The 193,010-nt window shown below is 52.9% G+C and carries 170 protein-coding genes, 1 tRNA gene, 1 other RNA gene and 2 pseudogenes; 107 read left to right on the forward strand and 67 right to left on the reverse strand.

Annotation, left to right across the window (positions count from 1 at the left end; genetic code table 11):
* Positions 1-1,198: transposase (locus ACFSSA_RS14465; protein WP_386821294.1), on the forward strand; the 1,198-nt coding region annotated here is incomplete at its 5' end.
* Positions 1,199-1,233: 35 nt separating this feature from the next.
* Here the strand turns inward: ACFSSA_RS14465 and ACFSSA_RS14470 are convergent.
* The gene (locus tag ACFSSA_RS14470) at positions 1,234-1,455 is read right to left on the reverse strand and encodes a hypothetical protein (RefSeq protein ID WP_386821295.1); all 222 of its coding nucleotides are present in this window, start codon (positions 1,453-1,455) and stop codon (positions 1,234-1,236) included.
* A 46-nt stretch (positions 1,456-1,501) separates the two neighbouring features.
* On the reverse strand, positions 1,502-2,287 hold the full coding sequence (trpC, locus tag ACFSSA_RS14475; protein WP_386821296.1) for an indole-3-glycerol phosphate synthase TrpC: 786 nt from the start codon (positions 2,285-2,287) through the stop codon (positions 1,502-1,504).
* 144 nt (positions 2,288-2,431) lie between these two features.
* Between trpC and ACFSSA_RS14480 the strand changes: the two genes are divergently transcribed.
* The 7 genes from ACFSSA_RS14480 to ACFSSA_RS14510 all read left to right on the forward strand — a co-directional run bounded on the left by ACFSSA_RS14480 (position 2,432) and on the right by ACFSSA_RS14510 (position 7,527).
* Positions 2,432-2,506 (forward strand) — tRNA-Gly (locus ACFSSA_RS14480).
* A 97-nt stretch (positions 2,507-2,603) separates the two neighbouring features.
* Positions 2,604-3,470: a 50S ribosomal protein L11 methyltransferase gene (locus ACFSSA_RS14485; protein ID WP_386821297.1), complete on the forward strand. Its 867-nt coding sequence runs from the start codon at positions 2,604-2,606 to the stop codon at positions 3,468-3,470.
* 95 nt (positions 3,471-3,565) lie between these two features.
* Positions 3,566-4,099, forward strand: a complete 534-nt coding sequence (locus ACFSSA_RS14490) for a hypothetical protein (RefSeq protein WP_386821298.1) — start codon at positions 3,566-3,568, stop codon at positions 4,097-4,099.
* Between the two features lie 14 nt (positions 4,100-4,113).
* Entirely contained in the window at positions 4,114-5,376 is a 1,263-nt protein-coding gene (locus ACFSSA_RS14495) for a hypothetical protein (protein WP_386821299.1), read from the forward strand.
* Between the two features lie 76 nt (positions 5,377-5,452).
* On the forward strand, positions 5,453-5,872 hold the full coding sequence (locus tag ACFSSA_RS14500) for a secondary thiamine-phosphate synthase enzyme YjbQ (protein WP_386821300.1): 420 nt from the start codon (positions 5,453-5,455) through the stop codon (positions 5,870-5,872).
* Positions 5,873-5,929: 57 nt separating this feature from the next.
* Complete coding sequence (gene nadC / locus ACFSSA_RS14505) at positions 5,930-6,772, forward strand: carboxylating nicotinate-nucleotide diphosphorylase (protein WP_386821301.1); 843 nt, start codon at positions 5,930-5,932, stop codon at positions 6,770-6,772.
* Positions 6,769-7,527 (forward strand): biotin--[acetyl-CoA-carboxylase] ligase, encoded by a 759-nt coding sequence (locus tag ACFSSA_RS14510; RefSeq protein ID WP_386821302.1) that lies wholly within the window; start codon positions 6,769-6,771, stop codon positions 7,525-7,527. Before nadC ends, ACFSSA_RS14510 begins: the two co-directional genes overlap by 4 nt.
* A 36-nt stretch (positions 7,528-7,563) precedes the next feature.
* Here ACFSSA_RS14510 and ACFSSA_RS14515 read toward each other — a convergent pair whose 3' ends face one another.
* The 3 genes and pseudogenes from ACFSSA_RS14515 to ACFSSA_RS14525 form a co-directional block, all read right to left on the reverse strand.
* Positions 7,564-8,418: a DUF817 domain-containing protein gene (locus ACFSSA_RS14515; RefSeq protein ID WP_386821303.1), complete on the reverse strand. Its 855-nt coding sequence runs from the start codon at positions 8,416-8,418 to the stop codon at positions 7,564-7,566.
* Between the two features lie 68 nt (positions 8,419-8,486).
* A complete protein-coding gene (locus ACFSSA_RS14520; protein ID WP_386821304.1) occupies positions 8,487-9,767 on the reverse strand; it encodes an argininosuccinate synthase in 1,281 nt (426 codons plus the stop codon).
* 221 nt (positions 9,768-9,988) lie between these two features.
* Positions 9,989-10,123, reverse strand: a pseudogene (locus ACFSSA_RS14525) (DNA-binding protein); the annotation flags it as partial.
* Positions 10,124-10,288: 165 nt separating this feature from the next.
* Between ACFSSA_RS14525 and recO the strand changes: the two are divergent.
* Both recO and ACFSSA_RS14535 read left to right on the forward strand, forming a co-directional pair.
* The gene (recO, locus tag ACFSSA_RS14530) at positions 10,289-10,825 is read left to right on the forward strand and encodes a DNA repair protein RecO (RefSeq protein ID WP_386821305.1); all 537 of its coding nucleotides are present in this window, start codon (positions 10,289-10,291) and stop codon (positions 10,823-10,825) included.
* 64 nt (positions 10,826-10,889) lie between these two features.
* Entirely contained in the window at positions 10,890-11,798 is a 909-nt protein-coding gene (locus tag ACFSSA_RS14535; protein WP_386821307.1) for a tetratricopeptide repeat protein, read from the forward strand.
* A 94-nt stretch (positions 11,799-11,892) separates the two neighbouring features.
* Here ACFSSA_RS14535 and ACFSSA_RS14540 read toward each other — a convergent pair whose 3' ends face one another.
* Positions 11,893-13,548, reverse strand: a complete 1,656-nt coding sequence (locus tag ACFSSA_RS14540) for a tetratricopeptide repeat protein (protein WP_386821308.1) — start codon at positions 13,546-13,548, stop codon at positions 11,893-11,895.
* A 40-nt stretch (positions 13,549-13,588) separates the two neighbouring features.
* Here ACFSSA_RS14540 and proC point away from each other — a divergent pair, with 40 nt between their 5' ends.
* From proC to ACFSSA_RS14565, 5 genes are all read left to right on the forward strand, one after another.
* On the forward strand, positions 13,589-14,434 hold the full coding sequence (proC, locus tag ACFSSA_RS14545; RefSeq protein WP_386821310.1) for a pyrroline-5-carboxylate reductase: 846 nt from the start codon (positions 13,589-13,591) through the stop codon (positions 14,432-14,434).
* 96 nt (positions 14,435-14,530) lie between these two features.
* Positions 14,531-15,466: an outer membrane protein assembly factor BamD gene (locus ACFSSA_RS14550; RefSeq protein ID WP_386821311.1), complete on the forward strand. Its 936-nt coding sequence runs from the start codon at positions 14,531-14,533 to the stop codon at positions 15,464-15,466.
* Between the two features lie 24 nt (positions 15,467-15,490).
* Positions 15,491-15,997: an LPS assembly lipoprotein LptE gene (gene lptE, locus ACFSSA_RS14555; RefSeq protein WP_386821312.1), complete on the forward strand. Its 507-nt coding sequence runs from the start codon at positions 15,491-15,493 to the stop codon at positions 15,995-15,997.
* 74 nt (positions 15,998-16,071) lie between these two features.
* A complete protein-coding gene (locus ACFSSA_RS14560; RefSeq protein WP_386821313.1) occupies positions 16,072-17,577 on the forward strand; it encodes a hypothetical protein in 1,506 nt (501 codons plus the stop codon).
* A 297-nt stretch (positions 17,578-17,874) separates the two neighbouring features.
* Entirely contained in the window at positions 17,875-18,690 is an 816-nt protein-coding gene (locus ACFSSA_RS14565; protein ID WP_386821314.1) for a hypothetical protein, read from the forward strand.
* Positions 18,691-18,706: 16 nt separating this feature from the next.
* Here the strand turns inward: ACFSSA_RS14565 and aroE are convergent, their stop codons facing one another.
* Together aroE and ACFSSA_RS14575 are read right to left on the reverse strand one after the other, a co-directional pair.
* Positions 18,707-19,600, reverse strand: a complete 894-nt coding sequence (aroE, locus tag ACFSSA_RS14570) for a shikimate dehydrogenase (RefSeq protein ID WP_386821315.1) — start codon at positions 19,598-19,600, stop codon at positions 18,707-18,709.
* 1 nt (position 19,601) lies between these two features.
* Complete coding sequence (locus ACFSSA_RS14575) at positions 19,602-20,315, reverse strand: type I 3-dehydroquinate dehydratase (RefSeq protein ID WP_386821316.1); 714 nt, start codon at positions 20,313-20,315, stop codon at positions 19,602-19,604.
* A gap of 156 nt (positions 20,316-20,471) precedes the next feature.
* Here ACFSSA_RS14575 and ACFSSA_RS14580 point away from each other — a divergent pair, with 156 nt between their 5' ends.
* The 6 genes from ACFSSA_RS14580 (at position 20,472) to ACFSSA_RS14605 (ending at position 28,531) form a co-directional block, all read left to right on the forward strand.
* Positions 20,472-21,098, forward strand: a complete 627-nt coding sequence (locus ACFSSA_RS14580; protein ID WP_386821317.1) for an Amuc_1102 family pilus-like protein — start codon at positions 20,472-20,474, stop codon at positions 21,096-21,098.
* A 69-nt stretch (positions 21,099-21,167) separates the two neighbouring features.
* Complete coding sequence (gene mul2B, locus ACFSSA_RS14585; protein ID WP_386821318.1) at positions 21,168-23,021, forward strand: Amuc_1101 family PilM-like pilus complex protein; 1,854 nt, start codon at positions 21,168-21,170, stop codon at positions 23,019-23,021.
* A gap of 34 nt (positions 23,022-23,055) precedes the next feature.
* Complete coding sequence (locus tag ACFSSA_RS14590) at positions 23,056-24,033, forward strand: Amuc_1100 family pilus-like protein (RefSeq protein WP_386821319.1); 978 nt, start codon at positions 23,056-23,058, stop codon at positions 24,031-24,033.
* 18 nt (positions 24,034-24,051) lie between these two features.
* Positions 24,052-25,107 (forward strand): Amuc_1099 family pilus-like system protein, encoded by a 1,056-nt coding sequence (locus ACFSSA_RS14595; protein WP_386821320.1) that lies wholly within the window; start codon positions 24,052-24,054, stop codon positions 25,105-25,107.
* 92 nt (positions 25,108-25,199) lie between these two features.
* Positions 25,200-27,806, forward strand: a complete 2,607-nt coding sequence (locus ACFSSA_RS14600; RefSeq protein WP_386821321.1) for an Amuc_1098 family type IV pilus outer membrane protein — start codon at positions 25,200-25,202, stop codon at positions 27,804-27,806.
* Between the two features lie 263 nt (positions 27,807-28,069).
* Positions 28,070-28,531, forward strand: coding sequence for an RNA recognition motif domain-containing protein (locus ACFSSA_RS14605; RefSeq protein WP_386821323.1), 462 nt, complete (start codon positions 28,070-28,072; stop codon positions 28,529-28,531).
* Between the two features lie 78 nt (positions 28,532-28,609).
* On the opposite strand, the gene alr is transcribed toward ACFSSA_RS14605, so the two are convergent.
* A complete protein-coding gene (gene alr, locus ACFSSA_RS14610) occupies positions 28,610-29,707 on the reverse strand; it encodes an alanine racemase (protein WP_386821324.1) in 1,098 nt (365 codons plus the stop codon).
* 118 nt (positions 29,708-29,825) lie between these two features.
* On the opposite strand from alr, the gene ACFSSA_RS14615 reads away from it, so the two are divergent.
* From ACFSSA_RS14615 to ACFSSA_RS14630, 4 genes are all read left to right on the forward strand, one after another.
* Positions 29,826-32,906, forward strand: a complete 3,081-nt coding sequence (locus tag ACFSSA_RS14615) for a S41 family peptidase (protein ID WP_386821326.1) — start codon at positions 29,826-29,828, stop codon at positions 32,904-32,906.
* A 113-nt stretch (positions 32,907-33,019) separates the two neighbouring features.
* The gene (locus ACFSSA_RS14620) at positions 33,020-33,925 is read left to right on the forward strand and encodes a YitT family protein (RefSeq protein ID WP_386821327.1); all 906 of its coding nucleotides are present in this window, start codon (positions 33,020-33,022) and stop codon (positions 33,923-33,925) included.
* A gap of 93 nt (positions 33,926-34,018) precedes the next feature.
* A complete protein-coding gene (clpB, locus tag ACFSSA_RS14625; RefSeq protein WP_386821328.1) occupies positions 34,019-36,592 on the forward strand; it encodes an ATP-dependent chaperone ClpB in 2,574 nt (857 codons plus the stop codon).
* Between the two features lie 190 nt (positions 36,593-36,782).
* Complete coding sequence (locus tag ACFSSA_RS14630) at positions 36,783-38,561, forward strand: sulfatase-like hydrolase/transferase (RefSeq protein ID WP_386821329.1); 1,779 nt, start codon at positions 36,783-36,785, stop codon at positions 38,559-38,561.
* Positions 38,562-38,606: 45 nt separating this feature from the next.
* On the opposite strand, the gene ACFSSA_RS14635 is transcribed toward ACFSSA_RS14630, so the two are convergent.
* Both ACFSSA_RS14635 and pgsA read right to left on the reverse strand, forming a co-directional pair.
* Positions 38,607-39,011, reverse strand: a complete 405-nt coding sequence (locus tag ACFSSA_RS14635) for a peptide chain release factor family protein (protein WP_386821330.1) — start codon at positions 39,009-39,011, stop codon at positions 38,607-38,609.
* Between the two features lie 37 nt (positions 39,012-39,048).
* Positions 39,049-39,642 (reverse strand): CDP-diacylglycerol--glycerol-3-phosphate 3-phosphatidyltransferase, encoded by a 594-nt coding sequence (pgsA, locus tag ACFSSA_RS14640; RefSeq protein WP_386821331.1) that lies wholly within the window; start codon positions 39,640-39,642, stop codon positions 39,049-39,051.
* Between the two features lie 100 nt (positions 39,643-39,742).
* Here pgsA and gnd point away from each other — a divergent pair, with 100 nt between their 5' ends.
* Positions 39,743-41,161, forward strand: coding sequence for a decarboxylating NADP(+)-dependent phosphogluconate dehydrogenase (gnd, locus tag ACFSSA_RS14645; protein ID WP_386821332.1), 1,419 nt, complete (start codon positions 39,743-39,745; stop codon positions 41,159-41,161).
* Positions 41,162-41,317: 156 nt separating this feature from the next.
* On the opposite strand, the gene ACFSSA_RS14650 is transcribed toward gnd, so the two are convergent.
* Positions 41,318-42,166, reverse strand: coding sequence for an alpha/beta hydrolase (locus ACFSSA_RS14650; RefSeq protein WP_386821334.1), 849 nt, complete (start codon positions 42,164-42,166; stop codon positions 41,318-41,320).
* A gap of 72 nt (positions 42,167-42,238) precedes the next feature.
* Here ACFSSA_RS14650 and ACFSSA_RS14655 point away from each other — a divergent pair, with 72 nt between their 5' ends.
* Positions 42,239-43,117, forward strand: coding sequence for a hypothetical protein (locus ACFSSA_RS14655; RefSeq protein WP_386821335.1), 879 nt, complete (start codon positions 42,239-42,241; stop codon positions 43,115-43,117).
* 99 nt (positions 43,118-43,216) lie between these two features.
* On the opposite strand, the gene ACFSSA_RS14660 is transcribed toward ACFSSA_RS14655, so the two are convergent.
* Both ACFSSA_RS14660 and ACFSSA_RS14665 read right to left on the reverse strand, forming a co-directional pair.
* Positions 43,217-43,981 carry a PEP-CTERM sorting domain-containing protein gene (locus tag ACFSSA_RS14660; RefSeq protein ID WP_386821336.1) on the reverse strand — a complete coding sequence of 255 codons (765 nt, stop codon included), beginning with the start codon at positions 43,979-43,981 and terminating at the stop codon, positions 43,217-43,219.
* A gap of 216 nt (positions 43,982-44,197) precedes the next feature.
* The gene (locus tag ACFSSA_RS14665) at positions 44,198-45,598 is read right to left on the reverse strand and encodes a DEAD/DEAH box helicase (protein ID WP_386821337.1); all 1,401 of its coding nucleotides are present in this window, start codon (positions 45,596-45,598) and stop codon (positions 44,198-44,200) included.
* A gap of 261 nt (positions 45,599-45,859) precedes the next feature.
* Here ACFSSA_RS14665 and ACFSSA_RS14670 point away from each other — a divergent pair, with 261 nt between their 5' ends.
* On the forward strand, positions 45,860-46,792 hold the full coding sequence (locus ACFSSA_RS14670) for a hypothetical protein (RefSeq protein WP_386821338.1): 933 nt from the start codon (positions 45,860-45,862) through the stop codon (positions 46,790-46,792).
* Between the two features lie 72 nt (positions 46,793-46,864).
* On the opposite strand, the gene gpmI is transcribed toward ACFSSA_RS14670, so the two are convergent.
* Both gpmI and ACFSSA_RS14680 read right to left on the reverse strand, forming a co-directional pair.
* A complete protein-coding gene (gene gpmI, locus ACFSSA_RS14675) occupies positions 46,865-48,400 on the reverse strand; it encodes a 2,3-bisphosphoglycerate-independent phosphoglycerate mutase (protein WP_386821339.1) in 1,536 nt (511 codons plus the stop codon).
* A gap of 75 nt (positions 48,401-48,475) precedes the next feature.
* Positions 48,476-48,925, reverse strand: coding sequence for a deoxycytidylate deaminase (locus ACFSSA_RS14680; protein WP_386821340.1), 450 nt, complete (start codon positions 48,923-48,925; stop codon positions 48,476-48,478).
* Positions 48,926-49,046: 121 nt separating this feature from the next.
* On the opposite strand from ACFSSA_RS14680, the gene rarD reads away from it, so the two are divergent.
* From rarD to ACFSSA_RS14710, 6 genes are all read left to right on the forward strand, one after another.
* Positions 49,047-49,907, forward strand: coding sequence for an EamA family transporter RarD (rarD, locus tag ACFSSA_RS14685; protein ID WP_386821342.1), 861 nt, complete (start codon positions 49,047-49,049; stop codon positions 49,905-49,907).
* A 24-nt stretch (positions 49,908-49,931) separates the two neighbouring features.
* Positions 49,932-50,636, forward strand: a complete 705-nt coding sequence (locus ACFSSA_RS14690) for a zinc ribbon domain-containing protein (protein WP_386821344.1) — start codon at positions 49,932-49,934, stop codon at positions 50,634-50,636.
* The gene (locus ACFSSA_RS14695) at positions 50,633-51,580 is read left to right on the forward strand and encodes a phytoene/squalene synthase family protein (protein WP_386821345.1); all 948 of its coding nucleotides are present in this window, start codon (positions 50,633-50,635) and stop codon (positions 51,578-51,580) included. Before ACFSSA_RS14690 ends, ACFSSA_RS14695 begins: the two co-directional genes overlap by 4 nt.
* Positions 51,581-51,624: 44 nt before the next feature.
* Positions 51,625-52,635 carry a sugar phosphate isomerase/epimerase family protein gene (locus tag ACFSSA_RS14700; RefSeq protein ID WP_386821346.1) on the forward strand — a complete coding sequence of 337 codons (1,011 nt, stop codon included), beginning with the start codon at positions 51,625-51,627 and terminating at the stop codon, positions 52,633-52,635.
* A 27-nt stretch (positions 52,636-52,662) separates the two neighbouring features.
* Positions 52,663-53,814 carry a Gfo/Idh/MocA family protein gene (locus tag ACFSSA_RS14705; protein ID WP_386821348.1) on the forward strand — a complete coding sequence of 384 codons (1,152 nt, stop codon included), beginning with the start codon at positions 52,663-52,665 and terminating at the stop codon, positions 53,812-53,814.
* A 125-nt stretch (positions 53,815-53,939) separates the two neighbouring features.
* Entirely contained in the window at positions 53,940-54,548 is a 609-nt protein-coding gene (locus ACFSSA_RS14710) for a hypothetical protein (protein ID WP_386821349.1), read from the forward strand.
* A 24-nt stretch (positions 54,549-54,572) separates the two neighbouring features.
* On the opposite strand, the gene ACFSSA_RS14715 is transcribed toward ACFSSA_RS14710, so the two are convergent.
* Positions 54,573-55,838, reverse strand: a complete 1,266-nt coding sequence (locus ACFSSA_RS14715; RefSeq protein WP_386821350.1) for a valine--pyruvate transaminase — start codon at positions 55,836-55,838, stop codon at positions 54,573-54,575.
* Between the two features lie 121 nt (positions 55,839-55,959).
* Between ACFSSA_RS14715 and ACFSSA_RS14720 the strand changes: the two genes are divergently transcribed.
* Entirely contained in the window at positions 55,960-57,117 is a 1,158-nt protein-coding gene (locus tag ACFSSA_RS14720; RefSeq protein ID WP_386821351.1) for a MalY/PatB family protein, read from the forward strand.
* Positions 57,118-57,137: 20 nt separating this feature from the next.
* On the opposite strand, the gene fmt is transcribed toward ACFSSA_RS14720, so the two are convergent.
* Complete coding sequence (gene fmt, locus ACFSSA_RS14725; protein WP_386821353.1) at positions 57,138-58,043, reverse strand: methionyl-tRNA formyltransferase; 906 nt, start codon at positions 58,041-58,043, stop codon at positions 57,138-57,140.
* Positions 58,044-58,191: 148 nt separating this feature from the next.
* Here fmt and ACFSSA_RS14730 point away from each other — a divergent pair, with 148 nt between their 5' ends.
* Positions 58,192-59,991, forward strand: a complete 1,800-nt coding sequence (locus ACFSSA_RS14730; protein WP_386821354.1) for an FAD/NAD(P)-binding protein — start codon at positions 58,192-58,194, stop codon at positions 59,989-59,991.
* A 292-nt stretch (positions 59,992-60,283) separates the two neighbouring features.
* Here ACFSSA_RS14730 and ACFSSA_RS14735 read toward each other — a convergent pair whose 3' ends face one another.
* Positions 60,284-61,477, reverse strand: a complete 1,194-nt coding sequence (locus ACFSSA_RS14735; RefSeq protein WP_386821356.1) for a glycerate kinase — start codon at positions 61,475-61,477, stop codon at positions 60,284-60,286.
* Positions 61,478-61,584: 107 nt separating this feature from the next.
* Here ACFSSA_RS14735 and ACFSSA_RS14740 point away from each other — a divergent pair, with 107 nt between their 5' ends.
* From ACFSSA_RS14740 to ACFSSA_RS14755, 4 genes are all read left to right on the forward strand, one after another.
* On the forward strand, positions 61,585-62,199 hold the full coding sequence (locus ACFSSA_RS14740; RefSeq protein ID WP_386821357.1) for a 50S ribosomal protein L25: 615 nt from the start codon (positions 61,585-61,587) through the stop codon (positions 62,197-62,199).
* 113 nt (positions 62,200-62,312) lie between these two features.
* Positions 62,313-62,930: an aminoacyl-tRNA hydrolase gene (gene pth, locus ACFSSA_RS14745; protein ID WP_386821358.1), complete on the forward strand. Its 618-nt coding sequence runs from the start codon at positions 62,313-62,315 to the stop codon at positions 62,928-62,930.
* On the forward strand, positions 62,914-63,201 hold the full coding sequence (locus tag ACFSSA_RS14750) for a 30S ribosomal protein S6 (protein WP_386821359.1): 288 nt from the start codon (positions 62,914-62,916) through the stop codon (positions 63,199-63,201). Before pth ends, ACFSSA_RS14750 begins: the two co-directional genes overlap by 17 nt.
* Positions 63,202-63,268: 67 nt before the next feature.
* Positions 63,269-63,745 carry a single-stranded DNA-binding protein gene (locus tag ACFSSA_RS14755; protein ID WP_386821361.1) on the forward strand — a complete coding sequence of 159 codons (477 nt, stop codon included), beginning with the start codon at positions 63,269-63,271 and terminating at the stop codon, positions 63,743-63,745.
* Positions 63,746-63,824: 79 nt separating this feature from the next.
* On the opposite strand, the gene ACFSSA_RS14760 is transcribed toward ACFSSA_RS14755, so the two are convergent.
* The 5 genes from ACFSSA_RS14760 to ACFSSA_RS14780 all read right to left on the reverse strand — a co-directional run bounded on the left by ACFSSA_RS14760 (position 63,825) and on the right by ACFSSA_RS14780 (position 68,905).
* Positions 63,825-64,757 (reverse strand): aspartate carbamoyltransferase catalytic subunit, encoded by a 933-nt coding sequence (locus ACFSSA_RS14760; protein ID WP_386821362.1) that lies wholly within the window; start codon positions 64,755-64,757, stop codon positions 63,825-63,827.
* Positions 64,747-65,595 (reverse strand): hypothetical protein, encoded by an 849-nt coding sequence (locus ACFSSA_RS14765; RefSeq protein ID WP_386821363.1) that lies wholly within the window; start codon positions 65,593-65,595, stop codon positions 64,747-64,749. Before ACFSSA_RS14765 ends, ACFSSA_RS14760 begins: the two co-directional genes overlap by 11 nt.
* On the reverse strand, positions 65,592-67,394 hold the full coding sequence (gene purD / locus ACFSSA_RS14770) for a phosphoribosylamine--glycine ligase (protein ID WP_386821364.1): 1,803 nt from the start codon (positions 67,392-67,394) through the stop codon (positions 65,592-65,594). Before purD ends, ACFSSA_RS14765 begins: the two co-directional genes overlap by 4 nt.
* A gap of 142 nt (positions 67,395-67,536) precedes the next feature.
* Positions 67,537-67,902, reverse strand: coding sequence for a hypothetical protein (locus ACFSSA_RS14775; RefSeq protein WP_386821366.1), 366 nt, complete (start codon positions 67,900-67,902; stop codon positions 67,537-67,539).
* Between the two features lie 112 nt (positions 67,903-68,014).
* Positions 68,015-68,905 (reverse strand): phosphodiester glycosidase family protein, encoded by an 891-nt coding sequence (locus ACFSSA_RS14780; protein ID WP_386821367.1) that lies wholly within the window; start codon positions 68,903-68,905, stop codon positions 68,015-68,017.
* 110 nt (positions 68,906-69,015) lie between these two features.
* Here ACFSSA_RS14780 and ACFSSA_RS14785 point away from each other — a divergent pair, with 110 nt between their 5' ends.
* The 11 genes from ACFSSA_RS14785 (at position 69,016) to ACFSSA_RS14835 (ending at position 77,474) form a co-directional block, all read left to right on the forward strand.
* Positions 69,016-69,624 carry an LON peptidase substrate-binding domain-containing protein gene (locus tag ACFSSA_RS14785; RefSeq protein ID WP_386821369.1) on the forward strand — a complete coding sequence of 203 codons (609 nt, stop codon included), beginning with the start codon at positions 69,016-69,018 and terminating at the stop codon, positions 69,622-69,624.
* Between the two features lie 67 nt (positions 69,625-69,691).
* Positions 69,692-70,414 carry a MotA/TolQ/ExbB proton channel family protein gene (locus ACFSSA_RS14790; RefSeq protein WP_386821371.1) on the forward strand — a complete coding sequence of 241 codons (723 nt, stop codon included), beginning with the start codon at positions 69,692-69,694 and terminating at the stop codon, positions 70,412-70,414.
* On the forward strand, positions 70,411-70,866 hold the full coding sequence (locus ACFSSA_RS14795) for a hypothetical protein (RefSeq protein WP_386821372.1): 456 nt from the start codon (positions 70,411-70,413) through the stop codon (positions 70,864-70,866). Before ACFSSA_RS14790 ends, ACFSSA_RS14795 begins: the two co-directional genes overlap by 4 nt.
* On the forward strand, positions 70,863-71,630 hold the full coding sequence (locus ACFSSA_RS14800) for a hypothetical protein (RefSeq protein ID WP_386821374.1): 768 nt from the start codon (positions 70,863-70,865) through the stop codon (positions 71,628-71,630). The genes ACFSSA_RS14795 and ACFSSA_RS14800 overlap by 4 nt, the downstream gene beginning before the upstream one ends.
* Positions 71,611-71,850, forward strand: a complete 240-nt coding sequence (locus ACFSSA_RS14805) for a hypothetical protein (RefSeq protein WP_386821375.1) — start codon at positions 71,611-71,613, stop codon at positions 71,848-71,850. Before ACFSSA_RS14800 ends, ACFSSA_RS14805 begins: the two co-directional genes overlap by 20 nt.
* Positions 71,851-72,050: 200 nt before the next feature.
* Positions 72,051-72,860: a hypothetical protein gene (locus ACFSSA_RS14810; RefSeq protein ID WP_386821377.1), complete on the forward strand. Its 810-nt coding sequence runs from the start codon at positions 72,051-72,053 to the stop codon at positions 72,858-72,860.
* Positions 72,861-72,893: 33 nt separating this feature from the next.
* Positions 72,894-73,604, forward strand: a complete 711-nt coding sequence (locus tag ACFSSA_RS14815) for a response regulator transcription factor (protein WP_386821378.1) — start codon at positions 72,894-72,896, stop codon at positions 73,602-73,604.
* Positions 73,601-74,815 carry a sensor histidine kinase gene (locus ACFSSA_RS14820; RefSeq protein WP_386821380.1) on the forward strand — a complete coding sequence of 405 codons (1,215 nt, stop codon included), beginning with the start codon at positions 73,601-73,603 and terminating at the stop codon, positions 74,813-74,815. Before ACFSSA_RS14815 ends, ACFSSA_RS14820 begins: the two co-directional genes overlap by 4 nt.
* 9 nt (positions 74,816-74,824) lie before the next feature.
* On the forward strand, positions 74,825-75,433 hold the full coding sequence (nadD, locus tag ACFSSA_RS14825; protein WP_386821382.1) for a nicotinate (nicotinamide) nucleotide adenylyltransferase: 609 nt from the start codon (positions 74,825-74,827) through the stop codon (positions 75,431-75,433).
* 96 nt (positions 75,434-75,529) lie between these two features.
* Positions 75,530-76,927: an NADH-quinone oxidoreductase subunit NuoF gene (gene nuoF / locus ACFSSA_RS14830; RefSeq protein WP_386821383.1), complete on the forward strand. Its 1,398-nt coding sequence runs from the start codon at positions 75,530-75,532 to the stop codon at positions 76,925-76,927.
* Positions 76,928-76,997: 70 nt separating this feature from the next.
* Positions 76,998-77,474 carry a vgr related protein gene (locus ACFSSA_RS14835; protein ID WP_386821384.1) on the forward strand — a complete coding sequence of 159 codons (477 nt, stop codon included), beginning with the start codon at positions 76,998-77,000 and terminating at the stop codon, positions 77,472-77,474.
* 25 nt (positions 77,475-77,499) lie between these two features.
* On the opposite strand, the gene ACFSSA_RS14840 is transcribed toward ACFSSA_RS14835, so the two are convergent.
* The 7 genes from ACFSSA_RS14840 to ACFSSA_RS14870 form a co-directional block, all read right to left on the reverse strand.
* Positions 77,500-77,637: a hypothetical protein gene (locus ACFSSA_RS14840; protein ID WP_386821386.1), complete on the reverse strand. Its 138-nt coding sequence runs from the start codon at positions 77,635-77,637 to the stop codon at positions 77,500-77,502.
* Between the two features lie 6 nt (positions 77,638-77,643).
* Positions 77,644-78,144 (reverse strand): DUF6515 family protein, encoded by a 501-nt coding sequence (locus tag ACFSSA_RS14845; RefSeq protein ID WP_386821387.1) that lies wholly within the window; start codon positions 78,142-78,144, stop codon positions 77,644-77,646.
* A gap of 180 nt (positions 78,145-78,324) precedes the next feature.
* Positions 78,325-79,947 (reverse strand): CTP synthase, encoded by a 1,623-nt coding sequence (locus tag ACFSSA_RS14850; RefSeq protein WP_386821388.1) that lies wholly within the window; start codon positions 79,945-79,947, stop codon positions 78,325-78,327.
* Between the two features lie 21 nt (positions 79,948-79,968).
* Complete coding sequence (kdsB, locus tag ACFSSA_RS14855; protein ID WP_386821390.1) at positions 79,969-80,736, reverse strand: 3-deoxy-manno-octulosonate cytidylyltransferase; 768 nt, start codon at positions 80,734-80,736, stop codon at positions 79,969-79,971.
* Positions 80,737-80,920: 184 nt separating this feature from the next.
* Positions 80,921-82,453, reverse strand: coding sequence for a sulfatase family protein (locus ACFSSA_RS14860; RefSeq protein WP_386821391.1), 1,533 nt, complete (start codon positions 82,451-82,453; stop codon positions 80,921-80,923).
* 145 nt (positions 82,454-82,598) lie between these two features.
* Positions 82,599-83,672, reverse strand: a complete 1,074-nt coding sequence (locus ACFSSA_RS14865; RefSeq protein ID WP_386821393.1) for a 6-phosphofructokinase — start codon at positions 83,670-83,672, stop codon at positions 82,599-82,601.
* A gap of 54 nt (positions 83,673-83,726) precedes the next feature.
* Entirely contained in the window at positions 83,727-84,653 is a 927-nt protein-coding gene (locus ACFSSA_RS14870; protein WP_386821394.1) for a D-alanyl-D-alanine carboxypeptidase family protein, read from the reverse strand.
* A 99-nt stretch (positions 84,654-84,752) separates the two neighbouring features.
* On the opposite strand from ACFSSA_RS14870, the gene ACFSSA_RS14875 reads away from it, so the two are divergent.
* From ACFSSA_RS14875 to hrpA, 5 genes are all read left to right on the forward strand, one after another.
* Complete coding sequence (locus ACFSSA_RS14875) at positions 84,753-85,259, forward strand: DUF456 domain-containing protein (RefSeq protein ID WP_386821395.1); 507 nt, start codon at positions 84,753-84,755, stop codon at positions 85,257-85,259.
* Between the two features lie 100 nt (positions 85,260-85,359).
* Positions 85,360-85,760, forward strand: an RNA gene (rnpB, locus tag ACFSSA_RS14880) — RNase P RNA component class A.
* Between the two features lie 92 nt (positions 85,761-85,852).
* Positions 85,853-86,332 carry a Crp/Fnr family transcriptional regulator gene (locus ACFSSA_RS14885; RefSeq protein ID WP_386821397.1) on the forward strand — a complete coding sequence of 160 codons (480 nt, stop codon included), beginning with the start codon at positions 85,853-85,855 and terminating at the stop codon, positions 86,330-86,332.
* A 24-nt stretch (positions 86,333-86,356) separates the two neighbouring features.
* Positions 86,357-86,773 carry a DUF3307 domain-containing protein gene (locus ACFSSA_RS14890; RefSeq protein WP_386821398.1) on the forward strand — a complete coding sequence of 139 codons (417 nt, stop codon included), beginning with the start codon at positions 86,357-86,359 and terminating at the stop codon, positions 86,771-86,773.
* A 105-nt stretch (positions 86,774-86,878) separates the two neighbouring features.
* Positions 86,879-90,595 (forward strand): ATP-dependent RNA helicase HrpA, encoded by a 3,717-nt coding sequence (hrpA, locus tag ACFSSA_RS14895; RefSeq protein ID WP_386821400.1) that lies wholly within the window; start codon positions 86,879-86,881, stop codon positions 90,593-90,595.
* A gap of 21 nt (positions 90,596-90,616) precedes the next feature.
* Here hrpA and ACFSSA_RS14900 read toward each other — a convergent pair whose 3' ends face one another.
* Entirely contained in the window at positions 90,617-91,462 is an 846-nt protein-coding gene (locus ACFSSA_RS14900) for a DUF1853 family protein (protein WP_386821402.1), read from the reverse strand.
* Between the two features lie 288 nt (positions 91,463-91,750).
* Between ACFSSA_RS14900 and ACFSSA_RS14905 the strand changes: the two genes are divergently transcribed.
* From ACFSSA_RS14905 to ACFSSA_RS14940, 8 genes and pseudogenes are all read left to right on the forward strand, one after another.
* Positions 91,751-93,607: a type I restriction-modification system subunit M gene (locus tag ACFSSA_RS14905; RefSeq protein WP_386821403.1), complete on the forward strand. Its 1,857-nt coding sequence runs from the start codon at positions 91,751-91,753 to the stop codon at positions 93,605-93,607.
* A complete protein-coding gene (locus ACFSSA_RS14910; protein ID WP_386821405.1) occupies positions 93,604-94,860 on the forward strand; it encodes a restriction endonuclease subunit S in 1,257 nt (418 codons plus the stop codon). The genes ACFSSA_RS14905 and ACFSSA_RS14910 overlap by 4 nt, the downstream gene beginning before the upstream one ends.
* Positions 94,861-94,863: 3 nt before the next feature.
* Positions 94,864-96,024 (forward strand): DUF4268 domain-containing protein, encoded by a 1,161-nt coding sequence (locus ACFSSA_RS14915; RefSeq protein ID WP_386821407.1) that lies wholly within the window; start codon positions 94,864-94,866, stop codon positions 96,022-96,024.
* A 97-nt stretch (positions 96,025-96,121) separates the two neighbouring features.
* Positions 96,122-97,255, forward strand: coding sequence for a hypothetical protein (locus ACFSSA_RS14920; protein WP_386821409.1), 1,134 nt, complete (start codon positions 96,122-96,124; stop codon positions 97,253-97,255).
* Positions 97,252-98,079: a hypothetical protein gene (locus ACFSSA_RS14925; protein ID WP_386821411.1), complete on the forward strand. Its 828-nt coding sequence runs from the start codon at positions 97,252-97,254 to the stop codon at positions 98,077-98,079. The genes ACFSSA_RS14920 and ACFSSA_RS14925 overlap by 4 nt, the downstream gene beginning before the upstream one ends.
* A 7-nt stretch (positions 98,080-98,086) precedes the next feature.
* Positions 98,087-101,701 carry an HsdR family type I site-specific deoxyribonuclease gene (locus ACFSSA_RS14930; RefSeq protein WP_386821413.1) on the forward strand — a complete coding sequence of 1,205 codons (3,615 nt, stop codon included), beginning with the start codon at positions 98,087-98,089 and terminating at the stop codon, positions 101,699-101,701.
* Positions 101,702-102,052: pseudogene (locus tag ACFSSA_RS14935) on the forward strand (DEAD/DEAH box helicase family protein); the annotation flags it as partial.
* Positions 102,053-102,072: 20 nt separating this feature from the next.
* Positions 102,073-102,375, forward strand: coding sequence for a type I restriction-modification enzyme R subunit C-terminal domain-containing protein (locus ACFSSA_RS14940; RefSeq protein WP_386821415.1), 303 nt, complete (start codon positions 102,073-102,075; stop codon positions 102,373-102,375).
* A gap of 186 nt (positions 102,376-102,561) precedes the next feature.
* Here the strand turns inward: ACFSSA_RS14940 and ACFSSA_RS14945 are convergent, their stop codons facing one another.
* Genes ACFSSA_RS14945 through ACFSSA_RS14955 form a run of 3 tightly spaced genes read right to left on the reverse strand, consistent with a single transcriptional unit; the run spans position 102,562 to position 105,894 of the window.
* Positions 102,562-103,446 carry a transglutaminase family protein gene (locus ACFSSA_RS14945; protein ID WP_386821416.1) on the reverse strand — a complete coding sequence of 295 codons (885 nt, stop codon included), beginning with the start codon at positions 103,444-103,446 and terminating at the stop codon, positions 102,562-102,564.
* Complete coding sequence (locus ACFSSA_RS14950) at positions 103,443-104,486, reverse strand: alpha-E domain-containing protein (RefSeq protein WP_386821418.1); 1,044 nt, start codon at positions 104,484-104,486, stop codon at positions 103,443-103,445. The genes ACFSSA_RS14945 and ACFSSA_RS14950 overlap by 4 nt, the downstream gene beginning before the upstream one ends.
* A gap of 16 nt (positions 104,487-104,502) precedes the next feature.
* On the reverse strand, positions 104,503-105,894 hold the full coding sequence (locus ACFSSA_RS14955) for a circularly permuted type 2 ATP-grasp protein (RefSeq protein ID WP_386821420.1): 1,392 nt from the start codon (positions 105,892-105,894) through the stop codon (positions 104,503-104,505).
* Positions 105,895-106,303: 409 nt separating this feature from the next.
* Between ACFSSA_RS14955 and ACFSSA_RS14960 the strand changes: the two genes are divergently transcribed.
* Positions 106,304-106,591 carry a hypothetical protein gene (locus tag ACFSSA_RS14960; RefSeq protein ID WP_386821421.1) on the forward strand — a complete coding sequence of 96 codons (288 nt, stop codon included), beginning with the start codon at positions 106,304-106,306 and terminating at the stop codon, positions 106,589-106,591.
* A 145-nt stretch (positions 106,592-106,736) separates the two neighbouring features.
* On the opposite strand, the gene ACFSSA_RS14965 is transcribed toward ACFSSA_RS14960, so the two are convergent.
* The 8 genes from ACFSSA_RS14965 to ACFSSA_RS15000 all read right to left on the reverse strand — a co-directional run bounded on the left by ACFSSA_RS14965 (position 106,737) and on the right by ACFSSA_RS15000 (position 120,589).
* The gene (locus ACFSSA_RS14965; protein WP_386821422.1) at positions 106,737-107,453 is read right to left on the reverse strand and encodes a PepSY domain-containing protein; all 717 of its coding nucleotides are present in this window, start codon (positions 107,451-107,453) and stop codon (positions 106,737-106,739) included.
* Positions 107,454-107,619: 166 nt separating this feature from the next.
* Positions 107,620-109,680, reverse strand: coding sequence for a TonB-dependent receptor family protein (locus ACFSSA_RS14970; protein ID WP_386821424.1), 2,061 nt, complete (start codon positions 109,678-109,680; stop codon positions 107,620-107,622).
* Positions 109,681-109,911: 231 nt separating this feature from the next.
* The gene (locus tag ACFSSA_RS14975; protein WP_386821426.1) at positions 109,912-110,223 is read right to left on the reverse strand and encodes a hypothetical protein; all 312 of its coding nucleotides are present in this window, start codon (positions 110,221-110,223) and stop codon (positions 109,912-109,914) included.
* A 203-nt stretch (positions 110,224-110,426) separates the two neighbouring features.
* Positions 110,427-110,933 carry a peptide-methionine (R)-S-oxide reductase MsrB gene (msrB, locus tag ACFSSA_RS14980; protein WP_386821428.1) on the reverse strand — a complete coding sequence of 169 codons (507 nt, stop codon included), beginning with the start codon at positions 110,931-110,933 and terminating at the stop codon, positions 110,427-110,429.
* A 111-nt stretch (positions 110,934-111,044) separates the two neighbouring features.
* Positions 111,045-111,863: a diaminopimelate epimerase gene (dapF, locus tag ACFSSA_RS14985; RefSeq protein ID WP_386821430.1), complete on the reverse strand. Its 819-nt coding sequence runs from the start codon at positions 111,861-111,863 to the stop codon at positions 111,045-111,047.
* An 85-nt stretch (positions 111,864-111,948) separates the two neighbouring features.
* Positions 111,949-117,615 (reverse strand): WD40 repeat domain-containing protein, encoded by a 5,667-nt coding sequence (locus ACFSSA_RS14990; protein ID WP_386821432.1) that lies wholly within the window; start codon positions 117,613-117,615, stop codon positions 111,949-111,951.
* A 212-nt stretch (positions 117,616-117,827) separates the two neighbouring features.
* On the reverse strand, positions 117,828-118,616 hold the full coding sequence (gene trpA / locus ACFSSA_RS14995; protein WP_386821434.1) for a tryptophan synthase subunit alpha: 789 nt from the start codon (positions 118,614-118,616) through the stop codon (positions 117,828-117,830).
* A 77-nt stretch (positions 118,617-118,693) separates the two neighbouring features.
* Complete coding sequence (locus ACFSSA_RS15000) at positions 118,694-120,589, reverse strand: glycoside hydrolase family 15 protein (protein WP_386821436.1); 1,896 nt, start codon at positions 120,587-120,589, stop codon at positions 118,694-118,696.
* A gap of 112 nt (positions 120,590-120,701) precedes the next feature.
* On the opposite strand from ACFSSA_RS15000, the gene nagZ reads away from it, so the two are divergent.
* A complete protein-coding gene (nagZ, locus tag ACFSSA_RS15005; RefSeq protein ID WP_386821438.1) occupies positions 120,702-121,772 on the forward strand; it encodes a beta-N-acetylhexosaminidase in 1,071 nt (356 codons plus the stop codon).
* Positions 121,773-121,792: 20 nt separating this feature from the next.
* Here the strand turns inward: nagZ and dtd are convergent, their stop codons facing one another.
* Positions 121,793-122,245, reverse strand: a complete 453-nt coding sequence (gene dtd / locus ACFSSA_RS15010) for a D-aminoacyl-tRNA deacylase (protein WP_386821440.1) — start codon at positions 122,243-122,245, stop codon at positions 121,793-121,795.
* Between the two features lie 104 nt (positions 122,246-122,349).
* Here dtd and dnaB point away from each other — a divergent pair, with 104 nt between their 5' ends.
* The 21 genes from dnaB to ACFSSA_RS15115 all read left to right on the forward strand — a co-directional run bounded on the left by dnaB (position 122,350) and on the right by ACFSSA_RS15115 (position 143,898).
* Positions 122,350-123,798: a replicative DNA helicase gene (dnaB, locus tag ACFSSA_RS15015; RefSeq protein WP_386821442.1), complete on the forward strand. Its 1,449-nt coding sequence runs from the start codon at positions 122,350-122,352 to the stop codon at positions 123,796-123,798.
* A gap of 137 nt (positions 123,799-123,935) precedes the next feature.
* Positions 123,936-124,634 (forward strand): cytochrome c3 family protein, encoded by a 699-nt coding sequence (locus ACFSSA_RS15020; protein ID WP_386821443.1) that lies wholly within the window; start codon positions 123,936-123,938, stop codon positions 124,632-124,634.
* 60 nt (positions 124,635-124,694) lie between these two features.
* The gene (locus ACFSSA_RS15025) at positions 124,695-128,033 is read left to right on the forward strand and encodes a TAT-variant-translocated molybdopterin oxidoreductase (protein ID WP_386821445.1); all 3,339 of its coding nucleotides are present in this window, start codon (positions 124,695-124,697) and stop codon (positions 128,031-128,033) included.
* Between the two features lie 35 nt (positions 128,034-128,068).
* On the forward strand, positions 128,069-129,547 hold the full coding sequence (gene nrfD / locus ACFSSA_RS15030) for an NrfD/PsrC family molybdoenzyme membrane anchor subunit (protein ID WP_386821446.1): 1,479 nt from the start codon (positions 128,069-128,071) through the stop codon (positions 129,545-129,547).
* A gap of 33 nt (positions 129,548-129,580) precedes the next feature.
* A complete protein-coding gene (locus ACFSSA_RS15035; protein ID WP_386821448.1) occupies positions 129,581-130,138 on the forward strand; it encodes a DUF3341 domain-containing protein in 558 nt (185 codons plus the stop codon).
* A 33-nt stretch (positions 130,139-130,171) separates the two neighbouring features.
* Positions 130,172-130,822, forward strand: a complete 651-nt coding sequence (locus tag ACFSSA_RS15040) for a c-type cytochrome (RefSeq protein WP_386821449.1) — start codon at positions 130,172-130,174, stop codon at positions 130,820-130,822.
* A 9-nt stretch (positions 130,823-130,831) separates the two neighbouring features.
* On the forward strand, positions 130,832-132,142 hold the full coding sequence (locus ACFSSA_RS15045) for a hypothetical protein (RefSeq protein ID WP_386821450.1): 1,311 nt from the start codon (positions 130,832-130,834) through the stop codon (positions 132,140-132,142).
* Between the two features lie 24 nt (positions 132,143-132,166).
* Positions 132,167-132,940: a c-type cytochrome gene (locus ACFSSA_RS15050; protein ID WP_386821451.1), complete on the forward strand. Its 774-nt coding sequence runs from the start codon at positions 132,167-132,169 to the stop codon at positions 132,938-132,940.
* Positions 132,941-132,973: 33 nt separating this feature from the next.
* Positions 132,974-134,467 (forward strand): cbb3-type cytochrome c oxidase subunit I, encoded by a 1,494-nt coding sequence (locus tag ACFSSA_RS15055; RefSeq protein ID WP_386821452.1) that lies wholly within the window; start codon positions 132,974-132,976, stop codon positions 134,465-134,467.
* 26 nt (positions 134,468-134,493) lie between these two features.
* Positions 134,494-135,264, forward strand: a complete 771-nt coding sequence (locus ACFSSA_RS15060; protein WP_386821453.1) for a cbb3-type cytochrome c oxidase subunit II — start codon at positions 134,494-134,496, stop codon at positions 135,262-135,264.
* Positions 135,265-135,309: 45 nt separating this feature from the next.
* Positions 135,310-136,083, forward strand: coding sequence for a c-type cytochrome (locus ACFSSA_RS15065; protein WP_386821454.1), 774 nt, complete (start codon positions 135,310-135,312; stop codon positions 136,081-136,083).
* A gap of 76 nt (positions 136,084-136,159) precedes the next feature.
* Positions 136,160-138,076 carry a cytochrome c oxidase subunit I gene (locus tag ACFSSA_RS15070; RefSeq protein WP_386821455.1) on the forward strand — a complete coding sequence of 639 codons (1,917 nt, stop codon included), beginning with the start codon at positions 136,160-136,162 and terminating at the stop codon, positions 138,074-138,076.
* 78 nt (positions 138,077-138,154) lie between these two features.
* Entirely contained in the window at positions 138,155-139,768 is a 1,614-nt protein-coding gene (locus tag ACFSSA_RS15075; protein WP_386821456.1) for a cytochrome c oxidase subunit 3, read from the forward strand.
* 42 nt (positions 139,769-139,810) lie between these two features.
* The gene (locus ACFSSA_RS15080) at positions 139,811-140,158 is read left to right on the forward strand and encodes a cytochrome C oxidase subunit IV family protein (RefSeq protein WP_386821457.1); all 348 of its coding nucleotides are present in this window, start codon (positions 139,811-139,813) and stop codon (positions 140,156-140,158) included.
* A gap of 14 nt (positions 140,159-140,172) precedes the next feature.
* Positions 140,173-140,373, forward strand: coding sequence for a hypothetical protein (locus tag ACFSSA_RS15085; protein WP_386821458.1), 201 nt, complete (start codon positions 140,173-140,175; stop codon positions 140,371-140,373).
* Positions 140,374-140,375: 2 nt separating this feature from the next.
* Positions 140,376-140,585, forward strand: a complete 210-nt coding sequence (locus ACFSSA_RS15090; protein WP_386821459.1) for a hypothetical protein — start codon at positions 140,376-140,378, stop codon at positions 140,583-140,585.
* 50 nt (positions 140,586-140,635) lie between these two features.
* Positions 140,636-141,430: a cytochrome c oxidase subunit II gene (locus ACFSSA_RS15095; protein WP_386821460.1), complete on the forward strand. Its 795-nt coding sequence runs from the start codon at positions 140,636-140,638 to the stop codon at positions 141,428-141,430.
* Between the two features lie 179 nt (positions 141,431-141,609).
* Positions 141,610-142,185 carry a sterol desaturase family protein gene (locus ACFSSA_RS15100; RefSeq protein ID WP_386821461.1) on the forward strand — a complete coding sequence of 192 codons (576 nt, stop codon included), beginning with the start codon at positions 141,610-141,612 and terminating at the stop codon, positions 142,183-142,185.
* A 63-nt stretch (positions 142,186-142,248) separates the two neighbouring features.
* Positions 142,249-143,271, forward strand: a complete 1,023-nt coding sequence (locus ACFSSA_RS15105; protein ID WP_386821462.1) for a 2-hydroxyacid dehydrogenase — start codon at positions 142,249-142,251, stop codon at positions 143,269-143,271.
* A gap of 8 nt (positions 143,272-143,279) precedes the next feature.
* Complete coding sequence (locus tag ACFSSA_RS15110) at positions 143,280-143,510, forward strand: MoaD/ThiS family protein (RefSeq protein ID WP_386821463.1); 231 nt, start codon at positions 143,280-143,282, stop codon at positions 143,508-143,510.
* 16 nt (positions 143,511-143,526) lie between these two features.
* On the forward strand, positions 143,527-143,898 hold the full coding sequence (locus tag ACFSSA_RS15115; protein ID WP_386821464.1) for a molybdenum cofactor biosynthesis protein MoaE: 372 nt from the start codon (positions 143,527-143,529) through the stop codon (positions 143,896-143,898).
* Between the two features lie 10 nt (positions 143,899-143,908).
* On the opposite strand, the gene ACFSSA_RS15120 is transcribed toward ACFSSA_RS15115, so the two are convergent.
* The 4 genes from ACFSSA_RS15120 to ACFSSA_RS15135 all read right to left on the reverse strand — a co-directional run bounded on the left by ACFSSA_RS15120 (position 143,909) and on the right by ACFSSA_RS15135 (position 147,387).
* Positions 143,909-144,700 carry a TerC family protein gene (locus ACFSSA_RS15120; protein WP_386821465.1) on the reverse strand — a complete coding sequence of 264 codons (792 nt, stop codon included), beginning with the start codon at positions 144,698-144,700 and terminating at the stop codon, positions 143,909-143,911.
* A 29-nt stretch (positions 144,701-144,729) separates the two neighbouring features.
* Positions 144,730-145,767, reverse strand: coding sequence for a UDP-3-O-(3-hydroxymyristoyl)glucosamine N-acyltransferase (lpxD, locus tag ACFSSA_RS15125; protein ID WP_386821466.1), 1,038 nt, complete (start codon positions 145,765-145,767; stop codon positions 144,730-144,732).
* A 17-nt stretch (positions 145,768-145,784) separates the two neighbouring features.
* Entirely contained in the window at positions 145,785-146,483 is a 699-nt protein-coding gene (locus ACFSSA_RS15130; protein WP_386821467.1) for an OmpH/Skp family outer membrane protein, read from the reverse strand.
* Between the two features lie 85 nt (positions 146,484-146,568).
* Positions 146,569-147,387: a hypothetical protein gene (locus ACFSSA_RS15135; protein WP_386821468.1), complete on the reverse strand. Its 819-nt coding sequence runs from the start codon at positions 147,385-147,387 to the stop codon at positions 146,569-146,571.
* Positions 147,388-147,489: 102 nt separating this feature from the next.
* Here ACFSSA_RS15135 and ACFSSA_RS15140 point away from each other — a divergent pair, with 102 nt between their 5' ends.
* The 7 genes from ACFSSA_RS15140 (at position 147,490) to ACFSSA_RS15170 (ending at position 152,460) form a co-directional block, all read left to right on the forward strand.
* A complete protein-coding gene (locus ACFSSA_RS15140; protein WP_386821469.1) occupies positions 147,490-147,819 on the forward strand; it encodes a hypothetical protein in 330 nt (109 codons plus the stop codon).
* A gap of 22 nt (positions 147,820-147,841) precedes the next feature.
* Positions 147,842-148,810 carry a hypothetical protein gene (locus ACFSSA_RS15145; protein ID WP_386821470.1) on the forward strand — a complete coding sequence of 323 codons (969 nt, stop codon included), beginning with the start codon at positions 147,842-147,844 and terminating at the stop codon, positions 148,808-148,810.
* Positions 148,811-148,820: 10 nt separating this feature from the next.
* The gene (locus ACFSSA_RS15150) at positions 148,821-149,945 is read left to right on the forward strand and encodes an AMP-binding protein (RefSeq protein ID WP_386821471.1); all 1,125 of its coding nucleotides are present in this window, start codon (positions 148,821-148,823) and stop codon (positions 149,943-149,945) included.
* Positions 149,946-150,010: 65 nt separating this feature from the next.
* The gene (locus tag ACFSSA_RS15155) at positions 150,011-150,865 is read left to right on the forward strand and encodes a CPBP family intramembrane glutamic endopeptidase (protein ID WP_386821472.1); all 855 of its coding nucleotides are present in this window, start codon (positions 150,011-150,013) and stop codon (positions 150,863-150,865) included.
* Positions 150,862-151,746, forward strand: a complete 885-nt coding sequence (locus tag ACFSSA_RS15160) for a thiamine-phosphate kinase (RefSeq protein WP_386821473.1) — start codon at positions 150,862-150,864, stop codon at positions 151,744-151,746. The genes ACFSSA_RS15155 and ACFSSA_RS15160 overlap by 4 nt, the downstream gene beginning before the upstream one ends.
* Positions 151,747-151,916: 170 nt before the next feature.
* Positions 151,917-152,222, forward strand: coding sequence for a hypothetical protein (locus tag ACFSSA_RS15165; protein ID WP_386821474.1), 306 nt, complete (start codon positions 151,917-151,919; stop codon positions 152,220-152,222).
* Positions 152,206-152,460 carry a Txe/YoeB family addiction module toxin gene (locus ACFSSA_RS15170; protein WP_386821475.1) on the forward strand — a complete coding sequence of 85 codons (255 nt, stop codon included), beginning with the start codon at positions 152,206-152,208 and terminating at the stop codon, positions 152,458-152,460. The genes ACFSSA_RS15165 and ACFSSA_RS15170 overlap by 17 nt, the downstream gene beginning before the upstream one ends.
* On the opposite strand, the gene ACFSSA_RS15175 is transcribed toward ACFSSA_RS15170, so the two are convergent.
* The 13 genes from ACFSSA_RS15175 to rsmD form a co-directional block, all read right to left on the reverse strand.
* A complete protein-coding gene (locus ACFSSA_RS15175) occupies positions 152,457-153,431 on the reverse strand; it encodes an ABC transporter ATP-binding protein (protein WP_386821476.1) in 975 nt (324 codons plus the stop codon). The two genes, ACFSSA_RS15170 and ACFSSA_RS15175, sit on opposite strands and share 4 nt — an antisense overlap.
* 55 nt (positions 153,432-153,486) lie before the next feature.
* Complete coding sequence (locus ACFSSA_RS15180; RefSeq protein ID WP_386821477.1) at positions 153,487-153,999, reverse strand: gluconokinase; 513 nt, start codon at positions 153,997-153,999, stop codon at positions 153,487-153,489.
* Positions 154,000-154,019: 20 nt separating this feature from the next.
* The gene (locus tag ACFSSA_RS15185; protein WP_386821478.1) at positions 154,020-154,565 is read right to left on the reverse strand and encodes a peptidylprolyl isomerase; all 546 of its coding nucleotides are present in this window, start codon (positions 154,563-154,565) and stop codon (positions 154,020-154,022) included.
* Between the two features lie 40 nt (positions 154,566-154,605).
* Positions 154,606-155,766, reverse strand: coding sequence for a metabolite traffic protein EboE (eboE, locus tag ACFSSA_RS15190; RefSeq protein ID WP_386821479.1), 1,161 nt, complete (start codon positions 155,764-155,766; stop codon positions 154,606-154,608).
* A gap of 25 nt (positions 155,767-155,791) precedes the next feature.
* Positions 155,792-157,201 carry an Asp-tRNA(Asn)/Glu-tRNA(Gln) amidotransferase subunit GatA gene (gene gatA / locus ACFSSA_RS15195; protein ID WP_386821480.1) on the reverse strand — a complete coding sequence of 470 codons (1,410 nt, stop codon included), beginning with the start codon at positions 157,199-157,201 and terminating at the stop codon, positions 155,792-155,794.
* A 37-nt stretch (positions 157,202-157,238) separates the two neighbouring features.
* A complete protein-coding gene (gene gatC / locus ACFSSA_RS15200; protein ID WP_386821481.1) occupies positions 157,239-157,529 on the reverse strand; it encodes an Asp-tRNA(Asn)/Glu-tRNA(Gln) amidotransferase subunit GatC in 291 nt (96 codons plus the stop codon).
* Positions 157,530-157,828: 299 nt separating this feature from the next.
* On the reverse strand, positions 157,829-158,185 hold the full coding sequence (locus ACFSSA_RS15205) for a DUF2237 family protein (protein ID WP_386821482.1): 357 nt from the start codon (positions 158,183-158,185) through the stop codon (positions 157,829-157,831).
* A gap of 88 nt (positions 158,186-158,273) precedes the next feature.
* Complete coding sequence (locus tag ACFSSA_RS15210) at positions 158,274-159,869, reverse strand: esterase/lipase family protein (protein WP_386821483.1); 1,596 nt, start codon at positions 159,867-159,869, stop codon at positions 158,274-158,276.
* A 54-nt stretch (positions 159,870-159,923) separates the two neighbouring features.
* On the reverse strand, positions 159,924-160,442 hold the full coding sequence (locus tag ACFSSA_RS15215) for a hypothetical protein (protein ID WP_386821484.1): 519 nt from the start codon (positions 160,440-160,442) through the stop codon (positions 159,924-159,926).
* A 156-nt stretch (positions 160,443-160,598) separates the two neighbouring features.
* Positions 160,599-161,906, reverse strand: a complete 1,308-nt coding sequence (locus ACFSSA_RS15220; RefSeq protein WP_386821485.1) for a bifunctional UDP-3-O-[3-hydroxymyristoyl] N-acetylglucosamine deacetylase/3-hydroxyacyl-ACP dehydratase — start codon at positions 161,904-161,906, stop codon at positions 160,599-160,601.
* Positions 161,907-162,001: 95 nt separating this feature from the next.
* Positions 162,002-164,074, reverse strand: coding sequence for a hypothetical protein (locus tag ACFSSA_RS15225; protein ID WP_386821486.1), 2,073 nt, complete (start codon positions 164,072-164,074; stop codon positions 162,002-162,004).
* 52 nt (positions 164,075-164,126) lie between these two features.
* Positions 164,127-165,419, reverse strand: a complete 1,293-nt coding sequence (locus ACFSSA_RS15230; protein WP_386821487.1) for a 3-deoxy-D-manno-octulosonic acid transferase — start codon at positions 165,417-165,419, stop codon at positions 164,127-164,129.
* A complete protein-coding gene (gene rsmD, locus ACFSSA_RS15235) occupies positions 165,416-165,970 on the reverse strand; it encodes a 16S rRNA (guanine(966)-N(2))-methyltransferase RsmD (protein WP_386821488.1) in 555 nt (184 codons plus the stop codon). The genes ACFSSA_RS15230 and rsmD overlap by 4 nt, the downstream gene beginning before the upstream one ends.
* 180 nt (positions 165,971-166,150) lie before the next feature.
* On the opposite strand from rsmD, the gene ACFSSA_RS15240 reads away from it, so the two are divergent.
* From ACFSSA_RS15240 to ptsP, 4 genes are all read left to right on the forward strand, one after another.
* Complete coding sequence (locus tag ACFSSA_RS15240; RefSeq protein ID WP_386821489.1) at positions 166,151-166,558, forward strand: BUD32 family EKC/KEOPS complex subunit; 408 nt, start codon at positions 166,151-166,153, stop codon at positions 166,556-166,558.
* Positions 166,559-166,561: 3 nt separating this feature from the next.
* Positions 166,562-167,371 carry a PP2C family protein-serine/threonine phosphatase gene (locus tag ACFSSA_RS15245; protein WP_386821490.1) on the forward strand — a complete coding sequence of 270 codons (810 nt, stop codon included), beginning with the start codon at positions 166,562-166,564 and terminating at the stop codon, positions 167,369-167,371.
* Between the two features lie 189 nt (positions 167,372-167,560).
* Complete coding sequence (locus tag ACFSSA_RS15250) at positions 167,561-168,577, forward strand: glutamine synthetase beta-grasp domain-containing protein (protein WP_386821491.1); 1,017 nt, start codon at positions 167,561-167,563, stop codon at positions 168,575-168,577.
* 156 nt (positions 168,578-168,733) lie between these two features.
* The gene (gene ptsP / locus ACFSSA_RS15255; RefSeq protein WP_386821492.1) at positions 168,734-170,500 is read left to right on the forward strand and encodes a phosphoenolpyruvate--protein phosphotransferase; all 1,767 of its coding nucleotides are present in this window, start codon (positions 168,734-168,736) and stop codon (positions 170,498-170,500) included.
* Positions 170,501-170,506: 6 nt separating this feature from the next.
* On the opposite strand, the gene rpoN is transcribed toward ptsP, so the two are convergent.
* The 3 genes from rpoN to rho all read right to left on the reverse strand — a co-directional run bounded on the left by rpoN (position 170,507) and on the right by rho (position 177,401).
* Complete coding sequence (gene rpoN, locus ACFSSA_RS15260; RefSeq protein ID WP_386821493.1) at positions 170,507-171,907, reverse strand: RNA polymerase factor sigma-54; 1,401 nt, start codon at positions 171,905-171,907, stop codon at positions 170,507-170,509.
* 149 nt (positions 171,908-172,056) lie between these two features.
* On the reverse strand, positions 172,057-175,770 hold the full coding sequence (locus ACFSSA_RS15265; protein WP_386821494.1) for a phosphoribosylformylglycinamidine synthase: 3,714 nt from the start codon (positions 175,768-175,770) through the stop codon (positions 172,057-172,059).
* A gap of 101 nt (positions 175,771-175,871) precedes the next feature.
* Positions 175,872-177,401: a transcription termination factor Rho gene (rho, locus tag ACFSSA_RS15270; protein WP_386821495.1), complete on the reverse strand. Its 1,530-nt coding sequence runs from the start codon at positions 177,399-177,401 to the stop codon at positions 175,872-175,874.
* A 52-nt stretch (positions 177,402-177,453) separates the two neighbouring features.
* On the opposite strand from rho, the gene ACFSSA_RS15275 reads away from it, so the two are divergent.
* From ACFSSA_RS15275 to ACFSSA_RS15285, 3 genes are all read left to right on the forward strand, one after another.
* A complete protein-coding gene (locus ACFSSA_RS15275; RefSeq protein ID WP_386821496.1) occupies positions 177,454-177,795 on the forward strand; it encodes a hypothetical protein in 342 nt (113 codons plus the stop codon).
* A gap of 227 nt (positions 177,796-178,022) precedes the next feature.
* Complete coding sequence (locus ACFSSA_RS15280) at positions 178,023-178,190, forward strand: hypothetical protein (protein ID WP_386821497.1); 168 nt, start codon at positions 178,023-178,025, stop codon at positions 178,188-178,190.
* Positions 178,191-178,223: 33 nt separating this feature from the next.
* Positions 178,224-179,171 carry an endonuclease/exonuclease/phosphatase family protein gene (locus tag ACFSSA_RS15285; RefSeq protein ID WP_386821498.1) on the forward strand — a complete coding sequence of 316 codons (948 nt, stop codon included), beginning with the start codon at positions 178,224-178,226 and terminating at the stop codon, positions 179,169-179,171.
* On the opposite strand, the gene ACFSSA_RS15290 is transcribed toward ACFSSA_RS15285, so the two are convergent.
* Entirely contained in the window at positions 179,155-181,344 is a 2,190-nt protein-coding gene (locus tag ACFSSA_RS15290) for a hypothetical protein (RefSeq protein ID WP_386821499.1), read from the reverse strand. The genes ACFSSA_RS15285 and ACFSSA_RS15290 overlap by 17 nt on opposite strands.
* Positions 181,345-181,411: 67 nt before the next feature.
* On the reverse strand, positions 181,412-183,889 hold the full coding sequence (locus tag ACFSSA_RS15295) for a U32 family peptidase (RefSeq protein ID WP_386821500.1): 2,478 nt from the start codon (positions 183,887-183,889) through the stop codon (positions 181,412-181,414).
* A gap of 151 nt (positions 183,890-184,040) precedes the next feature.
* Here ACFSSA_RS15295 and ACFSSA_RS15300 point away from each other — a divergent pair, with 151 nt between their 5' ends.
* The 5 genes from ACFSSA_RS15300 to ACFSSA_RS15320 are packed head-to-tail and all read left to right on the forward strand — an operon-like array spanning position 184,041 to position 191,228.
* Complete coding sequence (locus ACFSSA_RS15300) at positions 184,041-185,549, forward strand: DUF1800 domain-containing protein (protein WP_386821501.1); 1,509 nt, start codon at positions 184,041-184,043, stop codon at positions 185,547-185,549.
* A 38-nt stretch (positions 185,550-185,587) separates the two neighbouring features.
* Positions 185,588-186,892, forward strand: a complete 1,305-nt coding sequence (locus tag ACFSSA_RS15305) for a DUF1501 domain-containing protein (RefSeq protein ID WP_386821502.1) — start codon at positions 185,588-185,590, stop codon at positions 186,890-186,892.
* 15 nt (positions 186,893-186,907) lie between these two features.
* On the forward strand, positions 186,908-188,026 hold the full coding sequence (locus ACFSSA_RS15310) for an ABC transporter ATP-binding protein (protein ID WP_386821503.1): 1,119 nt from the start codon (positions 186,908-186,910) through the stop codon (positions 188,024-188,026).
* 23 nt (positions 188,027-188,049) lie between these two features.
* Positions 188,050-189,522, forward strand: coding sequence for an ABC transporter substrate-binding protein (locus ACFSSA_RS15315; protein WP_386821504.1), 1,473 nt, complete (start codon positions 188,050-188,052; stop codon positions 189,520-189,522).
* Positions 189,519-191,228, forward strand: coding sequence for an ABC transporter permease (locus ACFSSA_RS15320; protein WP_386821505.1), 1,710 nt, complete (start codon positions 189,519-189,521; stop codon positions 191,226-191,228). Before ACFSSA_RS15315 ends, ACFSSA_RS15320 begins: the two co-directional genes overlap by 4 nt.
* 158 nt (positions 191,229-191,386) lie before the next feature.
* On the opposite strand, the gene metF is transcribed toward ACFSSA_RS15320, so the two are convergent.
* Positions 191,387-192,283, reverse strand: coding sequence for a methylenetetrahydrofolate reductase [NAD(P)H] (metF, locus tag ACFSSA_RS15325; protein ID WP_386821506.1), 897 nt, complete (start codon positions 192,281-192,283; stop codon positions 191,387-191,389).
* A gap of 123 nt (positions 192,284-192,406) precedes the next feature.
* On the opposite strand from metF, the gene ACFSSA_RS15330 reads away from it, so the two are divergent.
* A complete protein-coding gene (locus ACFSSA_RS15330) occupies positions 192,407-192,967 on the forward strand; it encodes an EF-hand domain-containing protein (RefSeq protein WP_386821507.1) in 561 nt (186 codons plus the stop codon).
* Positions 192,968-193,010: the final 43 nt, after the last annotated feature.

Consider the following 193,010-nt stretch of genomic DNA (forward strand, 5'->3'; position numbering starts at 1 on the left):
TTTCTTCGAGAATCTCCCCAGCGAACGCGCCATCGCCAGCCGCTGTGAGGACTCGCTCTCGTTGCGTTGCTTTCTGGGTTACGGAATCCACGAAGCCACCCCGAATCATTCCAGCCTCAGTGTCATCCGCGGACGTCTCGGCCCGGAGATCTATCAGGCAGCTTTCGAGCTCGTCCTCAGCGGCCTGCGCGAACGGGGCCTGCTCAAGGGCCGCAACCTCGGCATCGACTCCAGCGTCATCGAAGCCAACGCCTCGCTGCGCGAACTCGTCCATCGCAACACCGAGGAACAGTATTGGGAATACGTGAAGCGTCTTGCCGCCCAGGCCGGCATCGATCCCGACGACACCAGGGCCGTGCGCCGATTCGACAAGAAGCGCGAGGGCCGCAAGACCAGCAACCAAGAGTGGGTCAACCCCCACGACCCCGACGCCAGGATCGGCATGACCAAGCACGGAGCCTGCGACATGATCTACAAGCCCGAACATGTCACCGATCTTGATACGGGGGCCATCGTAGCAGCCGAGACCCGGCTCGGCGATCAGGGCGACACCGAGGAGCTCGCGCAACGGATGATGGCCGTCGGCGAAGTCCTCGCGCGGGTCTGCGACGACCCGGAACAAACCAAGGTTCTCACCAGCCTGACCGCCGACGAAGGGTATTTCTCCGTCGAACAGGTCTGCGGCCTGCAGAACGAGCGCGTGCGCGTGATCATCGGCGACCCCCACGAATCCAAACGGCGGCGCGACAAGCAGAGCGGCATCGTGCGTCAGGTGCTCTCCAAAGCGAGGCGTGCAGTGAGGAGCGAGAGCGGCAAAGCGCTGCTGAGAAAACGCGGCGAGCACATCGAGCGAAGCTTCTGTCACGTGCTCGACCATGGCAAACACCGCCGCGCGACCTTGCGAGGCAGAGTGAACCTGAGCAAACGCCAGCTCGCCGCCGCGCTCACGCACAACCTGTCCCTGATGATGCGACATCTCACCGGATACGGCACCGTCAAGCAGTGGCTGGCAGGCAACAGAACCCCGGGCCGGGGTTTGTCTGACCTACTCAGGACGCTTCTGTCGACCCTGAGGAGTGTCTGGGAAAGATTATCAGAGCGTCTCGTCGAATTTCTGAGCGATGACGACCCGAAAAGCTGCCGGAACGAGGTTTTTATCCCGCCATCTCCGAATTGCCGTTCTTCAACAGGCTGCTAGGCCTTCAGGCGGAAGTAGGAGTCTTTTGTGGCAGATCAGCTCGTCGCTGATTTGCCACTCGTGGGATCATTTTCGTTTTTCTCTGAGTCCTCGGGTTTCGAGTTGGTGAGCTCTGTATCCGGGATATGCGCATCTTCTTCATTGGCTCTGAGATGGGATTTGTCTTTCGAGTCTTCCTCACCGCGTTTAATGTCCTTTTCGGTCAGATGATTTTCCGAATGGTTCCCTGATGACTTGCTGGATGTATTTTCAGACATGGATCAAGCTAACTCCTTGTAGGTAAATTGCAAAAAACGGATACGACTAAATTGTCAGAGTCATAAACTCCTCAATTGCCAGGGAGGGATTCTCCGCACGCATTAATGTTTCCCCGATAAGCAATGCGTTCGCGCCGGCTTTGAGAGCACGGAGAGCGTCTTCGTGGGTTTTGATACCGCTTTCTGATACAAGTAAGACTTCATCGGGGACTTCTTCGGCCAAGCGTTCGGTGGTCGCCATGTCGACCTCGAAGGTTTTGAGGTTACGGTTGTTCACGCCGATCAAATCCGCGCCGAGATCCAAGGCTCTCTCCATCTCGGGAAGATCGTGAACTTCCACAAGCACATCGAGTTGGAAGGATTTGGCCTCGTCATAAAGACGACGCAGCAATTCATCGTCCAGAGCCGCTACGATCAGAAGAATGGCATCAGCGCCCGCAATGACAGCTTCGTGGATTTGTGTTTCATGGATGGTGAAGTCCTTGCGTAGCAGGGGAATCGTGGAAAACTCCGAGATTTTACTCAGATAACCCAGCGAGCCTTGGAAGTATTGCTCATCGGTGAGGATGGATAGGCATGATGCGCCACCGTCCATGTATCTCCCTGCCTGGCGGATGGGATCGAAGTCCGGATCGATCAAACCGACGGAGGGTGAAGCTTTTTTCACCTCGGCGATGAGGCCCAGATTCGCAGGACCACGATCCAACGCGGCGCGGAAGCCGCGGAAATCGTTCCGTTGCAAAGCGGCTGCTCTCAGGTGACCCGCGCGTGGCAGGAGGGCTTCAACTTCTAGATGTTTAGTAGCGATGATTTGGGAAAGTTTGTCGGACATAATTCAGCTGGATATAGGTAGAATCAGGGACGGAAAAGGTGGAGGAAAATTTTTCGCATTTTTTAGCAGATTTATCTTGAAGAAAATCGGCCGATGGGTAACAAATCCGCACGCGCAACACGAAAGCCGAAAGGTAAGCGTAACGCGGGCGTAGCTCAGTGGTAGAGCGCCACCTTGCCAAGGTGGATGTCGTGAGTTCGAATCTCATCGCCCGCTCCATTTTATTTCCAGGCCACCACAAATGCGGTGGCTTTTTTCATTTCTACGAGGTGATTTTATTTGCCTGAATGCTAATGATTTGTCGATATTCCGGCAAATGTATTTGTGGTCAAAACTTTCAGGAGCCCAGTGGATCGACGCGTGGGAAGAGCGCTTTGCGGGGAATCCGAATTTCGTCGTGGAATATATAAAGGGAGGAAAATCCGTCCGGGTGCAGGTTTACTGCGATTCTGAGGCGGAGGGAGAGGAAATTGTGAAGCAGTTCGGCGGGTCAGTGCGTAAGGTGAAGGATGCGGATTGGAAGAAAACACCCGAGCCACCACGTCCTTTGAAAGTCCGGGATGTTTTCCTCGTCACTTCTGAGACGGGTGAAAAGGAGCTTGTTGCACTTCAGAAGGAGTTTCCAAAGCGGGAGCTGATTGTGATTCCCCCCGAGATGGCATTCGGCACGGGCGATCACGCGACAACGTCGACATGTATGCGTTTTCTTGTGGATATCTCGCGGGAGCGGAAGGGTGAAAAATGGTCGGTTGCAGATCTTGGCACAGGCACTGGGTTGCTTGCCATTGGAGCCAGTAAGCTGGGTGCCAGTGAAGTTTGGGGATGTGATTTCGATCCATTTGCTGTCGGAGTGGCGAAGCGAAACACCGAGCGCAATAAAACTCCCGAAGTGGTGATGGAAGAACAGGACGTTCTAAAATGGAAACCTCGTAAAAGTGGTTACGACGTAGTTCTCGCGAACCTGTTCTCTACGGTTTTGATAGAAGCGTGGCCTGTTATTGCAAAATCTCTGGGTAAAGGCGGTGATCTTGTTGTTTCAGGTATTCTCGCTAGCCAGGCATGGGATGTATTTGAAGCGGCTGCCAAGGAGGGGCTAGGTTTCTCGAAGGTTATTAAGAAAGGAAAGTGGGTTACTGCCAGGGGAGGATGGTTTGAGGATCTTGCGGCGAAGGATAAAGTCTAGCATTGCATCCGGACGATCTGTTTCGATGGGATAACAGAAATTGAAGTGGGGAATAGCGGCTTGCACTCCTGTCGGGAATCGGCATGTTTCTTGGAATGAAGTTTCTCCGTATTCTGGCAATATCCATACTCTGCGTCCTCGGAGCAAAGGCCGATGATGCGGGTTTTGACGCGGTTGACGGCCCCAACGTGCGTGTGATGCGGCATGACGATGGCTCCCGCACCGTCTTCACCCGTAGTCCGGATAACCGCACGCTCACGAAGAAAACATTTACGGCCAATGGTGCCATGTATCTTGTGACCATCTACCGCATGGATGCTCACGGAAATCCCACGGGGTGTAAGATTTACGACGGGCAGAAGAATGAGATGTTCAAAACCAGTTATGGCTATCGCAAGTCCGATGGGCAGTTGGTGGAAGAGCGTATGTTCGACTCCCGCGTGAAAAGGATCGATCCGAATACGGGTAAGGAAATGCCGGTGCGCCGTTTCATCTATACTTATGATGCTCTCGGAAACCGCAGTGCGCCGATTGCGATTACACTGATCCCGGGAAAAACCGCGGAAGAAGTTTATGGAGGACCAACGGCGCTGGATGTTGATCCGTTCTCCGGCTCCCAGGGACGATAGTTTTTTCTCCGAAGATGATCTCTGGAACGCAGTTATTGCCACTTCTCATCGGAGCGGCCATCGGAGTGGGTGGCTGGATGTTTGGGCAAAGGCAGGGTGGCTCTGTAGATGCCTCGGTGATCCAAGGAATCGAGAACCAGTTGAGAATTGCCCAGGAGGAGATCGAGATACTTACCGACGAGAACGAGTCCTTGCGCTCACTCGCACAGGGAGGCGGGGAAGTCGCCGTGCCTGCGGAAATGATCGCTCAGGTGGAGAAAGACTACGGACTACACTTCATTTCAAATCCGGTGGTGCATAGGATAGCCACGGAGGAGCTGGGTTACCGGGTGGAGGCCGCGCTGGAGAGCCGGTTGGGACCACAAGGGATGGATGATAGGCAAGAGGCTTATCGACGCATCGGCTGGCTGCGCGCGGAGGACAATCTGCTCAATCAACTCGCTGCCGTGCGCTCGGTTGGGGCTGTTGGGTGGTTTGACGAGCAAACCGGAGAAGCCTGGGTGACAGATAAATTCGACCTGAAAAATATTCCCGACCAGGCGGCAATGCTGCGTCTACTGGTAAGGGTTTTGCTGAATCAGCATTTTCCACCTGCTCCGTCCTATCCCGGAGATGACGCGGCGCGTGCCCGGGAAGCTTTGCACGCTGGTGCTGCTTCCGGTGCAGAAACGCGTTTTTATGCGGCGAGTGCCCGGGGAATCGGCTTTGTGCCCATGAATGATGCTGGCGCGGCTTCCCGCCTGTTGCTGGCGCTGCCCGATTTTATCCAGGGACTTACGATGTTTCCCGTGGTGGAAGGAAAAGGCCTGGCAGATACTCTGTTTGTGAAAGGAATCGGGGAATTTTCCGAAGGAATGCGCAATGCCCCAGCGAATACCTTCGGGATCGTTCTTCCCGGAGAAGATCCCCGGGGAGGCAAAATCGACTTCCCGGAATTTCCCGATGAAATTTATCTCCAGGAAAGCGCCGGCTATCTTGGTTTGCGGCTATGGCTTTCCGAAATGGGCGATGTGGGTGTGGCGGAAGAGGTCGCACGCGGGTGGATGCGGGATGGCTATACGCTTTTTGCCGATGGAGATATGTCTTCGGGGCTGCTCTGGGACGTCGAATTCGAGAGTAAGGAAATCGCGGATATGTTCGAAACGGCAGCGAAAGAGCGGGTATCCGCGATGGAGCAGATCGATGGATCACGCTTTTTTTCGGTCCTGAGAACCAGCGGGAACCGGGTGCGATTTCTGAACTTGGCTGAGGCTGAAACTCTCGAGGCCTTCAGATAAATTAAGTAATGTTTTCGTCTCTCATAATGGAAAATCCAAACTTTTCCGGGAAGGGAACTTGGTATTGGTTGGGGTCATGAAAGTTTTTACCGATCAAATGACTTTGCAGACGCGGGGCAAGGGGACTTATGAAATCACCGACGAGGTATCTGCGATAGTCCGCGCCTCCGGGATAGAGAACGGTCAGGTTACCGTCTTCGTGAGGCATACCAGCGCCAGTTTGATATTGATGGAGAATGCCGATCCCTCCGCGCGAAGAGATCTTGAGCGGTGGTTCGATCGATTGGTGCGGGAGGATGATGCGGATTTTATCCACACGCATGAAGGTCCTGACGATATGCCAAGTCATATCCGGATGGTTTTGACACGTTCCAGTGAAGTAATACCAATTCATCAGGGGCGGATGGTTCTGGGGACCTGGCAGGGAATATTTCTTTTTGAGCACCGGCGGGATCCTCATTCGCGGAAAATTGCGCTGACCGTATTGGGAGAATAATGACGGCGGGTGAAATCTTAACTTTTAACTTTCTGAAATAAGGAATACCCAAAGAATATGTCGCAGGAATTGATTATGATGGCTTTGGAGGAGGATATTGGTGAGGGCGATGTGACTTCCCAATATTTCGTCCCGGAGAACAAGACCGCCATAGCATTTGTGACGGTGCGGGAAGAAGGAGTCGTTTCCGGCGTGAAGCTTGCAAAAGCGGTCTTTCTCGAGGTGGATCCGAATCTGGAAGTGCAGATTTTAGTAGAGGACGGGAGTAAAGTCGGTCCCGGAGCGATGCTGATCCGGGTAGAAGGAAAAGCCCGCTCGATACTTACGGCGGAAAGGACGGCTCTCAATTTCCTGCAGCGACTTTCCGGCGTGGCTACGATGACGGCCCGCTATGTGAATCTGGTCAGGCACACGCGTGCGCGGATCCTCGATACGCGGAAAACCACGCCGGGCTACCGGGCTCTGGAAAAGCAAGCCGTGCTGGATGGCGGAGGGACAAACCACCGGATGGGACTCTACGACCGGGCGATGGTGAAGGACAATCACCTGGCAGCCGAAGGAGGTATCGAAGCCGTTCAAAAGGCCATTCAACAGGTAAAGGCCGATAAACCACATGTCGAAGTGGAGCTGGAAGCGGATCGCTTGGAGCAGGTCCGCGCCTTCGTGGAACTCGAAGGAGTGGATTACATCCTACTCGATAACATGAGCTTGGAAGAACTGAAGGAGGCGGTGGAAATACGCGGTGACAAGCACCGGGTGCGCCTCGAAGCGAGCGGTGGGGTAAATCTGAGCACGGTCGTCGAAATCGCGGAGACCGGTGTGGATTTCATCTCAGTGGGTGCCTTGACGCATTCGTCGCCAAGTCTCGATATCGGGTTGGACTTCGTAGGTGGAAAATGAGTGATTTTGATGAAATTGCGATATTGCTGCCGGATCCCTATAGGATCCTGTGGCGGGAGAAAGTCACTTCCACCAATGACGAAATCCGTATCCTGGCGGGACAGGGCATGTCGGAAGGGCTGGTTTTAATTGGTGAGGAACAAACTGCGGGACGGGGAAGGAGAGGGGCTGCCTGGTTTTCTCCGAAGGGCGAGAATCTTGCTTTTTCCGTGCTCTTGCGACCACGTGCTCCAAAGCATCTTTGGTCACGCTTTTCTCTCGCGACAGGTTTGGCAGTGGCAGAAGGCTTGGAAAGGTTTTTACCGATGGCCGCAATCAAATGGCCGAATGATGTCCTGATTGATGACCGGAAAATTGCGGGGATTCTTGTGGAGGCAGGTGCAGATTTCGTGATTATCGGGATCGGGATCAATGTGAATCCGGAAAAGTTCCCCGATGAATTGCTGGCCACCTCGCTGAAAAAGGAGTGCGACCGGGAAATTTCACGGGCCGAGGTTTTACTGGAAGTGTTAAAACGACTGGCGAAATACAGCGGCCGTATTGAATCTGATTTCGAAGAATTGCTAGATGGTGTGAGGCAGCGGTGTGCACTCACAGGGAAGCAGGTGAAGTTTCTCCAAGGGGGTAATCACCGCAGTGGCCGGGTAAAAGGGATTGGCAGTAGTGGCGAACTACTCGTGGAGCTTAACGGATCGATTGAGGGAATTATCCAAGCTGATGAAGTGCGGGTCTGTTCTGCTGATCCAGTGCTTTGATTCCCGATCAGGTCTCTTCCGGAGAGGTGCTGCTGTCTATATAGCTTTCCCTGGAATGATCTTTTCCGGCCCGTTCACCCCCAGCTTTGCTTCCAGTTGGCGCAGAGCATAGATAAGCACAAACGAGAGCTGCATGAGTAAATACCATGCGGAAAGTTTCGAAAAATGAACCGGTTTCCAGCCAGACTTCTGATCGGGATAGGTCCACGCACGGGCGATGGTTCCGAGGTTTTCCGCGATGAAAATCGTCAGGGATACGAGGAGGAAGCCGATCAATAGTGGCATTTTCAATGTCCTGTTCTTCGGCTTGAAGTGAATACGGGTTTTCCAGAATGCCACGGCGCCTGTTGCGATCAATATCCAGCGAATATCCGGGAAATAATGGTGAGTAAAGAAATTCAGATATGCCAGAACGGAGATCGCTCCGGCCAGCCATAGAGGCGGAAATTCTGTGAAATGAAAGTGGAATCCCCGCCACGCACGGGCCATGTAACTACCAACGGCGGAATACATGAAACCTGCAAAGAGCGGCACATTGTAGATCCGTAGGAAAGAGTTCTCCGGGTAAGCCCAGGATCCGATCTCCTCGGAGGTTTTGAACAATTCCATCGCTGTAGCCATCAAATGGAACAGAAAAATCACGCAGATTTCCCTCCAGGATTCCAGTTTGAGAACAAGCATCAGGACCTGGATTGCCACAGCGTAAAATACCAGGGCATCGTAACGGGCCAGAGGAATATCGGGATACCAGACCCTGGTGATTAGGATGCCGATGAGTAGCAGTGCCCCGAAGATGCACGCCCAAGCTTGTTTCAGCCCGAACCATATAAACTCATATAGGGCCGGACAGATGCGCCCAAGAGGAAGCAGAGCTCTTTCGATGAGGTTCATTCGGCGGATTATAAATAGAAAAGGCCATCACCGCGGGATGCGGCGATGGCCTGGCTTTCGATGGGAAATTACTTCTGGTTGGCGACTGCTTTGAGACGCAGAGCGTTTAGTGCGATAAAGCCTGTGGCATCGTCTTGATTATAGGCTTCTTCCTGGCCGCCTTCCATCGTGGCGACAGCTTCGGAATACATGCTGTGCGGGCTGCGACGGCCTGCCTGCATAACATTACCTTTGTAGAGTTTGAGCCGAACCTCACCTGAAACGGTTTTCTGTGTCTCGGTTACAAGAGCCTGGATCGCCTCGCGCTCCGGGGCGAACCAGAAGCCGTTGTAAACGAGCTGGGCGTATTTCGGAATAAGAGAGTCCCGGATGTGCATCGCTTCGCGGTCGACAACGAGCGTCTCAAGATCGCGGTGGGCAGCGAGGAGAATTGTGCCGCCCGGGGTCTCGTAGATGCCACGGGATTTCATGCCGACGAAACGGTTCTCCACAATATCTACCCGCCCGATTCCGTTGCGGCCACCGAGGAGGTTGAGCACACGCATGACGCCATAGGCACTGAGTAATGTGTAGCCGTCCTGCTGGCTGGTGGCTTTCACATCCCCAACCTCTTCAAGGACTGCATCCAGATTTTCATGACGAAGTCCGATGGCATTGCCCTTTTCGAAAAGAATTTCCACATATTCAGCTTTGTCCAGAGCATCTTCCGGGGAAACGGAGAGGACATACATATCGGTGTCCTCCGGGGTAGTCGCATCATACCACGGGTCTTCCATAGCTCCTGCTTCGAAGGAGATGTGAAGAAGGTTGCGATCCATGGAGTAAGGCTTTTTCATGGAGGCCTTGATCGGAATATTGTGTTCCTCCGCGTAGGCGATCATCTCCGCGCGACCGGGAAATTGCTTGCGGAATTCCGCATCACGCCATGGGGCAATGCATTTGACCTGAGGTGCAAGTGCCGCCGCAGATAGCTCGAAGCGGACCTGGTCATTGCCCTTGCCGGTAGCGCCGTGAGCGATCGCGTCAGCGCCCTCTTTGATCGCGATGTCGATCATATCCTTTGTGATGCAAGGACGGGCAATGGAGGTGCCAAGCAGATAACGGCCTTCGTAGATCGCTCCGGCCTGGATCATTGGAAAAATGTAGTTCTGGGCAAAATCTTCCTTGAGATCCCCGATGTAGCACTTGGAAGCACCTGTGGAGAGGGCTTTGGCTTCGAGCCCGTCAAGCTCATCACCTTGGCCGACATCCGCACAGTATGCGATGATCTCCGCGTTGTATTTTTCTTTGAGCCAGAGGAGGAGGACGGAGGTGTCTAGACCTCCGGAGTATGCGACTACGATTTTCATATAATTAACAGGATTGGGAAGATGCGTGGAAAAGCCTGAATGATTGTGGATCTGGCTTCACCGTTCGAGCGGGAGGTTGGGTAAAGCGGTAAAAGCTGAAAAGCTGAAAAACCGAAAAGAGGAAAGTTTCTGCAAAGAAAAAGCCGGCCCCCATCAAAGGGAGTCCGGCTTTTCCGTGAAATAATGAGTTTCTTACGGCTTCAGCTCTCGCTGGATTCGTCAGTTTCAGTTTTCTTAGCTGCTTTCTTAGCTGCCTTTTTGGCGGGAGCTTTTTTCGCGGCTTTTTTGATTGGAGCTTTCTTTACCTCTTCATCGTCGGAAGAATCTTTTGCTGCTACTTTTTTGAGAGTTGCCTTTGGAAGGATTCCGCCAAGTTTGGCTTGTTCCTTTTTGCGCTTGAGATAATCCGCACGACGACGGCGTTTGATGATTTTGTTTGATTGCTGGCCCATGGTTGCTGGACATTGGCTAAGGCAGCGAAAGCAGGGTATCAAGCCGAAACTTTAATTCATTCATTCAAGGTGATTTCCACAGAAGCTATATTGATACGAACAACGCGCCTGACGGACACCAGTTTGATCGTGCACTGGTATAGTGAGGACGAAGGTTTGGTGAAAACTGTGGCCAAGGGAGCGCTTCGCCCGAAGAGTCCTTTTGCCGGGAAACTGGATCTGTTTTTTTCCGGAGAAATAGCGATCGTGCCAGCGCGCAGGGGAGAACTGCACAGCCTGCGGGAGGTCTCGATTTCAAATTGGCGGCAGGGGCTGAGGCGACAATATTTGACAACCCTGATGGCTGGATATTTCTGCCAGTTGCTCGAAGCGGCAGTGGAACCGATGCATGGAGATCCGGGACTGTTTGATCTGCTGAGACGTGGTCTGGATTTTCTGGATCATTCCGAGCCGACTCCAAAGGCGCTTTTCCACTTCGAAAAAGAATTGGCAAAATTGTTAGGAGTGCTTGCCGGAAAGGGGTTGGCGGAGGTCTCCTTGAGAGAGCATTTAGGAGTCCTGCCGTATAGCCGGAAGCAGTTGCTCGATAGGTTGTCGGGGATTTGAAGGTTTGATCTGGTCAAATCGAAATTTTAGCGTTTAAGCTCCGTCCCCCCCTAAAAAAAATAGAATGGAAACACCTACAGTGAATTTTATCCAGGCCATGCGTGAGCAAATTGAGAAAATGCTTGATGAGGGCAACCTCGCTGAGGCTCTGAAAACCGCGAATGAGGCCGTGGACAAATGCCGGAAATCCCTAACAGTCGGAGAAGAGGCTGATGAGTCCTTGGCCGCCGCATTGGAACTGCGTAGCAGTGTTTATTTAGCCCAGCAAAATTACAACGAGGTCATTTCAGACGCGAACAAGGCCATTGAAAACCTTCGCGAACGGCCGGAAAAATTCAGTGATTTGGGACGGCTGTATGCATTGATCGGGGCGGCCTATGATGCCCAGGGACGCACCGAGAGAGTAATCGATGCCTGGAAAAAAGCTGTGACTTACTTTGAGAAGTGTGAACCGCCGCTCCTTCTTGATGTTGCCACGATGACGAACAATCTTGGCTTTATTGCAAAAGCGGGTGGCGATCTGGATTCCGCCGAGGATTTTTTCCTGCGGGCCCTGAAAATTCTCCACTCGGAAGTAGGTGAGAAGCATGCGCAAACCGCTTCAGTATCCAACAATCTAGGGGCCGTGTACTTGGCAGCCGGGTATCTCGATCAAGCGCGTGAAATGCACATGATGGCATTGGAAACCCGCCGTAGTATCTTCGGAGAAAGCCATCCAGATACCGCACAATCGCACAACAATCTGGCACTTGCCTATCTGAAGACGGGGGATCGCAGTTGGGCTCGGAAACACTTTGAGAAAGCGCTCGAGGGCTTTGAATCCCTGGGGATCGAATATTCCTCGGATCTGGAGGCGGTCGCCTCGAATTACTGTGATTTCCTCATCGAGGAAGGCGAGGGGATTCTATCCGGAATCATTGCACACCGTGTGAAAGAACTTTTGTCCGCCGAGCAGCCGGTGGGAGCCTCCTGAAGGTCGCGTTCTGAAGAAATGAAAAAGCCGGGCACCAATTGGTGTTCCGGCTTTTTTTACGGGTGGAAAACTCAGGTTTCAGAATGCTTGGGAATCATTCCGCGGAATCTCCGGTCTTGATCTTGGAGCGGGCGCTTTCGAGCCTCTGTAATGTCTCATGATCATTGGGGAATTTCATAAGGGCTTCGGTGTATGCCTCAATAGCCTCGGCGGGTTGATTGCGAGCAATATAGTAGTCTCCCAAACGGGTAACCATGGGGGTAAGCAGAGGAGGAGGGCTCAGCATGGTGGCAGGTCGCTGGCGGTCAGTCGCAGCGCGGAACCAATTGAATGCGGAGCCGTGACCGGCAGGGGGGCCGGCAAGAGCTAGCCTGCCGCGTAATTCGGCCGCGAGAACCTCAAGAGCCCGGAAGGAACGTAACCATTCGGAACGCTCTCCTATGGCGGCGGCAATATTCTGTTTTTTTGCCATTGCCTGGCCGTGGTAGCTGACAGCCCCGATGGTATCTCCGGCTTTTTCCAACTCTCCCGCGTCAAGCAGGCGTTGCGCTTCAAGCGATATGCGAAGACCATCCACCCACCAGTAGGATAGAGATTTCTCACGGAACGGAGCACCTTCCTCTGGCGTCGGAAGAGATGCCAGAGCCTTTGCCGAATCCCCTTCGCGGCTGCGGCGTAGTAGCACCCGAGCGGGTAATGTTTTCGCATCCCATAATAGCTGCCGGGTTCCGAATGCGAACGGGCGCTCGGGATCCACCGTGGTATTGGCGATTTTTTCCGCAGAGGCGAGTGCATTGTCGAAGTCACCCTTGGATGCCAGGGCAACGACGCGGTAGCATTCGGAGCGCACCCATTCGCCACAATCCGCGGGAGCGACTTTATTTTCTTTCATCCAGATGGAATACAGTGTGGCGGATCTTGCAAAGGCCGAGGCAGCTTTGGAGTGCTCTCCACAGCGCCACTCGTAATGGCCCAGAAGGTGAAAATACGGGGCGTAGTCCGGAACCATCTGGCATAGATTGCGAGCCATTTCCAGCGAGGGCTGTAGGTCGGGCGACTCGGCGCGGATGAGCAATAATGCATAAAGTGGAAGGGCTGCATTCGGATCGCGTTCGATGAGCTTGAGCAGCCGTTGCTCGGATTTTTCTTGGTCCGGGGTGATTTCTCCCAATTCGTCATATCCGCCACGGCCAAACAACGCGGCGAAAATTTCCGACTGGAGTTCTCCGGGGAATTTTTCCGCGACACGCTTGAACGCAGTGGCGGCTCCTTTGGGGCCCTCTTCGATATACTTGATCAGACTGTATGCGAATCCCCGTTCAAGTTCGGTTCCTTCGCCGGCGCTCACAAGCTCCAGCATTCTTTCGGTTGTAGCCAAGCGATTGGCATCGGTCTCCGGAGAAGGGGCAAGCATCGTCATAATCATCCCCCAGTGAGCCATCAGGCAATGTGGATCCGCTTTCATGGCGATCGCGAAATGGCGGCTTGCCTCGAATTCCCATCCGCCATGTAGATGATTAAGCCCTTGTAGTGTGTGGATTTGAGCCTCTTCGTTGGCAGCGCTGACTGCTGTCACCAAGCCTTTGTGGAAAGGGAATACGGAAGGCGGTCCGAGCTTGCTGACTGCATCTGGAATACATTTTTCCAAGGTTGGCATTTCGCCGATAATGGCCTGCTCGTCAGTATCTACTTGAGCCTGCGAGTTCATTATTCCTGCCATCAGCAAGAAACAGGTGAGAAAGTATTTCATGTGCGAAAGATGGTGCAGTGATTTGAAATTCCCAAGGAAAATGACGCTCGCAACGAGAGAGATTTCGTATAAGCCTTCCGCCATGAAAATCGGAATTATCGGATGTGGGAAAATGGCGACGGCACTGATCAAGGGTGTGATCGAAGCCGGTGTAGTCGGAGCCGGAGATGTGATGGGAATTTCCCGCACCGAAGCTTCCAGAGAGCGCTTTGCAAAGGCCACAGGTGCAGGAATTACTGCCAATCTGGAAGAGCTGGTAAGCCATTCTGACGTCCTGCTGCTCGGCACCAAACCACAGGATGTTTATAAAACCCTCTCGGATTGCCGATTTGATGGAAAGGGGGACAAACTGCTGATCTCGGTGGCAGCGGGTGTCACGCTGGAAAACCTCGAAAAACACACGCCTGCCGAAGTCCGCGTCGTCCGCACGATGCCTAATACACCCTCGCTTATCGGCAAAGGTGCGACGGGTTATTGCCTCGGGGAGCGTTGTGTCCCGGAGGATGAGAAGGTGGTTAGTGCGTTGCTGGATGCTGTGGGACTCTCATCCAGAGTGCCTGAGAAACTTATGAATGCGGTGGTCGGGGTGTCCGGCAGCGGCCCCGCCTACATCTACATGATCATAGAAGCCATGGCCGATGGGGGAGTGCTTTGTGGCCTGCCGCGGGAGGATGCGCTGAAACTTGCGGCACAGACGGTGAGCGGCGCGGCGGAGATGGTGCTGCAGACCGGTCAACACCCGGCTGTATTGAAGGACATGGTTACCTCGCCCGGTGGCACTACCATCACAGCTTTGGCCGTTTTAGAGGAAAAAAATGTGCGGTCCGCATTTATTAAAGCGGTGGGCGCGGCCTGTGATAAGGCGACAGAGCTTGGAAAGAACTGAAGCTGGAGTGAGCTTTTTCATTCCCGGTCCGGTGTGACTTCATCTTCCTTGTAATTTCAGCTTTCCCGCCGCGCCAAAGTTCTTATGGTCGAGGCCATGAAGAAGTGTTTTCCATTGGTTGTCGCAATTGCCGCAGGAGCAGGAATGATGGTTTCCTGCAGCAATAATGACGATGTCATGATGCTGGCGGGCAATACCCAGGCTGCGTCCAGTGAAGGCGAGGCCCTCTATCAGAAGGCCAAAGCCGCAGACGATGCGGGGAAAACCACCAAGGCAATCAAGCAATACGAAAATGTTGCCGATAAATATCCCTTCGCACCCTCTTCAGCGCAGGCACGTTTCCGCCAGGCGGAGCTTTTGGAACAGAGAGGTGAAGTTCAAAAATCATTCGATGCCTATCAGAAGTTTCTCACCCGCTATCAGGGCAGTGGCCTTTATTCCACCGCGCTCGAGCGACAGGCAAAAATGGCGCAAGGCGCTGCGGACGGCGAAGTGAAATCCAGCTTCCTCGGACTTCGTTCCAAGCTTTCCACGGACAAGGTGGTGGAGATGCTCTCGAAGGTGCGTGACAATGCGCCGCGCTCGGCGACTTCGGCAAAAGCCCAGTTCACCATCGGCGAGCTTTACCAGGGAAAGAAAAAAGCCAAAGAGGCGATCGAAGCATATCGCAAGCTCGTGAGGGATCAGCCGGAAAGCAGCTATGCTCCTGAAGCACTTTTCCGGGTGGGTGTGGTGCTCATGGAGGAAGCGGATCGAGGCAACCGCAATCAGGCCACTCTCGATCTCGCGGGTGAGGCATTTCAAGATTATCTCCTACAATATCCGGGGCACTCCAAGAATGCGGAGGCACGTCGGCTTTCCAAGAACCTAAATAGCCGCGAGCTGCAACGCTCCGTGGAAATTGCCGAATACTACGATAAGGCCGGACAATACGAGTCCGCGAAAATTTACTATCGCGAGGTGCTCAGGAAAGCTGGATCCGGCGCCGCCTATGACAAGGCGAAAGCCCGGTTGAAAGAGCTCGGCGAGTAACGATTACGGCTTTCTCCTTTTTCTATGAAAACACTTCTTCTCTTATTGCTCGGCCTTATTTCATGCTCGTGTGGCGGGTATCATCTTGGAGGGGCGAAGCCTCCTTCTCTGGCCGCAGTGAAGACCATATCGGTGCCGATGTTCAAAAACGGCACCTTGCATCCCCGTGCTGAATCACTGGCGACCTCTGCGGTAACGGATGCAATTGTCCAGGACGGCACCTACCGGATTGCTGCAGGCAGCAATGCTGACGCAGTTCTGGAGGGAAAAATATCCACTATCGAATACTCGACCCTGAGGAGCTCCCGCTTGGACTCGCTCCTTGCGGAAGAGCTGACCAACCGCGTGTCCATCGACTGGGTGTTGCGTGATGCGAAAGATCCCACGAAGATTCTCGGCAGTGGATCGAACCAAGGGTTCAGCTCATTTTTTGTAGATTCGAACCTTCAGACAGCCAGACAAAATGCCCTTCCAGACGCATTTGAACGCGCTGCCCAAAGTCTGGTTTCCAAGTTGTCATCTGGTTATTAGCGTGCAACTTGTGCCGTTGAATGCGAGATGCCGGAAGATCGGTCCGGTATGAGATTCAATGTGAAATCACCAGTATGAAACCCGAACACGAAGACCCCAATAATCATGCCCCGGAAGTTCTTCCGGATGATGGATGGGATGATGAAGATCCTCCCGAAGAGCAGATCCCTCTTAAGCAGGATTTTGTAGTGCCTCCCAAGAGAGAAGAGAGGGTTCAGGGTAATCTGGGCTTCAAAGGCCGCCATGTAACCCGTTATGAGCCCAAGTCCCAATCGGATTTGGATGCGCCATCCGATGGACCGGGCGAGTCGGGTCCCTCGAAAAAAGAAGCCTCCGGGGGAAGAGTCCCGGGAAAAAAGAAATCTGAGCACCAGGGTAAATCTCTATCTGGCTCGTCAAATCTACCGCCGGTTAAACCTACTCCTATAAAAGGAAGGTCGAAAAAATCTCCGGTCCGGTCGCTTGAAGTAATCCCTAATCCCGAAGAGGAGGCCGCCAACGAAACAATAGAGAAAGTGACCCTGCCTGTATCTTCGGGTAGTTCCGTGAAACATCGGGTTCATGAGATCAGCCGGGTGGATCCCACGCCAGCTAATCTCAAATCCGTCCCTCAGATCCCGGAAAAGGTCACACCGTCCCAAGTGGAGGAGGCAAAGCAGGAAGCAGTTGGCCGGCAACGCAGACAATTTGTGGCGGGAGAACGTGGAGACTGGGGCGAGCAGCAAGGCGGACGTTCCGCCGGCTGGATGATTTACACGGGAATCGGCGTGATATCCTTGATTGTACTTTCGGTCATATTAAGCCAGAAATTCGGCAAGACGGAGGTGCGGGAGTCTGACAAATCCTTATATAGCCAGCTGGAGATCGCGGATGAAATCCCGGAAGCTGCAATGGGAACTGAGATGGAAGATTCCAAACAGATCGAGCTTCTTAATATTAGTCAGAAAAACGGGCAGGAACTATATGCCAGATATGCCAAAGCAGAGTCGGTTGCCGATTTCGCCGATTTCATGTTCGATAGGACGCATGTGGAACCTATTGCGAAAGCTGCATGGAGCCCCGTCGAAACCCGGTCTGACTGGAAGGTGGACGATTCCGCACGATGGTTTGTTGCCGATGAAGATGGGAACCACTACGCCATGATGAGCGGGAGAAATGATGATTTCTCCGAGTTTACCGCGTTTTTCCAAATAGAAGGTGGCGAGCTGAAACTGGACTGGAAAGCAACAGCGGCTTACAGCTCGGCGAGCTATGAAGATCTAAAAGAAGGAAAGGGCGACCCCGGAGAGATACGGGGATATCTTTCAAAAGCGGACTTTTTCACATTCGCCCTGCCAGAGGAGAAGTTTCACTCCTTCCGGCTGATGTCACCTAATCGGTTACATACCGTTTGGATCTATTCGGAAATCGATTCAGAGCTGGACCAGAAATTGGTGAAAATGTTCGGCATTAGCCCTATTACAGGGCAAGCGCAGAACGAAGTTCAGCTTACACTGTCCCTTGAGCGTGGCCCTGCTGAAAGCTTGCCTGGGCAGTGGATGATAAAAGACTTAACAGGGCTATCCTGGATGGATAGATAACTGTGAATGACTCATGATAATGAATGTGCGTGGCATTACTGTGCGCACTGCGGCTCTCTGTTCAAATCGGATTCCGGTTTCGATAAAAACAGGGTCTGCGATTCTTGCGGGAAGAAACCTGCCAAGCGGCCATCTTCCTCAGACGGGATATCCCCATCAACTTCCAGGCCGAAGCCCAGCGAGTTCTCCCTCAAGCCCGAATTGGTTCAGAGCGATGGGCGGAAATCGGTCAGAAAAAGACATCAAAAGAACATTCTTCTCAGAGTGGTTCTGGTTTGGACATGTCTATTACTCCTCGTGGCTGGTCTGATCTATAATTTCAAGAATCAGGATCAGCCGAGCGTGGATGGAGCACACGCCCGGACGATGGCCGAGGGAACTTTAGCTGATGAAAGAATCAGCCTACTCAATGAGGCGCTACCTCAATGTAGCAAAATGCTGGAAGGTTTTTTTACCGCCGGAGCCCCGGAATCCCGGAATCAATTCGTTTACCAGCCGATCGAGAATGCGGCAGCGATGGCCAGGTTTTACGCGCTCAACCCTTTTCCGAAAGTCAATCTTGGAAAACTCCGCAGGCAGAATCAGGAAATGATTCATGTGAATGGTGAGTGGATGGTCCTTACCCGCTGGAATGAAGACACTCCGGACGGTCAGACATTCGACGCCATTTTTAGAAAAGAAGGGGAAGACTGGAGGCTGGATTGGCGACATCTCAGCCATTACAGCGACTTTCCCTGGGTGCTGTTTTTAGCCGGTGAGGGACCCGATGTCGCAGAATTTCGGTTGCTTGCGAGGAAACGTTTGTCGCAGGACCCCCAAAATACGAACACCGGCAAGTTTTTCATCACCTTGGCGGCACCCGAGTTCGGGTATCCGATGAAGGTGATCTCCGAGTCTTCGGAATTTGTTTTGAAGCAAAATAATCCGGACGGCGAATTGCTCTCAACCGCCTTCGACAGCAATTTGCAAAGTAGGAAAATTTTGGGCAGCTCCGTGGATACTCTACAAGCGGAAGGCTGGTTGACTGTCCGGGTGAAAGTCAGGCGGGATACCGGCAGCGGGATCAAGAGTTTTCACTTGGAGAAACTATTCGCATGTGATTGGCTCAATTGAAATCCGGCAACACGGCTTATTTGCCCGTTTGCATCGCCTGACGCATATAAGAAAGCGGATCGGTTGCCGGGAACCAATGCTGGAAAGCAATCGCTCCTTGATGAATCAATAAGCTCAATCCGTTGTCCGTCCTACATCCGGCTCTTTTTGCTGAAGCCAGGAAAGGCGTTTCGGCAGGTTTGTAAATCGTATCATACGCACAATGGTCTGCTCGCATATAGCTTCCCGGAATCACTTCAGCATCATCGGGTTTGAGACCTAATGATGTAGTCTGGATCAATAGCCGGGCTGCGTGGCAGTGAGCTTCCAGAGAGGGGTCCTGGAAGGTCAGTGCGTGGAAGCGAGTCTCTGGAGAGAGCAATTCCAGCCGTGCGACCAGTTTATGGATTTTGTCGAGGCTCCGGTTGACCAGGGTAAGCTCGGCGGGTTTCTGCAACGCGCATTGGCTTGCAATCGCCTGGCCGGCCCCTCCGCCGGCACCAAGCACCAGGCAATGGATGTCACCAAGGTGCAAATCGAAAGCCTCCTTTATTGCCTGCATGAAGCCGGGACCGTCGGTATTGTGGCCGATGATTTTTTGATTATCAAAAACCACCGTGTTCACCGCTCCAAGAATCTCCGCTTGAGCAGAGACTTCGGAACATGCTGCCATCGCCTCGAACTTATGCGGAACAGTCACGTTGCACCCGATAAAATTCAGTTCCTGCATCAACGAAAATGCCTTCTGAAGCTCGCCGGGTTCGACTTCGAGCCGCACATACCGCGCGTTGATCCCGAAGGCGTCCAATGCCGGCTGATGTAGCTGGGGAGAGGCCGAATGGGAAACCGGGTAACCGAGGACTGCAAGCCTCGCGGGCTTCGGATCGCGACGGGTCTGTGCGATAGATTCGAGTGTGTATACTGGCAGCATATCAGTGGAAGGGATGAAGGGAATGGATGCAGTCGCGGAGCTGTTTGGCAGACCACTGGCCGGGAGCGGTTTCTGTTTTACCCACATATCCATAATTCAAGACACTTCCGGCCTGGGCGCAAAGCAAGCGCGACACGGGTGCCAACACGCCCATTCCCATGGTGGCCACCGGAATGGAATGCTCGCTGATTTGAAAATGGGCCAACGCTGTCAGATCATCCATGGTCCGGAGTTTTGCCGCGCACTTGAAAGCGGCCGCACCGGCTTCTCTGGCGATTTCCGCATGGGTTTCCAGCTTTTGACGTGATGGTAGCTGGTCGAAATCATGGTAAGAGGCGATCCATGGCACCCCGGCCGCGTTGGCAGCTGATATAACAGATGTCATACTGGACGCGTTCTTGGCTTCAATGTCGATCAGTGCCGCGTCGGCAATGGCTGCTTTCAGCATTTCCGCTCTCTCCCCGGTGTTGAAATCGAACGGAGAACCTTCGGAATGGCAGCGGGCGGTGAAAAGAAGTGGGAAAGGATGTAAATGCTTCCAAAGGTTGGAGCCCTTGGCTTCGAATTCGGGAAAAATCAAATCAAGACGAATTTCTGCAATATCACATTGCTGGCGTAGTGAATCCGGGGTCTCAGAGGCAATTGTTTGGCTATCTCCAAAGCTCCCGGCTACTAGGGATATAGGATTTTTGAAACTGAAAGACTGCGCTGGCATGCGTCTAGTGATGTGCTTGGCAGAGAGGTTCGTCAATGGCTAGGAGTGTGGTGAATGCGATTCTATCGGTTTACCTCAGAAAAATTTACTTCTTTCATCCTTTTATCTGGTCAACCCGACGTTTGATTACCTAGTTTTCAGTGAAACCCCAACTGTATGCGAAATATCCGACTTTCTTTCCTGTCCACCATCACTTGTGCCGCCTTTGGCCTTCTTCTGACCTCAGTTGCAAATGCTCAGGCATTCAAAGTAGAAGCGTCGAAACCAGCTTTCGATGATCTTCCTTCACCCGAGTTCAGCGGGGGTAAGCAGAAATCCTTCAAGCCGAAAGATTGGCTTGAGATCGAGGCTTCATTCACTGTCCAAATGTCCCCGGAGCCACCCTCCAAAACCGCCGAGCGGATTCTGGTTAAATGGTATATCGCCGTGCAGCATCCGGACAAGAAGGGCTCGTATCTTCTTCTTACCAAGGACATCACGCACGTGAACGTCCCATTGAACCAGGAAATCTTCTCATCCGTTTACCTCTCGCCGGCATCGATCTCGCGACTTACAGGAAGCGATCGTGGTGGAAAGGGAGCAGTCGAACTGGTCGGCTACGAAGTCCTCGTGAATGGTGAAAAGGTCGCTCAAGAGACCAATAAGAATAAAGTAGGTTGGTGGAACGCTGCCTCAGATAAAATCTCTCGTAGTGACTCGGTGCCTCTTTTGAATAAAGCGGAAACTCCCTTCTCCAATATGTGGTGGGACCGTTATGCGGAAATCCTGATCGAGAACCGCTAATCAGTGTTTTACTGAGTTCATCACCAAAATTTATTATCTTTACCAGATCCACTGTCCATTTTCCATACCATGGCTGATTCCCAGACTACCGTCGCCCTTAACATAGGTTCCCAACGCATTGGTTTGGCTGTTTTCGAAACTTCGAAGAACGGCAAATTGATCCTAAAAGGCTATGAATCCGAATCAATCAATGCCGATCCCGCGTTCGAAGCATCCCGTGATGCCCAGGTGCGAGTCGCTGTTGATGACCTCGTCAAAAAACTCAAAGTCTCCAAATCCAAAGTCCGCTATGCGATCTCTGGCCAGACTGTTTTCACTCGTTTTGTAAAACTACCTCCACTGCAGGACGATAACATCGAGCAGTTGGTGACCTTTGAGGCTCAACAACATGTTCCATTTCCCATCAACGAAGTAGTTTGGGATTATGAGCTCATTGAGGGCGAAGGGGAAAAGGAAGTCGTCATCGTTGCTATTAAGGCCGATGCTTTGGATGAAATTAACAAAAGCGTTAATGATTCAAGTCTTGCTACTGCAGAGGTGGATGTCGCTCCGATGGCACTCTACAATGCTTTCCGCGCTACCTACGGTGCTCCCGAAGAGTCGACACTGATCATTGATGTCGGCGCAAAAACAAGCAACCTCCTATATGTCGAAGGAAATCGTTTCTTCACCCGGAGTATCGCGATCGGTGGAGCATCGGTGACCGCGGCCATTGCCAAGGAATACAATATTTCCTTTGCTGATGCAGAACATCAAAAGGTCACGAATGGCTTGGTCGCTCTAGGTGGCGGACATACTGAGAATCTTGATGAGTCTGTTGCTGCACTTGCAATGGTCATTCGCAATGCTCTCACCAGACTCCCTTCTGAAATTGCTAGGACGACGAACTATTACCGTAGTCAACACGGAGGAAGCGCTCCGCGGAAAGTTCTCCTTGCCGGTGGCGGCGCGAATCTTCCTTACACTCTGGAGTTCTTCACGGAGAAACTCAACTTGCCGGTAGAGTTTTTCAATCCGTTAGGACAAGTCACCATCGGGAAAAACGTCGATACAGAGTTGTTGCAGCGGGAAGCTCATACCATGGGCGAGTTGATCGGCCTGGGACTGCGTGGTAGCGGTAAATCTACGATCAATATCGATCTGGTTCCGGAAGCCGTTGAGGTGAGCCGTGCGGCTGATCGCAGAAAGCCGTTTCTTATCGGTGCAGCGGTCTTGCTCGTGTCCGGGTTTGCCGCATGGGCGGCGTTTCAAAATGTCGCGGCTTCCAAGGCTGAAGATAGAAGACGCACCATGGCCGAGACCGAGGAATCCCTTGCTCCATTTGAAACCGAGATTCGGGGTCTTCTAAAGAAGGAGGAGGCTCTCAATAACGTCGCCAACAGCTACACCAATATCGAAGCTGATCATGCCTATTGGTTTAATCTACTTAGCGAGTTACGGGGAGCGTTTGCCAGCGATTCTGTGTGGATCACCAATATGGAACCCGTTTACAGCTACGAAACGTTTAGTGGAAAATCTCCCAAAACGGTGGTTAAACCCGTTGTAAATGCGGACTTTGCCAGCGAACAAGCTGGCAATAAAGGTTCCATTGCCCAACCGGCAAAGGTCGAAAATAATCAGGGCGGAGGCCGTAGGAATAACAGAAACCAGCCGCAAGCTGCGCCCGTTGGTTCCGCAACAGCAATCCTCGTTAAGGGATTCTGGAGAGAGAACGCTCAAAGTCAGGGAGTTGTATCCAATCTTTTAAAGAAACTCCGCGGAAACAGCGAGGTGTTCAATTTCCAAACCAAAGACGACAAAGGAAAGGAAGTCACATTGAGTGACGAACAGCTTTTGAAGATCAGCTCGGTGGGGCAGGACGGTGATCTTGGATTCCCGTTCGAGCTTATCCTTCCACTAGCAAGGCCGGTATCCGTCAAATAATTAACCCATCTATCTAGCTTTACATACCCAAATTATGAATTGGATAAAAAATAACCCTTTTGTTGCCATTTTGTCAGGGATTACCTTAGTCCTGTGCGCCATGCTCCTTTTCGTAGCTTCCAGGGGAGCTGCAAAATACGAGGCTGCTCAAGAAGGATTTGAGGAGGCCTATCAGAATGTCTCAAAATCGGAGAGTATTCCCCTTTACCCGAAGGCAGAGAACCGGGATGCGAAGCGGAAGGCCCTCGAAGACCATCGCGTCGCTATCGAAGGCTTGAGCAAATTGTTCGATAAATTCCGCCCCGAAAAGATCGAAAATATCTCAACGCAGGACTTCACCGTAAGATTGAAAGAGGCCAATACGGAAGTCTCCCAGGCTTTCGAAGATGCGGGTTGTGAACTTCCCGATGGTTTTTTCCTCGGTTTTGAAAGCTACCGCGATCAACTTGCGAAATCAGATGCCACTGGCGTTCTGAACTACCAGTTGGAAGGCGTGAAACATGCGTTGCTTGATCTCGCCGCTGCACGTCCCAGCCAGCTGATCAAGGTCTATCGCGAAGCGATTCCCGAAGAAAACGGAGGGCAGCCACAGATTGGGCCAAATGACGTGACCCGTAACTTTGGCTTTGAATTCTCGTTCAAGGGCTCTGAAGCTGCGGCACGCAAGTTCATCAGTTCTCTCGGTGATACAGATCCATACTACTACATCGTCCGGAGTCTTAAGATCGTGAACGAAAATGACGCTCCGCCACGTGTCTCTGATGCGAAGTTTGAAACCGCCAAAACAGCCGAAACACCGGAATCCAATGTGGATGACACATTCGGCGGTTTCGTTGTTCCCGGTTCTGAAGAGCCAGTTGAGGAAACACCCGCTGCAGCTCCGGAGCCAGCGGCTCCCGCTGCTGATTCCTCCCGCATTCTAGCTCAAGTTCTCGGTGGTGAAGAAGTGATCGTATTTGTTCGCTTTGACCTTACCATGTTTCTCCCATCCAAGGAGCTCCCGAAACCTTGATACAAACCCAAATTTAATATGTCCTGGATTTCTGAAAATTACGAAAAAGCCACTATTGGCGCGGCTGCTGTAGTCGCACTAGGTTTGGCATTTACTGGCTGGCAAAAACTTAATTCTGTCGAAGAGAACTTTAGTTCCGAAGCCAAAGGTGTAGGTGCCAATAACCCTGCGGTTGCAAATGCGGATCGTGTCTCGGTGGCCGAAGCTTCATTTAAACTCAATAGAGAATGGATCAAAGGTGAAGACGAGGGAAGACCCGTCGATCTCTTCACAGGTGTGCCGTTGTTTGTGAATAAAAACGATCTGAGTAACCCTGTCGATTTACCGGAGAGTGGGGATGTTCACGCGCCGATCCCTAACCAATGGTGGATTGATAATCGTATTGACCCGGGCTTTGGCGATTCGCCGCAGCGCGATGCCGACGAGGATGGATTTTCCAACTTGGAAGAATTTACAGCTAAAACCGATCCGAATGATAAAAGGAGTTATCCAAACCTGGTTTCCAAGTTGAAGTATTCCAGTGATAAAGCTGTGCAATGGGTTTTGAGACCCGGTTTCGAGGCTGATGGTGGAAGTTTCACCTTTGAATATAGTGATACAGCCGGAAATGCGAACAAGACGGGTGCCGCAAATCCTATTGCTCCCGGTCAATTGTTCTTCCTTGAGGAGCCTTTGAAGAACCGTTTTAAATTGATTGGTTCTGAGAAGCGGAAAGTGATGAATGAGAAAATCCAGGTCGAAGTGGATGTCACATTTGTCAAAATCGAGGATCAAAGACCCAATAAAAAAGGTATGACCTACGAAATACCTTCTCAGTTCCGCAAGCAGGAAGCCCGCAATTATTCCCACTATGATAGAACGGCTGTGCTCAGGCTCAATGCACTGGGTCAGGAAGGCCAGGATATAGAGGTCGAGGAGTATACGGAGTTCGCTCTTCCTCCAGGATCGCCGAATAAGCAGTATAAGCTTACCGAGGTTACAGAAGATCAAATTACGGTCGAATTTAAAGCTGAAGACGGCAAAACACAGACTTATAAGATCGGCAAAGGTGCCACAGGTCCTGAAACACCCTGAAAGTAGAAAAATAGTTAATGTTTCGAAAAAAGCTCTTTCCAAAACCCATTAAAATCTCCAAAACCTCACCGTTCCTTATGCAAAAAACGCCAATGTATAGCTCAAGTCGCACTGCCGTCGCGTTGATGGCCGTCGCTGCCACCATGCCATTTACGATCTCATCCGCTCAAGCAGGTGAGGGGTATTCCGGCATGAGCGGCCTCGCCCAACGTGAAATTATCCGCCGCCAAGAGGCTGTTGCCGAAGCCGATCGCCTCTTTCTCGAGGGTCGTGAAGCCTACGCCAAAGCGGATTATCAACAATCAGTTGATAAATATCGTCAGGCACTGAGCACACTCCCGGAAGCTCCGACCCTTTCCGATCGCCGGCAAAGTTACACGGAGCATCTCGGCGATGCCAGCGTTGCTCTTGCTCAACAGTTTCGCAAGGTAGGTAAATACGATGAAGCGCGGCAGCTGCTTGATGGCGTTCTCGCACCGGATGTCGATCCCGAGAATATTGCCGCGAAAACGGAACTCGGCTACCTCGATGATCCGATCCGCACGAACCCTGCGCTCACCTACGAACACACCAAGAATGTTGATGAAGTTCGCCGCGGAATTTACATGGCCCAAGGTAACTTCGATCTGGGTAAATATGACGCAGCCAAGAAAGATTACGAAAACGTGCTTCGCATCGATCCTTACAATACCGCGGCTCGTCGTGGTATGGAAAAAATCGCTGCCGCCAAGAGTGATTATTATCGTGCGGCTTATGATCAAACACGTGCTGAGCTCCTCATGCAGGTCGATCAAGCATGGGAGCTCTCGGTTCCTGCCGAACTGCCTAACTTCGGTCCTGGCACCAATAACGACAACCAACCCTCAGACGGTGTCGCTTATATTACGGAGAAACTTCGCCGTATCGTAATCCCTCGCATTGACTTCGAAGATACCACGGTTGAAGAGGCAATTGATTTCCTCCGCCTTCGTGCGGCAGAGCTTGATACTCTCGAGCTGGATCCTGCTAAAAAAGGCGTGAACTTCGTGATCCGCCGTCCTCGCAACAATGCGGTCGGTGGAGGAGATTCCGGCCTTGATGCTGCCACTGGTGATGCTCCGCTGCTTGGTGGGGGAGATCCTGGTGCATTGCGCATCAACGAGCTTCGGCTTCGTAACGTGCCCCTCGCTGTCGCACTCAAATACATCGGCGATGCGACCAAGCTCCGTTACAAAGTTGATGACTTTGCCGTTACGCTCGTTCCTCAGACTGAAACAGGTGAAGATCTCTTCACCCGCACTTTCCGCGTCCCACCAGACTTTGCAAGTATGCTGAACTCCGGCGGCAACGCTGGCGGTGGTGGTGGCGATGTTGATCCATTTGCTGATGCTGGCGGTGGAACCGGTGGTAGTCTTCAGGCACGCCCACCAATTATTGAACTCCTCAAACAATCCGGTATCGATTTTGCCGACGGCAGCTCTGCGACATTGGGTGCTGGTGGAAGTCTTCTCGTTACAAACACACCTTCCGAACTCGACAAGGTTGAACAGTTGGTCGATGCCTTCGCAAACCAACAACCCAAACAGGTCAAGATCACGACCAAGTTCGTTGAAATTTCCCAAGAGAACAATGACGAGCTCGGATTTGACTGGATCGTCACTCCGTTCGGTCTTTCTGCAAACAGTGTGTTTGGTAGTGGCGGAACCGTAGGAAATGGTGGCGCCCGGACCGGTGCCGATTTTGTCAGCCCAATTAATGGAACTTCGATTCCAGGTATTCCTGCAGGAACCGACCAAGTCAGTAACATCGTTACGAGCGGTCTCCGCAGTGGTGACCAAGCGATCAACCGGAACAATATCGATGCCATCCTGAATAACCCGAGCCGCACTGCGCAGACTGCCAATGTTGCTCCTGGTATTCTCGGTCTAACAGGTCTTTTCTCTGATGGACAGGTGCAGGTGATCATGCGCGGTCTTGCCCAGAAAAAGGGCACGGACCTGATGACAGCTCCTTCCGTTACCGCTCGTTCGGGACAGAAGGCAACGATTGAGGTGATTCGCGAATTTATCTACCCAACCGAATACGAGCCCCCTGAACTTCCAAACAGTGTTGGAACAAGCAGCGGTAATGGACTCCTTGGCGGAACAACTGGTAGCTCCAGTGGTAGTTTCCCTGTGACTCCGGCAACGCCGACTGCTTTCGAAACAAAGAATACAGGTGTTACCCTCGAGATTGAACCAACCATCGGTGAAAACGATTTCGTAATCGATCTCCGTTTCCTCCCGGAAATTGTGGAATTTGAAGGATTCATCAACTATGGTAGTCCGATTCTTTCGCCTTCGACTGACTTGTTCGGAAATGCTGTCAATGCGGTGATCACCGAAAACCGCATCGAGATGCCCGTTTTCTCGAAACGTAGCGTAAGCACCTCGCTCACTATCTATGATGGCTACACAGTGGCTGTTGGTGGTCTGATGCGTGAAGATGTGCAAAACGTAGAGGACAAGGTGCCTATTCTTGGTGATATTCCTGTCATCGGGCGTCTTTTCCAGACCAAAGGAGAAAACCGTATTAAGAGCAATCTGATCATCTTTGTTACCGCTCAGATTATCGATGCGACAGGTCGTCCACTGCGTGGCGCTGACGCTGCAGGTTCTGTGCCTGTCTCTACTGGAGATCTCGGTGAAGGCGTTCTCCCTCCGCTGGATCTTCCTGAGTAAGATTTGGATACGAAGCGTTTTTGAGAAGGGTGGGAGATTTTCTCCCACTCTTTTTTTTTGGAGGCATACGATGCGATTAGTTTCTAAAAATTCATTTTTTTATGGCTTTTTTGCTGAAAATGAAATCTTGCCAAAATCTTATATATCGAATAATTGGATTCTGTTGTTACGGCATTCATGCGTGGCAACGCGCTTCGTCCGGTCCCTTACGCCATGGTCTCGGGAAGTGTTGATTGTAATGGCGTGATTTAAAGAATACTAAAATGGACATTTATGTGGGCAACCTGCCCTACACCGCTACCGAAGAGGAAGTTACAGACCTTTTCGCCCCATACAGCCCTGTTGAACGGGTTAAAATCATTACCGATCGTGAAACAGGCCGCTCAAAAGGCTTCGCATTTGTGACCCTCGGTGATCAAAGCCAATTGAATGCTTCGATTGAAGCTCTGGATGGGCAGGATTTTCAAGGACGTGCGTTACGCGTGAATGCGTCCGAGCCAAAAGAGCCTCGTTCCGGTGGATTCCGTGGTAATGGCGGTGGCGGTAACAGTGGCGGCGGCTACGGCGGAGATCGTCGTGGCGGTGGCGGTGGCGGTTACGGCGGCGAGCGTCGTGGCGGTGGCGGTTACGGCGGAGATCGTCGTGGCGGTGGCGGTTATGGCGGAGATCGTCGTGGCGGTGGCGGCTATAAAGGTGGCCGTAACAATAACGACGATTGGGGTTAATTTCCTGCTAGCTTGATCAATTTCAAAACATCCATCTTCTTACGAGGGTGGATGTTTTTTTTATAATCTTCCGGAAATTCATGGGAGGTAGATTCGTTCTACCCGTGGGGTGATCCCTGTGAAAACCTCCCATACGATCGTTCCCGCGTGTTCCGCCACTTCCATTGCAGGAATATTTGTCCCGAAAAGTTCAACTTCTGCGCCTGATCGGATGGAACTGTCGTCTGGAAGTGCAACCATTAGTTGATCCATAGTCACTCTTCCTAAGATAGGGTAACGTTTTCCATCGATAAAAACCTCGGCTCCTTTTCCCGAAACCTGTCGAGGATATCCATCTCCATAACCAATACCAACGGTTGCGACTTTCATCGGTCTTGGGGTGATGTAACTACGACCATAGGAGATGCTATGACCCTTTGGAACGGTTTTCACCATGGTAACCCGGGACTTCAGGGACATCACTGTTTTAAGCTTCTGTTGAAACGAAGTAATAGGCGAAACGCCATAGAGCATTAGCCCGGGCCTTGCTAGGTTGCAACCTGCGTTAGGGTAGGCGAGTATCCCTGCGCTATTGGAAAGATGGCGCCAGCTGAATTGTTTCTCGCCTCCTAGGTCATCGATCACCTGTCGAAAGCTCGCAATCTGACAATTTGTGAAGTCCTCGTCTTCATCAGATGAGGAAAAATGGGATGCGATACCCTCAATATTCAAATGTCGCATAGCGCGTAATTCTGCGATCTGTTCCACGATTCGGGAGGGCAGAAAACCTCCGCGCCCCATTCCTGTGTCGATGGCGAGATGGACATTGAGAACTTTCCCGTATTTGGCTGCGATACCGTTGAAGGCATCGGCTTCGGAAATCGTTGAAATACATGGTGTGATATTTCTAGCCACAATTTCTTCCCGCTCTTCGTCCCAGGTGGCTCCGAGAAGATAGATCGGTGTTTTCACTCCTGCATCGCGGATTCTCCGGGCCTCGCCGATATTGGCTACTCCCAGGAAATCGATGCCGGTTTGCTCGAGGAACTTTGAAATACGCTCGAGTCCGTGACCGTAAGCACCCGCTTTTACTACGGCCATGATTCCGCAACCGGAGGAGGTGCGGGCAGTTTCAAGATTTTTTCCAAGATTATTGAGATTGATTTCCACCCAAGCTCGGGGAGGAGAAATAGGCATATCTTTAGTGCTCACTTGCGAAAGGCTAGATGAGAGTGGCTGCTCTGCAAGCGTGTCATTTTGAAATTGTGATGAAGTTACCGCTTGCTGTAGATCAGCACGGAAGCTTGTTTGGGACATGCGTAATTTGCTGGCTGCTTTTTTACTGGGTTTGACGTCGGTCCTACATTCAGCAGAAACACCAATTTCCGGATTAGCCTGGCCATCGCTCTCTCCGGACGGGGAAACTCTTGTATTCGAGTGGCTCAATGATCTTTGGCTGGCTCCCAGCAACGGCGGAGAGGCGGTCAGAATACTGAAGCACCCATCGCGGGAAGCTTACCCGAGGTTCACACCGGACGGCAAAAGACTGGTGTTCTCATCCGAGCGTAGCGGATCTGCCCAGGTGTATTCGATAAAGATCGATGGGAGCGATTTACAGCAGCATAGCTATCATACCGAGGGGAATGTATTGGAAGATATTTCGCCTGATGGGTCTGAAGCAATTGTTCGTGGGATACGGCAGAATTCCGGATATAAGCCTACAAGATTACTCCGGGTGGATCTGACAAAAGAAAGTAGAGAAACTCTTCTTTTCGATGCAACAGCGCATTCTGTTTCAATCTCGCCGGATGGGAATCGCTACCTTTTCTGCCAGGGAGGGGAGCAATTATACCGAAAAGGTTATCACGGATCCAGAGCTGCGTGTGTCCATCTATTTGATTCAGAAGCCAACTCATTTACCAAAGTGATTGGCGGGGAATGGGAGACCCGCTCCCCATTGTGGCAGAGAAATGGAAACGGCTTTTACTATGTTTCCAACCGATCTGGCGTGTTCAATGTCTACGAGCATAAGTTTGAGTCTGCCAAAGATGCGCAGCTCACCTTTTTCGAGAAAAGCGGCGTGATTCTCCCCACTCTTTCTGCAAATGGGAAAGTGATGCTCTTTAGAGCTGGCCAGGAAGTTTACCGGCTCAAGTTAGAGGGCGGGAGGAATGAGCCGGACCTTCTCCATTTTTATACAAATGAATCCGTTCCGGCCCGCTCATCCCGAAAGGAAAGAGTGACCGGAACCTCCGGGGTGAGTTTTAGCAAGCGTGCGGACCGAATCGTATTTTCTGCCGCCGGTGATCTGTGGACGCTTGAAGGCGGAGCGGAAACCCCGATTCAACTAACCCAAAGCGATGCTCTTGATGAACGGGAGCCGGTATTGGGCCTTAAAGAGGAGTTTCTCTATTTTTTACGGGACAATGGTCTTGAGATGGAAATATGCAGAGCGGAATGGGACGATGGAAAAATCGGCCCGGCTGAGATTTTTTGGAAAAGCCTTTCCTCGATGAAATCGTTGAGATTGAGCCCGGACGGAAGTCGGTTGTCTTGGCTGGAAAGCACAGGAAATCTCGTCACAATGCCGACAGTTGGGGGAGAAGCAATCATTGTTCATAAGGGATGGGATATGCCGACCTATGATTGGTCTCCGGATGGGAGATGGCTTGCTGTTGCTGCAAAAGATGTGAATTCGAATAGAGACATTTTTCTCGTCTCCGCCGATGGCTCAATTGATTCTTACAATCTGACTCGCCACCCTGCCTTTGAGGGCTCTCCGAAGTGGTCACCGGATGGAAAATGGATCTCTTTTACCGCACGGCGGGGTCCCGATGAACTTTCACGGCTATGGGTTGCCGAGGTGGCTGCGCATCTCAGTGGTGGTGCCAGCGAACTCGATTTTGATGCTATTTCAGAAAGTATCCGCCCGGTTCCGACCGATATTAGTGAGCCAACGCGCTCAAACTGGGCCCCGGATTCGAAGGCTATACTCTTTCAAAGCCGCGATAAGGATGACGAGACCATCTACGCTATCGGACCGGAAGACGGAAAGGTTACCACGTATGCGAGCTTTCGGGGAATTCCCCATCATGCCAGAATCGATGGAGCTTCACTGTGGAGAATCGACCGCATACCGGCGGTGTTTCATGACGGTGAGCTGACGAAGTATCCGTTTTCGTTTTCCGTCACCCAGAACCGTAGCGCCCGTCTGCGTTTGGGCTTCAGAAAAATTTGGCGGACTCTTGCAGAGCGTTTCTATGATGAAACAATGAACCAGACGGATTGGGAATCCGTATTGGGTAACTACGAGGATGCAGCTGCGGAAGCACGCGATTCCCGTCAATTCGATCGAGTGGTAGCACAGCTACTGGGCGAACTGAACGCCTCACATCTCACTTTCAATACAAATCCATGGGGGGTCAAGGTTCTCTCGGACAAATTGAAGAATCCGACGGCCTTTCCGGGGATGAGCTTCACGAACAAAAAGGAGGGTCCTCTTACGATCGAAAAGGTCTTGGGAGGGTCACCCGTCGCGAAATTGCCGGATCCTCCACAACCGGGCGATGTGGTCTTGAGAATCGGTGGGAAATCCGTGGATGCTGGCAGTCCTTTGCATACCTTTTTCAACGGAGCCAAGGGACGTTCAATCCCGGTGACGATCCGAGCAATGGATGGCGAAGTAAGGACTTTCGAACTGATGCCTATTTCCTATGAGACGGCTCGTTTTCTTGACCGGGAGGAGAAAGTGGCGGCCGCAAAAAAGGCGGCCCGAAGGGGCGACTATCGCATCGCATATCTGCCTTTCCGGAAGATGAAAACGGATGATCTTCGTGAGCTTTCCACTTTGGTTTACCGGGCGTCCATCCAGGCTGAGGGTTTGGTCTTGGATCTGAGGGATAACGCAGGCGGAAGGGTGGCCGATGAGCTGCTGGCGCTGTTTTGCCAACCGGAACACACATTTACCATCCCGCGCGGTGGGCCGAGAGGTTATCCTACCGATCGGCGGGTGAGCCCGGCTTGGAATGGACCGATGGTGGTTCTTTGCAATGAGAACACTTTTTCAAATGCTGAAATATTCTGCCATGCCTTCAAACAACTGGGCCGGGGGAAACTCATCGGCAGGCCCACAAATGGGGGAGTGATTTCTGCCGTAAGCATCACGATCCCTGAGATGGGAAAACTACAGATCCCGTTCCGCGGTTGGTTTCATTCGCAGACCGGCAGGGATCTGGAGCTGAATGGGGCTGTCCCGGATATCGAGGTGGATTTCCCCCCCGGGGCGCAACAATCAGGGACAGACCCGCAGCTACAGGCAGCTTTGGAAAGCCTTACAGAGACCCTCCGCGAGTTGCCACCGATCGTGTCACCTGTTTTTAAGAATGATCCGAGATAAGGAGTGAAAAATCGGCACATATTCAGCTTTCTGTTGCAGGCAATAGGCAGCTGAAATAGTCTGGGGCACATGTGCCGACGGGGAAGCAAGCAACCAAGAATAGAATGATATTTGTGAAGATAAAAGAGTGGCTGTCAATGCGCCATCCCGTGCTGGAATGCTTGGTCACCTGTTTGGCGGGACTGCTATATGCAATTGCTCTTAAGTATTTCGTTTTCCCTTCAAAAGTGATTTTGACGGGATTCGAAGGGCTGGCTGCCGCGACGGCATATTATTTCGAAAATAGCTCCTTGTTCCTGTTGCTCTACGGGATTTCTCAGACGTTCCTGATCATTTTCGCCTTTGTAAAGATCAGCTGCGTCTTCGCACTCCGCACCTTGTTGACCGTTGGCACCGTGATGCTCGGTCTTGCACTTCTTCCGAATATGGAATTCGCAAGCCCAGAGTCCAGCAACGAGCGTATTATTTTAGTTTTGTTCGGCGGAATTCTGGCTGGCTTGGCGAAGGCGCTTTCACTGCGCATGCGGGGATCCACGGGGGATGAGGATATCCTCGGGGCATACTTTGCGATGCGTTATTTGAAACCAGTCGGGACGATCGCCATCCTGGCGGCAGGGGTTTCCACCTGTTACGGTCTTCTTTTGGACTATATCAAGACTGGGCAGATTGAGCTGATGGTTAATACTTTGATGTATACCAGTATTTATATATTTACCTCTGCAGAGACGTTGAACAACTTCTTCCGCAAATTCAAGCTGGTGCTCCTCACCGCCTTTGACAAGGAACCGAAGCGCCTCGGGAATGCCATTACTGCTGCGGCACCTCATCGGACATACACATTGCAGCAAGCGAAAGGGGGATTCAGCGCTGATACGTTCAACCTCGTTCGCACGGTCATCACCCATGAGGAACTCCCGGAAGTCCTGGACAATATCCAAAAGGAATGCCCGGACGCTTTTTGGTTTCATCATGATATCGAGGGGATTTCCAAGAAATATTACATCAAACCCATTGGTTGAAAATTCAGCGTATTTTGCGCGTTGAATCGCAGAAAGTGCGTTGCCCGCAATGGAATGCGGGGTATATACTAGTGTTATAATTCAATTACGATTATGGCATTAGACAAATTGACTCAAAAACTTCAGGAGGCTCTTCAGTCTGCGCAAGGAATTGCCTCGAAATCCTCTCATCCAGAGCTAAAAAGCGCACATGTGCTGCTGGCACTTTTGCAACAGGAAGGTGGAATTGCGGTGCCAATTTTACAAAAGGCCGGAATCGATACCTCGATGCTCAAGGCTGCTGTTGCCGCTGCGCTTTCTAGGGAAGTGAGTGTGCAGGGTGCCTCGACGCAACCGCAGATCAGTGCGGGACTTCGAGCTACGCTGGATGAAGCTGACAAAATCCGCGAGAAGATGTCGGATGATTTCTTATCAGTTGAACATTTTTTATTAGGCTCTTTGAAAGGGGACTCTCCCGCAGGAAAGTTGCTGAGAGATGCAGGGCTGGATGAGAAGAAAGCCGAAACTGCGGTGAAAGAAATCCGCGGATCACAGAAGGTTACCGACGCGGATCCCGAGGGAAAATACCAGACCTTGGAGAAATACGGAACCGATCTAACCGCACGGGCGAGAGCTGGCAAAATCGATCCGGTGATAGGCCGCGACCATGAGATCCGGCGCGTGCTCCAGGTTCTTTCCCGCCGGACGAAAAACAATCCGGTGCTTATCGGCGAACCGGGTGTAGGTAAAACAGCCATTGTCGAAGGCCTCGCCCGGAGGATCGTTTCCGGGGATGTCCCAGACTCCATGAAAGACAAACGCGTAGTGACAATGGATCTGGGCGGGATGCTGGCAGGAGCTAAATTTCGCGGTGAATTTGAGGAGCGCCTGAAAGCTTTCCTGAAGGAAGTCACCGAGGCGGAAGGAAAGATTATTCTATTTATCGATGAGCTCCATACCATCGTAGGTGCCGGTGCCAGCGAGGGAGCGGTAGATGCGTCTAATTTACTCAAGCCACAGTTGGCTCGTGGCGAGCTGCATACGATAGGAGCCACCACACTCGACGAATACCGGAAATATATTGAGAAGGACGCCGCACTGGAGCGTAGATTCCAACCTGTTTCCGTAGGAGAGCCATCCGTGGAGGATACGGTGGCGATTTTGAGGGGACTGAAGGAAAGATATGAAGTCCATCACGGTGTCCGAATCCAGGATGGGGCGATTGTTGCCGCAGCCGTCCTATCAGATAGGTATATTTCCGACCGCTTCTTGCCGGACAAGGCGGTGGACCTAATAGATGAAGCTTCCTCCCGGTTGAAAATCGAACTCGATTCCATGCCGACCGAGATCGACGTGCTGGAGCGCCAGATCATGCAGCTGGAGATGGAGAAGAAGGCGCTGGAAAAGGAAACGGACAAGGCTTCCGCAGCCCGCCTGGAGAAAGTAAAAGAGGAGCAGGCGAATCTAAGGGAAGAATCTTCCGGAAAAATGGCTCAATGGAGAAATGAAAAAGCCATTATCGATCAAGTTCAACGGGCGCAGGAAAAAATCGATGCATTGAAGACCGAAGTTGAGAAAGCACAAAGAATCGGCGATCTGACACGCGCATCCCAGATAACCTACGGCGACCTGCCAGGCGCTCAAAGGGAACTGGAAGAAGCGCAGGAAGGCTTGGCGAATCTCCAGAAGAATGGTGCGATGCTTAAAGAGGAGGTGACGGAGGAAGATATCGCACGCGTGGTTTCCTCCTGGACTGGGATACCGGTGAACCGTCTACAGGAAGGAGAGAAGCAGAAACTCGTATCGATGGAGACACGCCTTGGGGATCGGGTAGTCGGTCAGAAAAAGGCTATCAAAGCGGTTGCAAACGCAGTGCGCAGAGCACGTGCGGGTCTGCAGGACGAAAACCGACCGATCGGTTCGTTTCTTTTTCTCGGCCCCACCGGTGTCGGCAAAACCGAGCTTTCAAAAGCTCTTGCGGAATTTTTATTCGATGATGAAGGCGCAATGGTGCGCATCGATATGTCTGAATATATGGAGAAGCACAGCGTTTCCCGCCTGATCGGGGCTCCTCCGGGGTATGTCGGATATGATGAGGGTGGCCAGCTCTCGGAACATGTGCGCCGCAAACCTTACTCTGTGGTTTTGTTTGATGAGATCGAGAAAGCGCATCCGGATGTTTTCAACGTGTTGCTCCAGGTCCTGGATGACGGTCGTATCACCGACGGACAGGGAAGAACCGTGGATTTCAGAAATACCGTGCTGATTATGACATCAAACATCGGTTCCCAACATATCTTGGGCGAAGAAAACGCCGAGCAACGGGAAGCGGCTGTGATGGAAGCGCTGCGCGGGCATTTCAGACCGGAATTTATCAACCGGATCGATGAAATCGTAATTTTCGACAGGCTGGACCGGGACGATCTGACGACTATAGTCGACCTTCAGCTTGATAGGGTGCGCAAACGTCTTGCCAAGCAAGGGCTCGGTCTTTCGCTGTCGGAAGAGGCGAAGGAATTTGTCGGAAACCAAGGTTACGACCCTGTCTATGGAGCACGTCCCCTGAAGCGTGCGATTCAACATCTGATTCTGGATCCTTTAAGCCTGGAAGTCCTGGAAGGAAAGTTTGTCGATGGCGATGTGATTCATGTCAAACAGGAGGGCGGGGCTCTGGTTTTCGAGAAATAAGGGCCTTTAGCCAGTCCAGACAGAACTAGACATGGACCATGATGGCCCGGATCGCGGAGGCTTCGTGACTACCGGGCAATTAACCTCGCCAATCGCCCCTTGTGCGAATTGTTGACAAATTTAGCGGAAAAGCCGGTTTTGGCGTAAAATTTATCGTTTTGTATGAGTATGCTACAAAACCATATCCTTTATGAAACCAAGCTTAATTCTTTTCCTGTTATCACTACCCGTGCTGGCTTCAGCCGAAAAGCCAAACGTCCTGTGGATTATTACCGATGACCAGCGGTTGGATTCCATCAATGCCTTCAACCGTATAACGATCGAAAATGAAGACAGTCCCTTGGGAAAGGTGGCTTCTCCGCAGGTTGATCGCCTGGCGGCCATGGGCACAACGTTTGTAAACAGCTTCAATCAGAATCCGGTCTGCGCACCCTCGCGGACCGCCATGCATACCGGCCGTTATTCCCATTCTTCAGGCGTCTACGGCTTCGATTATTATAGCGGAGCTGGGAAGGCACACTGGAGGCCAATGGTGCCGGAAGTGATGAAAGAGGCTGGCTACCGCACGGTCTCCGTAGGAAAGGGTGGCATCCGATATATTGCGGATCCAAAGAAAAAGGTGGTAGGAGCACCATACGAAGTGGATCTCGGGTATCTGAATGAATTCGCTGACGCCGGGAGATTTGACTGGGTGAAATCAATGGAGTGGAAGACCAAGATTGTGACAGATCGTTTCCGCTTTCCTGATGGCTCGGAGCTTACCTGGAGTTCTGACCCGGTTGCCCAACCTGATGACAGGGAAGAACTTACCAAGCGTTTGGATATCCTTCGGGAATACCCGCCCGGGAAAACCCATGATCAAGCGATCAACGCGGTGGATAGTATCATCGGCGGTATTAATCCCCAGCCACCGAACATGACCCGGGAGGCGAATTATGTGAAGGAGCTCATCAGTTATCTGAATTCGGATGAGAAAACATATACCACATTGAAGGGCAAAAAGGTTCCAACTATTGGCAAATCACCGGTTTTTGCACACATCGGTTTCGATTTTCCCCATACTCCGGTCTTGCCGCCTGCAGAATTCCGTGAGCGTTTTCGAAATCTCAAATACAAGGTGCCGGAGTTCACGGAGCAGGAAATGGCGAGCTTCACCCCGCAGCTCAGGAAACTTTACGCGGGAATCGGAAGCAACCATTTCCCGGACGAGCACAAGCAACAGATGATTGCCGATTACTATGCGCTTTGTGCCTATGGGGACTCATTGGTAGGCCAAGCGGCGGATGCATTTATCGAGTATTCTGAAAAAAACCAGCAACCATGGCTTATTTTATATGTTTGCGGGGATCACGGCTGGAAGCTCAACGAGCATGGTATGATCGCAAAATCGAGCCCATATGACATCGATTTGCACAATCCGATCATCGTTGTTTCATCCGATAAGAAGAAATTTCCGGCTGGCAGGGTCGTGAAGGATTTCACCTGTTTTGTGGATATGGCGCCGACATTCTTTGCCGCCGCTGGCTACGATTTATCCGATAGCAGATTTGATTATCTCGATGGTAAGGATCTAGGGCAGGTCAGCGAAGGCAAGATCCCGGCAAGGGACTATATTATATCCGAGCCGACGCCATTGGTTGTGATCCGGACAAAAGACTACAAACTGGCGTTGAAGATTCGGGGGGGCAAAAATATTGGCTCGATGCTGAAAGCGGATCTGGAAGATCTGGAACCGATTTTCTTCGATCTGCGGAATGATCCCGAGGAATTATACAATCTGGCTTCAGATGTCTATTATCGCCCGGTCATTGATGCCATGAGAACAAAGTTGCAAAACATCGTTCTGGGCGACGGCCGGGTGGAGTGCAAGTGGACCCGAGAAGGCGGGGAACCTGTTTTTGTAAGCAATTTCGCGCCGGGAGCGGATGACGGTAAGCTGGAATTACCAAAACTACCGGCGAAGCCATGATTCCTCTCGCGTAGCTTTCCCCGTCTTTTGGGGAGGAAGCTGGGTTTACTCGGATGGCGGGCGGCGGAGTTCTTTCTTTTTGGAAAGAGCCCGCTTGTCGGCGACAGATCTTTGCTTGGAGCGGCGGGATCTTCGACGCTTTTGACGGCGCATTCTCTCGATCGCTTGATTTTTCGCCGTTGCTTTGCCGTTGAGGATCGCGTCCATCTGGTCACACAGTTCCCGGCGTGCGAGAAACCGATTCATCTCGCGGGAGCGCTCTATCTGGCATTTGATGGCAATCCCGCTGGGTTCGTGTTTGAGAAACACGCAGTTGGAGGTTTTATTGATTTTTTGCCCGCCGGATCCGGAGCCTCTGACAAATTTTTCCGTCAGATCCTCCTGCCTGATCCCGAGCTTTTCCATACGTAGCTCCAGTGCCAAAAATTTGTCTGGAGATGGGAAACTCATCGAATTTTGAGAGAATTGGGGAGGGCTGGAGATACGATTAATGGCCCTTCAGCAAATATCGGGAGGACCAGACATAGTTCCAACCGGAAATTACGGTAAGCGCCACCGCTAGAAAAAGAGTGATGGGTAGTAGCCAGGCACCATCGCCCCATGGCTTGGTGAGTGTGTGGAAAATGGCAAGACCGGAAGGAATTTTTTCCATCGTCTCCAGCGTCAACCAGATAAGACCGGAAATAAGATAGGTGAGCTGGAAGGTGGTTTTCCATTTCCCGAGATTGTCAGCAGCTAGCACCTGGCCGGCCTCAACTGCAATCTGCCGGAGCCCCGTCACGAGAAACTCGCGGCTGATGATCAAAGCGGTAATCCATACGGGACATAGACCTTTGGAGGTGAAGAAAACGAACGCAGAACAAACGAGAATCTTGTCCGCCAGGGGATCGAGCAGCTTGCCGAGGGGTGTAACAAGATTCATTTTCCTGGCTAGCCAACCGTCGAGAAAGTCACTGGCTGCCGCGATGATAAACAAGCAAAGCGCTGTGAAATGCCCCCATGTGCTTTCCCAAGCAACAAAGATGACAAAGCCCGCGGTAAGAAAAAGACGAGAGAGGGTGATCGCATTTGGTAGGTTCACGCTGGGAATGTGAGAAATTGATGGAGAAAAGGCAACAAGGGGTTGCACTCAATCTCAGTCTCTCCTAAATCGGTGCCACCTAAATTTACGGGTAATTACTATGAGCAACAGTGACTTTGGACTAATTGGACTGGCCGTTATGGGCCAAAACCTTGTTTTGAACGTAGAATCAAGAGGCTTTCAGGTTTCTGTCTACAACCGCACAACGAGCGCGATGGAAGAATTCATCGCTAAGCACCCGGACAAAAAACTTGTCGGTGAAGCAACTTTGGAAGGTTTCGTCCAGTCGCTGGCATCTCCGCGTAAAATCATGATCATGGTAAAAGCCGGTGGTCCTGTCGATGCGGTGATCGAGTCGCTCATTCCACTGCTTGATAAAGGCGATATCATCATCGATGGCGGCAACTCTCTCTACACTGATACCGAACGCCGTGACAAATGGCTTGGCGATCTCGGCTTCCGTTTCATCGGCGCCGGTGTATCCGGTGGAGAAGAAGGGGCGCGTAAAGGCCCGTCCATTATGCCCGGAGGCCCCACCTCCACTTGGGATGTCATGAAACCAATTTTTGAGAGTATTTCCGCCAAAGTCGACGGTGAACCATGTGTGACCCATATCGGCACAGGTGGTGCAGGTCACTATGTGAAAATGATCCACAACGGTATCGAATATGGCGATATGCAGCTCATTTGTGAGGCATATAGCATTTTCAAAAAAGCTGGCTTCACTCCGGCGGAGCTTGCAAAGGTCTTCACCGACTGGAACAACGGCGATCTGGAGAGTTATCTCATCCAGATCACTGCTAAAATCTTCGAGCAAAACGATCCCGAGACGGGGGCTGCTCTAGTAGACAAGATCCTTGATACAGCCGGTCAGAAGGGCACAGGCCGCTGGACCCTCATCAATGCGGTGGAAAACGCGATCGTCATCTCTACCATCAACGCTGCTGTCGAGGCGCGTATCCTTTCCTCCATGAAGGAAAAACGTGTGGCAGCCAGCGAGTTTCTCAAAGGTCCGGACGTAGAGATCTCTCTGGAGAAAGCCGAGCTTGTCAAAAAGGTTCACGACGCCCTTTTCGCATCGAAAATCATTTCCTATGCACAGGGCCTGGATCTCATCGCCACCATGGGCGAGGAGAAAAACTGGGGTCTTGATCTTGGCAAGATCGCTGCGATCTGGCGCGGTGGCTGCATTATCCGTGCCCGCTTCCTCAACGATATCACGGATGCATACCGCAAGGATCCGAAGCTCAGCAACCTTATGCTGGCTCCGTTCTTTACCAACCTGCTCAACGAATTCCAACAAAACTGGCGTGAAGTGGTCTCGATCGCATCGCTCGCTGGCATCCCTGTGCCAGCATTCAGCGCATCGCTCGGGTATTATGATAGCTACCGTAGCGCAGTGCTGCCAGCTAACCTACTCCAGGCCCAGCGGGACTTCTTCGGTGCCCACACCTACGAGCGCACGGATAAGCCACGTGGAGAATTTTTCCACACAGATTGGCCGGAAGTCATCGGATAAGCTCAAAGCCTGTTACTCAAAAAAAAGCAGTCGGGAGAAATCTCGGCTGTTTTTTTTTATTTTGTGGTTTGTTGGAAGCTTATGTTTTCCCTCCCATGACAATCCGAGGAGGAAGCAAGCTTGGGATACTATCGCAAGATCAGCGAAGGATGGCAGCTAGTATTCTTCAGCCCGGGCCGGTAAAACACCTCGTTCTGTGAGGAAATGATCTGCCGTATTGATCGCCATCTCGAAATTCGAATGGCTGACATTGAAGTTGAAAAAGCTGTGTTCAGCTCCGATAAAATCGGCGATTTTGCACGAGTTTCTACGCCATCTCATGCGTCGGCTGAAACTTGCGATCTCATCAAAAGGGGTGACGCGATCAGATTTCCCGTGGATAAACAGCATCGGTGGCAATTTACTGCGGAGTAGACAGTTGGGACTGTGTTGTTTTGCGGATTTTTTGTCTGGGAAGCGCTCGGATAACTGTCCTTTGACTGTCGTGTTCACCAGCGCGCTGAAAAGCACCAAGGCCTTTGGGCGGAAAGGGACGGCCGCAGAGTCTTTTTCTTTACGCATGACGAGCAACAGAGCCAGGTAAGCCCCCCCGGCCGCTCCGGAGAAAACGACGTTTTCGATATCGATACCTAGTGTCTGGGCGTTCTCGCTGATCCACGCGATCGCCGCCTGCGAGTCCTCAATGGCCTCCAGAGGCCCGGTCTTATGTTTTGAGCCAACCCGATATTCGAACGTGATGGAGACCGCTCCGCGGCTGGCGAAATGATGGCAGTGCGGGACAAATTGGGTAACCATGGCCGCATCCCAGAACCCGCCGTGAAAGAAGACAACGGCAGGTCGATTGGTCTCCCCGGAATTTGCGGGAAAAAATACGTGTGCTAGTAAATCAATGCCATCTTGGCTTTTATACACGTAGCTGGAGGCGGATTTCAGAAGCTCCTTGTCACGGGATTCACCGATCGGGGCAACTTTTTGCAGGATATGGCTCATAATGAAAAAGCGCATCTACCGGGCAATTGTAAATGTGCTTGGATTTGTTTGTTGTGATTTGGGGGCACTTGTCCAATCGTTTCGGTCATGAAAACGTTTATTTTGGCATTTACCCTGATTTTGGCCGCTATCTGCAATGCCCAGGATGCTCTCCGGCCTGCGCTGGAGAAAACCTATACGCTTTGGCGCAATGCCCTGATCCAGAAAGACGCCCGTGTCTGGCAGATGGTGACCGCGGAACACAGGCAGGGAGAGGTAAGAAACCGTATCGTGTCTGAAAAATTGCCGTTTCCGGCGGCGGTTTTCGACCTTCCGGCGCCGCCTCCCAGCCTGAACGGTCTGAAATTTCTAGAGGCGAAGCAAAATGGGAGGACGGCCAAATCCGCCTATTTTGGTAAAGTGGACTTTGGTGTGGGTGGCGAACCTACCGACAACCTACTGGTCCTATCATTTGTGCAAGGGACAAGGGGGTGGCAATATAACAAGGCGGATTTCGTCAACCTAACCGCATTGCCCGAGGTTCGGAAAGAATTGGCGGCGGGTGATCTGGGTTATTTGGAAGGAGTTCCTGAAGCACAGCCATCGGGAGTGGTGCCACCGGCTCCGATTGCCGCGAATCCTGCGACAACGATCGCCAAGGTCTATGTTTTCTGCCCTGGACGAGAAGTGCAAGTGCAGGTCAATAAGATTAGCCGTCATCGTTTTGCCAATGCAAAGGATGCGGATATTGTGATCGGCGGAGCACGAAACGGTCAGAATGAGGTTCAATATGCGATCAAAAAACTCGAAGGAGGGACGGGAAAAGAGGCGTTGACCATCCGTGTCTATTTGATGTCGGAAGTGGCGGGTGTAAAACCGATAAAAGCTTTTGAGTATCAGATTCTGGAGAATGAGCCGTTCAAGCCATTTGGAACGGGTAATTTCGTGCTGGATCAAGCGACGATCTCCAAACTTTCCGGAAAATGAGCAAACGCACGCTCTTTTCTGTCCGTCTTCCAGCCTAAAAAGCTCCTGCCTTTATTGGCAGGAGCTTTACTGAAAACAAATCGGCTAGAGGCTGGGAAACTAGCGGCGACGGCGGATAAGTAGACCGCACATACTAAGACCGGCCAATATGGAAGTGCTGGGTTCGGGAACTACGTCGATGGTTGCCTGAGCATACCAGCGAGTGGTGTTCTTGTTAACCTGCGTCAGATCTTCAACATAGTTATCGGCCTGATCGTCCGCGTCCTGGGCAAGATTGACATATGCAAACGAAACGGTGTCTCCGACATTCAGGGTGACGTTTTCCAGAGTCGTTCTTCCATTTCCGCCAATAATTGAGCTGAGAATGTTTCCGTTGTGTAAAATAACGTGATCCCCATTGGTGGAATTCCCACCACTTCCTTCGGTATCAATAGTGGCAATCCCGGCTTCGCCAGCCTGGACGGTATAGGTAAGGATGGTGTAATGGCTTATTCCATCCGTAGACAAAAATGAATTTGTGCCACCATACACGTTTCCAGCACCATTTGTACTCGTATTAACGCTGACAGTCTGTTCGGAGCTATAGGTGACGGCTGCGTTTGCGACCGTGGAAGCAACTTTAAAGCCTGTATTGCCACTATTTGGAATTGGTTCCCAAGTGCCTCCCACGAGACTTTGGTTCGTCGGGTTCCAGCTGAAAGTCCAACCGGCAGGAAACTGAGAGGGGTTTGGATTACCTGCACCATTGCCTCCGGCATCCACCCATGCTCCGACATCCGCATCAAGATCAGCTATGATTGCCGCATGGGTCGGCAACGAAAGCGCCGTCACCGCGAATAGAGTGGAATGTAATATTTTTAGCATAATTATTTGGATTTTAGTTGGCGGAAATATGAAATATTCCCGAATTCTCCGAGGATACCTTTTTGGGTCAAAATCGACAAGGGACTTCCCTGAATTGTCAACAACCTACGCATCCTCAGTTTTTGCAATGATCCACCAAAACACCTAAATACAAAAAGGCCGGCGACCCGAAGATTGCCGACCTAAAAAATGGAACCATCCGAGATGGCAGGGAGACTAGACGGAATAACGGGAACCGCCCGAGCTTTGGCGAGCAGGGCGTCTGCTTCCACCTGAGCGGGGGCCGACGTTGTTACCGCCACTTCTGCGGGCACCACTATTACCGCCACCCGAATTGTTTTTGGCACTGTTCGGGGATTGCCCTGCGCGGTTTCCTCCGCGTCCGCCACCGCCGCCCTGGCGTCCGCCACCCCCTTGTTTAACCTTGGGCGGTTTGAAGCCGGAACGGTGTTTTTCCACCAAGGCGTCGCTGTGCCATTCATGGGTCGTATCCCGTGGAATCGTGTCCTTGATCAGTCTTTCGATTTCGCGGAGAAATTCGATTTCGTCTTCGGCACACATGGAGATTGCAAGACCTTCGGCACCAGCACGTCCGGTGCGGCCGATCCGGTGCACATAGGCTTCCGGTTCGTTCGGGAGGTCATAATTTACCACTAGGCCGACATCCTTTACGTCGACACCACGTGCGGCTACGTCTGTGGCGACCAGCACCGGAATGATGCCTTGCTTGAATTTTTCCAGAGCTTTCTCGCGTTGAGCCTGGGATTTATTGCCGTGGATAGCTTCCGCGGTATAGCCCGCTGCGGTGAGAGCTTTCGCAAGTTTATTGGAGCCGTGTTTGGTGCGGCTGAAGACGATGGAGAGCCTCGCGGAATCCGCTTGGCTTTGTTTTTCCAGCAAGGTCTGCAAGAGATACATTTTATTGCCGCGGTCTACGAAGCAAAGCTTCTGTTTTATGCGCTCCGCCGTGGTTACCTCCGGGGTGATGGTAACCCGCGCCGGGTTTTTCAAAATACCTTCCGCAAGCGAAACGATGTTTGGCGCTAGAGTGGCGGAGAAAAACAGAGATTGTCTCTTCTTCGGAAGAAGCGCGACGATGCGTTTCACATCCCGTAAAAAGCCCATGTCCAGCATGCGGTCGACCTCGTCCAGGACGAAGAACTCCACCCCGGAAAGATTGACGTGGCCTTGGTCGATCAAATCGAGCAACCGCCCCGGAGTGGCAACGAGGACATCGACGCCGGAACGCATGGCGGAAATTTGCGGGCGCTGGCCCACACCTCCGTAAATCATGGTCTGGCGGAAGCGGACTTTCTGTCCGTAGGTGGCAAAGCTTTTCGCGACTTGTCCCGCAAGCTCACGGGTGGGTGTCAGAACAAGGCAGCGGCACTGCTTGTTAACGGTGTTCTGCTGGTCGTTATTAATTGCGTTGAGAATGGGAACAGCAAAAGACGCCGTTTTTCCCGTGCCTGTCTGGGCGCATCCCAATAGATCGCGGCCTTCCAGGAGTAGCGGTATCGCTTGGGCCTGAACTGGCGAAGGAGTGGAGTATTCAAGTTCTTTGAGAACTTCTTTCAAGGGCGCGGCAAGAGCCATCGCTTCAAATGTAGCGGTCATATCTTAGTAAAATGCCTGCCTCAACCGTTGATCGGTGGCGGGCGGTGTCGATGAGTGCAGGGTGAACCTCTTACAATCTCTCATCGATGAAGACCGGAAAAAGTGCGATCGCGTGAATTGCGATCCAGGACGGGAAATTTTTCCGTCCAGCGGTTCCATAACCTTTATTCGACGATTGGCAATATTTTTCTCACTTGTGGAATCTTATGGAAAAATGATTGTTAATTCCCATCCGTTGCCATCGTATACCACATAAATATCATGAAAAAACTCCCATTATTGCTTGCTGCCGTAGGGCTCTGCCATCCACTTGCCCATGCCCGGATCTGGACATCGAACGACGGTCGCCATCTTGAGGCCGACTATGTCTCCAGCAGCGAGGATGACGTTAAGGTAAAACGGAAGACGGATGGTAGGGTGCTGACGCTGCCTCTTTCTTCGCTCACGGCCGCGGACCGTCTCTATGTCGAAGGTCAGGCGGAGGAAAACGCGCAGAATGCCACCGACAAGGGTGAGGTGGAGCTGCCGAAGGACGTGGCCGAATTGGTGGCGGAAAAGGGTAAGCTTATCTTCGATGATAATTTCAATCGGGAGGATAAAGGTGAGAAGGACGATCTCGGCGAGGATTGGTCTACCAGCAGTGAGTCGCGGGCGCAGGGAGATAAGCAGAATGATCTGGTTGACGGGACATTGGTCATGACCATTTCGCCTCTGGCTGATCATTCGATTTCCACCCGCCACGATTTCGAAGAATCGTTCAAGAATCTGGTGTTATCCCTGAGATTCATGTTGCCGGAGGACGGTTCTTTGAAGCTGGCGTATAATGATAAAAATCACAAGGAAGTCCATGCGGGGCATATCAACGGAATCACGATCCGGACAAACAGCATTCACTTGGACGACGAGCGGACAGGTCGTTTCAACCTGAAGTATGCGGATGACAAAAGCTCGCCTGAGGCAAAAGCCGCTATGGCCGCTTCTTCCAAGACTTTCCCTCTCAACCTCAAGAACGACCGCTGGTATGAGATCGTGACCTGGCACAACGACGAGACGCTCACCGTTTATATCGATGGGAAAGAAGTCGCATCTTTCAGTTCTCCCGGTTTTGGACATGAAACAAAGCAGAACTTCGCCTTCGCAGTGCCCAAGATTGCGGTCGTGGATGATCTGAAGATGTGGGAGATCAAAGAATAGCATTCGGCCCGGACATCCAAAAAAAAGCCCCGGATATTCATTTCGGAGTTTTTTTAAGGAATATTCGGAAGCTCAGCTGAGCAAAGATTTGCCAGTCATTTCAGCAGGTTGATCGAGACGGAGCATCTCCAGAAGAGTCGGGGCGACATCGGCCAGGATGCCGTCATGCATTTTCTTCGTGGAGGCATCGTCCGCCACATAAATGATTTCCACGAGGTTCGTCGTGTGGGCTGTGTTCGGCGAGCCATCCTCGTTACACATAAACTCACAGTTTCCGTGATCCGCGGTGATAAGGAGCTTTCCACCGAGGCGCAGTGTTTGCTCGACGATCGCTTTGACCGATGCATCGATCGTTTCACATGCCTTCTTCGCTGCCTCGACGACTCCGGTGTGCCCGACCATGTCCGGATTGGCGAAATTGAGGATGACCAGATCGAAGTCTTTCAAGTTTTCCACAACGGTCTGGGTGACTTCCTCAGCCGACATTTGTGGTTTGAAATCGTAGGTCGGGACATCTTTTGGGGAAGGAATGATGAAACGTTTTTCCCCGGGGTTTTCCTGTTCCACCCCACCGTTGAAGAAATAGGTGACGTGGGGATATTTCTCTGTTTCTGCGATTCTCATCTGCTTCATTCCGGCTGCGGCAACTGTCTCACCCAGTGTCATTTTGAGCGATTGTGGGGTGAAAATCGCATCGCACGGATACTTTTCGTCATAGACAGTGAGAGTCACATAATGGACATCGGGCACTTGGCCGCGATCGAATCCATCGAAGTCCTTCATCAAAAAGGCCTCTGACAATTCGCGGGCGCGGTCTGCGCGGAAATTGAAGAAAAGGACGGCATCGCCATCGCGGACACGTTGTGTCTCAGCCTCGGTAAAGACCATGGCCGGCATAAACTCGTCGGTCTTGGATTGGGATTCGTAGATTTCGGCCACAGCTTCCGAGGCGAGGATGTCCTTCTTCGCACCGATGCCGTGGACGATCGCGTCCCAGGCAAGTTTCACGCGATCCCAGCGTTTATCGCGGTCCATCGCGAAGTAACGGCCAACGACTGTCGCGATGCGGGCTCCGACCGGTGCGGTGGCATCCTCGACCTGGGACAAGTAGGCGGCACCACCGGTTGGCGAAGTATCGCGGCCATCGGTGATGGCATGGATCATGATATCTTTCACTCCTGCCGCGCTGGCGAGCTTGGTGATGGCAATGAGCTGATCCTGGTGGGAGTGCACTCCGCCGTCCGAAACGAGGCCCACGAGATGGAGCCTGCCGGATTTTGCTTTTTCCAATGCCTTCTGGAAATTGGCATTATCGGAGATTGTTCCCTCTGCAATAGCTTTGTTGATACGGGTGAAATCCTGATAAACGATACGCCCCGCACCAAGATTGAGATGGCCGACCTCTGAGTTCCCCATCTGACCTTCGGGCAAGCCGACATCCATGCCGGATGCGCTGAGGAAGCTGTGAGGATATTGGGAGAGCGTTTCGTCGGTGAAAGGGGTATTGGCGAGAAGAACGGCGTTACCGTCTTTCTCGGCGGTTGCTTTGCCGCCTGGATTGGTTCCCCAACCATCGCGGATGATGAGCACTACTGGTTTCTTAGGCATGGAACTGGCTGTAATGGTAAAAGCGTTTATGGTCAATCGTGATTGAGGGGCGGGAAAGCCAAGGATGGCCGGCTTTTACTCCTCCGGGATAAGGTAATCGGACATTGGGAAATCCGTTACTTGCTGAAGCGTCACGCCATACAGTGCTGCGATTTCCGGAGCATCGGAGGCATGGTAAATCTCTTGATAATAGATTTCCTTGATCCCGTAGGCGCAGAGTGTCTGCATACAGGCGGTGCAGGGCATCGTCGTTGTAGCAATGAGTTTTGCATCTCCACGGCGGAAAAGTGAGCAGAGATTGATTTCCGCGTGCAGCATGAATTTTTGCCGCCCCTCGCGATCCTTCCAGAAATCCGGTGAGGGATCGAAGCCCGGTGCCAGGCCATTGTAGGCTGTCGCGATCACACGATTATCATGATCCAAGGCGGCTGCACCGACTTTCCGGTAGGGATCTTCCGAGCGGAGGCTGGCGACGTGGGCCAGGGCCATGGCGTATTGGGGAATGCTGAGACGGGGCTGGGACACGGTGGTAGCTTTGATTTACAGGACGGAAACATCAAGAATAAGACTCTCTCTGCTCCAATCTCCAGTTGCAAGCGGAGCGGCTTGGGAATAGTTCAGTGCCGTGACGGGAAATAACAGGGGATTGATCTCAGCGCTGCTCTGCTTCGGCCTGTGGGGCGTGTTGCCGATTTATTGGAAGCATCTCGATTTCATAAGCCCGCCTAGTCTCGTTGCCCAGCGGACGATTTGGACCTGTCTGGCGATGTGGCCGTTGTTGTGGTGGCGTGGTATCGGCGTGAAAGGGGATCTACGCACGATCTCATGGCATTTTCTCTCCGGCCTGCTCATTGGTGGAAACTGGCTTCTCTATGTATGGGCGGTGGTGAGTGAGCAAATGATCGAGGGGGCGCTGGGTTACTATATCAATCCGTTCTTCAATATGTTGTTCGGTCTGATCTGGTTTGGAGAAAGACAAAACCGGCTTCAGATGATTGCCATTGCGGTCGCTTTCTGTGGGGTGCTGATGCAGATCCCCGGGGTGGGACATTTTCCGTGGCTTGCGCTCTCAATTGCGCTGACGTTCTCTCTCTACGGCGTGGTAAGAAAACGATCTCCGCTGGGAGCTATCGATGGCCTGACCGTGGAGACGAGCGCTTTGGTTCCAATTGCGGTGGGGTGGTTGATTTACCAGAATTCCAATATTCCGGAGGCCTTTGGCGGGAGTTGGGAAAATGCCCTGTGGCTCGCTGGCACCGGAGTAATCACGGCGTTTCCACTATTGTTCTTCGGTTATGCCAGCCGCACGATCCGGCTGAGCACGCTCGGAATGCTCCAATTCATCGGTCCGACCATTCAGTTTCTTATCGGTTGGAAAATGTATGGCGAGCCGATGTCCACACCCAGGTTATTATCTTTCGGGCTGATCTGGCTGGCAATCGGGCTCTACGCATATAATGCCATTTCGCGCAGGCAAAATGAGCGTCAACCGATGCTTGCGGAGTAGGCTCCCGGCGGATAATCCTTCGGCATGTTGGAAGAGATCCGTGGATTATTGATTTTACAGGACAGAGACAGGCGTTTGCTGGGTTACCAGAAGGAACTGGCGAAGCTTCCACAGGATGAGGCTCGCGCAAAAGCCAGGCTAGCAGGGGATACCGCGAACTTGAAAAAGGCTCACGATGAGCTGAAAGCGGCAGAGCTTAAGGTCAAGAAGATCGAGATGGATGTGCAAACCCGGCGCACCACCATCCAGCGCCTCCGCACCCAACAATTCGAGACGAAAAAGAACGACGAATACAATGCCCTCGGCCACGAAATCACCCGCTACGAAAAGGAAGTGGATACTTTCGAAACTCTCGAGCTGGAAGCAATGGAGGAAGTCGATATTTTCCGCAAAAAACATGCGGATGCCGAGGGGGAACTGGCGAAAACCCAGAAGATCGTTGATGAGGATCTTGCTCTGATCAAACAACGCAAGGCGAAGACCGAGGAACTCGTCTCCGAGGTGCAGGCGGAGCGCGACAAACTTGTTCTGGATGTCTCCGATGACTATCTGCCGATTTATAACAAACTCATGAAATCCAAGGATGGCATGGCAATTGCGACGTTGAGAAACGGGCAATGCACAGGCTGTCACGTCAAGGTCATCGCTTCTACCGTTATCGCTGTGCAAAGCGAAAAAGAAGTCACCCAATGCGAGAATTGCGGGCGTATTCTTTCGGTGGACGAATGATGAATGCCTCGCTGGAAACGGATATTCTAAAAGGAGTCTCCCGTTCTTTTTATCTTAGTTTGAGATTTTTGCCGGTCCCGATGCGTCGCCCGGCAGTCATCGCATATTTGCTCGCACGGACAACGGATACCATCGCTGATTCCGCCTCCGTCCCCCATACGGAGCGGATGGAGCGGCTGACTGTTATTCTTGAAGATCTGCGTCACGGAAGAACGGATGCGGAGATACCGGCAGGACTGATCTCATCCACACCACTCATCAGGGAACGGCAGCTTTTGGAAAGCTATTCCCGCCTGATGGAAGCTCTTGTGTCCTTGAGTATTGCGGAAATCGGTTTGATCCATGAAGTATTGAAAATCATTGTCAGCGGACAGATTCTGGATCTTGAGCGATTTGGCACCAGGACAGGGGAAGAGATCAGAACATTGGCCAATCCACAGCGGCTGGAAGATTACACATGGAGAGTCGCCGGATCTGTGGGCGAGTTCTGGACAAAGCTTGGCTACCTCACGCTACGGGAGAAATTTTCCAGGGAGGATCCGGCAATCCTGCTGACGCATGCCGCTAAGTATGGGCAAGGGCTGCAGCTTGTAAATATTCTCCGTGACCTGCCCGAGGATCTTGCCCAGGGGCGGTGCTATCTGCCGGTGAAAAATCCGAAGGATGAGCAGGAACTAATGGAAAGCTTTTCAGCCTGGAGACAGCAGGCAAATGTTTGGGTGAAACATGGCAGGCAATATTCGGCGGCACTCGGAACGGCACGTCTGAAAATCTCCAGTGCATTGCCGGCGATGATCGCCATGGAAACGCTGGAGCAAATCGAAGGAGCATCATTTTCACAACTCAGTGAGCGCATAAAAATCCCCCGAAAGCGTGTTTACAGGTTGATTTGGCAGGCTTGGCTGGAAAGTCTGAAAGCATCCGGCGGATCCTACGTATCATAGCGGGATCCGGAGTTGAAAATTTTCATAAAAAATCCACGGAATTCATGAACGACTTAAAATTACACAATGCCATGTGGCCAGGCTTGGTCGGTAAGGAAGAAGGCACCGATCACCCACCGATTTCTCTCGATCGCATGCTGGAGCTCACCGCTGCGGCAAATGTCAACGGCCGTAAATATGATGGTGTGGACTACTTTCTCTTCCATCCACACACGGATCCCGACGCATCGGAATCCGATTTACGGAAAATCGCCGACAAGATCGCGGCAAGTGATCTCAAGGTCGGCACCTTGGTCGCACCGGTATGGCCCGGAACAGTCGGCGGTTGTTCCTTCGGTGGTAGCGAGGACAGGAAAAAATTTCTTCTGGCTGTGGAAAAGGCCTGCCGCATTGCAAAGATTTTCAACGAGCACGGAGTCCGGGAATACGGTAATATCCGTATTGATACAGCGGGTAGCGTTTCCGAGTGGTCGGAAGATCCAGCGGGAAACACGAGGAAGATTGCCGAGACCTTCCAGGAAGCCGGAAAAATAGCTGCGGACAGCGGCGAGCGCCTCGCGGCGGAAGGTGAGATCTGCTGGGGGGGGATGCATTCATGGAAGGTCATGCTGCAGACTCTCGAAGCCGTGGGAATGCCTGAAACGGTAGGTTTCCAGGCTGATCTAGCCCACACATATCTCTATCTCATGGGGCATAATGCTCCTGAGGCAGCCCTGCTGAAGAAAGGCTATACCGGAGAAGAATTCTGGGCAGCCTACACGATCATGACTGATGCGTTGAGACCGTGGACCATTGATTTCCATGTCGCCCAAAACGACGGGACCGTTCACGGAACAGGCTCGCACGATAAGACCGGCCGCCATTGTCCGGCGGACGATCCAAACGGTCTCCTCGATATCGCGAAGTGTTCGAGCTATTGGCTGAAGGACTACCAGAAACGTGGTATAAAACACATCTGCTGGGACGGCTGCATGTTCCCGAATGATGTCCTGGAAGACGCCCACACGTGGAACGCTATTCTGAAATCCATGATTTCCGTCCAGGAGGCGATCTAATTTTCAAAACCTTCAAATCCATCCAATATGTCAAAAAAAGAAATACGCATCGGCCTCATCGGCTACGGCTTTATGGGCCGGACACACTCGAACGCTTACTCCCAGATCAGCCATTTCTTCGATACCCGGCACGTTCCTGTCCGGCAGGCGGTCTGCGGTCGCGATGAGGAAAAGGTGAAAGCTTTCGCTGAAAAGTGGGGCTATGCATCTTATGAAACGGATTGGCGTGAGCTTGTGAAGCGTGAGGACATCGATGCCATTGATATCTGCACACCAAACAATTCCCATGCGGAGATCGCTCTCGAGTGCATCAAGCACGGCAAGATGATCCTTTGTGAAAAGCCGCTGGCCTTGAATGGAGAGCAAGGTGAAAAAATGGTGGAGGCGGTGGAAAAATCCGGATTGCCAAACCTTGTCTGGTATAATTACCGCTTCCTGCCTGCCGTTACGCACGCAAAGAATATTGTTCACTCCGGCGAGCTTGGACGCATTTTCCACTACCGAGCGAATTTCCTCCAGGACTGGACCATTTCCGAGGATCTACCGCAGGGTGGAGCCGCCTTATGGCGTCTTGATGCTGCATCAGCGGGCTCCGGTGTTACCGGGGATTTGCTTGCCCACTGCATTGATACTGCAAGGTGGATCAATGGAAATATCGTTTCGGTATCCGCGATGACTGAGACATTCATCAAGGAACGTCTCCACCAGGAAACAGGCGAGAAGCATCCGGTTACCATTGATGATGCATGTGCCTTCCTTGCGCGGTTTGAAAACGGCTCCTTGGCGATTTTCGAGTCCACCCGTTATGCACGTGGCCATAAATCTCTCTACACGTTTGAGATCAATGGTGAGAAGAAGTCACTTGCGTGGGATCTTCACGATCTGAACCGCCTCGAATACTTTGATCATGGAGTTCCCGGTGACCGCCGCGGCTGGAGCAGCATTCATTGCTCTGATGGAGATCATCCCTATGCGGGCAATTGGTGGGTGCCGGGTCTATGCCTGGGCTACGAGCATTCCTTCACCCATGCTCTGGTCGAGTTTTGCAAATCGCTGGATGATCCAAGCGCGGAAAAGCAGTATCCGGATTTCCGCAATGCGCTGGGCACGCAATATGTCTGTGATGCCGTTCTGGAATCCGCCCGCACGGGTCAGTGGGTTGATGTCAAGATAGCCTGAGAAAAAGTTACTTTCTGTGTATAGAAAGCCTTCGCGGATTCTTATCTGCGGAGGCTTTTGCGCGATCCGGCGGAAGGTTTTTTCAGTGCCTTGCCAATTGTGTGGGAACGCGGATAGTATCCGGTATGGATAACATCTCCCCGGAAAGCACAGCATCAGCTATCGCTGAGCCTCGGCGTAAGATTTCCTGCCTCCTGGTGGCTGGTCTCGCTTTGATTCTCATCGTGGTTCTTGGTGTGGCCACATGGTTTTGGTTCAATCGTCCGATCAAGCCGGTAGAGCTGACCCAGCAGGAGACAGAGGTCCTTCAGGATAAAATTGAGACCATTGAAGAACTCACTTACGAGGAAGGTAGTAAGGAAATTGTTCTCAGCGAGCGCGAGTTGAACGGTCTCATCAACCAGAACACCAATCTCGGGGAAAAGCTGAAACTCACTCTGGCGAACGATGAGATCCATGCCCGGATAGAGACAGATCTCGACGAGGATTTACCCGTTGTCGGTGGCAAAAAGCTCAAAGCCAGAGCAAAATTTACGGTTGATAGCATTGACGGGAAACCTTCTCTGGTTTTGGACGATTTCACTGTCTGGGGTGCATCGCTGCCAAATGATTGGCTGGGAGGCATGAAGGGGAAGGATCTTCTTGGAGAAATCTTTGGCAATGGCGCCGGGATTGGCGGAATTGAAGAATTGCGCATCGAGCGAGGCCAACTGGTCATCAAGCTTGCGGAATAGGAATATGGCCTCCATGGCTGGAACTCAGCGCAGGGTGGCGATTACTTCTTCGGCGATGATTTGAAGTCCGTCACGCACGATCCTCTCGTCCATTGCGAAGGATACACGAATGCACTCGTGCCGGTGCTGCCAGTTTTCTTCATCACAGCCAAAGAAGAAATGATGCCCGGGGATAACCAGGACCTCTCTTGCTTTCAGGCGTTTATAGAGCTCATTGGAGGTGATACTGAGGCCCGGAAACCATAGCCAGAGAAAAAGCGCACCTTCGCTCAGATGCATCCGCCATGGAAAATTTTCCTGGAAAATATCGCGCGCCGCCTGCTGGGCGATTTTGGATTTATTCTCATAATAAGGGCGTATGACGTTTTGGCTGAGAGATAATATTTCGCCATTTTCGATGATCGGGAGCACTACCTGTGGCCCCGTATTGGGGTTCGAGAGGCCGATGATAGCCGTCATTGACGAAACCGCTCTAATGATCTCCGGGGAGCCGATGACAATCCCGGTCCGCGTCCCCGGAAGTCCCAGTTTAGATAGACTGAGCGTGAGGATAATATGCTCGTCCCAGATGGGTTTTACATCAGTGAAAATAATGCCGGGAAAGGGTGCGCCGTAGGCGTTGTCGATGATCAAAGGGATCTTGTTTTCCTCTGCCAGATCGGAAAGACGTTTGATTTCGTCATCCGTAAGAACATTGCCGGTCGGGTTGGTGGGGCGCGAAACACAGATTGCGGCAATGTCGTCGCCCAGCTTCATACGGTCGAAATCGATGTGATACTTGAATTGATGCTGCCCGATTTCTTCGATTTCAGGTTTCAGGGCATGGAACATTTCCGGATCCAGTCCCTGCGCCGCGTAGCCGATGTATTCCGGAACCAGCGGGAACAGAATTTTCTTCTTCTGCCCATCTGGCATGGTTCCCGCCAACAGGTTGAACAAATAGAAAAACGCAGTCTGTCCGCCACTGGTCAGGGCAATGTTTTCTTCGCCAAGATTCCAGCCAAACGAGTCTTTCAACAGATTTGTAATTGCTGAAATGAAGCGCGGATTACCTTGCGGAGGATCATAGATACTTAGGAGGCGTGTGGAATCCACGCTGTTGCACGAAATTTCAGCGAGGCGGTTTCTCCATATTTCATTGATCTCCGTGATCTGTGCTGGCTGTCCGCCGCCGAGCATTTTCAGGTCTGGTCCACCATTGGCTAATGCCTGGCCCAGATCGTCCATCAATTCGCCGATTCCGCTGCCGCCAGCAAGTGCTTGGCCGATGTTTGAGAAATGATAAGTCATAGGATTCTGCCGCTAGCTTCGGGTATTTTTTGCGGAAAGCCAATAAGGCAGCGCCATCAGGTGCTTTTTATTCCGCTTGGCGGTTGCAATACAGGGCTGTGGGGGGCATTTTCCGGGCGAGATGAGTTTTGATTTCGATACGGTAGTGGCACGGCGCGGGACAGGTTGCATCAAGTATGATCGTAAGCCGAATCTGGATCCTTTCTGGGTCGCGGATATGGATTTTGTTTCAGATCCTGCGATTCTAAGCGCGTTGCACGAGCGGGTGGATCATGGAATCTTCGGCTATCCGCAGGCACATGTCGGCTTGGTCGATGCGATCCGCGGATATCTCAAGACCCGGCGCGGTGTGGAGCTGAAAGAAGAGCATCTGATCCATCTCGGAGGGTTGGTTCCGGCGCTTTCACTTGCTGCGAGAGCATTCTGTGGCGATGGGGGGGAGCTGATGACCTGCACGCCGGTTTATCCGCCGTTTTTAGGTGTTCATCATGATGCCGATGCAAAATTGCTCACCGTCGATCACATCTTCAAAAACGATCGCTGGGAGTTCGATTGGGAGGAGATGAAAAAGGCGGTTTCTCCCAATACAAAGCTATTTCTTCTCTGCAATCCGCAAAATTCGCTGGGTCGCGCTTTTTCCGCGGAGGAGGTCACCAAACTCGCCGGGTTCTGCGAAAAACACGATCTGGTATTGGTTTCCGATGAGATCCATTGCGACTTGGTTTTCGATGAGGAGACGACTCCGCACTTTTCTGCCGCACAGCTACCGGAGGCATTGGCAAAGCGTTCGATCACGTTGCTTTCTCCAAGTAAAACCTGGAATATCGCGGGACTTGGCTATGCCTTCGCCCTCATTCCCGACGATTCGATACGGCGTAGATTTAATGCGGCACGGGGTCACACGTTGGCGGAGATCAACGCCCTCTCTTATTATGCCGCAGAGGCAGCTTACAAGGAGGGTGAGCCATGGAGACAGGAGCTGGTTGCATACCTCAAGACGAACCGTGATGAGTTGGTAAGATTCATCAATGACGAGTGCGAGGGTCTCAAAATCCACGCTCCGGAGGCAACCTATCTCGCATGGATCGATGCCCGTGGATTGGGCGTGGAGAATCCCGCGAACTTCTTCGAACAGGAAGCAGGGCTGTTTTTGTCCGACGGAGCATTTTTTGGCTGGCCGGGCTATGTCCGTTTCAATTTCGCCTGCCCTAGATCACGGATGTTGGAAGGGCTGGAGAAAATGAAAACTGCGATCGAAAACCTGCGGACAGGTGCTTGATCTGGGGATCGGCTGGCGAATTACAAACTGTTTGAGAAAGCGGCAGCAGACATCTGTTTGCCGCCTTCCGGCTGGACCTGGGTGAGGTATAGCGATTTATCTCCGCATCCGAGCAGCAGCTGACCCTCCACAACCTTTAGTTCGCCGGCGGGCAGAGCTTGATCGACTACAGAGGTCGGCGGAAAAATTTTCAAACGCTTGGTTTTTCCTTTGATATCGACTTCCGTGAATGTCCCCGGCCATGGATGATATGCACGGATCCGGCGTTGGAGCTTCTCAGCGGAAGCTAGTAGATCAAGGCGGCCATCCTCGCGTAAAAGCTTCGGGGAATAGGTGACCTCTTCCGGATTCTGGGGGGTCCCCGCATCGGGGTTTTCCATAAGAGTTTTCAGAGCTTCGTCCAGAGCGTCCGGACCAATTTCAGCGAGACGATCGTGAAGCTCTCCTGCAGTTTCGTCCGGGCCGATCGGAATGCGTTTTACGGCCACGATGTTGCCCGCATCCAGTTCCCGGATCACATGCATGATTGTGATCCCTGTCTCGGTATCACCATTGTCGATGGCGGATTGAATGCAGGAAGCTCCGCGGTATTTGGGCAAAATGGATGCATGTAGATTGATCATCGCTTTCGTTGAGGCATTGCGGACGGCCTTCCCAAGGATTTGGCCGTAAGCCATGACAATGGAAAAATCAGGCGCGAGTTTGGTCAGCTTTTCTCTGATTTCTTTGATCTTTTCCGGCTGCCAGACCGGTATTCCGTGTCGAAGAGCGATGTTTTTGATCTCCGGAGGAACGGTTTTACTTTGACTGCGACCAACCGGCTTATCGGGCTGCGTGATGAGAAGGCACGGCTTGGGCCCGTTCTCGATAAGATGGCAGAAGGTCGGGATGGCGATGTCTCCGGTGGCAATAAAAGCTACTTTCATGTGAAAAGCCGCATTGAAACCCTTACTGTCCGGAACGCCAAGAAAGATAACTGTCTGAGCGACAGGTAAGGCCAAAAGAGAAAAAACCGGAAGTTTTCGATCTGTCGGTTGACGGGCATGCGAAGCTGCACGATTCGTTGTTTCAACTATGAAAAAACTCGGGCGGCTAGGCGTGATCGGCAGTGGACCTTCAACGGTTTATGTTTTAAAGCATCTGATAGATTCCGTCGATATTCTAGGAGGGGGGCTGGAGTCTCTGACAATCTATGAACGCGATGAGTTGATGGGATACGGGATGCCCTTCAATCCGCAAACAACGGATCGGTATAATCTTTCGAATATTGCCTCGGAAGAGATTCCGGAGCTGCCTGAAAGTCTGTTTGAGTGGCTTTCCGGCCAAGATGCCGAGCTATTGGAAGGCTGGGGGATCCGGCAGGCAGAACTGACTGCTTCCGAAGTCTATCCGCGGTTGGCGCTCGGCGGGTATTTCCATGAGCAATACAGGAAACTCGTCTCTGCTTTTTCCGAAGCAGGGATTCAGGTCACTGAGAGGCCGTGCTGCGAGGTTTCCGATATCAAAGATTTTCCGGATGAGGGTAGGGTCAGGGTTTTCACCGAAAATGGAGAGGACGATTATGATACATTGATCGTTGCCACAGGACATTCATGGGGCAATGAGGACCGAACGGATGAGGGCTACTATGCCTCTCCGTGGCCGATTTTCAAAATTCTTCCGGGCGAAGGCAGCTATTACAATTTCACTGTCGGGATGCTCGGAGCGTCTCTGAGCGCGTTTGATGTCGTCTCCTCATTGGCACACCGGCATGGAGAATTTTTGCCCGATGGAGATGGCTTCAGATATCAACTTCACGAGGGTGCCGAGGGATTCCGCCTCGCCATGCACAGTTCGGAAGGATGGTTGCCGCACCTGCAGTGGGACCAAGTGGAACCTATGCGGGAAATTTACAGGCATACGACACGTGAGCAGCTTTTCGGGCTTTTGAATGAGAAAGGATTTCTACGGTTGGAAACCTATTTCAACCAAGTCTGTAGGCCCGCGCTGATCAAGGCCTTTGCATTGGACGGCATGGGCCGAATGGTGGATTTGCTGAACCGCGAAGACTTTGATTTCGATGATTTTGTTGAAGAGATGTCCGTTCGCCACGATTATGTGGATTCCTTCGAGGGAATGCGGAAAGAAATGGCCGAGGCCAAAGACTCTGTGGAGAATCATCGGCCGATCCACTGGAAAGAGGTTTTGGATGATCTGATGTATTGTCTCAATTATCACGCGGAGATTCTACCGGCGGGGGATCATCTCTTTTTGAGAAAGACAGTAATGCCTTTCCTCATGAATGTGATAGCAGCGATGCCATTGCAGTCGGGACAAATTCTTCTGGCTCTGAATGATGCGGGGATTCTGGACTTGGTCGAGGGAAGGGTGACGGTAGACAAAAAGGCATCATCCGGGGCGGGTTGCACGATGGTCAAAGTCGAAAACGGGAACAAAACCTCCGAGATAGCTTACCGCATGTATGTCGATTGCAGCGGCCAGAAACCCATGGAGCTTCACGATTATCCGTTTCTTGGTTTGGCTCAGGCAGGGACTGTCCGTTCAGCCCGTGCGCCATTTTTAAGTGCAGAAAGAGCAGCCAGGAGCCATCAATCAAATCCCGATCTCATCTTTTATGAGAAAGGTATACCTTATTTGAAAACTGGAGGAATAGATATCGATTCGGCATACCGTGTGGTGGGTGCCGATGGCTGTGCGAACCCGAGGATCTACGATATATCCTTTCCCCATACTTCCGGTGTGAGACCGTATTCCTATGGGCTCCAGGCTTGCAGCGCGACAGCCGGCATTCTGGTGGAAGCGTGGGCGAAGGATGGAGGAGACACTGGCGAAGGCGAGTTGAAGCAAGTGTCCAAGCTATACGGAAAAATCTAACACCACCTGGATCGTGGGTTTTCCCGCTTGATACAAGAGCGTCGCCATAGATAGTTTGGTTTTCCTAATGTTCAGTCCTTATAATATACTCGCTGGCCTGATTTTTGGGACCATAGGTTTGGGGTCATGGCGATATGGGAAAGCCCTCGAACGTTGGAAGCCCATGGTCATCGGGGTGGCCCTGATGGTATATCCCTATTTTATCTACAATTCATGGCTGCTTTGGTCAGTGGGAATTATTCTTTTGATCGTGCTTTGGTTTCACCACGATCGCTGATCTCGTTCCCATTCTCTATCGGATCGATTGAAGGATGTGAGCCAGGCGGTTCGCTGCTTTTTCCAATAATTCAGGCGCGTCCGCCATTGCTTTTTCGAGACTCATCGGAGAATTCATGATTGAGCAAATACCGTCGAAATGCTCCTGGAGAAGCTCGTCATCCTCTATTTTTCCTGCCAGTGCATACACAGGAATATCATGCTTTCGGGCGAGTTTTGAAACTCTATGGGGTGTTTTTCCCTCGAGGGTCTGCGAGTCAAGGGAACCTTCCGCGGTAATGACCAGATCCGCCTTTGAAATCCGGCCTTCCGCGTCGAGTGCTGCTGCAATGGAATCAAAGCCGCTTTCCAGTTCCGCCCCACAAAATGTCATCAACCCGAAGCCCAACCCTCCTGCGGCTCCGGCTCCGGGAACCTCCGAGTAAACATTTCCCAGATGAGTTCTAACAAGATCGACAATTCTGGAAAGCCCTAGCTCGGCGGTTTTAAGTTCGCCGGGAAGCAAGCCTTTCTGCGGGCCATAAACGTTGGTAGCTCCTCGCTTGCCAAGCAAAGGATTTGCCACATCGCAGGCCACGACAATTTCCGGAAGAGTCATCATCGCAGATGCATCGATGGAAGCCATAGCATCGATATTTGCGGGGATGGGTTCGACTTCCTCGCCCGCTGAGTTGAGAAACCGGCAACCGAGTGCCGCTGCCAGCCCGATGCCGGCATCATTGGTCGCACTACCACCGAGGCCTACGATGATTCGATTGGCTCCGGAAAGCACAGCTTCACGGATAAGCTGACCCACACCATAGGTGGATGCCGTGGCGGGAAAGCGCTCACTTGCAGATAAGCGCCAGAGGCCATTCGCCTGGGAAGATTCAATGATTGCTTGAGAGGGGAGACCGGCGCTTTCTTCGATAAACAGCCAGGCAGCCTCCACCTCCCGGCCCCTTGCGTCCCTGACTACGGAACGCATCGTTTTTCCAGGAACTGCCTGATGGAACGCTTCCAGGATCCCTTCTCCACCATCGGCGAGCGGAAGCAAATCATAGGTGGCGTCCCGGAAGACTTTGCTGAAGCCGTATTTGATGGATTCGGCTGCCCGGATGGCTGTGAGAGAACCTTTGAACTTATCTGGAGCAATAACGATGTGCACGGATGCTTTTGTTGCGGAAACGGGGTAAAAGGTCGAGAAAAGGCAACCTTTTGTTTGAAACAACGAACAAATTTTTGACAAGCGGACAATTGCTGTTTAAAGAACGCGCCCCGCATGAGGAAATTGCTTCCTGCGGAAACAACGATTCATCTACAAACAAATCTTTCGACATGGCCAAGAAGACAACACTTAAAGCGGCACTCCGCCTCCGCAGCGGTTCTGGAAAACTCAAGCAAATGCGCCGTGAAGGCTGGCTTCCAGCCGTGGTTTACGGTCGTGGCGTCGAAAACGCCAATCTCAAGATCGATGCAAAGACATTCTCCGAGGTCCTTGCACACAGTTCTTCGGACAGCATTCTTATCAATCTGGACGTGGAGGGCGAAGGTGTTCGTTCCGTTTTCCTCAAAACCATCCAGCACGATTCCCTTTCCGGCGCCGCTCTTCACGTGGATTTTCTCGCTGTGGATGACAAGACTGAGATCACTGCAAACATTCCGCTTCACCTCGTGGGTGAGTCCAAAGGTGTGAAAGCCGGCGGTATCCTTGAGCAATCTTCCCACACGATCGAGATCACCTGCCTTCCTAAGGATCTTCCGGATTTCCTTGAGAAGGATATCAGCAACCTCGACAATGGAGATTCCCTTCACATCGGGGATCTGGCTTTCCCTGAAGGCGTGAAGCCTACCCACGAAGGCGATGTGGTTGTCGCACACATCGGCAAACCTGCTGCTTTGGTCTCCGAAGAAGCTTCCGACGCTCCGGAAGCTGCTGCAGTTCCTGCCTAATTTCCGGCATCGCGCCAAAAGATTATAAATTCTCAGAAAAACGTCCGGGGTATCTTACTTCGGACGTTTTTTATTTGAAGAACCGCGCGGCTAGAGAACTAATTGCCACAAATATGAGTATCTCGATGGTTATCGGCCTGGGAAATCCAGGCAGGCAATATGAAGCAACCCGTCATAATGTTGGCTTTATGCTTTTGGATCGTCTTGCAGCGCAGGATGGAGCCGTGTTCAAGTCAGAGCCAAAATGGCAGGCACATATCGCAAAGCTCGGCGACGGGTTGATTCTGGTGAAACCCCAGACGTTTATGAATTTGAGCGGTAGGTCGGTGCGTCAGATACTAACATTTTATAAGTGGCAGCCCGATAGGATACTCGTTGCGTATGATGACGTCTCATTGCCTCTTGGACATCTAAGATTCCGCGAAAAAGGCTCCGCTGGCGGGCATAACGGAATCAAATCCATTATCGAGCATTTGGGCGGGGATGGATTTGCCAGATTGAAAATGGGAATCGGTGCCGCACGCAGTGGAGAGATGACAGGTCACGTGTTGGGAAAATTCTCCTCTGATGAGCACGAAGACTTAGAAAACATGCTTGCCACTGCGCAAGAAGCCGTTCAGGTTTCGCGCTCCCAAGGTATTGCCTTGGCCTCGAACCGTTTTAATACACCACGGATTAAAATACCGCGTAACCAACCAACAAAGAATAACGAAGATGAGCCGCAAATATGAAGGTCTGATTGTCCTGACAACCAAGAACCAAGAAGGCAGCATGGATGACTTGGTCTCCGCTGTTGCAAAAGACATGGAGTCCTCAGGAGCAAAAGTTGAAAACATCAACAACATGGGCCGCCGTGAATTCGCAAACACACCGCGCAAGATCACTGGTGCCCATTACGTGACCTACACAATTTCTGGCGAACCTGATTGCATTTCCAAAATTCAGGAGAAACTTGCCCTTAACGAATCTGTTTATCTGAATCAGTTCAATCGCGTTGCCTGATTCGGCGAGTCGCATTGAAAAGATCAGCAGCTTTATATCCACTACCTAACTTTCTATATTTCCCATTATGGCTAATTTAAACAAAGTAATGCTGCTCGGAAACCTCACCCGCGATCCGGAATTGAGACACACCCCGAAGGGCTCGGCCGTTGCCGATCTTGGAGTGGCAGTGAATCGTAAAATTCAGGATGGAAATGGTGGATGGAAGGACGAGACGACGTTTGTCGATGTTACCGTTTGGGGAAGTAGTGCGGAAAACGCACAGAAGTATCTTACCAAGGGCCGGGGAGTCTTCATCGAAGGGCGGCTCCAGATGGATACCTGGGATGACAAAGCCACAGGCCAAAAGCGTAGTAAGCTGAAGGTTGTGGCAGATAATCTCCAGTTTCTACCCGATGGAAGAGGTGGAAATGGCGGCGGGAGTGGCTCACGCCAGGCTTCCAACGACTACAATAACGGATCTGATTCACATAGCGGTGGCCGTCAAGGTGGCTCCGCTGCCCCGATCGATGATTATCAGGAGGATGACGATATCCCGTTTTGATTTCTTGAAGGATCTATTTTCCAAAAAGGCGGTCAATTTGGCCGCCTTTTTTTGTTCCGGGATTAGATAGCGGAATATGTCACATATGGGATTCGTTGGAATTCGGTTTCAGATAGTAGAGCACGGCCATCCGAGCGGCGATGCCGTTCTCAACCTGATCATTGATGAGCGAACGTTCGTAGTCCATTACTGCATCGCAGAGCTCGACACCACGGTTCACAGGGCCCGGGTGCATGAGATAGAGACCGCGTTTACGGATGTCTTCCAAGCGAGCATCGGTGATGCCATAAAGACGGTGATATTCCCGGAGTGAAGGGAAAAAGGGTGCATCTTGTCGCTCCATTTGAACGCGGAGCAAATACACGATATCGGGCGACCATTTCATGGCGTCTTCATAGCTGGTAAAACGCCGGATTCCTTCCGGCCCGTTTCTGGGATTAAGTGATCCGGGACCGAGAAAGGCAACGTTGACCCCAAGTTTTTTGAGGATACATGAAGTCGACCGCGCAACGCGGGAATGAAGGATATCACCGATGATGAGGACTTTCTTGCCTGCTGGATCAGAAAATTTCTCCTTGATGGTAAATGCATCCAGCAAGGCTTGTGTCGGATGGGCATGGGCGCCATCGCCGGCATTGATCACAGATGCATTGGTTTGCGCCGCGATCGCTGCCGGAAGCCCGGAGCGGGAGTGGCGGACAATGATATAGTCCGTGCGCATCGCTTGAAGGGTCTCCACCGTTTCCCGGACGGATTCTCCCTTGGTCACAGAGGAATGGCGGACATCGAAATTCGTAACATCCGCGGAGAGACGCTTTGCCGCGACTTCGAAGGATGAGTGGGTGCGGGTGGATGGCTCATAAAAAAGCGTCAGCACAGACTTTCCCTTTAACGCTGGCACTTTCTTTACCGAGCGGGTGAATAGTTCCTTGAACGGGATTGCCTGATCAAGGAGGAGATCGATTTCCTCTCTCTTTAGCGATGAGATATCCAGAAGATCTTTACGGGCCATAATTGAAGAGTGGGGCGTAGTGAAGACCCCCGAAGACGAGGGTCATGATGATGATGATTGCCAGAAAAGCCGCATGGTGGCGGGAACGTTTCTTTTTTATGAAAATGTAACCCGCCAGCGTGATGGATAGCACGATGAGAGCCAGAGGAGTGATAGGATGGGCTGTCCTGGAAGCAGCGGCGGCAGCTCCGATTGCGACTCCGTAGGAGACACTTAAAAGCAAAGGATGGGCGGTGATGCTGCGCAGATGCATGGCCGGGTCCTGAGCGTTTGCAGATAGGTGGCCCAAAGCCTCCCTACGGCGAATTTCCTCAATATCCCTTTGCGCATGACGTTGTGCCGGGAGGGCGGTCTTCTGTGTTACCGCCGGTGCAGGAGCAAGTGGTAACTCGTTCTTACGCAATGAATGAATCGGTTGAGACTCGATTTTAGCGACTGGAGTAGGTGAATCGGAGGGTAAATCGAGATGGACGATTTCTTCCTCCCCAAGAGGCAAGTCCACGACTTCAACGGGGGATTGGTCGGGATGGGCCGGATCCAGGATCGGCAATGGCTGATCGGCCAACTGCGCTTCCGGTGGTGCGGTGAGAAGGAGATCCGATTTACTATCGGATTTGCCGTTGTCCGAGCTTGGTGCTGTGCGGTTTTCGGGGGCGGGAGTCTGCTTATTCGCCTTCTTCGGCGGTGGGGTGGGGAGCTCCGGTGTCGCCGGTGAAGGCGGCGAAATTGGAAGAGAACGCTGCCCTGGAGAACCAAGCGGCGGAATGGAATCTGGTATACCCAGACCCTCTCGCAGTGCGACGATTTCCGCAGGGCTTTTTTTCTTCTTCGGAATCATGGTTTCTGCGGTGTGACGACCCGGACGAGATCCTCACCATCGGTTCCTTCCAGAGACACGTGCACATGGTCGTGACGGTTGGTTTCTAGGTCGATTCCGGTATAGGTCGCGTGGATGGGTAATTCCCGGTGCCCCCGATCGATGAGGACTGCCAGCTCGACTTTTGCCGGGCGGCCATAATCGGAAAGTGCATCCAGAGCTGCACGGATGGTGCGTCCGGTGAAAAGCACATCGTCTACCAGAATGATATGGGCGCCATCAATGGGGAACGGAATATCACTTTCCTGAAGTTTGGGATTTTCACGGAGGTGTTCAAAATCATCGCGATAAAGTGAGATATCCAGAACCCCGAAATTGAGGTCACGATCATCCGCGGAAAGCCGGGTAAGCAAACGCTCCGCGACTTCATCACCGCGCGACCGTATCCCGATGAGCGCGATCGCGGACTCCGGGTTCGCTTTGCGGATTGATTCAGCAAGAGTTTCGATACCATTGGCGATATCGTCGGGGGTCAGGGTCAAACGAATGTTTTCAGCCGCGTGGGATTTTGCATCGGGAAAGTTTAGGATACCGATGTCCGTGCGGCGTTGAAGACCGGGGAAGGAGATTTGATCGGCCGCCGCATGAGCCGCATTGACTGCGGACATCCGGTCCGGTCCCTGGGCGACGCAGGCCAGAACCCGGCCGCCATTGGTTTGCCATTCTTCGCCACTCCGTTTTGTGCCGGAATGAAAGACCTGTTGCCCGGTGTTTTCCAGCCCACTGATTACATCACCCGAGCGAGAGCTTTCCGGATAGCCATGGGATGCCAGAATCACACAGACCGACCATTGGTCTGAAAAGGAAATGAGCTGTTTGTCGAGTTTGCCTTTGGCGCCGTTGAGGCAGAACGAAGCGAGGTCTCCACTGAGCAGAGGCATCACCGCCTGGCATTCCGGATCGCCGAAGCGGCAATTGTATTCGATGACTTTCGGGCCATCGGGAGTTAGCATGAGCCCGAAGTAGAGGAAACCACGGTATGGAAGTTTCTCCGATTGCAGCGCCGCGACAGTAGGTGCGACAATGGATTCATCGATGATTTCCAGAAGTTCCTGGGAAATGAGTTTGCGGGACGCAACCGCACCCATTCCACCCGTATTCGGGCCAAGATCATCGTTTTCCAAACGTTTGTAGTCACGGGCAGGAGTCAGAATGAGATACTGGTCATCGACAATGGCAGCGAAGATGGAGACTTCCGGGCCGACGAGGCATTCCTCAACCAACAATCGACCGGGACCGAAGCGCTTCTGGGTGAAAACCTCATCGAGGAACTCGAGAGCACTTTTTTCGTCCGGACAGACGGCCACACCTTTTCCTGCAGCAAGCCCGTCAAATTTTAGAACCGTCGGGTATTTGCCGTCGATTGCCGCAACTGAGGATTCAAGGGAGTCGCAGGCGGAGGCGGATGCGGTCGGAATATTGTTCCGGAGAAGGAAATCTTTGGCGAACTCTTTGCTTGCCTCCAGTTGCGCGGATTCCTTCGGCGGTCCCCAGCAAGGAATGCCATTTTTTTCACACAGGTTGGCCAGGCCGTCTCCGGTGACCAGGTAGGATTCTTCTCCCGCCACGCAGAGATCGATTGAGTGCTCGGTCATCCATGAAATCAAGGAGGGCAGATCCGTGGCCGTGGTTGGCCGGGCGATTTCAAAAATGGCATCGCTACCGGGAAAGGAAAAGAGCTCGGGCTTTTGCGGAGAGAGTGAGAGGGTCTGGATGAGTGCGTGCTCGCGGCCGCCTTTTCCTACAACAAGTATTTTCATCTCCGGATGTTTTGCGAGAAATGGAAGTGAACCGCAAGGATGAAGCGTTGCCAAAAAAAAGATGCTCCAAAGACGGGACGGTTACTCACAAAAAAACCATCCAATAGGATGGTTTTAGAGATGATCAGATTCGCCGCCCGACCTAGAGTGGCTTCGGAGGCAGCAGTGAACCATCCATGTCGCCTTCAGTGATCTCCGGAAGCGTTGGCTCTTCAAAGTTGCCGGGGATGAATGACCAGAAGGAACGTTTGCGTTTTTGCTCGAAGGCAAGGGCACGCTCCTTCCCCAAAGGCATGTCCTGGAGGTCCTCTTCGCGCACTTCCACGACATTCACTTTGTTTGGACGAAGGTCTGCCAAAGAGAATTCTTTTACGCTTTTTCCGGCGTTGGACGCAGTTTCCTGGACGCTTTTGGTCGCATTCGCTGCTGTGGATTTAACGGTGTCCAGAGCTCCGCACGAGCCAAGCAGAATAGGCAACAGGACTCCGGGAATAAAATATTTTAGCATAGCTGGCTGATTTTTTTGCGTTAAACGGGTGCAAGGGGACTACACGCAGTCTCTACCATTGATCGAATCGTGTCCAGTCGCTGTTTTTGTGACATAATCGTCACTTTCCGGATCAGCGGCTTACCAGAATGAAAAAATTTCGCACCGGCCGATTGAGCAATCCGCGGCGTGTGAGCGGGCCGCCGGAGATGGAGGAGGAAATGTAAAGATCGGTCGAACGGCCGCCGTCCAAATTCAATGCCTGGCGGACGTTCCATGGGGCGGGAGAGCCAGAACCGAGGGCGCTGCCGAGCGCTGCCAAGCTGCAGGAGGATGTCCGGCCTATCCACCAGCGTGTCCCGCCATCGCTAAGTAGAATCGATCTAACCGCGCTTTTTTCCGGATCAAGTCCGCCGATGGTTTTCCCGTTCTCGACAAGCAAAGGTCCGGCTTGCAAAAGCTCCTTGGAACTTTCCACGGCCGAGCGGGAGCTTCGCCTCGAAATAGAGGCCGCACCCGCACTTGAGATCCGGTAGATTCCGCTTCCCAATGATGATGCGGAATTCCACCCACCGGATATCTTTCCCTCGGAAATTACCAAGCCCAAAGGAGCACCCTCCGGGGTGAAGAAACCGGCATTGATCGCAAGAAGGGCGTTTGTCGCGTGTGCCACACTGGCGGAATCCGCGAAACGGGAACCGGGACCATTGGCTTGATCAATGACTTTGAGGAGATGTGTGCGCGAATCGTAGGAGACGCCTTCAAATTGAATCCCGGCTATGGTCTTTCTCGAGATGTTCGGCTTATCGGCAGGGCGGGAGAGCTCGCCATCGGGGACGGCGGAAGGGGAAACGGTTGCCGGAGAAGATGATGCCGCCGGTGATGTCGGGTTCCCGGGGTGTGGATATCGTTGATCCGGGACCGGAGAATTGGAATTTGATCGAATCAGTGGCTCGGCAGGTTGGCACGAAATGACTGCCAAAGAGATCAGGGAAAGGATCGGTTTTTCAAAAACGCCAAACATGCCGTGATCTAATCCGATCAAGGAACGACCCGCAAGAAGGGAGATTTTTTTGAAACTCCTTGTGGGTTGCGAGTCCATTTTGCTGGTGTAATGATCAGGGAATGACGGGTTTGAGTTTGCCGAGAAAGTGCGGGGTGATGTTGTTGCCGGATTGCACGTTGTTTCCGCATGGTGGGTTGCCGCTGTATGTTTTTGAAGAGCGGTATCGCAGGATGTTGGAAAAGGCGCTGGAAGGGGAATGTGTCTTTGCCATCGCACGAATCAAAGAGCATGGGAATGGCGGGGAAGATGAGATTTCCCACATCGGCACGGCCGGATTGGTGAGGGCTTCCCGTCAGCGGGCGGATGGCACTTCCGAGCTACTGTTGCATGGGGTGATCCGGGTGAAATTCCTGGAATGGCTGGATGAAGAAGATTATCCGTGTGCGCTGATCGAACCTTTGCCGTGCGAACCACTTGACGAGAAACAGGGCGCGGCCGCGATGAAAACTCTTCGCGGAGCCGTGGAAGACGGACTGGCGAATCTGCCTACCGATGTGCAGGCCGGTGTTCTGACATTGCTTGACCAAGCAGATGAGCCCGGGCTGATGTCCGATCTGGTGGCTCAGCAGTTTGTCCACGATGTGGATCTGCGGCAGAAACTTCTGGAAACCAGTTCCGTAGGAGACCGTGTGGCGATGCTTTGCGGATTTTTTGAAAAGATTCGCAGCTCGGATTGAAATAAGATCCATCGTAGTCTTTTCTGGATTGCTAGCGGGCGGATGCGGTGGCTAGGTTCGGTGCAGAATGATATTGGGTTTGTGGGAGGCATCTGGACTGATTGAGAAAGGCGGACCGCTTGTATGGGCGCTTCTGGCGCTGGGCTTTTTCGGGACGGTATGCATTGTGGAAAGGTTTTTCTTTTTTCACAGAGCGAGGATTAATGTCAGTTCTCTTCTGGTGGGCCTTGGCCTGCATGTGAAAAGACGGGCTTTTGCCGAAGCTCTCCATGAGGCGGCGAGAGCCCCGGGTCCCGTGGGCAGGGTGGCGCACGCCGCGCTTTTACGCTATTATCTGGAGCGCCGGGATCTGGTTGATGTGGTGCGGGAGGCAGGCCAGATGGAGGTGCCGAAGATCGAAAAGAATATCCGTGGGATCCTGGCGGTAGCACTAATGGCTCCCTTGATCGGGATGTTGGGGACCATGTTGGGGATGATTGACGCCTTTCAACGGGTAAATGAACAGGGCGGACTTACCGGGCCGGGCGAGCTTTCCGCTGGCGTCCTCACAGCGCTGATCACCTCGGTGGTGGGGCTGACGGTTGCCGTGCCGATGTATATTTTCTACCTCTATTTCGTAGGCCGTTCAAAACGCCTGGTCAGTCGGATCGAGCGGGCTGGAATCGAGATTGTCCACATGATCGCGGATGCCCGGGAGGAAGAGGAATATGCGCCATTCCGGGGCGAGGTCCATTTCGGCAAGAAGCAGGCGAAATCCGGCAATAAGGAGCGGATTCCCGAGGAAAAATGAAGCTGGAAACCACATTGAACGAAAGGCCGGGCTTTCTGCACGCGCTGCCCCTTTTTGATCTGTTCATGCTGGTCACTTTGTTGCTTTTTATCGGGCCGATGTTCTTGAGCCAAAGCGGCGTCAGCGTTGAAGTGCCTAGCTCGCAATTCCAGATGCAGAGATACCGGGAGTCCATTGTTGTCACCCTTGGTCCCGGAGAAGTGGAGCCAAGCCTGCACGTGGGACGACAGGCGGTGAGTCTCAGAGAACTCCAGGAAAAACTTGATGCGCTGAAGACCGATGAAGTCATGTCCCGGGCCATTGTCCTGCTGAAAACCGATATCGGCACTACCGTCGGGATGGAACGGAAAGTGAGTGAAATCATTCTGAAATCCGGATTCAGATTAGCGCTCGTGGGACGCTCCGAGATTCCCACTGAGCTCCAGGATCCAGCAATATCTCCGGCGGAATGATCAAGGACGATTTGATTTTCGAATGGCGACATTCGGATAGCCATTTGGGCCGTAAATTGTTGGCGCTCGCGCTGGTCGCTGCCGTTTTCAGTATATTGGTGGGGACTATAAATGTGAAGCTGCCGCCGGTGGGTAGTGAGTCTTTGAAAACAGCATCCGTTATGCGTTTCACCGATGATGCACTTGGCCGGGCATGGCGCTTGAAAGCAGAAGAGGAGGGACCTTTTCCCGGACGATTGGATTTCAATAGTGCTGCCAGCCTCGCGGAGTGGGAAAGGGCACTGCGTCCTGCGGGGGACTCGCATTGGCTGGACTATGAAATCGAAACCGTGCCGCTGCCGAAGAATACGGAAATCGAGAATCACCGGCTCGCGGAAAAAGGTGTCCAGGTTTTTCCGAAGCGGCAGCGCAAACTCGAGGCGGCAGCCGAGCGCGTTCATGAACATCTCCGTATGCCGGTATTGATTCCCTTCAGCCAAGAGGCACTGAAATGGATGCCGGATGAATTGCCGGAATTCGCCCCGCCTCTGGAGGAAGGAGCTGTTCCGGCTTCGTGGAGATTCACGCTCTCGCTCCGCGCGAATGGGACGGTTGATCAGTGTTTTTCCCTGCTGGGTGGCAATGAACCGGGCGTTCAGGAGATGATCGACTGGCTAAAAAGCTTACATTTCAAAAGGACCGCCGGGAAGGCGGACGGGGAGCGCTGGCTCGGCCTCAGGGTGGAATTTATCAACAAGGAGAATCATGGATCTGACGCTGAATGAACTGGTAATGAGCATCGTTCTCGGCAGCCTATTGATTGTCTCGGTTTTATCGGTCGGTTCGCGCCTGCTACACTCTCGCTCGGAAGTGAAACTTGCCAGGATGCGGACAACCTGCCGCCTCTGCGGACATGTGTTTCTCAATGACTCTTCGGGGAATCTCATCCATTGTCCTTCCTGCGATGCGCTCAACCGCAAGCAACGCAATGGGAAGTTGGGTTGATGCGGGAGAAAGCCGTGCTAACTGCAGTTAGTTAAAAAAATGCGGCTTATCTGAAAATATTTCGTGCCGATACTCGATCTCGGTGGTTAATCTCAGCCAAACCCATGCAAGCAACCTTTCTTCCACCATATCATTCAGTTCTCTGTGCCCCAATAACTGCAAACCGTGAGCTTGCAGCCTGTCTAATCGCAAACGTCCCGATGATTGATCTCCTATCCGCAGAGCTCACGAGAGCGGGATTCCAAATCGTGGAAAATGCCGAGGCCGGACCACGGACACTGCGAATCCCGATCGATACATGGATTGAGCTTGGAGCATTGCTCATGCTCGGCAGAAACGAGAAATCCGCCCGTCTATGTGATTCCGATGGAGTTGTGCTCGCCTGGAAAGGCGAAGAGAGCCCCGGGGATTGCGAAGAAGAAATCCGGACGGAAGCGGGCTGTTTCCCAATCGTGTATCCGTGGGATCTGCTACGCATGAACGAGGAGGTCGTTGCACTGATGGATGAAAGCTCGATTGTGGGAGAAGTCAGCCCGCTGGCGACCATTTCCGGCTCGGTGCGGTTGGGACAGGGATCTCGTATTCTCCCAGGCTCGGTCGTGGAAGGTCCTGTCGTTATCGGCCCGAATACCCAGATTGGGCCGAATGCGCTCATTCGTGGTGCGACGAGTATCGGAGCCAATTGCTACATCGGCCACGGGGCGGAGGTGAAAAACTCGATCATCTACCCGAATACCTATATTTCACGTCACTGTTACATCGGGGATTCTATAATCGGCTCCCACGTGACCCTGGGCTCCGGCACGCGCACCGAGAATCATCGCCATGACGGCAGAAACCATGTTTCCATGGTCCGTGGAAATGAGGTGAACACAGAGCGGACAAAGGTCGGAACCTTCATCGGCGATGGTGTCCGCACCGGGGTGAATACTTCCATTGAAGCTGCGGTGAAGATTGGTGTCGGGCGTATGACCAAGCCAGGGGCGGTCATCGACAAAGATCTAATGTGACCAAACTGTCACAATCCATCCATTCCCGATCTCATGAGCCAAGAGCTACACCATGCAGCGATGCAAAGAGTTTTGATTGTTGAGGATGAGGTGGATATCGCGGATCTGATCATGTTTAACCTACAGCGGGCAGGTTACGAAGTGCTCAAGGCGCATGACGGCATCGCAGGGACGGAAATAGCGATCCGCGAGCGCCCGGATCTGATGGTGCTCGATCTGATGCTACCGGGCCGTGATGGCTACTCGGTATTCCGTGAAGTCCGCAGGGATGCACGGACCGCGCATATTCCGGTAATTATGCTCACTGCCAGAGCGCAGACAGAAGATCGCATACAAGGTCTCGAGGCTGGTGCTGATGATTACCTTACCAAACCGTTCAGCCCCAAGGAATTGGTTCTCAGGGTGAACGCTATTCTGAAGCGTGCAGACGCACCTCCCGGTGCGGTGGAATACGAGTTTGGTCCATTTCGCTTCGATAAGAATTCAGTGAAGTTCTATCTTGAGAACGAGCCTCTCGATCTCACTTCCACCGAGTTTAAACTCCTCCTCTTCCTTTGTGAGCGATCGGGAAAACCTCAGGATCGCAATGATCTCCACCGCACGGTTTGGGGTTATAGTGACGAGGTGCATAGCCGCACGCTTGATACGCATATGAAACGCCTTCGGCAGAAGCTTGGCGCACACGGCGCCATCATTGAGACAGTCAGGGGCGTGGGCTATCAGGTGGCCAGTCTGGTTTCATGATGAGTCCGTTAACTATTTTTCTGATCGCCGCTGTTCTCGGAGTCCTATTGATCCAGATCTACAGGCTGAAGCGATCCCGTAAAGAATACGAATCCCAGGTGAAAGCCTGGAAACTACGCTTAGAACTTGATCTCAAACAAGCCAGAGACGAACGCAACCGCCTACTTGATGCACTCGGGGACGCATTTCTCATCGTGGATGGGGATGCAAACATCCGCTTTGCAAATGCGGCGGCGCAAAACCTTTTCCGCGGCCGGGTTCTCACTGGCAGACCTGTATCGGAAGCATTTCTCGATCCGCGTCTTGCCGATGCCCTTATCCAGTGTCTGGAAACAGGAGAGCCAGTGCAATCGCGCGTGGTTCTTCCCCAACAGACTTCTCCTCTCGGTGATTTGGAAACCCGTGGCACAAATGCATGGATTATTGATGCGGCGCAGCTGTCCGATACTCCCAATGGCAACCCGAACACCCGCGTTGTGATCAGAGACGTCACATCCGAGTATCAGCTCGATCAGATTCGCAAAGATTTTGTGGCAAACGCTTCCCACGAGCTGCGCACACCTTTGGCCATCATCAATGGATATCTGGAAAATCTACTCGATGACGGGATGATCGATGAGCCGGAAATGGCTCGCCGTTTCCTTTCGGTCATGAAAAAACATACGGAGAGGATTTCACGGATCGTCGAAGATATGTTGGTAATTTCCCGGCTGGAATCCGGTGAAGCCTCGGCCATCAAAATTGAGCCATTCAAGCTCCGATCATGTATCAAAGATGTGCTGGAGCGTTTGGAATCTGTGATTCAGAACCAAAAAGCATCGGTTAGCGTCCTCCTCAATGATGATGCAATCACTCTTTACGGCGATCGATTCTATTGGACACAGGTTTTGTTCAATCTTGTTGAAAATGCGTTGAAACAAAATCCTTACAAGGATCTGAAAATTGAGATCGGCTCCGAGGAAACCGGGAGCTGCTTCCGGATTTGGGTCAGCGACAATGGGGTGGGCATTCCTAGCGCGGATCTGCCGCATATTTTCCGTAGATTCTATCGCGTGGAAAAACATCATTCCCAGATGGAAATCAAGGGCACTGGCCTGGGGCTTTCCATCGTGAAGCGCGCGATCGAGGCTCATGAGGGGACAATCACCGTGACGTCCACTCCAGGGCGTGAAACGAAATTTTTAATGACCATTCCAAAAAACCAAGCCTAGGCTGGCGACATGGACAACGTCTGTTACGCAGCCCGTTTCGGGCAATATGAACGGCGCAAAATTGGTGTCTTCGGAGGTTCGTTCGATCCGGTGCACGAGGGTCACATCCATCTGGCTACCCTCGCAAAGGAGGCTGTGGAACTGGACGAGGTTTGGTTTCTACCGTGTGGCGTCTCCCCGCATAAGATGGAAACTCCACCCAGTGATGGAGCCCTGCGGGCGCATTGGCTGCGCATTGCGATTGCGGGGCTGCCTTGGGCAAAGGTAAGCGATATCGAGTTAACCGCTGAAGGCCCATCCTATTCATATCTTACGCTCCGGAGGCTTTCAGAAAAATATCCGGCCAACGACTGGTATTGGATTATGGGCGGGGACCAATGGACAGCCCTGCCAAGGTGGAAAAACTCCGAAACGATCGCAAAATTAGCAAGTTTCATCGTCCTGGCACGGGACGGCGTTGCGATCGATCCCCGGCCCGGATACCGGTTGCATACTGTGACAGGGGAGCATCCCGCCTCCGCCACAGCCATCCGCGCGGCATTGGCTGCCGGTGAGAAAGATATTCCTTACCTCGACAAAGATGTCGCCAGTGCAATCCGGTCAAAAACTTCCTACTGATGTAGACTGGGATTGCCCCTTGTGAAAAAATTCACAAAGATAGAAAATCCGATTGGCCATCGCCTTTGATTTCTCCATATTCCCCGCGTCGCACACATGATCTCCTATACCAAACAACCTCACGAGCGCGAATACCGGCTCATTTTCAAGAATATCGACCGTGAAGGTTGGGACCCTTCCATCGACACCTACATGTCCGATGGTGGCTATGATGATCTCAAAAAAGCCTTCACAATGGCTCCGAAGGACATCACGGAAGAAGTCAAGAAATCCGGTCTGCGGGGCCGTGGTGGCGCTGGTTTCCCGACTGGGATGAAGTGGACGTTCATCCCGCCGAACAATACAAAGCCGATCTACCTGATCTGCAATGGAGACGAGTCCGAGCCGGGCACCTTCAAGGACCGGTATATCGTCCACCAGGATCCCCACCAGCTGATCGAGGGGATGATCATTTCCTGTTTTGCCGTTGGTGCGCATACAGCATATATCTATCTCCGCGAGGAGTTTCCACAGGCTGCATTGATTGTGGAAAACGCGATCGAAGAGGCCCGTGCCAAAGGCTTCATCGGTAAAAATATTTTTGGTTCCGGGTTCGACCTAGAAATTTTCGTCCATCGCGGTGCCGGTGCCTACATCTGCGGTGAGGAAACCGGCCTGATCGAATCGTTGGAAGGAAAGCGGCCCTATCCACGCATCAAGCCTCCATACTTTCCAGCGGCACTCGGGCTCTATATGTGTCCGACGATCGTGAACAATGTCGAGTCACTCTGTCATGTAAAACACATCGTCCGCATGGGTGGCGATGAGTATGCGAAGCTTGGCGTGGCACGCAATACCGGAACCCGTATTCTCTGTGTATCCGGAGATGTAAAGAAACCCGGCTACTTCGAGGTTGAAGTGGGCAAGGTCACAATGCGGGAACTGCTATATGATATGTGTGGAGGTCCGAAGGACGGGCGCGAAATCAAGGCTGTGATCCCGGGAGGCTCCTCATCCAAAATTCTCAAGGCAAATGAGGTCTTCAAACTTCGCAACCCGGATGGCTCTGAACGGGAATTGAATTTCTGGGATATTCCGATGGACTTTGATTCTCTTGCCGCCTGCGGCTCAATGGCGGGTTCCGGCGGTGTGATTGTCCTTGATGATACCCGGAAAATGTCCTGGGTGTTGAACAATCTGAATGCCTTCTATGCCCATGAATCATGTGGCCAATGCACTCCTTGTCGGGAGGGTTCCACGTGGATGCGGAAGATTTCCGATCGCTTGGTGGCAGGTAAAGCCACCCCTGAGGATATCGAGACGCTTGAGAGTGTTGCCTATCAAATCGACGGCCGCACGATTTGTGCTTTCGGAGAAGCTTCTTCATGGCCGGTGGAAGCTATTATCGCAAAGTTTCGGGACGAATTGCTTGCTGATACCCACGAGAATATCCCCACGGCAATCACTAATCCGGAAGCTGCCGAGCAACAGAAGTTCCTATTGGCCCACAAATAATAGTAGCGTAAAAGCTCATCACTTCCCCGGACTGGCATTGAATACTCTGTTTGTCCGGGTTTTTTGTGCTATGAAACATTGGAAATCGCGCCCGCTAACAGCCGGAGAAATTCACATAGGGCAGGAAATCTTTTCCGATAAAATTGATTGGCGGCAAATTCGCATCCTGCGTGAAAAAGCGGTGTTTTTTCAATCTCCTGAGGTGACCATGGCTCCAGATGGCAATATTTGGTTCCATCCCGAAGGACGTCTGGCGAGAAGCGAAGATATTGATGACTTTTCGAAGTCCAACCTACGGATCCGTGCCCACCTAATTCATGAACTGACCCATGTCTACCAGTTTCAACACGGCATTAACTTGGTTCTGGAAAAAGTTCTGTTGTTTTTCAAACACGGGCCGCTGGGAGGATACAATTATACCCGGACGGCAGATGAGAAATTCTCCAGCTACAACATCGAACAACAGGCCTGTATATTGGCCGATCACTATACCTTTTGTGAGGAGAACGGCCTATCAATGGAAATCGAGATGTCTTTGGGCGAGTAAGACATCTCGATTTCGGTTTGAAAAGTTAGATGATCCCGAAAAGCAGCAAACCTATCGGAATGACGAAGCCCATCGATAAGCTCAGTCCAAGTGGAACGAAGCCCCAGTGGCGTTTGTCTCCGCAGCTTTCAGCCAGGTTGTAGAAGAGTGTTGGGAGTTGCATGAGATTTTAGAACGGACGGTTGACTGAGATATAACCATTGCCCTCGCGGCGGTAATATTGATCGTTGTGATGGTAATACTGTGTTCCACCATGATTGGTTACCCGGTAGCCGTTGGGCAGGGTGGTGATCACCCGAGTGCCGGTTCGATGGTCTCGATCTCTGTGATCGTCTCTGCGGTCGTAGCGCCTGTCGTCCCTGCGATCGTCGTGTCGATCCCGGTTCCGGTAATTCCGGTAGTCATCATAGTAACGGCTTCGGCTCGGGGCATCGACAACAACGTAGCCTCCGGATTGCGGGCGGTAATAGTGACCGTTGTGGTAGTAATAAGTGCGACCCGAAACAATTTCCGTGCGGTATCCGTGGGGCAGCGAGTTGATCCGATGCCCATTGGTATAGGTGACATGGCTGCTACCATAAGTATCATAAGGGGCGACACAGGAGCTGAGAGTAAGACCTGCGATCAGGCCGCCGGCAAGGAGTAGGGAGGAGTAAGTTTTTTTCATCATGGTTTCAAGTTCTCCCGTTTCATTCGCAGTCCTTTTGCCAATCCAGTATTTTTCCGGAAATCCTTTATTCCATAAGCATTGAACGGGTTCCCATAGACCTACTTTTTAAGAAAAAAACAAAAAAACGCACGGCGAACCGTGCGTTTTGTAGACTGAAATCGTATGCTGCATTTCAGAGCATTAGCATTCGTTGGCTTCCGCTCTCTGCCGGGCGGCTGCCACAAATCCGGAAAACAATGGATGCGGATGATTTGGCTTTGAGAGAAACTCCGGATGGAATTGGGCACCAACGTAAAATGGGTGTTCAGGAAGTTCCACGATCTCCACAAGTCCCTCACTTGCCGAAACCGAGGAAATGACGAGCCCGCCTTCCTGGAGCCTGTCCTGATAGTCGGAATTCACCTCATATCTGTGACGATGCCGCTCGTTGATACGATCCACGTTTCCATAGAGGTCGGCAGCTCTTGTGCCGGCAAATAGAATGGACTCGGAGGATCCCAGACGCATGGTCGCGCCAAGATCCTGGACGCCTTTCTGCTCTTCCTGCAGACAGATCACAGGATGCTCGCACTCTTTGTCAAACTCGGTGGAATTTGCTCCTTCAAGCCCGCATTTATTCCGCGCGTATTCAATGGTAGCGATCTGCATGCCGAGACAGATTCCGAAATACGGGATATTGTTTTCGCGTGCGTATTGTGCAGCGAGAATTTTGCCTTCCACGCCGCGGTCACCGAATCCGCCTGGAACCAGAATCCCATCGACATCTCCAATGACGGCTTTCGCTCCATGGTCTTCGATCGCTTCCGCTTCAACGCGGACGATTTGAACTTTGGTATCGTGGTGGGCTCCCGCATGAATCAGTGACTCATAAATCGACTTATAGGCATCCTGGAGCTCGATGTATTTTCCAGCTACCGCGATGGTAACCTTGTGTCTGGGATGGATCACGCGTTGGACGAAATATTCCCATTCTTCCAAGTCCGGAGAAGGGGTGTGGCCGAGACCAATCTTATCAACCACCAGACGATCGATCTTATCGCGCCGTAGATCCAGCGGGCATTCATAGATGGTATGCGCAACATCCCGGAAAGCGACCACGTTCTTCTTCTCCACGTTGCAGAACATCGCGATTTTCCGCCGGTTATCCTCATCGAGATCCGTTTCCGTGCGGCAGATAACGATGTCTGGCTGGATTCCAAGTTCACGCAGTTTTGCCACGGATTGTTGGGTTGGCTTGGTTTTTGCCTCGCCTGCGGCTTTGATGTAAGGAAGGAGTGTGACATGGATGAAGCAGACATTTTCCTTGCCGACTTCCAGGGCGAACTGACGCAGCGCCTCGATGAAAAGCAACCCTTCCATATCGCCCACGGTTCCACCGATCTCGGTGATGAGGACATCCACTTGAGGATTGTCTTTGGTCACCTTGTGCATGCGCTCCTTGATCTCGTCTGTCACGTGGGGGATAAACTGCACGGTTTTCCCGAGATATTCTCCCCGCCGCTCTTTTTTGATCACCGCATCAAAGACCTGACCCGAAGTCAGGTTGTTCATCTGGGATAACACGCCGGATGTGAAGCGCTCGTAGTGGCCTAAGTCGAGATCGGTTTCCGCGCCATCGTCCAGGACGTATACCTCACCGTGCTGGTAAGGCGACATCGTTCCCGGATCGACATTGAGATACGGATCGAATTTCTGCATCAGAGTCTTGAGACCGCGTGCCTCAAGAAGTGTTCCGATTGAAGCGGCGGCGAGCCCTTTTCCCAATGAGGAAACAACGCCGCCCGTGACGAAAATGTATTTCATAGTAGCGATAATTTTTAACGATTAAACTTGGTTGGAAGATGACGAAAGAATGCGCTCGATCTCCCGGGCCTGTTCCGGGGTATCGACACCGGGGGAGGTGTCCTCCGTGTGGAGCACCCGGATACTGGCTCCGTTTTCCAGGGCTCTGAGCTGCTCAAGAGATTCGGCTTTTTCCAATGGGGATGGCTCCCAGGTAACGAAAGTCTCCAGAAAATCCCTGCGATATCCGTAAATCCCCTTGTGGCGGAGGACCGGAAGCCCTTCTACGGGATTTCTGAAAAATGGAAGCGGAGAACGGGAGAAATATAGGGCGTGTCCGTTTTTTTTGAGGACGACCTTTACCACATTTGGATCAGCTACGGCTGTGTCACCGGGATCCAGCGGATTTGCAGCGGTGACCATGTGCAGCGAGGGGTCATCCAGAAGTGCCCGGGCCAGCTCATTGATAAGTGTGGGATCAATCAACGGCTCATCACCCTGGATATTGAGAATATGGGTGGCGTGGGGCAGATGTTTTGCCGCTTCCGCTAGGCGGTCGGTGCCCGTCGGGTGCTCAGGAGAGGTCATCACAGCCTTTCCACCAAATGCTTCCACAGCGTGGAAAATACGCTCGTCATCTGTGGCGACAACCACCTCCGAAAGCATATCAGCCGATAGGCAGCGCTCCCAAACATGTTGTATCAGAGGTTTCCCGGCGATCAAATGAAGCGGCTTTCCCGGAAACCTTGTAGAGCCCCAACGAGCTGGAAGGATGCCGATAATATGATCTGAAGAAACTGTTTTGGACACGCAATGGAATAGGTTGCGCGAACCTATGGGAGCGCGAGGGGTGACGGCAAGGAAACTCTAAATTTAAATCAGAATCCTGGTTGAGGCATGGATTTCCTCTGAAAATACACCAATTTTCCGTCTACAAAAAAAGGAGCGCTTTGCATAAAACGCTCCTTTGAAGTGATGTGGAATGCCCGGTCTTTTATGGACGGGTGCGCTCCGCCGCTAGAATTTCGTCGAGCTTGCTGACCAGCTCCTTGAGCTTCGCCGGATTCTCCTCGCTCAGATCGTTCTCTTCTGCCGGATCTTCCGAGAGCTTGTAGATGGTATGAACCTTATCAAGACCCGGAGCAGGCCGGTCGTGTTTCAGCTCGCTTGTCGGCTCTTTATGGAAAGAGCGCACAAGTTTCCAATCGCCGGAACGCAGGCCGAATTCGCCCTTGAGTCCTTTATTGCCGTTTTCCTGTTGGAGAAGATGTTCGCGGCCTTGTGCATTCTCTTCGCCTAGCAGCGCAGGAAGAACATTGAAGCTATCGCGGCACTGATCATCCGGGATTGATGAACCCGTCATTGCTGCGAAGGATGCTGCGAAATCGATCGTGCAAACGATATTCTCTGAAGTGCCAGCCGGGATTTTTCCCTTCCAGCGTGTGATAAACGGTGTGCGTGTCCCGCCTTCGAATACGGTGTATTTGCCCCCGGTGAATGGGCCCGCAGGATGATGGTCTCCTAGCTGCGAGATGGCACCGTCCGCATATCCGTCATCCAGGACCGGTCCGTTGTCCGAGCAGAAAACCACAAGGGTGTTCTCATCGAGATCGAGCCTTTCCAAAGTTTTCATCAGCTCTCCCACACACCAGTCGAGCTGGAGAATGGAATCCCCGCGGAAGCCCAGGCCACTTTTTCCGTGAAACCTTTCGTGGGGCATCCGGGGCACATGGACATCGTGCGAGGCGAAGAAGAGGAAGAAGGGTTTGTCCTTGTTTTCCTCGATGAAGAGATTGGAGCGCTCGATCCACTTGTCCGCGAGATCCTCGTCGCGGAAGCGGGCCGCGTTTCCTCCGGAGTAGAATCCAATGCGCGAAATCCCGTTATGGATGGTGTTGTTGTGACCGTGGGTCCAATCCATCTTCAGCTCGGAACGGTTGTCGATCCCGTTCGGATCATTTGGTGAAAGCGGTTTGTTGGAAACATAGAGCGGATCGGCAGGGTCAAGATTCGGGATTCTGTGATCCTCCACGTAGACCTGCGGGACACGGTCGTTTGTGGTGGGAAGAAGGAAGCAATGATCGAAACCAATTTCCAGCGGGCCCGGCTTGAGGTCTCCGTTCCAGTCCGGCTTTTCGTCACCGAGTCCCAGGTGCCACTTGCCAATAACGGCGGTCTTGTAACCGGCATCCTGCATCAGCGAGGGGAGCGTTGTCGTCCCGGGGCGGATGATGGCCGGGCCATTCGGGGGAGCGATACCCGTTCCCGGCGTGCGGAAGGCGTAAGTCCCTGTAAGCATCGAATAGCGTGTCGGCGTGCATGTGGAGGCAGAGCAATAACCACTGGTAAAGCGCTGTCCTTCGGAGGCTAGTTTATCAATGTTCGGAGTTTTTATGGCCGTGGCGCCATAGCAGGAGACATCGCCGTAGCCGAGATCGTCCGCCATGATAACGATGATATTAGGTTTCTCCACCGCTTGGCTGACGGCAGTTGTGAGAAGGAAAAGTGTCGATAACAGGGGTTTCATGAATTTTTAGGATAGGGAGGTAGATTTTTTTAGGAAATTATAAAGAGGGAAAATCCCCGGACGTTGGGTGAGGGGAATTTACGCGGGCGGCTGCGCGGATATTTCACCGCGGTTTTGAATTACAAAGTGCGAAAATTCCGCGGAATCAGTCTCCCAGGCAAATCCCGACCGCCTTTGCCGCTTGGACCACCTCGCCGTCCGGCTCGACAAGACGCAGCTTGTTGACAGCTTCTTCGATAGGCACGGAGTCAACATGGTAAGCCTCGTAGGAGACCATGCGCCCGAAAGATCCTTCCTCGGCGAGTTTCACAGCCATCACACCGAAGCGCATGCCTAGAATGCGGTCGAACGAGGTTGGTGCTCCGCCACGTTGGAGGTGGCCGAGGGTTGTGGAGCGGGTTTCCTTGCCCGTCAGCGCCTGGAGTTTTGAAGCGACTTGTTCGCCGATGCCACCGAGGCGGATCTCCCCACTGCAATTCGAATCCAGAGCCACTTGCTCGCCATCCGGCATGTGTGCACCCTCGGCGACGACCACCAGGGTCGAGTGGTGGCCCTGTGCGTCCCGTTGTTTGATGAACGCCGCTACCTTTTCCAAGGTGAAAGGGATTTCAGGAAGCAGGATCACATTCGCCCCGCCCGCCATTCCTCCCCATAGTGCGATCCACCCCGCATGGCGTCCCATAACTTCCAGAACCATCACGCGTTTGTGGGATTCGGCAGTGGTATTGAGTCTATCAAGGCCGTCCACCACAGTCGTGACAGCACTGTCGAAGCCGAAGGTCATTGCCGTGGCTGACAAATCGTTATCAATGGTTTTCGGCACTCCGATGATTGGCCAGCCGGCTTTGAAAAGCTGCAGTCCGGTGGTAAGCGAGCCATCTCCGCCCACGATGACCAGTGCGCTGATCTCCATCTGGTCAATGGTGCGTTTCGCTTTATCCACGATTTCCCTGGGGACTTCCGCCACATCTCCGGCACCAATTTTTGCCGCGAAATGGCCTTTGTTCGTGCTTCCGAGGATCGTTCCCCCAAGCTTGAGAATCCCGATGGTATCCTCTGGTTTCAAGACCCGGAAGTCACCCGGAGGCAACAATCCTTCGAAACCGTCTTTGAACCCGATGACCTCCCAGCCAAGTTGATGTGCCGCTCCGACCACCCCGTGGATGACCGCGTTTAGGCCGGGGCAATCCCCGCCGCTGTTGAGTATTCCGATTCGCATGCTAATAGAGTGTTTGGTTAGGATAGGTGGATGAACCGGTGGCCCGGCTTCGGTTTATTTCACGGGAGGAATGGTGAGAATCTCACGCTTCGGGTCTTTTACCGGAGCACCGGCCGCTAGCCAGGAATCGTAGAATGCCCAGCCGGAACGAAGGTATCTGCGGGAGTTTCCGTATCGGTCCGGACTATTGAGGACGACGACGATGAGGCGTCTGGGAGTGACTCCCTTGGAGCCGTCCGGTTTGGTGCGCACCACCGGATCCCGGTCCATACAGATGGCCAGGCATGCACCCGCCGCATTGGTGGTGCCGGTCTTGACACCGAGTATGCCTTCTTCTCCGATCATTTCGTTGGAGTTTTTCAATGTGTAGCTGCGTCCGCTGACATTGATCTGGCGGCTTTCCTGCCTGACGATGAAATTGATCGCATTCCGGCGCATTGCCTGGATGGCGAAGCGTGCCATATCCGCAGCGGTGGAGTAGCCCGGTTTCGGGCCGTTTTCGAGCCCGTGAACGTTCACGAAAAGTGTGTTCTTCGCATAAATGGCTTTCGAGAGCTTATTCATCTCTGCGACGAACGCCATTACCGGATCCCCGCCGCGGCCGCGGACAGAAAGGATATGGGTGCCGACGTGGTGGGCGATCGTCAGCGCCGCGACATTGTCGGAGCTAAGCATGGCCGCATAAAGCGCGTCTCGGATGGTCATGGTATCGCCCGGTCTCAGGCCTACGGAACTCGCACCCAGCTGTGCGGCAATCGCAGGCACCTGGACCATCTGCTTTGAAATATCGGTATTCGTGGCTGTCGCCCAATCCACTGCAACGATTGCCGTGGCCATCTTTGTGAGAGAGGCCACCGGGCGTTTCGTGCTTGCTCCGGAAGCGGAGAGAACTTTTCCGGAATAAGCCTCCACGACCATGTGGGTTTCCTGGGCAAAAAGACCGGTCGCCATGGCCAGAAAAAGAACAATGAACTTACGCATGCACGAGAGACTAGAAAGGGTGGCGGGGTATTCAAGTATTCATCATGAGAAGCGGCGTTTTTCGGTTTGATGTTTCATGTGACGGGCTAGATTGCCGCTATGATGGATTTTATTCAGGACAGCGGGATATGGATTGTTACAGGATCCCTGCTGCTGCTTGGTCTTGTTGGATGTGTGTTGCCGATACTTCCGGGTCACCTGATAATCCTCGCAGGAGCCATCGGCTACCGCCTGATGGCGGGCGCGGAAGCTGGAATTCTATGGTGGGGATGGGCGATCCTTATCGGCCTGATGGCTGTCTCCCAGATTTTTGAAATCATGAGCGGGTCGCTAGGCTCGAAATGGTTTGGAGGGACCAAGTGGGGTGCCATCGGGGCGCTGATCGGCAGCATCGTCGGATTGTTTTTCATGCCATTCGGCCTTTTGATCGGCCCGCTGGTCGGTGCGTTTGGTTTCGAAATGGCCTTTGCAAAGCAGAAAAGCCGTCCGGCGGTGGTTTCCGGGGTGGGAAGTGTGGTAGGCACTTTAGCGGGTATGGGATTCAAAATCGCCGTGGGCGTTCTGATGATCGCCTGGTTCTTTATCGATGTCTTCCTGATCGGGTAGTTAGTCGGCAATTGCCGGTTCTGTCGGGAAAACACCGGAAATCCGCAGCCAAGGGCGGTTTTGTCTTCCTGCCATGCGGATTTTACGATCTTACTGCTGTGCCGTCTCCCGGGCGGTCGCAACAAGGGCCTCACGGCCACTTGTTGAGGAAAGTCCGGACACCAAAGGGCAACCTGCCTTGTGAAAGCAAGGAACGGGGATCGCAAGGTCTCCGGATGGATAGTGCAGCAGAAAAAATACCGCCGATGGCTCGCGAGAGCACAGGTAAGGTTGAAATGGTGGGGTAAGAGCCCACCGCGCCGAGGGTAACCGGAGCGGCATTGAAAACCCCAGGTGGTGCAAGACATAACAGGGAAAGGGCTGCCCGTCCGTTCATTCCCGGGTATTAGTCGCACTCCGCGCGAGCGGAGCGCCCGGCGCAAGCCGGGTTGAGAGAAATGACCGTCCAGCTCCGGGTAATTCCGGGGTGGACAGAATCCGGCTTACAGGGAGGCGGCACTCCTTTTTTCCAGAAAATACGGAATCAACGGAAGCCACATTTTTAAAGGTTTTTTGGCTTTTCCTCGGTGGATGGATTGTTCAGTTTTTAGGTTATGACTGATAAATTCAAGCGGCCTGAATTGCCCAATGTAGGTATCGTTGCGGAAATGGAGGATGCCGATCGTGCCCTGCTCGGGAATTACGGTGAGTTTCTTCCCGCCCAGCCGGGTCAGATCATCATAGAGGCAGGCGAAGAGCAGGAATACCTCTACTTCGTTATCTCCGGATTGCTGCATGTCACGATCCTTGTCGATGGCCGGAACAAGCTTGTATCCCGGGTGGAATCGGGGGAAACCCTTGGCGAAGTCAATGTGTTTGATCCCGGGAAAGCCAGCGCGACAGTCACCGCCCAGGAGTTTACCCAGATCTGGAAGGCAAACCGCGAGGATATCGATCAGTTCGTGAAAGCATATCCGGAGGCCGGTGCAAGCCTTCTCACCGGGATCGTGAGTGTGATGTGCCGTCGCATCCGGAATATGAACGAGAAGCTTGCGGATAGCGAAAGCATGGAAATCCTCGGTAAATTCTGGTAAACCGCAGAGACAAACGATTTTTAGATGTTATCGGATTTTGCAGCGCAGCTGGTCTCACGCGGAGGCTTTGAGGGAGGTTTCCTTCTCACTTTGGCAATGATCATGGGCCACGCGCTCGGTGACTATCCATTGCAGGGCGATTTTCTCGCGATCGGGAAAAACCGCCACCTGGATGTCACAAAACTCTTCGGCGGGGAAGGGGGACCCAAGGGTTTCTGGATCCACGCTCTTACCGCCCATTCGCTTGTCCAGGCCGGGATTGTATGGCTGATTACCGGCTCGGCGACCTTGGCGGTGGTGGAGTTGGTGATCCATTGGATCATCGATTTCGTCCGATGTGAAAAATGGATCAGTTTCAATGTGGACCAAGGGCTTCACATTGCTTGCAAGGCGATTTACGCCGTCATTCTGATAAATGCCATTCACCTGCCGCTGGGCTGATTCCCGGCCCTGTCGCCTATTTTTCGCGCACTTCGTGGGCATGGTGACAGATATTTGCCCTTGTAGGCTTGCGCGTTTCCTCCGGAGACGGGAAGAATCCCGCAGATGAGTTTTTCGGGGAATTGGAATTATCCGGCGGAGCTGCCGGTCGTGGAGCGCCGCGAGGAAATCGTGAACGCGATCCGCGATAATCAGGTAGTGGTTGTCGTCAGTGATACTGGTTCCGGAAAAACCACCCAGCTTCCTAAAATGGTGGATGAAGCGCTCGGGCTCGATGCGGCCGCCAATAAAACCGCTTCGAAAAAATGCAAGCTCATCGGCTGCACCCAGCCGCGCCGTATCGCCGCCGTGAGTGTGGCGAAGCGTGTCGCCGAGGAGTTGAAAACGGAGCTGGGCGATTACGTGGGGTATCAAGTCCGCTTCGACGATCGCACCAGCCGTGAGACACGCATCAAGTTTATGACGGATGGGATTCTGCTTGCGGAAACCCAGGGAGACCGGGGCCTGGGGCGCTATTCCGCATTGATCCTGGATGAGGCTCATGAGCGCTCGCTGAATATCGATTTCCTGCTCGGCTACCTCAAGCGTCTGCTGGAAAAGCGAAAGGATCTCAAGCTGATCATTTCCTCGGCAACCCTGGATGCGGGAAGTTTCGCGACATTTTTCAGCGGCGAAAATCCCGATGGCTCACCAGCCTCGCAGGTTCCGGTGATCGAGGCTCCCGGGCGGATGTTTCCGGTGACGGAGCTCTTCCTGCCAGGCAAGGATGATGAGGAAATGGCTTCCCACATCGCCCGTGGCGTGGATCAGCTCTCGGAGATCGATCCCCTAGGTGACGTGCTCGTCTTCCTTCCAGGGGAACGTGAAATCCGCGAGGCAGCCGATATGCTGGAGGGCAGGAATTATCGGAATACGGAGGTCCTGCCGCTCTTCGCAAGGCTCGGAATGGGCGATCAGCAGCGCGTTTTCCAGCCCGGGAAAAAACGGCGCCTGGTTCTTGCAACCAATGTCGCGGAGACCTCGCTGACGATTCCGAGGATCGCCTGCGTGGTCGATACCGGAGTGGCACGGGTCAGCCGCTGGAGCCCCGGACGCGGCGTGCAGAGATTGCAGGTGGAGCCCGTCAGTCAAGCCAGCGCGCGCCAGCGGAAAGGCCGTTGCGGCCGTGTCCGGGAGGGCATTTGCCTGCGTCTTTACGAGGAGGAGGATCTACTGGATAGACCGGAATTCACCGAGCCGGAGATCCGCCGCAGCTCTCTTGCGGGCGTGATTCTGCGCATGAAGGCTCTGGGGCTTCCCGAAATTTCCGAGTTTCCTTTTCTCGATCCGCCAAATCCCAAAGCTGTCGCCGAAGGCTACAGGACGCTGCGTGAAGTCGGCGCACTGGATAAGGAGAAAAATCTTACGGAAATCGGCCAGGAGCTCGGGCGCCTGCCGGTCGATCCACGGATGGGCCGCATGTTGATCGAGGCGGATTACGAGAAATGCCTTCAGGAAGTGCTGATCATCGTCGCCGGTCTGGAAACGAGTGATCCACGTGAGCGCCCTGCGGAGAAAAAGCGTGAGGCGGATGCCGCGCACGCGAAGTGGCAGGATCCTGAAAGCGATTTCATTGCCATGCTGAATCTCTGGAAAGACGTTGCGGAATTCTATGACGGCAGGCGGTGGCGCTGGAACCAGCTGAGAAAATTCTGCGGGAAAAATTTCCTCAATGCGAAACGGGTGACGGAGTGGGGAAATGTTATCGAAGAGCTTGGCGACCTCCTGGGCAGCAGATTCAAGCTAACGGCCTTTGCGAAAAACGAGAGCTTTGACTACGCGGCCATTCATCGCTCGCTGCTTGCGGGAGCACCGCGCCAGTTCGGGCTTTGGGATAAGGAAAACAAAGCCTATCGCAGCGCTGCGGGTGGCTTTTTTGCCGTTTTTCCAGGCTCGGGGCTTTTCGGGCAGAAGAAGCGCGCCGAATGGGTGATGGGGCTGGAGCTGGTTGAGACCTCCCGTCTATGGGCGCGGCGGGCTGCCGTGATCGAGCCCGGATGGCTGGAAGTTGTGGCTCCGCATCTCTGTCGCTGCCGGTATGGCGAGGCGCATTGGGACGAAAAACAAGGTGCGGTCTATGGCAAGGAAACCGTCGTTTGTGGTGGCTTGCACATCGTCGAGGGGCGGCGCGTGCATTATGGCAGGGTCGATAAAAAGGCGGCCAATGAGGTCTTTCTCCGCGAGGGGCTACTCGCCAACGGGCTGCGCAGAAAGCCGAAGTTTCTGGAGCACATGGAGGCACTCCGCGAGGAAATCACAGGGCTGGAAGACAAACTCCGCCGCCCGGGAATGCTGTGGAGTGATGATGCGGTGGTGCGCTTTTTCAGCCAGCGGATCCCGGTGGAGATCTCCACTGCCGCGGGCTTTCTCAAATGGCTAAAAAACCACGAGGAAACGCTCTTCATGGGTATGGCGGATGTCGTCTGGGAGGATCTGCACAATTTGGAGTTTTTCCCGGATGTATTGCATCACGCGGGAGAGGATTACACGGTCTACTACCACTGTGCGCCCGGAGAGCGAGACGATGGTGTGACGCTCGGCGTGCATGTCGACCAGCTACCGGGCATGCCGGAATGGCTGCCGGGCTGGGGAGTGGATGGGAACCTCGAGGAGCGTGTGGAGCTATTGGTCCGCGCTCTGCCAAAGGATTATCGCCGCCTCTGCCAGCCGATCGGTGAGCTGGCCCGCAGCTTTGCGGATCTGTGGATGGGCGCGCCCAAGGAGCAAGCCCTGGAGCCCACACTCGCCGCGCACATCAGGGAGCGGAATGGCGCGGTGATCCCTCTCGGCGAGTTCAATCACGAGCGTCTCCCGGAGGAACTGATCACGAAAATCTGGGTCTGCGATGATGAAGGTGCGGAGCTTGCGATGGGCACGGATGTCGCGGAGCTGAAGCTGCAGCTTGCCGATAGGATGCGGGCCCGCTTCGAGGCCGCGGCCACGGCCGATGTGGAGCGGCGCGGGATGAGCTCCTGGGACGGTGAGGCTCTGCCGGAGGAAGTGATGACCGCCGGTGGCCCGGCCTTCCCGGCTTTGGTCGATGAAGGTGGCACGGTAGGGGTGCGGGCTTTCACGGACTATCATGAAGCTAAGGAATCCCACCGCCAGGGCGGTGCCAGATTATTATGTATTGCTGCTCAGCGGGAGGTGGAATATTTAAATAAAAAGTTTCCCTTGGGACTCTTGGCGAAGGTGGAAATGGGACGCCTCGGTGTTGGCGGGACTTCTCTGGAAGATCTCATCCTATTGGCTGCCGAGGGTGTCGCGGGAGGCGACTTTCCACGTAGCCCGGCGGAGTTTCAAAAACTCAATGAGAAGGTGAAGGGAAAGTGGTATGAAGCCGCCACGAAGATCGGCAACGCGCTGGACGAAATCGTGGAGGAAGCCCGCGAAATCCGCGGGTGGATCGATGCGAATATCAAGGACAGAAACTTCGGGGAAATCGCACAGGATCTCGATGAGCAGCTCAGCTGGCTGCTGCGCGGCCGCTTCGCATGGCGGGCTGGCTACGGCCATTTCCTGGATTACCCTCGGCGCTTCCGTGCCATCCGCTCCCGCTTGAAGCGGCTCAACTCGCTGCCATTGGTGAAGGATCTGGAAAAGATGGATCAGTTACGCGTTCACTGGGTCGGCTGGTATGATCGCTGGCAGGGGAATCCGGACGATGCCGCACTCTGGGAACCTGGCTGGCTGCTGGAGGAATGGCGCGTGAGCCTCTTCGCGCCAGATGTGGAAGTGAAGGCGAAAGTCTCCGAGAAACGCATCGAAAAAGCTCTCGGCTAAGCCCACGTTGGCTGCGCTGTATTACCCACGCCCCCCAACTTCCGGATAACCCTCTGGAGCGATAAAATACGGCATCTCACCCTTGTTCACGCGCAGCATCACGCAACGCTCGAGAGCTGCCCGCCGGTCCCACCTTTCCAGTGGAATGCCTGCCAAAAGCTTTCCGGGCACCGGCCAGAGCTGCTTTGGGATCACCTCGAAAAGCGTCCCCTCCGGGAAAAAATCCCTGCACTCATTGTATCTCAGCCACAGCCCGCGCCTTGCCCGGGGATGAATGAAATCCGGTTCCGCGCGCTGCTTTGCATGCACGTGATCGAACAAGCATCCGTAAACCAGCTGCCGGGTGGCAATCGGCTCTTCCCGATAAATCTCCGGCAAAAGCTCCCGATATTTTCCTGCCAGGATCAACTGATGTGTGCGCATCCGTTCCAGTTTTTTATAGTAATTGTCACGGGCATCCGGCCCCGGTAACTCGATGCCATCCACCGTTTCCACCGCCAGATAAAACTTGATCGCCAGTTCCAGATGCACCAGCGCACCGCCATCCCGCGACTGTGGGCCTCGTAGCAGAAAATCCATCTCTCCCAGCGTCGCGCCAGCCGTCCTGCGGATCTGCAGGCTCCGCTCCAGGAGCTCATATGCGGGACATACCGTAATCATCTCTGCCAGTGCATCCTCATACAGATGTCCCAGCTTCTGCTGCAAGTTCAGCTCCGGAACTTCCTCCGGGAACACAAAATCCCCATACGGAAACATCCCCGCCTCCGGCAAATCTCCGATCAACAACGGCCCCTCCACCAAACTCCGGAACAACGCATTCGAGATGATTTTTGAGGAAACGGGCATTTGTTCCACTTCTGGCCTCATAAATTCCCACCGTGCTGTAAAAAAGACCTGACAACAACGTATTTTCTTTGTTCCAGATCCGCGATACTCCCGATTTGCAGGAGAAGAACGATGTTATGGGGTGTTACAAAGCAAAGATTGATATAAAAGAATCGTTCCAGGCTGGTATCTGAGATAGGCGTTGCAATCGAGGAAAGTTGCAGTTGGTTCATAATCAGAAAGTTTGGTGGTTTATATCAATAATAGGTTTGATAATGTGCGTTTTCGGCTTTTCCCGGGTAAACTTCCAGTTAATCTCCAGCCCAACACATGCATTGGACAGAACCCGCCACCGCCGACGACTCCCACGCCGCCCTTGAGAAGAAACTCTGGGATGCCGCGAACATGCTCTGGGCAGGGGCGGATCTGAAACCTTCCGAATACTCGCCCACCGTGCTCGGGCTCATCTTCCTGCGCTATGCGGATGTGCGATTTGCTGATGTTGAAAAGGAGCTGGGTAGGGATGGCTCGCCGAGCCGTCCGTCTTCCCGCCGCAAGATCAGCGCCACCGATTACCATGCCGCCGGGGTCATCTACCTGCCGGAAAACGCCCGCTTCGCGGATCTCCTGAGCCTGCCGGAGGGAGCGAACACCGGCCAAGCCATCAATGACGCCATGCGCGCCATCGAGAAGGAGAACCCGGATCTGGCCGATGTGCTGCCCAAGACCTACCACATCCTCGACAGCCTCACGCTCGCGGAGCTGCTGAAAGTCATGGCCTCCGTCCCCATGGACAAGGGCGGGGATACCTTCGGCCTCATCTACGAATACTTCCTCGGGAAATTTGCCATGACGGAGGGGCAGAAGGGCGGGGAGTTCTACACGCCCACCTCCATCGTCAAGCTCATCGTCGAGATCCTGGAACCTTACCACGGGCGCATCCTCGATCCCGCCTGCGGCTCCGGCGGCATGTTCATTCAGTCCGCTCGATTCGTAGAAGCTCATCGAGCGAACAGAACCCTCACCCCCGGCCCCTCTCCCAGAGATAGAGGGGAGAAATATACGGGTGATCCTACGACTGAGATTTCCGTCCACGGCCAGGACCAATGGGCGTGGGGCGCCCATTTGAGACGTGCGCAGCGCGCCCGCAGGGTGAGGCAGCGGCGGAAGCTGCCGAATCAACGGGTCACGGATACCTCGCGGCTCGCGCGGCTGAACCTCGCCGTCCACGGGCTGAACGGGGACATCAAGCAGGGGAATACCTACTACGAGGATCTCCAGGACTCCGTCGGTCGCTTCGATTTCGTCATGGCGAACCCACCGTTCAATGTCAGCAAGATCGATAAGGAAAGGCTCTCCGGCGATCCGCGCTACCCCTTCGGCATCCCGCGCACGGACAATGGGAACTACCTCTGGATCCAGCACTTCCACTCCGCGCTGAACCGCACCGGGCGCGCCGGATTCGTCATGGCAAACTCCGCCGCAGATGCCCGCGCCTCCGAACAGGAGATACGGGAAAAGATCATCCGCGCCGGGGATGTGGATGTCATGGTCGCCATCGGGCCGAACTTCTTCTTCACGGTAACGCTGCCGTGCACGCTGTGGTTTTTTGACAAGGGCAAGGCAGCGTTACCGCCCTCACCCCCAGCCCCTCTCCCAGGGGGCGAGGGGAGTAAGAAAAAGTCCAAAAGTTTCTCTCCCTCTGAGAGAGGCGGCGGTGAGGGTTTGGCGGAATACGACTACAAAAATCACGTCGGTGCCCGCTACCGCGACACGGTCCTCTTCATCGACGCGCGGCACATCTACCGCCAACTGGACCGCGCCCACCGGGATTTCACGCCCGCCCAGCTCGAGTTCCTCGCGAACCTCGTCCGCTACTATCGCGGCGAGGATCTGGAGTTCGCCCACGGCTCCGGCGAGAAATGGGAGGAAGTCTTCGGTGATGCAGCTGGCTACACCGATGTTCCGGGGCTGTGCAAAGCGGCGACCCTCGCCGAAATCGAAGCCCAGGGATGGTCGCTCAATCCCGGCCGCTACGTCGGCGTCGCCAAGGGCGGGGATCTCAGCGACGAGGATTTCAAGGAACAGCTCGAAGCGCTCAACGAAGAGCTTGAAGTCCTGAATGCCGAGGCGCGGGAGCTTGAGGAGAGGATTGCGGAAAACGTCATGGAAATTTTGGAAGCATGAGAACCGAACTGCAAAGCGTGAAGGTATCGGATCTTCAGGCCGAAAAACGCTGGGCTCTCAACGGTGGGCCATTCGGATCAAAATTGAGCTCGAAGCACTACGCCGATCATGGAGTTCCAGTAATTCGTGGCAAAAATTTGTCAGGACCAACGAAATTTTCGTTCGAAGAGTTTGTCTATGTTACGGAGAAAAAAGCAGACGAACTCCGAGCAAACAATGCGCACCCAGGAGATCTCGTCTTCACTCAACGTGGCACGCTCGGACAAGTAGGGCTGATTCCTGCTGATTCTCCAATCAAACGTTTCGTTATCTCACAGAGTCAGATGAAGCTTACGGTAGACGAGTCCAAAGCTGACCCTTTGTTTCTCTACTACTACTTCACATCCGAGGAGACAGTGCAGGATATGCACAATATGGCTTTCTCTTCGGGAGTGCCACATATCAATCTTGGTCTTCTTCGCGATTACAAAGTCAACCTTCCCGATCTCCCCACCCAACGCAAGATCGCGGGCATCCTCTCGGCCTACGACGACCTGATGGAGAACAACCTGCGCCGCATCAAGATCCTGGAGCAGATGGCGCAATCCCTCTACCGCGAGTGGTTCGTCCACTTCCGCTTCCCCGGCCACGAATCCGTAAAGTTCAAAGACTCCGAACTCGGCCGGATTCCGGAAGGGTGGGTATGGAGAAAAGTAGGCAATGCATTCGAGATTCAAGGTGGGGGTACGCCATCTACAACCAACGAAGAATACTGGGTAGATGGCGATATCCAGTGGTATTCCCCGCGCGATCTTACGGCGGAAGGCACTATGTTTATCGAGAAATCTGCTGCTCGTATAAATGAGCTGGGGCTTAGAAAAAGTGCGGCTAAAATGTTTCCCGCTTATTCGGTGATGCTGACCAGTCGTGCGACGATCGGTGCCATTGCCATCAATACGGTTCCATCATGCACTAATCAGGGTTTCATTACGTGCCTGCCGAATTCTGAGGTTCCGATTTATTTTCTTTATCAATGGCTCAAGGCGAATGTTGAGACCTTCATTCTTCATGCCTCCGGAGCCACTTTCAAAGAAATCAGCAGAGGCGTTTTCAAGGGACTTGATTTTCTCCAACCACAAGCAGAACTGGTGCAGCGTTACCAACAGGTGGTTTCACCAATCGCTGACCAGCTTCTCAATCTCCAACGCCGCAACCAAACCCTCCGCCGCACCCGCGACCTGCTCCTTCCCAAGCTCCTTTCACCTTCCAACTAGCCCATGTATCAGATCGACAAGACGAGCAATTCCATCACCGCGCTTTCCGCGAAAGGCTTTGGTGCGTTGGGATTCAGCGAGCGGGCGCACTTGCAGGAGTGGATCGCGAAGTGCCCGGAATGCCTCGGCGAGGAGTTGCTGATCATCGCCAAGGAGTTTGATGGCTTTGATGAGACGAAGGAGCGGCTGGATCTGCTGGCGCTGGACAAGCAGGGCGGGCTGGTGCTCATCGAGAACAAGCTGGACGACTCCGGACGGAATGTTGTCTGGCAATCGCTCAAATACGCGTCCTACTGCTCCTCGCTCTCGAAATCCCAGATCGTGGAGATCTACCAGAATTTTCTGCTGAAGAATGGCGGCGGGGATGCACGGGAGAAGATCGGGGAGTTCCTGGACAAGGAAGAAGATTTCGAGAGCCTGATCCTGAATCCCGGCATACACCAGCGGGTGATCATGGTGGCGGCGAACTTCCGCAAAGAGGTGACCTCCACCGTGCTTTGGCTGCTGCAGCACGGGATCCGCCTCCAGTGCATCCGCGCGACCGCATTCGACAACGGCGGCCAGATTTTCCTGAACATGGAGCAGATCATCCCGACCCCGGAGGCGGAGGACTTCATGATCGGCGTGGCGGAGAAGGTGAAGGAAGAGCAGAGCACCGTACAGTCGCAGGTTCATCGGCAATCCCGTAGGCTGGACTTCTGGGCGGATACCTTGGCGGCATTCGAGAAGAGAGGGGTTTCGGTGTTCCGCAATGTGAACCCTGGCAAGGATAGCTTCCTCAATACCTCATCAGGATACAGGGACGTGCGCTATACGCTGATCTTCGGGGTAAAGGAGGTGCGCGTGGAGCTGAATATCGTGCGCGAAAACCAAGCGGAGAACAAGGCGATCTACGACCAGTTGTCCAGGCACAAGGATGAGATCGAAGCCGTCTTCGGCGGGAAGTTCGACTGGAAGCGGCTGAATGACATCAAGGCGAGCCGCATCAGTTACGCGAAGGGATTCGATGGCAGGGACAAAGAGAACTGGCCGGAGATGATCGCCTGGCTGGCGGAGCATATCCAGAAGCTCGAAAAGGCGTTTTCCCCGTGGGTTCCCAAGATGGCGGGGTGGGTGAGGGATGCGGAGACCAATAGTGGTGGGGAGTTTCAGCAGGACACGTAATTTCACAATTTAGGCTAGTTTCACCAATTGGTGAAATCGGTGTTTTTAGTGAAAAAGGATCTTGCTGGGTAGGGATGGCTTGGGTAGTATCCGGCGTATGGTGAGATCACTGCCAAACCCTTCGGCGCTTCGGAAAGAGGTGCTGGAAACGATGCAGAGAACCCTTGGAAGGGCGGGTGAGGTCTTGCCGCACCAATGGGTTGGTCGGGAAAGCGGGCAGCCATCTGATCCAAATTACCATTTGGGCTTCAATTTGCGTGTGGAGAAGGGATCTCCGGCGGCTCGGGGTAAGGTGTGGCAAATACGTGCGATCATCAAATCTGCGGTTTATCCACATGAGGCGCGGCAGGCGATCTGGAGCCTGAGACGGAATCCGGCGCAGGATGAAAACGGAGTCCCGATCTATCCGTTGCTGGTTGCCCCCCATATTTCCGAATCGGTGGCAAGGATCTGCGAGGAGAATGAAGTCGGTTGGCTGGATCTGGCGGGAAATTGCAATCTGGAGTTCGGCGGGCTGTGGTTTCATGTGGAGAAGGAGGCGCGGGTATATCAGGAGGCGAGGGTTCTGAAATCGATCTTCACGCCCAAAGCTTCGCGGCTACTGAGGGTGTTGCTTAAAGGGCCGCTGCGTCCGTGGAAGGTGGAGCAGTTGGCGGAGATCGCAGGAGTGAGCCTGGGGCTGGTGAGCAAGGTTCGGAAGGTTTTGCTGGATCAGGAGCTAGCGCAGGACGGGCCGGAGGGGATACGGATCACGGAAGCGGGGAAGCTCCTCACGGATTGGCTGCGGAAGGATGATTTTTCCAAACGGACTTCGGTGCGGGAGTATTCCACGCTGGTATCGGGGGAGGAGCTTGCGGATCGGCTGATCCGATATGGTGCGGCCCATTCGGAAGAGCCGCTTTTCACCCTGAATTATGCGGCGTGGCTGCGTGCTCCCCACAATGTGCCGACGGTTGTTTCCGCCTACGTGAAGCGCTTTCCCGATGATGATGAGATCGGATACGAGCTGAAAGCCCGCCCGGTGCAACGCGGTGCCGGCAATCTGCGGCTGCTGGTGCATGAGGATCACCATGCCCTGACCATCGACAGCCAGCGCGTGAAAGAGGGGCGGCGGGCGGTGCTTGTCTCGGACGTGCAGCTTTATCTGGATCTGCATCAGGCGGAGCCAAACGGAGCCGAGCAGGCGGAAGTCTTGCGGAAGCTGGATGATTTTTCAGGAGGGTGGACATGAGCGAGGCACCGGAGAATCTGGATGAATATTCTGCTGAGGGATTGCTCTCGGCAGAGGCCGCGCTGGTGAAAGCATGGGCTGCCCTGGAGAATTTCCATCAGGATCTGGTGGTGGTGGGAGGGTTGGCGATCCACTGTCATACGAGAAACAAGCTCCACCCGCGCTATCGGGCGACATCCACGCTGGACGTGGACTTCGGGATCACACTCGCGGCAGATGCCGGGATGGCGGCTCCGGCTGGGTTCGCTTTGTCCATGGCGGGCTTTGTGGAGAACGAGGAGGGGCGCATCTACCAAGAGACGGAGCATGGGAAGCTGTTCGTGGATTTCCTTACCGAGCATCCGCCCCATCGATCCGGCAGTCGGAATGTGAGTGACTTGAAGACCTCGGTATGTCCCGGGATAGGGCGGGCACTCTTGAATCCGATCGTGCGCGATATCACGGGTAATGATCAGTTCGGTGAGCAGCGGACGTTTCCGATCCGATTCTGTAATTACGGGCCATTGATCGTGCTGAAGCTGAATGCTTTTGCGAACAGGACTTCGGCAAAGAAGGCGAAGGATGCCTATGATATTCTTTCCTTGGTGCATTCGTGCGAAGAGGGGCCGGAGGTGGCGGTCGCATCCTTTGGGGAAGAGAAACGGGCAGGGAACGCGGGTGTTGAATCTGCGATCCGGGCACTCGAAGAGGATTTCACGAATACGGAATCGAAAGGGCCGGTATTGGCACAGGGCTTTTATTTTGGAAGTCTTGCGAGCAAGAAGGAGGGCGCTCGTCTGCGTGAGGACTGTGTGACGATTGCCAGAGCACTCCTGGATTCATAATACATATATGGCCTACACCGAAGATCACCTAGTCGAGCAGCCTGCGATCCAGCTCATGCAGCATGAGCTGGGGTGGGATGTGATGAATTGTTTCGGTGAGTGGCAAGGTGGGGTGAGTGACCTTGGGCGGGAGGGGAAGCGGGAGGTGGTTCTGACGGGACGGCTGAGGGCGGCGCTTCTTTCGCTGAATCCGGATCTGCCGGAGGAGGCGATCGATGGGGCGGTGGAGGAGTTTTCGCGGGACAGGACGGCGCTGAGCCTGGTGGAGGCGAACCGGGAGATAGCCAGCCTGCTGAAAGGCGGGGTGACGGTGAAATTCCCCGACAGGGAGAACGGGGGGCAGCGGGTGGAGGTGGTGGCGGTGATCGATTGGGAGGTGGCGGAGAACAATGATTTCCTGCTGGCCTCGCAGTTCTGGGTGGCGGGGGCGCTGTATCTGAAACGGCCGGATCTGATCGGTTTCGTGAACGGGCTGCCGCTGGTGCTGATGGAGCTCAAGGCTCCGGGCGAGAATGTGCGGCAGGGTTACGACAAGAATATCGCAGACTACAAGGGGACGATCCCGCAGCTTTTCCACTACAATGGATTGATCATCGTATCCAACGGGGTGCAAAGCAAGATCGGCAGCCTGACGGCGAAGTGGGAGCACTACGGGGATTGGAAAAAGGCAGTGAGCGAGGAGGAGGCACCGGATATTTCCCTGAACACCCTGCTGCGCGGGACTTGTGACAAGGGGCGCTTGCTGGATCTGGTGGAGAACTTCACTAGGTTCGTGGACAGCAAAGGCAGCACGGGGAAGGTGGTCGCGCGCAATCACCAGTTTCATGGGGTGAATCGGGCGGTGGAGGCATTGCTGCGCACCCTCACCCCGGCCCTCTCCCAGGGGGAGAGGGAGGAAGATTCGCGGTTGTCTTTATCCCAGGTGGGGAGGGAGGAAGAGCGGGTGCATTATCGGGGTGGGTTTGAGGTTGCGGGGATGGTGGCGCGAGCACGTGAGTTGCGGGAGAGGCAGACTCCGGCGGAGGAGTTGTTATGGGAAATTTTGAGGGATCGACGGTGTGGTGGTGCGAAGTTTCGGCGTCAGCATCAATTCGGGGATTACATCTGTGATTTCTACTGCCACGAGGCGGGGCTTGTCGTGGAATGTGATGGTGAGGTTCACCAGTCCGATGAAGCAAAGGCACACGACAAGAAGCGGGATGCCTATCTGCGCTCCCAAAAGCTGAAAGTTCTGCGTTTCAAGAACTCTTCCGTTCTCCATAAGACCGAAGAGGTGCTGACCGAGATTTTAAAAGATCTCCCCTCTACCTCTGGGAGAGGGGCTGGGGGTGAGGGTTCGATTTCGAAGAATCGAATAGGGGTGTTCTGGCACACGCAGGGATCGGGGAAGAGTTACTCCATGGTGTTCTTCGCGGAGAAGGTGTTCCGCAAGATCAAGGGGAACTGGACCTTCGTGGTGATCACGGACAGGATGGAGCTGGATCGGCAGATCTCCGATACGTTTGCGAACTGCGGGGCGGCGAACGGCAAGAACTCGAAGGCGACGAGCGCGAGCCATCTGCGGGAGCTGCTGACGGCGGATCACCGGTATGTGTTCACGCTGATCCACAAGTTCCGCACGGAGCCGGGGACGCTGCATCCGGTGCTCTCGGAGCGGGACGACATCATCGTGCTGACGGATGAGGCGCACCGCAGCCAATACGACACGCTGGCGATGAACATGCGCACGGCGCTGCCGAATGCGAAGTTCGTGGCATTCACGGGAACCCCGCTCATCGCCGGGGAGGAGAGGACGCGGGAGGTCTTCGGCGAATACGTGAGCGTCTATGATTTCAAGCAGTCCGTGGAGGACGGGGCGACGGTGCCGCTCTTCTACGAGAACCGGACGAAGGAGCTGGAGATCACGAATCCGGAGCTGAACGAGGAGATCTACCAGACCATCGAGGACGCGGGGCTGGACGAAGACCAGGAGGAGAAGCTCAAGAAGGTGCTGGGACAGAAATACCATCTCATCACCCGCGACGACAGGCTGGACGAGGTGGTGAAAGACATCGTGCACCATTTCCTGAACCGTGGCTACCAGGGCAAGGCGATGGTGGTGTCCATCGACAAGCTGACGACCCTGCGCATGTATGAAAAGGTCAACGCGGAGTGGAACGCGGAGAAGGCACGGGTGAGCGAACGGTTGGCGAAGGTGAGCCCTCTGATGCCGGAATACGCGGAGCTGAACGCGCGGCTCAAGAATCTGGTGGAGACGGATATGGCGGTGGTCGTCTCACCGGGGCAGAACGAGATCACGGAGATGGCGGCGAAGGGATTCGATATCCTGCCGCACCGGGAGCGGATGGTGAAAGAGGATCTGGAGGAGAAGTTCAAGAATCCGGAGGACAGGTTCCGCCTGGTCTTCGTCTGCGCGATGTGGCTCACGGGCTTCGATGCGCCGAGCTGCTCGACCCTCTATCTCGACAAGCCGATGCGCGGCCACACGCTGATGCAAACCATCGCCCGCGCGAACCGCGTCTATGGCGACAAGGTGAACGGCCTGATCGTGGACTACGCGAATGTTTTCCAGGAACTGGAGAAGGCGCTGGCGATCTACGGAGCGGGCGGCAGCGGCGGGGAGCTGCCGGTGAAGGACAAGACAGAGCTGGTGGAGGCGCTCAAAATCGCGCTGGAGCAGGTGACGGAGTATTGCCGGAAACAGAATGTGGATCTGGCGGCGATTCCAAGCGCGACGGACAAGCTTTTCATCCCGGCGGTAAACCAACTGATACGCACCGACGAGGTGAGGGATGAGTTCCTGGCGCACTCGAACGATGTGGCGAGGCTCTACAAAGCGGTGATGCCGGATCCGGTGATTCCGAAGCTGGCACCGAAGGCGCAACTGATCGCGGAGCTTGCGAAGACGATACGTGCACAGAAAGATCCAGTGAACATCACGGAGGTGATGGAAAAGATCTCGGGTTTGCTGGACGGGGCTATCGTGACGACGGCGAAGGAAGAGCCGGGCGCGCCTGCGAAGACAATCGACCTGAGTAAGATCGATTTCGCAGCGCTGGCGAGGAAGTTCGAGAAGAGCAAGACGAAGAACATCGAGGCGCAGCAACTGAGGGCGCTGATCGAGCGGAAGCTGGACAACCTGATCCGCCTGAATGCGAGCCGTTACGATTTCCTCGATCGTTTCCAGAAGATGATCGAAGAGATGAACTCCGGAGCGCGGAGCATAGCGTGGTTCTTCGAGCAACTAACGGAATTTACAAAAGATCTGAGCGAGGAGGAGCAGAGGCACCTGCGTGAGAACGTCAGCGAGGAAGAGCTGGCGGTGTTCGATATCCTCACGAGGCCTGGGCCGGATCTTTCGCCGCAGGAGATTGAGTCGATCAAGAAGGTGTGCCGGGATCTGCTGGCGAAGCTGAAGACTGAGAAGCTGGTGCTGGAATGGCGGACGAAACGCACGACCCGCGCGGCGGTGCGGGTGGAGATTGAGAAGATGCTGGATAGCGGTTTGCCGGAGAAATATACCTCGGAGCTGTTCGAGACGAAGTGCGGGGCGCTGTTCCAGCATGTGCTGGAGAAGTATCCGGAGAGCGGGGAAAGTGTGTATACCAATGAAGTGGCGTGAGGAGGATTTTTCCACGGACGATACTATCAAGACATCGCGATCGAAAAGGTGCTGGAAGCGATGGCGGGCGGGCAGGAGCGCATCCTGCTGACGCTTGCGACCGAGACAGGGAAGACGTTCATCGCCTTCCAACTGGCATGGAAGCTTTTCCAAAGCCGCTGAAACCTGAGCGGAGAGCCCGCGCGGAGACCGCGCATTCTTTTTCTAGCGGACAGGAACATTCTGGCGAATCAAGCATTCAATTCGTTCTCGGCATGTCCTGAGGATGCGCTGATGAGAATCGCGCCGGATCAGATTCGCAAGAAGGGCAAGGTGCCGAAGAATGGGAGTATCTTTTTCACGATCTTGCGGAGAAGAGCGATCTCTACGATGTGCTCACCCACGTGGCCTACTCCATGCCGCCGCTGACGCGGGAAGAGCGCGCGGGCAAGGCGCGGGTGGAGATCAGTGCGCTTTTCAATAATAAGCAGCAAGCCTTCCTTGAGTTCGTGCTCTCCCATTACGTGAACGTAGGTGTGGAAGAGCTGGATACCTCGAAGCTGAAACCGCTACTAAAACTGAAGTATCACGACTCCATCCCGGATGCGGTGAAGGAACTGGGCATGCAGCCTATCGAGATCTCGAAGGTGTTTTCCGGCTTCCAGAAGTTTCTCTACTCAAGTGACGTGGCGTAGAACGACAAACCTCATGATGCGAGGCTCTGCTGGAAAAAAATCTATGGTGAGAGACCAGGTGTGCCGGGCAATTCGGGTATCGTGGCTGTGACCGATACCTCCCATGAAGACGTGCAGACCGTCGAACTCGCATCATGAGAAAGTGAGCCCGGCGGGGCCTAAGGCGGCGAGACCGCTGGCTGATGCTCAATCGGCTTTGGAAACTTCCACACTGACTTCCATGCGGCATTGGCCGGTGCCGCTGTAGCTGCCACGGACTGGAGCAACGTCCTCGTAATCGCGGCCCACGGCGATTTTAACATAGCGTTCATCGGCGAGATTGTTGTTCGTCGGGTCGAAGCCTATCCAGCCCGCACCGGGGAGATAGACTTCCGCCCAGGCGTGGGATGCCTGGGCACCGACGAGACTATCGCGCGGTCCATTGTAGAGATAGCCGGATGCATAACGGGCCGGAATGCCGACTGCCCGACACAGCCCCAGCATGACATGTGTGAAATCCTGGCAAACTCCACAGCGCAGCCTGAAGGCTTCTTCAAGATGCGTGCTGGCGCTGGTTACTCCCGTGGCGTAGGTGAACTCGCTGTGGATCCACTCCATGATGATGCCCGCCTGCTCGAAGACGGAGGTGACACCGGTGGTGAGATCGACTGCTTGGCGCCAGACTTCCGAGTAATTCGAGACCCAATGACTTTCCTGCAGATAGGCCCAGACAGTCTCCCGCACGGCGGTATCCTGATAATCTGCGACTGTCATTTCCCGGCTTATCTCGGGCACCTCAAGGGGGAGATTATGAACCTTGATCCGGCTTTCTATCTCTAGCTTGGAATGCGCCTGGGGCAGCTCGAAGTGGTGGGTGATGTTTTGAAAAAGATCGGTGAAGCACCGCATCCGGGTCGCCGGGAGGACACGGATCAGCGCCAGCATTGTTTTCTGGCAGGGAAACGTCCGCGGCTCCAGATGTAGAGTGTTCACACTATGTGTCACCGGCGATGCGTAGTGAAACGTCGTGCGATGGCGGACGGAAATTTTGGTGCCTAGTGTGCTGGCGAACCATTTTTGGTTATTACTCACTGTTGTTGCTGTTGCTCCATTTGCCATGTGGCGACGTCGAGCAGCGTAGGAGCTTTTGGCACCGGGCTGGTCTGCATACGCTCTGGCATGAGAACGTATGTTTCGAAAATTTCATCGCCGATGTGGTTGAGGTGGATCTGAATGTTATCGAGGTATTGATGGAGGCCAGACTCGAAAATACCGTCAGTGCAGCCGAAGTTCAGCTCCGAAAGCAAGCGACCGGATTCGCGTTCCGCCTGGTTGGAAAATGTCCCGCGCGGAGTGCCGGAAACGCGGTGAAGGCTAATATCCACCTTCTCAATACAATAACGCACGGAGCGGGGGAACTCCTTGGAAAACATCAGAAAATCTGTCACCCCGCTGGCGTTGATTTCACGCTTTTTTTCCGCTCTATATGCACCCATGGCTCCGCAGGAGCGGAGAATGGCCGTCCAGTGCAGAACTACTGCGGATACCGTTTCCGGAGATTCCTCCTCGGATGGTAGATAGCTGGAGACATCGAGAAAACGGGTAGTTTTGTCCGCACGTTCCAGATGCCGGCCCAAGTCCATGAACTCCCACGCCTCATTACGCGAGGTAGTGGATTCCGCAATGCCAAGAAAGGTCACCGCGCAGCGCCGGATCTGATCGTAAAAGCGCGATGGATCGGAATCGATCAAACGGGAAGCCTCCGCGGAGCGGGTGAAAAGGTAGAGCGAGTTCAACTCCTCCCACAGCTCATCGGAAAGCTGATCGCGCACAGTCCGTGCATTCTCGCGGGCCAGCGCGATGCAGGAGACGATGCTGTTCGGGTTGCGCGGATCATCGGTGAGGAAGCGAATCACCTCGCGGCTTCCGTTTTCACTATAGAGCTTGTTGAAGGCTTCCTCATCCCCCGTGCTGAGAATGATAGGCTGCCAGAAGCCCCGCAGACGGGCGCTGTCGAGGCTTTCGAAATCCAGCAGGAGCTGCTGGTTCACATCGATCAAGCGGGCGAGATTGTCAGCCCGTTCGACAAAGCGAACCATCCAGTAAAGTGTGTTTGCGACTCGTGAAAGCATAGGGATTTTTCTATAATCAATGACGGAGCACCCAGGTGTCCTTGCTGCCGCCGCCTTGTGAGGAGTTTACAATGAGGGAGTCCTTGGTGAGGGCTACGCGGGTCAAACCGCCGGGGACGATTTTCACCTCATTTCCATAAATAATATATGGCCGTAGATCGATGTGCCTGCCTTCCATTGCGCCGTCACACCATGTAGGGGAGCGCGATAGGGAAACCACTGGCTGTGCGATGTAGTTCCGTGGATCCGCGATGATTTGCTCGCGGAATGCGGCGATTTCATCCTTGGTCGCCGTGGGCCCCATAAGCATCCCGTAGCCGCCTGACTCATTGGCGGCCTTCACGACCAGCTCAGGCAGGTTAGCGAGGATGTATTTCATATCCTTTTCCTCGGAGGCGAGGAAGGTAGGCACGTTCGGCAAGATCGGTTTCTGGCCCAGATAGTATTCGATCATTTTCGGGACGAAGTGGTAGATTACCTTGTCGTCTGCGACACCTGTGCCGACTGCATTGGCCAACGAGACATTGCCATGGCGATAGGCATTCATCAGTCCTGGCACGCCGAGCACCGAGTCTTTCCGGAAAACTGTGGGATCGATAAAATCATCATCGATGCGGCGGTAGATCACATCCACGCGGACTAGGCCACGTGTTGTCCGCGTATAGACGAATTTGTCCATCACCACGAGATCCTTGCCTTCGACGATATCGATACCCATCTCACGGGCCAGGTAGCAGTGCTCGAAATATGCACTGTTGTGGCAGCCGGGCGTGAGCAAGACACATACGGGATCTCCCTCGCGGCGTGGGGAAATGTGATGAAGCATATTCCGCAGATCCCGCGGATAACTATCGACCGGACGGACCCCCAGTGAATCGAAAATGCCCGGAAAGGCCCGTTTCAGCGCATTCCGGTTTTCCAACAAATACGAGGCTCCGGACGGGCAGCGGCCATTATCTTCCAGAACATAGTAAACTCCATCACTGCCACGGATAAGATCGCTTCCACAAATGTGAATGTATATATTTTCCGCGACATCCACACCGCGGAACTCCGGCCGGTAATGGCGGGCATTTTCCACATAGAAGCGCGGGATGACCTCGTCCTTGAGAATTTGCTGGTCGTGATAAATATCGTGAAGGAATAAATTCAGGGCGACGATGCGCTGCGTGAGCCCGGCCTCCAGATGCTCCCACTCGCTAGCGGGCATCACCCGGGGAATGGGATCGAAGGGGAAAATGCGCTCCGTGCCTTGATTGTCATGATAAACATTAAAGGTGATTCCTTGCCGCAGGAAGTAAAGCTCGGAGCTCGCCTTGCGGGCCAGGAAATCCTTTTCCTCCACCTTGCCGAACTTCTCTAGCAGTGGAGCGCAGGACGGTCTTACAGAGCCATCCGGACGAAACATCTCGTCGTAAAACTTACCGGGATCATACGCATTAAACATTTTTATGGGGTTGAACTCTGTAATGCATGCCGCGTGCCAGAGTTTTCCAAAAAAGGCTTGTCGGGGCAGTGGCTGAGTATCCCGTCTCTTACATTAATAATGTGCAGAACTACGCGCAAACTATCCTGACCTCATATTCCTATCCGGCATGAAGTTGCATGGGCGAAACGAACCTTGTCTCTGAAACAGCGGTGAAAAGTTCAAGAGATCTTGTCTCGCTAGATGCGAAAACTAAAAACACCGAACAACATTTACGTCATCAGGAATCGTCAACCTGCAATCGGGGACTTATATGAATCAATTGTTGGGTCGAGGGGAAGTTTTATATATGGATCTTGACGATTCTTGGAATAATTAAGATTCTTCAATCATGAAAAATGGTATTACCAAGGAGGAGCTTGCGTGGATGGTTACGAGGGTGGTGGGGGTGATTTTTCTATGGCTTGCGGTGGAGACCGGAGGGAAGCTGCTCGCGGTTCATTTTTCCTCCCAATGGGCGGGAGTGAGCATTCCATCGGAGATGGCTGCAAATGCTTCCAGGGCATTGATGTTTTCGCTAACCGTCTACACCGTCCTAGGACTGTATCTTCTGAAATATGGGGCCTTTTTTGTAGGTCTGATTTCCCGTGGAGGCGGAGGCTGCACGCGGGAAAATTAGAAGCCCTCGAAAACGTAGGGACCCGAGGGCTTTTAGAAATGGCTGGCGGAGGACGAAGGGCGCAAAAATTTTCCCTACGAGCAGCAGCTGGTAATGTTCGAGGCATGGCAGCTGGAAAACCTCTGACACGCTGGCCCAGATCCGGCTATGGTCTTGTCGTTCCGGTTGCCGGTTTTTTGTTCTTTCTCGGGCGGGTGAGGAAGAAGAGAACGATGCCGAGGATGGAGATGAGGAAGGCTGCGCCGGTAAGGATGGTGAGCAGCCAGTCGCGGGCATCTTTGTTGGGGATGAAGCCGAGCTTGTGGAAATTCGTGAACACGGAGGCTTCGAACTGCTTTTCATCATCGGTGTGACGGGTGACCGAGCCGGTGACAGTAGAGACATAAACACGCGTGCCTTTTCCATCCGCGAGATCGAAGCGGTAGACCGGTAGGATGCGGAAGATGCCGATGTATTCGCTGTTGAAGCTGGTGAGGAAATCGGTTTGCTCAATCTCATCGGTGCCGAGGAAAGTGCTTGCGATTTCACGGGCATAAGTCGCATCCGCGTCAGGATTTTTCCGGCCATTTGTCGCATCGATATAGGTGAACTCCCGCTGGCCGGGGATGAACGCCTGGTAGTGGGGCTTTCCTGCAATGTTGCGGATATTGATCGCCGCCGGCGGTGCATCCGGGAATGCGTCTGCTGGTGTCACAGTGATAGCTGAGGTATCGAGAAGTGCACCGGATGGTTTTGCCGCAGGTGGTGCCGACTGGGTGCGTGACATGAGCACGTGGATCACGCCGCTGCCCGATGACATGAGGATGGAAATGGAAAAGATTAGACCGAGATATCGGTGGAGTTTACGGACGATTTTTTTCATTTTGGAAAAGTGGTGTCTGGTTGGGCTGACCGGTTCGGTCGGCCGTGGGTTTCAAGTAAAGAGAGGATCGTGGCCTGGCCGTGAGCCGAGGACTGTGGTGAAAAAGCGATGACTGTGGCGGCAACTCAAGGCCACCGCCACAGTTTTTTTTGGGGGGGGAGAGTGTTTAGAACTTCCATTCGATGCCGGCGAAGACAGAGCGGCCGTCACCGGGGAGGAACTGGCGCTGGTCCATGCCACCGGCATCATCCATCACGCCGTGGGTCGCGGAGTAAACCTCATCGGTGAGGTTTTTCGCCTCGATAAACCATGAGATTCCATTTGCCACGCGCCGACCTACTTTGAAACCGAGCAGAGCGTATGGATCTGCGGCAAAGGTATTGCGGTGATCGATGAAGGACTTCACCGGAGACCATTCAAAGGTTGGTCCCGCGTAATAGCCTTGGGCATTTTCCCAAAGCAACTCGCTACGGAGAAGGTGTGGTGGAAGGCCTGCGATACGGTTGTCACCGTAGAACGCATCATCATCGAAACGGAAGGAACCGTAGGTGTAGGCACTGCGGAAAACGAGGCGCTGATCCGGATTTTCATCCAGCCATGATGATCCTAGTAGATCGATCTCCGTGCCGAGCTCGATACCGTAGTGAATGGTATCGTCCGCATTGGTCGTGGTGCTGACCATTGTGGAGGGGTCTGTGAGGGTGAGGAGCTCGTCCTTGACCTTCGAATAATATACGGTGGCGTCCCAGCGTGCGAACGAGCGTGTGCCGCGGGTGCCTGCCTCTATGGTTGCCGCAGTTTGCGCATCGCGGGCGATGTTGTTGGTGACAGCCTCGGAGAATGAAGGTGGCTCGTAGCTTCCGGAAATTCCCGTGAAGTATTGGATGTCATTTTTTTCATAAACGAGGCCGAGGTTCGGCGCCACATTCGAGTAGGAGTCATCGTAATTGGTCAGCGAGCCGAGAGCGGGTGGAGTCGCGTTGAAAAAGCGTTCATTCTCGCGGATGGAGTAGGCTGCGGATAGTCCTGTGGTGAGGCTCAGATCACCGTTGAGGTGATGTTGGTTTTCGATGAAAAATTCCAGATTGGAAGCGGTCTGGTCTTCGTTGGTCTTGAGTGCTCCGCGGCTGCCGGAGTTGTTGGCGAAGAGTGCGCTACGAGTTTCTCCGTAGGTGAATGAAAGGCCGGAGCGGAAGACGTTTTCCCTGCCGAGAAAGTCATCCGTATTGGTGAACGTCGCGCCAAGGTAGAGATCGTTTGAAAGCTGATCAATGACGCCGACAAAGGGAGTGATCGGGTGATCCAGGTCTTTGTAAGTCCATGCCGCCGAGAAGTCCCAGGTATTATTGCCAGAGCGGAGAGTGGTCTTGTTGGCAAAGCGGAAGAGCTCGAAATTACGTTGGTTATCGTAAGGAACGGATCCGAAGAACGATGTATCGGCCTGGCGGGGATTTGTCTCCAGCTGGGCTTTTGTAAGATTCCCCGGTAGGTCGGAATCCGTATGGATGGCGGTGAGGTAGAACCGGGTTTCCAGATCATCCCGCAGCTGGACTCCGAAGTTTGTGAAAAGCCGTTGTGCGGATTGCTCCGCATGATCACGGAAGCCGTTCTGGGAGGCGTGGGAGAGGGAGAAATAGAGATCTTTCGAGCCCTCCGTGATGCCACCGGCGAAGCGTGCCCTCAGATACTCGTAGGAACCCGCTTCCAGCCGAGCGGAGTAGCCGGGGGCGGACCTGCCCGTATGCGAGAGATAATCGATCGCCCCGCCCAGTGTCGCAGAGCCACGTGAGATTGCGTTTCCACCGCGCCAGATATTGATGTGGGAGGCGGCGAGGGGGTCTACCGATTGCATATCGAAGCCTCCATCGGCAAGATTCAGCGGGATGCCATCTTGCATAAACCGGATACCGCGGCCGTGGAAGGTGCGCTGGAGGCCGGAGCCACGAATCGAGATCCGGGCTTCATCCGATCCGAAGCGGGATTGGGCGATGACACCCGGGGAGAGTGCGAAGGTATCAGCCAGGGTGGAGGAACGCCCGGTGAGGTAGCGCTCGGAATCGACGCTTTCGGTGCCGCCGGGGATCTTTGAAAGTTCCAGCCTGTCCTGTTCCAGGGTCTTTTGGGTGAGTGTCTCGTTATCAGCGGATTTGATGACCGTGGTATCGAGTGTATCTGGTGCTGAGAGTGCGATGGATGATGTTAGAAAAAGTGTTGTAAAAGGTTTCATATCATTGAAAAAGTTGATGTTCGATTGGTGGGCGGATCGCGGTGCCAAGGGCATGAAGCGCGTGCCGCGGGACAGTGGAAAACGATTGTTTTCCAGAGGTCCGTGGATTTCGCTGATACCGGAGCCGGCTGAAGATGAGAATACGCCACATTGAGCGCTTCTCCCCGCCGGGAGCTGCAGTAAAAGCCTGGGATCAGCTACGTCAAAAGGAGTAGCTGGAGATCTGATCAATCAACTAAGCGCCCTTGGAGGAGGGACTGGAGGCCCGGCAAGCGGCTGGGACAATGGAATATTAGCCGCCCAAAAAACAGGGTTGGGCAGCTGGCTGGAGAATGGATCCTTCAGCTCCGCATGTGCGGGAGGAAAGAGATCCTGGAAAAGCTTTAAAGACGATGGAGACAACTGGATGGGATCGTTTTCCGTCGAGCGCTCATCGGATTTCACAGCGGCGATCTTGTTGCAGAGTTCACAGGGCTTTTCCCCTGAGAATGTATCGCTGACTGCTTGTGAAAGCGTGCTCTCCTGTGAGTAGTCGATGATCATGTTCACCCACGCATAAGTCTGCAATACGCTGTAAGGACCGCCTATAAGATGCAGGCAGCCAAAGAAAAGAAACAGGTATTGAAGGTATTTTCTCAGACGGATTTGGGAATGAAATGGAAGCGTCCTATCACCTACGGGAGAAGACGACCTTTCATTTCAAATCTGAGCTGCTTCGTCAAAGATTATCATAGCGTAGCGGAAGATTAATCTTCTTTGAAATCGGCGAGATATTTCTTTAGGCCATTTTCCCGGAGCTCATCAACCGGGATGAAGCGTAGCGCCGCGGAATTCATACAATAGCGCAGACCGGTAGGTTCCGGCCCATCTTCGAAGACGTGGCCCAGGTGAGTATCCGCCTTCACAGAACGGACTTCCGTGCGTGTCATTCCATAGGTCGTGTCCGTTTTTTCCTTCACCGCGCCTTCGAAAAGCGGCTTGGTGAAACTCGGCCAGCCGGTTCCGGATTTGAACTTGTCCCTAGAGCTGAAAAGCGGCTCTCCGCTCACAATGGAAACGTAGATGCCGGGTTCCTTATTGTCCCAATACTCGTTTTTAAAAGGAGGCTCCGTGCCATCCTCCTGGGTCACCTTGTATTGCATGGGGGTGAGTTCTTTTTTGAGCCTAGCGTGCTCGGGAGTTTGTGGATCGCCGCAACTGGAAATTGTAGCTGCCAGCGAAAACAGAAGAATCAATTTGCCCACGGAGTTCATACCCAAAGGCTAAAGCCGCTTTGAGGAACCGCAAGTTTTAGCTCAGTGACCAAAAAAAGGGGGAAACCGCCGAAAGATGCGATTTCCCCTGAATGGCTTGCCGGATCGCGGTCAGATTTCGATCTCGCCTTCGAAGACGAAGTCCGCAGGACCCGTGAGGGTGACGTTGGTAAATGTGGTATCGCTGGTCTTTTCAAAACCTACCGAAAGCGTGTCACCGCCTTCGACATCCACCTTGATCGGGGATTCCGCGCCGGTGAGCAGGTGATGGATCAATGCCGAGGCGACCATACCCGTGCCGCATGCAAGCGTCTCATCCTCCACACCGCGCTCGTAGGTGCGGATGGCGATATGATCCGGGGCGAGGATCTGGGCAAAATTCGCGTTGGTGCCATTGGGCGCGAAGTGCGGATGCTCGCGGACTGTGCGACCGTAGGTGACGACGTCCACAGCCTGGACATCTTCGACAAAGCTGACGACGTGGGGAACGCCGGTATTGAGGAAATAGAAGTCCGCCGCGTGGCCTTCCAGCTCGATTGGAGCCTTCAATTCAAGGTCCTTCGGCTCGGACATCGCAATACGGATATCGTCGCCAACGATGTCCGCTGAAAGTGTCCCGGCGATGGTCTCAAAGGAGACGCTTTCCGGAAGCTCCTCGGAATCAGAAAGGTGGGCAGTGAAAAAGCCGAAACAGCGGGCACCGTTTCCGCACATTTCCGCCTCTCCGCCATCGGCATTGTAGTAGCGGAATTTATAATCAGCGCCGTGTTCGGCAGGTTCCACGGCCAGCAGCCCATCCGCTCCGATCCCGCGGTGGCGGTCGCAAAGAGCCGCGATCGTGTCCTCATCGAGATTGATTGAAAGATCGCGGTTATCGATGATGATGAAGTCATTGCCGGCACCGTTCATTTTATAAAAGTGAAGAAGCATAATGGAAAATGTTGTATAAAGTTTCGGGAGCGGAACAGGTAGAAAGCCCGAGCCGCGCGGAACATGTAACTGCGGAGAAAGGAATTCAAGGCTGATCGTTCGCCGACGGAGCGAGCTCAGGATGCCTTTCCAAGGTAAGCTTGAGGGCGGAAACCAGAGTATCCACAAGTTCTCTGGTAATAGTGAGCGACTGGACGACGGCGAGATCGCCAGCCTTAGGCTCTTTTTCGATGAGCTCCTTATACCAATCCACTGCTTTTTCTTTCTCGTTGGCCGCGTAGTGGCCGACAATCAGGTAGACCAGGCTATCGAGCTCATATTGCTTGTCCTCTGCCGTTCTCTTCTGCTCCTCGGCAGCCTTTTTGAACTGGCTGAGAGCCTCCTGATTCCGCCCGAGCAGAAAATTCATCGTCCCTAGATTGTTTGCAGAGACAGTGCCATCATCGGTGACTTTGAAGAATTCCTTTTCCGCGGAAACCTTGTCACCACTGGACCAGTAATTGAGCCCCAGGCGATAATGATAGATCACCTTCCCGGGATGATCCTCGACGAGTGTAACGAGCAACGGGATGGCTTTATCGAAGCGCTTCTCGCCCTCGTAGCTGACGGCTAGGAGATGCAGTGCGTTTTCGTGGTGCGGATCGATCTCCAACGCTTTTTTTGCAAAAATCCGGCAGCGGACTTCGTTGCCCGCCGCCCGAGCCTGGTGGGCAAGATGGTAGCAAACGGAAGGATCCGTTTGTGCGTTACGCTCGCCGAAGGTGACTAGCCGGTCGATCCTGGCCTGTGTTTCCTTTAATTTGACGAATGCCTCCTGATACTCGGTTGAGCCGGCAGGTAAACTGTTCAAGTGCTTGCGGGTCTTTTCCAGGTTCGCCTGTTGCCAGTGGGCAATGGATGCGTGGGCAAGGCCCACCGATGGGAGGGCGGCGAGTAACTCGTCCATTGTGATACCCGAGTCCTCGATCCAGCGCATGCTATCGACATCAATGGCCGGAGAGATCTTCCGTAGGGCTGGTGATTTCAGGAACCAGGAGTCCGGAAACGCCTTGCGCACCTCATCCCATGAATCAGAGGGATTGCAGGGAATCGGGACAAGAGTGTCGCGGATTTTAAGTGCGGTGGATGCCTCCGTGAGAGGCAGAATCTGCTCTGTCATATCAGCGGGAGGATGGATCTCCCGGGTGTAGATGAGCTGCCGGGTGGAAGTGCCGGCCTGATGCTCCGGAGCGATGATAAGGACACGGTTTCCGTCCGGAGTGAAGCGGATGGTGTGGGCAAGGGTGGGTAACTCGAACGAGCGCGAAACCGGTAACGCCTCCCGCCAATCCCAACTTCGGATCGTCGATTTTCCCTGGTTGGAAGAGATTGTAGCGATCGCTTTGGAATCAGGGCTGAAGGTGAAGACATCGATCTGGCCAAAGCTATCGACGATTGCATCCGACATCGGTTTGCAATCCGGGATCGACCACACCCTAAGCTTCCGATCGGCACCGCTGACGCCCAGCAATGACGAATCGGAATTGAATGCGGCGGCGGTGATAAAGTCCGTGTGCATGATGCTTTCCGGAGCCTTTGTCAGATCCGAGAAATCCCATAGATACATGAAATACTCGGACGCTGCGGCAGAACCATTCGCCGAGACGGCGAGCCATTGGGAATCCGGGGAAATCCAGAATGATGATGAATACAGGACCGGATGTTCCAGGGCGATGGATTCGCCGGACGCCACATTCCAGGCGCGAAGTTGAACTTGGTTATTCTGATTTCCGGTAGCGGGTGCCAGGGCGATCAGAGTTCCGTTATCCGGTGTGAACTCGATGAGGCTCGGAGCGATTTTCCCGGTTTTGCTTTTGGAAAGTATCGATGCATCGGAAGTGCTTACAATGAATAACTCGCCGTTTGAAAATGAGGCAAACAAAGTTCCATCCGGGGAGATGGCCCAGTGATCCACCGTTTCATTTGGAGAAACCCAGACGGGCTTTTGCGAGGGTGGATTACTAGATAGATCGTAAAAGCCCACAACGCCTTTGTCGAAATATGCGGCGGCGGTTTTGATTTTTTGATCGACCAGCCAGCCCGTGGAATCCTTCGGCCGTGGGTTCGGAATTTCGGACTCAGTGAGAGAGACGGGATCGTAGGTATAGATATGATCCGGGGATTTTAGGATCAGCTCTTTTTCTGTGAGCTCTGTTTGCTGCACATACTCCGGTGTGCCGAGGGGGAGGGTAAGCGCGGGACCGACCGCGAGATCCCAGATCATGGCGATCTGGGAAGTGCTGGTCAGCAGATAACGCCCATCCCAGGAGAGCAATAAATCTTCCAGACGCGCAGGGTGTCGGATCACATCGAAGACTTGTTTTGCCGAGGCAGCGTCATGGATATAGACGGTGCCGTCAGACTGCGCGGATACGATCAGACGCTCATCCGGGGAGATCGCGATTTTCGTCGCATAGCCTCCGCATTCGAATGTGCGGTCTTTGGACGGATCAGAAATATGTTGGAGTCTTGGCTCGCTGCCCTGGATCGCTACAGCCACGGAAGTGCCATCCGGGCTGGGCATGAAATCCCAGATAAATGCGTTATATTCCAGGGTTCTGGAATTCTCGATGAATTCTCCTTTGGCGATGTCGAGAAACCGAAGCTGATCGACGACTGGAAACGTGTCCCGCTTGCGAAGGTGAACGATGGCGATGTGCTGTGCGCTGCCCAGATCCGCGGGTAGGGCAGGACGGGCTGAAAGGAATTGAAAATCAGGGTCTGTGAGGCGCGCGCTGACCTTTTTTTGCTTTCGATCGAAGATCACCAGCTCTTCCAGTGAGGCACAGATAACGTAGGAATTGCGACTGTCCGCCAGCCAGGCGGGGCTGCCCTTCTGCTCCCAGTGATATTTCTTTTCTCCACTACGGGTCTCGTAGAGAGACACATCACCCGAATTCAGAGCCTCTGCGAAATACTTGCCATCCAGGCTGACCAGAAGCTGCGCGAAGCCCGGAGTCGCGTTTAGCACCGCGCTCTGCTCCTTTGTTTTCGTATTCCAGACACGCAGGCTGAGATCCTCGCGGATGTTCAGGGCAAAAGCAGAATCAACAGCGGAAACCGGAGCCAGGGAATCCGGCTCCTCATTCCAAGGCCCGGGCACTTCCTTCAGCTCATTCAAATCGAAAAGCTGAGGCTTTCCCTTGTCGGTGATGAAAGCGACATATTGCTTCGGCCCAATCTGTCCGCCGGTAATTCTCTGGCGGAAGCTTGTATTTGCGTGGAAAGAACGAACCGGAATCGGCTTTGGCAGGCTGTAGAGTTGCTCGGAATAGAGGCGTGCTAGAGCGCCTGTATGTTTTGGCTTGATGGTGAGCGCCTGGCCCAGAGCCGTCAAACCTTCGCGGCTTTTACCTGCCTCCAATCGCTCGATGCCATTGATGTAAGCAGAGCGTGCCTCGCTGGAAACCGCCTTTGCCTCCGCCTCCTTGGCGAGCTTTTCCTGGGCGATCGCCGCATTGCGTTCTTTCTGCGCATTTCGTTTGGCGCCGATTGCCAAAATCCCGCCGGCGATGGCGATGAGGCAAAGAACAATCGCACCGGCGGTGATCAAGCGCGCGTTGCGGAGGTGGCGTTGATCTTCTTTGCGGATCCGGTCCGCGGATTTTCCGATAAACTCGATTTCGAGCGGATCGAGAGAGGCGAGATGTCCGGCGAGTATGGACTCCGCTGCGGAAAGATTCGGCCCGCGGGGGATGAGATAATCATCAGATTTATCCTTCTCCATCCAGTCGGCCAGCCGTGAGGCGACGCGCGTGCGGGTGTTGAGGAATATCCTGTTATCATCCACCCACGCCACAAGACGTGGCCAATGGCGGAGCAGTGCCTCGTGTGCCACGGAAACGATACGCTCGCCGGAGGGTGATTGATCTGCGGTGAGGAGCCGCGCATTTACCAGCGCATCGACGAGTGTTTTCGCTTCCGGCGTGCGCGTGAGTGTCGGGTAATAGGCTCGTCGGCGGGTAGGCTCTCCGCCCTCCTGAAGCGTGACCAGCTGCTTGCAGAGAGAATCGAACTGGCCCTGCGCATCGGTGGGAAGCGATGAAAAAATCGATTCGGCCCGGGAGCCGATCGCTCCTTCCAGCCCGCCGAGTTGATGATAGGCTTTCAGTGTTAGGAGGCCTTCCGGGGTGCGCTGTTCATAGAGCTGTTCCAACGTGTAGGAGAGGAGCGGCAGCGCGGTGGGATCCTTCAGTGCGGCATCCCGGAGCAGCTCATCAAGATTTTCACCGCTGGAGATGTTTTCCTCAAATGCCAAGCCAGCGATGGCTGCCGGTTGCCGGATCATCTGCCCGATATCCGAAGCCGACGGAGCCGGCAGCGCGTAGGTGCCGGAGCCTTGCATCAAATCCACAAGGGCGGGAAACTCGAGGCAGCGGGGATAGAAATCCGAGCGTAATGTGGCGAGAAGAAAGACGCGGCCGGAGTTTGCCAGGGCGATCAGAATTTCCATGAAGGAAGAGAGCGTATCCGGGGAAAGATCCGAGGTGAAAAGCTCTTCCAACTGATCGGCTAGTAGCGCGATACGAACCGCAGGCGGGGATAGAGTGTCGATCTTGTCGCGCAATAATCTGGCATCCTCCTCTCGGTGCTCGGAGAGGAAAAGCTTTCGCATTTCCTCTAGTTCCCGCTTGCGTTTGGTAAGCGCAAGTGCACCGGCCTGCGTGAGGGCCTGGCGTAGCAGGAGACCGCCGCCGGCAGGCTGGGTGCGGATTAGATCGGCAATTTCCCGGGGTGTGGTGCCATCGGCAAAAAGCTCAGGGAGGCCCAATGGGGTATCGAGACTTTGAACCAGGGCGAGGATAGGGTCTGAGGCGACATCAGCCGGTTTGAAGATGGCCGTGCGCCATTCATTGGCACCCTCGATGACGCCAGGATTCGTCAGCATCGGCAGAATACCGGCACGTGCGAGAGAAGATTTTCCGCTGCCGCTGGACCCTAGAATGAGGACAAAGTGTTTGGGCGGATGTTCAGTATTGGTTTGGGCATCTAGCTCCTGCGATTGAAAGCTCGTGATGATTTCGCCGATCTGTGCTGTGCGCCCGAAGAATACCGGCGCGTCTTTGTAATCGAATGAGGCAAGACCGAGGTATGGCTGGCGGTTGTAGGTAGGCTTGTTTTTTTTCGCAGAGTCGGGTCCGGGAGAAACTAGTGGAATGCGGCCGGTGATATATGACCGGAGGGCGATCGTAAGTTTTTCTTCGAACTCTCCTAGCGTGGAATAAATATTAATCGCGCGGGTGAAGAAAGTATCGTCCTGGAAGTAGGTATCGAAGAAATTATCGAGGCGGTCGATTTCCCGGTCGACCATTTCCCGCACTTCCTTCGGGCGGGAAGGTCTGCGTGGCTCGGTGGTGTTCCGGAAAACGAAAATGTCTGGTGTGCCCTTCAGCTCGTGTGCCTGCATGGCGGTGAAAAATTCGTATTCCGTGCCACTTTTGAATCCGCCGCCGCCGGGTTTCGGGTGGCGTGAGGGATCGAGAGGAGTCCCGAGACGCGACCAGAGAATGCAAACAACGATATCAAAATCGTCCATTTGCGGGATATTTTCCTGATAATCCTTCGTCGCCACCATCACCTCGTGTTCCCAGAAGTAGGGTTGGATGGACGCGGTATCTCCAATCTCCGTCTGCAGGCGATCGACGATTCGTTTCGCCGTTTCGCGTTCCATTTTTACATCGCCGGGAGAGGAAAAGAAGATGCGGATATTCATGGGGGAGTGGATTGGGGACCCGATGCCTCGCAATAGGTCTCGGGTTATTTTATTAAACATAAACCCGTAAAAACGGGAGTAACTTCTTTGTAAAAATTCCTTCGCCGATGGACTAAACAAAAAAACTCCAAAATCGGAGATGGCAGCTTACGACGAAGCGCTCTCTCCGATATGGAGAAGGAAATCAAACTTGATTTTGGAACCAGGGTGGATCAGCGGATCGCCTGAATCAGGGGAAGCGTGAACTCGCGGACAGCCTGGGCAGGATTTTCGAGGTTCAGCTCCACTTGTTTGACGATGGCGGAGCCGACGATGATCCCGTCCGAAGATTTAGCCACGAGAGCGGCCTGTTCGGGGTTCGAGATACCGAAGCCAACACACACCGGGGTTTCGGTATGTTGCTTGATTGCCGCGACCTGGGCGGGAATCGTTTCGGCTGGTGCGGAGTGCCCGCCCGTAACTCCGGTGCGGGAAAGCGCATAAATGAATCCTTCCGATTGTGCGGCGAGTAGTTTTACCCGCTCCGGCGGCGTGGATGGAGCGATAAGCCTGATGTGGGATAGGCCGTGGTTTTGCGCCAATTCTTCGGAGAGAGCTGCCTCATCAGGGGGCAAATCCAGGAGTAGAACTCCGTCTGCTCCGGCATCGACCGCCTCTTTCTGGAATTTTCCGAATCCATAGGTGAAAATGGGGTTCAGATAGGTGAAAAGGACAAGCGGAGTGGATTGGTTTTTCTCCCGGAAAGCCCGGATGAGATCCAATGTCCGGGCTGTGCTCATTCCGGCCTTTAGCGCGCGATCTGCTGCCATCTGGTTGACGATACCATCCGCGAGCGGATCGGAAAACGGTAGCCCAAGCTCCAGGACATCCGCGCCGATGTCCGCAAGAGTGTGCATGATTTCCAGGGATTTATCAAAATTGGGATCTCCGGCGGCAATGTAGGCAATGAAGGCTTTCTTGTTCTGTTCTCTGAGAGCTGCGAAGGTATCGGTCAGGCGCATGGGCGGAAGTTATGCGGCAACGGGAAAATGTTAAACTCTAATTGCACCATCTCGCGATTCATTGCCGAGACAGCGGTTTATCCCAGGCCGCCGCGGACTCTGCGTGATGGATGCATCGATAGTCTCCGATCCAGGTCGAAGGCCGCACTGATCATGGCGAGGTGGGTGAAAGCCTGGGGAATATTTCCGAGGAATTCTCCCTTTTTTCCCAATTGTTCCGAGAACAAGCCAAGATGATTGGAGTAGCCGAGCATTTTCTCGAACATCAGCCGTGCTTTCTGGACGTCGCCGGAGCGTGAAATGCACTCGATATACCAGAATGAACAGATGGAAAAACTGCCTTCCTTGCCTTCCAGTTCATCGGAAAACGCCTCGCCGACGTGATAGCGGTGCACCAGCGAATCTTCCACGAGATCGTTCTCGATCGCCTTCAGGCACGAAAGCCAGCGCGGATCCGTCGGGCTGATGAACCGGACGAGCGGCATGATCAACGCGGATGCATCGAGAGCCGTCGAGCCCTTGGACTGGACAAAGGCCCCTTGCTCCTCATCCCAGAAATTCTCGAAAACAGCATGGTAGATGGCATTTCGATTTTCCTGCCAGAGAGCCGTTGGGGCGGGAAGTCCGCGTTTTGACGCGAGCCGGATCGCGCGATCCAGTGCTACCCAACACATGACCCGGGAGTAGAGAAATTCACGGTGGCCTCCCCGGATTTCCCAAATGCCCGCGTCTTTATCCCGCCAATGATCGCAGACGTAGGCAATGAGTCGCTGCAGATTCATCCACAGGTCCCTGGAAATCGGCGAGCCGTATTTGTCACATAGATAGACGGAATCCATGACTTCGCCGAAGATATCGAGCTGGATCTGGTCATGATTGGTCGAGCCGATCCTGATCGGCTTCGAGTGCATGTATCCCTCCAGCTGGTCGAGATGGAATTCGCCATCCAGCTTGGTGCCATCAATGCGATACATGATTTGTAACACCTCATCGTCGCCGAGTTCCTTGATGCGGTTCTCCAGCCAGTTCGTGAAAGCCTGTGCCTCCTCCGTGTAGCCGATTCTCATCAGTGCGTAGGTGCTGAAGGATGCGTCCCGCAGCCAGGTGTATCGATAATCCCAGTTCCGGACGCCGCCGACTTCGTTGGGGAAGCCGAAACAGGGTGCCGCGATGACAGATCCATGCTTCTTGGAAGTGAGTAGCTTGAGAGCGAGTGCGGAGCGGTGAACCGCCTCCCGCCAGCGCCCGTCATAGGTGCAACGCGCGATCCATGCCCTCCAGTAATCGCAGGTTTTTTTAAACGAATCCGATGAATATTCCTCGTTTCCACAGCGGCTATCGCGCTCGGCACCTGCCTCTTCCATGGTAAAGGTCGCGTGCTCGCCGGCCTTGAGGGTGAATTCCGCGTAGCCATCGTTTTCAAGAATCTCAAGCGGCACGGATGAATGGAGCCTGAGCTTCAGGCCATCCGATCCCTCGGACTCGAAAAGCAGGCAGTTTTCACACTCCGCGGTGACCTTGTGGCGCGCGCGGGCATAATCGAAACGAGGGGCGAAAAGTAACCGGAAGGAGACCTCGCCGATGACACACTTCGCCCTTCTTACCAGTGCCTGCTCACAGGGGCCTTCATCGGCGGATAGCACCATGTAGTTCGAGATCTCACCGACTCCCTCGGTGGAGAGAAATCGAGTGATCAGAACATTTGTATCCGGCAGATAGAGCTGCTTTTCGTTCATTTCCTCCAGCAATGGCCGGATTTGGAAGCGCCCGCCTTTCACCCGATCGGTATTGGCACAGAAAATGGATGGAGAATCGAACTCAGGAAAGCACATGAAATCAATTGAGCCATTGCGGCCAACCAGTGCCGTGGTCCGCAAATCGCCGATAATTCCGTAGTCTTCGATCGGTGGGTAAGAGTCGTTGAGTGACCGGTCGATTTCCGCACGAGTTTCCTTGTCCAATGTTTTTGGCATTTTCCAACATGGCACACCTTCACCGGATATTCCAAATATTCCGTTGTGCTCAATGGATCCTGCAAAGCCTCTATTGCCAAACCGGATAATTTGATTTTCCTTACTGATAGACATGGACGGTGAATTGCTATTGCTGGGAGTAAAGGGTGCGGAGCTAACAGTCGATGAGGCGGCGCTTTTCAAGAAACTGCAGCCTGCCGGTTATATTCTTTTTACCAGAAATATTGTGAGCGCCAGGCAGGTGAGAAAGCTCACGGATGATCTCCGCAGTTTAAGCGAATTGGAGCCTATAATCTCCATCGATCAGGAAGGCGGGCGTGTCACCCGGACAAAGGATATCGCTCCGGTCCTGCCATCTGCCTCCGCTTTTGCCGCGAAGCCTGAAGTCGAGCAAATTGCGAGGGCAGGAGAAGCGACCGCCGAGTTACTTAGATTGCTGGGTGTGAATTTAAACTTCGCCCCCGTGTTGGATCTGGATCATTTTCCCGGCCTGCAAAACGCCTTGAGACAGCGCTGCTGGGGACGTGATCCACAGGATGTGATCAATCGTGCGGGTATGTGGAACCGCTGGACGCGGAAACGTGGAATGCTCAGCTGTGGAAAGCATTTTCCAGCCTGCGGTCGGGCGCAATGCGATCCTCATGAGGACTTGCCTTCATCCGATGCGACCATTGAGGAAATGATGAAAGAAGACGTTATCCCATACACCGCACTCATGCCGGAGCTGGATTCCATCATGCTCGCCCATGTGATGTTTCCCTCCATCGATAAGGAGTTTCCGGCATCGCTTTCCAAAAAAATCGTGACTGGCTGGCTGCGTGGACAGCTGGGGTTCGATCGGCATCTTGTGATGACGGACGATTTGGATATGGGTGCGATTATGAAGCGCTACGGGCGTGGCGAAGATGCCAAGCTCGCGATTGCCGCGGGAAATGATCTGGCAATGATCTGTCACCAGACGGATTCAGCCGAAATCGCCGCGAAGTCAATCGGCGAGATTTCCTCATGGCTGAGGGATGATTCGAAGGAGCGGCTTGGGAAATTCCGCAAAAAAATGGACGCTCCGGTGGCTTGGTCCGATGCCAGATGGGAGGCTGCGTGCGAGAAAATCTCCGATATAGCTGCGAAAATTCCAGAGCCGGAAGTGGGAGATGAAGCGCGTAGCGCGGTGACGGAATATTAGACACCTCCGGTGGCAGAGGGCTATTCTCGGTTCCGGCTATCGATCCAGATGGTTACAGGACCGTCGTTGATCAGGGCGACTTTCATGTCCGCTCCGAAAACACCACGACCGACCGGTTTGCCAATCTCTGCCGAGAGTTTTTCGCAAAAGCTCTCATAAAGCGGCTCGGAGATCTGCGGGGGTGCGGCCTTGAGGAAGGATGGGCGGTTTCCTTTCCTGGTGGAAGCATGCAGCGTGAACTGGCTGACAACCAGAATTTCCCCGGAAACATCAGCAATGGAAGCATTCATCTTACCTTGTTCGTCTTCGAAGATTCTCATCCGGGCAATCTTATTGCAAAGCCATTCGATATCGGAGCAATCATCGCCGCTTTCAATTCCGATGAGAACCAGAAGTCCACAGGCGATTTCCGAGACTGTTCTTCCGTCAATCGTTACGCTGGCTGATGAAACCCGTTGTAGTAGTGCTCGCATGGACTCGAAAGTGCCTCTTGTTCACAGTTGTGACAATCAAATCGTCCGAAACGCAGGGTATGGATTGCGATCTGTCTCCGCTTCTGACAAACAGGGTTTTGCACATGGCTGAATCACTCAAACCTTTCCCGAAAAACAACAACAACTCCGGTCCAAGTCTACAAGATGGCGCTTCCGTGGTCGATGATGTGACCCGCGCGCTCCCGCATGCGGTAGGACCGGAAAAGTCATTGCTTTCGACGATGCTGCAGGATCCGCAGGAATATATCGGCGCGGCAATTGAGCAAAAACTCACCGCGGCTCACTTCTATTTGCCGAGCCACTCGACTTTGTTCGGCTTTCTCATCGAAATGTTCGAGGCCGGCCACGAGGTGGAGCTTGTATCCCTTGTCCAGCGCTTGCTTGACAGAGGGCTTCTGGAGCGGGTGGGTGGACCCGGGTATCTGACCGAGCTCTACACCTATGCGCCCAGCCCAGGGCACTTCCATCACCACCTCCAACACGTAAAAGACAAGTTCGTCCTGCGCGCGATCATCCGCAGCTCCAACGAGGCGGTCGCCCAGGCTTATGAGGCACCGGATGAAGTTCCGGCATTGCTGGACTCCGTCGAGGCCAATATTTTGGCAATTCGCGAGAGCTCTGAAACGAACCAGACCCAGACGCTAAAGCAAACCGTCGAGGAAGTTATGAGGAATTTCCAACAGTTGCTCTCCAAAGAAAAGGTATCAGCGGGGCTCAGCACTGGCTTCGAAGAGCTCGATAAAAAGTCGGGAGGACTGAAAGCAGGGGAAATGTTTGTCGTCGCGGCCCGTCCTTCGATGGGTAAGACGTCGTTCATGATGAATATCGTGGAGCATATCTGCCTGGATCAGGAAAAGCCGTGTATGGTTTTTTCCTGCGAGATGAGCTCCGCGCAGTTGGTTCAGCGTTTGCTTTTCGCTCGGGCAAAGTTCGCCGCGTCCCAGCTTTCACGAGGTTACACGCCGAAGAGGCAGGAACTCGAACGCGTCCGGAACGCCTCGGTCCAGATCATCAATTCCAAGCTTTTTATCGACGATACTGCAGGAATCTCGATCAATGAGCTACGGGCAAAGGCCCGGCGTAAAAAACGCGACGAAGGCATCGAATTTATCGCGATTGATTATCTCCAGTTGATGAAATCCCGCACCAAACAAGCGGAAAACTCCCGTGAGCGGGAAATTGCGGAAATTTCCGGCGGCATCAAGAGCTTGGCCAAGGAATTATCGATCCCGATTCTTATCCTAGCGCAGCTCAACCGTGGTCCGGAAGGCCGGACAGGCAAGAGTCTGGGGATACCAAGGATGTCAGATCTACGGGAATCCGGCTCCATCGAGCAGGATGCCGACCTCGTCGGGCTTCTTTACCGTAATAAATACTATGCGGAGAACGAAGAGGAACGCGCCGCCCTGGAAGGAAAGGCGGAATTAGTGCTTGCCAAAAACCGTAACGGGGAAACCGGCGGGATCCCGCTCACCTTCATCGAGGATCTGATGCGTTTCGAGACTGGCGCACCCGCCGAAGAACCGGAATAAGTGCCTGTAAATAAAGGAAATACCGCTCAAAAACAAAATCGTCACAAAAAACGAAAATAGTTCACGAAAAACGCTTGTGAAATTTTTCACAATCTCCCAATCTTCGTCCGGCTCACCGCCTCACTCACCTAGCTCTCATGGCGAATATTTTTCCACGTTGGTCAAACCTCCTACCTCTCAAAATTGCATTTTGCCTTGGCACCGTTGGCGCTGGGGTAGCTTTGGCGTTTGCCTATTATGCAACTCCGAAGGCACAAGTTGTTGGTTACCAGCCAACTCAACCGATCCCGTTCTCGCATAAGATTCACGTAGATCAGCTTGGTCTCGATTGCCGTTACTGTCATTCGTTCGTGGATGTGTCCGGCCACTCCAACGTGCCGACTGGAAATACCTGTTGGAACTGTCACCAGCATGTTCAAAAGGATAGCCCTAAGCTTGCTCCATTGCATCGCTCTATGGATGTCAGTTTCCCTGGTTATGATGGTAAGCCGATCGAATGGGTGCGTGTCCACAAGGCACCAGATTATGTCTACTTCAATCACTCTGCTCACGTGAACCGCGGTATTTCCTGCCAGAGCTGCCACGGAGATGTGAATCACATGGAAGTGGTTTATCAGCATGAGTCGCTTTCGATGGCATTCTGTATTGACTGCCACCGTGCGCCAGAGCATCACCTCCGCCCTCTGGAAGAGGTGTATAATCTCAACTACAGCGATGCGGATGTTGCCAAATACACCCAGGATGAGTCTGTGAAAACAACTCTCGATCTCGGACGCAAGCTCAAGGAGCAATTCTCGATCCAGCCGAAGACCTCTTGCGCAACTTGCCACCACTGATCTCTGGTATCTCCCTTCTTTCCTTCAATTTATTTCTGAAATTTTCTCCGCAGCCCTGATATGAGCAAACGCATTTTGCAACACCCCGAAGTCCCGCAAGACGAAAAAACCGTCTCATGGCGCAGTGCCGGACAGCTTCAGGATACCAAAGAATTCCGCACCTGGATGGACCGCGAATTTCCACAAGGTGTCGCTGAAATGGAAAATCAAGACGAGCTGGATACGTCACGCCGGACTTTCCTTAAATTAATGGGATCTTCGACAGCGCTTGCCGGCTTCGGGATGGTTGCTTGCCGCCGTCCGGAGGCATACATTGTTCCATACGCCCACGCTCCGGAGTGGGTGATTCCTGGGAAGGCTACCTATTATGCTTCCTCGATGCCACGCGCTGCGGGTGCGGTGCCATTGGTGGTAACCACCTTTGAAGGTCGTCCGACCAAAGTCGGGCCGAACAGACTTCACCCCGACTACGAAGGAACCGACGCATTTGCCCAGGCTTCCGTCCTGGATCTTTATGCTACTTCGCGGTCCCGGAAGTTCCTGAAACATGGCAAAGCCGACAAGCTGAACAATTTCCAGAGCGTCTTTACCGACATCGTCCAGCAGGCAGATGCAAAGATTGGTTTTGTCTTCGGTCATGATGAAAGCCCGACGCGCCTCCGCCTCGTGGAGGAGCTCAAGGCCAAGTTCGGCAATTCAAAATTTTATCAATACGAAGCTCTTTCCGGGAACGACGATGCAGTTCTTGGCGCAGGGGTGAAATTGGTTCCCGATTTCGCGCAGGCGGACCGTATCCTCTCGCTTGATTGCGATTTCGCGGGAACGGATACACAAGGCTCCAATATCGGTTTCTTCAACCGCCGCAAGCCCGAGGGCGCTGGCTATAACAAGCAAGCGGATGCAGCGGGCATGAACCGTCTTTACAGTGTGGAATCAGCATTTTCGCTGACAGGCGGAATGGCTGACCATCGCCTGCGTGTGGCTCCCAGCCAGATCGCAAGCGTTGCAGCACAAATCGCTCGCGAGCTTGGTGCTTCCGCAGGAGATCTTGCCCCTATCACGGATTCAAAACAGCTTTCCTGGATCAAGGAGCTTGCAGCTGATCTCAAAGCCAGCGGTGCGAAGACAGCGGTCCTTGCAGGCTCGCGCCAATCGGCTGCTGTCAAGCATTTGGCTCTGGCCATCAATTTGGCGCTGGGGAACATCGGAACAGGTGTGAAAGCCTACCAGACCGGAAACACAGGCTTTGGAGATGTCACAGCTCTTACCGCGGATCTTAACTCTGCGGCGATCGAGACAGTGGTGCTGATGACTCCTGCAAATCCGATCTACGATGCACCGTCTGATCTGAAATTCCCGGAGGCACTTTCCAAGGCCAAAACGAGTATCCATTTCAGCGATAGAACCAATGAAACCGCCTATGCCTGCACATGGCATGTCCCGGCAGCACATTATCTCGAGTCTTGGAGCGATGCCCGGACTGCGAATGGAGTTTACACGGTCGTCCAGCCGATGATCCTTCCTCTCTACCCGGATTGCGTTTCGGAAATCGAACTACTCCTGGCATTCCTCGCTGAGGACGGAAAAATCACCACCGGTGAAGGAGAAGAGGGGGCTGCCGCACCGGCATTCCTCGCAGTTAAGGAAACTTTCGGCGGCTCCGAAGCGGAATGGAAAAAGGTTCTTAAAAACGGTTTCGCCGATGGGACCGTGTATGAATCCGCCACACCAGCTCTTGCAGCGAACGCGCCTGCGGATATTTCGAATGCAAAAGCTTCCGCGCCTGGCACAGACAAGCTCGACGTGATCTTCGCCACAGATGCATCGGTTTACGATGGTCGTTGGATCGATAATGGCTGGCTCCAGGAAGCGCCGGACCCGATTTCCAAGCTCACCTGGGACAACGCAGTGCTGATCGCGCCAAAAACAGCGAAAGAACTCGGTATTTACGATCATATCATTCCGACGGAAATTCCACTCGCAGGCTCTCCGGCAGATGGTGAGGGTGAGAACCGTAAGTCACCGATGATTACAGTGACTCTTAATGGGAAATCGGTCGATTTTCCTGTCCTGGTTTCCTTTGGCCAGGCGGAGAATACCCTGATCATTCCATTGGGATACGGCCAAGGTTTTGATGGCGACGACGAGCTCGGCCGCACAACGAAAGCCTCGAAATTTGTGGGTCTCGTTGGAATGAATCGTGGTTTCGACGCATATCCTCTCCGCACCTCGGACAGCAGCTACTATGCCTCTGGCGCGAAGGTTACCCTCAGCGGTAAACGTTATTCGGTAGCATTAACCCAAGAGCATCATGCGATGTATGGTCGTGCGCTTGCTCGTGAAATTTCAACTGCCGAGGTAAGCAAGAAGGGCGATTTCAAGAAGCAACTTGCCGGAGTTAAAAAGCAGGGCATCGATTCCCATGCACCGAAGAACATTTCACTCTATATACCTGAAAGTTCATCCACATGGCACCCGGATAAGGACGGCAATGCCCAATCGCTCCTGAGTGATCCACTTCACCAGTGGGCCATGTCGATCGATCTCTCATCATGCATGGGTTGCAACGCCTGTTTGGTCGCATGTCAGTCTGAGAATAATATTCCGATCGTCGGTAAGGCTCAGGTCGCCAAAGGACGCGAAATGCACTGGATCCGGATGGACCGTTACTTCGCAGCCCAAGAGGACAACGATTTTGATGCGGATAACGTAGCGCTCGTCCCACAACCGGTGGCGTGTATGCAGTGCGAATCGGCACCATGTGAAACCGTTTGCCCAGTGAACGCAACAGTTCATACCGAAGATGGTCTCAACGCGATGGCTTACAACCGTTGCATCGGAACCCGCTATTGTGCGAATAACTGCCCCTATAAGGCACGTCGTTTCAACTTCTTTGACTACAATAAGCGCAATCCGCTGATCAAAAATAATCTCAACCGAGGTCCTGCTGGCGAACGTCAAGACCACGAACCGAAATCGCTTCAGAAAAACCCTAACGTGACGGTGCGTATGCGCGGAGTAATGGAAAAATGCACCTATTGTGTGCAACGTCTGAAAGATGCGGTGATCCGCCAGAAGCAAGGTCAGAAGCAGGACGTTCTTGCATCAGGCGGTCAGCTTTCTCCGGATGTCAAAGTCGGCAGTGAAGCACTCCGTATTCCTGTGGATTCGGTGAAAACTGCCTGCCAGGATGCTTGCCCTGCGGAAGCGATTTCCTTCGGAAATAAACTCGATGGCAAAGCATCCGAGATGGGACGTGCGAAAGAGCTTGAGCGGAACTACGATTTGCTCAACTACATCGGCACACGCCCACGCACCAGTTATCTTGCCCGCGTGAAAAACCCGAATCCGAAAATGCCGGACGCCAAATTTGTCGGTCAGGCAACGATCAACGCCTAATTTTCTCTCTGATTTCTCCAGATTTACCCATTCCCATGGCATCCAATACAGAAACCGCCCCACACACTGAAGCCGGAGTAAAGATTCCGGTCCTGAAGCGTGAGAAGCTCATCCTCAACGAGAGATCCTACCATTGGATTACAGACAGGATCTGTGGCATCATCGAAAATAAACAACCGTTTCTTTGGTGGTTGCTTTTCATTCCTTCCGCGATCATCGCCATGATTGGTGTGGGTGGGGGACTTTTTCACCTTGTCTCAACCGGTGTTGGCGTATGGGGAAATACGAACCGCGTGATGTGGGGTTGGCCGATTGTGAACTTCGTTTTCTGGATTGGTATCGGCCACGCTGGAACCCTGATCTCGGCGATTCTCTTCCTGACCAGACAAAACTGGCGGACATCCATCAACCGGGCAGCGGAAGCAATGACCATCTTCGCGGTGATGTGTGCCGGTATTTTCCCGGCGTTCCACGTCGGCAGAGTATGGTTCGCCTGGTTCCTGGCACCGATCCCGAACGCCAATGGAATATGGCAAAACTTCAAATCTCCGCTCCTTTGGGACGTTTTCGCGGTCTCAACCTACTTTACGGTATCTCTGATCTTCTGGTATCTCGGGATGGTTCCCGATCTCGCAACTATCCGTGACCGTTGCAAGCCGGGCATTCGTAAGATGCTCTACGGGATCTTTGCCATGGGCTGGAGAGGTGGCAACCGCCAATGGAGTCATTACGAAATGGCTTACCTTTTGCTCGCGGGTCTCGCGACTCCGCTCGTTCTCTCCGTTCACTCCGTCGTTTCCTTTGACTTCGCGACATCGGTAGTCCCGGGCTGGCACACAACCATCTTCCCTCCATATTTCGTGGCGGGAGCTATCTTCGGCGGCTTCGCGATGGTTCTCACCATCATGATTCCGGCGCGCTTTATCTATGGTCTGCAGGATCTGATCACGATGAAGCACATTGATAATATGGCGAAGATCATTTTGCTTACCGGAACCATTGTGGGGTATGCCTATCTGATGGAGCTTTTCGTCGCTTTCTACTCCGGCGCGGTGTATGAAATGGCTGCGTTCAAATTCCGGATCGCAGGTCCCTACTGGTGGGCATATGCGGCAATGATGAGCTGCAACGTGCTCTCACCACAGATCTTCTGGTTCAAGTCCATGCGCGAGAATCTGTGGGTCGTGATGATCGTGGCAATGTTTGTCAACATCGGGATGTGGTTTGAACGTTTTGTGATCATTGTCACCACGCTTGCCCGGATGTGGCTGCCTGGAGATTGGAAGACATTCTCACCGTCTCCGCAGGATCAGATGCTTTTCGTGGGCACCATCGGGATGTTCCTAACTCTCTTCCTTCTCTTCCTTCGTTTTCTTCCCTGCATCAACATTGCCGAGGTCAAATGGACCAAGCTGGAGAGCGATCCGCACTTTGATGACATTGAATCCCATCCGGATAAGGGTGCTACAGAGATCAGCGCTTATCAGCAGGAATTGGCCGAGACCAAGAACTAACCCATTTTATAACTCTTAATTCATAATTATCCAGTGAGCACCACCCGCAAACGTGTTTATGGCTATCTTGCCGAGTTCAAAAGCGCCTCAGCGCTTTATAAGGCAGCTGAGAAGGTGCGAGACGCCGGCTTCCGCAAATGGGATTGCTACACACCATATCCTGTCCACGGTCTCGATGCTGCTATGGGGATGAAACGTTCGGTTCTACCGTGGTTCGTTTTCTGCGGAGGCATTACCGGAACCGCTACCGCATTCACCTTGGCATATGTTACCCAGGTCGTGATCTACCCGACCGTCGTGCAGGCCAAGCCCACCAATATTTTCACCATCCCGGCCTTCTTCCCGGTGATGTTCGAGCTCACGATTCTCTTCTCCGGCTTTACCGTTCTTTTCGGTCTGCTTGGCCTGATGCAGCTCCCGCGCTTGAATCATCCGCTTTTCGGCAGCAAGCAATTCCATCGGGCAACAGATGACGGCTTCTTTATCGCAATCGAAGCCCGTGACGCAAAATTCAGCCCTAAGGGAACCCGCGAACTCCTTGCGGAAATTGGCGGCGAAAACATCGAACTCGTCGAAGAAGAAGAGAAATAATCACCCTTATCCTTATCTAATTTCCTAACAGCCATGCGCTACTTTTTCATAGCATACGCGTTTATCGCCGTTCTCGTCGTCGGGATCGGAGGATTCCGCGGTCAGCATTTCTCCAAGCCGCCTATTCAGATTTTCCCTGATATGGATCAACAGGATAAGCTTCAGGCTCAAGAGCCGAGTAATTTCTTTTCCGATAGACAAGGCGGACGTCACCCGGTCACAGGCTCACAACCCCTTGGCTTCAATGAAACCGGCGAAACGGAAATCGGCGGGATCCCTGAATATGAGTTCGGAGGCCAGGATGGCTATTATTATAGCGGCCATGTAGGTGATTATTATGGCACGGGAATGCCGGAGGAACTGTCTCTGGATGAAGCTTCTGCAGAAGCATTCATTCGTCGCGGCGAGGAACGCTTCGGCATTTATTGTGCGGTCTGTCACGGCAAGGCCGGTGACGGCCAGGGTATCACCAGTCGATATGGTGTTCCCGGCATCGCGAATCTCCATCTCGATCCTTTCAACGCCGCCTCCTACCCGGATGGCCGGATGTTCGAAGTCATCACCAAAGGCAAAGGCCAAATGGGTGCTTACGGTCCGAATGTTTCCGTTCGTGACCGGTGGGCAATCATCGCCTATGTCCGCACTCTCCAAGCCGCAAAAGTAGCAGCAACAGCAGCCCAATAATTTCCTCAGATGTCCCATCACGTAACATCCGCTGACCTAGCAATTAACGGTGACCACCTCGATAAATCGAAGGTCGCCAAGGTAAAAACAATCTGCCTCGCGGTTGCCGCCATCGGCACATTGATCAGTTTGTATCTGCTCTTCCTCGCACCTGAGAAGATCCGCGGTAGCTTCGCCTACTCATGGGTTTTCGCCTACTATTTCTTTCTTACGCTATCAATCGGCGGGGTATTCTGGACTCTGCTCCACAATGTCTCCAACTCAGGGTGGGGGACATCGGTCCGGCGCACTTTTGAGAATCTTGGTGCTACATATCCATGGGTTTTCCTCTTCGGCTTGCCGTTGCTACTGCCTCAGGTGAACCAGTATCTTTACGAATGGATGAACATCCATCGCGGAGCTGGCGAAGCTGATATGAAAGAGTATCTTCACCATACCGATCACTTATTGTATAACAAACATTGGTATATGAATATGCCGTTCTGGTATGGTCGTTTCATATTCTACGGAGTTGGCCTGTCCGCAGTTATCTATTTCCTCCGTAAACTCTCTACGGATCAAGATACAGATCCCAATCCCGGTGTTAAACGGCTATTCCTTGCCCGGAAACATTCGACCTATACGCTGATCATCTTCGCTCTGACGATCACCTTCACCGGTTTCGACTTCCTCATGGGCCTCGATTACAAGTGGTTCTCCACAATGTGGGGTGTTTACCTCTTCGCTGGGTCCACCTTGAACTCCATGGCAGTGATCATTATCGTCTGCACGTATCTCAAGAGCCAGGGACATTTGAAGCATGTCACAGGTCCGGAGCATTTCCATATCATGGGTAAGTTGCTTTTCGCCTTCACTGTCTTCTGGGCTTACGTCGCCTTCTCCCAGTTTTTCCTCATTTGGTATGCGAACATTACGGAGGAAACCTCCTATTTCCTGATCCGAAACACCGGTAACTGGAACACGGGGATGATCATCCTGGTATTCGCCCACTTTGTCGTTCCCTTTGTTGTGCTCCTACAGGCGTGGCTGAAGAAAAAGCCGAAGTATCTTGCAATCGTATCGGTTTACACTCTCTGCATGCACGTGCTGGACCACTACCTAATCACCATCCCGGAGCGGGGCGTTTCCTTGGGAAATATAAAACCCGAGGTGTTTGGCGAGATTTCAACCTCCATTCCCGGTGCCTTCTGGGGGGACATCCTTGCTTTCATCACCATTGGTGCTGCTTTTGTATTCTTCCTGATCCGCGCCATCTGCCAACATTCGCTCTATCCAAACCGCGATCCCCGTATTCTGGAATCCGCAAATCATAGTAACTAATTTTCCACTCTGTTCCCCAAACGCATGGACCCCACTCGCGACAACCCTCTGATCCGCATCAAAGCTTTCTTTGATGGCCTCGGGATTTTTACTTTCTTCGCTCTCCTTCTTGCCTTGATTTTTGGCTTCGGAGCCGCATTCGGAATCTTCAGAAAAGGCCAGGAGCCCGAGGATGCCGCTGGCAAGATCCGATATGAGATCAAGACAGAAGTAGATGAAGCCCAGGCAGCGGTAATTTCACCTGAGCAGATTGAAGCAGTAATCCCGACAGCTGCAAAAGCCTTGATCGCTTCCAAGCCGGCCGCCGTTGAGAAGCCGGAGCAGATTGTTCCCGGCTCCGAAACCGCAAGGAAGCTTGAAGAAGCTCCGGGTCCTGATTTATCTAACATTGATGCTCCCGCCGAAGATGAGGATGCACCAATTGATCCTGCGCAGATGGAGATAGGAAAGGCACAGTTCCTCGTATGCGGAGCTTGTCACGGCCAGAATGGGGAGGGGACTGCCGCCGCACCACCATTGGCTGGTTCAGAATGGGTTACAGGCCCTGTTTCAAATTTGATCCTGATCCAACTGCGGGGACTTAAAGGCCCCATCACTGTAAAAGGGCAACAATATGAGTTCCCAGCGGGGATGACCCCAATGGCTTATCAAACCGATGAGCAAATTGCAGGCGTTCTCACCTATATCCGTAATAGTTTCGGAAACAAAGGCTCGGCAGTGAAGCCTGAGCAAGTCGCTTCGCTTCGCGGTGAAGTCGGCAAACCACAAGTTACGGCTGAAGAACTCACACAACCGTAAGCACCACAGCTAAAACGTTTTTCCCCACTCCAGATGTCTACAGATAAAATTACCAGCAACGAACAGGATGCCCAGCTTCGCGCCGGGATTGACCGCTCGCTGCGCCACCCGGTGATGTTTTTCCTTACCAGCGGTGCCGCCTGGCTTGCGGTATCGATAATTCTCGGTATTGTTTCATCCGCGAAAATGCACTCTCCCGAGTTTCTGGATAGTTGCTCGTGGCTCACCTACGGTCGCACCCAGGCTGCTCATTTGAATGCATTGATTTATGGATGGGGCTTTCAGGCTGCCTTTGGATTGGTCATTTGGTTGATGGCTCGTCTCTCCCGCCAGGAATGCCGCGTTGCCGGAATCATCCTGACAGCAGGACATATCTGGAATCTCGGGGTGTCCGCAGGCATTATCGGAATACTTGCCGGACATGGCACGGGTATGCCGTGGATGGAGTTTCCAAGCTTTGCTTGGCCTGTGCTTTTGCTCAGCTATTTTGCGATTGTGATCTGGTCGTTCATCCAGTTCCAGGTTCGTCCTGCCGGACACGTATATATCTCCCAATGGTATCTCATGGCGGCAATGATCTGGTTTCCATGGGTCTATATCACTGCCAATGTTTTGCTGCACATCGTTCCAGGCAATCCGGTGATGGCGGCTGGGATCAACGCATGGTATAAATCGAGCCTGATCTTTCTATTCTTCACGCCGATCGCGCTGGGAGTAGCATTTTATCTGACTCCGAAGGTATCCGGACGTCCGATCCGTAGTTACTCTCTGGCCAAAACCGGTTTCTGGTCGCTTGCGGTTATTATGCCTTGGGCTGGGATGCAGAAGCTTACCGGTGCGCCGATCCCATATTTCATCCCATACCTTGGTGCAGGAGCCACAGTGCTTTTCTTTATTCCGGCATTTACGGCAGCAATGAATCTTCTACGCACCGCCTTTGCTGATAGTGAAGCAGTCAGCAATAGTCCAACGCTACGGTTCACAATGGCTGGTATCGTTGGCTTGATCGTGATGGCCTTCGCAGCGGTTTTCCTCAATCTCCCGGGATCAACTCTGAAACTTAGCCAGTTTTCGATGTCCGGATATGGTTTCGAAGTTCTCGCACTGTATGCGTTTTTCAGTCTCGTGATGTTTGGAGGGATCTATTTCATCGTGCCGCGTATCACGCAGCGCGAGTGGCTCTCACGCCGCCTCATCAAGATGCACTTTTTTTTCTCAATTTATGGAATTGTAACCGTTGCAATCGTCGCAATTTTCGGCGGCATCCAGCAAGGAATCGGGCAGGAAGCGTTTGACCAGCCATGGACCTCCGCAGCATTGCGAGCCTATCCATACGCTTGGGCCATCACGATCGCCTGGTGCTTCATCCTCTTCTCAAATTTGTTCTTTTTCCTTCACCTTACCGTGATGTGGCTTCGTCTTGGTCGCCGTAGCACACACCCGACGTTGCTTGTGGCCAGCCACGGGCACAGCCCACACGGTGCCGAAGGTGACATCGACAATTCCGGGACTGTATCCGCCCACTAATCTACTTCTTTTACTTTTTCCTTAAAATGAGCTTCCGCACTTTCTTCCTCAGCCTCTTCGCAAGTTTCGGAGTCGCATGGTTGGCTATAATTGTCGTCCCATATTTCAAGATGCGCTCAATTGAGCCGCTCTCGATGGGTGAGGACGCCATCGGCACAGATGCTGTTTTCATTCCCAAGCGTGCTGGCAGAATCACCGACGGTGCCGAGGTCTATGCTGAGAATGGTTGTTATCTTTGCCACAGCCAGTTGATACGGCCGACATACGCCGGAAATGATCTATTTCGCCCCGATTGGGCGGGTCTGGCCGCGGATGAAGATCGTGGCGATACTCGTCGTGAGACCAATGCTTATGACTATGCCGGTGAGGATTTCGCGCAAATCGGGATCATGCGCATGGGGCCGGATCTTTCGAATCTCGGTCGTCGGGTTGAGGCTCTCTACTCCAAGAATATATCCCCGGAAGAATGGCTCTATAGACATCTGTATAATCCACGTTGGAAACCTGAGCGCCGTCTTTCAACCTGTCCGTCTTTCCGCTTCCTTTTCAACGAGACTCAGTTGACAGGAAATCCATCTGACGAAGCTTTGCCTTTCGCTGGCAAAAACGGTGGCGAAATCAGCCCGAAACCTGAAGCCCGTGCCCTGGTGTCCTATCTGTTGTCATTGAAAAAGGACCAGGCTGTTCCAGATTCTCTCAACTTTGCTCCCATTACACCAGCTCCTGCCGAGCAAGCGGCACCTGCGGTTCCGGCGAAGCCAGCTGATGCACCAGCTGAAGAAGCACCAGCTCCTTGATTTTTCACAACGCCTTTTCCAGTTTTTCCTAGCAATTTTTCCACCATGTCTTCGAACAATCCGCAATCGAACCCAAAACCTGATCTCGACGAGTCGATCAACGTTACGCAGGCGCACGGCCGTGTAGTCCGTGAGTCAGCAGCGAGCGCCCGCGAAAAACGTATCGCAGATAACGGCCACGAGCCTGCATCCCTCGGGATTATTGTAGCTTGCGGGATCGTGCTACTTATCGCCGGTGGTGTATTGGACAACGCCGGAGTTCCTTTTAAATACGGCGATACTTTCCGCGAAGGTTACGTTCGCGAAAAGGCTCCCGGGGGCGGCGATGAAGAACCACTTCCCAAGCCTGCACTTGCAGCTTTCTCTGCACGCGGTGCCAAAATTTATTCCAAATGTAATGGCTGTCACGGAGCCGATGGTAAGGGAGATGGTGCAAATTACCCTTCTCTTGCCGGATCCGAATACGTTTTGGGCGACACGGAAAAATTTGCGATGATCATTTTGAATGGTATCCAAGGCCCTATCAGCACCGGGAAAACCTATGGTGCTGGCATCATGCCTGCACAAGGCACGGGTATGTCTGCGGATGACCTCGCGGGTGTTATGACCTATGTCCGCAACAGTTTCGGAAACTCCAGTGGAGATGTTGTGACCGTGGAAATGGCGCAAAAGGCCCTGGAAATTTCCGCTGCAAGGGAAAATCCGAATACACCTGTAACCGCAGACGAAATTGCGGCGAAACACATGGCGATGCTTCCCGGCGAGCCTCTCGATCCGACGACTCCGGTAAATCCGGTGAACCTCCAGCCAGTCGAATAATTACTTCTTTGCGAATGCGACTTGCATGCGCAAAAATCTTCTCACCTAACCGAACATATCTCCGCCTGAACAACCTATGAGCGCCCAAGCTGCATCTCACTCTGGAAACGACCACTCGCATGATGATCACGGCGATCATCATCACTCGCAGAATTTTCTCCAGAAATACGTCTTCTCCACCGATCATAAGACCATCGGTATCCAATATGGCATCACAGCTTTGTTGTTCCTTGCCTTCGGCTTTTACCTGATGATGGTGATGCGCTGGAGCATCGCCTATCCCCATGAGTCGCTCCCGCAATGGATGAGCTGGTTGTTCAACGACAGCTGGAAGGCACGCTGGTTGCAGGACGGAAAAGTCACCGGCGAAACATACAATATGTTCGGCGCGATGCACGGAACGATCATGGTTTTCCTTGGAATTGTGCCACTCGGCTTTGGCGCTTTCGGAAACTATGTCACACCTCTCCAGATCGGAGCAGTGGATATGGCATTTCCAAAGCTCAATATGATGAGCTACTGGATTTACCTTGTTGGTGGTTTGGTAATGTGCGGTTCGTTTTTCCTGGAGTCCGGAGCTGCCAAGTCCGGCTGGACAAACTATTCACCGCTCGCTGGTTTTGCGGACGGACAGATCGTCAACCAATGGCTTGCGGGACAAACCCAATGGCTTGTGGGGCTGGTGCTTCTGATCACCTCCTCTCTGCTGGGATCGGTGAACTTCATTACCACCATCATCAATCTACGCGCTCGTGGAATGACATGGATGCGCCTTCCATTCTTTGTTTGGGCAATGCTGGTTACTGGTTTCCTCTTGCTTCTTGCTTTCCCTCCGCTTGAAGCGGCCGGAATCATGCAGTTGATGGACAGGGTTGGGCATTCCTCGTTCTTCATGCCTTCCGGCTTGTTCACGAAGAGTGAAGGCCTTGCGGATCTTTCCGGTGGCGGCTCTCCACTACTGTTCCAGCATCTTTTCTGGTTCCTCGGGCATCCGGAAGTTTATGTTCTGCTGCTTCCTTCCATCGCCTGTGTCGCGGAGATCATCCCTGCAAACACCCGCAAACCACTTTGGGGATATAAGTCGATGGTCTATTCCGTCCTTCTGTTGGGATTCCTTTCCTTCATTGTTTGGGCCCACCACATGTACATGACGGGCATGGGAGCTGCGGTTTCCACTTTCTTCCAGACGACAACGGTTCTGATCTCCGTGCCATCTGTGATTATCATTACAGCTCTTCTGATCTCGCTCTGGGGTGGCTCCATTCGCTTCACCCCACCGATGATGTGGGCGTGCGCTTTCATTCCGATGTTCGGTATTGGTGGTCTCACCGGCTTACCACTAGCATTCAACCTTGTGGGCCTCCATCTCCACGATACCTACTACGTAATTGGTCACTTCCACTATGTGGTTGCTCCAGGTATCCTCTTTGGCCTTTTCGCTGGTGTATATCACTGGTATCCGAAGATGACCGGCAGACACATGAATACCGCGTTAAGCCATCTTCACTTTTGGCCGAGCCTGGTTTGCATGAACCTGATCTTCTTCCCAATGTTGGTCCAAGGAATGGCAGGTTTCCACCGGCGCTGGTATAACGGCGGAGACGCATACCTTGCCAAAGCGTCAGACAGTGTGAACGTTTTCGGAAATGCGGTTCGTGAGCACATCGATCTCAATATCGTGATGTCCATGGGAGCATGGGCCCTGGCGATCGCTCAAATCCCATTCATCATCAATGTGTTCTTATCCCTGAAAGCTGGCCGCAAGGTTACAAGTGACAACCCATGGGACGCGACAACCCTTGAGTGGGCTACGCCGACACCTCCGGGACATGGCAACTTCATCTTTGATGTCGCTGTTTATCGCGGGCCTTACGAATATTCCCGTCCGGATTGCAAGGAAGACTACTACCCGCAGTGGATTGCTCCGAAAAAGACAACTGACGAAGCTTCGGGCGAACCGTCCATCGCTAGCACCAAGGAAAACACTCACTGAAATTCAGTCACTGCCACTTAGCGGACCTAAAACCCTTTGGGCAAAACTGAACAAAGATCACTCGTAAATTCTCAAGAAATGGAAATCCCATATATCGTAGACGCCCGCAAAGATACGGGTCTTTTCAACTCAAAAATCGCCATCTGGTTATTCCTCGCATCCGAGGTAATGCTGTTCGGTGGTTTCTTCTCAGCCTATATCTTTCTGCGCCTAGGAGCTGATTATCCCTGGCCGGAACGCACTTTGCCCGTGCTGCCGGGCTTGATCAACACGTTCGTTCTGATCGGTTCCTCTGTCACCGTGGTCTTCGCTTGGGCGGCGCTAAAAATGCGGGAATGGAAGAAGTTCCAGATCTTTATGAGCATCACCATCATTTGCTCTGTCCTGTTCATGGTGCTGAAAGGTGTGGAATATCATGTGAAATTCCATCACCAAGCGGTCCGGTTAAATGATTACTCTGTCGTGGAAGGTCATTTGGGTTATGAAAAGGAAGGTGATGAGTATGTAAAAGATCACAACGGAAACAAAATCGAAGAGAATATGATCCGTGTGAGAACGGAGAAGCTCACTTTCAATGTAGTTCGTTTTTACGCTCCGTGGGTAGAAGAGATCCTGGCGGAAACCCAGCATGCCGGAGCCACAATCGCTTTGGCTGAAGACATTAAGGCTGTCGTTGAAGAAGGCCAGGGGGAGACCGTAGTAGCACCAAAAGGCACGGAACTTTCCGTCGAGCTACTGGATAAAATCAAGAAAGCCCATCTCAAAGCACGTAAGCACAATTCGATCCTACGCACCGCGGCACTCCGCAAAGAGTGGAAGGATGCCAAGCAGACAAACCCGGATAAGAAGAGCTGGGAACTGGCTACGGATGTTAATATCGATATGGATGCTCTCAGCCCCAAGCTGCTCTCTGAAATCTCAAATGCTCAGTTTGTTTTCAGTAAACCAGTCGTGCTCCTCTTCAAACCCCGCGACATTCAGGAAGGTGGAAATCAATCGCGTCTTCGCGATGACACGGTAGTTGACGGCGAACTCGAAGCCAGTCCCATGGTTTTCCACAATGTCGATGCGATCGATTTCCAGCATCTTGTCATGAAGGCCGAGGAAAAAGGAATTTCACCGGAATCCGCGATCAACAATTCTTGGTTGATGAAAAACAACGCCTTCGTCCGTGAAGCCTGGGAATGGCATCAGGAGGATGTTGCGAAGCTGAAGAAGAAGCTCATTGACCGATACGGCTATGATGAAAATGGGAATCCAAAGCGTGAACCTACTCACAAGGAACTTTATCGTATAGGTTGGGACAAATTTGCGGAAAAAGGAGAGCAACAACATAACATCAAGCTCTCGGGCATGGAGTTGGCGAAGGAGAAATTCCTCGGACCTAATTATGAGGCACGTGGTGAAGAGACCTTCCATCATCTTTCCGTTCCTCGTGAAGAGATCCGCTTTGCTGCAAAGTTCTCTCCTGCTTGGAACACATATTACGCGATTTACTTCACCATAACAGGATTGCACGGCCTTCACGTTATTGGAGGAGCCTTGGTTCTTGCCTATTATCTTTTCTTCGGCCGCAAAATGTATCTGGAGAATCCCGAATGGCTTGCCAACCGGGTTGAAGTCGGCGGGCTGTTCTGGCACTTCGTGGACCTGGTTTGGATCTTCGTGTTCCCGATCCTCTACCTGATGTAATCCTATTAATTAATCAATTTCCAACTTAACGCGACTATCCAAATGGCTGATTCGATTGAAGCAATTCAGAAATCCAAGCAAACCTACATGAAGGTTTTCGGTGCACTACTGATCGGGACTGTGCTAACTGTCCTCGTGGCAGACCCGCCGGAGTGGCTCTACTGGCTCGATGTGGGTGAGCACGGCTTCGACAAATGGGATGCAGTTGTTGGCCTGTGTATCGCTACCACCAAGGCGACTTTGGTGGCGCTCATCTTCATGCACTTGAACCACGAAAAAAAATCGATCTATTGGATTTTCTTCAATGCATTGTTACTGTGTGGAGCAATGTTCGCCTTGATCGCTCTCGCGAAAAGCAGCCCGATCTTTGACGCGTATTTCTACAACTAATATCCAATTATATTATGTCACTCCGTGGATTCCATATTGTTTTCGTCACAGTCTGCACTCTCTTGTTTGCATTCCTTCTAACGTGGGCCCTTGCTCTTGCTCCGGAGCGCTCCGCATTGACAAATAGCATGGGATTCATCGGAGCTGCCGGTCTTCTGTTCATGCCCGTTTACGGAGTATATTTCCTCAAAAAAGCTGCAAAGCTGCACCTCTGATTATGATCCAGTTTTTTAATTCCTTGGCCTGCTCCACATGCCGTGTCTCCATGGTAGAGGGCGGGGGAGATGCCGCGGGTTATTCGATTTTCGCGCTGCTGGTCGTTATTCTCGCTGTTCTTGGAGGCGTGGGTTTCTTCATGCTCCGCATCGCACGACGCGAGAATGAGAATCTCGACCCCGAATTGCGCGATGATTTTGTTCATCAGTAGTTTGCACCGATCCTCCTTTTTATTCTGTTTCCCTGTTTCTATTTCATACAATGAGCCCCACTAAATTTCTCGGACTTCCTGACAACTATTCCGCTCACGGCGGCCAAGTCGATCACCTTTTGGACGTTGTCCATTGGTTCATGTTGGCATTGTTCATCGGTTGGACGATCTTCTTCTTCATCTGCCTATTCAAATTCTGGCATAAAAAGAATCCAAAGGCATCCTACGACGGCGTTCGAAGCCACCTCTCCAGCCACATGGAGGTTGCAGTTATCATTATCGAGGCTGTCCTCCTTCTCGGATTTGCATTTCCGCTTTGGGCGGAACGCGTTGATGGATGGGAAAAGGTTCAAGAAATGAATCCTGTCCGGGTGCGCGTTGTCGGCTGGCAGTTCGGATGGACTTATCATTATCCGGGACTTGATGGGAAGTTCGGACGCACTGATGCAGCTTTGATCTCAGGCTCCAACGACCTTGGCATTGATTACACGGATCCAAACGCGCTAGACGATTTTATTGCCCCGGTTCTCAAGCTTCCGGTTGATCGCCCGGCCGTTTTGAATATTGGCACAAAGGATGTGATTCATAACTTCGCAATCGTTCCAATGCGCGTGCAGCAGGATGCGATTCCAGGAAAAGAAATTCCGATGTGGTTCACGCCTGTCAAAACCATGGAAACCTACGTCGTTTGTGGACAGCTTTGCGGCGAAGGCCATGGAAATATGATTGGAACCATGGAAGTGGTTCCAGAGAGCGATTTCAACTCATGGGCGGAAACCCAGTCCGAAGGCTCGTTGAAGACCAATTCCAGCAACAATGAGGATGCCGCTCAGGCATCCCGCTGAGCTGAGATAATTGCCCAGTTTTTACAATAGTCCCATGGGATGGAAATTATCCCATGGGATTTTTTATCCTTGGAGGATTCGAACGACTTTGGTGGTAAAAAGAGTTCCAAGGAGGGCTTGTTATCCGAGCTTCGCCTCTATAGATCAGCCACCGCCCGTTCGGGCTTCTATAAATTATCATGATTATTTTCTTCTTCTGGTGCCTAATCGGCTGTGTTCTGGGCATCGTCTTTGCCTCTTTCTTTGAGTGGACTCTGCACAAATACGTGATGCACCGGCCGGTTTGGAATTTCCGGTATGCGTTTCAGGCTCATGCCGTCGTCCACCATCAGGTTTTCAAAGCCGATCAGACCTACCACCTTCATAATGAAAAGGACAAGGAGACCATCCCTATGGCATGGTGGAATGGTCCGCTCCTCATCGTCATCGGGGTGGTTCCATTTGCGATTATCTCATTTCTGAGCAACCAGTGGGGATTCGCTCTCGGAGGGTTTCTCGCCTTCACCAGTTACTACTGTTTTTACGAATATATCCATTGGTGCATGCATCTACCGAAGGCCCGCCGTGTTGAGAAACCTTCATGGTTCCGTAGATTGAACGGGCACCATCTGCTGCACCATCGTTATATGCATAAGAATTTCAATGTTGTGCTGCCGATCGCAGATTACTTGCTCGGCACATTGATTTTGAGAGCGAAAACCAACTTTATGCAGGCACAAGGACCTTCGGTCCCGAATGTTCAACCTGCGGAATAAGGAATATTCGGATTTTTTGGAATCCCGCAGGACAGAGAAGCAAAATTGTGCTATTCCTCCGCCATGAGCAGCGAGTCAGTGAGCCAGCGTAAAATCGCGTTTTACGATACGAAGCCCTATGACAGAAAGTATTTCGATCGTGCAGCGGAGACCCACAACCTCCAGATCGAATACCATGAGTTCCGTCTCTCCAAGGCAAACGCTACTTCGGTCCATGGAGCACAGATCGTCTGTGTTTTCGTAAATGATAGGATTGATCGTAGCTGTCTCGAAGCCCTTGGCGGTTTGGGAGTGAAACTGATCGCACTCCGCTGTGCGGGATTCAATAATGTTGATCTTGGGGCCGCCAAGGAACTTGGGATCTCCGTGGTCCGTGTTCCCGCATACTCACCGTATTCTGTAGCTGAACATACGGTGGCACTTCTTCAAACCCTGAACCGGAAAATCCATCGGGCCTACAATCGTGTGAGAGAATTGAATTTCTCTCTCGGTGGGTTGGTAGGTTTTGATCTTCACGGAAGAACGGTGGGAATTCTCGGGACAGGAAAAATTGGCAAGATTACTGCACAAATTTTCCGCGGCTATGGTTGTAATGTTGTGGCTTATGATTTGTATCCGGATCAGGAGTGGTCCGGAAAACATAAGATCGAATATACAGAACTAGAGACCTTGCTTGGTTCTTCGGATATCGTGAGTCTCCATCTTCCGTTGACTCCGGAGAGCTACCACCTGCTGAATGAGCAAACGATCTCTCAAATGAAAAAAGGAGCTTACCTCCTCAATACCAGCCGCGGAAAGTTAATTGATAGTGCGGCAGTGATTGCTGCGCTGAAATGTGGTCAGCTTGGAGGTGTTGCCCTGGATGTTTATGAAGAAGAGGAGGGTGTCTTTTTCGAGGATCACTCGGAAACAGCCCTTCAGGATGATGTGCTTTCAAGACTTTTAACCTTTCCCAATGTATTGGTAACGTCCCATCAGGCTTTCTTGACCGAAGAAGCGCTGGGTGCGATTGCTGCAACAACGGCTGATAGTATTGATCTGTTCTTAGACGGTAAAGAATGCCCGGAGGAGCGGATTGTTGCGTAGATCCAGTTATGAATATCACCATTCTTGCCTTTGCCCAATCCCGCGAAGTCTTTGGCTTTTCTGAGATGACAACAGAAATAGAAATTGGAGCAACACCGCGGGAGGTGCTGGAGAAAATCGCTCCCAATTCCAATCTGGATGGCCTTCGCGTCGCAGTTGACTGCGAGTTCTACGATTGGGATCAGCCGATGCAACAGGTCCGCGAAATAGCGATTATCCCGCCAGTTTCGGGAGGGTAATGGCTTTCTAGTCCTTATGAAAATATCTATCAGCTTTACCAATGATCCGATCATTGTTCCGGATTTAAACCTCCCGAACCGGGAAATTGGAGCCGTTGTGGAATTTCAAGGCCTTGTTCGGGAAATGGAAAATGGTAGACCGCTTCAGGGACTGGAATACGAGGCCTATACCGAGATGGCAGATAAGGTTCTCCGGAGCCATCTGGAAGAACTTGGGAGTATCCATGGATGCACAACTGTGGAGTTCATCCATCGGCTGGGATTCGTGCCCGTAGGAGAAGCTTCACTATACATACGTGTGCTAAGTTCCCATAGGGCGGAAGGACTCAGGTTCCTCGCGGATTCGATTGACCGCCTGAAGGCAGATGTGCCGATCTGGAAGCTTTAAGGTAAATCATTCAAGGCTCGGGCACATGGACTGGCGAAATTTTGTTGCTGCGGATCTTTAGATTCAGCAACTCGACACCCAGTGAAAATGCCATAGCGAAGTAGATGTAACCTTTTGGTATCTCGAAATGCAGGCCCTCAGCAATCAATGCTGTGCCGATGAGAATGAGAAATGAGAGAGCCAACATTTTTACCGATGGGTGTTTTGAAACAAATTCCCCAATGGGACCTGCTGCAAACATCATCACACCAACAGAAACCACCACAGCGAGCATCATAACGGAAAGATGATCAGCCATTCCAGCAGCCGTGATCACGGAATCCAAAGAGAAGACGATATCAATGACCGCGATCTGGGCTAAGATCGCCCCAAAGGTTGCCGCTTTACTTGTTGCCTGATGCTCTTCCTCGCCCTCTAGCTTGTGGTGAATTTCCTTCGTGGCTTTCCAAATCAGGAAAAAGCCGCCCACGAGTAGGATTAAGCCCTTCCCCGATATTCCTAGCTGTCCGTCATGTTCTGCCGCATATGGAGACATTTTCCATAATAATGGATGAAACGGGATCGAGAATAAAACAGCTTTCAAGCTCATCATCCAGCTGATTGCAGCGAGAAGACAAAGCCTGGTAAGCATTGCTAATCCCAGGCCGATGGTGCGACCTTTTGGACGTTTCTCCTCGGGAAGACGATCCACCAAGATAGAGATGAACACGATATTGTCGATCCCAAGAACGATTTCCAAGAGCGTCAACGTCAAGAGGGCGGCCCAGGCATCGGGCTCGGAAAACCAGGTGAAATCAAACATAGGCGGCTATTTCCCAGTTAGCATGATACCTAATCCACTCGGGAAAGTAATTTCTCAAGTGATTTTATCCGTTTCAGCATCTGTGGTAGACGACGCACGTGAGCTTGAATCTTCGTGTCTTCCTTGATTGGTAAAGCCGGTTTTCCAGAATATGTGATTCCGCCTTCGAGATCAGTGGTGACCCCTGTGCGAGCGGTGAGGATGGCTTTGGAACCAACGACGACATGTCCGACAATTCCAACCTGTGCGGCAACTGTCACGTAGTCTTCGATTTTGGAACTGCCTGCCAAGCCGGATTGGGAAACAATCAAGCAGTGCCTGCCAATGACGACGTTGTGTCCGATTTGAACAAGATTGTCGATTTTGGTTCCTTCGCCGATAATCGTTTTCCCAAAACGTGCCCGATCGATCGTGGTGTTCGCTCCGATCTCAACATCATCTCCGATTTCGACAATCCCCACTTGGTCGATCTTTACATGGCGACCTCCGGAAAATTCATAGCCGTAACCATCCGATCCTATGACTGCTCCGGGCTGGATGGCAACACGGTCTCCCAGCACACTTCGCTCCCGAACGGTGACATTTGAGCCGATGTTACAATCTCGGCCAATCACAACGTTTTCGTGGATCACCGTATTCGCCCCAATTTCAGAACCGTCCCCAATGGATACTCCATCCATGATGACGACTCCCGGATGAAGGCAGACCTTATCAGGATCAAAAAGTGCATTGGTTGAAACACTGACTGAGGGATGCACGCCTGCTCGGAAAGATTTTGCCTGTGCCGCGAAGTGTTTTACAACAATACCGAAGGCCAGTGACGGATTCTCTACAGCGATCAGTGCCGGGCCATTGGTATTGAAATCATATCCTGTGGGCACAAGAACAGCGCCTGCCTTTGTCGCAAGGAACTGGGGAAGATATTTTTCGTTTCCGAGGAAGCTGATGTCGTCAGCACCCGCCATGTCCAGGGCGGCCATACCGGAAAAGAGAGAACCCGCCTCACCGCAGATGATTTTGCCATCAATGCGCTGGGCGAGTTCCGAAAGACTTAGGCTGATTGCCAAAGTATTGAATGTTAGAATTATTCTCCTGCTTCCGGAGCCTGGGCTTCTTCTTCTGCAGGTGCGGACTCTGCAGGCGCGTCCTTATTGAGATCTTTCAGAAGACCCGCGGTGATATCGGTAGCATCCTTGGTGTAAAGAAGGAAGGGGACTTGCGATGTGCTAAGACCGGATTTATCAAATACGTAGTCATAGTTATCGGTTTTTGCCTGTTCTTCCACGAGTTTGCGAATTTCTTCAAGGATCCCCTTCATACGCTGAACCATCTTCTCGTTGAGCGCTTGGTTTCTGCGCTGAAGGAATTCGCGACGCTCGCGGTCAAGAGCGATGCCTTCCTGTTGTTGCATTTGCCAGTCTTTGAAAAGTGTCTGTTTCTTGGAATCGTTGATTGATGGGTCTTCGATTTGCTTTTTAAGGTTCCCGAGATTAGTTTCCAGCTCGCGGATGCGGCCGAGGCGCTCGTTGTTGTCCTTTTGGATACGGGCACGCTCAAGGTTGATTTGTTTCTGTGCCTCGTTGGTGCGGTAATACTGCTTGAAAAGTTCCTGCATATCCACAGTGGCGATTTTAATCTTGGCCTCTTGTGCGCCGGCCATGGTGATGAGCGATGCGGCGAGTGCCATGCTGAGGAAACGTCGAAGTAGAGTCATATATAGATTGGGGTTGCGAATAGTTGCGAAGGCAGCTTGTGCGTAAATATCGAGGCAGTCAACGAACATCCATAGGGGTTTTCAAGGAATCCGTGGCCGCCAAGCAGTCAGTTGCCCGGGCTTCCGACAGCTGGCTCGAACGATGAAGAAAAAATTACTTTGCTGTAAAAATGAGCTTTTCGGTGGCGGGATCCGCAGCGGCACTCATTTCCCAGCGGAGCTCGATGCCGTGCCAAAGTGCTTCCGTGGATTTGCTCTCAAGCACGATTTTGGATTCGCCGGATGCTGCCACGGTGAATTCCGTGCCGTCGTAGCCTTCCGCTTCGAAGGAGAGCTCACTGCAACCGTCTGGGAATTTTTCGGACAGTGATACACTTTCCGTCAGCTTGAACTTTTCCCGCTCACCGCCTTTGGTAGTGAAACTGAGGGTGTCGCGTTTGATTTTCTTTTCATGCTCTTCCTCCTTTTTGGGGGAATCGAGCTTGGTCTTTGCGTAGGGATCGAAGCGGAGGGCGATGGAGAACCGAAGTGGATTTTTGAGTGAGCCGTTATCGGTAATTTTACCGGTGACTGAGAATCCGCCACGTTCCGGGAGAAATGCGACCTGAAATGCGGCGTCGCCGGTCACTTTACCACGGTAAACGATGGGTTTGGAGGGATCCAGAGTCGCGGGGCTATCGGATTCCAGGCTGCCGGATATGATTTGTTTACTGACATCCTTGCCATTCGGTGTGGCTTCCAAAATTTCGATATCGAATTTGATCGGGTTGAAAAGACTGAGAATCTCGCCGCGGCTATTTAGCGGCTGCAGAATCGCCTCGCCCTTGTCGGTGATACCAAATTGGAATTTTCGCTCGCTGACGCCTATGAAATAGCCAAACCAAGGCTTTTCATCCAAAGCTGGAAGTTCCGCCTTGAGTGTAGGAGAGACTAGAACCATGGCTGCCAAAAGATAGGGGAATGGAGACTTCATAGCCGGAATGAAAGCGCAATGAGAGCGTTTCGGCTAGAGGAAATCGATAGATTCCACTTTCAAACGGAACATGAATGCCAAGAGCGAGAAATTTGTTTTGCGGTGGATCAATCCTTACGTTTCGTTAGCCGCGACATGAATTCCGATGAACTTTCAAAATCCGCCGCGAGCGATGGTGCTCCACCTACGGGCCTTTCTGTTTTGGCGGAATGCCTTTGGTATGCACGTGCGGGGAAATGGGATGCGGCCCACGATCTCTGCCAGGAAGTTACGGGCAAAGCCGGCTCGTGGATTCACGCCTGGTTGCATCGGGAAGAGGGCGATCTCGGCAATGCGGCATATTGGTATTCCCGCGCTGGCCGCGAAATGCCGGAGCGTGGCTTGAGCTCCGAGAAGGAGTGGGAAATGATCGCTTACGAACTCCTGGGATAGACCCATAGTCCGGCAGAATATTATGGAATTCCTCAAACGACAGGATGTCTGGATCTCTCCCTACCGCTTGAAATCCAGAGGGTTTCTTAACTCGGTATCCGCGAGGCGGGAATTCGAGGGGGTTTTGATCCGTGCTGGTAATGGCTTCGGGTGTATTCATCCGTGGCCGGAGCTGGGCGATCCTCCTTTATCCAAGTGTTTGGAGGACTTGAGAGGCCGGAGATTTTGGCCGATCGTAAAGAGAGCCATGCGCTGTGCAGAGTTCGACGATGCTGCAAGAAGTGCCGAAGAGTCACTCTTCGAGGAGATGGAAGTCCCGCAAAGCCATGCGACATTGGTGAATGCCAGCCCAAAGGAAATTGCGCTGGCAGTGGAGGCGGGATTTTCAATTGTCAAAATGAAAGCGGGGCGAAATCTCAGCGACGAAAGTGATTTCATCGAGAGTATGGTGAGCGAATATCCGCAACTGAAGTGGCGGCTCGATTTCAATGAAACGCTGGGGCCGGATGAGGCGGACGCTTTTCTCTCTGCTCTTTCGCCAAAAACTCGGATGGCGGTTGATTTTCTGGAGGATATCACCGCATTTTCCGAAAGCGGCTGGGATAGGCTATGGAAAAAGCATCGGATCCGTCTAGCTGTGGATCGGGAATCTGGTCCCCACAGGAAAGCCGCACAGGTGACGGTGGTAAAACCGGCGGTAGATGAACCATTTTTGCTCAGTGAAGCCGCTGCAATGAATCAGCAACGAGTCGTGATGACGAGTTATATGGATCATCCTCTGGGTCAGAGCTTTGCGGCCTGGGAGGCTGCGCGGACAGAATTAATCTTTCCCGGGCTGGTCGGAGTCTGCGGCGTGCAGACTCACCACCTGTTCGAGAAAAACGAATTTGTCGAACGAATGGGAGACTGGAAACCGGGATTTACAGCAGCTGCGGGCACGGGACTAGGCTTTGATGACGAGCTGTCCTCTCTTCCTTGGATGAGATTGTAATTGGAAGCGGATGAATCTGTCTTTGATAAAATCCACGGAATTCTGGGAAAGTGATTCGTGTGAAATTGCTGCAAAATCCGGTGAAAGACATCCGGCGCTCCATGGCTTGAAGTCCTGTGTGCTTTTCAGGACCTCGGGGACTACGGGAGGGGGTAGCTGGGTCGTCCTTTCAAAGTCCGCCCTCCAGATATCGGCAAATGCGGTGAACCAGTGGTTGGACGTGGATGGTGAGTCCCGTTGGGGGCTTTCTCTTCCCATGAACCATGTCGGAGGTTTTGGCGTGGTGGCGCGCGCTCACGCGGCACAATGCGGATTGAGTGTTTTTAACGGAAAATGGAATCCACAGGAATTCCGGAAGTGGCTTGCTGACGAAGCTGTGACTCACGTGTCTGTGGTGCCTACCCAGCTTCACGATCTCATGGCTGCCGGATTGAGCTCGCCGAGCAGTCTTCGGGCGATCGTCGTAGGCGGGGGAAGACTGGATGCAGTCCTGGGGCAGACGGCTAGAAACCGTGGATGGCCGGTGCTGGCTAGTTTTGGGATGACAGAAACTTGTTCCCAGGTCGGAACTCAGGAAATAGCGTCGTTGAGGGAAAGCTTTGTCCAATCACCGATTAGAATCCTCCCTATTTGGGAGACCAGACTTTCTGATAGCGGCAGATTGATGATCAGAGGAAATGCCTTGTTGGAAGGTTCTTTTGAGCAGGAAAATAATGAGTGGCTCTACCGGCCGAGACTCGGGGATTGGTGGCAGACCAGCGACCGGGCAGAATTGTCAGGGGATGTGATCATTCCGAAGGGACGCGTCGATTCCATAGTGAAGATTTTAGGTGAACTTGTTGATTTGGAGGCGGTGGAGCAGAAATTCATCTCGTTGGCGGGAGAAGATCTCGGCGAAAATCAATTTGCTGTGGTGGCCATTCCGGACCCGCGGCGGGAGCACGCTCTGGTAGCGGTCTTTCAGGGAAAAAAGGTTGTATTCCAAAAGCTCTACGACCGCTGGCAGATCGAAGCAGCGGGGATTGAACGTTTTTCCGAGCTGGTTTTCGTAGAGGAGCTGCCAACGACCGAGCTGGGCAAATTGAAGCGCGGAGCCCTGCAGGAAAAAGTGATCGCTATGCGAACCGGAAATTAAAGATATTCGTAAATTTTACTGTGGCGTGAAGCCGGAACAGCGCACAGGTTTTACCCCGTCACCCCATGGATACGATTACCGCAACAAGTGTGCACGCCAGCTACGGACTGGCGTTTTTTATTTTTTTATTGGCATATGCTGCAACATCGTTGAGGCGGCGTGTCAATGGCGGGCCACCAGCGCTGTATATGGGAAGAGTTTCAATCTGGTATTATCGGCCGATCGATATCGTAGGCGCCGGAATGATCAGTATGGTTTTCTACCTTCTAGCGATCGGTAACGCCGCGATGGAAGGACAAACAGATGCCCCTGAGATGAGCATGGGCGGCCTGATTTTCTCCATCGGGTTTCAGTTTTTCATGGCCGGGATAGCCGCCGTCATTGTGCTGCGAAGAGTAAACATTCTGGAGTGGCTGGGACTGAAATGGAAAAAATGGCCGCTCGTTTTTGCGATTGCACCTGTGACTGTTGTCTCAATGTGGGCACTTTTTGCCGGTTTGTATGAATTCGGGTATATGGAGCTGATGGAACGTCTCGGGGTGGAGGCCGTGCAAGACAGCGTTGTGATGTTCCAGCAGGAGGAAAATCTGTTTTTGTTGGGGCTTATGGCTTTTGCCGCATCAATCGTCGCGCCTCTCTGCGAAGAGGTTGTTTTCCGGGGATATCTTTATCCCGTGGCGAAAAAATTTACAGGCCCGTGGATTGCCGCACTTTGCACCGCACTCATTTTCTCCGCAGCCCACGGAAGTCTTGCCGCGCTCTTGCCTCTATTCATTTTCGGATTGGTGCTTGTGGCGATTTATGAGATCACAGGATCGCTATGGGCGCCTATTGCGGTCCATGCTTTGTTCAATACCGCGACGGTGGTTGTACAGATTGCGAGCCGATATGTTGAATTACCGCAAGCTCCAGGGAAATGAAGACGTTGGGTGAGATAGGCGAGGATTCACTGATCAGCCGCTTGATCACACTTGTCCCAGTGGCTGATCAAACCATGGAGGGACCAGGCGACGATTGTGCGGTGATCGATGACGGACGAAGTGGATTTCTGTTGTTGAAGACCGATGCTTTGGTCGAGGGAGTGCACTATGAAAGAAGCGCGGATCCGCTGGCGGTTGGGTGGAAAGCTATCGCCAGAGTCATATCGGATTTTGCGGCAATGGGGGGAAAGCCGGAGCGATTTCTGGTTACCGTGGCTTTACCCAAATCCCTTCAACTCGATTGGATCGAAAACTTCTACCGTGGAATGGGAAACTGTATGTCCCGCTATGGAGCTGTTCTTGCAGGTGGGGAAACCTGCCGGGTTCCGGAAGGATCCGCCGCCGTGATCTCTATCTCCGCGACAGGCTCCGTAAGCCGTGAGCAGCTTGTTCTCCGCTCTGGTGGTAGGTCGGGCGATGAAATCTGGGTGACCGGTCGTTTAGGAGGGTCGATCAGCGGGAAACATCTGTCTTTTTTGCCGAGAGTCGAGCAAGCGGCGTGGTTGACAGGGAACTTCGCACTCAGCGCGATGATGGATCTCTCCGATGGAATTGCCAGCGATTTGCCGCGTCTTGCGAAGGCGTCTGGCTGCGGATTCCAGATTGATGAGGACGCCGTCCCATTGAACAATGGCTGCACCGTCCAGCAGGCACTGACCGATGGCGAAGATTTTGAACTTTTATTTACTTTGGCAGATTCGTTGGGCTTACCCGAGAGTTGGAGGAGCATTTTTCCAGACATCGAATTAACCCGTATAGGAACTCTGGTTGCCGAAAACCAGGGAAGGGAATTATCCGGTGGTTGGGATCACTTTAGCTAAGCCAAATCCAGAGCATAGTAGCCATTTACGTCTAAGCTCCGGTCGGAATGTCTATCAAGATCAAGGTCAGGACCTCCCGCAAATTTGATGCGTCGAATCGTGGAGCCTCGTATAGATTTTTCCCTAGATGATTAAGATTCCCATAAAATAAGGGTTTCCTAATTGACAAAATGTTCAATTTGTTTGTTTTTGAACATGTGAGCCGCCTCAGTATAGAGATCGATAATCAACAGCATCGGGCGATCAAAATGCTTGCTGCCTCGGAGGGGATGAGCATCAAGGAGCTTATTCTACAACGGACGATCGGACGGGCCGCGCAAACGGAGAGTTCCGCGAAAGTTATGGAAGATGAGACGGAATTCCTTTTCAGCTCAGCCGTTAATTTCAAGCGGTTGCGAGGGGCGGTTACTGCGCCGGACGAGGAAAATATTGTATTTGAATCCCTGAAAGATTTGGAAGATGCACTTGGAATTTAAAGCACAAGGTTACGAGGATATGCAGTATTGGGCATCGGAAAAGCCCGAGAAAGCCCGCCGGATTGTTAGGTTGATTGGCGAAATCATGCGCAGTCCCCATGGGGGTATTCCGCAGCCTGAAACACTGAAAAATGAGTTGGCCGGTTGGTTCTCCAGATCGATCGATGCGAAGAATCGCGTGGTTTATCAAGTCAGTGGGGATCGCTTGATCATCGCCCAGGCACGATCACATTTTTAGTCTGTAAGGCAACCGGGACAATCTTGAACAAAATGGCCTGGAGCGATTTCCTTCAATTCAGGAGAACGGTCGGTGAGGCAAAGTTCCGGCTTGCCCAGAAGGTTTCTCGGTTTGAACGCACACCCTCTGGGAGGATGGGTGAGGTTGGGAGGTAAACCGGAAATTGTCATCAATGGCACTCCTTTTGGTTGGGCCGCCGGGATCGATTGTAAAAGCGACCGAGTGTAGGCATGCGTGGGATTATTGAAAAGTTCTCTCCGGGTAGCACTTTCCACAATTCTTCCAGCATACATGACATTTATGACATCACATACTTCCGAGACGACTGCCAAATCGTGAGTGATGAATATGATCGACGTGCCAAGGTCTCTCTGCCGCTCGCGGATCAGATCCAAAACTTGTTTTTGGACAGTGACATCAAGAGCGGTGGTAGGCTCATCGCAGATCAGCAATTCCGGCTTGGTGATCAATGCCATGGCGATCATTACCCGCTGGCGCATCCCACCGGAAAATTCGTGCGGATACGAATCAATTCGTTTCTCCGGATCGGGGATCCCGACCTCCGCCAAGGAGTCAACCGCACGGATCAACGCTTCTTTGCCACTGAGATTTTCATGTAGTTTCAGAGGCTCGACCAGCTGATCCCTGATTTTCATGAAAGGATTCAAAGAAGTCATCGGATCCTGAAAGATCATGGAAATCCGCTTCCCCCTTATCTTCCGAAGTGAATGTTCAGGCGCTTTGAGAAGGTCGATACCATCGAAAACTGCCGATCCATTCTCGATCCTCCCCGGTGGCGTAGGAATTAGACCCAAAAGAGAATAACAGGTCACCGATTTTCCGGATCCGGATTCACCGACGATCCCGAGTGTCTGCCCACGTTCCAGGCTGAAGGACACATCCTCCACCGCGTGAACGATTCCATTCCGTGTATGAAAGCGGGTCGTCAGATTTTTTACATCGAGAAGCACGGGGAATAATAAGTGTAAGTTCGAGAAGGTCTAAGATCGAACCATGGAATTTGGTTCAGCGAATGTGAAAGTGTTTTTCTATGGTTTCCACAATAGTTTCCGGCTGTTCCGCAATCGAAATGTGTAATGCCTCGGTCTGGGAAGGAACTTCCAAAGCGCCTAGCTGACTGTCCAATAAACTCGATTTCATGTAGTGGCCGGACCGGGATTCGAGGCGTGCGAGCAAAGTCGCGGAATCACCCGACAGGAATACGACTGATACGCAGGGTTGATCGAGTCCCAGTCTCTTTCTGTAGGCATTTTTCAGAGCAGAGCAAGCCAGCACGGTGAGGCTGCCGACAGCTGCCTTCTCAATGACTTCGGTTCTAAGACGATCCAACCAAGGCCCACGGTCATCATCGTCCAAAGCGATCCCCGATGACATTTTGGCAATATTCTCGGGAGGATGAAAGTCGTCGGCATCGAAGAACCTCCCTCCGTGTCTCGCCGCCAGGAGTAGTCCAACGGTGGTCTTCCCAGAGCCGGAAACTCCCATGATGACCAAAACACGAGGGGAAGTTGGATCCATTGAGGTGGCGGGTCAGGACGTTAGGCTTTATCGAGGATCGAGTTCCAATGCTCGATATTGTCCTTTTGATCTTCGAAAAGGGCCGTGGTGTCGTCGTGAATCGTGACGGAAGTAATTTTATCACCTACGCCATCGAATTTACAACCACGCTCTCCCGTGTTGTTTTTTCCTGTAATTTTCTCCACAACGTCCATACCGTCAGTGACTTGTCCGAAGACCGAGTGGCGGTTATCCAAAAACGGAGTGGGGGTGGTGGTGATGAAGAATTGGGAGCCGTTGGTGCCGGGACCGGCATTTGCCATGGAAAAGACGCCTGGAGCGCGATGGCGGAGTTCAGGATGGAACTCATCCGCAAATTTGTATCCCGGACCTCCACGACCCGATTCCGTTGGGTCGCCACCTTGTAGCATGAAGCGTTCGATGACACGGTGAAATGCGACTCCATCATAGTATCCTCGTTTTGATAGATTCAGAAAGTTTGCAACAGTTACTGGAGCTTTGGATGCGTAAAAGGTCGCGTCGATATCTCCCGCGGTGGTATGGAGGGTAATTTTGATGTCGTTCATAATTTGGGGTTGGTGATTTTGAAATACTGGAGTGGCGATACTAAAACTGATTTTTCAACTTATTCAGCACCCAATGGTATTCGGAGGCAATTTGTTGTTCAACCGGGCGCTGGAGCTTCTCTGGAAGCACCCCCCATGTATAGGTTTCAATTTCGAAGTGTTGACAAGCAGTAGGGTGCCTCTGGCACCAATTTAGCGTCTCTTCAACATGTTGATATGTGCTACCCAAAGGTGCTTCAGGATGAGAGTCCAAAGGGATATGGAAATGAACCCGTGCTTCTTTAAATTTTTCCGTAGAAAAGTAGGTATCTTCCAGATGTTCAAGGAATATGGGTAGGTCTGAAAATCGTTTCAACGATCCGTCAGAATTCCTTGCGATCACTTGATGAAAGTAAGTGGGTTCGTCAAATTTACGGATCGCATCGACTGCTTCCTTATCGCCGGGATCCAGACGTAGCGCGTTGGAGAGATGAATCTTGGAGAGGCGGATCCCGGCTTGGGAAATGGCATCCAGGGATACGCTTGCCCCGTCAAACTCAATGGCGAAGTGGCATGAATCAAAGTTGAGACCGATGCGTTCTCGGATCAAATGAGGAGCAGCGGCCTGCTGGTGCAGCCTTTCGAAAAAACCGAGTGTCTCCTCTGTATTTTCAAAATGTCCCAGGGGTTCTGGTTCCAATCCAAGATGAAGATCGACCTGATGTTTCAGCGAAAGCTCTTCAATGAAATGGGCTATTTCAATCAAATTGGTCCGAATTTTTCCCTCATCCGCATTGAATGACTTATGGGATCCCGGAAGGGTGGAAACCGATCCTCCGCAGGACTTCGGCGCGATCTCAGCCAGAATACGGAACAGTTGCTTTGTATATTCAACACGTTCATCACTGGTCCAATCCGGAAGAAATACCTGTTCCTTTACCCTGGTTCCGTGAAAAGATCCATATGGGAAGCCGTTAATTGTGAAGATGTAACAGTTATTTTTTACGAGCCACTCTTTGAAAGCCTCAAGGTTATTTCCGGTGAGTAACTCAGTGGCGGCAATTGCCGAAAGCCGTAGGCCAATAGGATACGGTTTATCAGTCGGATGCTCTCCGCTTGTAAGCAGGCGGTCTCTCACATCCAGCACATGGGTGTCTAAAGCATGCAGTGTTTCCAGCCATGTCTCTGCAGGATGGATATTGGTGCAGTAAGCGAGTGTCATCTAGTTAAGCGGGTGACTTCTGTTTCTAGGCCTGCTCAGCGGCTTTTGCCACCCGTAAGAGCATCTCCTCGCCGAGATGCGGAGCCAGGATCTGTATGCCGACCGGGAGTTCCTCCGATCCATCGTAAGAAGTTTTTCCGCATGGGACAGAAATCGCCGGAATACCGGCAAGATTGGCAGCAATTGTGAATATATCGGATAGGTAATCCTGTAACGGATCTTCCGAGCATGCGCCAATTTTCCGGGCAGGAGTGGGAGCGACCGGAGATAAAATGGCGTCGACTTGCTGGAAAGCTTGTCTGAAATCCCGCGCGATCAACTGGCGGACTTTTTGCGCACGTGTGTAGTAGGCATCATAATACCCGGACGAGAGCACATAGGTCCCGAGAATGATCCGACGTTTCACTTCTGGGCCGAATCCGACCTCTCGCGATCGGTGGTAAACATCAATGATGTCTGATGCTGTCTTATCGCGGTTCCCATAACGGATCCCATCGAATCGGGAGAGATTCGAGGAAGCCTCTGCAGGAGCTATCACGTAGTAGGTGGCTACTGCATGAGATGTATAGGGTAGTGTTATCGGCACAATCTCAGCGCCCTGATCCTTAAGTTTCTGAATACATTTTTCCACATTTTCTCGAACGCCCTCGTGGATGCCATCGCCGAAGTATTCCGCAGGAATTCCGAGCTTGAGGCCTCTGACGCCATCGTTGATTTTCGAGCTATAATCGGGAACCGGGGCGTCAAGCGAGGTTGAGTCGCGTTCATCGTGACCGGCAATTGCCTGGAGAATAAGGGCTGCGTCATCAACGGATCTTGTCAAAGGGCCTATTTGATCGAGAGACGATGCAAAGGCAACAAGACCGAAACGGGACACCCGCCCGTAAGTGGGCTTCAATCCTACGACACCACAATGGGAAGCAGGCTGTCTGATGGAGCCTCCTGTATCGGATCCAAGGGCGGCAAAAGCTGTCCCGTCAGCAACTGCTGCTGCAGATCCACCTGAGGATCCACCTGCAATTCTGTCTGGATCGTGAGGGTTTCGTGTGAGCTGGAGTGCGGAGTTTTCTGTGGCGGAACCCATTGCGAACTCGTCCATATTCATCCTCCCGAATGGAATCGCTCCCGCTTCCCTGAGTTTTTTGATAACTCCTGCATCATAGGGAGATGTGAAAGTTTTTTCTAAAAATTTAGAGCTGCACGTGCACGGTTCTCCCAAGGTGTTTATGTTATCCTTGATTGCAATAGGCAATCCCCCCAATGGCTTTTCCAAGTCTACGGACTCTGCCTCACGCAGTGCTGTCTCAAGATTGTAGGAAATATAGGCTTGGGTGATGCTATCTTTGGCGGAGATTGATGAAGCTAATTCTTCGAGCAGCTTGGCTGGGGTTGTATCGCCATCAAGAATTTGCTGACGCAGGCTGGTAAGAGTCATTTTAAGAAAAGGGTATGAAGAAGGGAAATTTGAGAAGTCATGCATCTGCCACCACTTTTGGCACACGGATCTGTCCTTGCGCTTGATCGGGAGCATTTTGAAGGACTGCTTCGGGTGGAAGGCTTTCGTGAGGGAAATCATCACGCATCCGACCGAGAATGGAGTTGGAATCGACTTCGAGATCTTCCGGGAATTCGACGGCAGAGAGAGACTCCACATGCCCGAGAATAGATTCGAGCTGTGATTGAAAGGTGGCCACCTCTTCCTCGGTGAGGTCCAAGCGGGCTAGCTTGGCTACGTAGCGGACATCGATATGTTCGTGGGACATCTGGGGGAGGTTGGTGGAGAACTCGATACTCTGAAAGTCTAAATATCGACAAGAGACGGGTATCTCCGATTTTTGAAAAAAGTGGGATTTAAGCAAAAAACTTTGAACGTATTGAAACCTTGAAGGTCTATTCCCCTTGAAAGCCGACAATGTCAGTTTTCATGTAAGGGTGTAACAGCAGTTGTCCATCGGATCTCATGGGTGTGGGTGATGGTAAGACAACGTTTTGACCGCCGGGGAAGGGACTCCCCGGCGGTTTTTCCTTTCAAGGATGGCACTGGAGTTAGGTGACTTGAATGCTAGATGCCATAAGCATTTAGAACTTCGAGATCCACATATTCCAGGACGGAGAGGTGACAGGCTTCAAGTTCAATGGATGGTGCGATTCCTGCGTCGAAAGCTTCCACCCAGCGCTCCACGCTGAGACACCACATATCGCCATCCTGTAATCCTTTGAAACCGTATTCAGGTCTGGGTGTAGAGAGGTCGTTTCCGCGCAACATCGAGAATTCCAGGAATTCTTGGGTCATCTTTGCGCAAACTGTGTGGATACCGACATCTCCGCGCCCCGTGCGGCAGAAGCCGTCCCGGAAAAACCCGGTTGGCGGATCCATGCAGCAAGCTCTCAAGGGAGTGCCCAACACGTTTGTGATCATCGCCCCTTTCACTAGCTGGAGTCTGCTGGATAAGCGAATCTTTTTAACAGCGGATTTGTGAAAAGCTCGTGGCAATCGTCACAGGGAATCACTCCGTTAGCATATTTTCTTCCTTCAGGTGCAATCGCAGTATGCGTTTCACTTCATCCGAGGCCTGTTGGTTGTTTGGCACACTATGATTTGAATCCACAATAAGTTCCGAGGCGACCGGCTCAACATGGGAAGACCAATATGGAACGACCCCATCGCTGCTGCGTTCCTTGTCTCCGTGCCCCTTATCCCCCATGATGGAATGAAAGGTGATTCCTTTTGGTAGTGGCATCTGATTCAAACCCTGGAAACCAAGGCTCTTGGGCGAAAGCGTGCTGATTGCCGTCGGAGGCTTTACTGCGGATGTCTCAGAGGTGTCTGCCTGAATCGAATCGGCCGCGCTCTGCAAGGTCGCATCGAGGAGGCCAACTGTAAGCGTTTTGGGTAGCCGGATTAGATTGGAAAGGAATGCGGTTCCGCGGAAATTCGCCATCGGACTGCCGCGATGGGGAACGGCCATGAAAACGACACGTTTAGGGTCGGTTAGGGGCTCGTAGAGCAATCCTTCTTTAATGAGAAGCCGCGTCTCGGGCTTTATCTTCAGATCCTTGAAAGGTGTTTTGAAATGCGCGTGGTAGAGCTTCGTGCCTGGCTCGCTCACGGCGGTGCGGGTGAGCAGGCCACCCATCGAATGGGATAATATCACCATTTTTTTCAGATTCTCATCAGGACCGCGGCGGCGTGCATAGTTGCCCGCTTCCCCCATAATCTGACGGAATCGCAATGCATTGTAGAGCCATGGTGTCCCGGTAGGATAATTGTAGAGCCATACCTGATATTTCTCCCGGAACCAGCTTTCCGCGGAGAGGTCATTGAGAATATCGCGATACGCATCCGGGCTGGAGACCAGGCCGTGGACCATTACCACGGGAATTTTTTCCGGATCGTAGGGCTGGAGAAAATAGAGACCTGTTTCCTCTGTAAAGCGCTCCGGGATGATGACGTTCTGGATCCGCAGGTCATCCAAGTCACACATAAACCAGAAAAAATCCACAGGTGCTGTCCAATCCGCTGCCAAGTGCTGTGAATTTTCTCCGACTTGAAAGTCATTCTTCACCCAGCGCTTGGGAAAGTGCCATTGTGGAACTGGGGTGCTGAAATCAAGTATGACAGTGATGTTTCGCGGCTGCCCGTTCGGAGGATAGAATTTTTCACGAGGCACGCCGACTGGAGTCGTTGCCGTCCAGGCGACCGCAGGCACGCCGATTCCCGGTTCGATATGGCAGCGATCCTTTGAATGGATTTTGACTGCGGTCGCAGGAAAAAGTGCGTCGACTTTGGCTAAATTGGCATTGGTCGGGCTGGGTGCGGATAGTGCCGTGCCAATGTTGCTTGCCCGGGACGACCAGTCACCCGGGCCACAGCGGATCTTGTCAAAAAGAATTTTTACTGCGTCATTGTAAGCAGTTTCTGCAGCCGGCCATTCTGATTTCTTCGATGAATCGCCGAGAATCTCCCATTGTTTGCGAGCATTTTCCAGGATGCTTGAGGCCGGTGCCCGTGAACCAAACGGCAGCACATGACATACCGGAGGTTGTGGTGCGCCACAATTACAGAGCAACAAGACAACGAAAAGAACGAGCTGAATTCGCATGGGGATAGCAGCTGGATACTTTAGCACGAACATTCTGCCAAGGGAGAACGAAAATCAAGGGGCTGTGGTATCGGCGAGTTTTTTCGCTTCAGCGTCCTCATCCTTGCCGAACCGGACTCCAAGTATTTTGGCATCTCCGCGATTCAGGGCAATCACGACCAACGTGGAGAGTGACTTTGTCTCATCCTCCGGATCTTGGGCGATGACACGATAAATAATTGCATAAGGAGTGAAAATATCATCCTCCAGGATCCCGCGCCATTCGACGGTATCGTTTTGTTTTGCGACAAAACCTCCACGCCCGGCCCGCATGGTCTCGCTGTAGAGCTCACTTGTTTTTCCGTTAAAACGGATATCGAGCCAGCTTCTGCTGTCACCGCTGCGATGAAGTAACTCAAAGCCGCCGTAGCCGGGGCAAAGGTGCTCGAAATGATCGATCTCCGGTTCGTCTTCCGATGAGGAATCTGCGATCGCGGCCACGAATTTCGGATTCGTCGTCGAGTAGAAGGAAACCGCTTTCTGCCCGAAGCAAATGTTTGAGATGGCCAGAATAAGTAGGAAAATGGTTCTCATAAAAATTCGCACAAGCTTTAGCAAGTATCGTAGTCTTCCTCAAGACGGCATGTCCCGCATAGCGCCTCGCCCGGCAATTTACAGAACGGAGATAAAAAGAAACGTTCCACCGGGCTATGCCGGGGAACGTTTGGAAAAAGCGGTGGGAGAAGCCCTCTATCGATCAAATAGAGCGAACTTCAGATCAGCTTCTGAAACAACCTCACCGTTTACCAGGCAACGGCAGCTGGTTTGCCCGATATTGCCACGGACCTTGGTGGTCTTTGCTTCAGTGATGAGCGTGTCACCCGGCATGACTGGCTTGCGCCACTTCACGTTATCCGCCGAAAGGAAGTAGCCAATTTTTCCAAGGTTCTCAGGCTTGCGAAGCATCAGGATAGAGGAAACCTGTGCCATTCCCTCAAGCTGCAATACTCCTGGCATAATCGGATGGCCCGGGAAGTGTCCTTGGAAATATGGCTCGTTGATAGACACATTTTTCAAAGCTGTGCAAGTGTCCTCACCGAAATCGATCACTCGATCTACCATGAGGAATGGGTAGCGATGTGGAAGGATCCGCATGACTTCATTGACATCCAGAACACTTTCACCATCGGGAATTGTGATCGGTGCCGGAACCATTGCACGCATGCGGGCGTATTCCTTTTTCAAAGTGGAAGCCATTTTTGTGTTCGGCCCGTGGCCTGGCTTTACCGCGATGACGTGACCCAGGATCCGCTTGCCGGAGAGCATAAGATCGCCAATGAGGTCGAGAGCCTTGTGCCGGGCAAATTCGTTGGTATAGCGAACAGGCTCCTTGGACATGACCTCATTGCCACGGATCACAACCGCGCTCTCAAGTGAGCCGCCTTTGATGAGGCCCTTTTCCAAAAGCGGTTTTACATCCTCGTAATAAACAAAAGTGCGCGCAGGTGCGATTTCCTTTTCATAAATTTCAGGAGTGACCTCTGAGGAGAAATATTGGGTGAAACGGCCTTCCGGACCTACATTTGTGACAGAGACACGGAAAGTTTTTGATGGGACGATGGTGATGATCGTTCCGTCGCCCATTTCCTGATGGATCGGCTCGCGAATTTCCCAGACCTTGCGTGGAGCGTCCTGGGCCTTGAGTCCTGCCTTTTTGATGAGCTCTACAAAAGGTCTGGAAGAACCGTCCCCGATGGGTGGCTCGTTCGCATCCATCTCGATGATCGCATTGTCGACACCCATTCCTGTTAGAGCGGAGAGAACATGCTCTACGGTGTGAACTTTCACCGAACCTTCGGCGAGAGTTGTGGCACGCTCTACGGTTTGAACCTTATCGGCATCCGCATTGATAAATGGTTGATCGGAAAGATCGATACGTCGGAATTTGAAGCCGTGATTTTCCGGTGCTGGCTTTATAGTGAGAGTGACTTTCGCTCCGGTGTGAAGGGAGGTGCCTTCAAGAGTAGCAGATTCGGCTAAGGTATACTGTGCGGACATTGGAAATAATGAAAAACTAAAAAACGATCAGATGAAATGATCTTGGGAAACGGTTTTTGAATTAGGCTAAGAGGAAGAGGATTCCGGGAGAAAAGCTATTTTTCTCCGGCGTTTTCTTCTTTGTTTTCCGGGTTTTCAGCGGCAGGAGCTGCAGTTGAACCAGCAGGCTTTTCCGTTTCGGAAGCGGGAGCTTTATCGGTCGGGATTGCGGCATCGATCAATGCAGTCGCCGCATCCGCAATAGTCTCAACGGTGTCTTTGAGAACCTCGGATACGATTTCAGCTGAAGCTGCTAGTGTTGGCTCGGTTCCCGTGTCTGCGATCGTTGCATTTTCGTCGGAGTCCTCAGGGACCTGGTCTTGCTGCTCAGCCGGGGAAGTATTCTCCACCGAGGCGGGAGATTCATTTTCAGATTTTCCGGAAGGCTCTTGGGATAACGTCGTGGGCGCATCCTTCTTCTCAGGTTGCTGCTTTGCCTTTTTCTTCGCTTTCTTCGGCTCTTGAGGTTTCGGCTGTTCCTGGACAACCAGAGTGTCATCGGTATAGAGGAGAATATGACCTTGTTGCAAGAGCCAGAAAAGATCTGCCGCATATTCCTGCGGCGGTGCCTTGGCTCCTTCCGGTAGGATGGCCTGCCACAGACCTTCGAGTTTTGCAGGCGTATTCTCACGAATCCATTTTACCATTTCGCTCGGGCGGGGGGCCAAGACTGCATCAGGTGCCAACGCATGGGGTCGGGCCGGACCGGTATAAAGTTTACCTTTGCGTTTGAATACGGGCATGTGCTCGGATTCAAGAATACGGCAAACGGCAGGAATAATGATTGCCGGATGCTTGCGATGATGGTTTCCGGTCTGTTTGAGGCGGATGAGAAGTCCCGGAGAAAGATGTTTCCCGGCAATCGCGGCTGAAACCTTTGCTTTACGGGTGAGATGGAACGCTCTTTCTAATATTTTCTGGGAAATCAGCCGTTCGATCTCGGCCCGGTCGGTGATCCAAGTGATCTCCTCGGCAGGCTTTTCAGCTGCTGGTTCCGCGGAGTCCGCCTCGGCCGTGGATGGATCCTGGGGTTCTATTGAGGTTGCCGGCTCTTCGTTGCCTGCCGGTTCCGAAATCTCCGGAGTCTCGTTGGATTCGTTAGAGGGAGAGCTATCAGAGTCTTGAACTGTAACTTCCTCTATTTCAGCTTTCTGTTCTGTTTTTTCCTGAGCTTCAGGAACCTTCTGCTGAGGAATGGCCTCAATCTCTGTTGGGCCTTGGACCTTTGTTTTGGCGCTCTCGGCGGTCAGCGCTTTTTCATCAGCCAGCTTTGCCGCGGCGGTTCTCTCGGCGATCTCTTTATTCGAAAGGATGCGCCAACGAGTTTGGGTTCTCATGGATTCAATCCACTCATTGACTGCCTCTTCCGAGCGTTCGGTGCGGACTTTGGTGGCATATACCTCGAAGGGCATATTGGCAAAGCGTTCACGATGGATACGACGGAGGTTTTTCTGGTAGTCGTGGTGATTTGGAGGTCCCAGCCATTCGCCGGAGATTCCGCAACGTGCGACAGAAGTGAAATTTCCTTTCGGAGGATCCACCTCAATCGTGGATTCTTCAATAAAGCGATCCCGCCATGAAGCGCTGAGCAGGTGACGCATGGCCTCCTCTTTCGTGAGGTAAATAGCCTCTTCAATTTTACATCTGTAAAAGGCCGGATGCTTTTCTGAAATTTCAAACACCGCACGGCTGCGGGCACGCTCCGCCAAGATGATCTGGGCTATATCAAAAAGCGGGTAAACGCGAGCCACTTGGTGAACCTCTTTGCAGATGAGCTGGATCGCGTGCTTTTCTGGAATGAGCGTTACAGTGACGCCTTCGGCTGGAGCAATTTCCTCCCGCCGATTGTCCGGGCGCCCGCCGCGATTTCGATCGAATTTACGGCGGTCTCCACCTTGTCGGCCATCGCCACGATTCTCAGACCGTCCACCGAAGCCTCCGCCTTGTCTAGCGCCACCGCCTTGGCGGCGATCGTCCCGGCCTCCTTCACGACGCCGCGGTTGATATTCGCGTTCTGGGCCTTCGTAGGCCTTTTCGCTGGGTTTGTCTGATTTGGCTCTGGCCCAGGCTGGACCAAGGGAGAACTCTGAAAGGAGACCTTCGAGTGGATTTTGAGGAGTGTCGCTCACGGTGCGGAAATTAAGAGGTTGTATGGGAAATGACAAACACGGTTTCGGCGATTCAGGCATGTTCTGAACCGGTTTGCAAGACCTTGAGGTGACGTTGTGTGGCACCTTGGTGTAGGGATAGGATGCGGGATGCGTTTTCAGTAAGTCTTTTGGATTCGGTCGGAAGAAGGCTGGTTTGGATAGCGGTGGTGATCGCGCTTTGATTCACTGCCGTTAAAGCGCCTCCCACTGCAAGTAGATTGCGAACCAAGGGTTGGAAATTTTCCATATGCGGACCTAGTATCAAGGGTTTGGAGGCAATGATCGCCTCGGCGGGGTTTTGTCCACCGTGTGATTGAAATGACTTTCCGATGATCACGGAGTCGGCATGGGCGGTCCATGTGGCCAGTTCACCAGTGGAGTCAATGACAAAAACTTGCTTATCCCCGGTGGCGATTTTTTCAGGAAACATCGAACGCAAGGTTACAGAAAAGCCGACCTGGCTGAGATCCTGGAATACCTCGGAGCGCCGCTCGGCATGGCGCGGAACAATTACCGGCAGAAAATTCGGGTCTGCGGCATGGATTGCTTCCGCGATCAAGATCTCTTCACCCGGGAATGTGCTCGCCGCAAGAATGACGGGACGATTTTCTCCGAATGCTGCGAGCATCTCCGCGAAGTCACTACGAGGAGTGGGCGGATTAACGGATTGAGGGTCAAATTTCAAGCTGCCCGTAAAATGAATGTTTTCAGGTGGGACTCCCAGTTGCTGCCAGAGTGCCTCATGCTCTTTCTCCTGGATACAGACCGCGTCGAGCCGTGAAAAAAACGGTTGAAGCAGGGGTGAGAACTTTTGGAAACGCTTCGCGGAGCGGGGCGAAACCCGGGCGTTTGCGAGCATGACGGGGATCTTTTTCTTATCGCAGATCCGCAGAAGATTTGGCCAAATTTCGCCTTCAATCAAAAGGATTTTTGCAGGCTCGAAGCGCCGTAGGTAACTTTTCACCATCCAGGGGAAGTCCAGGGGTGAGTAGGTAACCCGTAGATTCGGGATCGAAGCGCGTGTGGCCGTGTCGTGGCCTGTGGAAGTGCCGGTGGCCAATACGAAACGGGCATAGGGGAAGGTTGATGACCATTCGCGGAGTAGCTTGAGAGCCAAAATGGTCTCGCCAACACTTACTGCATGCAAATGGACCGCGCCATTGGGCTCGTAGTCGATCTCACTGAAATAAATGCCTAAACGCTCGTTGAGAGCTGTGCCGAAGCCGCCCCGACGAATCATTTTCACGATCCATCCCGGAAACGCGAGAATGAATAGGGCCGGTAGAAGCGCCCGATAAATGATTAGGATAATTCGCTCTTTCATGCGTCTGGATGTGCGAAGATCAGGATGGCACTGCTCCCATACTCGCGTCGATCAAGAAGCTTGAAGCCCGGAGATGCTGGTGTTGGCTGGCTTGATGAAATTTCCGCGATAAAATGTCCTGTTGGCGCGAGCCGCTCCACCAGAGAAGGCAATTCGAGTAGGGCTTTCACATGATCGGTATCACCATAACCTTTCCAATACGGTGGATCGGCTAGAATGAGATCGTAGATGGATTGATCCCGTTTAAGAAAAGAAAAGACCTCTGATTTGACTGGGAATCCGCCATCAAGACGGGCTTTTTTGAGATTCTCTCCTGTTACGGCGATGGCTTGGCGATGTTCATCGACGAAATAACACGAAGCGGCGCCCCGGCTCAGAGCCTCCAGTCCGAGAGCTCCGGAGCCACAAAACAGATCCAGCACACGCGCATCAAATATGTGCTCACCGAGGATGGAGAATATTGCCTGACGCACAAAATCAGTCGTGGGGCGTGCAACTGCCGAAGGCACTTTGATGGCGATCCTGCCTGCTTTTCCTGCGATAATTCTCATGTGGCCACGAAAGTTCGATTCTTGCGCGGGAAACATCAAGAAGAACCGGAGCCGGGCAGGGGGAGTCGATTCGGGGATATTAGGGAAAATCTGCGCCTGTCTTTTCACGGGGCCGTTTTTTGGGATCGATCGGATGATCTAAGGGTTTCCATCGGGAGAAATGGGTGTAAGCTGCCGGATATGTCGATTGAACCGATCAAAGACGGGCTGCGCTCCCATGTGAGGATTGATTTTTATGGGAATGTTCACAAGCGTATGCGCGGAAGCGATGTGGAAAAGCGTTATGCCCGGGAAGTGGAGGTATTGAAAGTGCTTGAGGAGCGGGGGTGTCCGTATGTTCCAAAAATCCTCGAGGAACATCCTGATGAGTTCTATTTTGTTTCAACGAACTGTGGGCGCCCGGCCCCGCAGCTTTCGAAACAAAAGGCAGACAAGCTTTACGCTGCCCTGGAGGCGGATTACGGAGTCCGTCACCTAGATGCGGAACCGAGGAATATCACCTATTCCGATAAGCTCGGAAGATTTTGTATTATTGATTTCGAGCTTGCGGAAATCCTGCCTGATCCTCATTCCTCGGGGAACCCCTGATTTGTGTCTCAACAAGATTTTATAAAATGGGCGGGCACCACGGTCAGTGGCTCGCGGAAACCTCGCAATGACGACTCCTGGATCGTTTTTTCCTCGGATTTGAACGGTGCGAAAAAACTTCCGGACGCCGGAGAGTCCTCGGTTCATAAGTGCGATCTCGTCTTCGCCGTTTCGGACGGAATGGGCGGTGGAAATGCCGGAGATATGGCCTCTGCTCTGATTATCGAGCGGATGGCGGCGATTATTCCGGAAACCTTCAAAGCTGCGGCCTCGGGTTTCTACCCGGATTGCATCGCCCATCTGGAAGATGCGATCAAGGAAGTTCATGATCATATCAACGAAGCGGCGGGCAAGGCGGACGATCAAAAGGGGATGGCTGCCACACTTGCGCTCGTATGGTTCACGCCGGATAACATGTATTTGGCCAATGTGGGAGACTCCCGCATCTATCGCAGTCGCGCGGGGAAAACCGAGCAACTGAGCAAGGATCACACCGCGGCGTGGGCTTCGTGGAAGCGGGGGGATATCCAAGAGGTGCAATACCGCACGCATCCGCGTCGTTCAGCTCTGTATGAAGTCGTCGGTGGCGGCTATGAGAATCTCCGGCCATATTTTGCCGCGATTCCGTATCAGCCGGGTGATCGCTTTTTGATCTGTTCCGATGGTTTAGTGGATGGGGTGTGGGAGCGGCATATCTCAAATGCCCTCGCCGCGAACCGTGAACCTACGGAGACCTGTGAAATTCTTTTGAAACGCGCAATCGACAACTCGGGAATCGACGATACAACACTCGTCGTCATCCACATCGACTAATGCGCTGGCAAATGCATGGAGAACCTCATAATCCCGGCGTCGAAAACGCATTAGATAAATTTGCGAGATTCACTTCTTTTGGCATGATAATTGCTTCAAAAAGACTTGTCGAATCTGTCGGTGGATGATTCATTTCCTCCGCACCTCGATCAAAAACAATCGCTAACCACGAATAAGAAAAAAGAAAAAATGGCTAAATACGTATTAGAATACCTCTGGCTGGATGGCTACACTCCGGTCCCGAACATCCGTTGCAAATCTCAAGTCAAGGAATTTTCCTCCTTTCCGAAATTGGAAGAATTGCCGATGTGGGGCTTCGACGGTAGCTCCACTCAACAAGCAGAGGGCCGCAGCTCCGATTGCATGCTCAAGCCGATCGCAGTTTATCCCGATAGCACTCGTCGCAATGGTGCGATCGTTATGTGCGAAGTCATGATGCCAGACGGCGTGACTCCTCATCCATCCAATGCCCGTGCAACCATCCTTGATGATCCGGGCGCGTGGTTCGGCTTCGAGCAAGAATACTTCCTTTTCCAGGATGGTAAGCCGCTTGGATTCCCGTCCGAAGGTTTCCCTGGGCCACAAGGTGAATACTACTGTGGTGTAGGTTACAAAAACATCGGCGATCTCGCTCGGACCATCGTAAACGAGCACCTCGATATCTGCCTTGATGCGGGCATCAACCACGAGGGTATCAACGCGGAGGTTGCCAAAGGCCAATGGGAATTCCAGATCTTCGGAAAGGGCTCCAAAATTGCGGCCGACCAAATTTGGGTAGCGCGTTTCCTTCTCCAGCGTCTTTGTGAAAAATATGGTGTGGACGTGGAATACCACTGCAAACCTATCCGCGGCGACTGGAATGGCTCCGGAATGCACGCCAACTTCTCCACAGAGTACATGCGTGAAAAGGGCGGTCAGGAATACTTTGAGTCGCTTATGGCACAGTTTGCCGAAAACCTTGAGGAACACATCGCTGTCTACGGTCCAGACAACCATCTCCGTCTCACAGGTCTTCACGAAACACAATCCATCGATAAGTTCACCTACGGACTTGCTGATCGTGGCTCGTCGATCCGTATGCCGCATAGCTTCAAAAACGCCGGCTACAAAGGCTATCTTGAAGATCGCCGTCCGAACTCTCAGGGCGATCCATACCAGATTGCTTCCCGTATCCTTGAAACGATCTCGGAAGTTCCGACTCCTTGAGGATGTCCCGGGAAATAGATTTTCCCTACATTCCAGCCGTCTTCCTTCAAGGAAGGCGGTTTTTTTGTGGTATTTAGCCTTGGGCTTGCCTATCGCAAGAGAATCAGCAGAAGCCTTGCATCATTTCTGCAAAATGTTCAGTATATATATCAGCGCATGGTAAAGACCGCGACACAGCCAGAAATCGTTTACACAGGGATACCTGCATCTCCGGGAATTGCCGTTGGTCCGATACAAGTGAATGCGCGTGGGTTTTCCGCGCCTGAAGTCTACGAAATTCCGGAAGAAGAAATCGAGGATGAGCAGCTCAGGTTTCAAGCAGCCGTGGAAGCGACAAAGAAACAGCTTGTCGAGCTCCAGCAACGGCTGGAGTCCCTCTCGGGAAACAACGATAGCGAGATATTCGAAGCCCATGTGATGCTGCTGGAAGATAATGCTTTAATCGAACGGGTTACCAAAGCGATCGATACCCGCCAGCAAAATGCGGAATTTGCGTTTTATGCGGTGATGCAAAATTTTTTGGAGGCAATGCGCCGTATTCCGGATCCGTATTTACGGGAACGGACAGCGGATATCGAAGATGTGTGCCAACGGGTTTTGCGAAACTTCAAAGTGGATGAGGAGAGCGAGCACATGATTCCGGAAGGGAAACATATCCTGCTGGCTTATGATCTTTCTCCTTCGGATACCGCTTCAATGAACCGGCGTCATTTGCTCGGATTTGCTACCGAGCAGGGAAGCGTGAACTCCCATACTGCAATTCTTGCACGCTCTTTCGGAATCCCCTCTGTTGTGGGACTCGGTGCTTCGGTGATTCAGGTGACAGCACTCACCCCTGCGGTTATTGACGGGTATTCCGGCAAGCTGATTCTGAATCCAACGATAGAGACGCTTAATAAATATGCTGCTCTAGTTACTGAAAAAGAACGCCTTAGATCCGAGCTGGATGCGAAGCGGGATGAGGCTACCGAGACGACAGATGGCCGGGTGCTCACACTTTCCGCCAACATCGAATTTTTGGAAGAACTGCACCAGGTAAAACGCAGTGGAGCGAAAGGGGTTGGCCTCTATAGAACGGAGTTTCTTTTGCTCAATGGTAGCGAGATGCCAGATGAGAACCAGCAGGCGGAAGCTTATTCCAAGGTTGCAAAAGAGGTTTCTCCCGATGTGGTGATCGTTCGCACCCTGGATGCGGGAGGTGACAAGCTGCCAATCGAATCGCTGACGGAGCCTGAGCCCAATCCCTTTCTCGGATGGCGCGGAATTCGGGTCTCACTTGCGCGACCCGCGATGTTCCGGGATCAGTTGCGTGCAATATTGCGCGCCAGTGCATTCGGTAAGCTGGCGGTGATGTTTCCATTGGTTTCGGGGTTATCCGAGTTACTTCAAGCCCGGGAAATGCTGCAGCTTTGCATGGATGAATTCGATGCGGAGGGAATTGCCTACGATAAGGCTATACCGGTTGGAGTAATGATCGAGGTGCCGTCAGCCGCCGTTTGTGCCGATTTATTGGCGCCCCATGCGGATTTCTTTTCGATCGGCACAAATGATCTTATCCAATACACCGTCGCAGTGGACCGGGTGAATCCCCATGTGGCAAATCTCTATAAGCCGACTCATCCCGCAGTAATTCGTCTGATCAAGAACACGGTGGACGCAGGCTCGGCACACGGTATCTGGACAGGTGTCTGCGGGGAGATGGCAGGTGATATCCGGCTTACTCCTTTGCTACTGGGTCTGGGAGTGCAGGAGCTTTCCGTCTCGCCGAAGATCCTTCCCACAGTGGGGCAGGTCATTCGCTCGCTGAATTATGAGCAGTGCAAAGTCGCTGCAGAGACTTCGCTTGCCCAGTGCAGCTCTCGGAAAATCCTCGATATCACTCTTGGAATCGCACGGGAATGTTATCCTGATCTATTGGATTGATTTCATTTAAAATGACTTCCGGAGATGTGATGGAAGGATGTTCAATTGCTCCCGGTATTTGGCAACAGTGCGCCGGGCAACCTTGATTCCTTGCTCCGCCAAAGCCTTGGTGATGGCATCGTCAGAAAGGGGTTTTGATTGATTTTCCTGGGCTACAAGTTGCTGGATAGCTTCCCGCACCCCGGCATTTGAAACTTCCGAGCCGCTCGCGGTTTGATACCCGGTGGCGAAGAAGGCACGCATTTCCATGAGACCCTGCGGTGTGAGGATATATTTCCCGGCAACCGCCCGTGAGACGGTGGTTGCATGTAGGCTCAATTCGTCGGCCACATCGTTCATCGTAAGAGGACGTAGATACCGGGGACCTTTTTCAAGGAAATCCGGCTGCTGCTCAATCAATCTATGGGCGATTGCCAGAATCGTCTCCTGCCTAAGTGAAATTGAGCGGATGAGGCTGCGTCCATCGCGAATTTGGTCCCTCAAAAAAGCTCGGGCCTTCTGATCGACGCCATTCTTCCCGATCATATCTTTATAAAAATCATTGATGCGAAGGCTAGGAAGATGCTCTCCGGTAAGACGGGCGCTCCAGACCCCCTCATCGGTCTTCTCAATGACTACGTCGGGAAGTATATATGGATTGCCGGTTGGGTCAAATTCGCCGCCCGGGTTAGGCGACAGACGGCCGATTTTTTCAGCAGCTTCCGCAACCCGTTCTACGGAAATGCCAAGCGAACGCGCTATCTGCGGGTGACGCTTCCTTGCAAGGTCTTCCAGATGGTCCCGCACGATCTTATACTCGACCGTCTCGCTTCCTTCCGACCGGTCCAGCTGTATGAGAAGCGCCTCCTGAATACCTGTTGCGCCGACACCCGCTGGCTCGAAAGATTTGATCAACTTCAAGGCCTCCTCGAGTGAGGCTAAAGAATGTGAGCTACTGGATGCAATAGCGGGCAGTAGGCGATCGAGAAAACCACGCTCATCGAGATTTCCCAGTAGTTCTTGGGCGGCTACGCGAATCTCAGGATCGATCAAAGAAAGATCCAATTGATTCTGAAGGTGCTGTTGAAGGGTTTCCGGGGCAACAATGTTGTCGTAAATTCGCTGACGCCGTTCCTCATCGTCCTGGGTCCAAGGAGAGTTGCGACCTTCAAGGATTGAGCGGTCACGCCAATCATCGTCGGTTTCATTCATATAATCGAGGGAGTCCGCTTCATCTCCATCCGGTGAATCTTCATCCAGAGAAGTGACCTCCGTAATATCCTCCAAGGTAGGGTTGGTCTCTAGCGCCTGCCGCATCAATTGCGAAAGCTCCAACGTGCTGGCTTGTAAAATTTCCAAGCTCTTGCGCATCTGGGGCGCAAGCGTTTGTGACTGGGAAAGCGATTGGTATAGTGAAGCTTCGGCCATAAAGGGCTTGGTGGGTTACACACGTGAAGCTAGTGGCTTTCGCTGTAAAATAGAAGCATTATTTATGCCATAATCACAAAAAAATCGCTTCATGTAGAAGATGGGCCGAATCCTTTTTCTATTTTAAAGGATCCGGCTGGGGATATTGTTCATCCAAAATACGAGACACCTGCTTCAAAAATCGGCTGATCTTTGAAACCGGGGATGTTTTTTGCAACGTTCCGTGAAAAACGCTCGGAATGTGCCATTTTTCCGAAAACGCGCCCACAGGGAGAGGTGATCCCTTCGATCGCAGCCAGCGACCCATTTGGGTTGAACGGATACTCCATGGTTGCAGAGCCTGTCGCGTCGCAATATTGGGTGGCAATCTGTCCATTATCAGCAAGCTGGGCGAGAACTTCCTTTGAAGCAAAAAACTTACCTTCACCGTGCGAAACGGGAATCGTATGGATTTCACCGATTTTCATATTCGCTAACCATGGGGAAGCATTGTTTGTCACCTTGGTGCTGACATACTGTGAAATATGACGGGAAATATCGTTATGAACGAGAGTGGCTGATTCTGAGTCCGTATCGAGCACTATCCCGTGGGTGACAAGACCGGTTTTGACCAACGCCTGGAACCCATTGCAAATACCTAGGATCAGACCATCACGGTTTTCCAGAAGATCACCAATGGCATCCGAAATTATAGGATTCCGCAGAATTGTAGCGATGAATTTAGCGGAGCCATCAGGTTCGTCGCCTGAGGAAAAGCCACCCGGAATGAAAAGTATTTGAGATTTTTTGATCTCATCGGCAAGAGCTGAAATGGACTGCTCGATATGGGTTGCAGAGAGGTTTCGGAAGACTTCGATCTTTGTTTCCGCTCCGACGCGAGAGAACGCACGTGCTGAATCATATTCGCTGTTGGTTCCGGGGAAAGTTGGAATCAGGACGCGGGGCTTGGTGCTGCTTTTCGATTTGTGGTTGTTGCCCGAAAGCGATTTGACGGCCGGCTCAGGAAGCTGTTTGGTGCCTTCCTTCTCGTCTGCTGCCGGGGAGGTCGGATAAATCGGCTCCAAAGTCTTTCTCCAAGCGCTCTCGAGATTGCAAAGATTGTGTTTTTCGGACCCGAGGGTGAGCGTCCGGTCAGCTTGCGTTCTGCCAATTTCTTTTGCAGTGGGAAGCAGCCCGGTGATCGGGGAGTGATGCTCGATGACAAAGCTGAAATAACGTGGAGTATAGAAGTCCTGATCGGTATCGACAGATATTCCGATGCCATTTCCGAGCGCCATTTTCGTCAATGTGGCGGCCAAACCAGCTGGCCCAATGTGATGGAGGGCGAGTATGTTGCCTGCTTTGTTCAACTCATGCAATGAAGCCGCAATTTGTTTGAGTGCTTCAAAATCCGGAAGACCGTTTTCAAGGATCGGTGTTTCCACGATGCTTACCGTAGAATGATCCTGCTTGAACTCAGGGGATGTTGCCAGGCTGGCAGAACCAGGTGCGAGAGCGAAGGAAACCAAGGTCGGAGGGACATCTAGCTCATTGAAGGAGCCCGACATCGAGTCTTTTCCGCCGATTGCTGCGAGACGAAGCTCGTGCTGGGCACGGAAAGCTCCGAGAAGCGCGGCGAAGGGGAGTCCCCAACGTTTCGGATCGCCACCCAGACGCGGGAAAAACTCTTGGAGGGTAAGACGTATGTCGCTGAGCCGAGCACCTGCCGCAACAGCTTTGCAGACAGATTCCGTCACTGCGTAGGCAGCACCGTGAAACGGAGATTTTGCGGAAAGCTGTGGATCGAACCCCCATGCCATATAAGTAGCGGCATCGGTTTCACCTGTCATAAGCGGCAGCTTGGCGACCATAGCTTCCGGTGCGGTGAGTTGATTTTTTCCACCAAACGGCCACAACACCGTTCCTGCTCCCACGGAGCCATCGAACATCTCGCCCAAACCTTTTTGAGAGGCAATATTGAGTGACGAAAGGTGCTCTTCGAGAGAGGTCACATTGTGGTGAGCGGAGTCATGGAAGTTGAAGCCGGTGACTACAACGGAGGCTTTTTGTTGAACTCCATTGGTATCAAGGAATGCCCGGGAGAGATCGACGATCTTCTTGCCACGCCATGTCATAATCAAACGACCGGAATCTGTCACATCGGCGACATGCACGCACTCCAGGTTTTCTTTGTCAGCTTCACGAATGAAGAAGTCGATTTCCGAAGGGTCCACACAGACAGCCATGCGCTCCTGCGATTCGGAAATGGCGAGTTCCGTGCCATCAAGACCCTCATATTTCTTCGGCACCGCATCCAGATTGATGACCAGTGAGGGCGCGATCTCACCGATCGCTACGGAGACTCCACCGGCTCCGAAATCGTTACAAATCTTGATCTTCCGGGTGAGCTCTGTATTGCGGAAGAGCCGTTGAATCTTCCGCTCGGTCGGGGCATCGCCTTTCTGGACCTCGGCGGAGTTTTCGAGAGCCGTTTCGGTATGTTCCTTTGATGAACCTGTAGCACCGCCCACTCCGTCCCGTCCCGTCCGTCCGCCGATGAGCAGAATAACATCGCCGGGGGAAGGGCTGCCTCTGAAGACATTTTTCCGAGGTGCTGCTGCGACGACGGCCCCGATTTCAAGACGTTTTGCCACGTAACCGGGATGATACACTTCAGCGACTTGACCGGTGGCGAGACCGATCTGGTTCCCGTAGGAGGAATAACCTTTGGCCGCGACCTGGCAGATTTTTTTCTGCGGGAGTTTGCCGGGAAGTGTCTCGGAAAAAGGAGTCAGGGGATTGGCAGCGCCTGTCACACGCATTGCCTGATACACGTAGGAGCGTCCGGAAAGAGGATCTCTGATGCAGCCCCCTAGGCAGGTTGCGGCTCCACCGAAGGGCTCGATCTCCGTGGGGTGGTTGTGAGTCTCGTTCTTGAACTGAACCAACCATTCTTCGGTAGATGTATTGGAATCATCTTCAGTGATTTCTACTGGAACCACGATAGAAGCTGCATTGATTTCTTCTGAAACCTCCAGATTATCGAGCTCTCCGGAGGCTTTCAGCTCGCGCATGCCGATGAGCGCGATGTCCATCAGAGTGACAGGTTTCTCATCGCGACCTAGTGACTGACGAACCTTGCGGTAAGTTTCGTAGGTCTCTTCGACGATTTCCGAACCTGGCTCGAAAGCGACATTATCGATAGCTGTGAGAAAGGTTGTGTGGCGGCAGTGATCCGACCAATAGGTGTCGAGCATACGGATCTCTGTCAGTGAAGGCGCACGCTTTTCTTCCTCCTTGAAGTATTTTTGGGTGAACTCAACATCGTCCTCCGACATGGCGAGGGAGAGTTCCGAACGAATTTTCGCCGGTGGATCACTTAGAAAGCTTTCGAGAATTTCCACATCCGCCGGGGCCTGTGAAGCTGGTGCGCTGACTGCAGCGTCAACAGGGATCTCGTGGGAATCGACTGGATTGATAATGTAGGATTTGATCGCCGCAAGCTCACTCTCGGAAAGCTCACCGGTGATAAGAACAACCCTCGAGGAGAAGACCTTCGGCTTTTCTTTTCCAGTGAGTATCTGGATGCACTGGGCTGCGGAATCCGCGCGTTGATCGAACTGTCCGGGTAGGTAGGAAAATGCAAATGCGTTCTCATCGGGAGAGCGCGAAAGACTTGTCGAGGTCGTGTCAACCTGTGGCTCCGAAAGAATCCGGGTCGCTGCCAGATCAAACTCGGAATCGCTGATTCCCTCTATATCGTAGCGGTTCAACAGACGCAACGAGGCGATTTTAGAAAGATTTAATGACTCACGAAGATCGTGGAGAAGATGACGGGCTTCCGAGGCGAAGTGTGGACGCTTTTCGACAAAGAGAGTGTGCATTTAGGGAATCAGTGAGAAATGATCGGTTGCAAATGAGTGGGGGACGATGAACGGATCTCGGGAAAAAGCGAAGGTTTTCCTGATCGGTCAGATATCGTGTTTCAGCCTTTGATTTCCAACAACATTTGCGGATTGTTCGGGAATTTTTTGATGAAATACAACAAGCGCTCCATGGCTTCGTATGGACGGTGTCCGGAGAGACCGCGCCGGATCAAATGGATCTTATGCAAGGTGTGCTCCGGAAGTAAGAGTTCCTCCCTCCGGGTGCCCGATTTGAAGATATCGACCGCCGGGTAGATGTAGCTTTCGGCAATTTTACGGTCGAGCACTAGCTCCATATTGCCGGTGCCTTTGAATTCCATGAAAATAGCTTCGTCGGCACGGGAATTTGTCTGGATCAATGCGGTTGCCAGTATCGTGAGCGAGCCGGCCTCGCGGGTATTTCTTGCGGCAGCGAAAAGGCGGCGTGGAACTTCCAGTGCTCCAATGGTGATACCGCCGGAGCCAGTGGCACGGCCGCGGCCTTTATTGCCTTTGCCCATTCCCATATTGCCATTGTAGGCGCGGGCAAGACGGGTAATGGAGTCCATCAGGAGGAAGACATCTTTTCCGGCTTCCACCAGGCGCTTGGCACGCTCAATGGCGAGCTCTGCGATCCGGCAGTGATTCCGTGCCTGTTCGTCATTCGATGAAGCGTAGATTTCTGCGCCGGGTAATGCTCGCCGGAATTCCGTTACTTCTTCCGGGCGCTCATCGACGAGAAGGATCATCAGATGAATTTGCTCGTCGTATTTTTCGCGAATCGCTTCCGCCATGTGCAGGAGAAGCGTGGTTTTCCCGGATCGCGGTGGAGAGACAATAAGTCCCCGTTGACCCCGCCCCACAGGTGCCACGATATCGACAACCCGTGTGGTGTAGCGATCGGGAGTGGTCTCAAAAGAAATCCGTTTGTTGGGATTGACTGCTTTGAGTTCATCGAAATGAGGTAGGATTGCCGCTTCGTCGGGAAGCATTCCATTCACTTGGGAGATTTCAACAAGCTGCGGCCCGCGGTTGCTACTTTGGTGGAAGCCGTGAAGCCACTGGCCGTGACGCAGTGAATGACGGCGGATAAGCTCCGGTGAGATGAAAATATCTTCCTTTGCCTGCTCGAAATTACTGTCTGCGAGCCGGAGGAAACCGAAACCTTTCGGCGTCATTTCAATAATTCCATCGGCCTCGATTTTCTCACCGGTCAGGACCGTCGGCGAGCGGTCTTCCTGCTGGCGTTCCGGACGCGGAGATTCACGGCGATTATTCCGGGCATCCTGGTTCTGGTTGTTATCAGAAAAGTTATCGCGTCTCCGCTTGCGCTTTTCACGACGCTTCTTTGAGCGTGATTCGCGTTGCTCCTGGCCCTCGGGCGATCCCTGGGCACGATTTTCCTGCTGATTGACCGGGCCGCCGCCGGGAACTCGTCCAATGCGGGGGGGATTCTGTTGGCGGAGTTCGTCCTGCCGGGCTTCACGGGCCTGCGGTGCGGGTGCTGCCGGAGCGGGAGGAGGCGAAAGTTCAATAGGTTTTGGAGCTTGAAGTGGTGCCGGAGCAGGGATCGAAGCCGGTTGTGGAGCTTGCGCAGTCGGTGCAGGCACCTGTTGTGTCTTTTTCTCCAACGCTTTTGACTTGGCGGGAGCTTTTGGTCTCTTGGCGGCAGATTCTCCTTTAGGCTCCGCGGAAATAGCGGGCTCGGCTGCCTTCCTGGAAGCCGCTTTCTTTGCAGCGACTTTTTTTGCTGCCACTTTCTTAACGGCTTTTTTGGCAATTGCCTTTTTGGCCGCAACTTTTTTCACCGTAGTTTTTTTAGCGGTAGCCTTTTTTGCTGCGCTTTTGCGAGCTGGTTTCGCTTCGACTTCGGTAGAAGCTCGTTCAAAAAGTTCGTCGCTGGTATTTTTGCTCATTAGGGAATTAATCGGGAAAATTGGTATTTTTGGGCTGTGGTGGGATTGGAATTATTTTCCGTCCATTCCCAAAAAGTCAGCGCAATAGATGGCAGCGGAGTCGGTTGTGCGAGACCTGGTCGATTGCAAAAGTGTGCAAAGGAACCGGCCTTGTAAGTCATCGACGATGGCTTTGTTATATTCGACCATGGACCACTTGTGGTTACCGGCCATAGGGCTGTGAGTAGTTGTTTAGAGTAGTTGGGATGACGCACCGAAGATATGGAAATCCTCCGGAAGGCCTGAAAGGAGACGGTTTAAGCAGAAATTTCCCAAATGAAACATTCAACCAAAAGGCAGGAGGTGACGAGGGAGACGATTGCTTGTGCTGGCGGCCGAGGAGAATGTCCTGAGGCTGCCTACCGTCGTGTCAACGTCGGCAACATGATTGAGTGCGGAGGCTTTTGCAACCTTAAAAAAGCCCTCGCTCCAGGCCTGGATTGACGGAGGGCCAGGGAGGTGGGAGATTCCGGCCAAATGAATCCGAATCAGCTCAGATACCTTATTTTTCCGATGGTTTTACCATTTTTGAGCGGATGTGAGAAAAGGCAACGGGAGATACCCAAGGCCGTGCCGTTGAGTGAGGACGGGAGTATGGAGCTAAAGCTGATGACGTTCAACCTCCGCTATGAAAACGCAGAGGAAGTGGGCCGGCGGGCATGGTCCGAGCGGGTTGTGGGAATTGTAGGGAGCATCCGCGAACAGAAACCTGATATCCTTGGTATACAGGAAGGTTTGCACGGGCAAGTGGCCGATCTGAGAATTTCCCTTCCCGATTATGCGTTTTCGGGTGTCGGTCGTGATGACGGCAAGCGCTCGGGCGAGTATGCTGGAATTTTTTTCAACAAGGACCGTTTTGAGAAAGATGATGGAAGGAGTGGAATGGTCTGGCTGTCTGATACTCCGGAAGTTCCCGGCAGTAAAAGCTGGGGAAACCGGATCCCGAGGATCGCCACATGGGTCCTGCTGACGGATCGCTCCAGCGGGCAACGATTTTGGGCAATCAATATGCATCTGGACCACAAGAGCCAGGTCTCACGTGAGAAGGGTGTGCGGCTGATGGCTAGGAAACTATCGGAGATGAACTCTTCCCGGGATCCGGTCGTCTGGATGGGCGATTTCAATGCAGTCGAGAACAATCAGGCACTTCGGTTTCTTTCGGGCAAAAGCTCGGAGATTGAGAAAGTATCGGATTTCCCGGACTTGCGGGAGACCTTTGCCGCGCTCCACCCGAACGAGTCAAAGCGCGGGACCTTGCACTTCTGGATGAGTGATCCGAACCGCCAGTGGAAAGTGGATCATATTTTTGTTTCGAAAGAAGCGAGTGTCCTGGAGGCGAAAATTGTCAGAAGCGGTGAACCCTACCTTTCGGATCATTTTCCGGTTACCGCAAGGGTTAGGTTCCCCCCTAGGGCTGCCAGATGAGTTGACGCAGCGAGGCCTTCAGCGGCTCCGGCCAGGGTAATTTTTCAATCGTTGCCGGATCGGCCCATTCCGGTGTGATGGCCTTCAATTGCTCCAAGTAGCCGTAGGCCTTTTCGATTTCACCGCCTTGGGTATAGGCGATTGCGAGTAAGGCGGTGGTGTTCTCGATTTCGGCTGGAGGCAGGCCTAATTTCACCGCCTTTTCGAGGTAGTCCAGTCCTTCGGTCGGGTGATCGGTCAGGAGAGCGATCCAGCCGGCGCGGATCGCGAAAAGCGGATCATTTGGAAAACGAAATATGCCGGTATTCAGGATTTCGATGGCCTGGCGTGGATCGCCATTTTCAAAAGCCGTATATGCAGCTTCCGCATAGTCTGTGGAAAAATGTTCAGATTCATGCTCTTGACTGATGAGATCGATCCATGCCCGGTGGGCTGCCGGGTAGTCACCAAGGCTGGTGTGGGCTATCGCCTGCACCCGTAAAACGGCTGAGCGGAGTGCTCCGTATCGACCCGCAATCTCCGCAAGCTGTAGTGAAGCACCGGCGTGCCCGGTATCTGCGGAAAGCTTCTCTGCCGCAGCCAAGGCGGATGCCGCCAAGTTTGGCTTGCCGAGCTTGATTAGATTTTCCCGATCCAATAATTCTGCCACAAATTCCTGGATTTCTTCTTCAGCCGCGCCTTCGGGAAGCTTCATCGAGGCGAGATCCGCTGATTTTTGCTGAATCAACTTGCTGAAAATTGGTGAAAAATCCGGCGACTCATAAGGATATAGATCATTTTCAAAAGGGATTTTCCGATAGTCCACGGCCCCGGGATTGAAAGGCTGTCTTGCCAATACTTCCAGCGCTGGCGGTAGCTGCTTTGCATAATGTATGCACAGATCGATGAGTTGCGCGTCTTGTTTCTCAAGAGCGAGATACAGCGCGGTAGCAAGTGGTAGCCCTTCGGGCGCGGATTCGATCACCGCCCGGATGGCTTTCGAATCACCACTGGCAAACGTTCTTTTGACAATCTCTTCATGGGCGAGCACAGCAGACGATATTTGCGGGAAATCGTGGGGGAAGGCAGCGGCCAAACGATGTCGTATCGCATCGTCCGCCGTATATATTGTGTAGCTTTCAGGTAGGTTCTTACCTTCGATTCCTTGCAATTCGTTCAATCGGTCCGGCGCGGGTATTGCCTCCGGTAATTGCGATGATGGGTCGATCCGGAATCCGCATGCTGCTGAGAGTAAACGCTCAGGAGCTTTTCCGGGTAGTTTCAAACGAATGAGGTGGGTGACCGTATTTTCTGATATGGAAAATGGAGAAGACGGGAGAGGAGAAAGGTGATGGAAAGCTATCGTGTCGTGTTCGACATCGCCCCGCAGAGGAATCGAGAGTCTTTGACGATTTTCAAGAGTGATCTTCAGAACGGTCTGGTCGAAGATGGCGGATACAGGTTTTGGAAATGCCGATAATGTTTCTCTGCGCAAAATTTCCCCGGTAGCTGTGTCCCGGATATTCCAGGTGATCGTCTTCCCGTCAGAGATAGGATTCGCGAGCAGTAAGGAATTCGCCGAGAAAGTCTGCAGTGTTGATGAATCGGGGATTTGAGGTAAGCCTCCGAGATTTGCGATTGGTTTGAGGGTTGCCGCGCTGCAGAGGAGATTTGTATCTCCACGCGAGACCAGGAGATAGCGGGAATCCGGAGAGAGCCGAAGGGGACCGATGGTGTCTGCCTTGGTGGGAAAAAGGATCGCGCCGATCAATGGACGGGGCTTCAGGTCCCAGCGAACAACTGTTGGATACTTTCCACCCAATGCGACAAAGACAGATTCCGATCGATTACCGACTACATCAGCAACCGGATAAGGATGCCGCAGCTCGTAGGTGGGAACGGGGAATCCGGATTTCGATGAAATTTCATCAAGCAGCTGTTCCGTGATTTCAGATGGATGATTCTTCAGCGACTCCAGCAAATACGCGGTCGCTTTTCCAGGCTCTCCCTCTTGGAGGTGCAAGCGGGCCAGGTTCTGCTGTGCGGCGCCGAGGCTCGAGAAATCCGGAATTGTCGTTTTCCGGGAATGGGTGGCTGTTTGTGGCTGGGAAGGAGGCTTTTGCCGCGCGGTCTGCGGGTGTTTTTCACACGCAGCGAGGCTCACGCAAAGAATGGCTAGAACTTCAAATTTCAAAACAGCGATTTGATCAATGAATGCCGCGGCGGTGACGATTTGCCGCTAAATTCCCGACGATGTCCGCTCACACCAGGGTTCCTTCCGTGACGCCCAGCTTCTCGGTAGCATGGATCTCATCCAGCAACTGATCGGCAGTGATTCTACCAGCGAGCAGATCCTGATATGCTTGAATCGTGGAAATGGCGTCTTCCCTATCCTCATCAAGGAGCTCAATGCGGTAGTTTTTCAACCCGGAGCTGAGAAGTTGATGGAAGAAGCGGGCACCGGTTTGAGCGCGTCCGTTGAACAACGTATTGCGGCAGCCGACATCTGCCTGGAGACGATGAAGTTGTCCCACACGGTCCCGAAGGTGGACAGCATGCTTTTCACAGGGTCTACCACAATCCTTGTAAGTGGTGCCGGAGCTCAGGAAGGTGCAGAAGACACAATGCTCCATATGAAACATGGGCATGTGCTGATGCAAAGTTAGCTCCAGCCAATTTGCAGGGGTTTTGGCGATGAGCTGCAGCACCTGCGTGATATTGAGGTCATAGGAAATCGTCAGCCGATCCAGGTTCGCGGATTCCTTGAGGATCTTAGCGGTTAGTGGATTGGCGGCATTGAGTGAGAAATCACCGATTTTGATAAGATCCGTGCGGTCCCGATAATGATGAAGCGCGGCGAGATTGCGCAGTAGCAGCCCGTCGGGTCCGGCTCGTTCGATGAGTTTCAAATACCCAGTTTCACCGGTTTTAATGATCCGCGGAGTCGCTAGAATGATGGCGGATTCCGCTCCTGAAGAGTCGCGCATCGCGATGGCATCCTTGTAGCGGCGGGGATCCTCAAAATCACAATAAATTTGCCCTACGCCCGATTCCAAGGCTGCTTCCAGCTGGGGTAGGGAACGTGTCAGAACGCTGAGTGCAGGGGTGGAGACCGTCCGTTCGGTTTCGGTCAGGGCAGGGAGGAAATCTTTTGCCGTTGCGTTGGTTTGACGAACTTTCACGGTAGGTTTCTTCGCCTCCAATGCGGCGACAAGATCTCTCCGGACCTGGTTCAAGGCGGAAATCGCTAGATGGCAATCACCGACAAGCCGATTATCGAGGCTATTGAGAGCGTATGGCGTATCACCCAGACGGGAAAGCTGCGCGATGAGGGTTTCGGTGGCCAGGGGGCGGTTCTGCGCTTCTGATAGATCGACAGCCGTTTTGCATTCCACACCATTAGTGGAAACGCTAAGTGGCTGGCCGGGGCAACCGGTGACGGTAAGATCCAGTGGAGTCTTTTTGATAGCAGGTTTTGCGGTCTGCCAGAATTTACGAATGGATGATTCCAAGGCTGGATCCGAAGTCTTATAGAGAGTTACGCCCGGGCGGATCCGGTCGAAATTGATTCCTGAAAAGTTGCGGTGGAAGATGATTCGATCATTCTCGATTTTCCAGATTGCGGCGCCCTGCTCCAAATCCCGGTTTTCGCCCGCATCGAAGACGACTCCATCGCCGGCCTTCAGGGGAGGTGTTTGCCGGGAGGGCGGCACATCAAGCCTGATCCAGCCGTTTTGTGCCTCAATGATCGTCCCAAGAAATGGTCCACGTTTTTTTCCGAATTTCCCATGGGTGAGATACGGATGGTTGGTCCCGGCCAGCCAGCCAGTCGTGAGGCCCCGGGAGAAAGTCATCTCAAGCTCGTATTTGTCCGTTGCTGTGACAGGAGGTAGTGCTTCTGTTCCGGTGGTCTGGGCCATCGCCGCATCAATCGCCTTCCGATAGACACGTGTTACCGCCGCGACGTATTCCGGGGTTTTGAGTCTTCCTTCGATTTTGAAGGACTTCACACCTGCCTTGATTAGTCCCGGAATCAGATCGACAGCGGCAAGATCCTGCGGGGAAAGAAGATAGCGGTGCTCTCCCATGTCCTTGGTTTCCCCGTCAACGACCAACTCGTAGGGCATGCGGCAGGCTTGTGCACATTCACCACGGTTGGCGGACCGTTGGCCCAGAGACTCGGAAGTCAGACACTGGCCGGAGTAGGCGACGCACAGAGCGCCATGAACAAAAACCTCCAGTGGCGTTTTTACGTCCACAGAGGCGAAGCGCTCAATTTCACCAAGCGAAAGCTCACGCGAAAGCACAGCGCGCTCCATCGGAAAAATTGTCTCGAGAAATGACAGGCCTTCCGGCGAAGTGATGGTCATCTGCGTCGATGCATGAAGCTCGACATCCGGAGCAATCGCCCGCGCCATCTTGGCCAATCCCAGATCCTGGATGATCAATGCATCGCCACCCGCCGCCGCAATAAGCCGGAGCTGCTGCTCGGCGGCTTCGATTTCCTCGGTAAAGATCAAGGTGTTCATCGCAATGAATCCTTTCACGCCGTGCTTGTGAAGATATTCCATGAGCTCCGGGAGGTCTTCTTCCGAGAAATTATCGGCACGTAGGCGCGCATTGAACTTAGGCAGTCCGAAGAAGATTGCATTTGCTCCTGCAGCGACAGCCGCACGGGCGCAATCCCAGTTGCCAGCGGGAGAAAGAAGTTCGGGCTCGTTATCGAATGGAAGGCTCAAAGGTGTGAAGCTGGTGAAATGTTTTGCTGTCGACCGCGATGCGTGGTCGGTCAGGAGAGGCGGAGATACACGCAAAGAATTAATGGAAATCAAGCTTTTGCGCAACTGTCATGAATTGATGGGGTTATGTATCGGGTAGAGGAGATTTTTTATGTTACCGAAAGCGACAGGCACTTGGACAAAAGCGGAGGCGAGACATCTGTTGAATCGTGCGGGATTCGGCGGATCGCCAGATGAGATTTCCCGGTTCCACGCGCTCGGGCGGGAGGCGGCAGTGGACGTATTGCTGAATCCGGAGGAAAGCATCAAGGCGTTCCCAATGCCTGAATGGGCGGACCTGGAGAGCGCATTGGCAAAAAGCCACGAGCACTTGGTGGAACGGCAGGAAATGATGGAAAAAATTAAAACCCTTCCATCGGATGAAGGTGCAAAGCTGCGGCGCATGATTCAGGGGGAACGTCAAAAAGAAGTCCGCAGGCAGGGAATAGAGGCCCAGGGTTGGTGGTTTCGACGGATGTTGAGGACGCAGGCCCCACTACGGGAAAAAATGACCTTGTTCTGGCACGATCACTTCGCGACATCGGCCCAGAAAGTCAGGGAGCCGATGTTTCTGATGAATCAAAATGCACTTTTCCGGGAACATGCGACCGGCAATTTCCGTGATCTCACACAGGCAATCGTCCGTGACCCGGCGATGATGCTCTATCTCGATCTACCACGATCAAGCAGGGAGAAACCGAATGAGAATTTCGCCCGCGAGGTGATGGAGTTGTTCACCCTCGGGGAGGGAAATTATACGGAAACCGATGTGCGTGAGGCTGCCCGGGCCTTTACCGGATACGTGCTGAACCGGCGCACCGGGGAGGTGACCCAGAATGTGACAAGATGGGATGGTAGCGAAAAAACTCTCTTTGGACGGAGTGGCAGATTCAATGGGACCGATGTGGTGAAGCTGATCTTCAGAAAAGACGAGTGCGCGAATTTCATGGCGGGGAAACTGTGGGAGTTTTTCGTGTATGAAAATCCCGGACCGACGATCCAGATCAGCTTGGGTGATTCTCTGCGGAAAAACGATTATGAAATCGCTCCAGTGCTGCGTGAGATCTTTCTCTCGGAAGAATTTTATCGTGAAAATTCAAGAGCTGTGCAGATCAAAAGTCCCATACAATATCTGGTGCAGATGCTCAAGGAACTGGAACTGGAAGAACCTCCGCCAAGCCTCCCGATTCTCGGGCAGACCCAGCTCGGGCAGCAGCTTTTTATGCCTCCGAATGTTGCGGGTTGGGACTGGGGGAAGGCGTGGATCAATACAAATACACTGCTGGCCCGCTATAACCTGGCGGGGATGGTGACCAAAGGCGGACTGGGCGATAACCGGACCGGAAAGATGCGGCTCGGGAAAATGAGGGGGCGCCGGAGCAGACAAGGAAAATCGACTGCACCAGATTATGCCTCCCTTGTCGCAGAGCGCGATCGCCAGGATGTCAGCAGGCTTGTCGATGGCTTGATTGGCCGATTCTTCAGTATGCCGATTCCGGAAAAAGCCAGAACGTCATTTATCGAATATGCGGAAGAAAAAAGGGGGGTGGCTTTCACCGATACCGAGCTTGGCGAACTCTGCCACCTGATGCTGAGCACACCCTATTACCAGCTCTGCTAAGATAGGCGGAGAGCTGAACTTTTATTGGAAATAATTTTATGAAAACGAGAAGAGATTTTGTGAAATCCGCTGTCCTTGGTGCCTCGGCGACCTGGACACTGCCGGGCTTTGTGGACAGGACATTTGCGCAGCTGGGAGCCGAAGCTGCAGATCGCTCGGTGCAGTTCGCCAGTGGTAAGGATGATACGATTCTGGTGGTCCTCCAGCTCGCAGGCGGCAACGACGGATTGAATACGTTGGTGCCCTTCGAGGACGATAACTACTATAAATATCGTCCTAATATTGGGAAAAGGAAAAAAGATCTGATGACGCTGGCCGATGGGGTGGGGCTGAATGATTCGATGCCGTTTCTAGGCTCGATGTTCAAGGATGGCGAGCTGGGGATTGTTCAGGGAGTCGGTTATCCTAACCCGAACCGGTCCCACTTCGTTTCAACTTCCATCTGGGAAACGGCGGATACGAGCAATCGCTCCAATACCGGCTGGTTGGGTAGATATTTCGATAATGCCTGCAAGGGTCTGGACCCAACGGTGGGAATCAGTTTTAATAAATCGACTCCCGAGAGCTTTGGCGCGATGAAAAATCCGGGCGTGAGTTTGAGCTCTCCAGAGCTTTATCGCTGGATTCACAGTGGGGGCGATCTTGCCCGCGCGGAGGAATTCTTTGCAGAGCTGAATCAGCCTTCCGGCGATGACCTCGCAAATGATGGCGGCTCCATCGACATGCCGGCTGGAGGCAAGGTCGGCGGCGTGGTAGGAGAATCGAACCTGCAGTTTCTGGAACGTGTCGCGCTGGATGCCCGGCTGAGCTCCAAGAAAATCCTGGAGGTCGCCTCAAGACATAAAACATCCGTTAAATATGAGGGAACCTCGATCGCGAGAAACCTGAATCTTGTTTCGCGGATGATTGCCGGGGGGATGGCTACCAGGGTCTACTACGTCAGCCATGGTGGATTTGACACGCATACCGGTCAGGTGAATTCGCACGACCGATTGCTAGGACAGCTGGATTCTGCCTTGAAATCCTTTTTCGAAGACCTTCGCGAGCAAGGGAACGACAAGCGTGTCGTGCTGATGACTTTCTCTGAATTCGGGCGGAGGGTAGCTGAGAATGACAGTGGCGGCACGGACCACGGCAAGGCATCCTGCATGTTCGTGGCCGGAGGCGGAGTGAAAGGAGGACTTTATGGAAAATACCCGAGTCTGAGCGAACTCTCCCAAGGCGATCTCGAGCACTCTGTCGATTTCCGGAGTGTTTATGCGGATATTCTCGGGAGCTGGTTGAGGGCTCCTGGTATCCGGGAAATTCTCGGAGGCGACTATAATGGCATCGGTTTGCTCTGATAAGAGACGGGCATCGTGCTTGCATTGAAAGCACGCGGATATGAGTATCCGGACCGTTGTCCTATGGAAGCGATTCGTGTCGAGAAGGTGAGCAAAGTATTTGATGGCGCGGTAGTCGCTCTCAATGGCTTGAATCTGGAAATAAAAGCCGGTGAGCTTTTTTTTCTGCTCGGGGCGTCAGGGTGTGGAAAGACCACGTTGCTGCGTTGTATCGCAGGGCTGGAAACTCCCTCCGATGGCAGGATCTTCTTCGGTGAACTTGATGTGACGAAGCTCGCGCCGCACAAACGGGAAGCGGCGATGGTTTTCCAAAGCTATGCTCTATGGCCTCATCTATCGGTCAGCAGGAATATCTCATTTGGTTTGGAAGAAAGGAAAATCCCAAAAGCCGAAATCAAGGAACGTGTCGCGGAGGCTCTGAAAATGGTCCGGCTTGAGGGGTATGGTGAGCGCTCGATCGATCAGCTCTCGGGTGGGCAACAGCAGCGTGTGAGCCTGGCACGGGCGCTTGTGGTGAAGCCGAGATGTCTTTTGCTCGATGAGCCGCTGTCGAATCTGGACGCGCAGTTAAGGATAGAGATGCGTCGCGAGATCCGGAGCATTGTGAAGGATAATGGGCTCACAGCCATCTACGTCACCCACGATCAGGAAGAAGCCTTGGCGATGGCCGACAGGATGGCGGTTCTGGCAAAAGGCAGAATTGCACAGATCGGCACGCCGGAGGAAATCTATCGCCAGCCAGCCTATTCCCACGTTGCAAGCTTCATCGGTGAAACAAATCTTGCCGATGGTGATGTGATGGAGATGCATGAGGATTTTTGTTTTGTGAAGATCAATGGCACCGCGCTTGTAGGCCGGGTGACGGATAAAAATTGGCGTGGTCAACCGGGCGAAAAAGCCACTGTCTCCATCCGTCCGGAGGTATGGAGGCTTCACAAGGAAAGCGGCGAAAACGAGATTGCTGGAAAAGTTGTGGAGCGCAGCTATCTCGGCCAGCGCATCGAATATTTTGTCGATACGGTCATCGGGCGCCAGCAGGTGGTGGAGATGAATCCCTACGTCCTGCACTCTGTGGGCGATCACGTGACGCTCCATGCAAGGCATGGAGATATCGTGATTTTTCCCAAGTCCTAACCCAAAAAACAGGCGCTTCGGATATGAAAGCTCGACTCATAATCATCATTGCGCTTCTTGGAGCTATTATCGGACTACCACTGCTTCTCAAACGTGAGAGCGAGACTGCATCGCCGGCCACTGCGGATGACAGGCTGGTGATTATTTCGCCCCACAATGAATCGATTAGAAGAGAATTTGGCGAGGCTTTTGCCGCATACTGGAAAAGGGAGAAAGATAGAAGTATTTACGTTGATTGGCGGACTCCCGGCGGCACTTCTGAGATCCGCATGGTCCTGGACGCAGGATTTAAAGCCGCAGAAGAAACCGGCCGGCAAGGAATAGGCGTGGATCTGTTTTTTGGCGGAGGTGAGCCGGATTTCAGCGGCCAGGCAAAACTGGGGCGCTTTGTGCCGCTGGATATCTTTGGTCGAAAGCCGGAATTGTTCGGCGATGGGAAACCTGTTCCGGAAGTATTCAGCGGTGAGAGGTTTTATGCGGAGGATAAAGTCTGGGTGGGAACCTGTATCTCTCAGTTTGGGATTTGCTACAATCCGGATTTCATAAAGCGTCTGGGGATTTCCGCTCCCGGGAGGTGGCAGGATCTTGGAGACAAGGGATATGCTGGAACTTTAGCCCTTGCGGATCCGTCAAAGAGTGGATCGGTTGCCAGAACTTTCGAGCTCATCGTCCAGGGAGAAATGCAAGCCGCCCGGTCCAGGGGGGATAGCCTCGAAAAAGGATGGGACGAAGGCCTGCAGCTCATCCAGAGAATGGCTGCCAACGCACGATATTTTACAGATAGCGCTTCGAAGATCCCGCAAGATGTCGGCCAGGGTAATGCGGCGGCTGGGATGAGTATCGATTTCTATGGTCGCAGCTACGCTTCCGAGCTGAGCACTCGCGAGGGTAGGCCACGTGTGGTATGGATTGCACCAAAGGGCGGGACTACGATGAGTGCGGATCCGATCGCTGTCCTGAAGGGAGCTCCGCATCCTATCATTGCCCAGGAATTCGTCGGTTTCTGTATGTCGGAAGAAGCTCAGAAACTCTGGTTTTTGCTTCCCGGAAGCGATGGTGGTCCTGTCAGGAGGGCATTGCACCGTTCTCCAATCCGGCGCGACGTTTACGACGATCAGACCATGCCGCTGACAACCATGCCGGACGTGAGGCCTTACGAAGGCGATGCGAATTTCATCTATGAAAAAGAGCTTACAGGCAAAGTGTTCAATACACTGCGCCAGCTGGTAAAAGTGATGTGTATCGACTCACATGAGGAAATGAAAAGTGCATGGCAGGCAATGATTGCTGCGGGTATGCCGGATGAGGCTATGGCTGTATTCCAGGATGTTTCGAACGTATCCTACCGGATTGCAGGGCAGGGGGATCCCGGCTTGGACAGCAGAGATCCAATGATCCAGGCCGCGCGGATGCATGAACTTGGAGAGATGTTCCGGGCGAATTATCAGCAGGCGGAGAAGATCGCTGAGTCCGTAACTAAACGACCGTTGAAATGATGAACCGGAATCTGGCATGGACGATCGCTCTGGCGGGTATGGCACTATTTGCTGTGTTTTTTTTCTACCCGGCCGGGATGGTGATGAGACAGGCATTTGAGATGGCCGACGATGACGGAAAAACGGTCTGGACCTGGAAGGTGCTAGGTCAGATCTTTTCGAACCCGATCTACCGGCAGGGTCTTGTAAACGCATTGTGTATGGGATTTGCCAGCACTGCTTCCACGCTCATAATCGCTTTTCCTTTGGCGCTGATCGGCCACCGATATGACTTTTTCGGGAAACGATTCCTCTCTGTGCTGATACTTGCTCCGATGATTTTACCCCCATTTGTTGGGGCTGTCGGAATCAAGCAAATGTTGGGAGTGAATGGGGCCCTGAATGCGCTGCTGATTCGGTCGGGCGCGATGGATCCCATGTCCCCATTCGACTGGCTGGCTGAGTGGCGGTTCGGCGGAATGGCTTTGATGAATGCGCTGCATCTTTATCCTATTTTATACCTCAACATCAGTGCGGCGTTATCGAATCTCGATCCAGCAATGGAGCAGGCTGCGGAGAATCTCGGCTGCCCACCTTGGAAGCGTTTTCTAAGAATCACCCTTCCGTTGGCGATGCCAGGGGTTTTCGCTGGCACATCTCTTGTCTTTATTTGGTCCTTCACAGAGCTCGGCGTGCCGTTGGTCTTCGATTTCGCACGAATCACGCCCGTGCAAATTTTTGATGGGATCAAAGGGTTGGAAAATAATCCGGTGCCCTACGCGTTGGCGGCCGTTCTGCTTGTAATTGCAGTGATGGTTTTTGCGATTGCAAAGGTGGTGCTTGGAAAATCCGCTTTGGGTGCGGCTCCACGCCCAAAAGGCAGGAACAGCACTCATAAGCTCTCCGCCGTCAAAAGCTCCATCTGTGCCGGCATTTTCTTGGGAATATTCGTGATCGCTTTCATTCCGCATGCCGGAGTGATTTTGCTCTCACTGGCGGAAAGATGGTATGGAACAATTATCCCCGGCGAGCTGACGCTTCGGCATTATATCGAAGCGCTGGGTAGTGGACTCGTCGTCCCTTCGATACAGAATAGTCTGATGTATGCGGGCACGGCGACTTTACTAGCAGTCGTTGTTGGTGTGGCAATGGCTTGGGTAATTGTTCGTTCCGATCTGAAAATTCGGGGATGGCTGGATGCGATGGTCATGCTTCCGTTGGCTGTGCCGGGATTGGTAATGGCCTTCGGCTACCTGGCTCTTTCACAACAGGGCAAGCCGTTCCATCTGCTGATCGGAGCCGGAGAGAGCCCATTCCTGCTATTGGTCGTGGCTTATGGAATACGGCGCTTGCCGTATGTGGTCCGTTCGGCGGTAGCAGGGCTTCAACAGAGCAATCCTGCCCTGGAGGAGGCTGCTCGCTCACTTGGGGCATCGCCTTTGCGGATGTTGCAACGGGTGGCTGTTCCCCTTATCGCAGCAAATCTTGCCGCAGGTGCAATTTTGGGTTTTGCGTTCTCTATGCTGGAAGTCAGCGATAGCCTGATTTTAGCGCAGCAGACCCAACATTATCCGATCACAAAGGCCATCTATACCTTGCTCAGCACCCTTGGAAATGGAACGGAGTTGGCCGCCGCGCTTGGGGTTTGGTCCATGGTCTTTCTTTTCGTGGCAATCATGGGAGCCGCAGTGCTGGGAGGAAAACGTGGAAGCTTGTTCAAGCTTTGAACCTGCCGAGCTGTTCAAGGGGAAAGGAAAAGCGGCCCGACCGACCTTCCTCCAGGAAAAACCCATAACCTGAAGGCGTCTCGCTCGGACCGCTCGTCTTTCGACATGGATTAATAAGCAATCCGGAGACTATTTCTTTCACATTTTGGAAAAATATTTCAGAGCCCCAGCGAGGAATAGATCTGTCTGGTGGCGTGGGATTTATTCAAGGTGTAGAAATGGATACCAGCGACTTTGTTATCCAGTAATTCTGCGCATTGCTGTGCGGCATAGTGGATGCCGGCGCGTTCGACAGCCTCCGGGCCGCTGGCATCCGCCCGATTGAGCGCTTTAATCAGTTTTGCGGGATAACGGGCGCCAGCTGCCAGTTCCGCCATCCTCTTCATACTTGAGAGCGTCGTCACGGGCATGATGCCGGCAATGATCGGAACGTTGATTCCCGCAAGTTCACAGCGTTCCCGGTAATCGAAGAAATCATGGTTGTCGAAAAATAGCTGGGTGCAGATGTAATCCGCTCCGGCATCGACTTTTGCCTTCATGTTGTCCAGTTCCTCCACCCGGTTCTGGGTCGCGGGATGACCCTCTGGAAAGCCTGCGACGCCGATGCCGAAGCCGCGTGGATCCAGATGACGGCCGGATTCGTTAAAGGTTCTGATATGGCTTACGAGATCTGCCGCGAACCGGAAATCGCCCTGTGACCAATCGTAATCCGGTTGATTTTTCGGAGGATCGCCTCGGAGCGCGAGGATGTTGGCGACTCCGGCTTCCGCATAGCGGGTAAGAATCGAATCAATCTCTTCCCGGCTGTGCCCGACACAGGTGAGATGCGGCACCGGCGGGATGCTCGTGGTCTGTTTTATGCGGAGAACCAGATCATGGGTCAGCTCTCTGGTGCCGCCACCCGCTCCATATGTGACGGACACAAAAGAGGGGGAAAGCGTTTCCAGATCACGGATGGTTTCATAAAGCTCTTCCCATGCAGAGCTGGAACGGGGCGGGAAAAACTCGAAGGACAACGATGGCTTCGGGTTGGAGAGAATGTCGCTGATGTGCATGCGGGTAGAAAGGATTGGCCAGGGCAGTTGAAAATTGTATGAAACTTTGCCGTATTAGTGGTGTTGCTATAAACGCGGGCGGATATTTGCTCCTAATGTCCAAACTTTAAACTTTAATTTTTAATGAAAACCATACTTCTAATCGGAATCTGTGCTGGCGGGGTGGTTTCCCCATCGCACGCGCAGCCGGATGATCGGCCTGGCGATAAGGTTCACCACCCGTCGATGGCGGAAGAGCATGGAAAAATGACACGCAGGAATAAGGGACATGAGCCGGATCGTCCGCCGTCACCTGATGGAATGTTCAAGCGTATGGATGCCAATGCCGACGGAAATATATCCAGAGAGGAGTTTTTCGCTCATCCACGCCTGGAGCGGCTGCCGGAGGAAAAGCGCAACGTTTTGTTTGCACGATTGGATAAGGATTCCGATGGGGTTCTCAGCTTTCGTGAAATTGAAGAAATGCGCAATGAATCCGAGCGGCGCCACAGGGAAGAATTCCGCCAGCTGGATGTTGATAAGAGTGGTGGATTAAGTTTCGAAGAATTCAGCAAAGGCGAATTTTTCAAAAAACTTCCGGATGGAAAGAAAAGACAGATTTTCAGACGTATGGATACCAATAAGGACGGTCAGATTACCGAGGAGGATAGGCCCAAGGGCCCTCCACATAAGAAAAAGCACTGATCCGATTCAGATGATTTTCACAAGGCCGTGATGCGTAAGGAAC

This window comes from Luteolibacter algae (genome assembly GCF_042683045.1).
Classification (GTDB): Bacteria; Verrucomicrobiota; Verrucomicrobiia; order Verrucomicrobiales; family Akkermansiaceae; genus Luteolibacter; species Luteolibacter algae.

What these genes read in the sequence shown, in the direction of transcription:
- pth (WP_386821358.1), top strand. Translation starts at nt 62,313, where the DNA reads ATGAGTATCTCGATGGTTATCGGCCTGGGAAATCCAGGCAGGCAATAT.
- ACFSSA_RS14845 (WP_386821387.1), bottom strand. Translation starts at nt 78,144, where the DNA reads ATGATGAAAAAAACTTACTCCTCCCTACTCCTTGCCGGCGGCCTGATC.
- ACFSSA_RS14885 (WP_386821397.1), top strand. Translation starts at nt 85,853, where the DNA reads ATGACTGATAAATTCAAGCGGCCTGAATTGCCCAATGTAGGTATCGTT.
- ACFSSA_RS15160 (WP_386821473.1), top strand. Translation starts at nt 150,862, where the DNA reads ATGAAGACGTTGGGTGAGATAGGCGAGGATTCACTGATCAGCCGCTTG.
- ACFSSA_RS15000 (WP_386821436.1), bottom strand. Translation starts at nt 120,589, where the DNA reads ATGCCAAAAACATTGGACAAGGAAACTCGTGCGGAAATCGACCGGTCA.
- ACFSSA_RS14650 (WP_386821334.1), bottom strand. Translation starts at nt 42,166, where the DNA reads ATGCGCTTTTTCATTATGAGCCATATCCTGCAAAAAGTTGCCCCGATC.
- ACFSSA_RS14535 (WP_386821307.1), top strand. Translation starts at nt 10,890, where the DNA reads ATGGAAACACCTACAGTGAATTTTATCCAGGCCATGCGTGAGCAAATT.
- ACFSSA_RS14575 (WP_386821316.1), bottom strand. Translation starts at nt 20,315, where the DNA reads ATGCCAGCGCAGTCTTTCAGTTTCAAAAATCCTATATCCCTAGTAGCC.
- alr (WP_386821324.1), bottom strand. Translation starts at nt 29,707, where the DNA reads ATGCCTATTTCTCCTCCCCGAGCTTGGGTGGAAATCAATCTCAATAAT.
- ACFSSA_RS14705 (WP_386821348.1), top strand. Translation starts at nt 52,663, where the DNA reads ATGTCAAAAAAAGAAATACGCATCGGCCTCATCGGCTACGGCTTTATG.
- ACFSSA_RS15025 (WP_386821445.1), top strand. Translation starts at nt 124,695, where the DNA reads ATGAGCAAACGCATTTTGCAACACCCCGAAGTCCCGCAAGACGAAAAA.
- ACFSSA_RS15220 (WP_386821485.1), bottom strand. Translation starts at nt 161,906, where the DNA reads ATGTCCGCACAGTATACCTTAGCCGAATCTGCTACTCTTGAAGGCACC.
- dnaB (WP_386821442.1), top strand. Translation starts at nt 122,350, where the DNA reads ATGGCTGAATCACTCAAACCTTTCCCGAAAAACAACAACAACTCCGGT.
- ACFSSA_RS14615 (WP_386821326.1), top strand. Translation starts at nt 29,826, where the DNA reads ATGCGTAATTTGCTGGCTGCTTTTTTACTGGGTTTGACGTCGGTCCTA.
- ACFSSA_RS15130 (WP_386821467.1), bottom strand. Translation starts at nt 146,483, where the DNA reads ATGTTCGTTGACTGCCTCGATATTTACGCACAAGCTGCCTTCGCAACT.
- ACFSSA_RS14715 (WP_386821350.1), bottom strand. Translation starts at nt 55,838, where the DNA reads ATGACTTATCATTTCTCAAACATCGGCCAAGCACTTGCTGGCGGCAGC.
- ACFSSA_RS14815 (WP_386821378.1), top strand. Translation starts at nt 72,894, where the DNA reads ATGAGCCAAGAGCTACACCATGCAGCGATGCAAAGAGTTTTGATTGTT.
- gatA (WP_386821480.1), bottom strand. Translation starts at nt 157,201, where the DNA reads ATGACTCTTACCAGCCTGCGTCAGCAAATTCTTGATGGCGATACAACC.
- ACFSSA_RS14590 (WP_386821319.1), top strand. Translation starts at nt 23,056, where the DNA reads ATGAATTGGATAAAAAATAACCCTTTTGTTGCCATTTTGTCAGGGATT.
- ACFSSA_RS15280 (WP_386821497.1), top strand. Translation starts at nt 178,023, where the DNA reads ATGAAACATTCAACCAAAAGGCAGGAGGTGACGAGGGAGACGATTGCT.
- msrB (WP_386821428.1), bottom strand. Translation starts at nt 110,933, where the DNA reads ATGAACTCCGTGGGCAAATTGATTCTTCTGTTTTCGCTGGCAGCTACA.
- ACFSSA_RS14740 (WP_386821357.1), top strand. Translation starts at nt 61,585, where the DNA reads ATGGCCAAGAAGACAACACTTAAAGCGGCACTCCGCCTCCGCAGCGGT.
- ACFSSA_RS15100 (WP_386821461.1), top strand. Translation starts at nt 141,610, where the DNA reads ATGATTATTTTCTTCTTCTGGTGCCTAATCGGCTGTGTTCTGGGCATC.
- ACFSSA_RS15040 (WP_386821449.1), top strand. Translation starts at nt 130,172, where the DNA reads ATGCGCTACTTTTTCATAGCATACGCGTTTATCGCCGTTCTCGTCGTC.
- aroE (WP_386821315.1), bottom strand. Translation starts at nt 19,600, where the DNA reads ATGCTGCCAGTATACACACTCGAATCTATCGCACAGACCCGTCGCGAT.
- ACFSSA_RS15055 (WP_386821452.1), top strand. Translation starts at nt 132,974, where the DNA reads ATGTCTACAGATAAAATTACCAGCAACGAACAGGATGCCCAGCTTCGC.
- ACFSSA_RS15205 (WP_386821482.1), bottom strand. Translation starts at nt 158,185, where the DNA reads ATGATCACAAACGTGTTGGGCACTCCCTTGAGAGCTTGCTGCATGGAT.
- gatC (WP_386821481.1), bottom strand. Translation starts at nt 157,529, where the DNA reads ATGTCCCACGAACATATCGATGTCCGCTACGTAGCCAAGCTAGCCCGC.
- ACFSSA_RS14495 (WP_386821299.1), top strand. Translation starts at nt 4,114, where the DNA reads ATGATCTCTGGAACGCAGTTATTGCCACTTCTCATCGGAGCGGCCATC.
- gpmI (WP_386821339.1), bottom strand. Translation starts at nt 48,400, where the DNA reads ATGCCTAAGAAACCAGTAGTGCTCATCATCCGCGATGGTTGGGGAACC.
- ACFSSA_RS15150 (WP_386821471.1), top strand. Translation starts at nt 148,821, where the DNA reads ATGAATCTGTCTTTGATAAAATCCACGGAATTCTGGGAAAGTGATTCG.
- ACFSSA_RS15075 (WP_386821456.1), top strand. Translation starts at nt 138,155, where the DNA reads ATGGAAATCCCATATATCGTAGACGCCCGCAAAGATACGGGTCTTTTC.
- ACFSSA_RS14910 (WP_386821405.1), top strand. Translation starts at nt 93,604, where the DNA reads ATGAGAACCGAACTGCAAAGCGTGAAGGTATCGGATCTTCAGGCCGAA.
- ACFSSA_RS15105 (WP_386821462.1), top strand. Translation starts at nt 142,249, where the DNA reads ATGAGCAGCGAGTCAGTGAGCCAGCGTAAAATCGCGTTTTACGATACG.
- ACFSSA_RS14850 (WP_386821388.1), bottom strand. Translation starts at nt 79,947, where the DNA reads ATGAAATACATTTTCGTCACGGGCGGCGTTGTTTCCTCATTGGGAAAA.
- ACFSSA_RS14820 (WP_386821380.1), top strand. Translation starts at nt 73,601, where the DNA reads ATGATGAGTCCGTTAACTATTTTTCTGATCGCCGCTGTTCTCGGAGTC.
- ACFSSA_RS15285 (WP_386821498.1), top strand. Translation starts at nt 178,224, where the DNA reads ATGAATCCGAATCAGCTCAGATACCTTATTTTTCCGATGGTTTTACCA.
- ptsP (WP_386821492.1), top strand. Translation starts at nt 168,734, where the DNA reads ATGGTAAAGACCGCGACACAGCCAGAAATCGTTTACACAGGGATACCT.
- ACFSSA_RS14665 (WP_386821337.1), bottom strand. Translation starts at nt 45,598, where the DNA reads ATGACCGCTACATTTGAAGCGATGGCTCTTGCCGCGCCCTTGAAAGAA.
- fmt (WP_386821353.1), bottom strand. Translation starts at nt 58,043, where the DNA reads ATGAAAGTAGCTTTTATTGCCACCGGAGACATCGCCATCCCGACCTTC.
- ACFSSA_RS14655 (WP_386821335.1), top strand. Translation starts at nt 42,239, where the DNA reads ATGAAAACGTTTATTTTGGCATTTACCCTGATTTTGGCCGCTATCTGC.
- ACFSSA_RS15230 (WP_386821487.1), bottom strand. Translation starts at nt 165,419, where the DNA reads ATGAAAGAGCGAATTATCCTAATCATTTATCGGGCGCTTCTACCGGCC.
- ACFSSA_RS15180 (WP_386821477.1), bottom strand. Translation starts at nt 153,999, where the DNA reads ATGGATCCAACTTCCCCTCGTGTTTTGGTCATCATGGGAGTTTCCGGC.
- ACFSSA_RS14965 (WP_386821422.1), bottom strand. Translation starts at nt 107,453, where the DNA reads ATGAAAAAAATCGTCCGTAAACTCCACCGATATCTCGGTCTAATCTTT.
- ACFSSA_RS14605 (WP_386821323.1), top strand. Translation starts at nt 28,070, where the DNA reads ATGGACATTTATGTGGGCAACCTGCCCTACACCGCTACCGAAGAGGAA.
- ACFSSA_RS14890 (WP_386821398.1), top strand. Translation starts at nt 86,357, where the DNA reads ATGTTATCGGATTTTGCAGCGCAGCTGGTCTCACGCGGAGGCTTTGAG.
- ACFSSA_RS15080 (WP_386821457.1), top strand. Translation starts at nt 139,811, where the DNA reads ATGGCTGATTCGATTGAAGCAATTCAGAAATCCAAGCAAACCTACATG.
- ACFSSA_RS15305 (WP_386821502.1), top strand. Translation starts at nt 185,588, where the DNA reads ATGAAAACGAGAAGAGATTTTGTGAAATCCGCTGTCCTTGGTGCCTCG.
- ACFSSA_RS15085 (WP_386821458.1), top strand. Translation starts at nt 140,173, where the DNA reads ATGTCACTCCGTGGATTCCATATTGTTTTCGTCACAGTCTGCACTCTC.
- ACFSSA_RS14520 (WP_386821304.1), bottom strand. Translation starts at nt 9,767, where the DNA reads ATGAAAATCGTAGTCGCATACTCCGGAGGTCTAGACACCTCCGTCCTC.
- ACFSSA_RS14810 (WP_386821377.1), top strand. Translation starts at nt 72,051, where the DNA reads ATGATTGATCTCCTATCCGCAGAGCTCACGAGAGCGGGATTCCAAATC.
- ACFSSA_RS15090 (WP_386821459.1), top strand. Translation starts at nt 140,376, where the DNA reads ATGATCCAGTTTTTTAATTCCTTGGCCTGCTCCACATGCCGTGTCTCC.
- nadD (WP_386821382.1), top strand. Translation starts at nt 74,825, where the DNA reads ATGGACAACGTCTGTTACGCAGCCCGTTTCGGGCAATATGAACGGCGC.
- ACFSSA_RS14730 (WP_386821354.1), top strand. Translation starts at nt 58,192, where the DNA reads ATGAAAAAACTCGGGCGGCTAGGCGTGATCGGCAGTGGACCTTCAACG.
- ACFSSA_RS14905 (WP_386821403.1), top strand. Translation starts at nt 91,751, where the DNA reads ATGCATTGGACAGAACCCGCCACCGCCGACGACTCCCACGCCGCCCTT.
- ACFSSA_RS14550 (WP_386821311.1), top strand. Translation starts at nt 14,531, where the DNA reads ATGAAGAAGTGTTTTCCATTGGTTGTCGCAATTGCCGCAGGAGCAGGA.
- lptE (WP_386821312.1), top strand. Translation starts at nt 15,491, where the DNA reads ATGAAAACACTTCTTCTCTTATTGCTCGGCCTTATTTCATGCTCGTGT.
- ACFSSA_RS14920 (WP_386821409.1), top strand. Translation starts at nt 96,122, where the DNA reads ATGGTGAGATCACTGCCAAACCCTTCGGCGCTTCGGAAAGAGGTGCTG.
- ACFSSA_RS15115 (WP_386821464.1), top strand. Translation starts at nt 143,527, where the DNA reads ATGAAAATATCTATCAGCTTTACCAATGATCCGATCATTGTTCCGGAT.
- ACFSSA_RS15095 (WP_386821460.1), top strand. Translation starts at nt 140,636, where the DNA reads ATGAGCCCCACTAAATTTCTCGGACTTCCTGACAACTATTCCGCTCAC.
- ACFSSA_RS15170 (WP_386821475.1), top strand. Translation starts at nt 152,206, where the DNA reads ATGCACTTGGAATTTAAAGCACAAGGTTACGAGGATATGCAGTATTGG.
- nuoF (WP_386821383.1), top strand. Translation starts at nt 75,530, where the DNA reads ATGATCTCCTATACCAAACAACCTCACGAGCGCGAATACCGGCTCATT.
- ACFSSA_RS14600 (WP_386821321.1), top strand. Translation starts at nt 25,200, where the DNA reads ATGTATAGCTCAAGTCGCACTGCCGTCGCGTTGATGGCCGTCGCTGCC.
- dtd (WP_386821440.1), bottom strand. Translation starts at nt 122,245, where the DNA reads ATGCGAGCACTACTACAACGGGTTTCATCAGCCAGCGTAACGATTGAC.
- ACFSSA_RS14630 (WP_386821329.1), top strand. Translation starts at nt 36,783, where the DNA reads ATGAAACCAAGCTTAATTCTTTTCCTGTTATCACTACCCGTGCTGGCT.
- ACFSSA_RS14925 (WP_386821411.1), top strand. Translation starts at nt 97,252, where the DNA reads ATGAGCGAGGCACCGGAGAATCTGGATGAATATTCTGCTGAGGGATTG.
- ACFSSA_RS15145 (WP_386821470.1), top strand. Translation starts at nt 147,842, where the DNA reads ATGGAATTCCTCAAACGACAGGATGTCTGGATCTCTCCCTACCGCTTG.
- ACFSSA_RS15240 (WP_386821489.1), top strand. Translation starts at nt 166,151, where the DNA reads ATGTCGATTGAACCGATCAAAGACGGGCTGCGCTCCCATGTGAGGATT.
- ACFSSA_RS14750 (WP_386821359.1), top strand. Translation starts at nt 62,914, where the DNA reads ATGAGCCGCAAATATGAAGGTCTGATTGTCCTGACAACCAAGAACCAA.
- ACFSSA_RS15320 (WP_386821505.1), top strand. Translation starts at nt 189,519, where the DNA reads ATGATGAACCGGAATCTGGCATGGACGATCGCTCTGGCGGGTATGGCA.
- ACFSSA_RS14720 (WP_386821351.1), top strand. Translation starts at nt 55,960, where the DNA reads ATGAGTTTTGATTTCGATACGGTAGTGGCACGGCGCGGGACAGGTTGC.
- ACFSSA_RS14510 (WP_386821302.1), top strand. Translation starts at nt 6,769, where the DNA reads ATGAGTGATTTTGATGAAATTGCGATATTGCTGCCGGATCCCTATAGG.
- ACFSSA_RS14970 (WP_386821424.1), bottom strand. Translation starts at nt 109,680, where the DNA reads ATGAAACCTTTTACAACACTTTTTCTAACATCATCCATCGCACTCTCA.
- purD (WP_386821364.1), bottom strand. Translation starts at nt 67,394, where the DNA reads ATGAAAATACTTGTTGTAGGAAAAGGCGGCCGCGAGCACGCACTCATC.
- trpC (WP_386821296.1), bottom strand. Translation starts at nt 2,287, where the DNA reads ATGTCCGACAAACTTTCCCAAATCATCGCTACTAAACATCTAGAAGTT.
- ACFSSA_RS15215 (WP_386821484.1), bottom strand. Translation starts at nt 160,442, where the DNA reads ATGAGAACCATTTTCCTACTTATTCTGGCCATCTCAAACATTTGCTTC.
- ACFSSA_RS14595 (WP_386821320.1), top strand. Translation starts at nt 24,052, where the DNA reads ATGTCCTGGATTTCTGAAAATTACGAAAAAGCCACTATTGGCGCGGCT.
- ACFSSA_RS14755 (WP_386821361.1), top strand. Translation starts at nt 63,269, where the DNA reads ATGGCTAATTTAAACAAAGTAATGCTGCTCGGAAACCTCACCCGCGAT.
- ACFSSA_RS15050 (WP_386821451.1), top strand. Translation starts at nt 132,167, where the DNA reads ATGGACCCCACTCGCGACAACCCTCTGATCCGCATCAAAGCTTTCTTT.
- ACFSSA_RS15070 (WP_386821455.1), top strand. Translation starts at nt 136,160, where the DNA reads ATGAGCGCCCAAGCTGCATCTCACTCTGGAAACGACCACTCGCATGAT.
- ACFSSA_RS15155 (WP_386821472.1), top strand. Translation starts at nt 150,011, where the DNA reads ATGGATACGATTACCGCAACAAGTGTGCACGCCAGCTACGGACTGGCG.
- eboE (WP_386821479.1), bottom strand. Translation starts at nt 155,766, where the DNA reads ATGACACTCGCTTACTGCACCAATATCCATCCTGCAGAGACATGGCTG.
- ACFSSA_RS14960 (WP_386821421.1), top strand. Translation starts at nt 106,304, where the DNA reads ATGAAAAATGGTATTACCAAGGAGGAGCTTGCGTGGATGGTTACGAGG.
- ACFSSA_RS15210 (WP_386821483.1), bottom strand. Translation starts at nt 159,869, where the DNA reads ATGCGAATTCAGCTCGTTCTTTTCGTTGTCTTGTTGCTCTGTAATTGT.
- ACFSSA_RS14805 (WP_386821375.1), top strand. Translation starts at nt 71,611, where the DNA reads ATGGATCTGACGCTGAATGAACTGGTAATGAGCATCGTTCTCGGCAGC.
- nrfD (WP_386821446.1), top strand. Translation starts at nt 128,069, where the DNA reads ATGGCATCCAATACAGAAACCGCCCCACACACTGAAGCCGGAGTAAAG.
- ACFSSA_RS14900 (WP_386821402.1), bottom strand. Translation starts at nt 91,462, where the DNA reads ATGAGGCCAGAAGTGGAACAAATGCCCGTTTCCTCAAAAATCATCTCG.
- ACFSSA_RS14765 (WP_386821363.1), bottom strand. Translation starts at nt 65,595, where the DNA reads ATGATTCCGAAGAAGAAAAAAAGCCCTGCGGAAATCGTCGCACTGCGA.
- hrpA (WP_386821400.1), top strand. Translation starts at nt 86,879, where the DNA reads ATGAGTTTTTCGGGGAATTGGAATTATCCGGCGGAGCTGCCGGTCGTG.
- ACFSSA_RS14865 (WP_386821393.1), bottom strand. Translation starts at nt 83,672, where the DNA reads ATGCGAATCGGAATACTCAACAGCGGCGGGGATTGCCCCGGCCTAAAC.
- ACFSSA_RS15045 (WP_386821450.1), top strand. Translation starts at nt 130,832, where the DNA reads ATGTCCCATCACGTAACATCCGCTGACCTAGCAATTAACGGTGACCAC.
- mul2B (WP_386821318.1), top strand. Translation starts at nt 21,168, where the DNA reads ATGGCTGATTCCCAGACTACCGTCGCCCTTAACATAGGTTCCCAACGC.
- ACFSSA_RS14700 (WP_386821346.1), top strand. Translation starts at nt 51,625, where the DNA reads ATGAACGACTTAAAATTACACAATGCCATGTGGCCAGGCTTGGTCGGT.
- ACFSSA_RS14840 (WP_386821386.1), bottom strand. Translation starts at nt 77,637, where the DNA reads ATGCAACTCCCAACACTCTTCTACAACCTGGCTGAAAGCTGCGGAGAC.
- ACFSSA_RS15060 (WP_386821453.1), top strand. Translation starts at nt 134,494, where the DNA reads ATGAGCTTCCGCACTTTCTTCCTCAGCCTCTTCGCAAGTTTCGGAGTC.
- ACFSSA_RS14515 (WP_386821303.1), bottom strand. Translation starts at nt 8,418, where the DNA reads ATGAACCTCATCGAAAGAGCTCTGCTTCCTCTTGGGCGCATCTGTCCG.
- ACFSSA_RS14930 (WP_386821413.1), top strand. Translation starts at nt 98,087, where the DNA reads ATGGCCTACACCGAAGATCACCTAGTCGAGCAGCCTGCGATCCAGCTC.
- ACFSSA_RS14775 (WP_386821366.1), bottom strand. Translation starts at nt 67,902, where the DNA reads ATGCTAAAATATTTTATTCCCGGAGTCCTGTTGCCTATTCTGCTTGGC.
- ACFSSA_RS14860 (WP_386821391.1), bottom strand. Translation starts at nt 82,453, where the DNA reads ATGAAACCCCTGTTATCGACACTTTTCCTTCTCACAACTGCCGTCAGC.
- ACFSSA_RS15065 (WP_386821454.1), top strand. Translation starts at nt 135,310, where the DNA reads ATGTCTTCGAACAATCCGCAATCGAACCCAAAACCTGATCTCGACGAG.
- ACFSSA_RS15300 (WP_386821501.1), top strand. Translation starts at nt 184,041, where the DNA reads ATGTTACCGAAAGCGACAGGCACTTGGACAAAAGCGGAGGCGAGACAT.
- ACFSSA_RS14870 (WP_386821394.1), bottom strand. Translation starts at nt 84,653, where the DNA reads ATGCGTAAGTTCATTGTTCTTTTTCTGGCCATGGCGACCGGTCTTTTT.
- nagZ (WP_386821438.1), top strand. Translation starts at nt 120,702, where the DNA reads ATGGACGGTGAATTGCTATTGCTGGGAGTAAAGGGTGCGGAGCTAACA.
- ACFSSA_RS14790 (WP_386821371.1), top strand. Translation starts at nt 69,692, where the DNA reads ATGATATTGGGTTTGTGGGAGGCATCTGGACTGATTGAGAAAGGCGGA.
- ACFSSA_RS15315 (WP_386821504.1), top strand. Translation starts at nt 188,050, where the DNA reads ATGAAAGCTCGACTCATAATCATCATTGCGCTTCTTGGAGCTATTATC.
- ACFSSA_RS15330 (WP_386821507.1), top strand. Translation starts at nt 192,407, where the DNA reads ATGAAAACCATACTTCTAATCGGAATCTGTGCTGGCGGGGTGGTTTCC.
- ACFSSA_RS14835 (WP_386821384.1), top strand. Translation starts at nt 76,998, where the DNA reads ATGAAACATTGGAAATCGCGCCCGCTAACAGCCGGAGAAATTCACATA.
- ACFSSA_RS14540 (WP_386821308.1), bottom strand. Translation starts at nt 13,548, where the DNA reads ATGAAATACTTTCTCACCTGTTTCTTGCTGATGGCAGGAATAATGAAC.
- trpA (WP_386821434.1), bottom strand. Translation starts at nt 118,616, where the DNA reads ATGCGCCTGACCGATACCTTCGCAGCTCTCAGAGAACAGAACAAGAAA.
- ACFSSA_RS14955 (WP_386821420.1), bottom strand. Translation starts at nt 105,894, where the DNA reads ATGTTTCGTCCGGATGGCTCTGTAAGACCGTCCTGCGCTCCACTGCTA.
- ACFSSA_RS14915 (WP_386821407.1), top strand. Translation starts at nt 94,864, where the DNA reads ATGTATCAGATCGACAAGACGAGCAATTCCATCACCGCGCTTTCCGCG.
- proC (WP_386821310.1), top strand. Translation starts at nt 13,589, where the DNA reads ATGACGCTCGCAACGAGAGAGATTTCGTATAAGCCTTCCGCCATGAAA.
- ACFSSA_RS15250 (WP_386821491.1), top strand. Translation starts at nt 167,561, where the DNA reads ATGGCTAAATACGTATTAGAATACCTCTGGCTGGATGGCTACACTCCG.
- rsmD (WP_386821488.1), bottom strand. Translation starts at nt 165,970, where the DNA reads ATGAGAATTATCGCAGGAAAAGCAGGCAGGATCGCCATCAAAGTGCCT.
- ACFSSA_RS14490 (WP_386821298.1), top strand. Translation starts at nt 3,566, where the DNA reads ATGAAGTTTCTCCGTATTCTGGCAATATCCATACTCTGCGTCCTCGGA.
- ACFSSA_RS14875 (WP_386821395.1), top strand. Translation starts at nt 84,753, where the DNA reads ATGATGGATTTTATTCAGGACAGCGGGATATGGATTGTTACAGGATCC.
- ACFSSA_RS14660 (WP_386821336.1), bottom strand. Translation starts at nt 43,981, where the DNA reads ATGCTAAAAATATTACATTCCACTCTATTCGCGGTGACGGCGCTTTCG.
- ACFSSA_RS15265 (WP_386821494.1), bottom strand. Translation starts at nt 175,770, where the DNA reads ATGCACACTCTCTTTGTCGAAAAGCGTCCACACTTCGCCTCGGAAGCC.
- ACFSSA_RS14470 (WP_386821295.1), bottom strand. Translation starts at nt 1,455, where the DNA reads ATGTCTGAAAATACATCCAGCAAGTCATCAGGGAACCATTCGGAAAAT.
- ACFSSA_RS15185 (WP_386821478.1), bottom strand. Translation starts at nt 154,565, where the DNA reads ATGAACGACATCAAAATTACCCTCCATACCACCGCGGGAGATATCGAC.
- ACFSSA_RS15110 (WP_386821463.1), top strand. Translation starts at nt 143,280, where the DNA reads ATGAATATCACCATTCTTGCCTTTGCCCAATCCCGCGAAGTCTTTGGC.
- rpoN (WP_386821493.1), bottom strand. Translation starts at nt 171,907, where the DNA reads ATGGCCGAAGCTTCACTATACCAATCGCTTTCCCAGTCACAAACGCTT.
- ACFSSA_RS14780 (WP_386821367.1), bottom strand. Translation starts at nt 68,905, where the DNA reads ATGTTTGGCGTTTTTGAAAAACCGATCCTTTCCCTGATCTCTTTGGCA.
- ACFSSA_RS14710 (WP_386821349.1), top strand. Translation starts at nt 53,940, where the DNA reads ATGGATAACATCTCCCCGGAAAGCACAGCATCAGCTATCGCTGAGCCT.
- clpB (WP_386821328.1), top strand. Translation starts at nt 34,019, where the DNA reads ATGGCATTAGACAAATTGACTCAAAAACTTCAGGAGGCTCTTCAGTCT.
- ACFSSA_RS14500 (WP_386821300.1), top strand. Translation starts at nt 5,453, where the DNA reads ATGAAAGTTTTTACCGATCAAATGACTTTGCAGACGCGGGGCAAGGGG.
- ACFSSA_RS14760 (WP_386821362.1), bottom strand. Translation starts at nt 64,757, where the DNA reads ATGGCCCGTAAAGATCTTCTGGATATCTCATCGCTAAAGAGAGAGGAA.
- ACFSSA_RS14670 (WP_386821338.1), top strand. Translation starts at nt 45,860, where the DNA reads ATGAAAAAACTCCCATTATTGCTTGCTGCCGTAGGGCTCTGCCATCCA.
- ACFSSA_RS14975 (WP_386821426.1), bottom strand. Translation starts at nt 110,223, where the DNA reads ATGATCATCGACTACTCACAGGAGAGCACGCTTTCACAAGCAGTCAGC.
- ACFSSA_RS14800 (WP_386821374.1), top strand. Translation starts at nt 70,863, where the DNA reads ATGATCAAGGACGATTTGATTTTCGAATGGCGACATTCGGATAGCCAT.
- ACFSSA_RS14580 (WP_386821317.1), top strand. Translation starts at nt 20,472, where the DNA reads ATGCGAAATATCCGACTTTCTTTCCTGTCCACCATCACTTGTGCCGCC.
- ACFSSA_RS14690 (WP_386821344.1), top strand. Translation starts at nt 49,932, where the DNA reads ATGTTGGAAGAGATCCGTGGATTATTGATTTTACAGGACAGAGACAGG.
- ACFSSA_RS14950 (WP_386821418.1), bottom strand. Translation starts at nt 104,486, where the DNA reads ATGCTTTCACGAGTCGCAAACACACTTTACTGGATGGTTCGCTTTGTC.
- ACFSSA_RS15120 (WP_386821465.1), bottom strand. Translation starts at nt 144,700, where the DNA reads ATGTTTGATTTCACCTGGTTTTCCGAGCCCGATGCCTGGGCCGCCCTC.
- ACFSSA_RS14560 (WP_386821313.1), top strand. Translation starts at nt 16,072, where the DNA reads ATGAAACCCGAACACGAAGACCCCAATAATCATGCCCCGGAAGTTCTT.
- nadC (WP_386821301.1), top strand. Translation starts at nt 5,930, where the DNA reads ATGTCGCAGGAATTGATTATGATGGCTTTGGAGGAGGATATTGGTGAG.
- ACFSSA_RS14485 (WP_386821297.1), top strand. Translation starts at nt 2,604, where the DNA reads ATGTATTTGTGGTCAAAACTTTCAGGAGCCCAGTGGATCGACGCGTGG.
- dapF (WP_386821430.1), bottom strand. Translation starts at nt 111,863, where the DNA reads ATGCTTCTTCACTTTTATAAAATGAACGGTGCCGGCAATGACTTCATC.
- ACFSSA_RS14635 (WP_386821330.1), bottom strand. Translation starts at nt 39,011, where the DNA reads ATGAGTTTCCCATCTCCAGACAAATTTTTGGCACTGGAGCTACGTATG.
- ACFSSA_RS14795 (WP_386821372.1), top strand. Translation starts at nt 70,411, where the DNA reads ATGAAGCTGGAAACCACATTGAACGAAAGGCCGGGCTTTCTGCACGCG.
- ACFSSA_RS14990 (WP_386821432.1), bottom strand. Translation starts at nt 117,615, where the DNA reads ATGAATATCCGCATCTTCTTTTCCTCTCCCGGCGATGTAAAAATGGAA.
- gnd (WP_386821332.1), top strand. Translation starts at nt 39,743, where the DNA reads ATGAGCAACAGTGACTTTGGACTAATTGGACTGGCCGTTATGGGCCAA.
- metF (WP_386821506.1), bottom strand. Translation starts at nt 192,283, where the DNA reads ATGCACATCAGCGACATTCTCTCCAACCCGAAGCCATCGTTGTCCTTC.
- ACFSSA_RS14695 (WP_386821345.1), top strand. Translation starts at nt 50,633, where the DNA reads ATGATGAATGCCTCGCTGGAAACGGATATTCTAAAAGGAGTCTCCCGT.
- ACFSSA_RS15020 (WP_386821443.1), top strand. Translation starts at nt 123,936, where the DNA reads ATGGCGAATATTTTTCCACGTTGGTCAAACCTCCTACCTCTCAAAATT.
- ACFSSA_RS15165 (WP_386821474.1), top strand. Translation starts at nt 151,917, where the DNA reads ATGTTCAATTTGTTTGTTTTTGAACATGTGAGCCGCCTCAGTATAGAG.
- ACFSSA_RS15135 (WP_386821468.1), bottom strand. Translation starts at nt 147,387, where the DNA reads ATGAAGTCTCCATTCCCCTATCTTTTGGCAGCCATGGTTCTAGTCTCT.